This window comes from Achromobacter sp. MYb9 (assembly GCF_002975275.1).
Lineage (GTDB): Bacteria > Pseudomonadota > Gammaproteobacteria > Burkholderiales > Burkholderiaceae_B > Achromobacter.
Map to the genome: position 1 here is coordinate 738064 of NZ_PCOQ01000001.1, position 190028 is coordinate 928091.

General features: G+C 65.9%; 164 protein-coding genes, 2 tRNA genes, 1 other RNA gene and 1 pseudogene (1 of these 168 running past the window's edge). 84 read left to right on the top strand and 84 right to left on the bottom strand.

Annotated elements, in window-relative coordinates; genetic code table 11:
- The 7 genes from CQ050_RS03375 to CQ050_RS03405 all read left to right on the top strand — a co-directional run.
- Positions 1-718 carry the 3' portion of an SDR family NAD(P)-dependent oxidoreductase gene (locus tag CQ050_RS03375; RefSeq protein ID WP_105555385.1) on the top strand. 524 nt of this gene lie to the left of the window's left edge, so 718 of the gene's 1242 nt are visible here — the last part of the coding sequence; its start codon lies off the left edge, out of view; it ends in the stop codon at positions 716-718.
- A gap of 43 nt (positions 719-761) precedes the next feature.
- Positions 762-1547 (top strand): cyclase family protein, encoded by a 786-nt coding sequence (locus tag CQ050_RS03380; RefSeq protein ID WP_105555386.1) that lies wholly within the window; start codon positions 762-764, stop codon positions 1545-1547.
- A 32-nt stretch (positions 1548-1579) separates the two neighbouring features.
- Positions 1580-2308 (top strand): SDR family NAD(P)-dependent oxidoreductase, encoded by a 729-nt coding sequence (locus CQ050_RS03385; protein WP_105555387.1) that lies wholly within the window; start codon positions 1580-1582, stop codon positions 2306-2308.
- Positions 2309-2482: 174 nt separating this feature from the next.
- The gene (locus CQ050_RS03390; protein WP_046803516.1) at positions 2483-3634 is read left to right on the top strand and encodes an ABC transporter substrate-binding protein; all 1152 of its coding nucleotides are present in this window, start codon (positions 2483-2485) and stop codon (positions 3632-3634) included.
- Positions 3635-3652: 18 nt separating this feature from the next.
- Positions 3653-4693 (top strand): branched-chain amino acid ABC transporter permease, encoded by a 1041-nt coding sequence (locus tag CQ050_RS03395; RefSeq protein ID WP_105555388.1) that lies wholly within the window; start codon positions 3653-3655, stop codon positions 4691-4693.
- Positions 4690-6483: an ATP-binding cassette domain-containing protein gene (locus CQ050_RS03400; protein WP_105555389.1), complete on the top strand. Its 1794-nt coding sequence runs from the start codon at positions 4690-4692 to the stop codon at positions 6481-6483. The genes CQ050_RS03395 and CQ050_RS03400 overlap by 4 nt, the downstream gene beginning before the upstream one ends.
- On the top strand, positions 6483-7232 hold the full coding sequence (locus tag CQ050_RS03405) for an ABC transporter ATP-binding protein (protein WP_105555390.1): 750 nt from the start codon (positions 6483-6485) through the stop codon (positions 7230-7232). The genes CQ050_RS03400 and CQ050_RS03405 overlap by 1 nt, the downstream gene beginning before the upstream one ends.
- A 2-nt stretch (positions 7233-7234) precedes the next feature.
- Here the strand turns inward: CQ050_RS03405 and CQ050_RS03410 are convergent, their stop codons facing one another.
- Complete coding sequence (locus tag CQ050_RS03410; RefSeq protein ID WP_105555391.1) at positions 7235-8170, bottom strand: glycosyltransferase family A protein; 936 nt, start codon at positions 8168-8170, stop codon at positions 7235-7237.
- 223 nt (positions 8171-8393) lie between these two features.
- On the opposite strand from CQ050_RS03410, the gene CQ050_RS03415 reads away from it, so the two are divergent.
- The gene (locus CQ050_RS03415) at positions 8394-9365 is read left to right on the top strand and encodes a LysR family transcriptional regulator (protein WP_105555392.1); all 972 of its coding nucleotides are present in this window, start codon (positions 8394-8396) and stop codon (positions 9363-9365) included.
- A 137-nt stretch (positions 9366-9502) separates the two neighbouring features.
- Here CQ050_RS03415 and CQ050_RS31240 read toward each other — a convergent pair whose 3' ends face one another.
- The 4 genes from CQ050_RS31240 to CQ050_RS03430 all read right to left on the bottom strand — a co-directional run bounded on the left by CQ050_RS31240 (position 9503) and on the right by CQ050_RS03430 (position 12193).
- A complete protein-coding gene (locus CQ050_RS31240; RefSeq protein WP_006226408.1) occupies positions 9503-9631 on the bottom strand; it encodes a hypothetical protein in 129 nt (42 codons plus the stop codon).
- 181 nt (positions 9632-9812) lie between these two features.
- A complete protein-coding gene (locus CQ050_RS03420) occupies positions 9813-10745 on the bottom strand; it encodes a sugar kinase (protein WP_105555393.1) in 933 nt (310 codons plus the stop codon).
- Positions 10738-11385, bottom strand: a complete 648-nt coding sequence (locus CQ050_RS03425; RefSeq protein ID WP_105555394.1) for a bifunctional 4-hydroxy-2-oxoglutarate aldolase/2-dehydro-3-deoxy-phosphogluconate aldolase — start codon at positions 11383-11385, stop codon at positions 10738-10740. Before CQ050_RS03425 ends, CQ050_RS03420 begins: the two co-directional genes overlap by 8 nt.
- A gap of 22 nt (positions 11386-11407) precedes the next feature.
- Complete coding sequence (locus tag CQ050_RS03430; protein ID WP_105555582.1) at positions 11408-12193, bottom strand: IclR family transcriptional regulator; 786 nt, start codon at positions 12191-12193, stop codon at positions 11408-11410.
- 240 nt (positions 12194-12433) lie between these two features.
- Here CQ050_RS03430 and uvrA point away from each other — a divergent pair, with 240 nt between their 5' ends.
- The 3 genes from uvrA to CQ050_RS03445 all read left to right on the top strand — a co-directional run bounded on the left by uvrA (position 12434) and on the right by CQ050_RS03445 (position 20121).
- Positions 12434-18247, top strand: coding sequence for an excinuclease ABC subunit UvrA (gene uvrA, locus CQ050_RS03435; RefSeq protein WP_105555395.1), 5814 nt, complete (start codon positions 12434-12436; stop codon positions 18245-18247).
- Positions 18248-18252: 5 nt separating this feature from the next.
- A complete protein-coding gene (locus tag CQ050_RS03440; RefSeq protein WP_105555396.1) occupies positions 18253-19389 on the top strand; it encodes an aminodeoxychorismate synthase component I in 1137 nt (378 codons plus the stop codon).
- A 99-nt stretch (positions 19390-19488) separates the two neighbouring features.
- Entirely contained in the window at positions 19489-20121 is a 633-nt protein-coding gene (locus CQ050_RS03445; RefSeq protein WP_105555397.1) for an aminotransferase class IV family protein, read from the top strand.
- A 74-nt stretch (positions 20122-20195) separates the two neighbouring features.
- Here the strand turns inward: CQ050_RS03445 and CQ050_RS03450 are convergent, their stop codons facing one another.
- Entirely contained in the window at positions 20196-21098 is a 903-nt protein-coding gene (locus CQ050_RS03450; RefSeq protein WP_105555398.1) for a LysR family transcriptional regulator, read from the bottom strand.
- Between the two features lie 213 nt (positions 21099-21311).
- Between CQ050_RS03450 and CQ050_RS03455 the strand changes: the two genes are divergently transcribed.
- The 3 genes from CQ050_RS03455 to CQ050_RS03465 are packed head-to-tail and all read left to right on the top strand — an operon-like array spanning position 21312 to position 23373.
- Positions 21312-22571 (top strand): aromatic ring-hydroxylating dioxygenase subunit alpha, encoded by a 1260-nt coding sequence (locus CQ050_RS03455; RefSeq protein WP_105555399.1) that lies wholly within the window; start codon positions 21312-21314, stop codon positions 22569-22571.
- 2 nt (positions 22572-22573) lie between these two features.
- Positions 22574-23047, top strand: coding sequence for an aromatic-ring-hydroxylating dioxygenase subunit beta (locus CQ050_RS03460; RefSeq protein ID WP_105555400.1), 474 nt, complete (start codon positions 22574-22576; stop codon positions 23045-23047).
- A gap of 14 nt (positions 23048-23061) precedes the next feature.
- Positions 23062-23373, top strand: coding sequence for a non-heme iron oxygenase ferredoxin subunit (locus CQ050_RS03465; protein WP_105555401.1), 312 nt, complete (start codon positions 23062-23064; stop codon positions 23371-23373).
- A 67-nt stretch (positions 23374-23440) separates the two neighbouring features.
- Here the strand turns inward: CQ050_RS03465 and CQ050_RS03470 are convergent, their stop codons facing one another.
- From CQ050_RS03470 to CQ050_RS03485, 4 genes are all read right to left on the bottom strand, one after another.
- Positions 23441-24280, bottom strand: a complete 840-nt coding sequence (locus CQ050_RS03470; RefSeq protein ID WP_105555402.1) for a ThiF family adenylyltransferase — start codon at positions 24278-24280, stop codon at positions 23441-23443.
- Between the two features lie 68 nt (positions 24281-24348).
- Positions 24349-25785: an efflux transporter outer membrane subunit gene (locus CQ050_RS03475; RefSeq protein WP_199196719.1), complete on the bottom strand. Its 1437-nt coding sequence runs from the start codon at positions 25783-25785 to the stop codon at positions 24349-24351.
- Between the two features lie 5 nt (positions 25786-25790).
- Positions 25791-27749 (bottom strand): MacB family efflux pump subunit, encoded by a 1959-nt coding sequence (locus tag CQ050_RS03480; protein ID WP_105555403.1) that lies wholly within the window; start codon positions 27747-27749, stop codon positions 25791-25793.
- A 1-nt stretch (position 27750) separates the two neighbouring features.
- A complete protein-coding gene (locus CQ050_RS03485) occupies positions 27751-28938 on the bottom strand; it encodes an efflux RND transporter periplasmic adaptor subunit (protein WP_105555404.1) in 1188 nt (395 codons plus the stop codon).
- 458 nt (positions 28939-29396) lie between these two features.
- On the opposite strand from CQ050_RS03485, the gene CQ050_RS03490 reads away from it, so the two are divergent.
- From CQ050_RS03490 to purU, 6 genes are all read left to right on the top strand, one after another.
- Positions 29397-30524: an MFS transporter gene (locus CQ050_RS03490; protein WP_369868246.1), complete on the top strand. Its 1128-nt coding sequence runs from the start codon at positions 29397-29399 to the stop codon at positions 30522-30524.
- Between the two features lie 2 nt (positions 30525-30526).
- Positions 30527-31183 (top strand): gamma-glutamylcyclotransferase, encoded by a 657-nt coding sequence (locus tag CQ050_RS03495; protein ID WP_105555406.1) that lies wholly within the window; start codon positions 30527-30529, stop codon positions 31181-31183.
- A gap of 115 nt (positions 31184-31298) precedes the next feature.
- Complete coding sequence (gene pdxH, locus CQ050_RS03500) at positions 31299-31928, top strand: pyridoxamine 5'-phosphate oxidase (RefSeq protein WP_105555407.1); 630 nt, start codon at positions 31299-31301, stop codon at positions 31926-31928.
- 39 nt (positions 31929-31967) lie between these two features.
- A complete protein-coding gene (locus tag CQ050_RS03505) occupies positions 31968-32492 on the top strand; it encodes a flavin reductase family protein (RefSeq protein WP_105555408.1) in 525 nt (174 codons plus the stop codon).
- Positions 32489-33598 (top strand): NAD(P)/FAD-dependent oxidoreductase, encoded by a 1110-nt coding sequence (locus CQ050_RS03510; protein ID WP_105555409.1) that lies wholly within the window; start codon positions 32489-32491, stop codon positions 33596-33598. The genes CQ050_RS03505 and CQ050_RS03510 overlap by 4 nt, the downstream gene beginning before the upstream one ends.
- Positions 33599-33639: 41 nt before the next feature.
- Positions 33640-34494 (top strand): formyltetrahydrofolate deformylase, encoded by an 855-nt coding sequence (purU, locus tag CQ050_RS03515; protein ID WP_105555410.1) that lies wholly within the window; start codon positions 33640-33642, stop codon positions 34492-34494.
- Between the two features lie 2 nt (positions 34495-34496).
- On the opposite strand, the gene CQ050_RS03520 is transcribed toward purU, so the two are convergent.
- Positions 34497-35396 (bottom strand): LysR family transcriptional regulator, encoded by a 900-nt coding sequence (locus tag CQ050_RS03520; protein WP_105555411.1) that lies wholly within the window; start codon positions 35394-35396, stop codon positions 34497-34499.
- Positions 35397-35509: 113 nt separating this feature from the next.
- Here CQ050_RS03520 and CQ050_RS03525 point away from each other — a divergent pair, with 113 nt between their 5' ends.
- The 4 genes from CQ050_RS03525 to CQ050_RS03540 all read left to right on the top strand — a co-directional run bounded on the left by CQ050_RS03525 (position 35510) and on the right by CQ050_RS03540 (position 40940).
- Positions 35510-37213 carry an acyl-CoA dehydrogenase family protein gene (locus CQ050_RS03525; RefSeq protein WP_105555412.1) on the top strand — a complete coding sequence of 568 codons (1704 nt, stop codon included), beginning with the start codon at positions 35510-35512 and terminating at the stop codon, positions 37211-37213.
- 46 nt (positions 37214-37259) lie between these two features.
- Complete coding sequence (locus CQ050_RS03530) at positions 37260-38243, top strand: tripartite tricarboxylate transporter substrate binding protein (protein WP_105555413.1); 984 nt, start codon at positions 37260-37262, stop codon at positions 38241-38243.
- A 12-nt stretch (positions 38244-38255) separates the two neighbouring features.
- The gene (locus CQ050_RS03535; RefSeq protein ID WP_105555414.1) at positions 38256-39383 is read left to right on the top strand and encodes a CaiB/BaiF CoA-transferase family protein; all 1128 of its coding nucleotides are present in this window, start codon (positions 38256-38258) and stop codon (positions 39381-39383) included.
- Between the two features lie 156 nt (positions 39384-39539).
- Positions 39540-40940 carry an APC family permease gene (locus tag CQ050_RS03540; protein WP_105555415.1) on the top strand — a complete coding sequence of 467 codons (1401 nt, stop codon included), beginning with the start codon at positions 39540-39542 and terminating at the stop codon, positions 40938-40940.
- Between the two features lie 29 nt (positions 40941-40969).
- Here CQ050_RS03540 and ggt read toward each other — a convergent pair whose 3' ends face one another.
- Positions 40970-42739: a gamma-glutamyltransferase gene (gene ggt / locus CQ050_RS03545; protein WP_105555416.1), complete on the bottom strand. Its 1770-nt coding sequence runs from the start codon at positions 42737-42739 to the stop codon at positions 40970-40972.
- A gap of 145 nt (positions 42740-42884) precedes the next feature.
- Here ggt and CQ050_RS03550 point away from each other — a divergent pair, with 145 nt between their 5' ends.
- The gene (locus tag CQ050_RS03550; protein WP_105555417.1) at positions 42885-43790 is read left to right on the top strand and encodes a LysR family transcriptional regulator; all 906 of its coding nucleotides are present in this window, start codon (positions 42885-42887) and stop codon (positions 43788-43790) included.
- A gap of 90 nt (positions 43791-43880) precedes the next feature.
- On the opposite strand, the gene CQ050_RS03555 is transcribed toward CQ050_RS03550, so the two are convergent.
- Positions 43881-44873, bottom strand: coding sequence for a tripartite tricarboxylate transporter substrate binding protein BugE (locus CQ050_RS03555; RefSeq protein WP_105555418.1), 993 nt, complete (start codon positions 44871-44873; stop codon positions 43881-43883).
- Positions 44874-45116: 243 nt separating this feature from the next.
- Here CQ050_RS03555 and CQ050_RS03560 point away from each other — a divergent pair, with 243 nt between their 5' ends.
- Positions 45117-46016 carry an AEC family transporter gene (locus CQ050_RS03560; RefSeq protein WP_105555419.1) on the top strand — a complete coding sequence of 300 codons (900 nt, stop codon included), beginning with the start codon at positions 45117-45119 and terminating at the stop codon, positions 46014-46016.
- 97 nt (positions 46017-46113) lie between these two features.
- Here CQ050_RS03560 and fumC read toward each other — a convergent pair whose 3' ends face one another.
- Positions 46114-47511 (bottom strand): class II fumarate hydratase, encoded by a 1398-nt coding sequence (gene fumC, locus CQ050_RS03565; RefSeq protein WP_105555420.1) that lies wholly within the window; start codon positions 47509-47511, stop codon positions 46114-46116.
- Positions 47512-47672: 161 nt separating this feature from the next.
- Here fumC and tsaE point away from each other — a divergent pair, with 161 nt between their 5' ends.
- Positions 47673-48212 carry a tRNA (adenosine(37)-N6)-threonylcarbamoyltransferase complex ATPase subunit type 1 TsaE gene (gene tsaE, locus CQ050_RS03570; protein WP_105555421.1) on the top strand — a complete coding sequence of 180 codons (540 nt, stop codon included), beginning with the start codon at positions 47673-47675 and terminating at the stop codon, positions 48210-48212.
- A complete protein-coding gene (locus CQ050_RS03575; protein ID WP_146120997.1) occupies positions 48140-49522 on the top strand; it encodes an N-acetylmuramoyl-L-alanine amidase in 1383 nt (460 codons plus the stop codon). Before tsaE ends, CQ050_RS03575 begins: the two co-directional genes overlap by 73 nt.
- A gap of 90 nt (positions 49523-49612) precedes the next feature.
- On the opposite strand, the gene CQ050_RS03580 is transcribed toward CQ050_RS03575, so the two are convergent.
- Entirely contained in the window at positions 49613-50248 is a 636-nt protein-coding gene (locus tag CQ050_RS03580) for a VTT domain-containing protein (protein ID WP_105555422.1), read from the bottom strand.
- Between the two features lie 103 nt (positions 50249-50351).
- Between CQ050_RS03580 and mutL the strand changes: the two genes are divergently transcribed.
- Both mutL and miaA read left to right on the top strand, forming a co-directional pair.
- Positions 50352-52361 (top strand): DNA mismatch repair endonuclease MutL, encoded by a 2010-nt coding sequence (gene mutL / locus CQ050_RS03585; RefSeq protein WP_105555423.1) that lies wholly within the window; start codon positions 50352-50354, stop codon positions 52359-52361.
- Positions 52362-52363: 2 nt separating this feature from the next.
- Positions 52364-53329, top strand: coding sequence for a tRNA (adenosine(37)-N6)-dimethylallyltransferase MiaA (gene miaA, locus CQ050_RS03590; protein ID WP_199196720.1), 966 nt, complete (start codon positions 52364-52366; stop codon positions 53327-53329).
- Positions 53330-53340: 11 nt separating this feature from the next.
- Here the strand turns inward: miaA and purM are convergent, their stop codons facing one another.
- On the bottom strand, positions 53341-54390 hold the full coding sequence (gene purM, locus CQ050_RS03595) for a phosphoribosylformylglycinamidine cyclo-ligase (protein ID WP_105555424.1): 1050 nt from the start codon (positions 54388-54390) through the stop codon (positions 53341-53343).
- 344 nt (positions 54391-54734) lie between these two features.
- Here purM and hda point away from each other — a divergent pair, with 344 nt between their 5' ends.
- Genes hda through CQ050_RS03615 form a run of 4 tightly spaced genes read left to right on the top strand, consistent with a single transcriptional unit; the run spans position 54735 to position 58019 of the window.
- The gene (hda, locus tag CQ050_RS03600; RefSeq protein ID WP_105555425.1) at positions 54735-55436 is read left to right on the top strand and encodes a DnaA regulatory inactivator Hda; all 702 of its coding nucleotides are present in this window, start codon (positions 54735-54737) and stop codon (positions 55434-55436) included.
- On the top strand, positions 55433-56131 hold the full coding sequence (locus CQ050_RS03605) for an HAD family phosphatase (protein WP_105555426.1): 699 nt from the start codon (positions 55433-55435) through the stop codon (positions 56129-56131). The genes hda and CQ050_RS03605 overlap by 4 nt, the downstream gene beginning before the upstream one ends.
- Positions 56132-57526: a polynucleotide adenylyltransferase PcnB gene (gene pcnB, locus CQ050_RS03610; RefSeq protein ID WP_105555427.1), complete on the top strand. Its 1395-nt coding sequence runs from the start codon at positions 56132-56134 to the stop codon at positions 57524-57526.
- A gap of 4 nt (positions 57527-57530) precedes the next feature.
- Positions 57531-58019 (top strand): 2-amino-4-hydroxy-6-hydroxymethyldihydropteridine diphosphokinase, encoded by a 489-nt coding sequence (locus CQ050_RS03615; RefSeq protein ID WP_105555428.1) that lies wholly within the window; start codon positions 57531-57533, stop codon positions 58017-58019.
- A 57-nt stretch (positions 58020-58076) separates the two neighbouring features.
- On the opposite strand, the gene CQ050_RS03620 is transcribed toward CQ050_RS03615, so the two are convergent.
- The 4 genes from CQ050_RS03620 to CQ050_RS03635 are packed head-to-tail and all read right to left on the bottom strand — an operon-like array spanning position 58077 to position 61876.
- Positions 58077-58976, bottom strand: coding sequence for a sugar kinase (locus tag CQ050_RS03620; protein ID WP_105555429.1), 900 nt, complete (start codon positions 58974-58976; stop codon positions 58077-58079).
- Between the two features lie 52 nt (positions 58977-59028).
- Positions 59029-59859 carry a CoA ester lyase gene (locus CQ050_RS03625; RefSeq protein ID WP_105555430.1) on the bottom strand — a complete coding sequence of 277 codons (831 nt, stop codon included), beginning with the start codon at positions 59857-59859 and terminating at the stop codon, positions 59029-59031.
- Positions 59856-61049, bottom strand: coding sequence for a CaiB/BaiF CoA-transferase family protein (locus CQ050_RS03630; protein ID WP_105555431.1), 1194 nt, complete (start codon positions 61047-61049; stop codon positions 59856-59858). Before CQ050_RS03630 ends, CQ050_RS03625 begins: the two co-directional genes overlap by 4 nt.
- Positions 61046-61876, bottom strand: coding sequence for a MaoC family dehydratase N-terminal domain-containing protein (locus CQ050_RS03635; RefSeq protein ID WP_105555432.1), 831 nt, complete (start codon positions 61874-61876; stop codon positions 61046-61048). Before CQ050_RS03635 ends, CQ050_RS03630 begins: the two co-directional genes overlap by 4 nt.
- Positions 61877-62025: 149 nt before the next feature.
- Here CQ050_RS03635 and CQ050_RS03640 point away from each other — a divergent pair, with 149 nt between their 5' ends.
- Positions 62026-62919 carry a LysR family transcriptional regulator gene (locus CQ050_RS03640; protein WP_105555433.1) on the top strand — a complete coding sequence of 298 codons (894 nt, stop codon included), beginning with the start codon at positions 62026-62028 and terminating at the stop codon, positions 62917-62919.
- Between the two features lie 24 nt (positions 62920-62943).
- Here CQ050_RS03640 and paaG read toward each other — a convergent pair whose 3' ends face one another.
- From paaG to CQ050_RS03655, 3 genes are read right to left on the bottom strand one after another with little or no spacing between them, the layout of a single operon-like run.
- Complete coding sequence (gene paaG / locus CQ050_RS03645) at positions 62944-63768, bottom strand: 2-(1,2-epoxy-1,2-dihydrophenyl)acetyl-CoA isomerase PaaG (protein WP_105555434.1); 825 nt, start codon at positions 63766-63768, stop codon at positions 62944-62946.
- Positions 63765-64877 carry an acyl-CoA dehydrogenase family protein gene (locus tag CQ050_RS03650; RefSeq protein ID WP_105555435.1) on the bottom strand — a complete coding sequence of 371 codons (1113 nt, stop codon included), beginning with the start codon at positions 64875-64877 and terminating at the stop codon, positions 63765-63767. Before CQ050_RS03650 ends, paaG begins: the two co-directional genes overlap by 4 nt.
- A 33-nt stretch (positions 64878-64910) precedes the next feature.
- Positions 64911-66101: an acyl-CoA dehydrogenase family protein gene (locus CQ050_RS03655; RefSeq protein ID WP_105555436.1), complete on the bottom strand. Its 1191-nt coding sequence runs from the start codon at positions 66099-66101 to the stop codon at positions 64911-64913.
- Between the two features lie 200 nt (positions 66102-66301).
- On the opposite strand from CQ050_RS03655, the gene CQ050_RS03660 reads away from it, so the two are divergent.
- The 5 genes from CQ050_RS03660 to CQ050_RS03680 are packed head-to-tail and all read left to right on the top strand — an operon-like array spanning position 66302 to position 71426.
- Complete coding sequence (locus tag CQ050_RS03660) at positions 66302-66706, top strand: Zn-ribbon domain-containing OB-fold protein (RefSeq protein ID WP_105555437.1); 405 nt, start codon at positions 66302-66304, stop codon at positions 66704-66706.
- Positions 66703-67875 carry a thiolase gene (locus CQ050_RS03665; protein WP_105555438.1) on the top strand — a complete coding sequence of 391 codons (1173 nt, stop codon included), beginning with the start codon at positions 66703-66705 and terminating at the stop codon, positions 67873-67875. Before CQ050_RS03660 ends, CQ050_RS03665 begins: the two co-directional genes overlap by 4 nt.
- A gap of 17 nt (positions 67876-67892) precedes the next feature.
- Entirely contained in the window at positions 67893-69413 is a 1521-nt protein-coding gene (locus CQ050_RS03670; RefSeq protein ID WP_105555439.1) for a class I adenylate-forming enzyme family protein, read from the top strand.
- Between the two features lie 57 nt (positions 69414-69470).
- Entirely contained in the window at positions 69471-70445 is a 975-nt protein-coding gene (locus CQ050_RS03675) for a tripartite tricarboxylate transporter substrate binding protein (protein WP_105555440.1), read from the top strand.
- A gap of 18 nt (positions 70446-70463) precedes the next feature.
- Positions 70464-71426, top strand: coding sequence for a nitronate monooxygenase family protein (locus CQ050_RS03680; RefSeq protein WP_105555441.1), 963 nt, complete (start codon positions 70464-70466; stop codon positions 71424-71426).
- A gap of 49 nt (positions 71427-71475) precedes the next feature.
- On the opposite strand, the gene CQ050_RS03685 is transcribed toward CQ050_RS03680, so the two are convergent.
- Both CQ050_RS03685 and CQ050_RS03690 read right to left on the bottom strand, forming a co-directional pair.
- Positions 71476-72471, bottom strand: coding sequence for a tripartite tricarboxylate transporter substrate binding protein (locus CQ050_RS03685; RefSeq protein WP_105555442.1), 996 nt, complete (start codon positions 72469-72471; stop codon positions 71476-71478).
- Between the two features lie 238 nt (positions 72472-72709).
- Positions 72710-73609, bottom strand: coding sequence for a LysR family transcriptional regulator (locus tag CQ050_RS03690; protein ID WP_105555443.1), 900 nt, complete (start codon positions 73607-73609; stop codon positions 72710-72712).
- Positions 73610-73786: 177 nt separating this feature from the next.
- Between CQ050_RS03690 and CQ050_RS03695 the strand changes: the two genes are divergently transcribed.
- Genes CQ050_RS03695 through CQ050_RS03705 form a run of 3 tightly spaced genes read left to right on the top strand, consistent with a single transcriptional unit; the run spans position 73787 to position 76801 of the window.
- Positions 73787-74701, top strand: a complete 915-nt coding sequence (locus tag CQ050_RS03695; protein ID WP_105555444.1) for an SDR family NAD(P)-dependent oxidoreductase — start codon at positions 73787-73789, stop codon at positions 74699-74701.
- Between the two features lie 7 nt (positions 74702-74708).
- Positions 74709-75569 (top strand): MaoC/PaaZ C-terminal domain-containing protein, encoded by an 861-nt coding sequence (locus tag CQ050_RS03700; RefSeq protein ID WP_105555445.1) that lies wholly within the window; start codon positions 74709-74711, stop codon positions 75567-75569.
- The gene (locus tag CQ050_RS03705) at positions 75566-76801 is read left to right on the top strand and encodes a CaiB/BaiF CoA-transferase family protein (RefSeq protein WP_105555446.1); all 1236 of its coding nucleotides are present in this window, start codon (positions 75566-75568) and stop codon (positions 76799-76801) included. Before CQ050_RS03700 ends, CQ050_RS03705 begins: the two co-directional genes overlap by 4 nt.
- A gap of 101 nt (positions 76802-76902) precedes the next feature.
- On the opposite strand, the gene CQ050_RS03710 is transcribed toward CQ050_RS03705, so the two are convergent.
- Positions 76903-78426, bottom strand: coding sequence for a fumarate hydratase (locus tag CQ050_RS03710; protein ID WP_105555586.1), 1524 nt, complete (start codon positions 78424-78426; stop codon positions 76903-76905).
- A 120-nt stretch (positions 78427-78546) separates the two neighbouring features.
- Positions 78547-79314: a crotonase/enoyl-CoA hydratase family protein gene (locus CQ050_RS03715; protein ID WP_105555447.1), complete on the bottom strand. Its 768-nt coding sequence runs from the start codon at positions 79312-79314 to the stop codon at positions 78547-78549.
- Between the two features lie 344 nt (positions 79315-79658).
- Between CQ050_RS03715 and hisD the strand changes: the two genes are divergently transcribed.
- The 12 genes from hisD to def all read left to right on the top strand — a co-directional run bounded on the left by hisD (position 79659) and on the right by def (position 91682).
- Entirely contained in the window at positions 79659-80921 is a 1263-nt protein-coding gene (gene hisD / locus CQ050_RS03720; RefSeq protein ID WP_105555448.1) for a histidinol dehydrogenase, read from the top strand.
- Between the two features lie 70 nt (positions 80922-80991).
- On the top strand, positions 80992-81966 hold the full coding sequence (locus CQ050_RS03725; RefSeq protein WP_105555449.1) for a tripartite tricarboxylate transporter substrate binding protein: 975 nt from the start codon (positions 80992-80994) through the stop codon (positions 81964-81966).
- A 40-nt stretch (positions 81967-82006) separates the two neighbouring features.
- Complete coding sequence (locus tag CQ050_RS03730; protein ID WP_105555450.1) at positions 82007-83515, top strand: M81 family metallopeptidase; 1509 nt, start codon at positions 82007-82009, stop codon at positions 83513-83515.
- Between the two features lie 70 nt (positions 83516-83585).
- Positions 83586-84134 carry a cupin domain-containing protein gene (locus CQ050_RS03735; protein ID WP_105555451.1) on the top strand — a complete coding sequence of 183 codons (549 nt, stop codon included), beginning with the start codon at positions 83586-83588 and terminating at the stop codon, positions 84132-84134.
- Positions 84135-84229: 95 nt separating this feature from the next.
- Positions 84230-85138, top strand: coding sequence for a glycine--tRNA ligase subunit alpha (gene glyQ, locus CQ050_RS03740; RefSeq protein WP_199196721.1), 909 nt, complete (start codon positions 84230-84232; stop codon positions 85136-85138).
- Entirely contained in the window at positions 85139-87277 is a 2139-nt protein-coding gene (gene glyS / locus CQ050_RS03745) for a glycine--tRNA ligase subunit beta (RefSeq protein WP_105555453.1), read from the top strand.
- Positions 87274-87813 (top strand): D-glycero-beta-D-manno-heptose 1,7-bisphosphate 7-phosphatase, encoded by a 540-nt coding sequence (gmhB, locus tag CQ050_RS03750; protein ID WP_105555454.1) that lies wholly within the window; start codon positions 87274-87276, stop codon positions 87811-87813. Before glyS ends, gmhB begins: the two co-directional genes overlap by 4 nt.
- 4 nt (positions 87814-87817) lie before the next feature.
- Positions 87818-88540, top strand: coding sequence for a 1-acyl-sn-glycerol-3-phosphate acyltransferase (locus CQ050_RS03755; protein ID WP_105555455.1), 723 nt, complete (start codon positions 87818-87820; stop codon positions 88538-88540).
- A complete protein-coding gene (locus CQ050_RS03760; RefSeq protein WP_199196722.1) occupies positions 88533-89573 on the top strand; it encodes a M48 family metallopeptidase in 1041 nt (346 codons plus the stop codon). Before CQ050_RS03755 ends, CQ050_RS03760 begins: the two co-directional genes overlap by 8 nt.
- A gap of 21 nt (positions 89574-89594) precedes the next feature.
- A complete protein-coding gene (locus CQ050_RS03765) occupies positions 89595-90737 on the top strand; it encodes a 2-aminoethylphosphonate--pyruvate transaminase (RefSeq protein ID WP_105555456.1) in 1143 nt (380 codons plus the stop codon).
- A gap of 11 nt (positions 90738-90748) precedes the next feature.
- Positions 90749-91144 carry a lactoylglutathione lyase gene (gene gloA / locus CQ050_RS03770; protein ID WP_105555457.1) on the top strand — a complete coding sequence of 132 codons (396 nt, stop codon included), beginning with the start codon at positions 90749-90751 and terminating at the stop codon, positions 91142-91144.
- Positions 91145-91148: 4 nt separating this feature from the next.
- Positions 91149-91682: a peptide deformylase gene (gene def, locus CQ050_RS03775; RefSeq protein ID WP_105555458.1), complete on the top strand. Its 534-nt coding sequence runs from the start codon at positions 91149-91151 to the stop codon at positions 91680-91682.
- Here the strand turns inward: def and CQ050_RS03780 are convergent.
- Positions 91679-93964: an acyl-CoA dehydrogenase gene (locus tag CQ050_RS03780; protein ID WP_105555459.1), complete on the bottom strand. Its 2286-nt coding sequence runs from the start codon at positions 93962-93964 to the stop codon at positions 91679-91681. The genes def and CQ050_RS03780 overlap by 4 nt on opposite strands.
- Positions 93965-94111: 147 nt before the next feature.
- Here CQ050_RS03780 and CQ050_RS03785 point away from each other — a divergent pair, with 147 nt between their 5' ends.
- The gene (locus CQ050_RS03785) at positions 94112-95341 is read left to right on the top strand and encodes a nucleoside recognition domain-containing protein (RefSeq protein WP_105555460.1); all 1230 of its coding nucleotides are present in this window, start codon (positions 94112-94114) and stop codon (positions 95339-95341) included.
- A 37-nt stretch (positions 95342-95378) separates the two neighbouring features.
- Here CQ050_RS03785 and pyk read toward each other — a convergent pair whose 3' ends face one another.
- The gene (pyk, locus tag CQ050_RS03790; RefSeq protein ID WP_105555461.1) at positions 95379-96821 is read right to left on the bottom strand and encodes a pyruvate kinase; all 1443 of its coding nucleotides are present in this window, start codon (positions 96819-96821) and stop codon (positions 95379-95381) included.
- 105 nt (positions 96822-96926) lie between these two features.
- Between pyk and CQ050_RS03795 the strand changes: the two genes are divergently transcribed.
- The gene (locus CQ050_RS03795; protein ID WP_105555462.1) at positions 96927-98069 is read left to right on the top strand and encodes a glycerate kinase; all 1143 of its coding nucleotides are present in this window, start codon (positions 96927-96929) and stop codon (positions 98067-98069) included.
- A 116-nt stretch (positions 98070-98185) separates the two neighbouring features.
- Here CQ050_RS03795 and rsmA read toward each other — a convergent pair whose 3' ends face one another.
- The 3 genes from rsmA to CQ050_RS03810 are packed head-to-tail and all read right to left on the bottom strand — an operon-like array spanning position 98186 to position 102963.
- The gene (gene rsmA, locus CQ050_RS03800; RefSeq protein WP_105555463.1) at positions 98186-98977 is read right to left on the bottom strand and encodes a 16S rRNA (adenine(1518)-N(6)/adenine(1519)-N(6))-dimethyltransferase RsmA; all 792 of its coding nucleotides are present in this window, start codon (positions 98975-98977) and stop codon (positions 98186-98188) included.
- Positions 98978-98995: 18 nt separating this feature from the next.
- On the bottom strand, positions 98996-100576 hold the full coding sequence (locus tag CQ050_RS03805) for a peptidylprolyl isomerase (protein WP_105555464.1): 1581 nt from the start codon (positions 100574-100576) through the stop codon (positions 98996-98998).
- Complete coding sequence (locus CQ050_RS03810) at positions 100573-102963, bottom strand: LPS-assembly protein LptD (protein WP_105555465.1); 2391 nt, start codon at positions 102961-102963, stop codon at positions 100573-100575. Before CQ050_RS03810 ends, CQ050_RS03805 begins: the two co-directional genes overlap by 4 nt.
- Positions 102964-103132: 169 nt before the next feature.
- Here CQ050_RS03810 and CQ050_RS03815 point away from each other — a divergent pair, with 169 nt between their 5' ends.
- The 6 genes from CQ050_RS03815 (at position 103133) to CQ050_RS03840 (ending at position 108143) form a co-directional block, all read left to right on the top strand.
- Positions 103133-104173 (top strand): aminoglycoside phosphotransferase family protein, encoded by a 1041-nt coding sequence (locus tag CQ050_RS03815; RefSeq protein ID WP_105555466.1) that lies wholly within the window; start codon positions 103133-103135, stop codon positions 104171-104173.
- Positions 104173-104859 (top strand): N-acetylmuramate alpha-1-phosphate uridylyltransferase MurU, encoded by a 687-nt coding sequence (murU, locus tag CQ050_RS03820; protein ID WP_105555467.1) that lies wholly within the window; start codon positions 104173-104175, stop codon positions 104857-104859. Before CQ050_RS03815 ends, murU begins: the two co-directional genes overlap by 1 nt.
- Before the next feature lie 146 nt (positions 104860-105005).
- On the top strand, positions 105006-105704 hold the full coding sequence (locus CQ050_RS03825; RefSeq protein ID WP_105555468.1) for a DUF6776 family protein: 699 nt from the start codon (positions 105006-105008) through the stop codon (positions 105702-105704).
- Between the two features lie 122 nt (positions 105705-105826).
- On the top strand, positions 105827-107458 hold the full coding sequence (locus CQ050_RS03830) for an FAD-dependent oxidoreductase (RefSeq protein ID WP_105555469.1): 1632 nt from the start codon (positions 105827-105829) through the stop codon (positions 107456-107458).
- Positions 107455-107682 carry a hypothetical protein gene (locus tag CQ050_RS03835; protein ID WP_105555470.1) on the top strand — a complete coding sequence of 76 codons (228 nt, stop codon included), beginning with the start codon at positions 107455-107457 and terminating at the stop codon, positions 107680-107682. The genes CQ050_RS03830 and CQ050_RS03835 overlap by 4 nt, the downstream gene beginning before the upstream one ends.
- Positions 107679-108143 carry a MarR family winged helix-turn-helix transcriptional regulator gene (locus CQ050_RS03840; RefSeq protein WP_105555471.1) on the top strand — a complete coding sequence of 155 codons (465 nt, stop codon included), beginning with the start codon at positions 107679-107681 and terminating at the stop codon, positions 108141-108143. Before CQ050_RS03835 ends, CQ050_RS03840 begins: the two co-directional genes overlap by 4 nt.
- Here CQ050_RS03840 and CQ050_RS03845 read toward each other — a convergent pair.
- From CQ050_RS03845 to CQ050_RS03880, 8 genes are all read right to left on the bottom strand, one after another.
- The gene (locus CQ050_RS03845; RefSeq protein ID WP_105555472.1) at positions 108140-108466 is read right to left on the bottom strand and encodes a 4a-hydroxytetrahydrobiopterin dehydratase; all 327 of its coding nucleotides are present in this window, start codon (positions 108464-108466) and stop codon (positions 108140-108142) included. The genes CQ050_RS03840 and CQ050_RS03845 overlap by 4 nt on opposite strands.
- Before the next feature lie 8 nt (positions 108467-108474).
- Positions 108475-109122 carry an OmpA family protein gene (locus CQ050_RS03850; RefSeq protein WP_105555473.1) on the bottom strand — a complete coding sequence of 216 codons (648 nt, stop codon included), beginning with the start codon at positions 109120-109122 and terminating at the stop codon, positions 108475-108477.
- A 135-nt stretch (positions 109123-109257) separates the two neighbouring features.
- Positions 109258-109941, bottom strand: coding sequence for an HAD family hydrolase (locus tag CQ050_RS03855; RefSeq protein ID WP_105555474.1), 684 nt, complete (start codon positions 109939-109941; stop codon positions 109258-109260).
- A gap of 96 nt (positions 109942-110037) precedes the next feature.
- Positions 110038-110676, bottom strand: coding sequence for a hypothetical protein (locus CQ050_RS03860; protein ID WP_105555588.1), 639 nt, complete (start codon positions 110674-110676; stop codon positions 110038-110040).
- A gap of 108 nt (positions 110677-110784) precedes the next feature.
- Positions 110785-111447: a ligase-associated DNA damage response endonuclease PdeM gene (gene pdeM, locus CQ050_RS03865; RefSeq protein ID WP_105555475.1), complete on the bottom strand. Its 663-nt coding sequence runs from the start codon at positions 111445-111447 to the stop codon at positions 110785-110787.
- The gene (locus CQ050_RS03870) at positions 111428-113893 is read right to left on the bottom strand and encodes a ligase-associated DNA damage response DEXH box helicase (RefSeq protein WP_105555476.1); all 2466 of its coding nucleotides are present in this window, start codon (positions 113891-113893) and stop codon (positions 111428-111430) included. Before CQ050_RS03870 ends, pdeM begins: the two co-directional genes overlap by 20 nt.
- Positions 113890-115494: an ATP-dependent DNA ligase gene (locus CQ050_RS03875; protein WP_105555477.1), complete on the bottom strand. Its 1605-nt coding sequence runs from the start codon at positions 115492-115494 to the stop codon at positions 113890-113892. The genes CQ050_RS03870 and CQ050_RS03875 overlap by 4 nt, the downstream gene beginning before the upstream one ends.
- 21 nt (positions 115495-115515) lie before the next feature.
- Complete coding sequence (locus CQ050_RS03880) at positions 115516-116520, bottom strand: ligase-associated DNA damage response exonuclease (protein WP_105555478.1); 1005 nt, start codon at positions 116518-116520, stop codon at positions 115516-115518.
- A 203-nt stretch (positions 116521-116723) separates the two neighbouring features.
- On the opposite strand from CQ050_RS03880, the gene CQ050_RS03885 reads away from it, so the two are divergent.
- A complete protein-coding gene (locus CQ050_RS03885; RefSeq protein ID WP_105555479.1) occupies positions 116724-117809 on the top strand; it encodes a calcium:proton antiporter in 1086 nt (361 codons plus the stop codon).
- 36 nt (positions 117810-117845) lie between these two features.
- On the opposite strand, the gene nadE is transcribed toward CQ050_RS03885, so the two are convergent.
- From nadE to CQ050_RS03900, 3 genes are all read right to left on the bottom strand, one after another.
- Positions 117846-118679, bottom strand: a complete 834-nt coding sequence (nadE, locus tag CQ050_RS03890) for an ammonia-dependent NAD(+) synthetase (RefSeq protein WP_105555480.1) — start codon at positions 118677-118679, stop codon at positions 117846-117848.
- A 157-nt stretch (positions 118680-118836) separates the two neighbouring features.
- Positions 118837-118912: transfer RNA gene (locus CQ050_RS03895), tRNA-Lys, on the bottom strand.
- 164 nt (positions 118913-119076) lie between these two features.
- A complete protein-coding gene (locus tag CQ050_RS03900) occupies positions 119077-119823 on the bottom strand; it encodes an SDR family oxidoreductase (protein WP_105555481.1) in 747 nt (248 codons plus the stop codon).
- 115 nt (positions 119824-119938) lie between these two features.
- Between CQ050_RS03900 and CQ050_RS03905 the strand changes: the two genes are divergently transcribed.
- Positions 119939-120583 carry a TetR/AcrR family transcriptional regulator gene (locus CQ050_RS03905; RefSeq protein WP_105555482.1) on the top strand — a complete coding sequence of 215 codons (645 nt, stop codon included), beginning with the start codon at positions 119939-119941 and terminating at the stop codon, positions 120581-120583.
- An 11-nt stretch (positions 120584-120594) separates the two neighbouring features.
- The gene (locus CQ050_RS03910) at positions 120595-122190 is read left to right on the top strand and encodes a sensor domain-containing diguanylate cyclase (RefSeq protein ID WP_105555483.1); all 1596 of its coding nucleotides are present in this window, start codon (positions 120595-120597) and stop codon (positions 122188-122190) included.
- Positions 122191-122234: 44 nt separating this feature from the next.
- On the opposite strand, the gene CQ050_RS03915 is transcribed toward CQ050_RS03910, so the two are convergent.
- Entirely contained in the window at positions 122235-124319 is a 2085-nt protein-coding gene (locus CQ050_RS03915) for an AsmA family protein (RefSeq protein ID WP_105555484.1), read from the bottom strand.
- A gap of 359 nt (positions 124320-124678) precedes the next feature.
- On the opposite strand from CQ050_RS03915, the gene CQ050_RS03920 reads away from it, so the two are divergent.
- Positions 124679-126634, top strand: a complete 1956-nt coding sequence (locus CQ050_RS03920; protein ID WP_105555485.1) for an LTA synthase family protein — start codon at positions 124679-124681, stop codon at positions 126632-126634.
- Here the strand turns inward: CQ050_RS03920 and CQ050_RS03925 are convergent.
- Entirely contained in the window at positions 126588-127223 is a 636-nt protein-coding gene (locus CQ050_RS03925) for a DNA-3-methyladenine glycosylase I (protein ID WP_105555486.1), read from the bottom strand. The genes CQ050_RS03920 and CQ050_RS03925 overlap by 47 nt on opposite strands.
- A gap of 149 nt (positions 127224-127372) precedes the next feature.
- Here CQ050_RS03925 and CQ050_RS03930 point away from each other — a divergent pair, with 149 nt between their 5' ends.
- The gene (locus CQ050_RS03930) at positions 127373-127834 is read left to right on the top strand and encodes a YkgJ family cysteine cluster protein (protein ID WP_158266034.1); all 462 of its coding nucleotides are present in this window, start codon (positions 127373-127375) and stop codon (positions 127832-127834) included.
- A 95-nt stretch (positions 127835-127929) separates the two neighbouring features.
- Here the strand turns inward: CQ050_RS03930 and CQ050_RS03935 are convergent.
- Together CQ050_RS03935 and CQ050_RS03940 are read right to left on the bottom strand one after the other, a co-directional pair.
- Positions 127930-128676: pseudogene (locus CQ050_RS03935) on the bottom strand (alpha/beta hydrolase); the annotation flags it as partial.
- Positions 128677-128798: 122 nt separating this feature from the next.
- Positions 128799-129575: an AraC family transcriptional regulator gene (locus CQ050_RS03940; RefSeq protein WP_105555488.1), complete on the bottom strand. Its 777-nt coding sequence runs from the start codon at positions 129573-129575 to the stop codon at positions 128799-128801.
- Positions 129576-129683: 108 nt separating this feature from the next.
- Here CQ050_RS03940 and CQ050_RS03945 point away from each other — a divergent pair, with 108 nt between their 5' ends.
- The 5 genes from CQ050_RS03945 (at position 129684) to CQ050_RS03965 (ending at position 135261) form a co-directional block, all read left to right on the top strand.
- Positions 129684-130124 (top strand): transcriptional repressor, encoded by a 441-nt coding sequence (locus CQ050_RS03945; RefSeq protein ID WP_105555489.1) that lies wholly within the window; start codon positions 129684-129686, stop codon positions 130122-130124.
- Complete coding sequence (locus CQ050_RS03950; protein WP_105555490.1) at positions 130121-130540, top strand: hypothetical protein; 420 nt, start codon at positions 130121-130123, stop codon at positions 130538-130540. Before CQ050_RS03945 ends, CQ050_RS03950 begins: the two co-directional genes overlap by 4 nt.
- A gap of 145 nt (positions 130541-130685) precedes the next feature.
- Positions 130686-130973 carry a ClpX C4-type zinc finger protein gene (locus tag CQ050_RS03955; RefSeq protein WP_105555491.1) on the top strand — a complete coding sequence of 96 codons (288 nt, stop codon included), beginning with the start codon at positions 130686-130688 and terminating at the stop codon, positions 130971-130973.
- Between the two features lie 112 nt (positions 130974-131085).
- The gene (locus CQ050_RS30650) at positions 131086-131901 is read left to right on the top strand and encodes a hypothetical protein (RefSeq protein ID WP_146120998.1); all 816 of its coding nucleotides are present in this window, start codon (positions 131086-131088) and stop codon (positions 131899-131901) included.
- Between the two features lie 384 nt (positions 131902-132285).
- Positions 132286-135261, top strand: a complete 2976-nt coding sequence (locus CQ050_RS03965; RefSeq protein WP_105555493.1) for an autotransporter outer membrane beta-barrel domain-containing protein — start codon at positions 132286-132288, stop codon at positions 135259-135261.
- Between the two features lie 125 nt (positions 135262-135386).
- Here CQ050_RS03965 and CQ050_RS03970 read toward each other — a convergent pair whose 3' ends face one another.
- Complete coding sequence (locus CQ050_RS03970; protein WP_105555494.1) at positions 135387-136292, bottom strand: LysR substrate-binding domain-containing protein; 906 nt, start codon at positions 136290-136292, stop codon at positions 135387-135389.
- A gap of 98 nt (positions 136293-136390) precedes the next feature.
- On the opposite strand from CQ050_RS03970, the gene CQ050_RS03975 reads away from it, so the two are divergent.
- Positions 136391-137119 carry a glutathione S-transferase family protein gene (locus tag CQ050_RS03975; RefSeq protein ID WP_105555495.1) on the top strand — a complete coding sequence of 243 codons (729 nt, stop codon included), beginning with the start codon at positions 136391-136393 and terminating at the stop codon, positions 137117-137119.
- Between the two features lie 118 nt (positions 137120-137237).
- Here the strand turns inward: CQ050_RS03975 and CQ050_RS03980 are convergent.
- From CQ050_RS03980 to CQ050_RS04000, 5 genes are all read right to left on the bottom strand, one after another.
- A tRNA-Lys gene (locus CQ050_RS03980) sits at positions 137238-137313 on the bottom strand.
- Positions 137314-137473: 160 nt separating this feature from the next.
- Entirely contained in the window at positions 137474-138271 is a 798-nt protein-coding gene (locus tag CQ050_RS03985; protein WP_105555496.1) for a MetQ/NlpA family ABC transporter substrate-binding protein, read from the bottom strand.
- Between the two features lie 56 nt (positions 138272-138327).
- Entirely contained in the window at positions 138328-138981 is a 654-nt protein-coding gene (locus tag CQ050_RS03990; RefSeq protein WP_105555497.1) for a methionine ABC transporter permease, read from the bottom strand.
- Positions 138938-140026: a methionine ABC transporter ATP-binding protein gene (locus CQ050_RS03995; RefSeq protein ID WP_105555498.1), complete on the bottom strand. Its 1089-nt coding sequence runs from the start codon at positions 140024-140026 to the stop codon at positions 138938-138940. Before CQ050_RS03995 ends, CQ050_RS03990 begins: the two co-directional genes overlap by 44 nt.
- 226 nt (positions 140027-140252) lie before the next feature.
- The gene (locus tag CQ050_RS04000; protein WP_233213785.1) at positions 140253-142433 is read right to left on the bottom strand and encodes a TIM-barrel domain-containing protein; all 2181 of its coding nucleotides are present in this window, start codon (positions 142431-142433) and stop codon (positions 140253-140255) included.
- Between CQ050_RS04000 and CQ050_RS31045 the strand changes: the two genes are divergently transcribed.
- Positions 142356-142625: a hypothetical protein gene (locus tag CQ050_RS31045; protein WP_233213786.1), complete on the top strand. Its 270-nt coding sequence runs from the start codon at positions 142356-142358 to the stop codon at positions 142623-142625. The two genes, CQ050_RS04000 and CQ050_RS31045, sit on opposite strands and share 78 nt — an antisense overlap.
- A gap of 122 nt (positions 142626-142747) precedes the next feature.
- On the opposite strand, the gene mnmC is transcribed toward CQ050_RS31045, so the two are convergent.
- Positions 142748-144619, bottom strand: a complete 1872-nt coding sequence (gene mnmC / locus CQ050_RS04005) for an FAD-dependent 5-carboxymethylaminomethyl-2-thiouridine(34) oxidoreductase MnmC (protein ID WP_105555500.1) — start codon at positions 144617-144619, stop codon at positions 142748-142750.
- Positions 144620-144762: 143 nt separating this feature from the next.
- Between mnmC and CQ050_RS04010 the strand changes: the two genes are divergently transcribed.
- Positions 144763-145638 carry an inositol monophosphatase family protein gene (locus CQ050_RS04010; RefSeq protein WP_105555501.1) on the top strand — a complete coding sequence of 292 codons (876 nt, stop codon included), beginning with the start codon at positions 144763-144765 and terminating at the stop codon, positions 145636-145638.
- A 30-nt stretch (positions 145639-145668) separates the two neighbouring features.
- Here the strand turns inward: CQ050_RS04010 and CQ050_RS04015 are convergent, their stop codons facing one another.
- Complete coding sequence (locus tag CQ050_RS04015) at positions 145669-147372, bottom strand: AMP-binding protein (protein WP_199196723.1); 1704 nt, start codon at positions 147370-147372, stop codon at positions 145669-145671.
- Between the two features lie 76 nt (positions 147373-147448).
- On the opposite strand from CQ050_RS04015, the gene CQ050_RS04020 reads away from it, so the two are divergent.
- Complete coding sequence (locus CQ050_RS04020) at positions 147449-148645, top strand: M20 aminoacylase family protein (protein WP_105555503.1); 1197 nt, start codon at positions 147449-147451, stop codon at positions 148643-148645.
- A 2-nt stretch (positions 148646-148647) separates the two neighbouring features.
- Here CQ050_RS04020 and CQ050_RS04025 read toward each other — a convergent pair whose 3' ends face one another.
- Entirely contained in the window at positions 148648-149541 is an 894-nt protein-coding gene (locus CQ050_RS04025) for a LysR family transcriptional regulator (protein ID WP_105555504.1), read from the bottom strand.
- A 115-nt stretch (positions 149542-149656) separates the two neighbouring features.
- On the opposite strand from CQ050_RS04025, the gene CQ050_RS04030 reads away from it, so the two are divergent.
- From CQ050_RS04030 to pagP, 4 genes are all read left to right on the top strand, one after another.
- Entirely contained in the window at positions 149657-150802 is a 1146-nt protein-coding gene (locus tag CQ050_RS04030) for a YeiH family protein (protein ID WP_233213780.1), read from the top strand.
- A gap of 105 nt (positions 150803-150907) precedes the next feature.
- On the top strand, positions 150908-151318 hold the full coding sequence (locus CQ050_RS04035) for an acyl-CoA thioesterase (protein WP_105555505.1): 411 nt from the start codon (positions 150908-150910) through the stop codon (positions 151316-151318).
- A gap of 10 nt (positions 151319-151328) precedes the next feature.
- Positions 151329-152801 carry a magnesium transporter gene (mgtE, locus tag CQ050_RS04040; RefSeq protein ID WP_105555506.1) on the top strand — a complete coding sequence of 491 codons (1473 nt, stop codon included), beginning with the start codon at positions 151329-151331 and terminating at the stop codon, positions 152799-152801.
- 154 nt (positions 152802-152955) lie between these two features.
- Positions 152956-153510, top strand: coding sequence for a lipid IV(A) palmitoyltransferase PagP (gene pagP / locus CQ050_RS04045; protein WP_105555507.1), 555 nt, complete (start codon positions 152956-152958; stop codon positions 153508-153510).
- Between the two features lie 13 nt (positions 153511-153523).
- Here the strand turns inward: pagP and CQ050_RS04050 are convergent, their stop codons facing one another.
- The 9 genes from CQ050_RS04050 to CQ050_RS04090 form a co-directional block, all read right to left on the bottom strand.
- A complete protein-coding gene (locus CQ050_RS04050; RefSeq protein ID WP_105555508.1) occupies positions 153524-154135 on the bottom strand; it encodes a gamma-glutamylcyclotransferase in 612 nt (203 codons plus the stop codon).
- 160 nt (positions 154136-154295) lie between these two features.
- Positions 154296-154754, bottom strand: a complete 459-nt coding sequence (locus tag CQ050_RS04055) for an Lrp/AsnC family transcriptional regulator (RefSeq protein WP_105555509.1) — start codon at positions 154752-154754, stop codon at positions 154296-154298.
- An 87-nt stretch (positions 154755-154841) separates the two neighbouring features.
- Complete coding sequence (locus tag CQ050_RS04060; protein ID WP_105555510.1) at positions 154842-155624, bottom strand: SDR family oxidoreductase; 783 nt, start codon at positions 155622-155624, stop codon at positions 154842-154844.
- 204 nt (positions 155625-155828) lie between these two features.
- Entirely contained in the window at positions 155829-157523 is a 1695-nt protein-coding gene (locus CQ050_RS04065) for a thiamine pyrophosphate-binding protein (protein WP_105555511.1), read from the bottom strand.
- Between the two features lie 59 nt (positions 157524-157582).
- On the bottom strand, positions 157583-158569 hold the full coding sequence (locus CQ050_RS04070; protein ID WP_105555512.1) for a tripartite tricarboxylate transporter substrate binding protein: 987 nt from the start codon (positions 158567-158569) through the stop codon (positions 157583-157585).
- On the bottom strand, positions 158566-159321 hold the full coding sequence (locus CQ050_RS04075; RefSeq protein ID WP_105555513.1) for a GntR family transcriptional regulator: 756 nt from the start codon (positions 159319-159321) through the stop codon (positions 158566-158568). The genes CQ050_RS04070 and CQ050_RS04075 overlap by 4 nt, the downstream gene beginning before the upstream one ends.
- A gap of 178 nt (positions 159322-159499) precedes the next feature.
- On the bottom strand, positions 159500-160219 hold the full coding sequence (locus CQ050_RS04080; RefSeq protein ID WP_105555514.1) for a VOC family protein: 720 nt from the start codon (positions 160217-160219) through the stop codon (positions 159500-159502).
- Positions 160220-160234: 15 nt separating this feature from the next.
- On the bottom strand, positions 160235-162970 hold the full coding sequence (gene secA, locus CQ050_RS04085) for a preprotein translocase subunit SecA (protein ID WP_105555515.1): 2736 nt from the start codon (positions 162968-162970) through the stop codon (positions 160235-160237).
- A gap of 176 nt (positions 162971-163146) precedes the next feature.
- Positions 163147-164133 (bottom strand): M23 family metallopeptidase, encoded by a 987-nt coding sequence (locus CQ050_RS04090; protein ID WP_105555590.1) that lies wholly within the window; start codon positions 164131-164133, stop codon positions 163147-163149.
- A gap of 127 nt (positions 164134-164260) precedes the next feature.
- Between CQ050_RS04090 and CQ050_RS04095 the strand changes: the two genes are divergently transcribed.
- Positions 164261-164668 (top strand): DciA family protein, encoded by a 408-nt coding sequence (locus tag CQ050_RS04095; RefSeq protein WP_169273353.1) that lies wholly within the window; start codon positions 164261-164263, stop codon positions 164666-164668.
- A 158-nt stretch (positions 164669-164826) separates the two neighbouring features.
- Here CQ050_RS04095 and lpxC read toward each other — a convergent pair whose 3' ends face one another.
- From lpxC to rnpB, 16 genes are all read right to left on the bottom strand, one after another.
- Positions 164827-165750, bottom strand: a complete 924-nt coding sequence (lpxC, locus tag CQ050_RS04100; RefSeq protein ID WP_105555517.1) for a UDP-3-O-acyl-N-acetylglucosamine deacetylase — start codon at positions 165748-165750, stop codon at positions 164827-164829.
- A 239-nt stretch (positions 165751-165989) separates the two neighbouring features.
- Complete coding sequence (gene ftsZ / locus CQ050_RS04105) at positions 165990-167174, bottom strand: cell division protein FtsZ (RefSeq protein ID WP_035213763.1); 1185 nt, start codon at positions 167172-167174, stop codon at positions 165990-165992.
- A gap of 187 nt (positions 167175-167361) precedes the next feature.
- Positions 167362-168588, bottom strand: a complete 1227-nt coding sequence (ftsA, locus tag CQ050_RS04110) for a cell division protein FtsA (RefSeq protein WP_006217473.1) — start codon at positions 168586-168588, stop codon at positions 167362-167364.
- Positions 168589-168592: 4 nt separating this feature from the next.
- Positions 168593-169417 carry a cell division protein FtsQ/DivIB gene (locus CQ050_RS04115; protein WP_105555518.1) on the bottom strand — a complete coding sequence of 275 codons (825 nt, stop codon included), beginning with the start codon at positions 169415-169417 and terminating at the stop codon, positions 168593-168595.
- A gap of 12 nt (positions 169418-169429) precedes the next feature.
- Complete coding sequence (locus CQ050_RS04120; RefSeq protein WP_105555519.1) at positions 169430-170380, bottom strand: D-alanine--D-alanine ligase; 951 nt, start codon at positions 170378-170380, stop codon at positions 169430-169432.
- The gene (gene murC, locus CQ050_RS04125; RefSeq protein ID WP_105555520.1) at positions 170377-171783 is read right to left on the bottom strand and encodes a UDP-N-acetylmuramate--L-alanine ligase; all 1407 of its coding nucleotides are present in this window, start codon (positions 171781-171783) and stop codon (positions 170377-170379) included. The genes CQ050_RS04120 and murC overlap by 4 nt, the downstream gene beginning before the upstream one ends.
- A complete protein-coding gene (gene murG / locus CQ050_RS04130) occupies positions 171780-172856 on the bottom strand; it encodes an undecaprenyldiphospho-muramoylpentapeptide beta-N-acetylglucosaminyltransferase (RefSeq protein ID WP_105555521.1) in 1077 nt (358 codons plus the stop codon). Before murG ends, murC begins: the two co-directional genes overlap by 4 nt.
- Entirely contained in the window at positions 172853-174046 is a 1194-nt protein-coding gene (ftsW, locus tag CQ050_RS04135; RefSeq protein ID WP_105555522.1) for a putative lipid II flippase FtsW, read from the bottom strand. Before ftsW ends, murG begins: the two co-directional genes overlap by 4 nt.
- Positions 174043-175575 (bottom strand): UDP-N-acetylmuramoyl-L-alanine--D-glutamate ligase, encoded by a 1533-nt coding sequence (gene murD / locus CQ050_RS04140; protein ID WP_105555523.1) that lies wholly within the window; start codon positions 175573-175575, stop codon positions 174043-174045. The genes ftsW and murD overlap by 4 nt, the downstream gene beginning before the upstream one ends.
- Positions 175572-176741 carry a phospho-N-acetylmuramoyl-pentapeptide-transferase gene (gene mraY / locus CQ050_RS04145; protein WP_105555524.1) on the bottom strand — a complete coding sequence of 390 codons (1170 nt, stop codon included), beginning with the start codon at positions 176739-176741 and terminating at the stop codon, positions 175572-175574. The genes murD and mraY overlap by 4 nt, the downstream gene beginning before the upstream one ends.
- The gene (murF, locus tag CQ050_RS04150; RefSeq protein ID WP_105555525.1) at positions 176731-179589 is read right to left on the bottom strand and encodes a bifunctional UDP-N-acetylmuramoyl-L-alanyl-D-glutamate--2,6-diaminopimelate ligase MurE/UDP-N-acetylmuramoyl-tripeptide--D-alanyl-D-alanine ligase MurF; all 2859 of its coding nucleotides are present in this window, start codon (positions 179587-179589) and stop codon (positions 176731-176733) included. Before murF ends, mraY begins: the two co-directional genes overlap by 11 nt.
- Positions 179586-181316, bottom strand: coding sequence for a penicillin-binding protein 2 (locus CQ050_RS04155; protein WP_105555526.1), 1731 nt, complete (start codon positions 181314-181316; stop codon positions 179586-179588). The genes murF and CQ050_RS04155 overlap by 4 nt, the downstream gene beginning before the upstream one ends.
- Entirely contained in the window at positions 181313-181603 is a 291-nt protein-coding gene (gene ftsL, locus CQ050_RS04160; protein ID WP_105555527.1) for a cell division protein FtsL, read from the bottom strand. The genes CQ050_RS04155 and ftsL overlap by 4 nt, the downstream gene beginning before the upstream one ends.
- A complete protein-coding gene (gene rsmH, locus CQ050_RS04165; RefSeq protein WP_105555528.1) occupies positions 181603-182700 on the bottom strand; it encodes a 16S rRNA (cytosine(1402)-N(4))-methyltransferase RsmH in 1098 nt (365 codons plus the stop codon). Before rsmH ends, ftsL begins: the two co-directional genes overlap by 1 nt.
- A gap of 7 nt (positions 182701-182707) precedes the next feature.
- Positions 182708-183136 carry a division/cell wall cluster transcriptional repressor MraZ gene (gene mraZ / locus CQ050_RS04170; protein ID WP_006226256.1) on the bottom strand — a complete coding sequence of 143 codons (429 nt, stop codon included), beginning with the start codon at positions 183134-183136 and terminating at the stop codon, positions 182708-182710.
- 368 nt (positions 183137-183504) lie between these two features.
- An RNA gene (gene rnpB / locus CQ050_RS04175) (RNase P RNA component class A) lies at positions 183505-183909 on the bottom strand.
- Positions 183910-184052: 143 nt separating this feature from the next.
- Between rnpB and CQ050_RS04180 the strand changes: the two genes are divergently transcribed.
- Positions 184053-185882 carry an ATP-binding cassette domain-containing protein gene (locus CQ050_RS04180; protein ID WP_105555529.1) on the top strand — a complete coding sequence of 610 codons (1830 nt, stop codon included), beginning with the start codon at positions 184053-184055 and terminating at the stop codon, positions 185880-185882.
- Positions 185883-186025: 143 nt separating this feature from the next.
- Here CQ050_RS04180 and pyrC read toward each other — a convergent pair whose 3' ends face one another.
- Both pyrC and CQ050_RS04190 read right to left on the bottom strand, forming a co-directional pair.
- Positions 186026-187090 (bottom strand): dihydroorotase, encoded by a 1065-nt coding sequence (pyrC, locus tag CQ050_RS04185; protein WP_105555530.1) that lies wholly within the window; start codon positions 187088-187090, stop codon positions 186026-186028.
- A 9-nt stretch (positions 187091-187099) separates the two neighbouring features.
- Complete coding sequence (locus CQ050_RS04190) at positions 187100-188293, bottom strand: M20 aminoacylase family protein (RefSeq protein ID WP_105555531.1); 1194 nt, start codon at positions 188291-188293, stop codon at positions 187100-187102.
- 147 nt (positions 188294-188440) lie between these two features.
- Here CQ050_RS04190 and CQ050_RS04195 point away from each other — a divergent pair, with 147 nt between their 5' ends.
- A complete protein-coding gene (locus tag CQ050_RS04195) occupies positions 188441-188719 on the top strand; it encodes an SWIB/MDM2 domain-containing protein (RefSeq protein ID WP_006217453.1) in 279 nt (92 codons plus the stop codon).
- A gap of 644 nt (positions 188720-189363) precedes the next feature.
- Here CQ050_RS04195 and CQ050_RS04210 read toward each other — a convergent pair.
- Positions 189364-189729, bottom strand: coding sequence for a hypothetical protein (locus CQ050_RS04210; RefSeq protein WP_199196724.1), 366 nt, complete (start codon positions 189727-189729; stop codon positions 189364-189366).
- Positions 189730-190028: the final 299 nt, after the last annotated feature.

Genomic DNA, 190028 nt, shown 5'->3' on the forward strand with positions numbered 1-190028 from the left:
CGGCAAGTCCGCCGTCGGCCTGGCGGTGGCGCGCGCCCTGCTGGATGCCGGCTGCCCCGCCGTGTTCCTGGGCGATCCGCAGGCCTGGAAACGAGACGACGCCTTCGACGCCCTGGCCGCCGACCCGCGCGTGCAGACCGTCACGCTGGATGTCACCGACACCGATTCCGTCGAACGCGTGGCGGCCTCGATCGGCGGCAAGGTCGAGATCCTGGTGAACACGGCCGACCTGGAACGCGAAGGCGGGCTGCTCGGCCGCAAGGACGTCAACACGGCGCGCGATGCCATGGACGTGAACGTGCTGGGCCTGATGCGGTTGGCGCAGTGCTTCGGCCCGGCGCTGTGCGGCCGCGCCGCCGACGGCGTGAACAGCGCGACCGCCTGGGTCAACGTGCTGTCCATTTACGCGCACATGAACCTGCCGTCCCGCGGCATGTGGTCGGCGTCCAAGGCCGCTGCCTTGTCGCTGGCCCAATGCCTGCGCGCCGAAATGCGCGGCGCGGGGGTACGGGTGGTCAACGTGTTCCCGGGCCCGGTGGACCACGAATGGGAGCAACGCACGCCCCCGCCGCGCGTGGCGCCCGCCGCGATCGCGGCCGCCATCGTGCGGGCGCTGAAGGACGGCATCGAAGACGTGTACGTCGGCGACGTTGCGCAGGAGTTCCGCGCCCGGCTGGCCGAGAGCCCCAAGGGACTGGAACGGGAACTGGGCGCCTGACGCCCCGCCTTCCGATAACGCACGAACCAAGAGGAGCAGCAGCATGAGCCAGAACATTCTTGCCCAATTCATGTCGGAACTCGTGTCGGGCCGCATCGGCCTGGTGGACCTGACCGAAACCCTGACGCCGGAATTCCCCACTATCGTGCTGCCGCCGGAATTCGGCCAGGCGTGGCCGTTCCGCATGGAAGAAATCTCGCGCTACGACGAACGCGGCCCGGCCTGGTACTGGAACAACTTCTCGTGTTCGGAACATACGGGCACGCACTTCGACGCCCCCGCCCATTGGGTCACGGGCAAGGACCAGCCCGACAACACGGTGGACACGATCCCGATCGAGTCATTCATTGCCAGCGCCTGCGTCATCGACTGTTCCGCCGAAGCTCGCGACAATCCGGACTTCCTGCTGACCATCGACTTCGTGAAGACCTGGGAAGAAAAGCACGGCCGCATCCCGGCACGTTCCTGGGTGCTGATGCGGACCGACTGGTCCAAGCGCGCCAAGCCCGCCGAATATCTGAACATGCAGGCCGACGGCGCGCACTCGCCCGGCCCCGACGCGGACGTGGTGCCCTGGCTGATCAAGGAACGCGACGTGCACGGTTTCGGCACCGAATCCGTCGGCACCGATGCGGGCCAGGCCCATCACCTGAACCCGCCCTACCCCTGCCACTACTACATGCACGGCAACAACCGCTACGGCTTGCAGTGCTTGACCAACCTGGATCAGCTGCCGCCCACCGGCGCGGTGATTTTCTCGGCCCCGCTCAAGATCCGCAGCGGCTCGGGCAGCCCCCTGCGCGTGCTGGCGCTGGCGCCCAAGGCCTGATCCGACACGGCCATCACCAACAAAGGGATTCCATGACACACGCGAATGTCGCTCTCGTCACCGGCGGCAGCGCCGGCATCGGCGCGGAAATCTGCCGCAACATGCTGGACGCGGGCTATGAAGTGATTTCGATGGCACGCCGCGCGGCCGACTTCAGCCACCCGCGCCTGCACAACATGCAGGTGGACCTGCTGGACGCGGAAGCCACGGCGCAGGCCGGCCGTGAAGCTGCCGCGAAATTCCCCATCAGCCACGTGATCCACAACGCGGGCGTCATCTGGCCCAACCTGCTGCCGCAGGTCACCCAGGAAGAACTGCACGGCCTGACGCAGATCCACCTGGGCGCGGCGATCAGCCTGGTGCAAGCGGCGCTGCCCGGCATGCAGGAACGCCATTTCGGCCGCATCGTGATGATGTCGTCCCGCGGCGCGCTGGGCCTGCCCACCCGCACCGCCTATTCGGCCACCAAGGCCGGCATGGTCGGCATGGCGCGCACCTGGTCGCTGGAGCTGGCGCCCTACGGCATCACGGTCAACGTGGTGGCGCCCGGCCCGATCCAGACGGACATGTTCTACGAAGTGATCGAACCCGGCAGCGAACGCGAAAAGCAGCTGGCCAACGGTATTCCGGTCAAGCGCCTGGGCCGGTCCGACGACGTGGCGCGCGCCGTGATGTTCTTCGCGGACCCCGCCAACAGCTTCGTGACCGGCCAGACGCTGTTCGTCTGCGGCGGCGCCAGCGTCAGCTCCATCACCATCTAGCGGACGTTCGCGATGCATGCTTCGGGTTTTGACGGATAGGTAAGCACCAAGAGCCCGTCTACAGTGCTCATCCTTGCAGGTTAGAAATTTTAAGCAACAAGTAATTCCCGCTGTTCCTGTTTTCTCCGCTTTTCAGCTGCACCCCCACTCTGCTCCCTATCCGGAGGTTTTGCCATGCTGTCGAAGAAACTCCCCCTGGCCGCGGCCGCCGCCGTCGCCGCCCTGTTCGCCCTGCCCGCGTTGGCGCAAATGAAAGTCGGCGTCGTCACGTCTTCCACCGGTCCGACCGCGCTGGTCGGTATTCCGCAGAAGAACACCGTGCCGCTGTTGCCCAAGAAAATCGGCGACCTGACGGTGGAATACGTCTCGCTGGACGACGCCAGCGATTCCACCAACTCGGTCACGGCGTTCAAGAAGCTGATTTCGGAACAGAACGTGGACGCGCTGATCGGGCCGTCGGGCTCGCCCAACGCCATGGGCGTGATCCAGTTTGCCGCCGAGGCCGGCGTGCCGATGCTGGCGCCGGTGGGCACGGCGGCCGTGGTGCTGCCCATGAACGAGCAGAAGAAGTGGGTGTTCAAGACCACGCAGAACGACGACATCATCGCCCGCGCGCTGGTCGACCACATGGCCAAGACCGGCATCAAGACGGTGGGTTTCATCGGCCTGAACGATCCGTATGGCGAGAATTGGTACAAGGTCTTCTCGGGCCTGGCCACCGAGAAAGGCATCAAGATCATCGCCAACGAACGTTACCTGCGCTTTGACAGCTCGGTGACGGGCCAGGCGCTGAAGATCCTGGCCGCCAAGCCGGACGCCGTGCTGGTGGCCGCCCCGGGCGCCGCCAGCGTGCTGCCGCAGACGACGCTGTTCGATCAGGGCTACAAAGGCAAGTTCTATCAAACCCACGGCGCCGCACTGCCCGACTTCCTGAAACTGGGCGGCAAGAAGGTCGAAGGCACGGTGCTGGCCGCCAGCCTGATGCTGGTGTTGCCGGAAATGCCCGACAGCAACCCGTCCAAGAAAGTCGCCACCGACTACATCGCCGCGTACGAAAAGCTGAACGGTTCCAAGCCCGCCACCTTCGGCGCCAACGTCTACGACGCCGGCCTGCTGCTGGAAAAGGCCGTGCCGATTGCCGAGAAGGCCGGCAAGCCGGGCACCAAGGAATTCCGCAGCGCCCTGCGCGACGCGCTGGAACAGACCAAGGAGCTGGTGGGCACGCAAGGCGTCTACAACATGAGCGCCGCCGACCACAGCGGTTTCGATGACCGCGGCCGCGAGCTCATCACCGTCAAGGACGGCAACTGGACGCTGGTGAAGTAACGGCCTGGACCTTTTCGCATGAATGCTCAGATCGCCTTGATACTCGGGCAGGACGGCATCACCAACGGCGCGATCTATGCGTTGTTGGCGTTGTCGATCCTGCTGGTCTTTACCGTTACCCGCGTGCTGTTCATCCCCCAGGGCGAGTTCGTCGCCTTCGGCGCGCTGACCATGGCGGCCATCCAGGCCGGCAAGCCCGTGCTGCTGGTGTGGCTGCTGCTGGCGTTCGCGCTGGCCGAAGCCGTGGCCGACCTGATGGCGCGGGCCAAGCGCCCGGGCCGGTCCCGGGGGCTTTGGCGCATCGCGGCCAAGGCGATCTACCCGCTGATCCTGGCGGGGCTGTTGTACCAACTGCCACTGGCGCAGCTGCCGATGGCCGTGCAGGCGCTATTGACGCTGCTGCTGGTGGTGCCGATGGGGCCGCAGTTGTACCGGCTGTTCTATCAGCCGATTGCCTCGGCGTCCACGCTGGTGCTGCTGATCGTGTCCATTGCCGTGCACCTGGCGCTGGTGGGCCTGGGCCTGCTGGCGTTCGGCGCCGAGGGTGCGCGCACCGCGCCCTTTTCCGACGCCAGCCTGGCATTGGGTCCCATCAACATCAACAGCCAGGCACTGTGGGTGGTGGCGGTGTCGGCGGTGCTGATCATCGTGCTGTATCAGTTCTTTGAACGCTCGATGTACGGCAAAGCGCTGCGCGCCGCCGCGTTCAACCGGCTGGGCGCGCGGCTGATGGGCATTTCGCCCATCTTCGCCGGCCGCGCCACGTTCTTTCTTGCCGCGCTGATCGGCACGGTGTCGGGCATTCTCATCGCCCCCATCACCACCATGTACTTCGATTCGGGCTTCATGGTCAGTCTGAAGGGCTTCGTGGGCGCCATCATCGGCGGCCTGGTCAGCTATCCCTTGGCGGCGGCCGGCGCGGTGCTGGTCGGACTGATCGAAGCGTTCTCGTCGTTCTGGGCCAGCGCGTACAAGGAAATCATCGTGTTCACGCTGATCATTCCCGTGCTGCTCTGGCGCTCGTTGAAAAGCCATCACGTCGAGGAAGAAGACGAATGAACCCCCGCATCATCCTCGTCGCGTTCCTGGCGCTGCTGGCGTTGGGGCCGCTGGCCCTGCCGCCGTTCTATGTCACGCTGCTGAACTACATCGGCCTGTACGCGCTGGTGGCGCTGGGCCTGGTGCTGCTGACCGGCGTGGGCGGTTTGACCAGCTTCGGCCAGGCCGCCTTCGTGGGCGTGGGCGCCTACACCACGGCGCTGCTGACCACCCGCGCCGACACGCTGCCGTCGTGGCTGGCCTGGCTGGGCGCGTCGCCCTGGCTGACGCTGCTGGCCGGCCTGTTGCTGACGCTGGTCATCGCCTACCTGCTGGGCGCGATCACGCTGAAGCTGTCGGGCCACTTCCTGCCGCTGGGCACCATCGCCTGGGGCCTGTCGCTGTACTTTGCGTTCGGTTCCGTGGAAGGATTGGGCGGCCACACCGGCATTCCGGACATCCCGGCCATCAACCTGTTCGGCTGGACGCTGAACCAGGGCGGCAGCATCTACTACCTGATCTGGGCGTTCCTGATGGTGGCCGTCTGGTCCACGCAGAACCTGCTGGATTCGCGCGAAGGCCGCGCCATCCGCGCGCTCAAGGGCGGCCGCGTGATGGCCGAATCCATGGGCGTGAACACGGCGCGGTCGCGCATGGTGATCTTCATCATCGCGGCGTTGCAGGCTTGCGCGTCGGGCTGGTTGTATGCCCACATGCAGCGCTTCGTGAACCCCAACCCGTTCGGCCTGCAGATGGGCATCGAATACCTGTTCATGACCGTCATCGGCGGCGCGGGACAGGTCTGGGGCGCGCTCGTGGGTGCTGGCGTATTCACGATCCTCAAGCAATGGTTGCAAGACTGGATGCCCAGGCTGCTGGGCCAGACCGGCAACTTCGAGGTCATCGTGTTCGGCTTCGGCATGGTGCTGCTGCTGCACCGCGCCCGTAGCGGCCTGTGGCCGGTGCTGACGCGCTGGATCCGCGTGAAGAAGGCGGTGCGCCGCGTGGACATGAGCGCCGAGCCCTTGCCACGCAAGCCGATGCCGGCGCGCGGCGAGGTAGTGCTTAAAGCGGTGGACGTGACGCGCAAGTTTGGCGGCCTGGTCGCCAACAACGCCATGAACCTGGAAATCCGCGCTGGCGAAATCCTGGCGCTGATCGGCCCCAACGGCGCGGGCAAGAGCACGATGTTCAACCAGATTTCGGGCGTGGACACGCCCACGTCGGGCCAGGTCACGCTGCTGGGGCAGTCCGTGGCGGGCGCGGGCGCGCGCAAGATCGCGCGCCTGGGCTTGTCGCGCACGTTCCAGCACGTGCGCCTGTTGGGCCGCATGAGCGTGCTGGAAAACGTGGCCATTGGCGCGCATCTGCGCGGCCACCGTGGGGTACTGCCGGCCGCGTGGCGCCTGGACCGAGCCGAAGAAGCGCGCCTGTTGGCCGAGGCCGCGCGGCAAGTCGAACGCGTGGGGCTGGGCAAGCACCTGCACGACGAAGCCGGTTCGCTGGCCTTGGGGCAGCAGCGCATTCTTGAAATTGCGCGGGCGCTGGCCTCGGACCCCTGCATCCTGCTGCTGGACGAGCCGGCCGCCGGGCTGCGCTATCAGGAAAAGTGCGAACTGGCCGAATTGCTGAAGAAGCTGCGCTCGGAAGGCATGGCCATCTTGCTGGTCGAGCACGACATGGACTTCGTGATGGGGCTGGTGGATCGCGTGGTGGTCATGGACTTCGGCGAGAAGATCGCCGAGGGCTTGCCCGCCGAAATCCAGCACAACCCCGCGGTGCTTGAAGCCTATCTGGGCGGAGTGGAATGATGAGCGCGAATCTGCTGGAAGTGCGCGACCTGCGCGTGGCGTATGACAAGGTCGAAGCGGTGTCGGGCGTCAGCCTGACGGTAGGCGAAGGCCAGATCGTGACCGTGATCGGCCCCAACGGCGCGGGCAAGACCACCCTGCTGTCGGCCATCATGGGCGTGCTTCCCTCAACCGGCCAGATCGTGTTCGGCGGCAAGCCGCAGGAACATGCCGAGATCGAGGAAATGGTGGCGGCCGGCATGAACCTGGTGCCCGAAAAGCGCGAACTGTTCGCTGAAATGACGGTGCACGACAACCTGATGCTGGGCGGCTTCCATCGTTTTCGCACCGGCCTGCGCGACCAGGACAAGACGCTGGCCGAGGTCTACGAGCTGTTCCCGCGCTTGAAGGAACGCCATGCGCAGCTGGCCGGCACGCTATCCGGCGGCGAACGCCAGATGCTGGCCGTGGGGCGCGCGTTGATGGCCAAGCCGCGCCTGCTGATGCTGGACGAACCCAGCCTGGGGCTGGCGCCGCGCATCGTGCGCGAAGTGTTCAAGATTGTTGCGCGGCTGCGCGAGATGGGCGTGTCGATCTTGCTGATTGAACAGAACGCGCGCGCGGCGCTGCAAGTGGCCGACTACGCCTATGTGCTGGAAACCGGAACGGTCACGCTGGAAGGTCCGGCAGCGGAAGTCGCGGTGGACCCGCGCGTGGTCGAGGTGTATCTGGGGCTGGGCCACGGCGCGCCAGCGGCGACGCCCGCCTGAGCTCAGGCCACGCCGCGCCGGCGATCGCGGCGGTATAGCGCGTAGCCCACCGGCCACATCGCCGCCACCATGAACGTCGCGGCCGGGTTCGTCAGCCGGTAGGCCTGCACCGCAGTGGGCACGCCGGAGTGCTTCAGGTGCAGGCGGAAGCGCGTGTAGCGCGCGGCCGCCATGATGAATTCGCGCGGCCGGAAGCGGAAGAACTCCAGGTGGTGCTGCAGCATGTCCCAGGCCAGCAGGTACAGGCCCTGCGCATTGTTGGCCACCGACACGGGGCCCTGGCTCAGGCCGCCCGGGGTGTCGTGATAGGTGCGCACCACGCGGTTGATGAAGCGGCTGAGATAGCCCGCGCGCGCCACCGCCCACCACACCAGGCTTTCCGGCACGAATCCCGCCACGTCTTCGGGAAAGGGGTACTTCCGGAGGATGTCGGTGCGCATACAGCCGAATTTCTCGCCCTTGATGCGATAGCGGAAATACACGTCCACCGCCGTGCTGTCGAATACGTCCTGCGGATAGCGGTCGCCGACGATGCTGCCGTCGGGCCGCGCGCACAGGCCGGTCACGGCCACATAGGAATCGCGCCGCGCGGGCGGAATGCTGTCCCAGGCGTCCTTGAACGTGGCTAGCGCGTCCGGCGGCATTTCGTCGTCGCTGTCCAGGCCCACGACCATTTGGCCACGCGCTTCGCGTACGCCACGGTTGAATGCCGTTTTCTTGTGCTGGTTGTTCTGCCAGATGTAGCGGATCGGAAAATCGGCGCGCTTCTGCCAATCCAGGATGGAATCGTGGGTGTTGTCGGTGGAACCATCGTCCACCACCACCCATTCGAATTCCCTGAATGTCTGCCGGGACAGCGATTCATACACCCGGTGCAGCGTACCCGCCCGGTTGTAGGTGGGCGTCAGAACGGTGAAAAACGTTGGTGTATCGATCATGCCTGCTATGCCCCTTTGCGATCTCCGTGCCACCGCTGCGGTCTTGGTCTAACTGTTTTCGCCTGAAGTGTAGGGGATATGCCTGCGGGAACTGATGCCGGCGCATTCGAATTTGCAATCAAATCTGTCAACCCGTGCGTTTTTTGGCGGCTATTCCGGACCATTATGCGTTGGGCGGTGCGCGGGAGTGGCGTAAACTCGGGCGGCCAAATCCGGAATGCCTATGGAAGCTTCGACCGTCCAGCTCAATGACATCGCCTTGTTCGTAGAGGTTGCCAAGCGCAAGAGCTTCAGCCTGGCGGCGCGCGCGCTGGACATGCCCACGTCGACGCTGTCGCGCCGAATCAATGAACTGGAGCGCGCGATCGGCCTGCGGCTGATCAACCGGAATACGCGCAGGCTGGACCTGACAGAGGCCGGCGCGGCCTACATGCGCCGCTGCCAGGGCCTGATCGACGAAGCCCGCCTGGCGCACGAGCAACTGCTGTCGCTGTCGGGCGGCCCGTCGGGCAACCTGCGGGTGTCCATGCCGTACAGCCTGGCGATCTGGCTGCTGCCGGAAACCATCAACGACTTCACCGACCGCTATCCGGAAGTGGAATGCGAGTTCGACCTGAGCATGATGACGGCGTCCGACGCCCAAGGCACGCCGTTCGACGTCGTGCTGCGCTTTGGCCGCAATACCGATTACCCGCTGGCCCCCGTGGACACGGGCAACGGCAACGGCAACGGCGGGGCCATCCCGCGCAGTGACGGCGCCGTGGTGCAGGAACTGGTGTCCCTGGACAACTATCTGTATGCCTCCGACCGGTATCTTGAGCGTCATGGCGAACCCAAGACGCCCGCCGACCTGACGCAGCATCAATGCCTGCGCACCACGATCGACGACGCGCATTCGCACTGGACGCTGCACAACGGCACCGTGAGCGAGCGCGTGCCGGTCAGCGGCCATCTGGCCGCCAACAACATGAGCATCGCCGGCACCCTGGCCGGCCTGGACCTGGCCATCACCCGCATGCCGCATTGCCAGGCGCTGGACCCGATCATCAAGCGCAACTCGCTGCGGCGCGTGCTGCCGGGCTGGTCGGTAGACCCCATCTCGATCTACGTGGTGTACCCCTCCAGCATCCAGCCGGCCAAAACCCGGGCGTTCATGGACTTCATCAAGCCAAAGCTCGGGCCGACCGTGGAGTGATGGGGCGGAGCATTATGCTCTGGCCTCCGCCGTGCCCTCCGCCGCGCCCCATCATGGCGCACCCATCATGGCGGACCCCAAGAAAAATCCCCGCACAGCTTGCGCCATGCGGGGATTTTTCAAATCAGGGGCGTGGATTAGACGCGCTTGATCTTTTCCAGCATCTTGAAAACACCCTTGGGCGACTTGACGAACAAGCGCTTGAAAGCCTTGCCCAAGCAACGGCGTTCCAGGGTGTTACGACGCACGCGTTTGCGTTCAGCCATGTTGATTCTCCTGTTGAATTTGCGGAAAGTGGCCCGCACAACCGGAAATAGGGCTGGCGGAAAAATTCGGATAACTTGGCATTTTAGCCTGAAATCTCCAGGCCGCGCCAATTGGGTGGAAAACAGGGTATGGAGCCGGCGGTGTGGTCCGTCCCCTTGGGCGCCCCGCCCCTGCCTGCTTCTAGTCTTCCAGCGATTTCAGCCGTTCCCGGACCTGTTCCGCGCGAGGCAGCGGATCGACCGCGCCATAGCCCAATGTGGACAACGCCGCCGCCGCGTTGGCGTAGCGCACGGCTTCTTCCCAGGAATCGCCCTGGCAGCGGCGCGCAAGCAAACTGCCTGCGAAACAGTCGCCCGCCCCGGTGGCATCGACCGCATCCACCCGCAGGGCCGCGATTGGCGTGCGGGTGTGCCCGTCGTCAATGATGGATCCGTCTTTGCCCAGTTTCAGCACCACCACGCCCGCCGCGCCGCCGTCGCGGATCCAGTCCAGCGTGCGCTCGGGATCGTCGTTGCCCGTCAGGTGCTGCATGTCGTCCATGCTGGGCAGGAACAGGTCGGCGTCACGCATGGCTTCGCGCAGGACCGCGCGGGCGCGGTCCACCGGCCACAGCCGCAGCCGCAGGTTCGAATCCAGGCTGACCTGCGCCCCCGCGGCATGCGCGCGGGCCATCGCGGCGAAGACGGTGTCGCAGGCGCTGGTGCTGATCGCCATGCTGATGCCCGATACATGCAGAAAGCGGCTGCGCTCGATCAGGCCGCTTTGCAGCAAGGCCGGCGTCATCAAGCTGGCGGCAGAGCCGCGCCGCAGATAGCTGAACGCGTGGCCGTCGGGGCCGTGCTGCACGAAATACAGGCCGGTGTGCGCGTCGTCGTCCGTCTGCACGCCCGCCGTGTCCACGCCCTCGGACTGCCACAGGTCCCGGAACTGGGCGCCGAACGTGTCATTGCCCACGCGGGTCAGGTAGGCGCAGCGCGCGCCTTGGCGGGCGGCGGCAATGACCGCGTTGGACGTGTCGCCGCCAAAACCCTGCAAGTACTGCAACTGCCCTTTGTGCGTCTGGTTCAGTTCAACCAGCGGCTCGCCCAGCGCGACGATGTCGAAATCAGCCATGGGCGGCCTCGCGGGTGCGGGTGATCTGGGCGACCAGGGCCGCCGTGTCGCGCGCGGCGAACGCAGCCTTGTCGTACAGGTTGCTGCCGATGCCGACCAGCCCGGCGCCGGCCGCGAAGTACGCGCCCATGTTGTCCTGGGTGATGCCTCCCGTCGGGCAGAAGATCGTGTCCGGATAGACCGACTTCAGCGCGGCCAGGTGCTTGGGGCCGCCGGTGTCGGCCGGGAACACCTTCACCACGTCCACGCCGGCACGGCGGGCCGCCAGCACTTCGGTAGGCGTGAACGCGCCCAGCAGGCACAGCGCGTCGGCCGCGTGCGCCATGTCGACGATCTCGCTGGCCAAGGCGGGCGACACCAGGAAGTCGGCGCCGGCCACCAGTGCGTCACGGGCCTGGGCTTCGTCCAGCACCGTGCCCACGCCCAGCAACAGGCTGGGGCCATGCTTGTCGCGCAGCGCGCGCACCAGGTCGGTCACGCCGGGAATCGTCCAGGTCAGTTCCAGCGTGGTGCAGCCAGCCGCTACCGCGACTTCGGCGGCATAGGCAGCGGTGGCCGCGTCCGTGTAGCGCAACACGGGCACGACCCGGGCAGCCAGCAGGGCGGAAAGCTTGGAGGCGATGGGAGCGGAGGCGGTCATGGAATTCCTCTGGGACGGGCGGTCAGACGCCGCCGGACGATGCCGGCAGGACGGCGAGTTTGGCTGCGGCGGCGTCGCGCAGCCGCAGCAAGGGATCGATATAGGCGGCTTGCGGGTCGTCGCGCCGCCGGAACAGCAGGGTGCTGACGCTGACGCCCGCCACGGGGCGGCCGGCCGCGTCGCACAGCGCCACGCCGTAGCAGACGATGCCGGCTTCATTTTCTTCGTTGTCCATGGCGTAGCCACGCGCGCGGTCCGCGTCCAGCACGGCGCGCAGGGCCGGCAGGCTGGTCACGGTGCCCGGCATGCGCGCCGGCAACGGCAGGCCGTGCAGCAGGCGCTCGCGGGCAGCATCGTCCAGCGCAGCCAGATAGGCCTTGCCGACCGCGCTGGAATGCAACGCCACCGATGACCCCACGCGCGACACCATGCGCACCGGGCCCGGGCTTTCCAGTTTGTCGATATAGATCATTTCCTGGCCGGCGGGCACCGCCAGGTGCACGGTTTCGCCCGTGGCGTCGCGCAACGCCTGTAGATCGGGCGCCAGCGCGGCGCGCAGGTCGAACTGCGACCAGGCGCGGCTGGCCAGAGACATCAGGCGCGTGCCCAGGCGATAGGCGCCGCCGGTCTCCGCCACCATGCCCTGCTCGGCCAGCGCCGCCACGATGCGATACACGGTCGGGCGGGGGTAGCCGCAACTGCGCGCAAGCGAGGCCGCCGTAGGCGGTTCAGGCGCATCGGCCACCGCCTGCAGCACCGTCATGAATTTGGCGAACGCCGCAGCGCCCGCGACCTTGGTTTCCGACAAGAACGTCCCCAAATAGAGGCAACCGGCCTTTAACTATGAACAAACAGATTTCGCAAGGCAAACAGCGCGAATGTCAGACGAATCTGCGATACTGTTTATTTGTACAGCTAGTCAGCGCATGATTGTCCATATTATGGACCAATGCGTCACTATGTAGGCAATTATTCCATATCGCCGCGCTCGAAACCAGCGAAGGGTCATCGCTCGGGCAGGCGGCTTCCTCAGGCTACGATACCGTCCATGAGCTCCCAAATCCGCATCGTTGGCGCACGCCAGAACAATCTCAAGAACCTGGACCTGACTATCGCCACTGGCGAACTGGTCGTCGTGACGGGCGTTTCGGGCTCTGGCAAGAGTTCGCTGGCGTTCGACACCCTGTACGCCGAGGGGCAGCGGCGCTACGTGGAAACGTTCTCGCCCTATGCGCGCCAGTTCCTGGACCGCATGGACAAGCCCCAGGTGGACCGCATCGAAGGCATCCTGCCGGCCATCGCCATCGACCAGACCAACCCGGTGCGCAGCTCGCGCAGCACGGTCGGCACGATGACCGAACTGAACGACCACCTGAAGCTGCTGTTCGCGCGCGGCGCCAGGTTGTATTGCCGCGGCTGCGGCAAGGTGGTGCGCCGCGACACGCCGGACTCCATCTACCATTCGCTGGCCGAACGCGCCGCGGTGGCGGGCGACCCGCGCCTGGTGGTGACCTTCCCCATCGCCGTGCCCGCCAACTTCACCGAAGACGAAGTGCGCGGCTTCCTTGAGCAGCAGGGCTACACCCGCGTGCACGCCGAGGAAACCGCCGTGCCGCGCGCCACCGCCGCGGCCAAGGGCGCGAAGGCCGCAAAGGGCGCCAAGAAAACCAAGGCGTCCAAGGACGCGGGCGAAGCCCGCCGCATCCTGCACGTCATCCAGGATCGCTTCCGCTTCGCGGGCACCGAACGCGAACGCGTGATGGAAGCGCTGGACACCGCGCTGCGCATGGGCGCCGGCCACCTTGCCGTCTATGTCATGGACGCCGAAGGCGGCAACGCCGACATCTGGAAGTACAGCGACCGCCTGCATTGCGCCGACTGCAACATCGAATACACCGACCCGCTGCCCAGCAGCTTCTCGTTCAATTCGCCACTGGGCGCGTGCGAGTCCTGCCGCGGCTTCGGCCGGGTGATCGGCATCGATTTCGGCCTGGTGATCCCGGACGAGAACAAGACCCTGCTGGAAGGCGCGATCAAGCCGTGGACCACGCCGTCCTATAAGGAATGCCAGGACGAACTGCAAAAGTACGCGCCGCGCGCGGGCGTGCCGCTGGGGGTGCCCTGGAAGTCGATGAGCGAAGAGCACAAGCGCTGGGTGCTGTACGGCACCCCTGACTGGAAAGGCGGCAACGACGCCTGGAAACACCAGTGGTATGGCGTGCAGCGCTTCTTCGACTGGCTGGAAACCAAGGCCTACAAAATGCACGTGCGCGTGCTGCTGTCGAAGTACCGCAGCTATACGCCCTGCCCCACCTGCAACGGTGCGCGCCTGAAGCCGGACGCGTTGCTGTGGCGGCTGGGCACCAAGGAAGAAGCCGACACGGTGCTGCCGCCGGAAGACGGCCGCTATCGGCGCTTCATGCCGGTCGGGGCCGACTGGTCGCGCGACCAGTTGAACAACCTGGGCGGCCTGTCGATCCATGACGTCATGCTGCTGCCCATCGAACGGGTACGCCGCTTCTTCGACGAATTATCGTTTTCCGGCGCGTTGGACGCCGCCACCGACCTGCTCATGACGGAAGTGCGCGCGCGCCTGAAGTTCCTGTGCGACGTGGGCCTGGGCTACCTGACGCTGGACCGCCAGAGCCGCACGTTGTCGGGCGGCGAAGTGCAGCGCATCAACCTGACCACCGCGCTGGGCACCTCGCTGGTGAACACGCTGTTCGTGCTGGACGAGCCCTCCATCGGCCTGCACCCGCGCGACATGCATCGCGTGGTCGAAGTCATGCACCGGTTGCGCAACGCGGGCAACACGCTGGTGGTGGTGGAACACGACCCGCAGGTCATGGTGGCCGCGGACCGCATCATCGACATCGGCCCCGGCCCGGGCGAACGCGGCGGCTACATCGTTTTCGACGGCTCGCCCAAGCAATTGCGCGCGGCCGACACCTTGACGGGCAATTACCTGGGCGGCCGCCAGCGCGTGGAAGCGCCGCGTCCGATGCCAGTCGCCAAGAACACGCCGCGCCTGTTGCTGGAAGGCGTCAACGCGCACAACCTGAAAAATGTCTCGGTGGAATTGCCGCTGGGCCGGCTGGTCTGCGTGACCGGCGTGTCCGGATCAGGCAAGTCCACGCTGGTGCAGGACGTGCTGTACCCCGCGCTGCTCAAGCAGAAAGGCAAGCCGTCGGAGGCGCCGGGCGCGTTCGAACGCCTGCTGGGCGCCGAGCAGATCGCCGACGTGGTCATGGTGGACCAGACCCCCATCGGCAAGACGGCGCGCTCCAACCCCGCCAGCTACGTGGGCGCATTCGACGCCGTCCGCAAGCTGTTCGCCCAGGCCCCGCTGGCGCGCGAACGCGCCTACACGGCCGGCACGTTCAGCTTCAACGGCGGCGACGGCCGCTGCCCCACCTGCGGCGGCACCGGCTTCGAGCACGTGGAAATGCAGTTCCTGTCCGACGTGTACCTGCGCTGCCCGGATTGCGACGGCAAGCGCTTCCGCCCCGAAGTCCTGGAAGTGCGCGTCGAACACCTGGGCAAGAGCGCGTCCATCGACGAAGTGCTGGCCATGACGGTCAGCGAAGCGCTGGACTTCTTCAAGGGCCTGCGCGACGTGCAGACGGGCCTGGCGCCGCTGGCCGATGTGGGCCTGGAATATGTGCGCCTGGGCCAGCCCGTGCCGACGCTGTCGGGCGGCGAGGCGCAGCGCCTGAAGCTGGCCGGCCACCTGGCCGAAGCGGCGCGCAGCGGTATTTCTACCGCCAAGGTCGCCAAGAAGGGCAGCCTGTTCCTGTTCGATGAACCCACCACCGGACTGCACTTCGACGACGTCGCCCGCCTGATGCGCGCGTTCCGCAAGCTGCTGGCCGCCGGCCACACGCTGCTGGTCATCGAACACAACCTTGACGTGATTCGCGCGGCCGACTGGCTGATCGATCTGGGCCCGGAAGGCGGCGATGCCGGCGGTCTGGTGCTTGGCGTAGGCACGCCGCAAGACTTGATGGACAACCCCAAGTCGCACACGGGCGCCGCGCTGCGCGACTACGAAGTCAGCATCCTGCCGACCGACGTCGTGGTCACCAGCGACATCGACGCGCAGGAAGTCGAGCAAGCCGGCCTGACCGCCCGCATCGCCGAACCGGCCGCCGCGTATCACAGCACCGACGGGGCCGCCGAGGCCTCCGGCGCCGGCGAAGGCACGCCATTGCAGTCCGTGATGCGCGCGCGCCGCCAAGGCAACATGGCGATCGAAATCCGCAACGCGCGCGAACACAACCTGAAGAACATCAGCGTCGAAATCCCGCACGACAAATTCACCGTGATCACCGGCGTGTCCGGCTCGGGCAAGTCCACGCTGGCCTTCGACATCCTGTTCAACGAAGGCCAGCGCCGCTACCTGGAATCGCTGAACGCCTACGCGCGCGCCATCGTGCAGCCGGCCGGCAAGCCGGACGTGGACGCCATCTTCGGCATTCCGCCCACCGTGGCCATCGAACAGCGCACCAGCCGCGGGGGCCGCAAGTCCACCGTGGCCACGATGACGGAAATCCACCATTTCCTGCGCCTGCTGTACGTGAAGCTGGGCACCCAGTACTGCCCGGATTGCAACGTGGCCGTCGAGCCGCAGAACACCGACCAGATCGTGGCCCGCCTGCTGCGCGACCACAAGGGCGTGCACATCGGCCTGTTGTCCCCGCTGGTGACCGCGCGCAAGGGCTATTACACGGATCTGGCCAAGTGGGCCGGTTCGAAGGGCCATTCGCACCTGCGCGTGGACGGCGAGTTCATCCCCGTGGCCCCCTGGCCGCGCCTGGACCGCTATAAGGAACACACCATCGAGCTGCCGGTGGCGGACGTGGTGGTGGACCCCGCCAACGAAGCCGACCTGCGCGCCGCCGTCAAAAGCGCGCTGGAAAACGGCCAGGGCGTGATGTCGGTGGTCTGGCCGGTGAACAAGCTGCACGAAGCGCTGAACAGCGAATTGCAGCAACAGCATTTTTCGGTCAAGCGCGCGTGCCCGTCGTGCGGCACCAGCTTCCCGGAACCCGATCCGCGCCTGTTCTCGTACAACTCCAAGCACGGCTGGTGCACGGGGTGCTTCGGCACGGGCCTGCAATTGCAGGGGTTCGACGAAGAGCAGACCGGCGAGGAAACCGCGTGGAACGCCTGGTACGAAGGCGAAGCCCGCGCCTGCACGCAGTGCGACGGGCAACGCCTGAATCGCGTGGCGCGCGCCGTGCGCTGGCGCGACAAATCGATTGCCGAACTGGCTTCGCTGCCGGTGTCGGACGCGCACACCTTCTTTACCGGACTGGTGGCGCGCGGCCGGGAAGGCGAGATCGCCCGCGATATCCTGACCGAAATCCGCGGCCGCCTGAACTTCATGCAGGAAGTGGGCCTGAACTACCTGGCGCTGGACCGCGCCGCTCCGACGCTGTCCGGCGGCGAAGCGCAGCGCATCCGATTGGCCGCGCAGTTGGGGTCCAACCTGCAAGGCGTCTGCTACGTGCTGGATGAACCCACCATCGGCCTGCATCCGCGCGACAATCGCATTCTGCTGAATGCGCTGGCCCGCCTGGAAGAAAACGGCAACACGCTGGTGGTGGTCGAACACGACGAAGACACGATCCGCCGCGCCTCGCACGTGATCGACATCGGGCCGGGCGCGGGCATCCGCGGCGGGCGCGTCGTGGCCGAAGGTTCCGTGCAGGATTTGATGGATGCGCCGGAATCCGTCACCGGACGTTATCTGAAAACGCCGCTGCAACACCCGTTGCAAGGCCGCCGGCCCGTCGAAGCCGACACGCCGATGATCGAGATCCGCGGCGCGCGCCTGCACAATCTGCGCAGTGTGGACGCCAAGATCCCGGTGGGCCGCCTGAGCGTCGTGACGGGCGTGTCGGGTTCCGGCAAGTCGACGCTGGCGCGCGAAGTGCTGCTGGACAACCTGAGCCAGGCCGTCTCGCAAGGCAAGTCGCCGGGCTGGGCGGGTTGCGAAAGCATCAAGGGCTGGGAAGCCATCGACCGCGTGCTGGAAGTGGACCAGACCCCCATCGGCAAGACGCCGCGCTCGTGCCCCGCCACGTATGTGGGGTTCTGGGACGACGTGCGCAAGCAGTTCGCCGACACCCGCGAAGCCCGCATGCGCGGCTGGACGGCGGCGCGCTTCTCGTTCAATACCGGCGATGGCCGCTGCCCGATCTGCGAAGGCCAGGGCATGCGCACCATTGAAATGAACTTCCTGCCGGACGTGAAGGTGCCGTGCGACGCCTGCAACGGCGCGCGCTTCAATAGCGACACGCTCAGCGTGCAGATGCGCGGCAAGAACGCCGGCGAACTGCTGTCCATGGAAGTGGACGACGCCATCGGCTACTTCGCGGCGCACCCGAAGATTCACCGGCCGCTGCAGCTGATGCAGGACGTGGGGCTGGGTTACCTGACATTGGGCCAGCCGTCGCCAACCCTGTCCGGCGGCGAGGCGCAGCGCATCAAGCTGGTGACCGAACTTTCCAAGGCGCGCCTGACCGACGGCCTGATCAAGACCGGCCGCGCGTCCCGCATCCCGCATACGCTGTACGTGCTGGACGAACCCACCGTGGGCCTGTCCATGGCCGACGTGGAAAAGCTGATCCATGTGCTGCATCGTCTGGTGGAAGCGGGCAACACGGTCGTCGTGATTGAGCATAATCTGGACGTCATCGCCGAAGCCGACTGGCTGCTGGACCTGGGCCCCGAAGGCGGCACGGGCGGCGGCAAGCTGGTGGGCGAAGGCTCGCCGGAATATGTGATGACCCTGGCCGACCACTCCCACACCGGACGCGTCCTTACGGAATTCCTGGCGCAACAACAACAGCAGTAACACGCATGGAATGTCGTTTTGAAGACCGGCTGGCAGGCCGCGCGCTGCGGTTCGAGGGCTTTTGCTCCCGCATCGAAGCGCGCGCCGCGGCCGAAGTCGTCCCCGCGCTGGCGGCCATCGAGGCCGCGCGGCGGCAGGGGCGATGGGTCGCCCTGCTGCTGGACTACGAACTGGGCGAATGGCTGTTGCCTGAAGCAGCCCTGCCCGCGCCCGCTGGCCCCTGGACGCCCCCGCGGGATGACGGGCGCCCCCGCCTGACCGCGCTGGTGTTCGACCGCAAGGTGGAAGACACGCCCTGGGACGCGCCGGATGCCAACAGCGCGCCCGCCTCCATCAGCCTGCCCACGCCACGCATGACCGAAGCCGGCTACGTGCGCCAGATCGACGCCATCCGCGGCCTGATCGGCGACGGCGAGCTGTATCAGGTCAATTTCACGCAGGCGCTTGATCTGCAATACCAGGGCGATCCGGCCACGCTCTACCGCCGCATCGCCGCCCGCAACCCGGTGGCCCACGGCGCGTTCATCCAGGATGGCGACCGCACGGTACTGTCTTTTTCACCCGAACTCTTTGTGCGGCGCGACGGGGCGCGGCTGACGACCCGCCCGATGAAAGGCACCGCGCCGCGCCATCCCGATCCCGTCGAGGATGCGCGGCTGGGCCAGGAATTGCTGGCTAGCGAAAAGAACCGCGCCGAAAACCTGATGATCGTGGACCTGCTGCGCAATGACCTGGGCCGGCTGGCCGAGCCCGGTTCGGTCACGGTCGACGCGCTGTTCTCGCTGGAGCGCTATCCCACCGTCTGGACCATGACGTCCACGGTGTCGGCGTTGGCGCCGGATGCCACGCTGCAAGACGTGCTGCACGCCCTCTTTCCCTGCGGTTCCATCACCGGCGCCCCCAAGGTGGCCGCCATGCGGCGCATTCGCCAAATGGAGACCGCCCCGCGCGGCCTGTACTGCGGCAGCGTGGGCTGGCTGGCGCCGGATGGCGACTTTTCGTTGAATGTGGCGATCCGCACCCTGGTCCTGGACCCGGCCGGCGGCGGCGTCTACAGCGTCGGCGGCGGCATCGTGCACGACTCGGATCCCGCCGAGGAATGGCAAGAGTGCCACTGGAAGGCCCGCATCCTGCGCGCCTGATGGCGCCCGCCCCGGGCCGGCAGGATCACGCTGGAAACAACGCCGGCAGCGGTAGTAGCATAGAGCGCGGCGCCGCTCGCCGTTTCCCAGGAGAGTCCCATGCAACCTGAATTGATCGAGACCATCCTGGTCGATGCCGAACAGCGCGTGCCCCTGCTGGCCCGCCACCTGCAGCGCCTGGAGGCGTCCTGCAAGGCGCTGGGCTACCCCTGGGGCGGCCGGGCCGTGGAAGGCGACATCATGATCGCCGCGACGGGCCTGGTCACGCCGGGCCCGCACCGCCTGCGCCTGCTGGTTGCCCGCGACGGCTCCCGCCATATCCAGACCGCCCGGCTGCCGCCGCTGCCGGCCGTCCAGGAAGTCATGCTGGCGCCCGAGACGCTGCGCGCTTCGGAGCCGCTGCTGCGCTACAAGACCACGCACCGCCCCTGGTACACCAAGACAATCGAATGGCTACCGGCGCATCCGCATATCTTTGACCTGCTTTATCTGAACGAGCGCGGCGAACTGTGCGAAGGCAGCCGCAGCAACGTGTATCTGCGCATGGGCGGCCGTTGGTACACCCCACCGGTGGAAAGCGGCTGCCTGCCCGGCGTGCAGCGCGGCGAACTGCTGGACACCGGCAATGTCCAGGAACGGGTGTTGACCCTGGCCGATCTGCACGAGGCCGACGAGATCCGCCTGTCCAACGCCCTGCGCGGCTGGTTCACGGTCACGCTGCGAGAAACCTGACCGCAGATTCCGTGCAGGTGCGCGTTGCCCCTGCGGCGCCGCGCGGCCCGCGCCAGCTCGCTCCCACCCCCGCCTTAGTCCGCGAACTCGTCCACCACCACTTGCCGTAACCACTGGTTGGCGGGTTCGCGGTGGCTGCGGGCGTGCCAGAACACGTTGATGACGGATTCCGGAATCTTCACCGGACAGGGCGCCGTCGCCAGCCCGAAAGGCTCGCAGGCGCAATCGGCAAAGCGCCGCGGCACGACCGCGATCATGTCGGTGGCGGCCAGCACGGGCCCCACCGCCATGAAATGCGGCACCGTCAGCCGCAGGCGGCGGCGGATGCCGGCTTGCTCGATCACCTCGTCCACCACCCCGTGGCCCGTGCCTTCGGACACGATGGCCACGTGCTCGGCCGCGCGGAACTGCCTGGCCGACACGCCTGTGCGCGCCAGCGGGTGGCCGCGCCGAAAGACGCACACATACGGCTGGCTGAACAATTTTCGCTGGAAAAAGCCGCTTTTCAGACTCGGCAGGAAACCCATGGCCAAGTCGATGCGGCCGCGCTCCATTTCGTCTTTCACGTTGATCGACGTCGTGCGCACGGTTCGTATCGTGACGCCGGGGGCCGCGCCATCCAGCGCCCGCATCAGGCGCGGCAGGAAATAGGTTTCGCCCACGTCGTTCACGCCGATCACGAACGCCCGCTCGCTGCGCGCCGGGTCAAAGCGCGCGCGAGCGCTCAACGTGACGAGCAACGCACTCAGCGCATCGGCAATGGGCTGGGCCAGCGATTCCGCGTAGGGCGTCGGCACCATGCCGCGCGACGTGCGCAGGAACAGCTCGTCACCCAGCAATTTGCGCAAACGCGCCAACGCATTGCTGACGCCGGGTTGCGAAATACCCAGGCTTTGCGCCACGGCGGACACCCGGCCGTGCTTCTGCAATTCGTTGAAGACGACCAGCAGATTCAAGTCCACGTCTTTCAGGTTCATGCGCGTGTCTCCACCAATATTGATTCTGGTGATTAGGCTTATCAAGCAGATTCTATTTATTTATTCCACCACCTGCCCGAAGATGATGCGAAAACTACCTGCGCCGATGCCGCGCCGGCCCCCGGTTCGCCCCAGGCGGGCCAGACGAAAATGGAGACAAACCATGCACCCCGCCACGCCCAGTCGTCCGGGCGGCCACGCACGAGGCCGCCCATGAACACGCCCGAACAACCGCTTGCTTTCGTCCCGCCCTGGCAGGGCGAGGGCTCTCACCGCATCCCCTTCGGCGTCTACACCGATGCCGCATTGCACCAACGCGAGCTGGAACGCTTCTTCTACCGCGGGCACTGGAGCTACGTGGGCCTGGAGGCCGAAATTCCCAACCCGGGCGACTTCAAGCGCACCGCCGTGGGGGAACGATCCGTCATCCTGGTGCGCGACAACGACGGCCAGGTGCGTGTGGTGGAAAACGTGTGCGCCCACCGTGGCGTGCAGTTCTGCCGCGAACGCGCCGGCAATCGCAGCGAATTCGTCTGCCCCTATCACCAATGGAACTACGACCTGCAAGGCAATCTGATCGGCGTGCCGTTCCGACGCGGCGTGAAGCAGGATGGCAAGGTGAACGGCGGCATGCCGCCCGATTTCGATCCCGAAGCGCACAGCCTGACCAAATTGACGATGACCTGCCGCAACGGCGTGGTGTTCGCCGCGTTCGACCCTGACGTGGAGCCGCTGGAAGACTACCTGGGGCCCGACATCCTGCACTATTTCGACCGCGTCTTCGATGGCCGCGAACTGGTGATCCACGGCTACAGCCGCCAGCGCATCCCGGGCAACTGGAAACTGATGCAGGAGAACATCAAGGACCCCTACCACCCCGGCCTGCTGCACACCTGGTTCGTCACCTTCGGCTTGTGGCGCGCGGACAACCGCTCGGAACTGAAGATGGACCGGCACTTCCGCCACGCCGCCATGATCTCCACGCGCGGCCAGGGCGGCAAAGGCAGTGTCACCAGTGGCGTATCCAGCTTCAAGGAACAGATGTCCCTGAACGATGACCGCTTCCTCGACATCGTCCAGGAACCCTGGTGGAACGGCCCGACCGCCGTGCTGATGACGCTGTTTCCCAGCGTCATCATCCAGCAGCAGGTGAATTCGCTGTCCACCCGCCACATCCAGCCCGTGGGCCATGACGCCTTTGACTTCGTCTGGACCCACTTCGGCTTTGCCGACGACACGCCCGAGATGACGCGCCGACGCCTGCGCCAGGCCAATCTGTTCGGGCCGGCCGGGTTTGTCTCCGCCGACGACGGCGAGGTCATCGAATTCTCGCAAGCGGGTTTTCAACAGAAGCCCTGGCACCGCAGCGTGGCGGAATTGGGCGGCAAGACCGCCGAAAACACCAGCCACATGGTCACCGAAACGTTGATCCGCGGCATGTACGCGTATTGGCGTCGCGTGATGGAGGCATGACGATGCTGGACTTTCCGCTCTATTACCAGCTGACCCGCCTGTATGCCGACTACGCCGCCGCGCTGGATGCGGAGGAATGGGAGAAATGGCCGGAGTTCTTCCTGGAAGCCTGCACGTACAAGGTGCTGCCGCGTGAAAACCACGAACGCGGCTACCCCCTGGCGACCATGGCCTTTGAAAGCCGCGGCATGCTGAAGGACCGCATCTACGGCGCCACGGACACGATCTTCCATGACCCCTACTACCAACGCCACGTCGTGGGCGCGCCGCGCGTGCTGTCGGTGGACGGCGACCGCATCGAATCCGAGGCCAGCTACGCGGTGTTCCGCACCAAGCCCAGCCAGCTGACCACCGTATTCAACGTGGGCCGCTACCTGGACGTGGTGCGCCAGACGCCCGATGGCCTGAAATTCGAATCGCGGCTGTGCATTTTCGACAGCGAACTGATCCCCAATTCGCTCATCTACCCCATCTGACAAGGAAAGCCGCTATGAGCACGCAATGGATCAAGGCCATCGCGCGGGCCGATGTGCCGGACGAAGACGTCATCGCCGTGCAGGCGGGCGGCCGCGAGATCGCGCTGTATGGCGTCGACGGCGAGGTCTACGCGACCTCCAACCTCTGTACGCACGGCAACGCCCGCCTTTGCGATGGTTTCCTGGAAGGCCACGAAATCGAATGCCCCTTGCACCAGGGCCGTTTCGACGTGCGCGACGGCCGGGCGCTATGTTCCCCGTTGCGGGAAAACGTGGCGACCTACCCCGTCAGGATCGAAGACGGGATCGTGTTCGTGGCGCTGTGACGCAAGGCTCGAGGAGCCGGACGACCTTCATCGCGCCCGAGGCCGGGGTACGAAATCCCGCTGGCGATCAGATCGCCAGCCGCAGCGCCTCGTTGGCGGCCGCCATGCCCATGGCCGCCGTCACCGTCACGACCGAACCGTAGCCCGCGCACGACAGCCCTTGCGGCGCGATGTTCAGACCCGAAGCGCCCAGGTCGTCCTCGCCCTCGTCGGGGCGGGTCCAGGCGTCGGGCAGGATGGCGGGCTGGTCAAACCAAAGGGCATGGATGCCCATCTTCGGCACGCGCTTGAGCGCCTTGCCGTTCTGATCGGAAGCGCGTGGAAAGCCGTGTTCCTTGCGCAGTTTGTTGCGCAGCTTGGCCAGCAAGGCGTCATTCACCGCGGCCGACAGGTCGCCGGCCCGCAACGCCAGCGGATCCGTCTTGCCACCAGCCCCCCCGCACAGCAGCATCGGCACCGCCAGCGCACGCGCATGCAGGATCATCGCGATCTTGGCCGTGGCCTGGTCGGTGCAATCGATGATGACGGTGTAAGGCCCGGGCAATACGTCGGCGACGTTCTCGGGCGACACGAAGTCATCCACCCGCGTCAGCCGGCATTCCGGATTGATCGCCAGCACCCGCTCGGCCATGGCGTCCACCTTGGATTGCCCCAACGTGGACGACAGCGCATGGATCTGCCGGTTGACGTTGGATTCGGCGATGTGGTCCAGGTCGATCAAGGTCAGGGCGCCAACCCCGCAACGCGCCAAGGCCTCGACGGTCCACGAACCGACGCCCCCCAGGCCTGCCACCGCAACATGGGCGGTTTGCAAACGTGCGGGCGCTTGGGGGCCGTACAGACGGGACAGGCCGCCGAAGCGGCGATCCAGGTCGGCGGGCGGAATCGGATGATCGGGCGAGTTCATGGCGGGTATTTTATAGGCCAAGGGAATTGTTGGCTGTTGCACACGCGAGCCCCGCCACGCCGGGCGTCTCAAGAACCCGAGACATCACCCCCGGCATCGACCCCGACATCACGCGCCACAACATCATCCCCGCCAAGCGCCTGATACACCGTCACCTGATTCACCAACCGATTCAACCCGTTCTCGTCCCGCGCAATCTCGGCCGTCCGGCGCTTTTCCTGCGCGTCCAGCCAGTCCTTCAACGACACGGCCCCTGCCCGATAGCGCACTTCGTACAAGCGCTCAGCGTCCCGCGCGGCTCGCAGCGACACCGCCAGTTGTTCCGCCTGCAAGGCCAGTTGCGTCCGGTTCGACAGCGCGTTCTCCACGTCCGCCATCGCCTGATACAGCGACTGGCGGAAATTGACGACACGCTCTTCGTAGTCCGCCTTGGAGATCTTGATGTTCAGCTGCATCTGCGTCCATTGCAGGAACGGCAGCGTCAAGCCCACGCCCAGCGACGCAACGGGGTTTTGCAGCATGCTGGAGAGCGTCGGGCTGGCGGTGCCGACCGCGCCCGTCAGCGTCACCGGCGGATAGAAACTCGCACGGGTGGCGTCCACCGTTGCCAAGGCTTCGCGCAAACGCAGCTCGGCCGCGCGCAGGTCCGGGCGACGGCCCAACAGATCGGCGGGAACGCCGGCGCGCGCTTCAGGCAAGGGATACTGCGGCAAGCGGGCCGGGTCGGCCATGCTGCGGTCCGGCGGCCCATCGAACAGAATCGTCAGCGCATTCGTGTATTCCACGCGCTGTTGAACCAGCAAGGTGTGGGCGGCCTGCTGGCTGGCCACGGTCTGCTCGGCTTCCGCCAGTTCCAGCGCCGATGCGCCGCCCGCCGCGTATTGCGCGCGCACCAGGTCCTGCGTGCGGCGCGCATAGGCGATGCTCTCTTCGCTGCTGGCGATGCGCTGATTGATGAAGGCGGTCTGCCAGTACAGCGTGGCCGTGGTGCCCACCAGCGACAAGGCCGCGGCCGCCCGGTCCTCTTCGGTGGCTAGCGCTTCCCATTGGGCCGCGTCGCGCTGGCGCGACAGCTTGCCCCACAGGTCCACCTCGTAGCCGACGGTCAGTTCAGCGGCGTTGGTGCGTGTGATCGCGCGGTCGCCGTACAGATTGCGGTTGCGCGCCACGTTGGCGCTGCCGCCCAATTGCGGCGTCAATTGGTCCTCGGTCAGCCCCGCCTGGTACTGCGCGCGGCGCACCCGGATCGCCGCGGCGGCCAGGTCGTTGTTACGCGCCAGCACGGCATCGACCAGCCCGTTCAAGACCGGGTCGTTGAAATTGCGCCACCAGGCGCCGCCGTCGGCCAACGGCGCTTGCGCGGCACCGGGCGCGGCGTGCGTCCAGGCGGCGGGCGCCTGGGTCAGCGGCGGTTCGTAATCGGTGCGCAACAGGCTGCCGCAACCGCCCAGCGCCAGAAGCAGCGCCAGGGCGGCGGGTGTGCGAATCAGGGAAACCGCTTTCATCGTCCTCATTCCCGGGCCAACGCCTCGACGGGATCCAGGCGCGCCGCATTGCGCGCCGGCAAATAGCCAAAAAGCACACCGATCAGCGTCGAGCACGTGAATGCCGCCACCATCGATGCCGTGGAATAGATCATCTGGAACGAACCGCCCGTGGCCTTGGACACCAGCACGCCCAACGCCAGCGACAGGATGATGCCCAACGCCCCCCCGATCAGGCAGACCAGTACCGCTTCGATCAGGAACTGCTGCATGATGTCGCTGCGGCGCGCGCCCACCGCCATGCGCACGCCGATCTCGCGGGTGCGCTCGGTAACGGACACCAGCATGATGTTCATCACCCCGATCCCTCCCACCATCAGCGAAATCAGCGCGATCAGGGACACCAGCAAAGTCATGGTGGCCGTCGTGCGTTCGATGGTCTTGCGGATCGCGTCCGTGTTGAACACGAAGAAGTCCTTCACCACGTGACGCCGGACCAGCACGCGCTCGATGGCGCGTTCGGCCGCCGCCGGCGGCGTGGCGTCGTTGACGCGCACCGTGATGCTCTTCAAGTGCTGCTGGCCCAGCACGCGCGACAGCGCCGTGGTGTAGGGGATCCAGACATTCAACGATTCGTTGTTGCCGAAGACGGATTCCTTTTTCTCGGTCACGCCGATCACGCGGGCGGGCATCGACCCCAGGAACACGACCTGGCCGATCGGCTCCGTGTGCGAACCGAACAAGGTCCGCCTCGTGCCTTCGTCGATCACCACTTCCTGCGCGCGGCGCACCACGCTGGTCTCGTCGAAGAACTTGCCCTGCGCCAGTTTGATGGCCCGCACGCGGAAGTACTGTTCGCCCACGCCCTGGATCGACCCGTTCACGGACACGTTGCGGTAGCGCAGCGTGTTGCTGGTGGTGACTTCCGGCGTGACGCTGTCCACGTAGGGTTCGCGGGCCAGCGCGTCGGCGTCGGCCGCAACCAGCGTGCGGATAGTGACGGCTTTTTCATCGCCGAAGTCCTTGCCGGGGAACACTTCGACGGTGTTGGTGCCGATGGCGCTGATGTCGTCCAGGATCTTGCGCCGCGACCCTTCGCCCAGCGCCACCACCGACACCACCGCCGCGATGCCGATGATGATGCCCAGCATGGTCAGCGACGTGCGCAGCCGGTGGGCGTTCATGGACAGCAGCGCCATGCGCAGCGCTTCGCCGCAACGGTCCAGGTACGACTGCCAGGCGGGCCGCTTGGGCAGTTCCGGCGGCGCGTCGCGCTCGGCTTCCACGCGCGGCGCGTCGGGATTGCGCTTGTCCGCGACGATCTCGCCGTCGCTGATCTCGATGATGCGCTGCGCGTGACGGGCCACATTCATGTCGTGCGTGACGATGATGATGGTGTGGCCGGCCGCGTTCAGCTCTTCCAGGATGCGCAGCACTTCCTGCCCGGTGTGCGTGTCCAGCGCGCCAGTGGGTTCGTCGGCCAGAATGATGTCGCCGCCGTTCATCAGCGCGCGCGCGATGCTCACGCGCTGCTGCTGGCCGCCCGACAACTGGCCGGGTCGGTGTTCCGACCGGTCGCCCAGCCCCAGCCGCTTCAGCAGTTCCTCGGCGCGGGCCGTCCGGGCCTCGCGCCGCTTGCCGGCGTATACGGCCGGCATTTCCACATTGCCCTGCGCGGTCAGGTCCGACAACAGGTGATAGCGCTGGAAGATAAAGCCGAAGTGCTCGCGCCGCAGTTCGGCCAGTTCGTCGGGGTCCAATTCGCCCGTGCTGCGGCCACTGACCCGGTAATCGCCACGGGTCGGGCGGTCCAGGCAGCCCAGGATATTCATCAGCGTGGACTTGCCCGAACCGGACGCGCCCACGATGGCGACCATTTCGCCGGCCTCGATGGTCAGGTCGATGTCTTTCAAGACGGCAATGGTCTGCTCGCCCGCGGGGAACTCGCGGCGCACCCCGGAAAGCGAGATCAGCGGTCCGCCCATGTCAGCCTCCCCGCGCTGCGGCGGCCGCAGGCGCGGAATCCGCCGTCACGACCCGCTCGCCCACCTCCAGCCCTTCCAGCACCTGCGCCTGCACGTTGTTGTTCATGCCGATCTTGACCTGGCGCTCCTCGGTCTTGTTGTCTTTCAAGACCACGCGCACGGTATAGCGGCCGTCTTTGCCACGCTTGCCCAGCGCCGAGGCCGGCACCACGACGGCGTCCTTGGCTTCGCCCAGCACGATGAAAACTTGGGCGGTCATCGAAATGCGCAGCTTTTCATCGGGGTTGGGCACATCGAACAAACCGTTGTAATAGACGGCGGCGGTGGTGGAACTGCCGCTGGAAGACGTGAGCGACGACGTGGCGTCTTCTTTCTGGATGGAGTCCGGCGCGGGCTCCACCGCGCGCAGCTTGGCCTGATAGCGCTGATCGGGTTCGCCCAGGATCGTGAAGTACACGGGCAGGCCGGCCTTCACGCGGGTCACGTCGGCTTCCGAGATCTGGGCCTTGATCGTCATGGTGTCCACCTGGGCCACCTTGATGATGGTGGGCGCGCTCTGGATGGAGTTGACGGTCTGGCCTTCCTTGGTCACCACGGCCACCACCATGCCGTCGATGGGCGAGACGATGCGCGTGTAGCCCAAGTTGACGCGGGCGGTGTCCACCTGGATTTCGGCCTGCGCGATCTGCGCGTCCAGCGAGGCGATCTCGGCACGCGTCACGGCCAGTGTCGCCTCGGCCGTCTCGTAGGCCTCGCGCGAACTGGCGTCGGCCGCCAGCATCTGGCGCTGGCGCTTGAAGGCCAATTCGGCCTGCTTCAGCGTGGCGACCTTGGCCGCGCGTTCGGCGCGCCGCGTCTGCAGGGCCGCCTCGGCGTTGCGCAGTTCGTTCTGCTGGGTCAGGTCGTCGATCTCGGCGACCAATTGGCCTTTCTTGACGCGGTCGCCCAGTTCCACTTTCAGGGACTTCAACTGGCCGGTGGCCTGGGCGCCCACACTGACGCGTTCGATGGCGTCGATGGTGCCGCTGGCCAGGACACTGTCCTCAAGGTTCGCCCGGCTGACCTCGCCCACCGCAAAGGTGGGCGGCGGCGGCGCTGAAAAAAAGACGACGCGCAAAGCGAACGCCACAAGTAGGACGACGACGGCGATCAACGCATAACGCTTGAACTTGCTGCGGGGCTTTTTCATTGAACCTGGTGATAGGAGACGAGGGCTGTGGACCCGCGCCGGTATTGCAAAGCATAGGCGCCCATCCTAAACGGGCGACCCTGCCAAACGATGGCCAATCTGTGCCAAAACGGTGAAAAACAGTAAAGCAGTACCGGTCCGTCCGGCAGGCGCCGGATTGTTCCGTTGCGAGAACGATACAACGGCTGCGGCGCATGCGCGGAACCGCCTTTTTTGCACATGCGCCGAACATGCCGCCATCTTGCCCCGTAAGTCGCCGACTTGCGCATTAGTTGGCGCCTATCTTGCCACCCGCGCTTGAAACAATTTGCGGCACTGCAAAAACGCCGCGCCTCGACATAGGCCGACGATCCGCACAGAATGAATGCAGTTACGCCGTGCCTACCTCTCACAGATCCCCCTCCTCGCCTTCAAGTTCCCCGGAATTTTCCGGGGCGGTGCTGCTGTGCCTGCTGGCAATGATGAATCACGTGGCGCTTACCGGGGGACGGATCACCGTTTCACTCACGGCGCTGCAAATGGGCCTGTCCACCTTCAAGGTGGGCACCCTGGTCGCCGTGTTTGCCGTGCTGCCGATGTTGTTCTCGGTGCGCGCCGGCCGCTGGGTCGATCGGGTGGGCATCGTTCGTCCGCTCGCCATCGGGACGGCTTTGGTAGCGATCGGCACCGCTTTACCCTTTATCTCGCAGACTCAGACCGCCTTGCTGATTGCGTCCTGCTGCATCGGCATCGGCTTCATGCTGCACCAGGTCGCCACGCAAGACTTGCTGGGCCACGCGGAACCCGCGCAGCGCCTGCGCAATTTCTCGTTCATGTCGCTCGCGCTGGCCGGGTCGGGATTTTCCGGGCCGCTGATCGCCGGGCTGGCGATCGACCATCTGGGTACGCGCACCGCCTTCGGCCTGCTGGCCCTGGGCCCAATCTTGTCGGGCATCGGCCTGTATGCCTTGCGTCACCAGTTGAAGGCCGTGGATTCGCAACTGACCGGCGTCAAAGAAGCCCAGCGCCGACGGGTGACCGAATTGCTGGCCGTTCCGGCGCTGCGCCGGATCTTGATGGTCAACACCATCCTGTCTGGCGCCTGGGACACCCATTTGTTCGTCGTTCCCATCTTCGGCGTCGCGATCGGGCTGTCGGCCACCACGATCGGCGTCATTCTTGCGTCCTTCGCGGCGGCAACGTTCGTCATCCGCCTGATATTGCCGCTGATCATGCGCCGGGTCCGATCCTGGACGCTCGTCCGGGTGGCCATGGCGACGGCGGCGATCGATTTCATGCTTTACCCGCTGTTCACCGACGTTACCGTCCTGATCGTGCTGTCGTTCATCCTGGGCCTTGCCTTGGGGTGCTGCCAACCGAGTATGCTATCCCTGCTGCACCAGCATTCGCCGCCTGGGCGCGCCGCCGAAGCCGTTGGTTTACGGATGGCGCTGATCAACGGATCCCAGGTGTCCTTGCCATTGACCTTCGGCGCGCTGGGCGCGGTAATTGGTGTTGCCCCCTTGTTTTGGGCCTATTCGCTGGCCTTGATGGCTGGCGGCTGGGCCAACCGCAACCCCCCGCTCGAATCTGACCGGAACCCGTAGTCGTGAACACGCCGTCCCCATCTTCCGCCATCGCTGGCGCCAGCCTGCCCTTCCGCTTGTGGACGCCCGAAGAAAGACGGGCTTCGCTGGACCAGGCGCTGCAGCACTGGCAGTCGGGGGAAGACGTCTGGGTATATGGGTACGGATCACTCATCTGGCGCCCCGACTTCGACTTCATGGAACGCCGCCTGGCGACCTTGCGCGGGCACCACCGGGCGCTGTGCCTGTGGTCGCGCGTGAACCGCGGCACCCCGGAATGCCCCGGACTGGTATTCGGCCTGGACCGCGGCGGCTCCTGCCGGGGCGTGGTCTACCGTCTGGCCGGCGACCAGGTCCCCACCTATTTCCCCGCGCTCTGGGAACGTGAAATGTCCACCGGCGCCTATCTGCCGCGCTGGATCAACTGCGCGACCGACGCCGGCCCCGTCCGCGCCCTGGTCTTCATCATGAACCGCGACAATCCGGCCTACATTCGCGCCCTGCCCGACGCCGAGCTGCTGGCCATCGTGCGCCGGGCCGCCGGCCGCTACGGGCCGTGCACCGACTACGTGGTCCAGACCGCCCAGGCGCTGCGGGCCGCCGGCATCCATGACGCCCGGCTGGACGCCATCGCCCGCCGGCTGGAACTTGATGGCCGGCCGCTACCCGAAGGCGCCTGACCACCCCTGCCCGCCGCCCGGCGGGAAACATGCCTGAGACCTGCGCGGGGTCAATAAGGGAGCGATGCCCCAAGCGGTATAAACTCCCTGTTATCAACGCTGAATCCCACGCCTCATGTCCGTCTCCGATCTGCGTCAAAGCTACGAAAAGAACGTCCTGCTGGAAAGCCAGGCCGCCGCCTCGCCGTTCCAGCAGTTTGCCCGCTGGTTCGACGAAGCGCTGGCCGCCAAGGTGCCGGAACCCAACGCCATGACCCTGGCCACGGTGGACGCCACCGGGCAGCCCAGCGCCCGCATCGTCCTCATCAAGGGCTTTGACGAGCACGGCTTCACGTTCTTCACCAACTACGAATCCCGCAAGGGCCAGGACCTGGCGGCCGAGCCGCGCGCTTGCCTGCTGTTCTTCTGGCAGCCGCTGGAACGCCAGGTGCGGATCGAAGGCGCGGTGGAAAAAGTCGCTGCCGAAGAGTCGGACGCGTACTATCACAGCCGCCCCGCCGGTTCGCGCATCGGCGCGTGGGCCTCGCGCCAAAGCCAGCCCATCACCCGTGAAGCGCTGGAAGCGCGCGAACAGGAATTCCGCGAACGGTTCGGCGAACAGCCGCCGCGTCCGCCGCACTGGGGCGGTTACCGCCTGAAGCCCACCGCTTTCGAGTTCTGGCAAGGCAGGCCGTCGCGCTTGCACGACCGCCTGCGCTATGTCGCCGACGGCACGGCCTGGAATATCGAACGCCTGTCGCCTTGATGCCGGGCGCCTTGCGCGCCCGCCCGACTTAACGATTGCATGCCCGCCTCCTCCCCTGACTTTGACGCCTCATTCTTCCGTACCGCGCTGGGCCGCTATGCCACCGGCGTAACGGTGGTCACCGCCGCCGGCCTCGACGGCGCGCCCATCGGGCTGACGGTCAGCTCCTTCAATTCAGTGTCGCTGAACCCGCCGCTGATCCTCTGGAGCCTGTCGCGCGGTTCTTCCTCGCTGGCGGCGTTCGAACAGTGCGAACGCTATGTGGTCAACGTGCTTAGCGCCGAACAGATCGCGCTGGCGCGGCGTTTCGCCACCGGCAAGACGCCGGACCGCTACGCTGGCCTGACCGTGCACCACGCGCCCGGCGGCACGCCGATGCTGGACGGTCATTGCGCCGCCTGGTTCGAATGCCGCAACCGCAGCCGCTACGAAGAAGGCGACCACATCATCATGGTGGGCGAGGTCGAGCGCTGCGGCCACAGCAGCGAACCGCCGCTGGTGTTCCACGCAGGCGGTTTCGACCTGACCCCGGCCGGATCGCGGTCCGAAAGGAAGACGTCATGAGCGTGGACGTCGATTGCGTCGTCATCGGCGCGGGCGTGGTGGGCCTGGCGATTGCCCGCGCGCTGGCCCAGTCCGGCCGCGAAGTGTTGGTGGCCGAAGCCACGGAAGCCATCGGCACCGGCACCAGCTCGCGCAATTCCGAAGTCATCCACGCGGGCATCTATTACCCCGCCGGCAGCTTGAAGGCGCGGCTTTGCGTGCGCGGCAAGCACCTGCTGTACGCCTACTGCGCCGAACGCGCCATCCCGCACAAGCGGCTGGGCAAGCTGATCGTGGCCACCGACCGCGAACAGGCCGCGCAACTGGAAGGCATCGCGCAGCGCGCCCGTGCCAACGGCGTCGATGACCTGCAATACATTTCCGGCGAAGACGCCACGCGCCTGGAGCCCGCGCTGCAATGCACGGCCGCGCTGGTATCGCCGTCGACCGGCATCGTCGACAGCCACGCGCTGATGCTGTCGTTCCAGGGCGACGCCGAAAACGCCGGCGCCCAATGCGTGTTCCATACGCCGCTGGTGTCCGGCCGCGTCCGCCCCGAGGGCGGGTTCGCCCTGCAGTTCGGCGGCGATGAGGCCATGACCCTGACCTGCAACGTGCTGATCAATTCGGCGGGCTTGCAGGCGCCAGCGCTGGCCCGCCGCATCGACGGCGTGCCGCCCGCCAGCATTCCCACCGACTACCTCTGCAAGGGCAGCTATTTCACGCTGTCCGGCCGCGCTCCGTTCTCGCGCTTGATCTACCCCGTGCCGCAACACGCCGGCCTGGGCGTGCATCTGACGCTGGACATGGGCGGCCAAGCCAAGTTCGGCCCCGACACGGAATGGGTCGGCACCGAAGACTACACACTGGACCCGGCCCGCGCCGAGGTGTTCTACGAAGCGGTGCGCAGCTACTGGCCCGCTTTGCCCGACGACGCCCTGGCGCCCGGCTACACCGGCATCCGGCCCAAGATCTCCGGCCCGCACGAACCCGCCGCCGACTTCGTCATCGCCGGCCCCGCCGTGCACGGCGTGCCCGGCCTGGTCAATCTGTTCGGCATCGAATCTCCCGGGCTGACCTCCAGCCTGGCCCTGGCGGAAGAAGCCCTGGCGCGCCTGGCCGCCTGACTCCGCCCCATCCCTTTCCTTTCCTGGCCTATTTCCGCACCATGCAGCACAACGACTACATCCTGACCCTGTCCTGCCCCGACCGCACCGGCATCGTCTACCGCGTCAGCGGCCTGTTGTTCGAATTGGGTTGCAACATCCTGGATTCTCAACAGTTCGGTGACGAGGAAACGGGCCAGTTCTTCCTGCGCGTGCACTTCGACCTGCCGGCCCCCGTGGCCGCCGACGACCTGCGAGCCCGCCTGGACGCCATGTCGGGCGAATACGGCATGGACCTGAAGCTGCACGATGCGCGCCGCAAAGAGCGCCTGCTGATCATGGTCAGCAAGCAGGGCCACTGCCTGAACGACCTGCTGTTCCGCGTGCATAGCGGGCATTTGCACGCCGAAGTGGCCGCAATCGTGTCGAACCACAACGATTACGCTAGCCTGGCGGCCTCCTATGGCATTCCGTTCCACCACCTGCCGGTCACGCCGGACACCAAGGCGGAACAGGAAAAGCAGGTGCTGGAAATCGTCGAACAGTCGAATGCCGACCTGGTCGTGCTGGCCCGCTACATGCAGATCCTGTCGGCGGACATGTGCCGCGCGCTGAACGGCCGCGCCATCAACATCCACCACAGTTTCCTGCCCAGTTTCAAGGGCGCCCGTCCCTATCACCAGGCGCATGCGCGCGGCGTGAAGATCATCGGCGCCACCGCCCACTACGTGACGTCCGACCTGGACGAAGGTCCGATCATCGACCAGGATATCGAACGCGTCGACCACACGATGACCGCCCAGGACCTGACCCAGGTCGGCAGCGACATCGAATCCCTGGTGCTGTCGCGCGCCGTGCGCAGCCACGTCGAACACCGCATCCTGCTGAACCGCAACAAGACCGTCGTGTTCCGCTGATCTCAGCCTGTCGCAGCGGGCGGATACTGGCGCGCCACCAGCGCCATCGCCTTCTGCTGCAGCGGCGAGCCCGCCTGCGCTGGCCAGATCACCTGGCTGATGGAGCGCGCCTCGTGCGGGAAAGCGATGAAACGCGTGCCCGCCAGGCCGCTACGCGACAGGCAGGCCGGCACGATCGACACCCCCAGGCCCTGCGACACCAGCGACGCCACGCTTAGCCAGTGGCGTACCTCGTGCCGGATCACCGGCATGAATCCCGACGCCACGCACATCGATAGCACCGTTTCGTAATAGCTGGGCGACGCCGCGCGGGCAAAGAACACGAAATCATCGCCCGCCAGGTCCGCCAATCGCAGCGACGCCCGGTGCGCCAGCGGGTGCGAATCCGGCAGGCAGACAACAAATGGCTCGGCCACCAGATCGCGCGCCTGGACCTCGTCCGGCACCGGGTTGGCGTGGATGAAGCCCAAGTCCTGTTCGCCGCGCCGAACGGCTTCGATCTGCTCGTGGGAGTTCAGCTCGGTCAGCACGTGCTCCACATCGGGAAGCTCGGCGCGCATGGCGTTCAGCAGCGCGGGCAGGCCGCGATACAGCATCGATCCCACGAAACCGATGCGCAGCCGCCCCCGCAAGCCCGCGTCCACCCGCTGCACCAGCGTGCGCACCTCCTCGGCCTGGCGCAACAGGGTCAGCGCCTCGCGGTACAGCACCTGCCCGGCATCGGTCAGTTCCACGTGGCGGCTGGTGCGGGCCAGCAGGCGCGCGCCCACGTTGTCTTCAAGCTGGCGGATGGCGTAGCTCAGCGGCGGCTGCGAAATGTGCAGGCGCGCGGCGGCGCGGCTGAAATGCCGCTCTTCGGCGACCGCGATGAAATAGCGCAACAGGCGGGGGTCCAGATCCACGGCGTCTTCCGATCCATATTTTTTATGAATTGTTCTACACAAAAACGGTATTTGTATAGATTAATCGACCCGCGCAACATCGCCATCTTCCCCGTCTTTTGCAGGATGCCGCCATGGATGCTCCGAAGATCTCCCCGATCGCCACTGCCGTCACGCCCGTTCCGGACTCCCGCGGCCTGAACCTCTTCAACGCCGATCCCTATGCCGCCGCCCTCAGCCAGCGCTACCTGCCGCCCCCGCTGCACGCGCACTTGCTGCCGCACCTGCAACGGCTGGGTGGACTGGCCGGCGGCATCATGGACGAGTTGGCTTCCACGGCGGACAAGCATCCCCCCACCCTGTCCGTGCGCAGCCGCGCCGGCACCGACGAATCCCGCGTCGACAAGCACCCCGCCTATGTCGAGCTGGAACGCCTGGCCTACAGTGAATTCGGCCTGGCGGCGCTTTCGCACCGCGGCGGCGTGCTGGGCTGGCCGGAACCGATGCCGGCCGCCGCCAAATACGCGCTAAGCCACCTGTTCGTGCAGGCGGAATTCGGCCTGTGCTGCCCGGTCAGCATGACGGACTCGCTGGCGCGCACGCTGCGCAAGTTCGGCGACCCGGCGCTGGTCGAACGCGTGCTGCCCCAGGTGACCTCCCAGGATTTCGACACATTGCGCCAAGGCGCCATGTTCATGACCGAACAGGGCGCGGGTTCGGACGTCAGCGCCACCGAGGTCACGGCCGAGGCGCAAGACGACGGTACCTGGCGTATCCACGGCGACAAATGGTTTTGCTCGAACCCCGACGCAGGATTCGCGATGGTGCTGGCCCGCAGCGAACCGCAGCCGGGCCTGAAGGGCGTATCGCTGTTCCTGCTGCCACGCGATCTGGCCGACGGCAGCCACAACCACTACCGCATCCTGCGCTTGAAGGACAAGCTGGGAACCCGCTCGATGGCCAGCGGCGAAATCCGCCTGGAAGGGGCCGTGGCCTGGCTGGTGGGCGAACGCGGCCGCGGCTTCAAGCACATGGCCGACATGATCAACAACTCGCGCCTGTCCAACGGCATGCGCGCGGCCGGCCTGATGCGCCGCGCGGTCACCGAGGCCGTCTACGTGTCGCAACACCGCCGCGCCTTCGGCAAACGCCTGATCGACATGCCGCTGATGCAACGCCAGCTGGTCAAGATGACGGTATGGGCCGAACAGGCCCGCAGCGTCATGTTCCAGACGGCCCGGGCGCTGGCCGACGCCGACCAGGGCGCGGCCGATCCCGCGCTGGCCCGCATCCTGACGCCGCTGATCAAGTTCCGCGCCTGCCGCGACGCGCGCAAGGTAACCGGCGACGCGATGGAAGTGCGCGGCGGCTGCGGCTACATCGAGGAATGGACCGAACCGCGCCTGGTGCGCGACGCACACCTGGGTTCCATCTGGGAAGGCACCAGCAACATCGTCGCGCTGGACGTGCTGCGCGCCATCAAGAAAGAGCAGTCCCTGCCCGCGCTGCGCGCCCATGTCGACCGCCTGCTGGCCGAGGGCGCGCCTTGCCCGCCCGCGCTGGCCGAACGCCAGGCCCAGGCGCTGGACAAGACCTTCGCGCTGGCCGAACACGCCGCGCAAGGCGACCACGCCGAACTCGCCCGCCAGGCCGCATCGCTGCTGTACCACGCGGTATCGATGGCCGCGCTGCGCTGGGAAGCCACGGGCGCCGGCCTGGAAAGCCGCGCGCAGCTGGCCGACCAGGTGCTGTTGCATCGCCTGGCGCCGCACGCCCCCTACGCCATTCCCCCCAACGAAAGCGCGGCCTGCCAGGCCATTCTGCAATACGCGCTGTAAACCGACGCCGGCGGCACAGCCGGCGCGTCCCCCAGGAGACACCACCATGAAACGCCTTCTTGCCCCCCTGATGCTGGCGGCGGCCGCCGCCGCGGCTCCGTCCGCTCCCGCCTTGGCCGCGGACGCCTTCCCCTCGGCCCGCCCGATCACGCTGATCGTGCCCTTCCCCCCTGGCGGCCCCACCGACGCCATGGCACGCCGGCTGGCCGAGAAACTCCGCGAGCCCCTGAAGCAAAACGTCATCGTTGAAAACCGCAGCGGCGCGGGCGGCAACATCGGATCCGAATACGTGGCCTCGGCCAAGCCCGACGGCTACACGCTGTTGTTCGGCACGTCCGGCCCGCTGGCCATCAATGTCAGTCTGTACAAAAGGCAGGGCTACAACCCCGAAACCAGCTTCGCGCCCATCATCCGCCTGGGCCACCTGCCCAACATCCTGGTCGTGAACCCGTCGGTGCCCGCCACCAACGCGCAAGAACTCATCGCCTACGCCAAGAAGAATCCGGACAAGCTCAGCTACGCTTCGTCCGGCAACGGCGCGTCGTCGCATCTGGCGGGCATTCTGTTCAACAAGATGGCCGGCACCCAGATCATGCACATTCCCTACAAGGGAACCGGGCCGGCGCTGAACGACCTGCTGGGCGGGCAGGTGTCGATGTCGTTCACCGACATCCTGACCGCGCTGCCCTACATCAAGGCCGGCAAACTGCGCGCCATCGGCCTGGCCAGCGCGCAGCGCTCCGAGGCCCTGCCCGACCTGCCCACCTTGTCCGAGCAGGGGCTCCAAGGGTATGACGTCAGCGTCTTCTTCGGCATCGTCGCCCCCAAGGACACGCCGGCAGACGTGGTGAACACGCTGAACCAGGCATTCAAGACCGCGCTGTCCGACCCCACCATCAAGCAGACCCTGCGTTCGCAGGGCATCGTCGAAGCGCAGGATCAGACGCCGCAAGGCCTGGCCGCCTTCATCACCACCGAAGTCCCCAAGTGGCGCGAGCTCATCACCAGCGCCAACGTTTCCATCGACTGAAGCTGACACGCCATGGCTCCCACCCTACCCAATGCCGGCGCGCTTGCCGGATGCAAAGTGATCGACCTGTCCCGCGTGCTGGGCGGTCCCTATTGCACGCAGATCCTGGCCGACCACGGCGCCGACGTGCTGAAGATCGAACCGCCTGGCGGCGATGAAACCCGAGGCTGGGGCCCGCCCTTCCTGGGCGACACGGCGTCGTACTTCATCGGCGTCAATCGCAACAAGGACGGCATGACGCTGGACCTGTCGCAAGCCGCCGGCCAGGAGCTGCTGCGCCACCTGCTGGCCGACGCCGACGTGCTGGTCGAAAACTTCAAGCCCGGCACGCTGGAGAAGTGGGGCCTGGGTTTCGAGTCCCTTAGCCAGGCCTTCCCCAAGCTGATCCATTGCCGTGTCAGCGGCTTCGGATCGGATGGCCCGTTGGGCGGATTGCCCGGTTACGACGCCTGCGCGCAGGCCATGTGCGGCCTGATGAGCGTGAACGGCGACGCGGACGGCGACGCTACCCGCGTCGGCCTGCCGGTAGTGGACATGGTGACCGGCCTGAACGCCGCCGTGGCCATTCTGCTGGCGCTGAATGAACGGGGCCGCAGCGGCCTGGGCCAGTTCCTGGACATCACGCTGTACGACTGCGCACTGTCGCTGCTGCATCCGCATGCGGCCAATTACTTCTACAGCGGCAAGGTGCCAACGCGCAGCGGCAACGCGCACCCGAACATCGCCCCCTACGAAACGCTGCCCACCGCCAGCGGCCCGATCTTCCTGGCCGTGGGCAACAACCGGCAATTCGCGCTTCTGGCGCAGGTGTTGAACGCGCCTGCCCTGGCGACAGATCCGCGCTACGCCGCCAACGCCGACCGCCTGCAGCATCGCCAGGCATTGCGCGACGACCTGTCCGCCTTGCTGGCGGAACAGGACGCGGCCGCGCTGGCCGACCGCCTGCTGCGCGCCGGCGTGCCGGCGGCAGCGGTGCAAACGGTGGACCAGGCGCTGGCGCACCCGCACACGCGCCATCGGGGCATGGTGCTGGAACACGGCGACTACCAGGGCGTCGGGTCTCCGATCAAACTGTCACGCACGCCCGCCACGCTGCGCAAGCTGCCGCCGTCGCTCGCCCCCCAAACCGACACCCCGTAAGGAGTACCTTCCGCGATACTCAAAGAATGCCAACAACTAAGACATTTCGTTGCAACGATGTTGCATCGAAAGGTCGCATAGGGCCGTAGACTTTTCGAATCGCCTAGCGTTGCCGGGCAGCGCCTCCCCCAAATTCAAAGAAAGAGGAGAAGGACCATGGCCACGAAAGAAACGAACGAAACGAAAGACCACGCCCCGCTTAAGCGGGTGATGGGCCCCAAACTGTTGTTGCTGTTCATCGTCGGCGACATCCTGGGCACAGGCGTCTATGCGCTGACCGGACAGGTGGCCGCCGAAGTCGGCGGCGCGGCCTGGCTGCCTTTCCTGGTGGCGTTCGCGGTGGCCTTGCTGACCGCGCTGTCCTATCTGGAACTCGTTACCAAGTATCCCAAGGCCGCCGGCGCGGCGCTGTATGTGCACAAGGCGTTCGGCGTGCACTTCCTGACCTTCATCGTGTGCTTCACGGTCATGTGTTCAGGCCTGACGTCCGCCGCCACGGCGTCGCAGGCCTTCGCCGCCAATCTGTTCGCCGCCTTCGGCATCAAGGCGGACAAGGCCTGGATCACCTCCGGCGCGCTGGGCTTCATGCTGCTGGTGATGCTGGTGAACCTGCGCGGCGCGGCCGAAAGCGTCAAGGCCAACGTGGTGCTGACCTTGATCGAACTGTCGGGCCTGCTGATGGTGATCCTGCTGGGCTTCTACGCCATCGCGGGCGGCCAGGCCGACTTCTCGCGCGTAATCGCGTTCGACACGCCGGAAGACAAGAGCGTATTCCTGGCGGTGACCTCCGCCACGGCGTTGGCCTTCTTCGCAATGGTCGGTTTCGAAGATTCCGTCAACATGGCCGAAGAGACCCACGAACCCAGCCGCATCTTCCCCAAGGTGATGCTGACCGGCCTGGGCGTCACCGCCGTGATCTACGTGCTGGTGTCCATTTGCGCCGTGGCGCTGGTGCCCGTGGGCGAACTGGCCAAGAGTTCGACGCCGCTGGTGTTGGTGGTCAAGCGCGCCGCCCCCGGCCTGCCCGTGGAATACATCATGCCCGTCATCTCGATGTTCGCCGTGGCGAACTCGGCGCTGATCAACATGATGATGGCCAGCCGGCTGCTCTACGGCATGTCGCGCCAAGGCGTGTTGCCGGCCTTCCTGGCGCACGTGCACCGCAAGAACCAGACGCCGTGGACCGCGATCCTGTTCACGACGGCGCTGGCGCTGGCGTTGATCGTGCTGGTGGCGTTGGCGGATTCCCAGGCCATCCGCGCGCTGGGCGGCACCACCGCGTTGCTGCTGCTGGGCGTGTTCGCGTTCGTCAACGTCGCGGTGCTGGTGCTGCGCCGCGACATCGTCAAGCACGAACACTTCCGCATCAACCGGATCATCCCGTGGCTGGGCGCGGCGGCCTGCCTGTTCCTGGTCACGCCGCTCACGGGGCGCGACGTCATCCAGTATCAGGTGGCGGGCTGGCTGCTGCTGCTGGGCGTGGTGATGTGGGGCGTGACGTACCTGGCGCACCGCAAGGAAGCACGCATGGAACTGGACCCTTCCAGACTGGAGTAGCCGGCAAAGGCGGCGGCCGGCTTCCGGCCTCAGCCCCCCGCGGCCAGCCCTTCGCGCCGCGGGTCCGCTCCGCCTTGCAAGCCGCCCGCGTCGATGACGATGCCGTGGATGCCACTGGGAAATTCGGTGATGCGCACCGGGTGCCCCATCCGCTCCAGGGCAGGCGCCAGCGCTTCCAGCGCGGTGCCTTTTTCCAGCTCGGTTTCCTTGTTGCGGCTGCCCATGTTGGGCAAGGCGATGGCCGCCTGGATATCCAACCCCCAATCCAGCACGCCCACGATTGTCTTGGCCACGTAATTGATGATCGCGCTGCCGCCCGGCGAGCCCACGAGCATGACGGGCTTGCCGTCGCGCAGCACGATGATCGGCGCCATCGCGCTGCGGGGACGTTTACCCGGTTCGATGCGATTGGCCACCAGACGGCCCTCGGGATCCTTGAACGACGACGAAAAATCCGTCATTTCATTGTTCAGCAAGAAGCCTCGCACGAAGATCTTGCTGCCGAACTCGCTTTCGATCGTGGTCGTCATGGACAAGGCGTTGCCTTGCGCGTCCACCGCCACCAGGTGGCTGGTGGAGGGCAGCTCCAGCGCGTTGTCCTGGCCCAGCGACAACAGCTTTCCTTCCGGATCGCCCGGCAGCGCCACCTTCATGCTGCGGTCCGGCTGAATCAATGCGCCACGCGCGCGCAGATAAGCGGGGTCCAGCATGGCGCGCACCGGCACCCGCACGAAATCCGGGTCCGCCACATAGAAGTCGCGATCGGCGAATGCCAGGCGGCCAGCCTCCGAAAAGTAATGCACGGCCTGTAGCGAGCCCGGCGCGTAACTTGCCATCGGAAACTGTTCCAGCTCGCCCAGCATCTGCAGGACGGCGATGGGACCGCTGCTGGGCGGCGCCATGCCGCATAGCTGGTAGCCCCGATACGCGCCACACACCGGCTCGCGCGTCCTGGCGCGGTAATTCGCCAGGTCCGCCAGATTCAGGTCGCCGGGCGTGGCGTGCCCTTGCACCGCGGCCACGATATCGCGGGCGATGTCGCCCTGGTAGAACGCGTCGGCGCCTTGCCCCGCCACGGCGCGCAGCGTGTTGGCGAAATCGGGGTTCTTCAGCACATGGCCCACCGGCCAGGGCGTGCCATCCGGGGCGTAGAAATAGGCGGCGGCGGCTGCCTGCCTGGGCAAGGCCTTGTTGCCCGCCAGCAGCGTATGCAGGCGCGGCGATACGGCGAACCCCGTTTCAGCCAGCCGGATCGCGGGCTGGAACAGGTCGGCCCAGGGCAGCGCGCCCGCGTCCCGGTGCGCAAGCTCCAGGCCGCGCAGCAGGCCCGGCACGCCGACCGACATGCCGTTGTTGACGGCTTGCGCGAAGGGCAACGGTTTGCCCTCGGCATCCAGGAAGCGGTCCGGGCGTGCGGCCGCGGGCGCCGTCTCGCGGCTGTCGAAGGTCTGGATGCGGCCCGTCTTGGCGGAATACAACACCATGAATGCCCCGCCGCCGATACCGGAAGACTGCGGTTCCACCAGGTTCAGCACCAGTTGGGTCGCGATGGCGGCGTCCACCACGCTGCCGCCCCGGCGCAGCATCTCGTCACCGGCTTGCGTCGCCAGCGGATTGGCCGAAACCATCATGTAGCGCGACGCGCGCACCAGTTCGCGCGCTTGCGCGCCGCTGGCGGCTTCGGGATTGCGGTCTTCGGCCGCCGGCGGCGTGCGGGCCCAGGCGGCGGGCATGCCGGCTAAAGGCGCCGCCAGGGCGGCGGCAAGCAGGAGGGCGGCGGCGTGGCGGCAGGCGCGCATGATCGGGCTCCGGGATAGCGCCGGCATGCCGGCAGGCGTCCATCATAGTCAAGGCACCCGCCGCTGTCGCGCCGGCCGCCCCGGGATGCCCGCTTGCGCCTTCCGACATAGAATCGCGGTTCCGGTCCCTTATCCCCATCGTGCCATGCGCCTGCGCCATATCGAGATTTTCGAAGCGATCCGTCGTACCGGGTCCCTGACCGAGGCTGCCGCCGCGCTGCATATCTCGCAACCCGCCGCCAGCAAGCTGCTGGCGCACGCCGAAGCCCAACTGGGTTTCAAGCTGTTCGAACGCGTGAAGGGCCGGCTGGTCGCCACGCGCGAAGCCGACATCCTGACGCCTGAAGTCGCGCGGCTGAATCAAGACTTGAACAGCGTGCGCCGGTTGGCCGCCAGCCTGCGGGACCGGCCCAACGGCCACTTGCGCCTGGGCTGCGCGCCCGCGCTGGGCCTGGGGCTGTTGCCCCGCGTCGTGCGCGACAGCCGCGACGCGCAGCCTGGCATCACCTTCGATATCCACACCCATCACAGTGCCGAACTGGTGCAGGGCCTGTTGACGCGCGAGCTGGACCTTGCCGTCACCTTCGACACCAATGACTACCCCGGCCTTACGCGTATGGGCCTGGGCCATACCGAACTGGTGCACCTGAGCCGCACGCCCGCTTCCGGCCCGATGCGCCTGCCGGAGTTGGCCACCCCGTCAGGCGGCACGCTGATCGTGCTGGACGCCAGCGACGCCTCCGGCGCGCTGCTGCAGATGGCGCTGGACGCGCAAGGCCTGGATCCGCAGGTCGCTATCCAGGTGCAGACGCATTACGTGGCCTGCGCGCTGGTCGATGCCGGTTGCGGGGACGCCATCGTCGACGCCATCACCGCGCAGGCCATGCTGCGGCCGGGCATGCATCTGCGCCGCCTGGAACCGGCGCTGCGCGTGCCGATCAGCATCATGGTGCGCAACCAGGACCCCTTGTCTTCCCTGCACCGCGACCTGATCGAACGCCTGCGCGCTGCCTGCGCCGAGCGCATCGCCACACTGGACGCGGCCTGCTAAACGGGCCTTGCGCCAAAAGAAAACGGACGCTCGAAGGCGTCCGTTTTGCCGTGCAAGCCGGGGCAGGCCTGGGCCGCCCCCCGCGCAACATCAGTCCAGCTTGATGTTCTGCTTTTTCACGACGTCTTGAGCCCAGTCGAACTGCTCTTTGATTTCCTTCGCGAACTCTTCCGGCGTGTTGCCCGACGGCGCCGAGCCTTGATCGTCCAGCGCCTTGATGACCTTCGGGTCCTTCAGGGCCACGACAGCGGCGTCACGCAGCTTGTTCACGACTTCCATCGGCGTGCCCTTGGGGGCCAGCAGACCGTACCAGACCGGCTGGTTCAAGACCGGGAAACCGGCTTGCTTGAACGTCGGCACGCCCTTCACGGCAGCGATTTCATCGGGCCATGCGATGGCCATGGCGCGCAGCTTGCCCGCCTGGATCTGCGGCATCGACGACGGCAGGTTGTCGAACAGGATTTCGATCTGGCCGCCGACGGCATCCGCCACGGCCGGGCCCGAACCCTTGTACGGCACGTGCACGATGTCGGTGCCCGTGGCCATCTTGAACGATTCGCCCATCAAGTGCAGCACGCCGCACGTGCCCGAGCTGCCGTAGGAGTACTTGCCCGGATTCTTCTTCAGCTCTTCGACGAAGCCCTTGAAGTCCTTGGCCGGGAACTTCGGGTTCACCGCGACCACGTTGGCCGTGTTGGCGAAGTTGGTGACCGGCTGGAAGTCCTTGATCGGATCGTACGGCAGGTCCTTCGGACGGCACGCCGGGTTCACGGCCATCGTCGAGACGGTGGCGATGGACAACGTGTAGCCGTCGGCATCGGCGCGCGCGGCTTCCGACGCACCGATGGCGCCACCTGCGCCGCCCTTGTTTTCCACAACCATCGGCTGGCCAAGTTCCTGGCTCATGCGCTGGGTCACCAGGCGCGCGATGATGTCGGTCGAGCCGCCAGGCGCGAACGGAACGATCACGCGGATCGGCTTGCTGGGGTATTTGTCGGCGGCGTGCGCGACGGAGACGCCAAGCGTGCCGGCGGCGCCGGTTGCCAAGGCGATAGCCACGGCCAGGGAGCGAACTTTATTCATAGGTGTGTTTCCTCCAAGATTGCGAGCCCGTATGTAAACGGCCCGTTGTGTGTTGTGCCCGCCTGTAGGCGGACCAGCAGTTAACGGTGGGGGCGCATTGCTCGTGTGCTGCGTGTTTCGCGCTGCTTTTATGGATTGCTTGTGGCACACACGCCCGCCAGAATGACGGAGAATAGCAGCAAATGCTTACACCCGCATAGCGAGCCGATCCCCGGCCAACGCCCTGAAATAACGCCTTAATCCATGTCGGTCGCCCTTCTGGTTTTCCCTGATTTCTTGCTGGTCGCGCTAGGTTGGGCGCTACGTCACAAACTGGGATTTTCACGCGAGTTTTTTGCGGGCACCGAACGCCTCGTCTACTTCGTGCTGTTCCCCGCCCTGCTGTTCCAATCCATCTTGCGCACCCCCATCACGGCGGGCAACGCGGCCCTGCTGCTGCAGGCCACCGCGGCCGTCGTGGCCTCGGGCGTGGCGCTGGCCTGGCTGGCGGGCCTGATACTGCGGCCGTCGTCGCTGGGGCTGGCCTCGTCCGCGCAATGCGGCTACCGGTTCAACACGTACATTGGCCTGGCGCTGTCGGCCAGCCTGGCCGGCTCGCAGGGCCAGACGGTGATGGCGCTGATTATTGGCTTTGCCGTGCCCATGGCCAACATCGCGGCGGTCTACGGGCTGGCGCGCCACAGCGGCGGCAACCTGCTGCGCGAGCTGGCGCGCAATCCACTGGTCGTGTCCACGCTGTTGGGCCTGGCCTGCAACCTCGCGGGGCTGCACTTGCCCGGCCCCGTGGATACCGTGCTGGCGCGCCTGGGCGCGGCGGCCATCGCGCTGGGCATCCTTTGCGTGGGCGCCAGCCTGGCATGGGAAGGCGGCAAGGGTTATGGCTTGCTGATCACGTGGATGTTGGGCGTCAAGCTCGTGGCGCTGCCCGCCGTGGCGCTACTGGTCGCGCACCTGTTGGGCCTGCCGCCCCTGGAGTCGCGGATGCTGCTGCTGTTTGCCGCCTTGCCCACCGCCTCCGCCGCCTACGTGCTGGCGATGCGCATGGGCGGAGACGGCCGGATGGTGGCGGTGCTGATCTCGCTGGGCACGCTATTCTCGGCGGCCACGATCCCGATGTGGCTGCTGTTCACCGGACACGCCTGATCCGGCGGAATGCGCGTTGCGCGGGGTTTCGAGCTTGCCGCGCGCCGCAATGAAAATGGCCGCCCATCGGCGGCCATCGTCATTGCGGCGCGACCGTTTACGACGGCTTGTGCGCGTTGGTCATCGAGCCCGGCACCACCCATTCGGCAAACTGCGCCTCGGTCACATAACCCAACGCCAACGCCGATTCCTTCAGCGACAGCCCTTCCTTGTGCGCCTTCTTCGCGATCTGTGCAGCCTTGTCGTAGCCGATGTGCGGATTCAGCGCCGTCACCAGCATCAGCGAACGGTCGACGAGTTCGGCGATGCGCGCGTGATTGGGTTCGATACCGGCGGCGCAGTGCTCGTTGAAGCTGGCCATGCCATCCGTCAGCAGCCGCACGGACTGCAGGAAGTTGTGGATCACCAGCGGCTTGAACACGTTCAGTTCAAAATTGCCGCTGGCCCCGCCAATGTTGATGGCCACATCGTTGCCCAGCACCTGCGCGGCCAGCATCGTGATGGCTTCGCACTGCGTCGGGTTGACCTTGCCCGGCATGATCGAGCTGCCCGGTTCGTTTTCGGGAATGCTGATCTCGCCCAGGCCCGAACGCGGGCCGCTGGACAGCCAACGCACGTCGTTGGCGATCTTCATCAGGCCGGCGGCCAACGCCTTCAATGCGCCATGCGCGAACAACAGCGCTTCGTGGGACGCCAGGGCCTGGAACTTGTTGGGCGCCGACACGAAGGCCGTGCCGGTGGCATGCGCCAGGTCCGCGGATACCTTGGCGCTGAACTGCGGGTGCGCGTTCAGGCCGGTGCCGACGGCGGTGCCCCCGATGGCCAGCTGATGCAGGCCGGCAAGCGTGGCGCGGATCTGCTGTTCGGCCAGGTCCAGCTGCGCGACATAGCCCGAGAGTTCCTGGCCCAGTGTCAGCGGCGTCGCGTCCTGCAGGTGGGTGCGGCCGATCTTCACGATGTCGTAGAACTCGGCGCTCTTGGTCGCGAAGGTCGCACGCAGCGCCTTCAGGGACGGCAGCAGGTGGTGCTCGACCTCGACGGCGGCGGCCACGTGCATGGCGGTCGGGAAGGTGTCGTTGGACGACTGGCCGCGGTTGACGTGATCGTTCGGGTGCACCTTGCGCGCTTCGCCGCGTTCTCCGCCCAACAGTTCCGAGGCGCGGTTCGCCAGCACCTCGTTCATGTTCATGTTGCTTTGCGTGCCCGAGCCCGTCTGCCAGACCGACAAGGGGAACTCGTTGGGCCATTTGCCGGCAATGACTTCGTCGGCCGCGCGGATGATGCCATCGGCGATCGTCGGATCCAGTTCACCCAGTTCGGCGTTGACCTTGGCCGCCGAGCGCTTCAGGCGCGCCATCGCGTTGACCAGGGGAACGGGCATCTTCTCGGTGGAAATCGCGAAAAAATGCAGCGAACGTTGCGTTTGGGCGCCCCAGAGGTGATCCTCGGGGACTTCAATGGGCCCAAACGTGTCTTTTTCGATGCGGGTCTTCATGGCGCGTACAACTCCGTGGCGGCGTCAGTCGCGTCCAGCGGCACTCGCCAGGCGCGACATATTGAGAATAGCAATCAATTAATAGATTAGCAGAAACCCGCATTCCTATAATTGCCGAAACCCGTGTTCCCTCCATCGATTTTTACCACTCGCCCAGCGCCATGTCCGCCCCTCTTTGCAGCCTGACCTTGCACCTGCCCGACGAAGCCGCCACGGAATCGTTGGCGCGGCAGCTCGCCCCCCTGGTTTCCGGGGGCAAAACCGGCCCGGCAGGCGCCTGCATCCACCTTCAAGGCGACCTCGGGGCAGGAAAAACGGCCTTCACCCGGGCATTGTTGCGCGAATGCGGCATCACAGGCCGAATCAAAAGTCCTAGCTACGCGCTGCTTGAATCCTATAAAGTTTCTAACTTATACTTCTATCATCTTGATTTTTATAGATTTAGTGATTCGCGCGAATGGTTGGACGCAGGATTCCGGGATTTACTGCGTGACGATGCGGTCGTTTTGATCGAATGGCCGGAGCGGGCCGAGGGTCTTTTGCCCCCGCCCGACCTGCTGATTTCCCTGGCTTATGCCGGCGAGGGACGTGACGCCACCCTGACCGCGAACACCGCTCGAGGACAAACATGGTTGAACGCGATTGTCCCCCCGCCCAAGACGGCGCCCTTTGCTCGGCAGGCGCCACCCGGCGCCGCCTGATCAGCGTCGCGGCCACGCTGCTCGTCCTGCCGGTCTTGCCGCGCCTGGCGCAGGCCGCGACGATCCTGGCCGTGCGTACCTGGCCGGCCGACGAATACACCCGGGTCACGCTCGAACTCGACAGCGAGCTCAAGGCCGAACAGTTCACGCTTGAAAACCCCCACCGCCTGGTGGTGGATATCGAGGGACTGACCATCAGCGCGGCCCTGAACGACCTGGTATCCAAGGTCCGGCCCGACGACCCCTATATCCAAAGCCTGCGCGTGGCGCAGAACCGCCCGAACGTCGTGCGGCTGGTGTTCGACCTGAAGCAGCCCGTGGCGCCCCAGGTGTTCACGCTCAAGCCCGTGGCCGACTACCAGTACCGCCTGGTGCTGGATTTGTACCCGAAGGTCGCCCAAGACCCGCTGGTGGCGATCCTGAACAAAAGCGGCGCCGACGCGGACGATCCCCTGGCCCGCATTCTGGAAGACATCCAGCGCAATCCGGCGACCCGCGCCGATCCGCCCGAACCGCCCCGCGTGAAGGGCCAGCAGCCCGCCCCGCCGCTGCCCACGGCGCCCAAGTCTCCCCCCGCGACCGCCGGCCGCGGCAAGCAGCGCATGGTGACCATCGCGCTGGATCCCGGCCACGGCGGCGAAGATCCGGGCGCCATCGGCAGCAGCGGCCTGCGTGAAAAAGACGTGGTGCTGCGCATCGCCCGGCGCCTGAAGGCGCTGATCGACAGCCAGCCCTATATGCGCGCGTACCTGACGCGCGATGACGACTACTTCGTGCCGCTGCACGTGCGCGTGCAGAAGGCACGCCGCGTCCACGCGGACCTGTTCATCTCGATCCACGCGGACGCCTGGGTCAAGCCCTCGGCCAACGGCTCGTCGGTGTTCGCGTTGTCGCAGCGCGGCGCGACCAGCGCGCAAGCGCGCTGGATGGCCGATAAGGAAAACGCGGCCGACCTGATCGGCGGCGTCAACCTGGGCAGCCACGACCGCCAGGTGGCCAAGGTGCTGCTGGACCTGTCCACCACCGCGCAGATCAATGATTCGCTGAAGGTCGGCAACGCCTTTCTGGACGAAATCAAGAAGATCAACCGTCTGCACAAGAACAGCGTCGAACAGGCCGGTTTTGCCGTGCTGAAGGCGCCGGACATTCCATCCGTGCTGGTTGAAACCGCCTTCATCAGCAACCCCCAGGAAGAAGCCCTGCTGCGCAGCAACGCGCATCAGGACAAGCTGGCGCAAGCCATGATGACCGGCATCCAGCGCTACTTCACCGCCAACCCGCCGCTGGCGCGGCTGGGCGACGTCAGCTGAACGCGCTGGCGAAAAAAAGGGCAATGCGTCGTGAAGCGCATTGCCCTTTTTTCTTTGGGAGCCCGTGACGCGGGGCTCGCGCGCCCCGTCCTACGCGCGGCGCGACTTGACCAGTTTGAATACGCCCGCGCCGATGACCGGCACGATTGCCGCAGCCAGGCCCAGCAGCACGATGGTGTTCAGGTGTTCGCGCACCAGCGGGATGTTGCCGAAGAAATAGCCGGCGGCGACCAGGCTGACGACCCACAGCAGCGCGCCCAGGATGTTGAATAGCTGGAACCGCGACATCGACATGTCGGCCACGCCCGCCACGAAGGGCGCGAACGTTCGCACGACCGGAATGAAGCGCGACATGACGATCGTCTTGCCGCCATGCTTTTCATAGAACGCGTGGGTACGCATCAGCGCGCCCCGGTCCAGGAACCTCAGGTTCATCGAGAACACGCGCGGCCCGATGTACCGGCCTATCATGTAGTTCAGCGTATTGCCGGAAATTGCCGCGACGATCAGCAGCACCGCCATCATGACGGGGTCGATATGCCCGGTGGCGCCGAACGCGCCGGCAATGAACAACAGCGAATCGCCCGGCAGGAAAGGCAGGACGACCAGCCCCGTCTCCGCGAAGACGATCAGGAACAGCACCAGGTACACCCACACGCCGTATTGCGCGACCCAGACGCCCAGCGTCTTGTCGATGTGGAGCACCATATTGAAGAATTCAAGCATTCAGCAGCCCGGAAGTCATAAGAGGGATTAGACCCCAGCGACTATAGCCCACCGGGCCATGGCGCTAAAATCATCCACACAGCCTCACCAGACCTCCAGCCTAATGACCGAACGCCGTTCCATCCTTGCGCTTCCCGACCTGCTCATCAGCCAGATCGCCGCCGGCGAAGTGATCGAGCGCCCCGCCTCCGTCCTCAAGGAAATCCTCGAGAACGCGATCGACGCGGGGGGCCGCGCCATCGAAGTGCGCCTGGAAGGCGGCGGCATCCGCCGGATCGCCGTCACGGACGACGGCGGGGGCATCCCCCCCGACGAATTGTCGTTGGCGCTGGCGCGCCACGCCACCAGCAAGATCCGGTCGCTGAACGAACTGGAATCCGTCGCATCGATGGGGTTCCGCGGCGAAGCGCTGGCATCGATCGCGTCCGTCGCCCAGGTCACCATCATTTCGCGTACCCGCGACGGCGAGCACGCCTGGCAGATCGACGCCGGCAACATGCAGGTCAGCCCCGCCTCGGGCCCGCCGGGCACCACCGTGGATGTGCGCCAGCTGTTCGACGCGGTTCCGGCCCGACGCAAGTTCCTGCGGTCCGAAGCCACGGAATTCGGCCACTGCGTCGATGCGATGGAACGCATCGCCCTGGCGCACCCGCAGATCGCGTTCCGCCTGTTCCACCACGACCGCGCGCAACGCCAATGGCTGCCCGCCGAACCGCCCCAGCGTATCCGCGACGTGCTGGGCGCCGAATTCGCCGAGCACGGGCTGCTGCTGTCGCACTCGGTCGGCACGGTCAGCCTGGCCGGCATGATCACGCGTCCGACGGCGGCGCGCGCCCGCGCCGACCGGCAGTACCTGTACGTGAACGGCCGCTATGTGCGCGACCGCACCGTCAGCCATGCGTTGCGCGCCGCCTATGCCGACGTGCTGCATGGCGACCGCCAGCCGGCCTACGTGCTGTTCCTGGACATCGACCCTGCCGCCGTGGACGTGAACGTCCATCCGGCCAAGCATGAAGTCCGATTCCGCGACAGCGGCGCCGTGCACCGCTTCGTGTCGCACGCGGTTGGCCAGACCCTGGCGCAGACGGGCGGCTCGTCGGCGGTCTCGCCCGCGTCGCAAAGCGAGGCGGATGACGGCGGTTTCGAAACCGTCGCACAAACCGCCGCGCCCTCGTCTGCCGGACTCGCCACCGCCTCTGCCCCGCCCAGCGCTCCCGCCGGGGACGCCACGCGCCTGGCGGACGCCCCCCGGCCGGGTTATTCGGGTGGCAATTCCGGTGGCAATTCCGGCAGCCATTCCAGCGGCTATTCCGGCGGCAACCCGGGCGGCAACGCCGGCTATGGCCTGCGCCCGTCGCCGGCCCCGCAACGCGCACACACCCAGGTGCCATTCCGCCTGCACGCCGAACCCGCCGGCATCCCCGCGGCCGACTGGCAATCGCTGTACCGCCCGTTGTCCGACGACACGGCCGCCAACGTCACGCCCGTGCGGGAGCCCAGCCCGGCGGCCGGTTTGCCGGCAGGCGAAGAACATCCACTGGGCATGGCGCTGGCGCAATTGCACGGCATCTACATCCTGGCGCAGAACCGTCGCGGCATGGTGTTGGTGGACATGCACGCCGCCCATGAACGCGTCGTATACGAACAGCTGAAGCAGGCGCTGGACGCGCGCAGCCTGCCCCGCCAGGACCTGCTGGTGCCGGTGGTGTTCCACGCGCAAGAGAAAGACGTGGCCATCGTCGAGGAATTCGAGGCGCAACTGGCCGACCTGGGCTTCGAGATGCGCCCGTCGGGCCCCACGTCGATTGCCGTGCGCTCGGTGCCCGCCATCCTGGCGCGCGGCGACATCGAAACGCTGGCACGCGCGGTGCTGCGCGACCTGGGCGCCGTGGGTGTGTCGCGCCTGCTGACCGAACAGCGCAACGAACTGCTGTCCACCATGGCCTGCCATGGCTCCGTGCGCGCCAACCGCAAGCTGACCATCGAAGAAATGAACGGCCTGCTGCGCCAGATGGAATCCACCGAACGGGCCGACCAGTGCAACCACGGGCGCCCGACCTGGGTGCAGTGGTCGGTGTCGGACCTGGACAAGCTCTTTCTGCGCGGACAATAAGCTTGTCGTCTTCCGCCCCCCCCGATACGCCGCTGGTCATCTGCCTGGCCGGCCCCACCGCGGCCGGCAAAAGCGCCTCTACGCTGGCGCTGGCCGAACGCTGGCCAATGGAGATCGTCAACGTCGATTCCGCCACGATCTACCGCGGCATGGACATCGGCACGGCCAAGCCGTCGCGGGACGAACAGGCCCGCGTGCCGCAGCACCTGCTGGATATCCTGGACCCGGCGCAGTCGTACTCGGCCGCCGAATTCCGCGCCGACGCGCTGCGCCTGATCGGCGAGATCCGCGCGCGCGGACGCATTCCGCTGCTGGCCGGCGGCACCATGATGTATTACAAGGCCCTGCGCGACGGGCTGGACGACCTGCCGCAGGCCGACCCCGCCTTGCGCGCCGAACTCGAAGCCCGCGCGGCCCGGCTAGGCTGGCCTGCCCTGCACGCCGAGCTTGCAGTGCTGGACCCCGTGACGGCCGCCCGCCTGGCGCCCAACGACAGCCAGCGCATCCAGCGTGCGCTGGAAATCTGCCAGTTATCGGGCCAGCCCATGTCGGCGCTGCTGCAACGCGGGCAGCGCAAACCGGACGACGACGCCAACCAGTACCTGACCATCAGCCTGGAACCCTCCGACCGCGCCGCCCTGCATGCGCGCATCGAACAACGCTTTGACGCGATGGTGGCCCAGGGCTTGCTGGACGAGGTCCGTGGCTTGCGCGCGCGGCCCGACCTGCATCCCGGCCTGCCGTCCGTCCGCTGCGTGGGCTACCGGCAAATGTGGGCGCACCTGGACGGCGACATCGACCTGGCCACCGCCCGCGAACAGGGCATCGCGGCCACGCGCCAGCTGGCCAAGCGTCAGATCACGTGGCTGCGGGCGCAACCCGAACGCGTCATCGTGGACTGCCTGGCCGCCGACGCCGTCCCGCAGACGATCGACGCGGTGGCCATGGCGCTAGCCAAAAAGCCTTAGGCCGCAGACGCTTACACCACGAAGGTTTGCGCCATGCCTTCCGTCTGTTCGACGATTTCGCCGATGTTGTTGACGGTTTCGCCCTGCTCACGCAGGGTCGCGGCGATGGCGTCGGCCTGGGCCGCGTCCACCACCAGCACCATGCCGATGCCGCAGTTGAAAACACGGTGCATCTCGGTGTCTTCCACGCCGCCCTGCTCTTGCAGCCACTGGAACAGCTTGGGCATTTCCCAGCCGTCGCGATGCAGCTTGGCCGACAGGCCGGGCTGAAGGATGCGCGGCACGTTGTCCAGCAGGCCGCCACCGGTGATGTGGGCCAGGCCCTTGATGCTGGTGCCGTGCTTGGCCAACGCGGCCAACACTTGCTTGACGTAGATGCGCGTGGGCGCCATCACGACGTCGACCAGCGGCTGGCCGTGGAAGTCGTCGGTGGGCTTGGCGTCGGCGCGTTCGATGATCTTGCGCACCAGCGAAAAACCGTTGGAATGCACGCCGCTGGAGGCCAGGCCCAGCACCACGTCGCCCGGCTTGATCGACTTGCCGTCGATGATCGCGGACTTTTCCACCGCGCCCACCGCGAAACCGGCCAGGTCGTATTCGCCGTCCGGGTACATGCCCGGCATTTCAGCGGTTTCACCGCCGATCAGCGCGCAGCCCGACAATTCGCAGCCCTTGGCAATGCCGCCCACCACCGACGCCGCCGTGTCCACCGAAAGCTTGCCGCAGGCAAAGTAATCCAGGAAGAACAGGGGCTCGGCGCCCTGCACCAGGATGTCGTTGACGCTCATGGCGACCAGGTCGATACCCACGGTGTCGTGGCGGTTCCACTCGAACGCCAGGCGCAGCTTGGTGCCCACGCCGTCGGTGCCCGACACCAGCACGGGCTCGTTGTACTTCTTCGGCACTTCGAACAGCGCGCCAAAGCCGCCGATACCGGCCAGCACCCCGGGGCGCATCGTGCGCGCAGCGAGGGGTTTGATACGGTCGACCAGGGCGTCGCCTGCGTCGATGTCGACACCGGCATCGCGGTAGGTCAAGGGGGCTTTAGGTTGATTCGTCATGAGAAATGCCGTGGGGTATGTAACAATTGCTGGGAATTTGGTGGAACGCCCTGCATTTTACGATGTTGCGGGCCTGAGCAGGGTTCATGCCGACCGGGCGCTGGGATCGCGGCGTGAGCCGGCCGGGCCGGCTGACGGGCAAAAATGGCGCAAACCCAAGCCTGGCAAAGCGCTTCGGCGCGACACTATCTACCCAGGTGGTTTAAAGTGTTGGGTTGGCCGGTATGGATTTTGCCAGTTTCTGGCGGGTTAATCTTGCGCCGGCCCTTTGTATCACCGTTTTTTGGCTTTTCCGGCAACACCGGCATGTCCTCGCGACGCTGCAAGCCTGATCGATAACTCTCATGAACCGCCAGCTGCTGCTCGACGTTCTTCCCGCGCCAGCGCCATCGCTGAACAACTATATCGCCGGCCCCAACGGGGAAGCGCTGGCAGCCGTGCGCGCGCTCAATCCGGGCCGGGCGCTGTATATCTGGGGCGCCGCGGGCTGCGGCCGCACCCATCTGCTGCGCGCGCTGACCGCGCGCCCCGATGCCGTGTTTGTCGATCCGGCCAAGGGCGAGATGATGCTGCGCCGCCTGGCCGAAGCGGATTCCAAATCGCCCATGCCGAAGTTCGTGGCGGTGGACGACGTGCACCGCATGGACGACAGCCGCCAGGCGGCCTTGTTTGCGCTGTACAACCGCTGGCGCGAATCCGCGGCCACGGGCCGCGCGTTTGCGCTGGCCCTGGCCGGCGACCGCGCGCCGCTGTCGATGCCGCTGCGCGAAGACCTGCGCACCCGTCTGGGCTGGGACCTCGTGTTCCGCCTGGACCCGCTGTCGGACGCCGACAAGCTGGCCGCGCTTTCCGCCCAGGCGGCCGAACGCGGCATGCACCTGGCGCCCGAGATCATCAACTGGATGTTGATCCACCACGAGCGCGACATCCGCAAACTGGCCGCGCTGCTCGACGCGCTGGACCGCTATTCCCTGGCCACCGGCCGCCCCATCACCCTGCCCCTGCTGCGGGCCATGCTCGCAGACCCTGATTCGCAACGCACATGACCACCCGACGTCTCGCCCTGTTCGACCTGGATCACACCCTGCTGCCGCTGGATAGCGACTACCAATGGGCCGACTATCTGGCACGCACGGGCCGCGCGGGAGACCCCGACATCGCCCGCCGTCAGAACGACGACCTGATGGACCGCTACAACCGCGGCGAACTCACCGCCGAACAGGCCGCCGAGTTCATGCTGGGCCTGCTGGCGGCGCATTCGCCATACGACCTGGCGGACTGGCATGAGGATTTCATGCGCGAAGTGATCCGCCCGTCCATCACCGCCGACGCGCGCGGTCTGGTGCAAGCCCACCTGGACGCCGGCGACCTGTGCGCCATCGTCACAGCCACCAACAGCTTCGTCACCGCTCCCATCGCCCGCGCCTTCGGCGTGCCACATCTGGTGGCCACCGATGCCGAATACTTGCGCGGCCGCTACACCGGCCGCATTCTGGGCACGCCCAGCTTCAAGGAAGGCAAAGTGGTGCGCGTGAACGATTGGCTGTCCAATATGGGGCTAGGGCTTGCGGATTTCCCCGAATCGTTTTTCTATAGCGATTCAGTCAATGATGTACCGCTGCTCGAAAAGGTGACCCGTCCGATCGCCGCCAACCCCAGCCCGACCCTGCGCAATATCGCCCAGGAACGCGGCTGGCAAGTGATCGACTTATTCGACCACATGGAAGATTCGAAGTCCTAAATGATCACTGAAACCATAAAAAAATTCGTCGGCCGCTTGTTCGCGCCGGCACCCCGGGGGCCGTTGCGCATCACGCGCGACAAACACGGCATTGACCGCCGTAACGTTTCGCGCCATGCCATCAAGGTCTGCGAAGTCCTGCGCCAGCACGGTTATGAAGGCTATATCGTCGGCGGCGCCGTGCGTGACCTGATCGTGGGCCTGGAGCCCAAGGACTTCGACGTGGCCACCAACGCCACGCCCGAGCAGATCCGCCCGCTGTTCCGCCGCGCCCGCATCATCGGCCGCCGTTTCCAGCTGGTGCACGTGGTGTTCGGCCAGGAGATCATCGAAACCTCGACCTTCCGCGCTCCGGCCTCGGAAGAACAAGAGACCGACGAGCACGGCCGCATCCTGCGCGACAACGTGTTCGGCTCGCAGGAAGAAGACGCCAAACGGCGCGACTTCACGATGAACGCGCTGTACTACGACCCGCACAACGAGGAAGTCATCGACTACCACAATGGCGTGGCCGACTTGAAGAAGCGCCAGGTCCGCATCATCGGCGACCCGGTCAAGCGCTACCGCGAAGATCCGGTGCGCATGCTGCGCGCGGTGCGTTTCGCCGCCAAGCTCAATGGCACGATCGACCCGGCGACGCGCCAGCCGATCAGCACCATGGCCGAGCTCATCGAAAACGTGCCAGCTTCGCGCCTGTTCGACGAAATGCTCAAGCTGCTGACGTGCGGCCACGCCATGGACTGCCTGCGCCAACTGCGCGCCGACGGGCTGCATAACGGCCTGTTGCCGTTGCTGGACGTGGTGCTGGAACAGCCCGGTGGCGAACACTTCGTGGAACTGGCGCTGGAACGCACCGACGCGCGCGTGCGCGCCGGCAAGACCATCAGCCCCAGCTTCCTGTTTGCCGCGTTGCTGTGGCAGCAGGTCGATGTGCGCTGGAAGCAACTGCGCGCCCAAGGCGAACACACCATCCCGGCGTTGTCGCAAGCGGCCGATTCCGTGCTGGACGAGCAGACCGAGAAGTTGGCCATCCAGCGCCGCTTCTCGTCCGACATGCGCGAAATCTGGTTCATGCAGCCGCGTTTTGAACGCCGCATGGGCAAGACCATCTTCCGCATGATCGAACAACCGCGCTTCCGCGCCGCGTGCGACTTCCTGCAGCTGCGCGCCGCCGCCGGCGAGTTCGACAGCGTGCTGGCGCAGTGGTGGATGGACCTGGCCAACGCCGACGACGTCTTGCGCGCCGACATGATCGAAGAAGTCTCGCGCCTGCCGCGCGAAGCCGGTGACGGTGGTGGCGGTGGCGGCTTCGGTGCTCCGCCCGCGTCATCGTCCCCGCGCAAGCGTCGCCGTCCGCGCCGCTCGGCGCCACGCGGCCCGGCCAGCGCCGAATAACGGAATGTCGTCCGCCATCGTCCGCGCCTATATCGGCCTGGGCGCCAACCTTGGCGACAGCGCGGCCACCCTGCGCCGCGTGCTGGCCGAATTGCAGGCGACCGACGGCATCACCGCGGTGACGGCGTCACCGTTCTACCGCAGTGCGCCGGTGGACGCCACCGGCCCTGATTTCGTGAACGCCGTGGCGGCATTGGACACGCGCCTGCCGCCGCTGGCCTTGCTGGACGCCCTGCAAGCGCTGGAAAATAGCCACGGCCGCCAGCGTCCCTACAAGAACGCCCCGCGCACGCTGGACCTGGACCTGCTGACATATGGCGACACGCAGCAGAACCATGAACGCCTGATCCTGCCGCACCCCCGGATGCACTTGCGCGCCTTCGTGCTGCTGCCGCTGCGCGATCTGGCGCCGGACATGTGGGTGGAAGGCAAGCCGATCGGAGAATGGATCGACGCGATCCAGGACCAGGCGATCGAACGGCTTGTTCAATAGCGCCACGCAGGCCATCTTCACGCGGCCTTGGCCGCAAGCCCCTGCCCTGCCTTTCGTTCAGCCCGCCTTGGCGGCGAACGCCATCATGGCCCGCTCCACGTCTTCCACTTTCGGCAGCCCGGCTTCATTGCCCAGGTGCTGGATCTTGTGCGCGGACGCCGCGCGCGCGAACGTGAAGTGTTCCGCCCAGGGTTGCTCCGGGCGGTTCAGGTAAGACCACACATAGGCGCCGTGGAACACGTCGCCCGCCCCCGAGGTATCAACGATGCGGTTGCCCGGCACGTCCAGTGACGGCAGGACGTCGACACGGCCGGTCTCGTCGTACCAGAGCATGCCGCGTTCGCCCATGGTCACGGCGCCAATGCGGCAACCGCGCGCCTTGAGCAAGTCCAGCAGACCTTCCGGCGTCAGGCCCAGCTGTTCGCACATGCGCTCTGCGCAGACGGCGATGTCGATGTGGCGCAAGAGCTCGTCGGTGTTCTCGCGCACGCCGCCGCCGTCCAGCGACGTCAGCACGCCTGCCTGCCGGCATGCCCGCGCATAGTGCAGCGCGGCGTCGGGCTGATGCCCATCCAGATGCAGCGCGCGATAGCCGCTGATGTCCAGGCGGGGAAAATCGTTCAGGTAGTCCACGTCGCGGGCGCGCACGATGGCGCGCTTGCCGTGGTTGGGCATGATGAAGGACAAGGAAGAGCGGCGCACATGGCGCCCGTGCAGCGTCACGCCATGTGCCGCGGCCATGTCCGTGTACATGTGCCCCAGCCAGTCGGGCGCCAGCGAGCAGACCAGGTCGGGGGGCGACCCCAGCCGCGCGCAAGCGAACGCCGCCGTGACGGCGTTGCCGCCGAAGGACACCGCGTAGTCCCGCGCCACGCTTTTTTCGTCGCCCGTGGGCCATTCGTCGGCCAGCACGGTGACGTCGATATAGGTGTGTCCGATGAAGAGCGCATCGCTCATGCCGCAGCCTGTGAAAAAAGAGGGAAACCCGAGGATAGGCGATCTTCCCCGGCTACGCGCCGTGCTCGCCGGCTTGCGCCAGCACCAGCCGCGCGCGCGCGATGACGGGCGCGTCGACCATCTTGCCATCCAGCATGAAGGTGCCCGCCGCCGTTTCGCGATGGGCGGCGACCACGCGGCGCGCCCACTCCAGCTCTTCTTGCGCCGGCACGAACGCCGCGTGGATCACCGGCACCTGCGTGGGATGGATGCACAGCATGCCGCCGAACCCCATCTGCTGCGCGCGGCCCGCCGCGTGCGCCAAGCCGGCCTGATCCTGCACGCCGGGGAATACGCCATCGAGCGCGGGCGCGAGCCCGGCAGAACGGGTATGCAGCAACACCTGCACCCGTGCGTGGTCCAGCACGGTTTCCGCGCCGGGCGTGTCGGGGGTAAGGCCCATGTCCAACCCGTAATCCAGGCTGCCGAAGGCCAGCCGCGCCACGCCGGGGGTGGCCGCGACCTCGGCCGCGTTCAGCAGGCCGCGGGCGGTTTCCAGGATGGGGATGACGGGCAGGCCGGTCTGCGCCACGTGCCGGACCTGCGCCAGGCTTTCGGCCTTGGGCAGCAGGATCCCGGCCACGCCGGGGTGACCCCGGCAGGCTTTCAGGTCGTCGTCGTGCCAGGACGTGGACGCGTCGTTGATGCGCACCCACAGGCGCGCCTGGCGATGCGTCCCCAGGAAGTCACACAGCGCTTCGCGGGCAGACGCCTTGGCCAGATGCTCGACGGCGTCTTCCAGATCGACGATGACGGCGTCCGCGCCGGCGGCCAGCGCTTTGGGGATGCGCTCGGCGCGCGAAGCCGGCACGAACAGGGCGCTACGAACGACGGGATGCGTCACACGACCTCCGAGGCATGGAATTGCGCCACCTGATCCGGCGCGTATCCCAATGATGCTAGCACCGCATCCGTGTTTTGGCCCACCGAGGGCACCGCGGCCATGCGTGGCGCGAAAGCGTTGCTGCTGGCTGGCGGCAGCAGCGCCGGCAGCGTGCCGGCGGGGCTGTCGACCTGGCTCCAGCGGGCACGCGCCTGCAATTGCGGGTGCGCCCAGACGCCCGCCATGTCATTCACCCGCGCGTTGGCGATCTGGGCGTCTTCCAGCCGCTGCGTGACCTGCGCGACGGACAAATCGGAAAAGGCTGCCACGATCAGGTCGCGCAGGGCATCGCGGTTGGCGGTGCGCTGCGAATTCGACAGGAAGCGCGGGTCTTCGGCCAGATCGGCCTGGCGCAGCACCTGAGCGCAGAACACACGCCATTCGCGCTCGTTCTGCAGGCCCAGCATGATGGTGGAGCCGTCGCCCACGGGGAACGGCCCATAGGGGTAGATCGAGGCATGGGCGGCCCCCGCACGCACGGGCGGCGCGGCGCCTTCGAACGCGTAATACATGGGGAAGCCCATCCATTCGACCATGCTTTCCAGCATGGACACGTCCAGGCGGCTGCCCAATCCGGTTCGTTGGCGCAGCAGCAAGGCGTTCAGAATGGCCGAATAGGCGTACATGCCCGCCGCGATGTCGGCGATCGAGCACCCCGCCTTGACGGGATCGTCTTTCGTGCCCGTGACCGACAGGAAGCCGCTTTCGCTCTGGATCAGCAGGTCATAGGCCTTCTTGTCCTGGTAGGGGCCGCCTTCGCCGTAGCCCGAGATGTCGCACACGATCAGGCGCGGGTACTTCTTGTGCAGGGCGTCGAACGAGAGCCCCAGCCGCGCAGCCGCGCCGGGCGCCAGATTCTGCACCAGCACATCGGCCGATTCCAGCAGGCGGTCCATGATGCCGCCGGCTTCGTCGCGCTTCAGGTCCAGCGTCAGGCTCTCCTTGGAACGGTTGGTCCAGACGAAATGCGAGGACAGGCCGCGCACACGTTCGTCGTAGCCCCGGGCGAAGTCGCCGCTGCCAGGACGTTCGATCTTGATGACGCGCGCGCCCATGTCCGCCAGTTGGCGGGTGCAGAATGGCGCGGCGATGGCGTGTTCAAGGCTGACGACGGTGATGCCGTCCAAGGGGCGGGTGGCCTGCGTGCTCATTCGGTAAACCTCAGTTCAGCTTGGTGGGCCAGCGTGCCGTCCTGCTCGGCCCACAGCTGGGCCACGCCCGGCTCGGTCAAGCGGCCGGCCACCTGGAAGGGCGCGGGCGAAATCAACGGACGCAAGCCGCGGTACGACAAGTGCGCAAGACGGGCCTTGGGATGGGCGCGGGTAAAGGCGGCCACCATCTCGGTGGCGATCAGCGGGCCGTGCACCACCAGGCCGGGGTAGCCCTCGGTGCCCGTCACGTAGGGATGGTCGTAATGGATGCGGTGGCCGTTGAAGGTCACCGCGGAATAGCGGAACAGCAGCACGGAAGACGGATGGACCGTGTCGCGCCATTGCGCCTGAGGAGCGGGTTCGCTGCCCACGAGCTTTGGCGGCGAAGGCTGCCGGTAGACGATGTCCTGCTCTTCCTGGATGACGATCTGGCCCGCCTGATGGTATTCGTGGCGCACGGTCACGAACAGCAGCGCGCCGGTGCGGCCCGTTTTCTCCTTGACGTCGGCGACGGTCGACACGCGTTCAGCCGGAACGCCAACCTTCAACGGCTGGCGGAATTCCACCCGGCCGCCGGCCCACATGCGGTTGCGGTCCTGGGCCGGCGGCAGGAAACCGCCGCGCGACGGGTGCCCATCCGTCCCCAACCCGTCCATGCCCACCGTGCTGATGAAAAACGCCCATTGCCACAGGGGCGGCAGGGCCTCGCCCTGGGCCGGCGCCGCACCGCCCAGCGTGGCCGCGATGCGCGCGGCATGGCCGGGATCCATCGCGTCCGCCTTGCGTTCGCCGCTGCCGATCCAGCCTGCCGGATCTGTAGAAGTCATGCCGATATCCTTTGGTGGGGTTTTCTCAGCCTGAAGCATGCCCGCAAGCCGTCCTCAATGTGAATTCGTTTTTCCTCAAGGCGGGGTTTGCGGCGCCTGAATCGACGGCCCATGCCCAGCCCGGCGCCGCGCGCCGTAATATATGCCCCATGCACTTCGACCTTGCCGACCTACGCCTGTTCATCCACATCGCGGAATCCCCCAGCCTGACCCAGGCGGCCAAACGGGCGCACTTGTCCCTGGCCGCGGTCAGCGTGCGGATCAAAGCGCTGGAGAACCAGCTCAATACCCGATTGCTGTACCGCGACAGCCGCGGCGTGGAAATCACGCCCGCCGGCCAGAAGCTGCTGCAGCACGCCCGCGTCATCATGCGGCAGGTGGATCACCTGAAGCACGACTTCCAGGAGCAGTCCGACGGCGACGCCGGCCACATCCGGATCTTCGCCAACACCACGGCGGTCACCGAATTCATGCCGGACATCCTGGCGCAGTTCCTGTCGGGCCATCCGGGGGTAACGGTCGACCTGCAGGAACGCCTGACGCGCGACATCGTGCGGGGCGTGCTGGACGGCACCACCGACCTGGGCATCGTGGCCGGACCGGTGGACGCCCCCGAATTGCAGACGATCCACTTCAGCACCGACCGGCTGGTTTTGGTGGTGCCCAACGGCCACCCGTTGCAAGACCAGGAAAAGGTCAAGCTGGTGGACGCCGTGCGTTATCCGTTCATCACCATGCACGAGGGTTCCACGCTGGTCGCCTTCCTGCGCGACCAGCTGGAACGCGGCGGGCAGCGCCTGCCGCAACGCATCCAGCTCTATAGCTTCGATTCGATCTGCCGCATGGTGCAGGCCGGCGTCGGCATCGGCGTCATCCCCGACTCCGCCGCCCGCCGCTACGGCGCCGACACCAAGCTGCGCGTCGTAGAGCTGGACGAACCGTGGGTGGTGCGAGAGCGCAAACTGCTGGTGCGCGATATCGATGCCCTGCCCGGCTGCGCGCGAGAACTGATCGAACAGATCCAGGTGCCACGGGCGCCCTGACGCCCGCAGCGCCCGCCTGCGGCGTCACGTGCCGGTGAACGCCGGCGGCCGTTTTTCAGCGAAGGCTCGCATCCCTTCCAGGTAGTCGTCGGTGTAGCCAAGCTCGCGCTGGAAACGGCATTCCAGATCGAACTGCTGCGCCAGCGTGTTGCCGCTGGACGCATGCAGCGCCGCCTTGGTCGCGGCATAGGCCCGCGTGGGCCCCGCCGCCAAGGTCGCGGTGACGTCCGACACCGTGGCGGCCAGCGCGTCGTCGGGCACCACGCGCCAGATCAAGCCCCAGGATTCCGCCTGCCGGGCGCTGACCGCTTCGCCGAACAGCGCCGCCCCCATCGCGCGGGCCGACCCCACCAGCCGAGGCAGGAACCACGTGCCGCCGGCGTCGGGCAGCAAGCCGATCTTGCTGAAGGCCTGAATAAAGCGCGCCGACTCCACGGCGAACACCACGTCGCATGCCAGCACCAGGCTGGCGCCCGCGCCCGCCGCCACGCCGTTCATCACGCACACCACCGGCACGGGCAATGCACGCAAGCGCGTGATCAGCGGCCGGTAGCATTTCTCGAGCATCTGGCTCAGGTCGCGGCGCGATCCGTCGTCGGCGGGTTTGCGCTCGGAGAGGTCCTGGCCGGCGCAAAAGCCGCGGCCCGCCCCCGTGATGATCAGGCCACGCAGGCCCGGATCAGCCTCCATGGCGTCCAGCGCGCGCGCCAGCTCGGCGTGCATGACTTCGGTGAAGCTGTTCAGCCGGTCGGGGCGGTCAAGCGTGATGACGCCGACGCCGCGATCCAGCGTAAAGCGGATCTGGGTGTATTCGGCCCCTTGGGGCGGATGGAACGCGGTTGCGCTCATGCCAGTTCCTCCAGAACGGCCAGTTGCTCGGCCGTGTCGCCCAGCAGTTGGTCCACCACCGTCAGCCGTTTGAAATAGTCGCCTACATCCAGTTCGTCGGTCATGCCCATGCCGCCGTGCAATTGCACGGCCATCTGCGCCACCTGACGCCCGGCGCGCGCGGCTTCCAGCTTGGCCGACGCGATCATGCGGCGGCGCTGCGCGGCATCCGGCTCGGTCAAGGCCGCAACCGCCACATAGGCCATCGACAAGGCCAGTTCCTTGGCCACCAGCATCTCGGCCAGCCGATGCTGCAAGGCCTGGAACGACGCCAGCGGCTGCCCGAACTGCTTGCGCGTCTTCAGATAGTCGACCGTGATCTCCAGCAGGCGCTCCATGGCGCCCGCCGCATGCGCGCACAGCGCTGCCGTGCCCCATTGCAAGGCTTGCGCCAGCGCTGCGTCCGCGGCTGGCCCTTCGGCCAGCAAGGCATCGGCGGGCAAGCCCACCGCGTCCAGGTCCAGCCGGGCGCAGCGCGCCCCGTCCAACGTGGGCGTATCGGTCACCCGCACGCCGGCCGAGTCGGACGGCACCGCCAGCAGCACGGTCTGCCCGTCGGCGCCTTGCGCGCTGACCAGCCATGCCGTCGCCGCGGCGCCATGCCATACCAGGTGCTTGACGCCATCCAGGCGCCAGCCTTCGGCGGTCTTGGCGGCGCGGCAATGCTGCGGAAGAGTGTCGTAGCGGCGGCCGGGTTCCTGGTAGGCCACGCTGACGATGGCCTCGCCCGATGCGATGGCGGGCAGCCAGCGGCCGCGCAGGGCGTCGCCGCAGGCGTCCAGCAGCGCCGCGCCCATGACCGCGCTGGGAATGACCGGTTCGGACACCAGTCCGCGGCCCAGTTCCACATGCACCGGCAGCAGGCTGGCCGGCACTTCGCCGAATCCGCCGAAGTCCTGTGAAATGGTCAGGCCCAATACGCCCAGTTCGGCCAGCGCGCCCCAAGCCTTGGGGTCCAGCGTGCCGCTTGCCTGGCGGGTGCGGCGCTGGGGATACGTCCATGCCTGGTCGACCAGGCGGCGCAGGCTGTCGGCCAACATGCGCTGTTCTTCGGTGTAGATGAAATCCATGCGTGTCTTCCTGTCGGATTGCGCGGGGCGGGCCTACAGGCCCAGCACCAGCCGGGCGATGATGCCCTTCTGCACTTCGGTCGTGCCGCCGTAGATGGAGGTCTTGCGCATATCGGCGTAGCCCGCACCGGATGCGGCAGCCATCTCGGGGCCCGGACCATGGAAATCGGCACCGGCCTGGAGCCAGTCGGGGTCGTAGGGCCAGGCATCCGGCCCCGCCACTTCCATCTGCAGCATGGCGAGGTCCTGCTGGATCTCGGACCCGCGGATCTTCAGCACGGACGCCTCGGGCCCCGGCGTGCCGTCGTTGCTGGAGGCCACCCGCAACAGCAGCATTTCAAGCGCCATGATGTCGACTTCTATCCGCGAAATGCGGTCGCGGATGCGGCTGTCGGCCAGCAGCGGCTTGCCATGCGACTGCGCGCGCGCGGCCATCTGCTTCAAGATGCCCAGCTCGCGATGGCAGTGGCCCAGCCCGGCGATGCCGGTGCGCTCGTGACCCAGCAGATACTTGGCGTAGGTCCATCCCTGATTCTCTTCGCCCACCAGGTTGGATACCGGCACCCGCACGTTTTCCAGCCAGACTTCGTTCACGTCGTGGCCGCCATCGAGCGTGCGGATCGGGCGCACGGTCACGCCTGGGGTGCGCATGTCCAGCAGCAGCATCGAGATGCCGCGCTGCGCTCGCGCGTCGGGGTCCGTGCGCACCAGGCAGAACATCCAGTCGGCGTACTGGGCCAGGGTGGTCCAGGTTTTCTGGCCGTTGACGACATACTCGTCGCCATCGCGCACGGCGCGGGTCTTGAGCGAGGCCAGGTCGGAACCGGAACCCGGTTCGGAATAGCCCTGGCACCACCAATCCTCCACGCGCAGCATGCGCGGCAAGAGGCGCGCCTGTTGCTCGGCGCTGCCGTACTTCATCAGCACGGGACCAATCATGGACAAGCCGAAAGGCAGCAGCCGCGGGGCGCCCGCCTTGAAGCACTCCACTTCGAAGATCAGACGTTGCAAGGCGTTCCAGCCGGTGCCGCCGTGCTCGACGGGCCAATTGGGCGCGCCCCAGCCGTGGTCGGCCAGGATGTTGTGCCAGCGCACGTAGTCCTCGCGTTCCAGCCGCTGATGCCGCAGTACCTTGTCGCGGATATCGGCCGGCAGGTTGGCCGCGGCGAACGTGCGCACCTCGTCGCGGAATTGGCGCTCTTGCGGCGTCCAGGTCAGGTTCATGGTCTACCTCCTTTGCCCGGTATCTAGCCACGGCGCGGGCGGACCGGCAATCTGCCTATTCCGAAGACCGGCTTCGCGCAGGATGTAGGGCGGGCCCCCTCTACAGGCGCGCAAAAGGCCTGCTTCAGCAATGAAGAATGGCCGAACCCGACGCCAGTGCGGACACTAGCAGCCGTCATCTACCGGAGTCCCATCGCACCATGACTGTTCCCGATCACAAGGAAAGCGTGTCGCAGGGCGTCGAGGCGCAGTACCGCCAGGCGCTCGACGAGGGCCGTTTTCTTATCCAGCATTGCGCCGGTTGCGACCGCGCCGTGTTCTATCCCCGAATGATTTGTCCGCATTGCGGCGCGGACAAGCTGGCCTGGACCGAGCCCGACGGGCGCGGCACCGTTTATTCCTCCACCGTGGTGCGGCGCAAGCCCGAGGCGGGCGGCGACTACAACGTGGCGCTGATCGACCTGCAGGAAGGCGTCAGGCTGATGAGCCGCGTGGAAGGCGTGGCGCCTGCCGACGTGCATATCGGCATGGCGGTGCGCGCCCGCGTGGCGCAACAGGACGGCCACGGGCTCGTGGTTTTCGTACCCAACAAGGAGGCGCCATGACGCTGAACGATTTGCGCGGCGCCGTCGCGGTGGCGGGCGTGGGCCACGCCGGGCTTGGGCAGGCCGCGGGCTATACCGAAATGGAAATCCTGGTGCAGGCGGCGCAGCGCGCCGTGGCCGACGCCGGCCTGACGATGCGCGACATCGACGGCATCTGCACGGCCAGCGTCGCGGCGCCGATGTGGGCCATGCCGGTGATCGAACACCTGGGTATCCGCCCCACCTTCATCGACAGCACCATGCTGGGCGGCTCCAGCTTCGTGGCGCACCTGATGCCGGCGCTGCATGCGCTGGCCTCCGGCCAATGCAACGCAGTGCTGGTTTGCTACGGCAGCACGCAGCGCACGTCCACGCTGAGCCGTGCCGAAATCGGCCGGGTCCGCAAGCAGTTCGACCCCCAGCCCTACGAAACGCCATACGAGCCGTTGAGCCCGCTGTCGTCGTATGCGCTGGCGGCGGCGCGCCACATGCACCAGTACGGCACGCGTCGCGAACACCTGGCGCAAGTGGCGCTGGCGGCCAACCAATGGGCGCAGCTGAACCCCGAGGCGCAACTGCGCGAGCCGGCCACGCTGGACCAGATCTTGTCGGCCCGCATGGTGTCCGACCCCTTGAGCGTGCGCGACTGCTGCCTGGTCACGGACGGCGCGGGCGCCTACGTGCTGGTGCGGGCTGACCGGGCGCGCGACCTGCCGCGTCCGCCCGTCTACGTGCTGGGCAACGCCACGGCGGTGTGGAACCGGCAAATCTCGTCCATGGAAGACCTGACCGTGACGGCCGCGGCCGAATCCGGCAAGCGCGCCTTCGACATGGCCGGCGTCACGCCCAAAGACGTCGACGTGGTCGAGCTCTACGACGCCTTCACCATCAACACCTTGCTCTTCCTGGAAGACCTGGGCTTCTGCGCCAAGGGCGAAAGCAAGGACTTCATCGCGGACGGCGCCATCGCGCCAGGCGGCAGGCTGCCGGTGAACACCAATGGCGGCGGCTTGTGCTGCGTGCATCCCGGCATGTATGGCGTCTTCATCATGATTGAAGCCGTCCGGCAGTTGCGCGGCGAATGCGGCGCGCGCCAGGTTGCCGACGCGCAACTGGCGTTGGTGCATGGCAATGGCGGCACGCTGTCCAGCCAATCCACCGCAATCCTGGGCACCCAGGCCACCCTTTGACCTTCACGGCAACACCGATGTCCCAAGCAGAACCCATCACCCGCATCCACGAAGTCCTGGCGCTGCAAGCGCGCCAGCGGCCCGACGCCGTCTGCCTGCACGAAGAAGGCGGCGGCACGCTGACCTACGTCCAACTGTGGCAACGCGTGCAGGCCGTAGCGGGCTGGTTGCGCGAACAGGGCGTGCAACCCGGCCACCGGGTGCTGATGGTGGGGGAAAACTGCGCGGCGATGATCGCCGCGTTGTTCGGATGCGGCCTGGCGGGCGCCTGGCCGGTTGGGGTGAACGCCCGCTTGTCCGCCCGCGAGGTCGACAACATCCGACAGCATGCGCAGCCCGAGCTGATGCTCTACACCACGGGCATCTCGTCCGCGGCGGCCGCGCATGCCGCGGCCGCCTCCGCCACGGACGCGGACCCGGCCATCTGGGGTCCGGGCGTGCAGGCCTTGCGGGCGGCCGTTCCCACGCAGGCCGAGACCGGCGAACTGGCCGCGGAAGTCGCCACCGTGATTTACACGTCCGGCACCACCGGCGCGCCCAAGGGCGTGATGGTGCCCCATCGCGGGCTGCTGCACTTCGCGCGGGTGTCGGCGGCATCGCGCCGCCTGACACCGCACGACATCGGCTACGCGGCGCTGCCCATGTCGCACATATTCGGCATCGCCACGGTATTGATGGCCACCGTGCACGCCGGCGCCAGCCTGGTGCTGCGCAGCCGCTTCGATGCGGAAGACGCGTTCAAGGCGTTAGCCCATCCTGGCGTCAGCATCCTGCAGGGCGTGCCCACCATGTTCAGCCGGATGATGGCCGTGGCGCCGCCGCGCGCGGACCTGCGCGCCCCGGCGTTGCGTTACCTGTACACCGGCGGGGCCGCGCTGGACCCCACGCTCAAGCGCGATGCCGAACGCTACTTCGGCGTGTCGATGCACCATGGCTACGGCATCACGGAATATGCGGGATCGATGTTCATCACGCGCATCGACGCGCCGCGCGAAGACTGCTCGGCCGGCTACGCGGTGGACGGCGTCGAAATGCGCATCGGCAGCCCCGACGGCGGGACGCCTGCGCCTGGCGAGCGCGGCGACATCCTGATCCGCGGCCCTGGCGTCATGCTGGGCTACTACCGCAGCCCCGAACAAACGGCGCAAGCGCTTTTGCCCGGCGGCTGGCTCAACACGGGCGACATCGGCTATGTCGACCACAGCGGCGCGCTGTTCATCGCCGGCCGCTCCAAAGACCTGATCATCCGGTCCGGGTTCAACGTGTACCCCATCGAAGTCGAATCGGTGATCAACGCGTTCCCCGGCGTGCGGCTATCCGCCGTGGTGGGCCGCGACACGGCCGACCAGAATGAAGAAGTCATCGCCTTCGTCGAACCCGTGCCCGGCGCCACGATCGACACCAATTTGCTGATGCTGCACCTGCGCGCACAGCTGGCGCCCTACAAGCGGCCCGCACGAATCATCCCCATCGACACCATTCCCACGACCGTCAGCGGAAAAATCCTGAAGCAGCCGCTGAAAGAAAGGCTGGCGTAGGCGCGGACTCGCTGTTCCGCTCCACGACCCGCCGCTACTACACAAGGAGACAACAGCGTGAACATCAAGACTCTGTTCGCCGCGGCCATCGCCGTGGCGGCGCTTGCCACGGCGGCTTCCGCCCGTGCGGACGCCTACCCCGAACGCCCCATCCGCCTGTTGGTGGGCTACGCCCCTGGCGGCCCCGTGGACACCACGGCCCGCGTCTTCGCCAAGTACCTGGGCGACAAGCTGGGCCAGACCGTCGTGGTGGAGAACCGCGCCGGCGCCAGCGGCATGATCGCGTCCGACGCCACCGCCAAGGCCACGCCCGACGGCTACATGCTGGGCTTTGCCGCCAGCCCCACGTTGACCATGTCGCCGCTGGTCCAGCGCAGCACGCTGTTCGATCCGCGCCGCGATTTCTCGCTGATCGGGCTGGTGGTCGATTACGCCAACGTGCTGCTGATCGGCCCGCAGATCCCCGCCAAGAATGTCGGCGAACTCGTCGGCTACGCCCGCGCGCACCCGGACGCGGTGTCGTTCGGATCCGCCGGCATCGGGGCATCCAACCACCTGTCGGCCGAACTGCTGAAGAAGCAGGCCGACGCGTCGATGCTGCACGTGCCGTACCGTGGCAATTCGCCGGCGATGATGGATGTAATCAGCGGCAAGGTGACCTTCATGTTCGACATCACCAGCACCGCCATTCCCTTCATCAAGAGCGGCAAGGCGCGCGCGCTGGCCGTGACGTCCAGGACCCGCAATCCGGAACTGCCCGACGTACCCACGATGATGGAAGCCGGCATGAAGGACTACGAAGTCGTCGGCTGGTACGCGCTGGTCGGCCCCAAGAAACTGCCCGACGCCGTCTCGGCCCGCCTGACCCGCGCGCTTGACGAGGTCTCGAAGGATCCCGCCTTCCGCAAAGCCATGACCGAAGGCGGCTACACCATCAACGCCGGCGACTCGAAGGCGTTGCAGTCCCGTATCGACCGCGAGTACGCCTTGTGGTCGGACGTTATCCAAAGCGCCAACATCCAGGCCAACTGACCCCACCGGAGCTCCACGATGCATCCTCCGCTTGCGCTACACGCCCAGACCCGCCTGCCCATCATTGGCGCCCCCATGTTCCTGGTTTCCGGGCCGGAATTGGTGGTGGCGCAATGCGCGGCGGGGATCATCGGCACGTTCCCTTCCTTGAATGCGCGGCCGCAGGAGCAGCTGCACGACTGGATCACCCGCATCGAGGAAGGCCTGGCCGCCAGGCGCCAGGCCGACCCCGGCGCCCGCGTCGCGCCGTATGGCGTGAACCTGATCATCCATCCCAGCAATCCGCGCTGGCAGGGCGACCTGGCCATCTGCGCCGAACGGCGTGTGCCGCTCATCATCACGTCGCTGCATGCACCGGAAGCCGTGGTGAAAGCCGTGCATCCGTACGGCGGGCTGGTCTATCACGACGTCACCAATGTGCGCCACGCCAAGCGCGCGCTGGAGGCCGGCGTCGATGGCCTGATTCTGGTGGCCGCCGGCGCCGGTGGCCATGCGGGACAGATCAACCCCATCGCGCTGGTCAACGAGATCCGGGCGTTCTACGACGGCCCGCTGGCGCTGTCGGGCTGCATCAGCCACGGTAAGGACATTCTTGCAGCGCAGATCCTGGGCTGCGACTTCGCCTATATGGGCACGCGCTTCATCGCCACGCAAGAGTCGCTGGCAGGCGAGGCGTACCGCGAAATGGTGCTGCAGGCGCAAGCGGCCGATGTGACCTACACCCCGTATTTCTCGGGCGTGCCAGCCAACTACCTTTCCGCCAGCATCCAGGCGGCCGGGCTGGATCCCTTGACCCTGGCAAAGCACGGCGAGGCGCCGCCCGCCAACATGGACAAGAACACCCGGCCGAAAGCCTGGAAAGATGTCTGGAGCGCCGGCCAGGGCGTGGGCGCCGCGCAGGAAGTCCTGCCTATCGCCACGCTGGTGGATCAACTGGAAGCGGAATACCGCAGCGCCCGCGATGCCTTGATGGCTGCGTAAGAAAAACGGGCGGGCTCTCTACGAGCCCGCCCGCGTGGTCCGTGCCGCCCTATTCCAGCTTGATGTTCGCGGTCTTGATCAGGTCGCGCCACTTCACGATCTCGTGCTGCACGAACTCGCCGAATTGCTCCGGCGTGCCGGGCTTGGGCTCGGCGCCGGCGGCGATCATGCCCTTGGCCGTGGCGGGGTCCGACAGCACCTTCACCATATCGGCGTTCATGCGCTTCACGATGTCCGGCGGCGTGCCCTTGGGCGCCATCACGCCGCTCCACGAATACGCCTCGTAGCCCGGCAATCCGGATTCGGCGATGGTAGGCACATCCGGCAGCATGCTGGAACGCGTGGGGTTGCCCACGCCCAGCGCGCGCACCTTGCCTCCCTTCAGATGCGGCACGGCCGACGGACCATCCGCGAACATTACCTGCACCTGCCCGCCCAGCAAGTCCTGCATGGCGGGCGCGCTGCCGCGATACGGGATGTGCTGGATCCGCACGCCGGCCATCGCATTGAAGAGTTCGCCCGCCAGGTGCGTGCCGCCGCCCGTGCCCGACGAGCCGAACGAGAGCTTGCCGGGGTTCTCCTTGGCGTAGGCGATCAGTTCGCTGACCGTATTCACGGGCAACGACGCATTCACCACCAGCACGATGGGAAACACCGCCGCCATGCCGACCGGCACGAAGTCGCGCGTGATGTCGTAGCTGAGGTTGTCGCGCAAGCTGGGCAGCACCGCGTGGTGGATGGACGCGAAAAAGAAGTTGTAGCCATCGGGCTCGGCCTTGGCCGCGAATTGCGCGCCAACAATGCCGCCCGCGCCCGATTTGTTATCGACCACCGTCGGCACCGACCACAGCTGGCCTAGCGGCTGCGTCGTAAAGCGCGCGGTGGTATCCACCGGCCCTCCCGGCGGAAACGGCACGACGAAAGTCACGGCATGGCCCGGCCAGGTGGCGGCGCGGGCCGTGGCGGGGAATAAGGCGGGCACGACGGCGGCGGCGCACGCGGCGCCCAGCCCCGTGAGGACGCGGCGGCGTTGAAGATCGGTCACTGCAGTCTCCTGAGTCTTGGTGTTATTCACGGTCAAGCTTCAAGAACTGCTGCCCGCCGCTCTTATTTATTATTTTCCGGCCGCGCCAAATCGCCGCTACACATTTTCAAAAGCCCCTCTTTCGCACGGGCAGGAAAGTTCGGTCAGCGGACACGATCTACCTCGGGACGATGCGCGGATGCGACACCCGGCCTAGGGAAAACGGAGCAGGCGCCGGCATGGCCGCCCGCTGCTGCGTTCATTGCCCGCGCGCGGCGCGCTGCACGTGTTCGATGAAGCACTCGGCGAAGCTGGGCAGATCGCGGCCGCGCTGGCGGCACAGCAGACGGTCGCGCAGCGCCCAAGGGTCTTCCAGTTTCAGCACGTGCAGCGAATCGGGCCGGCTGTAGCGCGCCGCGCAGGCGCGCGGCACGACGGCGATGCCCGCGCCCGCTTCCACCATGCGGCACACCGCTTCGAAGCTGCCCACGTGCACGCGCTGGCAAATGCGCTTGCCCAGGCCGCTGGCGATGTCTTCCAGGAAGGTCTGGATGGCGCTGTCGGGGTGAATACCGACGAATTGATAGGCATCGACCAGGTCCGCGAAATGGGCCGACTTGGAGGCTGCCAGCGGATGGTCCAACGACGTCACCACGGTGAGTTCGTCGCGAAACAGCGGCGTGACGTCCAGCCCTTCCACATCGATGTTGCCGGCCACCAGGCCAAGATCGCCGGCGCCCGCGCGGATCGCGATGACGATGTCCCCGGATATCTTCTCTTCGAGCTCGACGTCCACGTCAGGGTTTTCCGCAAGGAACGTGGACAGGGCATCCGCCAGAAACGAGTTCGTGGCGGTTGTGTTGGCCAGCAATCTCAAGCGTCCCTTTAACCCGCTGGCATAGGGCTGCAGATCGGCGTTCAGGCATTCCAGTTGCCGGAAGACGGCGTTGGCGTGCTTCAGCAGCACCTCGCCCGCCGGCGTCAGCGCGACGCCGGTCGCCAGGCGCACCAGCAGGCGCGCCTTGAAGGCTTCTTCCATGTGCTTGACCCGCGCGCTTGCCGCCGGCAATGACAGGAACGTGCGTTCCGCGGCCCGGGTCAAATTGAGTGTTTCCCCTACGTTCACAAACAAACGCAGGTCAGTCAAATCATGTCTCATGTTCCACCACGCAGAAGGGGGGCATTTCTAATTTTGAATTCTTCGAATGCCGGGTCGAATCTACCATGCACCATGGCCTGTTAACACTAACAGGCCGCGGTCCCGCGAACCATATCGGTTGATGCGGAACTGTTTTCCACAGGCGGTGCATGCGCCGCAGCACAGGAGTCACAGGCTATGAGCGGCATGGTTTCCGGAAAGGTAGTGGTCGTCACGGGCGCGGGCGGCGGCATCGGGCGCAGCATTGCGCTGGCGATGGCGCAGGCGGGCGCCAAGGTCGTCGTGAACGACATCGGCGTGTCGCTGACCGGCGAAGGCGGCGCGGAAGGGCCGGCGCAAGCGGTCGTGAAAGAGATCATCTCGGCCGGCGGCCAGGCCGTCGCCAACACGGACAGCGTTGCCGCCTACGACAGCGCAAGCCGCGTGGTGCAGACCGCGATCGACGCGTTCGGCCGCATTGATGCGGTGATCAACAACGCGGGCAATCTGCGCGACCGCGTTTTCCACAAAATGAGCGAAGAAGAATGGCGCCAGGTGATCGACGTGCACCTGAATGGCTCGTTCTTCATGAGCCGCGCGGCAGCGCCTTATTTCCGCGAACAGGAATCGGGCGCCTTCGTGCACATGACGTCCACGTCCGGCCTGATCGGCAACTTCGGCCAGGCCAACTACGCGGCCGCCAAGCTCGGCATCGTGGCCCTGTCCAAGTCCATTGCGCTGGACATGGCGCGTTACCACGTGCGGTCCAACTGCATCGCCCCGTTCGCCTGGAGCCGCATGACGAGTTCCATCCCGGCGGAAACCGACGAAGAGAAGGCCCGTGTTGAAAAGCTGAAGAAGATGGAAGCTGGCAAGGTCGCGCCGATGGCCGTCTACCTGGCGAGCGATGCGGCCAGCGAAATCACCGCCCAGATCTTCGCCGTGCGTGCCAACGAAATCATGCTGATGAGCCAGCCGCGACCGCTGCGCACGGTGCACAACAGCGAAGGGTGGACGCCGGAGCGCATCGCCGAGATCGCCGTGCCGGCCATGCGTAAACACTTCTACGCCCTGGAGCGCTCGCCCGACGTCATCGACTGGGACCCCATCTGAGACCGCCATGCCCCTGGATTACGCGACCGTGAAAAACTGGCGCTTTGACGATGTACGTCAGCGCTACGAGCAGAAAGACACCATGCTGTATGCCCTGGGCATCGGCCTGGGCCAGGACCCCGAAGACGCTGGCCAATTGCGCTACGTGTACGAAAAGGACTTACAGGCCTTCCCCACGATGAGCGTGGTGCTGGGTTATCCCGGCTTCTGGGTGCAGGACCCGCGCGCCGGCATCGACTGGGTCAAGGTCGTGCACGGCGAGCAGCGTCTGACGATGCATGCGCCGTTGCCGACATCGGGCGTGGTCATCGGCAAGAGCCGCAACACGCATGTGATCGACAAGGGCGCGGACAAGGGCGCCATCGTCATTACCGAGCGCACGCTGCATGATGAAAGCGGCGCCTGCCTGGCTACCCTGCGGCAAAGCACCTTTTGCCGCGGCGACGGCGGCTTCGGCCAGGGCGACGCCAGCCCCGAGGCCCTGCCCGCCGTGCCGGACGGCAAGCCGGACCTGCAATGCGAACTGCGCGTCCCGCCCAGCGCCGCCTTGCTCTATCGCCTGAACGCCGACCGCAACCCGCTGCACGCCGACCCCGAGGTCGCGCGCCAGGCGGGTTATCCACGGCCCATCCTGCACGGCCTGTGTTCGTACGGCGTGGCGGCGCATGCCATCGTCAAAAGCTGCTGCGGCTACGATGCGTCGCGCCTGGCCAGCCTGAACACCCGCTTTTCGGCGCCCGTGTATCCCGGCGAGACCCTGCAATGCGACATCTGGCACATGCCGGACGGACAGATCCGCTTTCAGGTGCGAGCGCGCGAACGCGATCTCGTCGTCATGAGCCACGGCACCGCGACGGTGCAATCATGACGCGCCCGCCCGCGCTTGACGGCATCCGCGTGCTTGATCTGTCGCGCATCCTGGCCGGCCCCTGGTGCACGCAGAACCTGGCTGATCTGGGTGCCGACGTCATCAAGATCGAACGCCCCCACGTCGGCGACGACACCCGCGCCTGGGGGCCGCCGTATCTGAAGGACGGTAACGGCCAGGACACCAACGAATCCGCCTATTACCTCAGCGCCAACCGCAACAAGCGGTCGGTCGAAGCCGACATGGCCACGTCCGAAGGCGCGGCGCTGATCCGCGAGTTGGCGGCGGCAAGCGACATCCTGGTCGAGAACTTCAAGGTGGGTGGCCTGGCCAAGTACGGCCTGGACTACGACAGCCTGAAAGCCATCAACCCACGCCTGATCTATTGCTCGGTCACCGGCTTCGGCCAGGACGGCCCCTTTGCGCAACGGCCCGGCTACGACTTCATGATCCAGGGCATGGGCGGGCTGATGAGCATCACCGGCGAGCGCGACGATCTGCCTGGCGGCGGACCGCAAAAGGCCGGCGTGGCGGTGACGGACATCGTGACGGGCATGTACGCCACCGTCGCAATCCTGGCGGCCTTGCAGGAACGCCATCGCAGCGGGCTGGGGCAGCACCTGGACATCGCGCTGCTGGACAGCCACGTGGCGCTGCTGGCCAACCAGAACTCCAACTACTTCAATTCCGGCGTGGCGCCCAAGCGCGCCGGCAACGCGCACCAGAACGTGGTGCCGTACCAGGTGTTCGCCGCCCGCGACGGCCACTTGATCGTGGCCACCGGCAACGAATCGCAGTACCGCGCCTATTGCCGCGCCATCGGCGTGCCCGAGCTGGGCGACGACCCGCGCTTCGCCACCAACCGGCTGCGCGTGACGAATCGCGAAGTCCTGATCGCCATCCTGACGGAGATCATGCTGCAAGGCCGCCGCGATGACTGGATCGCCAAGCTGGAAGCGGTGGGCGTGCCGTGCGGCCCCATCAACGACATCGCGCAGGCGTTCGCGCATCCGCAGGCGCAGGCCAGGCAGTTGCGCCGCGACCTGCCGCATCCCGCCGGCGGCATGGCGCCGGTTACCGCCAGCCCGCTGCGGTTTTCGGCGTCGCCCGTCGTCTATCGCCGCGCGCCGCCCTTGCTGGGCGAGCACACCGAGGAAGTGCTGCGCGAGGTGTTGGGTAAATCGGCCGACGCCATCGCGGCATTCAAGGCGGCCACCGCGAAGACGCCGTAAGGCGACGGGCGTGGCGCGCAACGTCCTGCAGGCGCCGCAACCGCAATAGGAAAAAAAAAACGGCCGCTGGATGTCAGCGGCCGTCTTCGTGTCGCGCGTGCTTACGCCACGGCGACCGGGATCTTGCCGATCTTGGCCTGCCATTCCTTGGGACCCGTCGTGTGGACCGAGGTGCCCTGGGCGTCCACCGCCACGGTCACCGGCATGTCCTTCACGTCGAACTCATAGATGGCTTCCATGCCCAGGTCGGCAAAACCCAGCACCTTGGCGCCGCGGATCGCCTTGGACACGAGATACGCCGCGCCGCCCACGGCCATCAGGTAGGCCGAGCCGTGCTTCTTGATCGCTTCGATGGCGACCGGGCCGCGTTCCGACTTGCCGATCATCGAGATCAGGCCGGTCTTCTCCAGCATCATGTCGGTGAACTTGTCCATGCGGGTGGCAGTCGTGGGGCCGGCGGGGCCGACCACTTCGTCGCCCACCGGATCCACCGGGCCCACGTAATAGATCACGCGGTTGGTGAAGTCCACCGGCAGCGGCTCACCCTTGGCCAGCATGTCCTGTATGCGCTTGTGCGCGGCATCGCGGCCGGTCAGCATCTTGCCCGACAGCAGCAGGGTCTGGCCCGGCTTCCAGCTGGCGACTTCTTCCTTCGTCAGCGTGTTCAGGTCGACTTGCTTGGACTTGTTGTAGTCAGGCGCCCAGTGCACTTCCGGCCATTCCGACAGCGACGGCGGATCCAGGCGCGCGGGGCCCGAGCCGTCCAATTCGAAGTGCGCGTGGCGCGTGGCGGCGCAGTTCGGAATCATCGCGACCGGCTTGGAGGCGGCGTGCGTCGGGAAGGTGCTGATCTTGACGTCCAGCACGGTCGTCAGACCGCCCAGGCCTTGCGCGCCGATGCCCAGCGCGTTGACCTTTTCGTAGAGTTCGATGCGCAGTTCTTCCAGCTTGTTCTGCGGGCCGCGGGCCAGCAGTTCGTACATGTCGATGTCTTCCATCAACGACTGCTTGGCCATCAGCATGGCCTTTTCAGCGGTGCCGCCGACGCCGATGCCGAGCATGCCCGGCGGGCACCAGCCGGCGCCCATCGTCGGAACGATCTTCAGCACCCAGTCCACCAGCGAATCGCTGGGGTTCAGCATGGCGAACTTGGTCTTGTTTTCCGAACCGCCGCCCTTGGAAGCGATTTGCACGTCGACCTTGTCGCCCTGGACAAGTTCGACGTGCAGGATACAGGGCGTGTTGTCGCGCGTGTTCTTGCGCGCGAACAGCGGATCGTCCAGCACCGAGGCGCGCAGCGGATTGTCCGGGTTCAGGTAGCCGCGGCGCACGCCTTCATCACAGAGTTCCTGCAGGGTGCGCTTGGTGTCGAAGCGCACGCTCATGCCGATCTTCAGGAAGACGTTGACGATGCCGGTGTCCTGGCACAACGGGCGCTTGCCTTCGGCGCACATGCGCGAATTGGTCAGGATCTGCGCCATCGCGTCGCGCGCGGCGAGGCTTTCCTCGCGCTCGTAGGCGCGCGCCAGATGGCGGATGTAATCCACGGGGTGGTAATAGCTGATGAACTGGATGCCATCGGCTATCGACTGGATAAGGTCTTCTTCTTTAATGATGACGGACATGGCGATTTGCGGGTCAAGATGGAAAACATGAAAACGCGGCTGGTAGGATGAAACCAACCACATGGGAGAACAGATCGGTGTTGCTGCCCGGCCGCCTTGAACGGCGGCCGGGAATACTCATTACTTGCCTTGCCAGACCGGCTTGCGCTTTTCGGCGAAAGCGGTGGCGCCTTCCTTGGCGTCGGCCGAAGAAAAGATGTGGGCGATCAGCGGACGTTGGCGGTCGAACATGCCTTCCTGGTCCCAATCAACGGCCTGCGACACGATGCTCTTGGCGGTCTGCACTGCCATCGGACCGTTTTCAACGATGGCGCGCGCCAGTTCCAGCGCGCCGGCCAGGGCGCCACCCGGTTCGGTCAGGCGGTTGACCAGGCCAAACGAGTAGGCGCGTTCGGCGGTCAGCATTTCGCCCGTCAGGATCACTTCCATGGCGATGTGGTACGGCAGGCGGCGCGGCAGGCGCAGCATGCCGCCAGCGCCGGCCACCAGGCCGCGCTTGACTTCGGGCAGGCCGAACTTGGCGTTGCTGGCGGCCACGATCAGGTCCGAGGCCAGGGCCATTTCGCAACCGCCGGCCAGGGCATAGCCTTCAACGGCGGCAATCAGCGGCTTCTTGGGCGGCTTTTCGTTCAGGCCCGCGAAACCGCGGCCATCCACGTACGGACGCTGTCCCGATTTAGCAAACGCCTTCAGATCCATGCCCGACGAGAACGTGCCGCCGCCCCCCGTCAGGATGCCGATGCGGATGTCGTCGCGGCTATCCAGCTGGTCCAGCGCGGCAGCCATGGCTTGGGCGGTTTCCAGGTTGATGGCGTTCTTGGCTTCGGGGCGGTTGATCGTGATGATCTGGATGCCGTCGGTGACTTCCACCGTGATCAGGTCTGACATGAGGCTGCTCCTTCCGGGAATTCTCGGAATTGCGGGTGTTAATCGGGTTCCGGGTTTTATATAAGACTTGGGACTCAACCTGGAATCATACGACCATTGGGCGGCGGGCGCTGCCGCACCCCCTGATCAGTATATTCACCAGCCCCGCCGCCCCACAGCGCGCCGCAGCGGGCCCCGCCCCCCGGGGATCGCGCCATCGCGCGGGCGTTCAGCCCGGCGGCGCGCCCATGGAAACGGCCGCGCCGGTCAATATAGTTACCACCCCACCGCAGGCATGAAACAAGACCCGGGGCCGCTCTTATAGTGGCCTTCACCCGCAACGCTTCCCTCACGAAGAGCCTTCCATGCCCGCAACAACCCAACTGAACTACATCAAGTCGCCCGCTGCCCGCGCCGAGGATAGCGCCAGCGCCATCGAGGATACGGTGCGCGAGATCATTGCGCAGGTACGCGCCCGCGGCGATGCCGCGGTCCGTGAGTACTCCGTGAAATTCGACGGCAAGGACACGCCGGCGCTGGAGGTCTCGCTTGAAGCCCGGCTGCAGGCCGTCGCCGATCTGGACGAACAGACCCGCCAGGACACCGAGTTCGCCATCGAGCGCGTGCGCGCCTTTGCCCAGGCCCAGCTGGCGACAGTCCTGCCCCTGGAAATCGAGACGCTGCCCGGACTGCACCTGGGGCATCGCGTCATTCCGGTGCAGCGCATCGGGGCCTACGTGCCCGGCGGCCGGTATCCGATCCTGTCGGCGCCCGTCATGACGATCGTCCCCGCCAAGGTCGCGGGCTGCGATGAAGTCATCGCCTGCCTGCCGCCGGGTGCCCACCCGGCAATGATCGCGGGCTGCCACCTGTCGGGCGCCGACCGCATCTTCCTGGTCGGCGGCGCCCAGGCCATCGCCGCCATGGCCTGCGGCACCGAATCCATTCCTGCGGTGGACAAGATCGTCGGCCCGGGCAACGCCTACGTCAACGAGGCCAAGCGGCAGGTATTTGGCGAAGTGGGTATAGACCAACTGGCGGGCCCGAGCGAGATCTTCGTGGTCGCCGACGAGACCGGTGATCCGGAAATGATTGCCACGGACCTGTTGGCCCAGGCGGAACACGACGTACGCACCCGGGTCGGGCTGATCACCACCAGCGAGCAGCTGGGTCGCGACACCCTGCGCGCCGTCGAGCGCCAACTGGCGGACCTGCCCACCGCCCCCGTGGCGGCGCGTGCCTGGGCCGACTATGGCGAGATCGTGCTGTGCGCGGACGAGGCCGAGATGCTGGCCTACTCCGACTTCGTGGCTGCCGAACACCTGCAGGTCCATACGCGCGATCCGCATGCCACGGCCGCCAAGCTGCGCAACTACGGCTCGCTGTTCATCGGCACGCTGGCCAGTGTGGTGTATTCGGACAAATGCTGCGGCACGAACCACACCCTGCCCACGATGCGGGCGGGCCGGTACACCGGGGGACTCTGGGTCGGGTCGTTCCTGAAGATCTGCACGCATCAATGGCTCGATTCGCGCGGCGTGGCCGCGGTGGCGCCCCCGGCTGAACGCCAGAGCCGCACCGAAGGCATGGAAGGACACCGCCGCGCCGCCGCGCTGCGCATGGGTTGAACCCAGGCGCCGCCTGGCTGGACGGCCGGCGGCGGCCCGTTCCAATAAATCGTCCAACAGGGGAAAAACAATGAAACTCGGCATCATCTTCAGCGCGCTGGCGCTCGTGGGCGCCAGCCTGGCGACGCCCGCACAGGCCCAGAAATCCTATCCATCGCGGCCGATCAAGCTGGTCGTGCCTTTCCCGCCCGGCGGCACCACCGACGTGCTCGCGCGCACCATCGCCGACCCGTTGGGCAAATTGCTCAAGCAGACGGTCGTCGTCGAAAACCGCAACGGCGCGGCCGGCCGGATCGGCAGCGAATACGTGATCCGCGCCGACCCCGACGGTTACACCCTCGGCATCGCCACGGTCAGTTCGCACGCGGTGACCCCGGTGGTCTACGACAATATCTCCTACGACGTAACGCGCGATCTGGCCCCGATCACCAAGCTCGCGTCGGTGCCCAATGTGCTGACCATCGGACCGGCGGTGCCCGCCAACGACATGGCCTCCTTCGTCAAGCTGCTCAAGAGCAAGCCCAACGCCTACACCTATGGCTCGGCCGGCGCCGGTTCCGAGTCCAACATGATGGGCGAGCTGTTCAAGCTAAGCACGGGCACCGAGATGATGCATGTGCCGTATCGGGGCGCAAGCCCCGCGCTGCAGGATGCCCTGGGCGGCCAGATCGCCGCCGTATTCGACAATCTGCCTTCGTCACTGCCCTTCATCCGCAGCGGCGACTTGAAAGCGCTGGCGGTCGCCTATCCGCAGCGCATCGAGGCCCTGCCCGATGTGCCGACGTTTGCCGAGGCGGGTATCCCCGAGGTCAACGATGCATCGTGGTTTGGCCTGGTTGCGCCCAAGAACACGCCGCCCGCCATCGTGCAGCAGCTCTATCAGGCCGTCGCCCAGGTTCTTGCCATGCCGGACGTGAAGGAAAAGCTGGCGGGATTCTCCGCGGTGCCGGTGGGCAATCCGCCCGCGGAGTTCGCTGCCCAGCTCAAGGCCGAGATCGATAAGCAGCGCGCGACGGCGCAACGCGCCAATATCAGCCTCAAGTAGATCCTCGGGCCGCGAAGGCCCACCATTCGGAGACAGACACATGCCTGCCCGCTACCGCATCCTGGTGGGTCAACTCTTCCAGGAAACGCACGGCTTCACCCCGGTGACCACTCCCTTGTCGGCATTCGAGATCGAGCGGGGCCAGGCCATGCTGAGCGCCAATGCCGGCGCCGACTCGGTGCTGGGAGGCATCCTGCGCACGCTGCAGGCCCAGGGCTGCGAAGCCGTTCCCACGCTCGCCGCGCGCGCCCGGCCCGGCGGCCGGGTCGAGGACAGCGCCTACGCGGTGCTGCGGCAAGGCATCCTGGAAGCGGCGGCTGCAGGCGGTTTCGACGCAATCGCCCTATGCCTGCACGGATGCATGCAGACCGTCAGCCTGGACAGCGCCGAAGCGGATCTGCTGGCGGGCCTGCGCGCCATCGTCGAGCCCGACATGCCGATCGTCGCGGGGTTCGACCTGCATGCCCATGCCGTGCCCGCCCTGCTGGGCCAGCTGGACTTTGCCTCGGCCTACAAGACCAATCCGCATGCCGATGCCGCCGAGACGGGCTTGCGGGTGGCCGGGCAGTTGCTGCACATGCTGGACACAGGCCAGCGCCCGGCGGGAATCAGCGTGCTGGTGCCGATGCTGACCCGGGGCAACGACGAAACCTCGCACGGCCCGCTTGCGCAGCTGCACGCGCGGGCGCTGGCCGCCGTGCGGGCCGGCGCCGGCATCCTGGACGTCTCCCTCTTCAACGTGAATCCTTTCATCGACGGCGCCGGCGTCGGACAGACCGTCCTGGCGTATGCTCGGACCGCCGCCGACCTGCCGCGGACGCGGGCGCTCGCCACGGAGCTTGCCCAGGCGCTGTGGGACGGGCGCGACGACTACGTCCATGACCTGCCGGACACCGACGCGCTGCTTGAACGCCACGCGCGGTCTTCCCGCAGGCTGATCGTCGGCGACTTCGGCGACCGTGTGCTGGCGGGCGGCCCGGGTGACAGCCTGCACGTGCTCCAGCGCGCCCTCGCCCTGACGCCCGGGCGCATCGCCGCCATCGTCACCGACCCCGAGGCATTGCGTGTGTGCCAGCAGGCAGGCGCCGGCGCCCTGGTCAACTTGCAGGCCGGTGGCCGCTACAGCACGGATTGCCAGCCCCTGGCCGTGTCGGGGCACGTCGCCGCCCTGGGCGACGGCACCTTCCGCAACCGCGGCGCGTTCATGCGCGGCGCCACGCTGCGGCTGGGTCCCCACGCAGTGCTCCGCAATGAACGCTACGACCTGCTGATCACGCAAGACGCCGTCATGTCGCAGGACCCCGGCTGTTACCTGGATGCCGGCATCGACCTGGATGCCGTGGACCTGATCGTGGTGAAGTCCGGCTATCACTTCAAGCTGGCCTTCGCCGACATGGGCGATTGCGCCTGCGCCGAAACGCCCGGGCTGACCGGCTACCATCCCGAACGGCTGCCCTTTGACCTGGCCCGGCCACTCTATCCCCTGGACACCCCAGCGTACCGTCCCCAAATTATTGAACTGCGCCCGCCACGGGCGGCTCGCGGGTGAGCGTCGCCCGTGTATCCTGCATGGCGGAACGACCGCCGGTCCGGTGACCGGTCCGCCAGGAGGAGACACGATGCCGAGAATCGGGGCAGACATCAGGGAATTACGCCGCCGCCGCGGCCTGGGCATACGTGAAGTCGCCCAGCGCTCGGGCGTATCGCATGCATCGATCTCGCTGATCGAGCGCGACAAGATCAGTCCGTCGCTGGACACGCTGGCGGCGGTACTGGACGCCTTGGGCACCACCATCGTCGGATTTTTTTCAAATAGCCGGCTGCTGGTGGCCGAATCGCCCTTCTATACGCCCGAGGATCTGCCCGAGATCGGCAACCCAAACGCCATTTCCTACCGCATGATCGGGGGCCGTTTCGCCAATCGGGCCATGCTCATGATGCAGGAACGCTACCTGCCGGGCGCCGACACCGGGGAACTGTTCAGCCACCCGGCCCAGGAAGCCGGGCTGGTGCTGGCCGGCGCGGTGGAAGTCACCGTGGGGGACAAGACCCGCGTGCTGCAAACCGGCGACTCCTACTACTTCGACAGCCGGGTTCCCCACCGCTTTCGCAACGTCCACGACGGCCCCAGCGAAATCGTCAGCGCGGTCACGCCCCCTACCTACTAGCCCGCTTCGGGACGCGCCGCCCGGCGCCAGTTAAAATGCCAGGTTTCCCACGCCCACGGCAAGCCTTGCTCGGGCGACCGAATTCCAAGAATCCTATGCTCACCTTTCAGCAAATCATCCTTACGCTCCAGGAATACTGGGACAAGCAGGGTTGCGCCCTGCTGCAACCCTACGACATGGAAGTCGGCGCCGGCACCTCGCACACGGCCACATTCCTGCGCGCGATCGGCCCGGAGCCGTGGCGCGCCGCCTATGTCCAGCCGTCGCGCCGCCCCAAGGATGGCCGCTATGGCGAAAACCCCAACCGCCTGCAGCACTATTATCAGTACCAGGTCGTGCTGAAGCCGGCGCCCCCGGAAATCCTGGACCTGTACATCGGTTCGCTGAAAGCGCTGGGCATCGACCCGACGCAGCACGACATCCGTTTCGTCGAAGACGACTGGGAAAATCCCACGCTGGGCGCCTGGGGCCTGGGCTGGGAAGTCTGGTTGAACGGCATGGAAGTCACGCAGTTCACCTACTTCCAGCAAGTGGGCGGCCTGGACTGCACGCCGACCACGGGTGAAATCACCTACGGCCTGGAACGTCTGGCCATGTACCTGCAAGACGTGCAAAGCGTGTACGACCTGGTCTGGACGGAAGGCGCCAACGGCAACCGCGTGCTGTACCGCGACGTGTTCCACCAGAACGAAGTAGAGCAGTCCACCTACAACTTCGAACACTCGTCGGCCGACATGCTGTTCGCGCACTTCAACGACTATGAAGCCGAGGCCCGCCGCCTGATGGAAGTGCCGCTGGCGCTGCCGGCCTACGAGGCCGCCCTGAAGGCCGCGCACACCTTCAACATGCTGGACGCGCGTGGCGCGATCAGCGTCACCGAGCGCGCCGCCTACATTGGCCGCATCCGCAACCTGTCGCGCACCGTCGCGCAGGCTTATTTCGATTCCCGCGAACGACTGGGCTTTCCCATGCTGCGCCGCAACCAGGCCGGGGAGGCTGCATAAATGACGACGAACATCCGCCCGCTGCTGGTCGAACTGCTGACCGAAGAACTTCCGCCCAAGGCCCTGCAAAAGTTGGGACAAGCCTACGCCGAAGGCGTGCGCGCCACGCTGGAGCGCCACGGCCTGTTGGCCGACGGCTGCGCCGTGACCGCGTATTCCACGCCGCGCCGCCTGGCCGTGCACCTGTCCGCCGTGCTGGCGCAGGCGCCCGACCAGCCTTACGCCGAAAAGCTGATGCCCGTGAAGATCGGCCTGACCGCCGACGGCCAGGCCACGCCGGCGCTGCAGAAAAAACTGGCCGCCAAGGGCCTCGAGAACATTGACCCGGCCACGCTGGACCGCGAATCCGACGGCAAGCAAGACTATCTGGTCGCCCGCGGCACCGCCGCCGGCGCACAACTGGCCACGGGCTTGCAGGAAGGCATCGACACGGCGCTCAATAGCCTGCCGATTCCGAAGGTCATGCGCTACCAATTGGCCGACGGCGTCACCACCGTCAAGTTCGTGCGCCCCGCGCACGGCCTGGTCGCCCTGTTCGGCGCGGACGTCGTGCCGGTGTCCGCGCTGGGCCTCACCGCCGGCCGCGACACGCTGGGCCACCGCTTCATGAGCAACGGCCCGGTGTCGTTCGCCGATGCCGATTCCTACGCCGCCACCCTGGCTGAAAAGGGCCGCGTCGTGGCGTCCTTCGAAGGCCGCCGCGACGAGATCCAGCGCCAGTTGCTGGACCACGCCGGCCGCCTGTCCGCCACGCTGGGCGACGACCCTGAAGTTGCCGCGCTGCTGGACGAAGTGACCGCGCTGGTCGAACACCCCACCGTTTACGTGGGCCAGTTCGAAGAGCAGTTCCTGCAAGTGCCGCAGGAATGCCTGATCCTGACCATGCGGTTGAACCAGAAGTACTTCCCGCTGTTCGACCCGGCCACCGGCCGCCTGACGCACCGCTTCCTGATCGTGAGCAACATGCACACGGACAACCCGGTGAACATCGTCGAAGGCAACCAGCGCGTGGTGCGCCCGCGTCTGGCCGATGCGCAGTTCTTCTTCGAAACCGACCGCAAGACGCCGCTGGCCGCGCGCGTCGAGCAACTGGGCTCCATCGTTTATCACAACAAGCTGGGCACCCAGCTGGAACGCGTGGAACGCGTGCGCGCCATCGCGCGCGGCGTGGCGGGCCAACTGGGCGGCGACGTCACGGCCGCCGATCGGGCCGCCATGCTGGCCAAGGCCGACCTGGGCTCGAACATGGTGGGCGAATTCCCCGAGTTGCAGGGCATCATGGGCGCGTACTACGCCGCCGGCGACGGCGAGCCCGACAGCGTCGTGCAGGCGCTGCGTGGCCAGTACCGCAACCGCTATGACTCGCCCGTCACTGAAGACACGTTGACCGCCGCCACGCTCTTCATCGCCGAACGCGTGGAAACGCTGGTCGGCATCTGGGCCATCGGCCTGGCGCCCACGGGCGAACGCGACCCCTTCGGTCTGCGCCGCGCCGCGCTGGGCCTGATCAGCGCCTTCGAACAACTGGCCGCAGGCGGCTGGCTGAAGATCAGCGAAGACGGCCCGCTGTCCCTGGACGGCCTGCTGGAGCTGGCCGCGGGCACGTTCCCGGCCGGCAAAGTCCCGTCCGACACGCTGGCTGAAGTCCGCACCTTCATCTATGAACGCTACCGCAACCAGTTGATCAACGACTTCGACCGCAATGCGGTGGAAGCCGTCATCGCGTTGACGCCGCCGCTGCATCAAGTGGCCGAACGCGTGCGCGCCGCCGCCGCCTTCGCGCAACTACCCGAAGCCGCCAGCCTGGCCGCCGCCAACAAGCGGATTGGCAACCTGCTGAAAAAAGCCGAAGGCGAGATCGGCGCGGTGAACGCCGCCGCGTTGGTCGAGCCTGCCGAAAAGGCCCTGGCCGCCGCGGTTGCCGCCCTGCGCCCGCAGGCCGAGGCCCAGCTTGCCGCCGGCGACTTCGCCGGCAGCCTCTCCACGCTGGCGCAGGCCCGCGAACCGGTGGATGCGTTCTTTGCCGACGTCATGGTCATGGCCGAAGACCCGGCCGTGCGCGCCAACCGGCTTGCCCTGCTGGGCCAGTTGCATGGCCTGATGAACCAGGTGGCAGACATTTCCAGGCTGGCACAGTGAAACTGATCATCCTAGACCGCGACGGCGTCATCAATCAGGACAGTGATGCGTTCGTCAAGAATCCCGACGAGTGGATCGCGCTGCCAGGCAGCCTGCAGGCGATCGCCCGGCTCACGCAGGCGGGTTGGAAGGTGGTGGTTGCCACCAACCAGTCGGGCCTGGCGCGCGGCTTGTTCGACATGGACACGCTGACTGCCATTCACACCAAGATGCGGCGCGAGCTGGCCGCGGTGGGCGGCAGCATCGACGCCGTGTTCCTGTGCCCGCATGGTCCCGATGACAATTGCAGCTGCCGCAAGCCGCGCCCCGGCATGTTCGAGCAGATCGGCCGTCGGTACGACATCGACCTGACCGGCGTGCCGGCCGTGGGCGACTCGCTGCGCGATTTGCAGGCCTCGTCGTCCGTCGGCTGCTCGCCCTGGCTGGTGCAGACGGGCAATGGCAAGAAGACGCTGGCCAAGGGCGGCCTGCCCGACAACACGCGTGTGTGCGAAGACCTGTCGGCCGTGGCCGACACCCTGTTGCAGGACAATTGATTCGATGGCCCGGCTACGTTCGCTGCTGTATTTTCTGTTCCTGGCCATCACGGTCATCCCTTACGCCATCCTCTGCATCCTGTGGGCGCCGCTGCCCCTGCACTGGCGCTACAAACTGACGGTGGGCTGGCCACGCCTGGCAATCTGGGGCGCCAAGGTCTTCTGCGGCATCCGCTGGCAGGTCAAGGGCTGGGAAAACCTGCCCGACGGCCCGGCCGTGATCCTCTCCAAGCACCAGTCGGCCTGGGAAACGCTGTTCTTCCCGGCCCACATGCCGCGTGAAGTGTGTTTCGTCTACAAGAAAGAGCTGCACATGGTGCCGTTCTTCGGCTGGGGCCTGGCGCTGCTGCGCATGATCGCCATCGACCGCGCGAAGGGCCGCGACGCGTTCGACCAGGTGGTCAAGCAAGGCCAGACCCGCATGGACGAAGGCCGCTGGCCCTTGCTGTTTCCCGAAGGCACGCGCGTCGCCCCAGGCAAAACGGCGCGCTTCAAGATGGGCGGCGCGCTGCTTGCCTCGCGCACCGGCGCGGTCGTCATTCCCGTGGCGCATAACGCCGGGGAGTGCTGGCGGCGCAACGCTTTCGTCAAATATCCTGGCCTCGTCACCCTATCGATCGGTCCCGCGATAGAATCCAAGGGACTCTCCCCCGATGAACTGAACCAAAAGGTACAGGAATGGATCGAAGGGGAAATGCGGCGTCTCAATCCCGAAAGGTATGTCTAGCACTGATCAGCTCGAACTCCTGTTCGACGTGCAAGAAGACGACGCGCCCCAGGGCGCGTCGCCGCTGATCGCCACGCCGAAGCCGCAAGACGCACCTCGGCCCGCCGCGCCGCGCAGCGCGCCTCCGCCTGCTGCCGCCCCGCAGCCTGCCCCCCCTCAGCCGCGTACCCCGAAGACGTTGTTCCCCGATGCGCAGACGGGTTCCGCCCCTGCAGGCGAACCGCTGCTGACGTTGTCGCCCAATGCGTCGTCCCGGGTGCCCACGCCCTGCCCCGACCCGCTGCCCCCCGGCGCGCGCTGGCGTGAAGTGCCCACGGAACATCAGCCCATCGGCTTCGTGCTGTTGCGCTCGCGCCGTCGCAGCATCGGCTTCGTGATCACCGACGACGGCCTGCGCGTCACCGCGCCCAGCTGGGTCACGCTGGCGCAGATCGATGACGCAGTGCGTGAAAAGGCGCGCTGGATCCTTGCCAAGCTGCGTGAATGGCATGCCCGCAAGCAGCAATTGGCCATGGCGCACACGCGTTGGCAGCCGGGCGGCGAACTGCCCTATCTGGGCAAGCGCATCCTGATCGGCGTGGGCGGCGATAGCCGCCAGGCCCGGCTGTCCGGCGACGCGGACGCGCCGCAAGACGGCGACACCCTCTGGCTGGCCCTGCCGTCCACGGCCGAGCAAAGCCGCATCCGCGATTCCGCGCAGGCCTGGCTGCAGCAGCGCGCCGGTGCCTGGTTCGGCGCGCGGCTGGCGCACTTCCTGCAGATCAGCGGCCTGAAGATCCGCCGCTGGCGGCTGTCGTCCGCCGCCACGCGCTGGGGCTCCTGCACCAGCGACGGCAACATCATGCTGAACTGGCGGCTGATCCATTTCGCGCCTGCCATCATCGATTACGTCATCGCGCACGAGCTCGCGCATCTGCGCGAGATGAACCACAGCCAGGACTTCTGGCGCGAGGTGGGGCATATCCTGCCCGACTTCGAAGACGCCAAGAACATCCTGCGGCGCCACGACCCTGCTTCCCTTCCGCAGTTCTAGAAGCCCCTCTGGAGAGACAAGATGCTTCTGCTCATTCCCGGCCCGGTCACGACCGACGCGCGGGTGAAGGCCGCCATGGCGCAGGACTACGCGCCGTGGGACAACGATTTCCGCGAGACCTACCGTCAGGTCTGCGCGGGGGTGCTGCGCGCGGCGCAGGCGTCGTCCGACACGCATGCCGCGCTGGCGCTGCCCGGCTGCGGCCACTTCGCGGTGGAAGCCGCGATCCGTACCTTCGTGCCGCCCGGCGGACGTTTGCTGGCGCCGTCCACCGGCGCCTACGCCTCACGCCTGCAGAAGCTGGCGGGCGACGCGGGCCGGGTCGCCGTGCCCCTGCCCGTCGCCGCGACGGCGCGCGTGGACCCGGTCGCCGTCGCGGCGGCGCTGGAACGGGACCCCACGCTGACGCATCTGGCGCTGGTCTATAGCGAAACCGGCAGCGGCATCTGCCATGACGTGCCCGAGCTGGCTCGCGTTGCCCACGCGATGGGCCGCCGCGTCATCATCGACGCGGTATCCGCCTTCGGCGCGCTGCCATTGGACCTGTCCGCCCTGCCCGCGGTCGACGCCGTCGTGCTGACGGCCAACAAGTGCCTGGAAGGGCTGCCGGGCGCCGCCTTCGTGGTGGCCCGCGTGGACCGCCTGGAAGCCGCGCGCGGCAACGCGGGCAGTTGGTCGCTGGACCTGGCCGACATCCATCAGCACACGCTGGCGCCCAACGCCGGGCCCCGATTCACGCCGCCCGCGCCTACCCTGGCGGCGCTGGCCGTGGCGCTGGGCCTCTTTGAACAGGAAGGCCGAGAGGCCCGCCTGGCCCGCTACACGGCCAACATGCGCACGCTATATGATGGCGTGATCGAGCTAGGCTTGTCGCCCTACCTGCCGCGCGACCTGCAGGGCCCCATCGTCGTCAACGTCTGCGCGCCAGACGCCCCGACCTGGAACCTGCAGCTGTTCGTGGATGCCCTCAAGGCACGCGGCTACGTGCTCAGCAATTTCAGCAACACCGAACAACCCACGTTCCGGGTCGGCTGCATCGGCGCCTTTGGCGCGGACCAGATGCGGCAGGCGGTCGTCGCCATGGGCGGCGCACTGCGCGACATCGGCATTACACGGCAACACTCCGGCAACCCCGGGTTCATGCCCCAACCCCTCATCGCCTAAGGAAGACCTCCATGCGTATGCTCCACACCATGCTGCGAGTCGGCAATCTTGATCAGTCCATCGATTTCTACACCAACGTGCTCGGCATGCGCGTCCTGCGCCGCAACGACTACCCGGAAGGCAAGTTCACGCTGGCGTTCGTGGGTTATCAAGACGAGTCCGAAGGCGCGGTCATCGAACTGACCCACAACTGGGACACCGAAAAGTACGACCTGGGCAACGGCTACGGCCACATCGCGCTGGAAGTGGACAACGCCTACGAAGCCTGTGACAAGGTCAAGGAACGCGGCGGCAAAGTCACCCGCGAAGCCGGCCCGATGAAGCACGGCAAGACGGTCATCGCGTTCGTGGAAGATCCCGACGGCTACAAGATCGAGTTCATCCAGAAGAAAGACCGACAAGACTGAAACCATGATTCATCCCATTCTGAAAATGGGCGACCCGCGCCTGTTGCGCGTGGCGGCGCCTGTTGATCGCTTCGACACGCCGGAGCTGCACGCCCTGATCGACGACATGTTCGAAACCATGGCGGCTGCACAAGGCGTGGGTTTGGCCGCGCCGCAGATCGGCGTGGACTTGCAACTGGTGATCTTCGGCTTCGACCGCAACGAGCGCTACCCCGACGCGCCGCCCGTGCCGCAAACCATCCTGTGCAATCCCGTCATCACGCCGCTATCCGACGAGATGGAAGACGGCTGGGAAGGCTGCCTGTCGGTGCCGGGCCTGCGCGGCCAGGTGCCGCGCTACCGCCACATCCGCTACAGCGGGCGCGACCCCTATGGCCAGTTGATCGAGCGAGAAGCCGAAGGCTTCCACGCCCGCGTGGTACAGCACGAGTGCGACCACCTGATTGGCCGCCTCTATCCGTCGCGCATCCAGGATTTCTCGAAGTTCGGCTTCACTGAAATCCTGTTTCCGGGCATGGACCCGAACGCCGACGACTAGGCGATTGGGTTCGCATTTGGGTCTGGAGCCTGCGGCGACAACTCCGCTGGCGCGAAATCATCCACCTGCAAGACCTTCGACACCATGGCCTCCGCCGCTTCCAGCTGCGCGGCCTGCGAGTCGGTGATCGCGCCGCGCTGATGCGCTTCGCGCCAGTCGCGCACACCCGATTGGCGCAGACGGTCGCGGATCGGTTGCACGGCGTCCACCAACGCGAAGGCGCGGGCCAGATCAGCCAATGGGTCCTGGCCTGCGCGGCCCGCCCCCAACAGCACGCCGGCGGACGGGGCACTGGCCGGCTCGCGATGCAGGTCGGCCGCCAATCGCACATGCGTGGGCGACGGCTTCAGCAGCAGTTCGGCGCACTCGCGCGTCAAGGCGTCATTCGGCCCCCTGGCCAGGCGGAGCGGCAGGATGGCCGCGCGCAATCCCCAGGCCAGCACCCGTCCCGGCAAATTGCGCAACACCTGGTCCAGGCTCTTTTCAATCGTGGCATAGCCCTGCTCCATGCACCAATGCACCAGCGGCAGGTCATCGTGCTTGCGCCCTTCATCCTCCCAGCGCTTGAGTACCGCCGACAGCAGGTAAAGCTCGGACAGAATGTCGCCCAGCCGCGCCGAGATCATTTCACGCCGCTTCAACCCACCGCCCAATTGCGCCAACGTGGCGTCCGCCAGCAACGCGAAGCCGGATGCATAGCGCCCCAGCCGCCGGTAATGGCCGGCCGTCGGGCCCGACACCGGAGAAGGCGCCAGCACGGCCCCCGTCCAGGCGCGGCCGATGGCGCGCAGCGTGTTCTTTCCGGCATGGCGCAAATGCCGCCAGAACACGTCGTGGAAAACCTCGATGCCGCGCTCTTCGTCCGGATTGGCCAGCGCCAGCATTTCCGGCATCAGGTACGGATGGGCCCGGATAGCGCCCTGGCCGAAGATGATGAGGTTGCGCGTCAGGATGTTGGCGCCTTCGACCGTGATGGCGATCGGCACCGCGCGGTATAAGCCGCCCAGATAGTTGCCGGGGCCGTCCATCACGGCGCGCCCGGCATGCACGTCCATCGCGGCGTTCACCGAGCTGCGCATCCGCTCGGTCGCGTGGTATTTCATGATGCCCGACACGACGGCCGGCTTCACGTCCTGGTTCAGCGCGGCGCAGGTCAGCCGCCGGGCCGCTTCCACCATGTAGGCATTGCCGGCCAGGCTGGCCAACTGTTCCTGCACCCCTTCGAACTTGCCGACCGGGATGCCGAACTGCTCGCGCACCCGCGCGTACATGCCCGTGGTGTGCGCGCACATCACGGCGGCGGCGGCTGACAGCGACGGCAGCGAAATGCCGCGCCCCGCGGCCAGCGCGCTCATCAGCATCTTCCAGCCCTGGCCCGCGCGGGCCTCGCCGCCGATCAGGGCGTCCAACGGCACGAACACGTCGCGGCCGGTGTTGGGACCGTTCTGGAACACCTGCATCGCAGGCAGATGGCGCCGGCCGATCTCCACGCCCGGCGCTTCGGTGGGCACCAGCGCCACCGAAATGCCGATGTCCGTGGGGCCGCCCAGGATGCCGTCGGGGTCGGACATTTTGAACGCCAGGCCCAGCACCGTCGCGACCGGCCCCAGCGTGATGTAACGCTTATGCCAGTTCAGCCGGATACCGATGAGTTCGCGGCCCTCCACGACCTGGCGGCAGACAATGCCCGTATCCACCATGGAGGCGGCATCCGAGCCGGCCTCGGGGCTCGTCAAGCCGAAGCACGGCACCTCTCGGCCATCGGCCAGGCGCGGCAGCCAGTAGTCGCGCTGCGCGGGCGTGCCGAACTGCATCAGCAATTCGCCCGGCCCCAGCGAATTCGGCACCATGACCGTCACGCCGGCCGTAATGGAATACGCCGAAATCCGCCTGACGACTTCGGAATGCGCATAAGGGGAAAAGCCCAGGCCGCCGTAACGGCGCGGGATGATCATGCCGAAGAAGCGTTGCGCCTTCAGGAAGGCCCAGACCTGCGGCGGCAGGTCGCGCCGGTTCCAGGTGATGTCCCACTCGTCCAGCATGGCGCACAGCTGCGCCACGGGGCCGTCGATGAACGCCTGCTCTTCGCGGGTCAGCGTGGCGGCGGGCACGTCCAGCAGCTTGCGCCAATCGGGATTTCCCGTGAACAGGTCGGCATCCCACCAGGTGTCTCCGGCCTCGATGGCCTCGCGCTCGGTGGCCGACATGGCCGGCAACGCGTTGCGCGCCCAGCGATACGCGGGTTCCGAGATGCGGCGCCGGCGCCAGGCATTGAAATCCATGCGTGTCCCCCACTGTAATGGCCCTAGGGCGTATCAGGCCAAAGTACCAGAATTGGCGGGGCGCGGCCAAGCCTGGGCGTGCTGACTCTGCGACAATGGGCGTCGCCGCGCTGGTGCGCAATCAACCGCTATCCGGGCACTTTCCGCATGCTGAACAAACTCTGGCTGGGCTTTTTCCTGACTGCCGCCGCAGCCGCCCTGTACCGCTGGCTGGCCGTCGGCGACCCCGACGTCTTCCGGCTAATGGTGGCCAGCCTGTTCGACATGGCGCGCGTATCCGTGGAAGTCATGGTGCTGCTGTTTGGCACGCTGACGCTGTGGCTGGGGTTCCTGCGCATCGCGGAAGGCGCCGGCCTGGTGGAAAAACTGGCCCGCCTGCTGGGGCCGCTGTTCGCGCGCCTGATGCCTGGCGTGCCGCGCAACCATCCCGCCATCGGCCTGATCACGCTGAACTTTGCCGCCAACGGCCTGGGACTGGACAACGCGGCCACGCCGATCGGCCTGCGCGCCATGCGCGAGCTGCAGTCGCTGAACCCCACGCCTGAAACCGCCAGCAACGCCCAGATTCTCTTCCTGGTGCTGAACGCATCGTCGCTGACGTTGCTGCCCGTCACGCTATTCATGTTCCGCGCGCAACAGGGCGCGGCCGACCCCACACTGGTGTTCCTGCCGATCCTGCTGGCCACCAGCGCCTCCACTTTGGCGGGTTTCCTGGCGGTGGCGGCCTGCCAGCGGCTGCGCCTGACGGATCCCGTCGTGATGTTATGGCTGGGCGGCGCGGCGCTGATCATGGGCGGCTTCATGGCGCTGCTGGCCAGCATGTCGGCCGCTGCCATCGCGTCGCTGTCGTCGCTGCTGGGCAACCTGGCGCTGTTCGGCATCCTCCTGGCATTCCTGGTCGTGGGCGCCTGGAAAAAGGTCCCCGTCTACGAGGCCTTCATCGAAGGAGCCAAGGAAGGCTTCGACATCGCCAAGAGCCTGCTGCCCTATCTGGTGGCGATGCTGTGCGCCGTAGGCGTGCTGCGGGCGTCGGGCGCGTTGGATTTCCTGCTTGACGGCATCCGGTGGCTGGCGCAGTACGCCGGCTGGGACACGCGTTTCGTCGACGCCTTGCCTACGGCGCTGGTCAAGCCATTTTCGGGCAGCGCGGCACGCGCCATGATGCTGGAAACCATGGCACATCATGGCGTGGACAGCTTCCCCGCGCTGCTGGCCGCGATCATGCAAGGCAGCACGGAAACCACCTTCTACGTGCTGGCGGTGTATTTCGGGTCGGTGGGGATTTTGCGCGCCCGCCACGCGGTGGGCTGCGCGCTGATCGCCGACCTGGCCGGCGTGCTGGCCGCGATCGGCGTGTGCTACTGGTTCTTCGGTTAAGCGCCACGGCGGGGCTTGCGCCCCGCCCTTGCCAGCCCTAGTCCACCAGCAGGATCTTCATGCCGTTGGTGCCGCCGCTGTCGCGATAGAAATCGCCCTTGGTCAAGATCACCCAATCGCCCGACTGCACCAGGTTGCGCTTGCGCAATTCGTCGATGGCGGCGTTGCTCAGATCCGCCGGTTCGTAGTCAGACGGTGCGAAGGGCACCGTATAAACGCCACGGAACATCGCCACGCGGTTCTGCGTCAGGCTGTGCGGGCTGTAGCAGTAGATCGGCACGCCCGAACGGATGCGCGACATGATCAACGGCGTGTGCCCGCTTTCCGTCAGCGCGATGACTGCCTTGACGCCGGGAAAGTGGTTGGCCGAATACATGGCGGCCAGCGCGATGGTCTCGTCGCAACGCGTGAAGGTTTCGCCCACGCGGTGATGCGACTTGGTCGTGGTCGGGTGCTTTTCCGCCCCCAGGCACACGCGCGCCATCGCCTGCACCGCTTCCACGGGATACTGGCCCGACGCGCTCTCGGCCGACAGCATGACGGCGTCGGTGTAGTCCAGCACCGCATTGGCCACGTCCGACACTTCCGCGCGCGTGGGCATGGGGCTGGAGATCATCGACTCCATCATCTGCGTTGCCGTGATCACGACCTTGTTCAGCGTGCGCGCGTGCTGGATGATGCGCTTCTGTATGCCCACCAGTTCAGCATCGCCCACTTCCACGCCCAGGTCGCCGCGCGCCACCATCACGCCGTCGCTGGCTCGGATCAGCGCGTCCAGCGCCTCGTCGTCGGCCACCGCTTCGGCGCGTTCGATTTTCGCGATGATCCATGCCTGGCTGCCGGCCGCGGCCAGCAGGGTGCGGGCCTCGTCGATATCGCTTCCGTAGCGCGGGAACGACACGGCCACATAATCAAGTTCCATTTCGGCGGCCAGCTTGATGTCGACGCGATCCTTGTCGGTCAGGCTCGGCGCGGACAGGCCACCACCGCGGCGGTTGATGCCCTTGTTGTTCGACAGCGGCCCACCCACCGTCACGGTCGTGTGGACCTCGTCGCCTTCGACGCGGTCCACCACCAGCACCACGCGGCCATCATCCAGCAGGAGTTCGTCGCCCACGCGGCAGTCGGTCACCAGCTCGGGGTAATCGATGCCCACGATGCTGGCGTTGCCGGCTTCCTTGGGATGCACGCGCGACAGCGTGAATGGCTGGCCAACCTGCAATTGCACCAGCTTGTCCGTGAAGCGCGCGATGCGGATCTTGGGCCCTTGCAGATCGCCCATGATGGCGACGAAGCGGCCTTGCCTGGCGGCGATTTCGCGCACCAGGCGAGCACGCTCGCGATGGTCGTCCGCGTTGCCGTGCGAGAAGTTCAACCGGGCCACGTCCAGGCCTGCGCGGATCAGCGCATCAATGCGTTCGGGCGACGAAGTCGAAGGGCCCAACGTGGCGACAATTTTTGTGCGGCGCAATACAGGCATGACGGTCCACTCTCGCAAAAACAACGAAAGCGCTATGGTACGCCGCCTGCGTCCGCACGGGTATCATGGTCGTCACCCTGACCTTCAACGAGCCCAGACAAACCCGTGAAAATCGTCATCGCTCCCGACTCTTTCAAAGAAAGCGTTTCCGCGCCGGACGCGGCGGCGGCCATCGCGCGCGGCGTCAAAGCCGCCTGCCCCGGCGCCCACACGATATGCGTGCCGATGGCGGACGGCGGCGAAGGCACGGTGGAAGCCGTGCTGGCCGCCACCGGCGGCAAGGAACAGCAACTGACCGTCAACGATGCGCTGGGCTACAAGGTCGATGCCGTCTGGGGCTTGCTGGAAGACGGCACCGCCGTCATCGAAATGGCCGCAGCGGCGGGCCTGGAATTGATCTCCCCGTCCCGGCGCGACCCGATGCGCGCCAGCAGCCACGGCGTGGGCGAACTGATGCTGGCCGCCATCAACGCGGGGGCCACGCGCATCATCCTCGGGTTGGGCGGCTCGGCCACCAACGACGCTGGCGCCGGCATGTTGACGGCGCTGGGCGTGCGCCTGCTGGACGCGGAAGGCCATAGCCTGCCGCCCGGCGGCGGCGCGTTGGGCAAGCTGGCCAGCCTTGACACGCGCGGGCTGGACCCGCGGCTGGCCGGCATCCGCATCGACATCGCCTCGGACGTCGACAACCCGCTGTGCGGCCCGCACGGCGCCTCGCATGTTTTCGGACCGCAGAAAGGCGCCACGCCGGAACAAGTGCTGGCGCTGGACCAGATGCTGACGAATTTCGCCGACGTCTGCGCGCGGCACTTGGGCGTCGACCACCGCGACAAGCCCGGCGCGGGCGCCGCCGGCGGCCTGGGCTTCGCGGCTCATGCATTCCTGCAAGCACACTTCCGGCCCGGCGTCGAAATCGTGGCCGAACTGGGCGGGTTGGCCAAGGCCATTGAAGGCGCCACGCTGGTGTTCACCGGCGAAGGCCGCATGGACGCGCAAACACTGCGCGGCAAGACGCCCGCAGGCGTGGCCCGGATCGCGCAGCAGGCCGGCGTGCCGGTCGTCGCGTTGGCGGGATCGCTGGGCGATGGCTACGAAGCGCTGCACGCCTGCGGCATCAGCGCGGCGTTCAGCCTGGCCCCCGGCCCGATCACGCTGCAACAGGCGCTGACGGATGCCGAAAAGCTGCTTGCCGACCGCGCTCGCGACGTGATGCAGCTATGGATGGCGGCGCAGAAGCGCATGCTTTGATCCGCAGTCGTTGCCGTTGAACGGAAACTGCGCAACACGCACCGACCCGCCAACGGCCCCAGGCTGCATCAACGAAAAAAGCCCGCGTCAGCGGGCTTTCTGTTGGGCACGGTGTTTCAGGTGGATTGCAGAATGCCCGCTTCCACCAACGCATCCGACAAGCGGATGTAGCGGTCCACCGAAATGTCCTCGGCGCGCGCCGTCGGGGCGATGTCCAGGGCTTCCCAAGGCACCTGCGCCGCCCAGTCGGCCAACACGCGACGCAGCATCTTGCGGCGCTGCGAGAACGCGCGTGCCACCACGGTTTCGAACGCCCGCGTGCTGACCGGACGCAGGCGGTCGGCCGGCAGCGGCACCATGCGCACGATGGCCGACACCACTTTGGGCGGCGGATCGAAAGCCTCGGGCGGCACGTCGAACAGCTTGTGCATGCGGTAGCGCGATTGCAACATCACGGAGAGGCGGCTGAAATCGCCCGACCCCGGTTGCGCCACCATGCGGTCGATCACTTCGCGCTGCAGCATGAAATGCTGGTCGCGGATGTGGTCGGCCCACGCCATCAGGTGAAACAGCAGCGGGCTGGAGATGTTGTAGGGCAGGTTGCCCACGACACGCAGCGCGCTGCCGAACTGCGAAAAATCCACCGTCAACGCGTCGGCTTCGACAACGGTCAGGCGGCTGGCCTCGAACTGCTTGCGCAGCCGGGCGGCCAGATCCCGGTCGATCTCGACGGCGGTCAGGTGATCCAGCCGCTCAAGCAGCGGCCGGGTAAGCGCAGACAAACCCGGGCCGATCTCGACCACGGCATCATCACGGGCGGGAGCAACCGCCCGGACGATGGACTCGACGACGCTTTCGTCGGTCAGGAAGTTCTGGCCAAAGCGCTTGCGCGCCTGGTGTTGAGACATGAAAAGCCCGTAATGCGTTTAGCGGTTGTTCTGCTGGATCTTCTGCTGCTTTTCAAGACGGTTATCGACGTACGCTTGTGCGCGCAACTGGTCGAGCCAATCTTCGAAAGCAGGCTGGGCACGGCGTTCGAACAGAGTCTGGCGCGCCTTCATGCGGGCCAATTCGTCGGTAACGTCATGCTGGCGGCGCTCTTCAACCTCGATCAAGTGCCAACCGAAAGGCGACTGGATCGGAGGGCTGATTTCGCCCGGCTTCAAGGCATTCATGGCAGCTTCGAACGGCGGCACGGTTTCACCCGGGTTCAACCATCCCAGCTCGCCGCCTTGCGGCGCGGTCGAGTCCTGCGAATACTGCCGCGCCATGTCTTCGAACTTCGCATCGCCGGCCACCAGGCGCTGACGCACCTGTTCCAGGCGTTGGCGCGCGGTCTCGTCGCTCATGACGGTGGACGTCTTGATCAGGATGTGGCGCGCCCGGGTCTGCATGACTTCCGTGGGGCCTTGCGGCGCGGCCGGCGCTTGCGGACGAGCGGCGGGCTGCTGAGGCTGGGGCGCCTGCGCGGGCGCCGGGGCGCGGGCGGTGCGGCCAGGGGCCGGTTGCGCGGTGCCCCGGTCCATCACCTTGATGATGTGGAAGCCGTTGCCGCTCTGGATCAGGTTCGTGACTTCGCCCTTCTGCAGATTGCTGATGGCCTTGACGAACAGATCAGGCCAGCCATCCAGCGGACGCACGCCCATGACACCGCCTTGCAAGGCTTCGGGGCCGTCCGAGGACGCCGCGGCCAGGCTGGCGAAATCGTCGCCGCGCTTGGCGCGCGCCAGGATGCCTTCTGCCTTCTTGCGCAAGATGGCCAGCTGTTCGGAGGACGAGCCCTCCGGCACCCGCACCAGGATCTGCGCCAACGCGTAGAGCATGGGGCCAGCGGGCACGGCGGCCTGCTCGGGCTGGGGTTCCGGCTGCGCCTGGGGCGCCGCTTGCGGCGCCGCGCCGAACGCCGGATTACGGCGTTGGTCCTTCAGGAAGGCATCCACTTCGGTATCGGAAATGACGATGGTGGAGTCCACCGCGCGCTGGCGCAGGCGGTCCGTGCGGATCTCGTCACGCAGCGATTTGCGGTAGGCGTCCCACGTCGTGCCCGATTTTTCGATTTCGGCCCGCAACTGCGCCACGCTGATCTTGTTGCGCCCGGCGATCGTCTGGATCGCCTGATCGACCTGGGCATCATCCACCCGGATACCCAGGCGGTCGGCCTCGTGGCGTTGCACGCGCTCCATGATCAGGCGCTGCAGCACCTGATGCTGCAAGGTCTGGTCGTCGGGCACCTGGATGCCGCGCGACTTCAGTTCGCCGGAAATGCGAAGCGACGCATCGCGCAGTTCGCGCAACGTGATCACGTCCTTGTCGACCACGGCGGCGATGCCGTCGACGAACTGCTCGCCCTTCGCTGCGGGAGCCGCGGCCTGCGGCGCGGCCTTGGCGCCATTGTTCGTGGTCCGGCCGGTCTGCTCGGCCGCATGCGCGGCGGGCAAGCCGGTGCAAAGAGCCAGCAGCAGCGCGCTGCCCGACAGGCGACGCAAAGAGTGCAACCTACGCATCATTCATACCTTTCAAATGTGGTCCCAGCCGGCACGGGCGGTGTAACGCTGGAGTAGCCGGGGATACTTCTGTTCAGCAGGTTCATCGGATCGGTCCCCAGGGAACCCAGGCCGGTCAGCTCAAGCTGGAAGAACACTGCGGAGTTGGCGTCCGTAGCCGATACGGCATAGCGCTGGTAGACCACGCGGCCCACCCAGCAGCAATCGCCTTTGTACTCCAGGCCGGCAATGGCCTGCGTCACGCGCGGGGACTCCATCGTGTTGGACACGGTGCTGGAGGGCCCGGAGCGCAACGAATAATCCACCCGGCCAACGCCGTACCAGCGCTTGGTGAAGGGCCATTGCAACGCCAGGCTGACCTGGTTCTGGCCCTGCGGCTGGTACGAAACGCCGGTGGGAGGATCGCGTTGATAACGATACGACAGCGCCACCGTCGTCAGGCGTTGCGGCGACCAGCGCGCGCTGATCAGTCCGCGCGACCACTTGTTGTCGTAGGGGTTGTACTGGGCCGCCACGTCGGTGCTCAGCGTGTCGGTCAGCGCGGCGCTGGCGCCCACCAGGAAATCGGAGCGCACGTTTTCACGCGGAGTTTCGCCCGGCAAGGTGACTTTCTGGTCCGCGAAATACAGGCGCTGCGCCACGGCCAGCGACATGCGCTCGAAACCGGTGTTGGCGTCCAGCCAGCGCGTCGTCAATGCCGCGGTCAGCTGGTTGGCGTTGGAAATACGGTCCCAGCCGCCGGTGTAGATGTTTTCTTCAAAGGCCTGCGAGAAGCTGAAATCCGCCAACGACGTGTCGTAGACGGGCATTTTGGACTGGTCGCGGTACGGCACGCGCAGGTAGTACAGGCGCGGTTCCAGGGTCTGGGTGGACGCCTTGCCGAACAGCGAGGTATCGCGTTCGAAGATCAGGCCCGCATCCAGCGACATGATCGGCACCGTGCGCGATTGCGAACGCGGCAACCCATCCGCCGTCCCGCCGTTCAGGCCCAGCGCATCGACGCCATACCACTTGGTCTGATACTGCGTGTAATTGACGCCGGCTTTCGGAATGATGAACCAACCCGGACGCACGATCGGATAGGACACCGTCGGGTAGGTCTGCAGGCGGTCGCCTTCCGGATAGCGTACGGTCGAACCGAAATCCGGCCGGCGGAAACGCACCGCGGTAGAGGTCCAGTCCACATCGAAGCCGCCCCAGTCATAGCGCGCGCCGCGCAGGTATAGCTCGGGTTCTTTATCGTACGGGGGCAGCAGGGGCGCGTCCGGATCCTGCAGGGTCTGGTACTTGTAGACCTGCGCGTAGGCGCTCCAGTAGTTGGAAGCCCAGCCCACACGGCCGCGCTGCGGCAGATAGGTGGTGGACGCCTGGTTCAGGCCCAGTTGGGAAATATCGCGGAAGTAGTTGTCGTCCGAGACTTTCGCGATATCCCAGTCTGCGTAGAAGCCGTGCGAGAACGTCTGCTGGTGACGCCACCAGTACATCCAGCGGTCTTCGCTGGTGACGTTGTCGTTGGGCAGATAGGCGCCATCGATGGTGCCCAGGTGGCTCGCCCCCAGGTAACGGAATTCGCCGCCCAGTTGCATGCCGCGCTTGGAGAAATAGCGCGGCTGGATCGTCGCGTCGTAGTTCGGCGCCAGGTTCAGGTAGTACGGCAGCGAAAAATCGAAGCCGCCCTGGCTCGTCGTGCCATACGTCGGCACCAGGAAGCCGGACTTGCGCTCCTTCTTGACCGGGAAGGTCATGTAGGGCGAAGCCAGGATCGGCACGTCCTTGAAATACAGCACGCCATTGCGCGCCACGCCTTCGTTTTCGTCGAAGTCGATGTCGACCGTATTGGCCTTGATGTACCAGGACGGCGTCTCGCACGCGCAGCCGCTATACGTGACGGTGTGCAGCCGCATCTGCGACTTGCTGAAGATGTCCGCGTGCTCGGCCACGGCGAACCCGCCCGTGGCCCCCATCCAGAAATTCGGCTTTTCGATTTCGCCGGAATATTTGTCGACGTTGAACTTGGCGTTGGGGCCGGTCACCAGCGTGCCGTCGCGCATCATGCGCGCGCTGCCCTGCACGTCGACTTCGCCGGTGTCCTTGCGGTAGTTGATCCGGTCGCCCTTGATGATGCCGTCGATACGGCGCACTTGCGCGCTGCCGGTCAGGGTGAGGTCGGACTCGGGATCCCCCTCGATGCTGTCCGCTTCCATATACGCGGGGATGCTGTCGTCGGGCAGGCGGTGCATCCGCAAACCGGGGGACGTACGCAGCACCGGGGCCGCGGGCGACACGCTAGCGGATGATGCGGCGGAAGCCGGATCCTGGCTGCCCTGGGCCTGGACGGCCCCGGCGGCGACGCTGACAGCAGAGAGGATCAACCACCGAACCTTGCGCACGAGTGAAAACTGCCCTTTTGTGACGATGGGAAAACCTGGCATCGGCACCGCGGAAGGGCCAATGCGAACGGAAACGAGCCGGTATTATAGAGAAGCCGCGCCATACGCCCAGCCTTATGTGCGCCGGACGCAAATTTCAGCAATATTGCCTTTCTGACACGGATCTTCCTTGAAAAACGATCACGACCCCCGCCTGGCGCAGATCCGCAACTGGCTGGATAGCCTGCCCGCCGACCTGGATCTGGCCGTCGACACGCTGCGCCCCGCCTCCGCCGACGCCAGTTTCCGCCGCTATTTCAGGCTGGACGCCGGCGAGCGCACCCTGGTTGTCATGGACGCGCCCCCTGCCCATGAAGACTGCCGCCCCTTCCTGCATGTGGGGCAACTGCTGGCCGACGCCGGCCTGAACGTGCCCAAGGTGCTGGCGCAGGACCTGGACCTGGGCCTGCTGCTGCTGTCCGACCTGGGAGAACAGACCTACTACCAGCGCATCCAGGCCGGGATGCCCGACAGCGAACTCCAGACGCTGTATCGCGAGGCGCTGGCCGCGCTGGTCCAACTGCAAAAGGCCTCCACCGCCGGGCTGGCCACGTACGACAGCACCCGGCTGGCCGACGAACTGAAGCTGTTCCCCGAGTGGTACGTGCAAAAGCACCACGGCGAGGCACTGGACGACAAGACGGCCAACGCTCTCGATAAGATCTTCGCGCTGCTGTCGGCCAGCAATGGCGGGCAGGCGCAAGTCCTGGTGCACCGCGATTTCCATTCGCCCAATCTCATGGTCTGCCGCCAGCCGCAGTACGGCCCGAACCCCGGCATCATCGACTTTCAAGACGCGCTGGCCGGCCCCATCACCTACGACCTGGCGTCGCTGGTGACCGATGCCCGCACCACCTGGGAAGAACCGCAGCAATTGGACTGGGCCATCCGCTACTGGGAAATGGCACGCGCGGCCGGGCTGCCGGTCGCGTCCGATTTCGCCGAGTTCCACCGCGCCTACGAGTGGATGGGCCTGCAGCGCAACCTGCGCATTCTGGGCGTGTTCGCGCGCCTGAACCACCGTGACGGCAAGGCGCACTACCTGGCCCACATGCCGCGCATGAACGGCTACGTGCGCCAGGTGGCGCAACGCTACGGGGTCTTCACCCCTCTGCTGCGTCTGCTGGACAAGCTGGACGACCGCCAGGTCCGCGTCGGATACACCTTCTGATGCAGGCCATGATTCTTGCCGCGGGGCGCGGCGAACGCATGCGCCCCTTGACCGACCGGTGCCCCAAGCCCCTGCTTGTGGTCGGCGGCAAACCGTTGATCGTCTGGCACCTGGAGCGCCTGGCCGCGGCCGGCATCCGCGACATCGTCATCAACCACGCCTGGCTGGGCCACGAAATCGAACGCGCGCTGGGCGACGGCGCGGCTTTCGGCGTGCGGATCCGCTATTCGGCGGAAGGCACCGCGCTGGAAACAGCCGGGGGCATCGCCCACGCGCTGCCGCTGCTGGCAGACGCCCCCTTCCTGGTGATGAACGGGGACGTCTGGTGCGATTGGGACCCCGCGGCCGCGGCCGGCCTGGCTGCCGGTCTGCCCGACGGAGGAGCGTGGCTGCTGATGGTCGACAACCCGGTTCAGCATCCCCATGGCGATTTCCGGCTCGCCCCCGACGGCAGCCTGCACGCGCAGGGGGAGCCTCGTTTGACCTATGCGGGCATCGCCGTCTACCATCCCTCGTTGTTTGCGGATGTCCCGCGCGGCGCGGCGATGCCCATGCTGCCCCTTTTTCGGCAGGCGATGGCCAAAGGCCTGGCTCGCGGCGCCCACCATACTGGCCGATGGACCGACGTCGGCACCCCGGAACGGCTTGCCGACCTGGACGCCGAGCTCCACGCGGCGGCGCGTTGATGCTCACATATTTCACAATATCAAGGTGCGCAACCAGGATTTTCCGCGCACCCAACGCCCCCGGGTAACGGGGTATTCTCTGACGCTTTGGCTCGCGCGAGCTTCGCGCGAACGAGCAACACACAGGAAGTTTTCTAGGAATGGGGATGTTTGGAAGATCGCAACGGGCCGTATTCAAGCCCTCCGTATACCAACCCGGTCAACGCACGCGGCGCCTGCCGCGCTGGCTCGTCCTGCTTCTTGTGGGGATTGCCCTGGGTGCGGGCGGCGTGCTCTTCCTGCAAACCAACTACGGTCCGCAACGCCTGACCGTAGAGCAGTCCGAGTCGCTGCATAGCGAGCTCAGCGCTTCCAACCTGGAACGCCAGCGCCTGCAGACCCAGCTGGACGAAGCCACCCAGCAGCGCGACGCCAACAAGTCCGGCCACGAAAAGCTGACCGCCGACCTGGCCGAAGCGCGCAGCAAGATCGAGACGATGAACAAGGAACTGGTCTTGTTCCAGGACGCCATGCCGCCCGATCCGCGCGGCGGCAACCTGGGCATCCGCTCGGCCACGTTCAAGCGCGCCCCCGGCCAGCTGGACTACCAGGTGCTGGTCATGCGCGAAGAACGCACCGGCGCGCCCTTCAAGGGCACGCTCACGTTCTCCATCGACGGCAGCTACTCCAACGGCCGCGCGGCCACCGTCACGCCGGAAGGTCCGGCACTGACCGTCGATCGCTACGACTACGCGTTGGGCCAGTTGAAGCTGCCAGACGGCTTCACCCCCAAGGTGGTGGTGCTGCGCGTGATGGACGGCGGCCAGAAGCAACAGGCGATGCGCATCTATTACGTCCGCAACTGACGCTTCGGCATCGCTGCGAAACCCCGCCCTGATCAGGCGGGTTTTTTTTGCCTGGCGAAATTGGTTGCGTGCGCAACCTTTCAATAATATAGTTGCGCACACAACTACATTTCGGAGACAAGATGCCGCTCCCCTCGCACGTTCCCGTCCTGATTGCCGGCGGAGGCCCCGTCGGCCTGACGCTTGCCGCCCTGCTGGCCGAATACGGCATCGCCTCGCTGACGGTGGAAGCCGACGATGATTACTGCACCGGCAGCCGCGCGATCTGCATCTCGCGCCGGTCCCAGGAAATCCTGGGCTGGGCCGGCGCCGACCAGCCCCTTACGGCGACCGGCCTGCCCTGGACCGGCGGGCGCAGCTACTACCGCGACCGCGAAGTCCTGCACTTTGAAATGCCGCACGACCCGCTGCAACGCTATGCGCCGATGGTCAACATCCAGCAGTACTCGATCGAGGAATACGCCCATCAAGCCATGCAGCGCCATCCCGAACGGGCCGCGCTGCAATGGTCGGCCCGCGTAGCCGGGTTGCGCGCGGACGCCGACGGCGTGACGGTCGAGGTCGAGGTCGATGCGGGCGGGCAGCGCCAGACGGTGCGCGCCGACTGGCTGATCGCCTGCGACGGCGGACGCAGCACCGTGCGCGACGCGATGGGCCTGAAGCTGGAAGGCATGCAATACGAAGGCCGCTACGTCATCGTCGATATCGAGCAGGCGTCCACCCGCCCGGTCGAACGCCTGGCGTGGTTCGACCCCCCGTCCAACCCTGGTTCGACGCTGCTGATGCATCGGCAGCCGGGCAACGTATGGCGCGTGGATTACCAGATCCGCGACGACGAAGATGCCGACGAAGCCGTCAAGCCCGAGAACGTGCTGCCGCGCGTGCAAAGCCATCTGGACATGATTGGCGAGACCGCGCCCTGGAAGCCGCTGTGGATCTCCATCTACAACGCCAAATGCCTGACGCTGGACCAGTACCGCCACGGCCGCGTGCTGTTCGCCGGAGACGCCGGCCACCTTGTGCCGATCTTCGGCGTGCGCGGGCTGAATTCCGGCCTGGACGACGCCGGCAACCTGGCCTGGAAGCTGGCCTGGGTGCTGAAGGGCCAAGCCCCTGCCAGCCTGCTGGACAGCTACAGCACCGAACGCGTGCACGCCACCCGCCAAAACCTGGCCTACGGCGCCAAGAGCACCGAATTCATGGCGCCGCCGGATTTCGGCTTTCGCCTGATGCGCGAGGCCGCGCTACGCCTGGCCCTGGCGGACGACACCGTGCGGTCATTGATCAACCCGCGCCAATCCGCGCCTATTTCCTACGACACCTCGCCGCTGAATCTGGCCGACGGCGCGCCCCAAGCCGGCCCGGGCGCCGCGCCCGGCCAACCCGCGCCCGACGCATGGCTGCAGGACGGCGATGCGCCGCGCTATCTAAGCGCGTGCTTTGGCAAGGGCTTCGTGGCGCTGGCCGTTTCTCCGACCGCCGCGCTGGCGGCCGATCTGGATACGCTGGCGGCAAGCACGCAAGGGGCGCCGCATCCGCTGCGCATCGTGCGCGTGGGCGCCGGCGGCTGGGACGATGCGCATGGCCAATTGCAGCAACGCTACGGCGCCGCGGACGGCCTCGTCTATCTGCTGCGTCCCGACGGTTATGTGCTGGGCCGCTGGAATACCCCGGACGCCGCCCGCCTGCGCGCCGCCCTCGCCCCCTACTACCCTTCGATCACCGTATCCGCGCACAAGGAAGGCCAAGCATGAATCCCGAAGAACTGGACCAGGTGTACACCGGCATGGCGCAAGCGCTGACGCGCATGGGTGAACCGCGCGCGCCGCTATTTCTGTCGATACTCGGTTTGTCGCTGCTGAGCCGGCAGCCGGACGCCGCATCGGCGCTGGCGCTGCTGGCGCAGGCAGAAAGCGCCTGCCTGGGCGAAGACGCTGTGGCAAACTATCCCGCCCCCACTCCTGCCCGCCCGACGTGAAACCGCCCGCCCTGGAACGATTCCTGACCTATCGCCTGCACGTGCTCAACAAGATCACGGACCGGGACACGAATCGCGCCTATGTGTCGGACTGCGGCATTCCCTTGGGTGAAGCGCGCTGCCTGGCGGCCATTGGCCGCTACGCGCCGCTGTCCGTCAACGACCTGGCGCGATCGGCCAACCTGAACAAGGGCCAGGCCAGCCGTTCGGCGCAAGCGCTGGTCGAACGCGGGCTGGTCGAAAAGACGCTGTCCGCGTCCGACGGGCGCGGCGTGGTGCTGACGCCGACGGCCGCCGGCCTGGCGCAGTACCAGCGCATCATCGCCCTGATCGCGCAACGCAACGACGAGATCTTCGCTTGCCTGGATGCGGACGAACAGCGCGCCCTGGGCGACATGCTGGATCGCCTGATCGACCATCTGCAAGCCCGGGAAGACGACACGGACGGCGAAGACGGCTAGGCGCCGGCCGCAGGCGCCGTGGCCCCCATCTGCGCGGCGGCCTCGTCCATGAACTGCGCCATGCGCACGTCCAATTCGGTCACGCCGCCGGCGTCATGGGTGGTCAGCGTCACATCCACCCGGTTGTAGACGTTGGTCCACTCCGGGTGGTGGTTCAGCTTTTCCGCGAACATGGCCACCCGCGCCATGAATCCGAACGCCGCATTGAAGTTCGGAAAGCGGAAGCGCTTTTCGATGGCGTCGCGCGTGGCCGCGGCCTGCCAGCCGGACAGCGCGGCCACGGCGATATCGGACCCGATACGGGCGGGAGGAAACATGCTCATGACAGCCCCTATTGCTTGACCGCGTACAGGTAGATTTCCACGCGCCGATTCAGCGCGCGCCCTTCGGCGGTTGCATTATCGCCGATGGGATCGTTCGGGCCGCGCCCTTCCGCCGCCATGCGGCCGGCCGCCACGCCTTGCTTGGCCAGGTAGTCCGTCACGCTCTTGGCGCGGTTGACCGACAAGGTCTGGTTATGCGCCAACGCCCCCGTGCTGTCCGTATGGCCGACCACCTTGGTGCGCAGCTCTGGATGCTGGTTGAGCGAACGCGCCACGCTGTCCAGCACCGGCAGCAAGGCGGGCTTCAACTGCGTCTTATCCGTGTCGAACGACACGCCACTGGGAATATTGACCTTCAGGCTGCCATCGGGCATTTCCACGACGTCGATCCCCAGGGACGACGCGCCGGATTGCTGCACATCTTCTTTGACGACCTTCCAGTTGTAGCCCACCAGGCCGCCCGCCACCGCACCGATGCCGGCGCCGATCGCCGCCCCCTTGCCGTGCCCGATCAGGGCGCCGATACCGGCGCCGACCGCCGCCCCCGCCCCCGTGCCCACGGCGGTGTTCGTCTGCTGCTGCGTAGCGCAGCCCGCCAGCAGCGCTCCTGCCGCCGCAACCACCGCGATCCGGTTGAATATTGTTCTTGAGTTCATGGCAACCTCCACTATCCCGTGGTGCGCCGGATTATTCCGGCGTAAGCCATGCTAGCAAGCGCGGACAAGGGCACCGGCAACATTTTGTACTACGCACACGGCCAGTCCAGGCTGCCGCCGCGCGCGCCAAGCCGCTCAACCGTTGCGGAACCGGGCCAGCCACGGCAGCGCGGCGTCCAGCCGGGGCGACTCCCGTTCCGGCGCCGGCGCGCCTTGCGGCAACGACAACCCCACCCGGTTGTGCCAATACGTGCGCAGCCCGACCTTGCTGGTGCCGAACAGGTCATAGCCCGAGCCGGCGACGAACGCGGCATCCTCCGGACGCACCTGCAAACGCGCCAGCGCCAGGGCATACGGCCGGGGATCGGGCTTGTAGAAACCGGCCTCTTCCGACGTCACCACCACATCCCAATCGACCCCCAGCAGGCTGGCGGCCTGGCGGCCCAGGCGGTCGGAACAGTTGGTAACCACGCCCAGCCGGCAATGCGGGCGCAACGCCTGCAACAATTCCCGTGCGCCGTCCCAGGCGGGCAATTCAGCCCAATGCGCTTCCAGCGCATCCGGGGCGCTGGCCGGCAGGCCGACCGCGGCGGCGGCTTCCTGCACCAGTTGCTCGTATGGCTGATAAGCGCCGCAGCCATAGGTGCGGCGCAAATACTCGGCACGCCACGCACGGCCCAGGGCCTCCGTGCCCGCCGCGCGGTTCCAGACGGTCCACGAATCCAGCAAGGCGGTCAGCAGGTCGAACAGCACCGCGCGCGGGTAGCCGGACGGGGCATCGGTATCCGGAAAATCAGCGGGACCTTGGTGGGGGGACATGCGGGCACTCCTGGGATGGCAATGCGGCCACTATAAAGAGCCTTGCGCCCGCTGTGATTCAGCGTGCCTTTACTCATCGTTAAGCCCACGCTTAACTCAAACCCGCTTGCCTGCCAGCATCGCCAAGCCGAACAACGCCCCCAACCCGCCGACAATCGCCAGCGGCACCGACGGTTCGCGCAGATTCAACGCCATGACGGCCGCCCCCACGCCCAGGGCCGTGATCACCGCGCCAACCAAGCGGGCGCCCGTTGATCCGTAGAAATGCGTCCGCCGCGCCGGCTCCGTGCCCGCCGGCTGACGCTTCTGCCAAGCCTGAAGCGCGGCCTGGAATTCACGCAGCAAGCGCTCACGATTGGGCGCGTCGACCGGGCTGACGAGCAGCGTGGGACGCCCCGGCCGGACCAGCTTCAGGAAATCGTCGGTGCCCCACCGGGTCAAGTCGGCAAACGCAACCGGTGCGCGCCGCGAGAACACCAGCCCGTCCGGCATCACCGTGACTCGGTTGCGGGTGGGAAACCCTTTGAAGGCCACGAGGGGGGGCGCCAGCAGTCCGGCCAGCGCCACAATGGCCGCCCAGAGCACCGGGCCACGGTTGAACACCACCAGCATGAAGCCGCCGGCTGCCAGCGCGAATGCCAGCGGCACCGACAACTGATGCCAACGGGTATAGACCGCCGCCTGGATGCCATCGGCGCCCCCGGGTGTCGATCCGCGGCAGGCACGGTCAGGCATGTTCATCCGCCCTGGACATGCCCGGCGCCTTCAACGCGGCAATCCCTTTTTCGCGCATTTTTTTCTCCATTTGCTTACGTTCCGCGGTGCCCGTGCCCGCCCTTCAGTCTACGACGTGAATCCTATCGCCAAGGCGCTGCCCTCCACGCATGCGACGAGCCTGCTGCCATCGCCCGCGTCGACGGCATGCCCACCGGTAAAGTCAGAAAACGCAGGCAACACGGTCATGCCGTCCCGTAACCAGAACGCGGGCCAACTGCGGGCCACGCCAGGCACGCGGGTCTTTGGATGCACGTGGCCCGCGATGACGTGTCCGCCGTGCGGGTCGGCGTACGGAAGATGCCGGAACAGAAACGGCCCGTCGGCCATCGATTCACCCAGTTGCCTGATATTCAGCGCAGCGCCATCCAGCGCGCGGTCATGGTTGCCGGTCAGGGCAGCCACGTCCAGCGCGGCATGCCGCTTGCGCCATTGCGTCCAGGTGTCGCGCCAGCCCGCCTGGGCCATCGGCCCATGCAGCACATCGCCCACGATCCATAACTGCTGCGCACCGGTGGAATCCAGCAGCCGGTCCAGGCGCATCAGGTCATCCCGGGTCGCGCCTTGCGGAACGGCGATGCCCGCCTGGCGAAACACATGGCTCTTGCCCAGATGCAAGTCCGCGATGATCAGGCGCGACCGCGCCGGCCAGTACATGGCGCGATCACCCAGCAGCACCACCGGTTCGTCCGCCAAATTCACGGACAACCCTTCATCCCGCGATTCGGGCATAGCGCTTCTCCAGTTGCGCCGCGGCGCGCCTGACGCGAGCCTGCCAGGTTTCGGTGCTGAGCTGGCCGCGCAGGCTTTCGGTCCATAGCGGAAAGGACAGCGGCGTCAGCGCGCGCGGCGCGCGCAGATCCAGCGACCGCGTCGCGCAATCGTGCAAGGCCGCCAGCAGGCGCGGGGCTTCCAGCTGGATTTCAAGGACTTCCCTTTCCGCCTGCGCCAATAGCAGATGATCGGGATCGTAGCGGCGCAGCACGTCGAACAACAGTCCGCTGGACGCCTGCACCTGACGCAGCGAGCGTGCCGCGCGCCCCGGCAGCGAAGGGGTCAGCAAGCCGGCCACGCGGGCAATTTCGCGGAACTGGCGGCGCGCCAACTCTCCCAGATTGACGCCGCTGCGCAGATCAACGTCCATCTGCTCGGGGCTAAGCCATTCCCGCAGCAGCGCGTCGTCCAGTTCCGCAGGCTCGGCCAGCGTCAGCATCAGCCCGTAGTCGTTGACCGTATAAGAAAACGTGTTGGCCTGCCGCCGGCCCCACCGCAGCGCGATCATGGCGGCCATGCCTTCATGGACGGCGCGCCCCGCGAAAGGGAACAGGAACAGATGCATGCCGCGGCGCGTGACGATGCGCTCGGCCAGCAGACGGCCGGGGCCCGGCAGCCCGCTGGCCGAGCGCTGGATTCGCAGCAGCGGTTCCACGGCGCGCATCTCCGCGTGGCGGCCCGGATGGGTGAAGAGGCTTTCGACCTCGCTCGCCAGCTGCGTGGACAACGGCATGCGCCCGCCCTGCCAGGTCGCCACGGGCCCCTTGCCGCCCTTGGCGCGGCGCACATAGGCGGTCATGCCTTCCAGCCGCACCAGTTCCAGCGTCCGGCCGGCGAACTGGAAGTGATCCCCCGGACGCAGGCGCGCCAAAAACCCCTCTTCCACCGCCCCCAGCCCACCGCCCCGCAAGTACTTCACCGAGACGGCGCCGTCGGCAGTGATGGTGCCGATCGACAGCCGGTGCCGCAGCGCGATGCGGCGGTCATGAACGCGGTAGCAGCCATCGTCGTCCCGTTGCACCCGGCGGAATTCGGGATAGTTCTCCAGTGCCCGGCCGCCTTGAACGATGAAGTCCAGCACCGCCTGCCACGAGGCGGTGTCCAGGGCAGCATAGGCGTGCGTGCCCCGGACTTCCTCATACAGCTCGGCGGCATTGAAGCCGCCGCCCAAGGCCAAGGTCACCGCGTGCTGCGCCAGCACATCCAGGCTGCCGCGCGGCGGGGGCCGCGACTCGATGGCGCCGCGCGCAATCGCCTGGCGGGCAGCGGCATATTCGATCAGTTCCAGGGCTTGCGCCGGCACGCAGATCACATGGCCGGACTCGCCCGGCCGGTGCCTGGCGCGGCCGGCCCGCTGCAACAACCGGGCCACGCCTTTGGGGCTGCCAATCTGCAGCACCTGGTCCACGGCAGGAAAGTCGACGCCCAGATCCAGGCTCGACGTCGCCACCACGCAGCGCATCACGCCGTCGCGCAGCCCCTGCTCGGCCTGCGCCCGCAGTTTGGGATCCAGCGAACCGTGATGCAGCGCCAGCGTGGACGCCGCTTCGGGCCAGATGGATTCCAATGCGCGGTGCCATAGCTCGGCCTGCGCGCGGGTGTTGGTGAACAACAGACTGGTCCGCACATCGAACAGGCGCTTGAACACGCGCGGCAACTGAGACAGCCCCAGGTGCCCCGCCCACGGCAACGCGCCGCTGCGCTCGGGCAGCAACGTCGAAATGACGACCTTCCGCGGCGCGGCGCCCGCGACCAGGGGGCTATCCGGCGCATGCGGCAACAGCACCGCGCGGGCTTCCTCCAGGTTGCCCAGCGTGGCCGACAGCCCCCATGTGCGCAACGCCGGCGACAAGCGGCGCAATCGCGCCAGGCACAATTGCAGCAGCACGCCGCGCTTGTTGCCCAGCAGTTCATGCCATTCGTCGACCACGACGCAACGCAGCGCGCGAAAACGCTGCGACGCATCCGCGTAAGACAGCAACAGCGCCAGCGATTCCGGCGTGATCACCAGCACGTCCGCCTTGCCCTGGCGAGCCAGGCGCTTGTCGCGCGCGCTGGCATCGCCCGTCCGCAGCGCGACGGTCCAATCGACCTCCATTTCGTGGGCCGTTTGCGCCAACGCCAGCGCCGTATCGGCCGCCAGCGCGCGCAGCGGCGTCACCCACAGCACGCGTGGCCCCGCGCCGGCCACGGGCAGGGCCAGGGCGGGGTCGGCCAAGGCTTCAAGCAGCGGCCCGCCAAACGCGGCCAGCGTCTTGCCGCTACCGGTCGGCGTGTGCAGCAGCCCGGATTCGCCCGCCAGATAGCGGCGCCAGGTCTCGCGCTGGAACACGGCCGGCTTCCACCCGCGCGCCTGGAACCAGGCCGACAGCCGAGCATCCCAACCGCGCGGCGTTGCGGTCATCGCGCCAGCGCCTTCAGGGTGTCCAGTTGATCCGCTTCAGCGGCGGGCTTGTCATGCCGCCAACGCAGGATCCGGGGAAACCGCACGGCGACGCCGGATTTGTGCCGCTTGGACAGGTTGACGCCTTCAAAACCCAGTTCGAAGACCTGCACGGGATCGACCGACCGGACCGGACCGAACCGTTCACGCGTGTGGGCGCGCAGCCAGCGGTCCAGCGCCAGAATCTCTTTGTCGTCCAGGCCCGAATAGGCTTTGGCGATAGGCACCAGCGTATCGCCCTGCCACAAGCCAAAGGTGTAGTCGGTGTAGAGCGTGCTACGGCGGCCGTGGCCGGCCTGCGCGTACAGCAGCACGGCATCGATCGTCAACGGGTCGATCTTCCACTTCCACCAGTCGCCACGCCGCCGTCCGCTCTGATAGCCAGCGCGACGACGCTTCAACATGAAGCCTTCGACGCCGCGTTCGCGCGCTTCCTCGCGCAGCGCCGCGGCAGCGTCCCAACTGGCGGGCATCACGATCGGCGAAAGGCAAAGGCGCGCATCGGGCTGGCGGCGCAGCAACGTTTCCAGTTGCTCGCGGCGCTCGGCCTGAGGCCGCTCGCGCATATCGGCGCCATTCAGTTCCAGCAGGTCGTAGGCCAGCATGCGGACAGGCGCGTCGGCCAGCCACTTGGGGCCCGGCTTCAACCGTTGAATCCGCGTTTGCAACGCCGAGAACGGCATGGGTTGCGCCGCGTCTTCTTGCCATGCAAGCAGTTCGCCATCCAGCACGCAATCCACATCCAGCGCCGCCGCGGCCGCTTCCACTTCGGGAAAGCGGCCATCCAGGCGCTCTTCGCCGCGCGACCACAACGCCACCTCGCCATGACGCCGGATCAGTTGGGTGCGGATGCCGTCCCACTTCCATTCCAACAACCAGTCATCAATGGGCCCGAGCGTCGACGGCGGACTTTCCAGCGGCGACGCCAGAAAGAACGGGTATGGCTGCTGGCGGTCACCGGGCAGGTCCTCGGCACTGAGCAGGTCGCGCAAGAAAGCCGGGCTGGGTTCCCAGGCGCCCAGCATGCGTTGGGCGATCCGCGCAATCGGCACGCCCGACATCTCGGCTAGCGCCTGCTGCACCATGCGTTGGGATACGCCGACACGCAACGCGCCGGTCAGCAGTTTGTTGAATACCAGGCGCTCATCGAACGGCAGGCCAAGCCACGCCGATACGACGACGTCGCGCCGCTCGGCCTCGTCACGATTGGCGACCGGCAGCAACCGCTCTTCGATCCAGTCCGCCAAACCGCGCTCCGGCGCGGGATGAGCGGGATCGGGCATCAGCAAGGCCAGCGTTTCGGCCAGGTCGCCAACTTGGTCATAACTGGCGTCGACCAGCCAGGGCGCGGTGCCCGACGCGGCGGCTGCCCAGGCGCGCAATTCGGCCACGCCCGCGATCTTGCGCCGCGCGCTGGTGATTTTTCCGCCAGCAAGCAGATAAAGCGCCCAGGCGGCGTCGCGTGGTGGCGCGTCGCGGAAGTACGCCGCCACCGCGCCACGTTTATCCAAGGTGGCGGTGCTGCGGTCCAGCTCTTGATACAGCGCTGCGAATCGCTTCATGCCAGGGTGCGCCTCCTAGGTCTAGTCGTCCTCGCCATACTGGGTGGCCAGCGTTTCGGCCGCCACGCCGGCTTCGTTCAGCGTGCGCACCAGCGCGTCGGTATCGCCATGCGTGGCGATGACGCGGCGCGCGCCGGTGTCATGGATGGTTCGCAACAAATCCGGCCAGTCCGCATGGTCTGACACGACAAAGCCACGGTCCATGTTGCGGCGGCGCCGATTGCCCCGCAACCGCATCCAGCCCGATGCGAAGCCATGCTGGGCCTTGCGGAAGCGCCGCAGCCACGCGCTGCCGGCGGCCGACGGCGGCGCAATGATCAGCTCGCCCGCGAAGCCGGCCCTTGAGGCCGGCGAGTCGCCATCGGCGTCGATCACCCCTTGCGTGTCGGCCATGTCGATGCCGGCATGCCGGTACACATCCACACCGGCCGCGATAGCACCATGCACGTAGACCGGCCGGTCGATGAACGGCTTGAGTTCCGCCAATACGCGCTGCGCCTTGCCCAACGCGTAGCAATAGAGAATAGCGGCCTCGCCGCGTGCCGCGCAGTGGTCGCGCCATTGCACGATGTCCTGTGCCACGTCCGCCGTGCCGGGCCAACGATAGATGGGCAGGCCGAACGTGGCTTCGGTGATGAACGTGTCGCAAGCAACGACTTCAAACGGGCTGCACGTCGGGTCCGGCTGCCGCTTGTAGTCGCCCGACACCACCCAGGTCTGGCCGTCGGCCTCGATGCGAACCTGGGCGGAACCCAGCACGTGGCCAGCCGGGTGCAACGATACGCGGGCATTGCCAAGCATGAACGGCTGACCATATTCATGCACGCGATAGTCTTGATCGCCCAATCGCCATTGCAGGATCGGCAGGCCTTCGGCGCTGGTGTGATAGCAGCCCATCCCCACCCGGGCGTGGTCGCCATGGCCATGCGTCAGCACGGCGGTCGCCACCGGCCGCCACGGATCGATGTAGAACTGGCCTGCCGGGCAGTACAGGCCTTCGGGACGCAATTGCACGACATCGCGCATGGGGCTCTCCGGGCACAGCGCTTGCTGACAAAACGTTCAGGTCCCGCAGCCAATGCGCCGCGGGTCGGCAACGATTCACGATACTCCAAAAGACAATATGCGAAACCGACACATTCTGACGCTTGTTGTGCTCGTGGTCATCTTTGCGGTGGCCATGTCCCTCGTGCCCTGGTAGCTCGGGCCGAGCCACCTGTTCGGTCCAGATGAAATCCATTCTTCAGTCCGAGAAATCCCTGCTTCTGGCATTTGCCGTCGCAGCGGCAGGCTATGCGGTGGACACCCCGTTGGCGGGCTTTGGCCGGCTCGCCAGTGTGTCCGAGACAATCCTTCTAATCGGAGCGATCCTGGCAGCGTCGCTGAATGTGGCGCGCCATGCCGAACGCATTGCCCAGAAACTGGGCGACCCCTACGGCAGCATGATCCTGACGCTGTCGGCGGTACTGGTCGAAGTCATCGTGTTGGCGACCGTCTCCGCCAAAACCGGCTCGCCCACGTTGGTGCGTGACAGTATTTATTCAGCCGTCATGCTCGACATCAACGGCCTTCTCGGCATCGCCGCCCTAATCGGTGGCTTCAGGCACGGAGAACAGGCCTACAACGACGATTCCGCCCGCACCTATAGCGTCATGATCCTGACCGCGGTCACGGTGTCCATGATCATTCCCGAATTCGTTCCCCAGGCCGACTGGCGCACCTATAGCGCCTTCACGATCGTGGCGATGCTGCTGCTGTACGGCGTATTCCTCCGCATGCAAACCGGCCCGCACAGCTATTTTTTCAGCTACAGCTACCCCGACAAGAAAACCCGCCGGCCCGCGCCGGCCCCCGCTTCCACGGGTTGGCGATACTCGGCCGCGATGATGGCGTGCGGCATCATCGCCGTGGGGCTTCTTGCCGAACTCATGTCGCACTCGCTTGATCGCAGCCTGAAAGGCGTCAATGTTCCCGCTGGCCTGGTTGCCCTGATCGTGGCCGGCATTTCGGCGGCGCCGGAAATGCTGACCGCGGTGCGCGCCGCGCTAGCCAATCGCATGCAGTCGGTGGTGAACATCGCCCTTGGCGCCTCGCTGTCCACGGTCATACTCACCGTCTCCGCCATGGAGGCCATGGCGCTGATTTCCGGGCAACGCATCGACCTGGCCATGACGCCGCCGCAGACGTTGATGATGCTGGTGACGCTGTTGGTCGCGGCGATCAACTTGAATGACGGCCAGACCAACGCCATAGAAGGCATGACGCACTTCATCCTGTTCACGACCTTTCTGATGTTGCTGGCACTGGGCCTGTAGCGATCATTCGCGCCCGCCACATGGCATTGCGCTATGTCAGGGCGCCACGGGCAGGCGGCGTTTGTGCGCGGTGGCCTGGTACTGGCGGCGAATAATCGCGGCAGCCCGCTCGGACACGGCTTGGCCTTCCAGGAAGGAGTCGATGTCGTCGTATGTCACGCCAAAGGCTTCCTCGTCCGGACGCAACGGCGACAGCGACTCCAGATCGGCGGTGGGTACCTTGACGATCAGCTGCGCGGGCGCGCCAAGAAGGAGCGCAAGCGCACGTACCTGCCGTTTTGTCAGGCCGCTGAGTGGAACGACATCGGCGGCGCCGTCGCCATACTTGGTAAAGAAGCCCATCACCGCTTCTGCCGCCTGATCGGTTCCGATGACCAGACAGTCCAAGGCCCCCGCGATCGCGTATTGCGCCACCATGCGCTGCCGGGCCTTGATGTTGCCCGCCACGAAATCTTCCATGGCCGCATCATTGAAGGCCAGGCCCGCAGACACCAGCGCATCACGTTGCGCCTCCACGGCAGGCTTGATGTCCACGCGCATCCGGTGATCCGCCCCGACGAATTCAAGCGCCAGGGCGGCGTCGTCTTCATCTTTTTGTTCGCCGTGTGGCAAGCGTACGCCGACGAATGTCGCGCTTCCGCCACCTGCGCGAATGCGCTCCACCGCAAGTTGGGCCATCCTGCCCGCCACCAATGAATCAACACCCCCGCTGATCCCAAGTACGTATCCGGCTTTCCGGCTTGCCAACAGATAGTCTTGAAGAAAATTAATCCTGGCCTCGAGCTCAGCGGCGGCATCGAAGTCCCGCAGCACGCCCAGCGAGCGGGCGATGGCCGCGTGTCCGTTCCCAGCGTCAAAGTTCTCTTTCATGGTCGGCTCCCAATGACGAAAGAGCCTTTAGCAAGTGGTATGCCCAAAACGCCTGCCGGCTTTCTGGGTGCGCGGGGGAATCGGGGGGACCGTTTTCCTGAGGCAATAAAAAACGCCCTAGTCGCTAAGCGGCTAAGGCGTCTTTCATCTTGAATTCTGGTGGGCTGTGAGTGGCTCGAACACTCGACCTACGGATTAAGAGTCCGCTGCTCTACCAACTGAGCTAACAGCCCTGCAATCCACTCATTTCCGATTCGTTTTCAACTGCGCTTTACCGTTGCCGGTGCGGTGCCGCTGTCTGCGTTTCGTTATGTGTGCAGTGCGAAGAAGCAAGATTATATGTAGGTTTTTTGGTTTGTGCAAGTCATGTGCCAAAAAACTTTTCACGCCCGCCGCATCACGCGGCGTAGCCGCCGTCCACCGCCAGGCTCGCGCCCGTGATGTAGCGCCCTTCGGGGCCCGCCAGGAACGCCACCATGCCGGCGATGTCGCGGGTTTCGCCATAGTGCGGCAGGGACAGCACGGCCACCAATTCGCCCGCGCGTTCGCCGTCCGCCGGATTCATATCCGTGTTGATCGGGCCGGGATGCACGACGTTGACGGTGATGCCGCGCGTGCCGAGGTCGCGCGCCAGGCCTTGCGTCAATCCGACCAGCGCGGACTTGCTGGCGGCATACAGCGCGACGCCGGCTCGCCCCGCGCGGCCGGCCAGGCAACTACCGATATTGATGATGCGGCCGCCGTCCGGCATGGACGCCTGTGCCGTGCGGATCGCGACGAAAGGCGCGCGAACGTTGATGTCCATCGTGCGCTCGTAGTCGTCCACGCTGGTGTCGCCAATCAGGCCCGCGACGAAGATCCCCGCGTTGTTGACCAGCACATCCACCGGGCCCAATTCCTTGATCGCGGCTTCCACCGCCTGCCGCACCGCCAGCGCGTCTTCGGAATCGGCCTGGATCGCAAGCGCGCGGCGCCCCTCCACGGTCAGTTCCCCGGCAAGCGCCTGCGCAGCGTCGGCGGACGACGCGCTGACATAGGTGAACGCCACATCGGCGCCATCGGCGGCCAGTCGTCGCACGATGGCCGCGCCGATGCCTCGGCTGCCGCCGGTCACGAATGCCACTTTTCCAGTCAGGTTGCCCATCGCTCTTCCTTAATTTGTAGTGATCAGTACAAATATCATCGCCGTATCGCGACGCGGGCGTCAATCATTTTTTTATCGATCAACACAAAATTACTGTCATGGGTAAAATCGCCGCATGGCAGAACGTGGGCGCCCCCGGAGCTTCGACCGGGCCCAGGCCTTGCAAAAGGCCATGGAAATCTTCTGGTCGAAGGGATATGAAGGAGCATCGCTAACCGATCTGACGGAGGCGATGGGCATCAACTCGCCCAGCCTTTACGGCGCGTTCGGCTCAAAAGAAGGACTATTCCGCGAAGCCGTCGAGCTCTACCGCCAAACAGAGGGCGGCTCGTCGCGGCGCGCGCTGCAAAACGCGCCCACGGCGCGCGGTGGCATCGAGTCCATGTTGATGGCCGCAGCCGAACGCTTCACCGCCCCCGGCCAGCCGCCGGGCTGCATGATCGTGCTGGGCGCGCCGTCGGGCAGCGTCAACCACGCCAGCGTGGGCGGCTTTCTGTGCGACAACCGGCGCGACATGCAGGGCCGCATCCTGGCCCGCCTGAACGCGGGTGTCGCCCAAGGCGAATTGCCGGTGGGCGCCGACACGAAGAGCCTTGCGGCCTTCTACACGACCGTGCTGCACGGCATGTCCATCCAGGCGCGCGACGGCGCCACCCGCAAGACGCTGCAAGGCGTGGCGCGCCAAGCCATGTGCGCCTGGGATGCCCTGACCGCAGGCCCGCCGCTTTCCGGCCTTGCGCCGGCCAGCGCCCGCGGCTGACGGATACCGTCATGTTCCGCATCGACCTTCGGCGCCTCATCCTGTGGATCAGCCTGCTGTCGGTCGTCCTGGTGTTGGCCGGGGGCCTGCACGCCAGCTATCTGGTACAGCGCGACCTGCTCCTGCACAACGCACTGGAGGTCAACCGCGCCTATGCCTCCAAACTGGCGTCCACCACCGATACCTTTCTCAGCGATGTGCGGCGTTATCTGGCGTACAGCGCCGACGTGCTCGCCGACATGGAATCCCGCCCCGGGCTGATGGCCGAAGAGACGCGGCGCCAGCAGGGACAACTGGGCCATTTCAATTCCAGCGTCATCGTGTCGCCGGCCGGCAAAGTGATCGCGGTGTCCTCTGCCTATCCGGAATTGCTTGGCCAGCAGTTGACCAGCGACGCCTCCGAGACCGCGATCCGTACCAAGCAACCGATCATCAGCGAGCCCTACCAGACCGCCACCGGCCGCTGGCTGATCCTGTATTCGTATCCCATCTTCTCGCGCGACTACCGTTATCTTGGCTACATTGCCGGTACGCTGTACCTACATGAGGACAATGCGCTGGACCGCCTGCTGGGCCACCATTTCTATCGCGACGATTCCTCCCTGTACGTCATGGACCGCAACGGCACGCTGATCTATCACCCCGATCGCAGCCAGCTGGGACACAAAGCACCCGACGACGAGGTCTTCGCGGCGGCCCGCCGGGGCGAAACCGGAGAACAGCGCTTCACGGACAGCCAAGGCCGCGACATGCTGGCGGGCTATGCGCCGGTGCCCAGCACCGGCTGGAGCCTGATCGCGCAACGTCCGGTGGCCAGCACCCTGCAACCCTTGAGCGACCTGGTCATGGCCACCGCTGCAAACGCCCTGCCCCTGCTGTTGCTGTCGGTGGTATTGATCTGGCTGATGTCGCGCTGGATCGCGCGGCCGCTGGGCGAATTGGCCAGCATCGCCCGGCACATGCAGGATCCCGATTCAGCGGCGCGCATCCGCGGCGTCCGCTCCTGGTACTTCGAAGCCGCGCAACTCAAACGGGCGCTGCTCACGGGATTGGCGTCGATTCATCACAAGATCCGCGATCTGCGCCGCGAAACCACGACGGATACCTTGACGGGCCTGCTCAACCGTCGTGGCCTGGACGAAGCGCTGGCGATACTGCAGGCCGACGAGTCGCCCGTGGCGCTGATGGTCATCGACATCGACCACTTCAAGCGCATCAACGACCGCTACGGCCACACCGCCGGCGACCAGGCGCTGCAGGCCCTGGCCACGCTGATGAGCGAAGGCTCGCGTAGCGGCGACACGCTGGCGCGATCCGGCGGAGAAGAATTCGTCATCTTGATGCCGGGCGTATCGCTCACCGCGGCCGTCTCCGCCGCGGAGCGCCTGCGCCAGCGGCTGGCCTCGCAGCCCGCCCCCGGCGCCATGGGTTCGCCCATCACGGTCTCGGTGGGCGTGGCGCGATACCCCGACCACGGCGTCTCGCTGAATGCCGTCTTCCAACGCGCAGACCAAGCGCTCTACTACGCGAAGAACAACGGCCGCAACGCCGTGTGCGTGGCCGACGACGACGTGCACGGCGGTTCGCGCGGCGCGTCGCCGGACTGACCGGCCCTCGCTGTCAGCCTTGCTGGCTTTCTGCCGGCTTTTCCTTACTTCCCCTTGGGCGCGGCGGGCGCGGGCGCCTTGGGCGGCTTGCGCATCTGCTCCAGCAAAGGCGCGCAGGCGTTCTCGTCGGTGGTGCTGGGCGCGATCAGCGCCAGCAAGCCGGCCGCGGGCGTCAACAACACGCCCAATGCCACCATGCCCGCCCCGCGCGCCGCCAGCGGCAGCACATGCACGCCCACGTCCGGCGCGCCAAAGGTGCCGCGCACATACAGTGGCGAACGCAACGAGAAGATGCGGAATCCCTTGCTGTCCGGCGTAATGTCCATGTCCATCGTTTCGTTCTTGAAGTCGGCCGTGCCGGTGATGCTGATCAGCGCGTTCTCGGTATCGAACACGAACACGCGCGGCGTCATCACGCCGTTCTTCATGGCCAGGTCGGCCGCCCCGCAATTGATCTTCACTTCATCGTCGCCGAACAACTTGGACACCACGTAGTTGCCCACGTTCAGCCCCGCGATTTCCATCAGGCTACGGCTGATGACGCCGTCATTGACCAGCATCTTCACGTCGCCCGTCGCCGTGCCCAGCAAGGCGGCCACCGAGTTGCCGGTGCCGCTGATCGCCAGATCGCCATTCAGTTCGCCCAGGGTCTTCTGCATGGCCTGCGTCGCCGGGAACAATTGCTTCAGGCGCATGCGGCGGGCGTGCAGGTCGACACGGCCCGTCAGCGCTTCGCTGGCGCCGTCCAGCTTGATGGTGCCGTTGATGCTGCCGCCGGCGATGCCGAACCGGAACGGATCCAGCGTCAGCTTCCCATCTTGCAGCACCACGTGCACGGACAGGTCCGACAACGGCAGCTTGCTGTCATGCACGATGCGCCCCGCATCCAGCGTGACGTCGGCGTCCATGTCGCGCCAGCGGTCGGTGCGGAAGGCCTGCGTGGGCAACACCTTGCCGCCCTTGGGCTTGGCGGGCGCGTCCTTGGCGCGGTCGGCGGGCGCCGCCGACGTACCGCCAGCGGGCACGCCGATCAGCGGCCCCAGGTCGACCATGCGCAATTGCTTGGACGACAGCTTGCCGCTCAGCTTCGGCCGCGGCGCGCCCAGGGCAAAGGTGATGTCGCCATGCAGGTCGCTGTTGCCGACCTTGCCGTTGAAATCCTTGTAGTCGAACACGGCGCCGCCCGGGTTCTGCAACTTGGCGACCAGATGCCCGTCGGTGGAATAAGGCGGCGTGTCCGGCAACGTCACGCCCGTCAACGGATACAGCTGCGCCATTGACGCGCCCGACAGCTTCAGCCGCAAATCCAGCGCGCCCAGATTGGCCGGGTCCGTCAACGTCCCCGTCACGGCCGCCTTGGTGCCTCCGATCGCGACATCCGCCTGGACCGGGAACGGCTGCTTGGCATCCTGCAAGGCAAGCATTCCGCCCACCTTGCCTTCTCCCTTGGTCGCCAGCCCCTTGAACTTGCCATCCACTTTCCAGCCGAACACGTAATCACGGGGCGCGGACGCCGCGCCGTCTTCCGGCACGAACGCGGCGCCCGCCACATCCGCGAACGGCACCGGTTTACCCAGCGGATCCACCAGCACGGTCAGGTCGGCCTTGAGGATCTCGTCGACCAGCCCGACTCGCCCCTTGTCGAATCCGATTTCGTTGATGTTCAGCACCCAGGGCGAGGGCTCGCCGGTATCCGGCATGGTGAAGACCCAATTGGCGCGGCCGTCGGCCAACCGTTCCAGGTCGGCGGCGGGTTCGGTCAGCTGGATGCGGCGGATGACGACCCGCTGGCTCAAGAGCGGCAGCGGCGCAAGGCTGAACTCACCGCGCTTGAGGGTGGCGAATTCAGGGGCTTTGGCCCACGGCGCGTTGCCTACCGAGATGTCGTTGGCGATGATGCGCGGCCATGGCACCCAGGCGCGCCATCCACCTTCATCAAGCTGGCGCTCCCATTTGACGCTCAGGTCGCCATTAATGGCGAAAGGACGCCCGATGGCAGCGCTGGCGCGCTCGTTGATCATGGGTTTGGCCCGGTTCCAGTCGAAAGTGGCGATCACCACCCCCAGCACCAGCACGACGAGGGCCAGACCCCCTACAATCCCGATCGCTATTTTTCTTGTGCGCGTCATGGTTATTATCCTTGGCGTTGTGGCCAGCCTACGGCCGCTGGCCCTCTGTTACCTGCGAGGGTATCGCGGCCCACTGCAAGGGTTAAGCTCGCCGGCCCCATAATGTGTGCGGATCTTTCCGCCAGCCAGGCGGGCGGGCGGCTCGCCCCGCGCTGCGACCCATCGCCGCCTGGGGGTTTGCGCAGCACGCCGTGTTCCCGGCCCCCGCGCCCGGCAGTTACAAAACGAAATGGCTGTGAATGCCGGAACAGTGACCGGAATGCAGTAGCTCACTGAATTTTCAACGCGCCCCCTGCTCCAATGCGCGGACGATCGATTCCGCCCCACCGGGTCGGATAGCAGAACAACCTGGAGGCCTGATGCGGCATTCAACCTTGATTTTCGTGGTCGCGGCATTTGCGCTGCTGACGCTGAGCCGCCTGGCGCTGGCCGCCTGGCAATGGCCGCGCGTGCGCAACGCCGGCGGCCTGTTCCCGCTGCTGCTGGGCGGATTGCGCATCGACGCGCATCAGATCGCCGTGTTGGCCGCGCTGCCCGCCGTGCTGTCGCCCTTGCTGGGGCACTTCGCCATCGCCGCGACAATCACGGGCTATTGGTATCTGGCGGCCTTCATTCTGCTGGCCTTCCTGGAGGTGGCGTCGCCCCCGTTCATCGTGGAATACGACACACGGCCCAACCGGTTGTTCGTGGAATACCTGAAGCACCCGCGCGAAGTCTCCGGCATGCTCTGGCGCGGATACAAGCTGGCGCTGCTGGGCGGCCTGGGCGGCGTGGCGCTGATCGGCTGGGGCGCGTATGGATTGTTCGGCCATGCCCAGCCCGATGCGCAACTTACCTGGTGGCAGATGCCGCTTGCCAGCGTGGCCATCCTGGCCATCGTTATCCTTGCCATCCGCGGCACGCTGGGCCACCGCCCCATCAATCCGTCCTCGGTCGCCTACAGCTCCGACGGCATGCTCAACACGCTGGCCCTGAACTCGCTCTACAACGTGTTCTATGCCATCTACAGCATGAAGAACGAGAAGTCGGCATCGGACGTTTACGGCGGCATGGACGACGCCAAGATGCACAATCTGGTGCTGGCGCAATCCGGGCTGCCCAACCCGCCCGCCAACCCCAACTACCCCAGCCTGCACCGCCAGCCCGCCACGCGCAAGACGCCGCGCCCGCTTAACCTGGTGATCATCCTGGAAGAAAGCCTGGGCGCGCAGTACAGCGCCGACCTGGGCGGCGCCAACCTGACGCCCGAGCTGGACGCGTTGGCGCGGGAGTCCTGGACGTTCACGCGCGCCTACGCCACCGGCACGCGCTCGGTACGCGGGCTGGAAGCGGTCGTGACCGGGTTCCTGCCCACCCCGGCGCAAGCCGTGCTGAAGCTGCCCCGTTCGCAGCGTGGGTTTTTCTCGCTGGCCGACCTGCTGGGCCGCCACGGCTACCACTCGCGCTTCATCTATGGCGGCGAATCGCACTTCGACAACATGAAGGGCTTTTTCCTGGGCAACGGTTTCAAGCAGATCGTTGACCGTGCCGACTTCGTCGACCCCGCCTTCGTGGGCACCTGGGGCGCGTCGGACGAAGACATGTTCAACCAACTGGACAGGCTGCTGCGCGAAGACGCCGACCAGCCCACGTTCACGCTGGCGTTCAGCGTATCGAACCATTCGCCCTGGGAATACCCCGCCGGCCGCATCCAGACGGAAGGCAACCCGGCCACGGTGGAAAATACCGTGCGCTATGCGGACTGGGCACTGGGCCGCTTCTTTGAACGCGCCAAAGCATCGCCCTATTGGGAAAATACGGTCTTCCTGGTGGCCGCCGACCACGATTCCCGCGTGTTTGGCGCCAGCCTGGTGCCGGTACGCCACTTTCATATCCCCGCCGTGATCCTGGGCGCGGGCATCGAAGCGCGCCGCGACGACCGCCTGATCAGCCAGATCGACCTGCCGCCGACCCTGCTGTCACTGATTGGCGTGGATACCGAACACCCGATGATCGGCCACGATCTGACGCGCAGCACGCCGGGCCGCGCCATCATGCAGTACGACAGCACCTACGGCTATCTGAAGGAAAACGATCTGCTGGTGCTGGCGCCCAACAAGACGCCCCTGCAATACCGCTACACCGCCCCGGAAGACTACGCGCCCGTGGCGTTGAACCCCGAGCTGGCGACCGAGGCGCTGGCGCACGCGCTTTGGCCCAGCTGGGCATACCGCGAAGGCCGCTACAGCTTGCCGGGCATTGTGCCCGAGCAGGCCGCCGCGCCCACCACTACACCGACCGCCGGACCGCCGGCCGCCGGAACGCCGGCCGCTTGAAGTCCCGCCGCGCGTTTTCGCTAAGCGCGTGGCAATGGCACCCCGGGTTGTGATCGTTCACCATGCCCACCGACTGCATGAATGCGTAGACGGTGGTGGGCCCCACGAACTTCCAGCCCAGTTTCTTCAGCGCCTTGGACAAGGCGACGGATTGCTCGGACGTTGAAGCGCCCAACGTCGAGGCGGCGCCGGCTGGGGCTTCGAAGCGCCAGAAGAACGCCGCCAGCGAGCCTTCTTTTTCAATCATTTCCAGGGCGCGGGCCGCGTTGTTGACCACGGCTTCGATCTTGCCGCGATGCCGGACGATGCCCGCATCGGCCAGCAAAGCCAGCACTTGGGGTTCGCCAAACCGCGCCACCTTGGCAGGGTCGAAATCGGCGAAGCCGCGCCGGAATGCCGGACGCTTGTTTAGGATGGTGCGCCAGCTAAGGCCCGACTGGAATCCTTCCAGGGAAAGCTGTTCGAACAAGGCGCGGTCATCGCCTTGCGGACGCCCCCATTCGTGGTCGTGATAAGCCATGTATTCGGCGGATGTATCCACCCAGCCACAACGGGCAAGGCCGTCGGGGAAATCGGTTTTAGCGTTCAAGGCGTTGCTCCAGGCGGCAGTCAGGCCACCGATGCTACCCCAGCAACGTCCCCGAAAAAAGTCGTAGCGGCCGCAGTCCGAATCCCGCTACTATTTGCGCCCTGATCCCGCGCCGGCCGCGGCCTGGACAGGCTTTCGAATTGCTCCCCATGTCCCTGCTCGAGACCGCTGTCCTGACGTTCGTGTCCCCCGCCGTGCTGGCCGGTGACCATCCCGACGCAAACCCCTGCCTTGATTGCGGCGCCTGCTGCTCGCACTTCAGGGTGTCGTTCTATTGCGGGGAACTGGCCGGCGAGAACGGCGGCCACGTCCCCGTGGAACTGGTCACCAAGATGAGTCCGCTGCGCGCCTGCATGAAGGGCACGGAGATGGGCGGCGGCCGCTGCATATCGCTGCGCGGCGAACTCGGCCAGCCCGGCATCCACTGCGCCATCTACGAGAACCGCCCCACGCCCTGCCGGGAATTCGACATCTGGATGCCGGACGGCTCGCCCAACCCTGATTGCCAGCGCCTGCGCATCGGGCTGGGCTTGCCGCCGGTGCCGCCGCGCCCGGATGCGGAAAACGATCCGCAAGGCCCGCTGCTTCCGGACCAACCCGCCGCGGCCTGATCCGGCGCGCTGGCCATCGCCGGCCGCTTGCGTACCCGCACCAGCTCGGGATCCTTGCCCAGAAAGGCCAGCACGTCGCGCATGACGCGGTCGCGCTCATGGTCCACGCAGATCATGTGATAGCTGTCTTGCAGCATCACTACCGTTGCGCCGGGAATACGCGAACCCAGGAAGCGCGCCGACCGCGGACTGGTCAGCTCGTCTTCTTCGGCGTGCATGATCAGCGTCGGGCAATCCAGTTGCCACAGCCCTTGCTGCACCATGCCGCGCAGGCGGTCCACCTGCCGCACGCAAGCCAGCGGCACCCACTGGTAATGGAACCCGTCGCCGCGCGCAAAACCCGCTTTGATGAAGGCGCGCACCAGCTCGCTTTTCACGCCGTAAGGGTCTTCTTCCTGAACCCGGATCCGCCGCGGCACCCCCGGCACGTAATACAGCAGATACCGCAGGCCGCGATACCACGGCGTGCTCCAGCCATCCAGGAACACGGGCGCCGACAGCGCCACCAGCGCGCCGCGCGTGTGCGATTCACGCTTGCAGAGTTCCACGGCCAGCAACGCCCCCAGGCACATGCCGATCACATGGACCACCTCGTACCGCGCGCACAGCTCCCGATAACGCCGCGTCACCACGTCCATCCAGTCTTCCACACGCACGTCCAGCAGGTCTTCCGGTTGGCCGGCGTGGCCGGGCAACGTCACGCCGTGCGTCTCCACGCCGGCGCGCGCCAGCACCTTATGCAGCCCGCCCATATCGAATTCCGTACCGCCTAACCCATGGATAAGCAACGCGCCGGTGCGCCGCGGCTTCGAAAGGTCATTCATTTCCCACCTCAAGAACATCTCGGGTGGACGAACGAACTCTTACCCACCCCGTGCCGCCATACTAGGGACAGGGCGCAAATGAAGATCCGCAAAAATGTCGGAGAAACGTGAAGATGCGTAAAGGCGGCACGGCCGCGCGGCTAGCGGTCCGCTAGGTAGCGGGTCGGCGTCATGCCGAAAGCGCTGCGGAAGCTGCCGATGAAGGCGCTGGTGCTTTCGTAACCCACCGACAGCGCGGCCTCGGTAACGGAGCCACCGCGGCTCAGCATCTCCAGGGCGCGCAGCAATCGCGCCTGCTGCCGCCATTGGCCCAGCGTCACTCCGGTTTCTTGCCGGAACCGGCGCATCAACGTCCGCGACGACATGTTCAATCGCTGCGCCCATTCGTCGATGCCCGCGGTATCGTCCGGCGTGTCCAGCAAGGTATTGGCCAGGTCCTGCAAGCGCGGATCGTCGGGCATGGGCAACAGCTGGGGCGCATGCTCGCGCTGCGCCAGCTCTTGCAGCAACACGTCGAACAACTGCTGCTGGTAAGCGCCCGAGACCGCGCCGTCCTGGTTGCTGGTGAAACGGTCGATCAGCGCTTCGATCAGTTTGGACGACGGCCAGGAACGGCAGTGTGGCGGCAGTCGGTCGCAGACGTCGCGCCGCACATACAGGAATGAGCCTCGCGCATTGCCAAACCAACGCGCGCCATGCGGCGTGCCCGGCGGGATCCAGCCCAGGCTGCCCGGCATCACCGTCCAGACCTCGGCCCCGGCCTGCACCAACACCAGCCCTTCGTGCACCAGCACCAGCATGCCCTCGTCATGGACGTGCGAGGGCACCGCAATGCCTTTGGTTTCGCGGCGGCCTTGCACGCGGAACGGGGTCAGCAGCACGTCGGGAAGCGGGTCGGCGATAGCCACATGAAGCATGGTTGGCAGGTTTGAGCTACAGGTTGACGGGTTCCCGTTAGCGGGTTCAGTTGAAAATGTACATCATTCTCATCAGTCGGGCATCAGCCCCCCGAACGGAGAAACCACATGGACACCACGCGGCTGCGCGACGCCGGCATCAAAGCCACCTTCCCCCGTCTGAAGATCCTGGACATCTTCTATCAACACGCCAATCAGCACATGAGCGCGGCAGACGTCTACCGCAGCCTCATCTCGGACCGGAGCAGCATCGGCCTGGCGACGGTTTATCGCGTGATTACGCAACTTGAGGACGCCGGGCTACTCAAACGTACTCAGCTCGATGCGCACATCACCGTATTCGAGCTCAACGACAAAGGGCACCACGACCATATGGTCTGCACGCATTGCGGGCAGATCCTGGAATCCAGCGATCCCGCCATGGCGCAATTGGTCAGGAAGATCGCCAAGCGCAGCGGCTTCACGCTGGATTCCTACAGCCTGGTGCTCTACGGCGGCTGCGGCTGCAAGCCCGGCGCGCCCGCTCAACCCCACGGAGAATTCGAATGAACCGCGATCAATTTTTCTTCCACGACCTATCCCAGTTCCCCATCGTCACCGCCAAGCACGGCGGTGCGCCCAAAGGCTATTCGGCAAGCTGGATCCGCGAAATGGAACTGCTGGTGAATAACCCCCAGACCTTCGTCATGGTCGTGCCCGACATGCGCCACGAAGCCGGCCACGACGACCGCAAGGCCATGATCGAATGGCAGACGACCAACATGCCGCGGCTGAAGGCGCGCTGCCGGGCCTTTATCGCCGTCGAACGCGACACGGATGCGCTGGACAAGGTCCGCAAACAGGGCGAAAAAATGGCCCGCGCGTTCGGCATGCCGTTCCTGGCGGTAGCCACCCCCGGCGAAGCGATGCAATGCGCGCGCGAACTGCTGGGCCATAGCGGACCAAGCGGTTTCGTCGTCGACTAGGCCGCCTCCGCCTAAAGGTGCCTCGGACACCTGAAGGACTAGGGCTTTCCGCCAGCTTAAGAGTTGGCCTATGTGGCCGTTGTCTATGGGTAAGGTGCCTTTCCGCAGGCGCCGTCCGCCAACCCGACGATGAGCCGCCCTACGCATGAACCGCACACTCGCCTGTATCTTTTGCCGTTCGACATTGACCCAAGGCGCGCCGCTGCTTGAAAAGAACGGCGCCGCCATCTGCAAGCCCTGCGTTGATCAGTTTGCCGAACTGTTCGCGGAACGGGCCTGGCTCATGGCGGCGACCTTGCAGGAACAGTTGGACGTGCTGCTGGAAGAAAGTCGGCGCGCGCTGGCGCAAAGCGAATCCCTGTCCGAACGCGCCCGTAGTTGCGGGCTGAGCCTGCACGACCTGTCGGGCACGGCAACGCGCACGTTGTCTTGAGGACCATCCGGCGCCGCATCACTCGGAAATTCCCTACAGGCCTTGCCGTAACGCCCTGCATCCCGGAAGCAAAGATCCGCATATTCTGTTGCTTTTTTGGGCGGAGCCATTAATGTTCAAGCGTTTACATATATACAAGATCACCTTTCTTATTTTCCTGCTGTCGCTATCAAATCTCTCGTACGCGATCGCAATAACATCGACGAAAAGCGAATATGTGCCCGAAGGGATCATGTTTTACTTCACCGTGTCCGACTGGGACAGTGGCGGAGATAAGCTCTGCGACGACATGAGCGCCGTATATTGCTCCATACAGCTCTACGGAGCACAAGCTCCCGGAGAGTCTGCATGGATGATAGGCAGCAATCACTACTGGCGTGTCAAGCCGTCTAGAACGATGGCAGGCGTGCTTGCTCAAATGGCCGGGTTTTCCATCCCTTTCCATGGCACATTATTAGTTCGTAAAAACCAACGCATATCCGATAGTTTCTGCATTACGTTTGCCGCCGGGTACGCTTGGTCAGGCGTCGGCGGCGCGATATCGCCTATAGGTCCATGCGCCAAAGTGACGATGCCGGCATTGCAATGCGACATACAAGGCAATACCACTATCAACCATCGCGAGATTTTCAGTGATGCGATTGACGGCAATGAAGCGGAAACCCAGCTGCAATTGACTTGCACGGGAGCAACCAGCGTCACCGCGACCACCGACGCCGACGATGCGCTAGGCGTCAGGCTGCGGGCTGGCGAAGGCTTGTATTCCAACCTGACGATCGACGGAAAAAAGACCTCGAGCGGCGTGTTGATCAAGGTCGACAACGGCCTGCCTACCCGCATCTCCTTGAAGTCGACGCTGGTCACCAAGGGCATCGTCAAGCCGGGTGAATTTTCCGGATCTACCGTATTGACGATCTCCCCCCCTTGACCGCGCATTGCCCAAGCTTGACGCCCGCCCGGAATCAAGAAAACGTCGCTAGCAATAGCGGCTTTTTTTTTAGCCTTCCGCCCTATTCCGCGAACCCGCGAACATTATTTAATGTATCAATTCGCGCCATTTCTATAATTCAGATGGTATCCATCAGCACGGAAACAAAATACCGGATGGTATCCATTTTGCAGGGTCATATCACTTGGATGGTATCCCTTTATTAATTCTTGGTATTGCAAAAAAACTGGTTTACATTGCGTCCTTTTTTTTCGACGGCTGATTACGTTCATGCAGGTTGGCCTGTTACGTAGCCATACTTTTGCAGCAAATCAGCAATGTTTCGACATCGAATTATTAATCGAAATATAAAGGACCCACGTTTTGAGATACGGCACGAATAAGTGGCTGACGGCGACGCTCGCGCTCAGTACGACCTACTGCGGCAGCGTCACGGCGGCGGACCTGACCGTTGCGCCAAGCGACACCCAAGTGTTTGACGGCTCGGGCCGTTTCCCCGGCGGGATCGATGTCAACGGCGGCACGCTGGTGATCGGCGGCAATGGCGGCGGAGCAGGCGTAGCCATCGACGGGAACGTCAATGCGGCATCGGGCGGCACCGTCGCGGGCTTCGGCGCGATCAATGGCGACCTCAACGTGACGGGCAACGCGCGCGTGGCGCCGGGGTATTCCGTCGGAACGCCGACCGGGGTTTCCAACGGCAACCTCGTCGTCAACGGCAACCTGTCGATGAACAACGCCGTATTCGCCTTCGAGACCGGCTATGCAGGGCTGCCCATCACGCAACCGGGCACCGGCGACAACATCACCGTGCGCGGCGACGCAGCCCTCAACAACACGACGCTGAACGTCACCGTGAACACCCTGGGGGTCAACGCCGGCTACTACCGAATCCTGTCGTATGGCGGCACGTTGAGCGGCAACGGCCTGTCGTTGGGCACCGTCACCGGCGACTCCGCACCTGCGGCGACCATCCAGACGCTGACCGGCGACAAGCAGATCAACCTGATCCTGGGCCCAAGCACGACCAACCTGTGGAATGGCAACGGCGCAGCATCCGCAACCCGTTCGGGTGGCGGCAACGGCACCTGGAGCGCCTCCAGCACCAACTGGAACAGCCCCAGCAATGCCACGGGGGCCCTACCCGATGGTGGCTATGCCATCTTCACCGGCGCTGCCGGCACGGTGACCGTGGACGGCAGCGCCGGCCCGGTGCGCGTGTCGGGCATCCAGTTCGCCACCGACCGGTATCGCCTGCAAGGCGCTCCCATTACCCTGGTCGGGAGCGGCGGCAACCCGCCCGCGATTGTCGTGGGCGACGGTACTTATGCCTCCGGCCAGTTCGTGGACACCATCGACAACCCGCTGCAGGGCACGCAGGGCTTCGTCAAGACCGGCCCCGGTTCCGTGATCCTGACCGCCGACAGCAGCGGCCTGACCGGCCCCATCCTGATCGCCGACGGCGCCTTGGAGATCGACGGCAAGCTGAACGGCCCGGTCGATATCGGCCGCGAAGTCGTGCTGGCGGGCGTCGGCCAGTTGGGCAGCACCACCTTGTACCCGACCGCCGTCGTGTCTCCGGGCAATGACGGTTCGCCCATCGGCACGCTCACCATCAACGGCAACCTCACCTTCGGTGAAAACACCATCTATCGCGTGCACGCCAATCCGGCCAGCAACGCAAGCGACCGCATCCACGTCACGGGCGTCGCCTACCTGGATGGCACCGTGGCGCACGTGGGCCCCGACGGCAACTATGCGCCGCGCACCACCTACAACATCCTGACCGCTGACGGCGGCATACAGGGCAGGTTCACCGGCGCCTCAAGCGCGTACGCGTTCTTGACCCCCACGCTCAGCTACGACGCCAAAAATGCATTCATGACGCTGACGCGCAACGACGTGCCGATTGGCAGCGTCGGCGGCACCGACAATGAAAGCAGCGTGGGCGGCGCGCTGGATCAGGAGCAGCCTCCCGCGGCTGGCAACGGATCGCCGGCGACGGGCAATGGATCGCCGGCGACCGGTAACGGGTCATCGTCGACGGGCAGCGGATCGTCCACGGCGGGCAACGGTTCCTCGTCGACCGGCAGCGGATCGTCCACGGCGGGCAATGGTTCCTCGTCGACCGGCAGCGGATCACCCGCGACGGGCGACGCAACGTCGACAGGCGCTGCAACGCCCCCGAGCGCCAACGGTACGCCGACCGCCGGAAGTGAATCGCCGGTGGTCGAAAGCGGCAACGCGGCGGCCAGGAATACGGGCGCAGGCCAGGTAGCGATGGCCGTCCTTTCCATGACGCCGGGTGAAGCGCGCTCGGCCTTGAAGATGCTCTCTGGCGAAGCGTACGCAAGCACCGCGAGCGTGCTGCAAAGCCAGGGCGATACCGTACGCACGATGCCGCTGTCCCACCTGCGCGGCAACCTCGACGCGCCGCTCTTGGCCGGACGCCCGACGGCGCAACTGGGTGCCGCGTCATCCAACGCGCTGCCGCAAAGCGGCGCCTCGCCGCTCTGGGCGCAAGCATTCGGCAACTGGAGCACGTTCGGCGGCGACGGCAACGCATCAAGCGTCAGCCAATCCGCCGGCGGGCTGTTCGTTGGCGGTGACGGCGCCGTCGGCGGCGGCTGGAGGTTGGGCGGCGCGGTCGGCTACATCGGCAGCCACAACTCCATCGCCGATGCGTCCTCGCGCACCAATATCGACAGCTATACCGCGACGTTGTTCGGCGGACGGAACTTCCCCGCCGGCCCCGGCCATGTCCGCTTCATGGCTGGCGCGGCCTACACCTGGCACGACATCGACACGAAACGTGATGTGGCCGCCGGAAGCCTGAATCAGCGCCTGGAGTCCTCCTATCACGCCTCTTCCACGCAAGTGTTCACCGAACTGGGCTACAACCTGCCGGTGGGCGATGCCTACACCATCGAACCCTACGCCGGCCTGGCCTGGAACCAGGTGCGTACGCGCGACTTCCAGGAATCGGGCGGCTCGGCGGCCTTGCACGGATCGGGGAATTCCGACGATGTCACCAGCACCACGCTGGGATTGCGCGGCGCATGGCAGTTCGGCTCCGACCAGGCGCCGGGACGCTTGACCGCCACGCTAGGCTGGCGCCATGCGATGGGCGATGTGAAGCCCCGCCAGGAACTGGCGTTCAGCGGCGGCAGCACGTTCTCGGTGACGGGTGTCCCGATCGCGCGCGACGCCGCGGTGCTGGGTCTGGGCGCCGAAGTGGCCATCACGCGCAACACGACGGCGGGCATCGCTTACGACGCGCAGTTCGGTGGCGGCAACCGCCAGCAAGCCGGTCTGCTCAAGCTGGCCGTGCGCTTCTAAGCCATGCGCTTTTAAGCCATGCACTTCTAAGCCATGCCCGCCTCGGCCCAGCCATTCCGGGCCGGGGCGTACCAGGGCAAAGGAACAAGCCCCCTGCAGTGTGACTGTGGGGGGCTTTTTTTGCGCTATGGCATAACGACGCTGCTGGCGGACTCCGTCCGCATCAGGAAATCGATCACGGCGCGCACCGCGGGAAGCTGGCCACGCTTGTGTGGCGTCAAAATCGTTGTCATCACGCTGCCTGCGGTCCAGGCCGGTAGCACCCGTACCAACCGCCCCTCATTGACCGCTTGCGCCGAGATCATTTCGGGCAGGCAGACAATGCCAAGCCCCGCCTCCGCGGCCTTCATCAACGACACCGATTCATCGGCATACAGCAGCGGCTGCGGCGCGACCTCCACGATGCGGCCGCTGGCATCGCCCAAGCGCCAGCGCTTCATCGCCATGTTGGTCATCAGTCCGTCGTGCTCGCTCAAGGCCTCCGGCGCCGGGGGCTGGCCGCGCCGGGCGACGTAAGACGGCGCAGCCACCAGCGTAATCGGCTCCTCGCTCATGCGTCGTTGCACCAGATCCGAATCCGGCAGCGCCGCGAAATGACTTCGGATCGCAAGATCAAAGCCCTCCTGAACCAGATCGATAAAGCGGTCCGTGACGTGCAACTGGATACGCAGTTTTGGATATTGCCGCGCAAGGATGGGCAGGCGGTCCGCAAGCTGAAACTGCGCGATGGGCACCGACGCCGTGATCCGCACGGTGCCGCTTGGCTCCGCCAGCCGCCGGTGCACGACGGCTTGGGCGGCCTCGGCCTCGATCATCACCGCGCGGGCGTGGTCGTACACGTCGCGCCCCACGTCGGTCAGCGTAAAGCGGCGCGACGTGCGGTGAAGCAACTGGACGCCCAGCGTGGCTTCCAGCGTCGCCACCCGCTTGCTGACCGTCGATTTCGGGCAACCCAGGCGCCGGGCAGCCGCCGCGAAGCCGCCGCTATCGACGGCTTGGGCGAAAAAATGCAGGTCATTGAGGTTCAGCATGTTCGTCTACATATGTGGACATTTCGTCGCAATTTATCCATCTTTTGCCTAGATGTCCACATATGTATATTTCACCGTATCAACAACGGAGAAATGACATGAACCCCACCTCTGAACCGATCTTCATCGCCGGCTTCCCCCTGGGCAGCTCGGCCGGGCTCGTTACCGCTTTCGAATGGCTCGGTCAGCCCTATCGCATTACCCGGGTGGACATGCTGGGGGAGATGCGCACCGACGCCTACAAGCGTCTGAATGGCCGGGTGGAAACGCCCGTACTGATCACCGAAGAAGGCGATGTTCTTACCGAGACGATGGCGATCGCCCTGTGGCTCGAGGCGCGAGACACCCAGCGCCGCATCAGCTTCGAACCCGGCACGCCGCAGGCCCACCGGCTGCATCAGTACCTGGCTTTCCTCAATACCGGCTTCACCGGCGCGTTCTATCCCATGTGGGTCGCGCTGGAGGCGCCGGACGCCACCGAAGGTGAAAAGGAAACGCTGCGCAAGTTCGGACGCAGCTTCGTGGCGCTACGGCATGAACAGCTTGAGGCGATGATGGGCGACAGCGATTATCTGCTGGGCAACAAGCCGACGCTGGCGGACGCGGTGTTCGCCGGCGTGGCGCGCTGGGTGGATTTCCATCAGGCGATCGAACCGCGGAACTATCCGCGCATCCTGGCGTTGCGCCAGCGTATCGAGGCCGACCCTGCATTTCGCTTCGCAGCGGCCATTGAAGACGGCAAGCCGGCGATTGGCAGCGGCGCGATGAAAGGCCTTGTCCCGCTAGAGACGGTCTTGCACCATACAAGCGGCGCCCTGACGGCCTGAGTCTGTTCTTAGTCAGTCAGAAGACAAAGAAGCGCTGACAAAGAAGCTGACAAGGAAACACCACCAATGAAAAACGCCGCTAGCAATAGCGGCGTTTTTCATACTGCAGGTGTTTGGTTGGTGGGCTGAGCGAGACTCGAACTCGCGACCAACGGATTAAAAGTCCGCTGCTCTACCGACTGAGCTATCAGCCCGACCGAAGCCAGAAATTATGGCGGATTTTCTTAAGCTTGTCAAAAAGTTTGGCGCAGGCTGCCTTAACTTCCTGGCTGACGCCTTCCCTGCATCCCTACCGGCCGCGCATGAAAAACGGCCGCACGCGGCGGCCGTTCCCGGGTACGAATGGGCCTGGAATTACCAGGCAGCCACCACGGCGCCCTTGTACTTGGTCTCGATGAACTGCTTCACGGCCGGGCTGTGATAGATGCTGACCAGCTTGGCGAAGTCGGCGCGATCCTTGTCCTTTTCACGCACGACCAGCACGTTGGCGTACGGCGAATCCGGCGATTCCTGGGCGATCGCGTCCTTGGTCGGGTTCAGGCCGGCTTCCAGCGCAAAATTGGTGTTGATGGCCGACGCATCCGTGTCGTCCAGCGAACGCGGCAACTGGGCAGCGTCGAGTTCGATGAAGCGCAGCTTCTTCTTGTTCTCGACCACGTCGATCGGGGTTGCCTTCAGGCCGGCTTCGGGACGCAGCTTGATCAGGCCGTTGGCTTGCAGCAGCAGCAGGGCGCGGCCACCGTTGGTCGGATCGTTCGGCAGCGCGATGCGGGCGCCGTCCTTCAGTTCGGCCAGGGACTTGATCTTCTTGCTGTAGATGCCGATCGGGAAAATCACGGTCTTGGCGATGCTGACCAGCTTGTAGCCTCGGTCGGCGTTGGCGTTGTCCAGGTAGGGCTGGTGCTGGTAGCTGTTGACGTCCAGGTCGCCCGAGGCCAGCGCCACGTTGGGCTGCACGTAGTCGGTGAATTCGATGATCTGGATGTTCAGGCCCTGCTTGGCGGCTTCGGCCTTCACCACATCAAAGATCTGGGCGTGCGGGCCGGCGGTGACGCCCACCTTCAGCGGCTTGTCCTGAGCCAGCGCGGGCTGGGCAAAAACGGCGGCGCCCAGGGCGAACGCGGCCAGCGACTTCAAAACCTTGATGCTCATGTTGCGATATCCCGAATAACGGATGTAGAGAAAAGAGTGGTTCGGCGCCGTTGCGTTCAGCGATGCGACAAGCGGCGCACGAAACGGTCGCCAAGGCTTTGGATGGCCTGGACCAGGACGATCAGCACGATCACGACCGCGGCCATGACGTCCGATTGGAAACGTTGATACCCGTAGCGGATGGCCAGGTCGCCCAGGCCGCCGCCGCCGATGGCGCCGGCCATCGCCGAATAACCGATCAGGCTGACCACCGTGACGATGGTCGCGGCAATCAGGCCCGGCAAGGCCTCGGGCAACAGCACCTTCCGGATGATCTGCATCGGCGATGCGCCCATGGCGCGCGCCGCGGTGATCAGCCCCGGGTCGACTTCCCGCATGGCGTTTTCCGCGATGCGGGCCATGAACGGAATCGCGGCCACCGACAGCGGCACGATGGCGGCCGTGGTGCCGATGGAGGTCTGCGCGACCAGACGCGTGAACGGGATGATGGCGACCATCAGGATCACGAACGGCACCGAACGGGTAGCGTTGATGACGGCGCCCAGCACGTGGTTGACGGGCTGGTTCTCCAGCATGTTGCCACGCGCGGTCACCGTCAGCGTCACGCCCAGCGGGATGCCGATCACCACCGCGATGGCGCTGGCGACGCCCACCATCAGCAGGGTGTCAAGCAGCGACGTAATAAGCAGATCGATCAGTTGCGGACTCATGAGCTATTTCTTCAACGGTGATGTCACGGGCGGCCAACGCGGCGATGGCGTCCTTGACCGCGGCGGGCGCGCCTTGGGCCAGCACGAACATCGTGCCCACGGCCACGCCCTGGATGTCTTCGACGCGGGCCTGGACCAGGCCGACGTTCAGCGAATATTGCTTGGACAGATCCGACAGGAACGATCCCGACGCATCCGTGCCGGTCAGGGACAGGCGCAGCAGTCGCACGGCCTGACCCGGATTGGCGGCGGCCAGCGTGGCGATGCGTTCCTTGACGGCGGCCAGCGTGGCGTCGGTCAGGTCGGACGCGGTAGCGGCCGACACCATGCCGCGCGTGACCTCGTGGCGCGGCTGCGCGAACACTTCACGCGTGCTGCCCACTTCCACCACTTCGCCTTGCGACAGCACGGCGACGCGGTCGCAGACTTCGCGCACGACTTCCATCTGGTGCGTGATCATCACGACGGTCACGCCGGTCTTGCGATTGATGTCGCGCAGCAACGCCAGGATGTTGTGCGTGGTTTCCGGGTCCAGCGCGGACGTGGCCTCATCGCTGAGCAGCACGTCGGGATTGTTGGCCAGCGCGCGCGCAATGCCCACGCGCTGCTTCTGGCCGCCGCTGATCTGGCTGGGATAGCGGTCGCGCAGATGCTCCAGGCCTACCAGCGCCAGCAGACGTTCGACGCGGGCCGGGATCTCGCCCTTGGCCACGCCGGCGATCTCCAGCGGCAAGGCCACGTTGCCATAGACGGTGCGGCGCGACAGCAGGTTGAAACCCTGGAACACCATGCCGATGCGACGGCGTTGGCCGCGCAGCTGTGCTTCGTTCAGCCCGGTGAGCGGTTGCCCCCCGATGGTGATCGTGCCTTCGTTGGGCCGTTCCAGCAGATTGATGCACTGGACCAGCGTGCTTTTACCGGCCCCGCTGGGGCCGATGATGCCGAAGACCTCGCCCTGCGCGATATGCAGGTTGATGCCTCGCAGCGCCTGGAATTCTCCATGCGGCGTGGCATAGGTCTTGGATAGGTTCTTGATGTGAATCATGGCAAGCGATTTTGTATCTTTTCTCTTCTAAAGAGAACGACCGTTTTTTTCATTTTCTATAACTATAAGTAATATAGAACGCTGTGGCCGCCGGCAGGCAGGCCGGCAGGCCTATCTTGAAATGCTGCAATCGGGTGCCAGGCAAAAGGCGTAAAGGGCAGTCAGGAAGGAAAGCCTTCCTGACTGCCCTTTTGTCGCGGTGGCCGGTCAGCCGGCCACGCTACCGTCAACGAGCGCGGGAGATGCGGACTTCCGCGCCCCGGCGCTTGACCTCAAGGCCTTCGGACGGCGAAATGCGCAGTCCTTCCAGCCCCTTGATGTAGCTGGAGCCCTGCATCTGCATCACGCGGATCTTGTTGCGCATGACGACCGGGTTATGCACCGGCATGCCGAACATCCACACTTCGTCCAGGATGCGGGCCGAGTTGAACTCGCCCGTATGCTGCGCGGCAGGTCCCAGACAGAGCATGTGCCCTTCGCGGCCGAAAACCGGGAACTGGCCCAGTTCGCAGTCGATCGTCCAGGTCGTGCCGCCCTCGTAGCGGTGCCCGGTGTTCAGGTCCCACCACGCCTCGCCCTTGGGCAGATACACGCGCACCTGCTTGCCGGGTTCCGTCACGGGTGCCACCAGCAGGGCCGGGCCCAACAGGTATTGCAGGTCCCATTCATGCGCGTGCGGGTCGTTCGGGAACGACAGCGCCATGGAACGCTGCACCGGCAAACCGGTGCGGGCCGAGTCTTCGATGGCGCCCAGCACGTAAGGCACCAGGCGATAACGCCACTGCATCCAGGTCCTGGCCTGGGCCAGCGTTTCTTCGCCGAAGTCCCAAGGCATCAGGCCTTCAACGCCCTGGAACGAGAAGTTGGCCGAAAACACGCCGATGGTCAGCCAGCGCAGGTACAGCTCGGAGGTCATGCCCGAGCGATCGCGCGAGGCCGAGCCGATGCCGTGCACCTGCACGGGCACGCCGCTGGCGCCGATGGACAAAGCCGTGCGCAGGGTATGGCGCAGGCCATCCCAGGTGTTTTCCACCTGCGGCCCCACCTGCCACGGCAGGCGCTGCGCGGCGGGGAACAGGTCGGAGCTGGGCACCACACCTTCCGGCGGCACCTTCAGGCCGGCAACGGCATCGAACAGCGCGCGGCGCACCAGCAGCGGATACATGCTGCGCAGCGCCGGGCCGGTTTCGCCGTTGCGGGCGGTCACGCCGTCGGGAATGGCGATCTGGGCGTCGCACGCTGGCGCGTCCAAACCGTCTTCGATCAACAGGCGATGACGCTCGACCCACTGGTTGTAAATGTCGCGATAGGTCAGGTCCAGCAGGCCATAAGGTTGCCCCGAGGTGGCGGCATTGCCGTCGAACACCTGGGCCGACCCGTCGTCCTTGGCCAGCAGCCAACCGCGGTCTTCCAGCTCTTCGAACAACGGGCTGGACTTCAGCACGCCGGGGAAACCGGAGGCAGAAACATGCACGTTGTGCTTGTGGAAGAGCGCCAGCATCTGCTTGGCGTCCGGGAAGCGCTGGGCATCCCATTCGAAGACGGCCTTGTCGGACTGGAAGCCCCAGGCTGCCGGCTGCGCCAAGGTCACGGCGTCGACCGGGATCTGGTTTTCACGCATGCGGGCAACCAACGCCACCGTCTGCGTCGGCATTTCGCCCGTGGCCTGCTGCAACCATGCGCCCATCGCCCACAGCACGGGCTGGCCGGCACGGCCGGTCAGCGCGGTGTACTGGTTCAGGATTTCCGCCGGCTCGCCGGCAAACAGGAACAAGTCCAGGACGGCATCGTCCACGGTCAGCACGTAGGCTGAATCCGCAGGCGCGACGCCTACCGCGTGCTCGACGCGACGCATCGTGTTGACGTAGACGCCCCAGCCGCGCGGACTCCAGGCCAACGGCAAGGCGCGGTGCTCGGGGTCATCGGAAACGACCGATTCTTCGCGGCGGTTCAGGTCGCCCGGAGTTTCGCCCAGGCCGAAGACGCGATCGTCGCCCTGCAGGGTGAACCCCGCCGACCAGACCGCGTCGTCGTCCTGGTCCAGCGCGTTGTGCCCGAATGCGGGCGTATGCGCGGAAACCTCGGACTCGAACACCCGTTCATCGTTGCGGTAGAGCGCCACGCGCACGGGGTTGGATTGCAGCTCCAGGGCAACGTCGCCCTGGGTAATGCGCCAGCCATCCCCGCCTTCGCGAGGGGCAATGGCGGCTTCGCCCACGGCCTCTTGGCGCGCGAGCAGCATCTCCGCCACGGCGCGCGCACGCGCGCTGGGCTTATCTTCATTCAGGTGGTTCGCCTCGCCGCAGCGCAGGCGAAAAACACCAGGCGCATGCGCCTCGACTACCAGGTGCAACCCATCGCCCGCATCGAAATCGAAGCGACTGGGGCGGGACGTCAGCAGCTCAATGTTATCGAGCTGGGTAGTATGGGCAAAGTCGAACTTGGGCGGCACAGAGCATCCCCCGGCTTAAGCCAAAAACCATCAAAAGACGCTATTTTGACGGATTTGAGCTTTGAAATAAACTCGGTCCCTCATTTGGAAGGCGATCTCATCCAAAAAAGGGGCATAAAGCCCTCGGCCAGCGCCCATTGGTCTTGATGCCCACGAGCCGCCGAAACGCCAATTTCGAGCCCAACGCGGCCTATTTGGCGCCAAATCCTGGCAATTACTGCAATTCTACGCCACCTGACCCCGGGGCCCGTCACCGGCCTGACTTTTTTTCACCTTGGCGAAATAAGTTGGGCCAGATCGGTTTCCAGCGGCGACGGCTCGCCAGCCAGGCGGGCGGCGATCAGGTCGCCCATCAACGCCGACCAGGACAGCCCCCGCGAGGCGTAACCGACCGCCAGCCACACGCCCCGAGCATGGGGCAGTTCGCCTACGGCCGGCAAGCGCCCCGGCAGCACGGCGCGCCAACCGGCCCAGCCGGGCAGACTGCCGGGCACCAGCGCATCGAAGTCCGGGAAGTGACCGCTTAGTAGTCCCGCCGCCTTGGCCAGCGTGACGCGCTGGCCGTCCGCGCTGACACGCGCCTCGGCGGCATCGTGGACATAGGTGCTGCCCACCACGCAGCCCGGCCCCACGTCGGGCAGCAGATATCCCTCGCCCCCGACGATGCAACGCGGGCCTCCCGACAGCGCCGCCGCGGGCACCAGCGTCACCTCGCCCGTCAGTGCATGCATCTGCGCGACCCGCGGCAGCGGGTCCAGCAGGCCACTGTCGGCAAGCATGCCGCGCGCCCCCGCCGCATTGGCCAGGATCACGACCTGAGCCTGCGCCAGTTCAGCGCCCTGCTCGTCCAGCACGCGCCACCCCTGCCCGACGGGCTCGACACGCGCCGCCTTGCCCGGCAACAGGGTCGCGCCGGACGTCTCGAGCAACGCATCGATCAGGCGGTTGGGCTGCACCAGCATGCCTTCGGAAAAAAACACGCCGCCGCGCGCCAGCGGCAGGCCGGCCAAGGCGCTGGCCTCGTCGCGATCCACCTGGCGCACCCAATCGGGCGGGAACGCCAGGGTTTCCAGCGTACTGGCCAGCGCGGCGGATTTACCCGCATCGCGCTCGACCTGGACGGTGCCGCACACGCGCGGCGCGGCGTCGCCCGGCAGGCCTTGCCATCGGGCCAGGGCGCGCTGGCTGCCCGCGCGCGACAACCGCGCCCGGGCGTTGTCGTCGCGCGCCACCACGGGCGTCAGCGCCGCCGCCAGATGGCCCGCATGCGCCGGTGCGCCCAGCGCCCGACCCGCGTCCAGCACCGTGACGCGCCAGCCTCGGCCCGCCAACGCCTGCGCGATCCCCGCGCCCGCCAGCCCCGCGCCCACCACCACGGCATGCGCCGCGTCCAGGCCGGGCACGGCGGCCATGCGCCCTTCGGCCCGGACCGTGCCCACCGTCATGTGCCATTTGCCGCCATAGCCGGCCTCGCGCCGTACATCGAAACCCGCATCCTGCAACGTCTGCCGCAACTCGCCGGTGCAGGCCCAGGTCGCCATCGTCGCGTCCGGCGCCGCCCGTGCGGCCAGGTTTTGCAACAATTGCGACGCCCACATCCGGGGATTGCGCTCAGGGGCGAAACCATCCAGGAAAAAGGCGTCGATCCGTGCGCTCAACCGCGCGGCCAACACCTGCGCGTCGCCAAAACCCAGCGTCAACGTCACGGCGCCGTTTTCAAATTCCAGGCGATGCAACCCCGGCAACAGCGCCGGCCATTGCGCGGCAAGCCGCTGCCCCAGCTCCGCCAGCGGCCCCGACGCTGCCTCTCGCGCCAGCAACGCGGACAGATCTTCTTGCGTGAACGGATGCGCTTCCATCGACACCACGTGCAGCGCGGCGGGCCGTTGCGGATCGTCGCGCCACGCCTTCCATAACGTGAGGAAATTCAGGCCCATGCCGAAGCCCGTTTCGCAGACGGTGAACCGCTTGCGGCCGCGCCAGCGGCCGGGCAAGCCGTTGCCGTGCAGGAACACGTGTTCCGCCTGCCCCGCCGCGCCCGCCGGGCAGTGATAGACATCGCCATACAAGGGGCTGTACAGCTTGCCGTCGGCGCTGAAACCGACCTCTGCGGGCATCAAGGGGACATAGGGCGCGGACATGGAATCCTGGAAAACAATCAAGGTTGAGACAAAAGCGAATTATTGAGCGCCTGCCGGGCAGGCGTTGGATGGACACCACGCGACGCCCGTGTTTCAGGCCTTTGCCTCAAATTTGACGCATACATGGGCTTACACTGGTTTACATGGATACCTATGATCAGCCCCGTTCGCAGGCTTCGCCCATAGACCTGTGCGCCGCAATCGATGCGGCCGTCACTGCGGCTCATGGCGGTGCAGCCATCCTGCAATCCTACGCGCATCACCGCGCCGATCTGGTGATCGACCGCAAGGCGCGCAATGATCTCGTGTCCCAAGCGGACCGCGAAGCGGAAGCCGTCATTATCCAGGAGCTACAGGCCCGCACGCCCAAGTTCGGCATCGTGGCCGAAGAGACCGGCGGCAAGCCCAAGGGCATCGCCACCTGGTATATCGACCCCTTGGACGGCACCACCAATTTCCTGCACGACATTCCGCACTACGCCGTGTCCATCGCGTTGATCGCCCACGCGGGCACCGCGGTCTCGGCCACCGAAACGTTGACGGAAGATACGCCCGTGATCGGCGTGGTGTACGACCCCAACCGCGAAGAGCTGTTCACCGCGGTGTATGGCATCGGCGCGTGGCTGAACGGCCGCCGCATCAAATGCTCGCGCACGCAGACGATCGAAGACGCCGTGCTGGCAACGGGCTTTCCGTTCCGTGATTTTTCGTTTGCCGGCCAGTACATGCCGATGCTGAACGACGCCATCAAGCGCGCGCGCGGCGTGCGCCGCATGGGCGCGGCCGCGCTGGATCTGGCGTGGACGGCCTGCGGACGTTACGACGGTTATTGGGAAATGGGCCTGGCGCCCTGGGACGTGGCTGCTGGCACGCTGATCCTGCGGGAAGCGGGCGGCGCGTGTTCGGACATGCACAAACTGGACCCGTGGCCGATTGGTGGACGCGTCGTGGCGGGCAACCCCGCCATCGAACGCGCCCTGCACGAGATGATCGCGCCGCACCTGGACAATCCCGGCTAAGCCGGGCTTTACGCTCGGTTTAGCCCGGGTTTACGCGGTGGCCTTGCCCGCGGGTGCGGCCGCCGGCGCATCGGGCCGGAGTTCGCGGCGCAGGATTTTGCCCACGTTGCTCTTGGGCAGTTCTTCGCGGAACTCCACGAAGCGCGGGCGCTTATAGCCCGTCAGCTTTTCACGGCACCACTCCTGCACCTGCGCCTCGGTCAACGACGGATCGCTCTTCACCACGAAGACCTTGACGGCTTCGCCCGAGTGTTCGTCGGGCACGCCGATAGCCGCGCATTCCAGCACGCCCGGCAACTGCGCCACCACGGCTTCGACCTCGTTCGGATAAACCTTGAAGCCGGATACCGCGATCATGTCTTTCTTGCGGTCCACGATGCGCGTGTAGCCCTGCTCGTCCATGATGCCGATGTCGCCCGTGCGAAAGAACCCGTCGGCCGTCATGGACTGCTGCGTCTCTTCGGGCTTCTGCCAATACCCCAGCATGACCTGCGGCCCGCGGATGCCCACTTCGCCGCGCTCGCCCAGCGGCACTTCGCGGCCGGCGTCGTCCAGGATGGCCACGTCGGTGGAAGGCAGCGGCAAGCCAATGGAACCCGAATACGCCGTGGCATTGGTGGGATTCACCGTGGCAACGGGCGAGGTCTCGGACAAGCCGTAGCCTTCGATCAGCGGGCGGCCGGTGATTTTCAGCCAACGTTCGGCCACCGGTTGCTGCACGGCCATGCCGCCGCCCAGCGTCAGCCGCAAGGCCGAGAAATCCAGCTTCGCGAAATCCGGGTTGTGCGCCAGCGCGTTGAACAGCGTATTGACGCCGGGGAACAGATTGATCGGCACCTTGCGCCACGCATTGATCAGCGAAGGCTGGTCGCGCGGATTGATGATGAGCACGTTGCGCATGCCTGCGTGCAGACCATACAGGCCGCACACCGTCATCGCGAACACGTGGTAGAGCGGTAGCGCGCTGATGATGGTCAACTGGCTACCTGCCAGGTCATGCACCACGGGCTGCGCCACGGCTTCCGTCTGCAGCACGTTGGCCGTAAGGTTGCGGTGCGACAGCATGGCGCCCTTGGGCACGCCGGTGGTGCCGCCGGTGTATTGCAACACCGCCACGTCGTCCATCGTCAGCGCCGGCGGCGTGAACGGCAGGCCCGCGCCCTCGCCCAGCACCTGCGGCAGCATGCGTGCGCCGTCGATTCGCCAGGCCGGCACGATCTTCTTGATGTGCCGCGCCGCGAAGTTGACGATGGGGGCTTTCAGGCCGCCCAGCAGGTCGCCCGGCCCCGTCACGACGATATGCTTGAGCTGCCCGCGTTGTTTCACCGCCTGCAGCGTGTGCGCGAAGTTTTCCAGGATCAGGATGACGGACGCGCCGCTGTCCTGCAATTGGCGTTCTAGTTCGTCGGCCGTGTACAGCGGATTCACGTTCACCACGACAAGCCCGGCGCGTAGCGTGCCCAGCATGCCGACCAGATACGCCGGCACGTTCGGCATCATCAACGCGACCCGGGCGCCCTTGGGCAGCCCCAGGCTTTGCAGCCAGCCGGAAAATGCGCGCGCATGCCGGTCCAGTTGCGCATAAGTGATATCGCTGCCCATCGCGGTGCAGGCGATGCGCGAGGCGTATTGCTTGCAGGCCCGGTCCAGCAAGTCGGCCAGTGAGGAATAACCCTCAGTGGAGATTTCTGCCGGCACCCCCTGCGGGTAATGGGCTAGCCACGGACGTGTCATGGTAGTTGTCTCCATTAAATAGATTTTTGATTGATGATAACCTTGTTGCGTTCCCTTTTTCCGCCTGACTTCCCCCATGAAACTGCTCGAACCCATCGTCGCCTGGCATCACGATATCTCCAAGATCCGACGCGACATCCACGCGCATCCCGAATTGGCCTTCCAGGAATTCCGCACGGCTGACGTCGTGGCGGCCAAGCTTGAAGAATGGGGCATCGAAGTCGACCGCGGACTCGGCGGCACGGGCGTCGTCGGCATCATCCGCGGCAACCAGCCCGGTGACCGCGCCGTGGGTCTGCGCGCCGACATGGACGCGCTGCCCATGCAAGAGGTCAACACCTTCGCGCATGCCAGCAAGAACGAAGGCAAGATGCACGCGTGCGGCCATGACGGCCACACCGCCATGCTGCTGGCCGCGGCGCAATACCTGGCGCAGCACCGCGATTACGCGGGCATTGTCTATGTGATCTTCCAGCCCGCCGAAGAAGGCGGCGGCGGCGCCAAGCGCATGATCGACGACGGCCTGTTCAAGCGCTTCCCGATGGAAGCCGTGTTCGGCATGCACAACTGGCCCGGCATGAAGCCCGGCCAGTTCGGCCTGACGCCGGGCCCCATCATGGCGTCCAGCAACGAATTCTCGATCGTGGTCAAGGGCAAGGGCACGCACGCCGGCATGCCCAATCTGGGCGTCGACCCGGTCATGGCGGCCGTGCAGTTGGCGCAATCGCTGCAGACCATCATCACGCGCAACCGCAATCCGCTGGACGCGGCCGTGCTGAGCATCACGCAGATCCACGCCGGCAGCGCCGACAACGTCGTGCCCAACCATGCCGAATTGCGCGGCACCGTGCGCACGTTCACGCTGGAGGTGCTGGACCTGATCGAACGCCGTATGGAAGAGATCACGCGCCACACCTGCGCGGCCATGGATTGCGAAGTGGAATTCACCTTCCAGCGCAACTATCCGCCCACCATCAACCACGCCGAAGAAGCCGCGTTCTGTGCCGACGTGCTGCGCGACATCGTGGGCGAGGCCAACGTCAACGACCACGTGCAACCCACGATGGGCGCGGAAGACTTCGCGTTCATGCTGCAGGAGCTGCCCGGCTGCTACGTCTGGATCGGCAACGGCACGGGCGACCACCGCGACAGCGGACACGGCCTGGGCCCTTGCATGCTGCACAACGGCAGCTACGACTTCAACGACGAATTGCTGCCGCTGGGCGGCACCTACTGGGTCCAGTTGGCGCTCAAGCGCCTGGCCAAGGCCTGACCCTACCCGCCGTCCCCCGCCCCGACCGCCAGACACATCGCCAAAAAGCGGCCGGTGGCGCGGGCGGCGGCGTCGGCATGCGGCACCAGAATGCTCAGCGTGCGCGTCAGCGGCTTGGGCAACAGGCGCAACGCCGCCAATGCCCCGTCTTCATGCCGCATCGACATGACGGACACGAACCCCACCCCCAAGCCGGCGCGCACCGCCTGCTTCACGCCTTCGACACCCGCCAGTTCCAGCCCCACCGACGGCGCCAGCCCCGCGTCCGCGAAGGCGCGTTCGACCAGCCTGCGCACGCCTGACCCCGGTTCACGCATGACCAGCGGGGACGCGGCCAGATCTCGCAAGGTCACCGCCCCTTTGCCCGCCAGCGCGTGGTCGGCCCGCACAATCGCGGCGACTTCGTCTTGCCGCCAGGCATGCACGGCGGTATCCGCCGGCAGCCCGGTGGGCACGTCCCCTTCAATGAAAGCCAGATCCAGCGCGGGCAGCCGCTCGACGATTTCCCGCGTATTGCCATCGGACAGGTGCAGGCTGACGAACGGGAACGCCTGGCGGAAATCCGCGACCAGGCGCGGCAGCAGATAACTGGCGGGCGTGGTGCTGGCCCCCAGGCGCAACGCGCCCGTCTCCAGGCCGCGCCAAGTTTCGCGCACCGCCTGCGCCTGGCGATACACCTGACGCAATTGCCGCGCCTGTTCGGCCAGGCGCTCGCCGGCCTCGGTCAACGCGATGCCGTGGCCGCTGCGGCGGTATAGCGGTTCGCCGAACCATTCCTGCAGCATGCGCAACTGCCCTGACACGGCAGGTTGGGACAAATGCAGCACCTGCGCGGCGCGGCTGATGTTGCCGGTGTCGGCCACGCAGGCAAAAGTCAGTAGCTGGTCCGGAGTCATGGCGGCCTTATTATCAGATTTCCCGATAGTACATATCGAAAATAAAGATTTTTCAAATAATAGGCCCAGATTTAATATTTCGTGTAGTTATTTAGATATGCCCACAGGGCTAGTCATGAGCACCTCTTCCAGCACCACCGCCCCCCTTCCCGTCGCCGCAGCAGGCGCGGCAACGCCGGCTGCCGCAGCATCGGCTGCCGCAGCATCGGCTGCCGCAGCGACGGCTGCCGCCGCATCCGCCTCGGCCACGCCTTGGCGCGACAAGCTCAACGGCGTGCTGTTCGTCGGCCTGATGGCGGGCGCGGTGATGCAGCTGGCCGACCTGCCGGCCATCCGCCAATTGGGCTTTTCGCCGCTGGTCGTGGGCATCGTATGCGGCATGCTGTACGGCAACTTCCTGCGCGGCACGATGCCCGCCGATTGGGGCGCGGGCGTGAATTTCACCGCGCGGCGCCTGCTGCGCATCGCCGTGGCCTTCTACGGATTGAACATCAGCATCCAGCAGATCGCCGCCGTCGGGCTGCCCGGTCTGGCGGTGTCGGTGGCCGTCGTGCTGGGCACGTTGCTGATCGGCACGGTCGTAGGCCAGCGCATGCTGGGCCTGGACCGCGACACCGCCATGCTGACCGCCGCGGGCAGCGCCATCTGTGGCGCGGCCGCCGTGCTGGCGTTCGAACCCACGCTGCGGGCCGCCCCCCACAAAAGCGCCGTCGCGGTCGCGACCGTGGTGCTGTTCGGCACCCTGTCCATGTTCCTTTACCCCATTCTCTACCATGCGGGCTGGCTCAATCTGGATACCCAGGCGCTTGGCATCTACATCGGCGGCACGATCCATGAAGTGGCGCAGGTCGTCGGCGCCGCCAGCAACATCGACCCGGCCACCACGGAAGTCGCCACCATCGTCAAGATGACCCGGGTGGCATTGCTGGTGCCGGTCCTGCTGGTCCTGGGCATGTATCTGCGCAGCGCCGCCAGCCAGGCCGGCGGCCAAGCCAAGGGCGCCAAGCTGCCGATTCCCTGGTTCGCGGTCGGCTTCCTGGTGCTGGCCATCATCAACTCGCTGAACATCATCCCCCCCGACGCCATCGCCGCCGTCCGCCGCCTGGACGTGTTCGCCCTGACCATGGCCATGACGGCGCTGGGCATCGAAACGCGCTTCGCCCAGATCAAGAAAGCCGGTCCCCGCGTGATGGCCCTGGGCCTTATCCTGTACGCCTGGCTGTTGGTTGGCGGCTACGGTATCGTGAAGTTGGCGACCTGATCACCAGCCTGCCGCGGCAATGCGCCGCGGCAGGCTCTTCCACGCACGCCGCTGTCTCGTTTTTCCTGCATAATCGGCTGGTTCCCTTGCTTTGGAGTCGGCCGCATGACCTCCAGCACCAAAACCCCGTTTACGACTTTGCCCGCCCATCGCGACCCGGTATTGCGCGTCATGCCGATGCCGGCGGATGCGAACATCCACGGGGACGTCTTTGGCGGCTGGATCATGGCTCAGGTCGACATCGCCGGATCAATACCCGCCGCCCGCCGCGCCGCCGGTCGCGTGGCCACCGTCGCGGTCAATGCCTTCCAGTTCAAAGAGCCCGTGTTCGTGGGCGACCTCCTCAGCTTCTACGCATCCATCGCCAAGACCGGCACCACGTCGGTCACGGTGTCGGTCGAGGTCTACGCCGAACGTCAGCGCCTGGACGCCGAAGTCGTCAAGGTCACCGAGGCCACGCTGACCTACGTCGCCACCGACGAAGCGCGGCGCAGCCGCCCCCTTCCCACTCTTTGAGCCGTAACGCATGACGCAGTCCGCCGCCGCGCAGAAACCGCCCGCGACGCCCCGCCGCCTCGACCCGGAAGACGCCCAGACCGCCCTGGCCGAAGTGCAGGAACGCCTGCGCCGCCAGCAATTGGTGGCCGATCTGGTGCATCGCCAGGAAGAAGGCGACGCCAAGGCCACCCTGGTCGAAGACCTGGTGCACCGCCAGCACGAGGCGGAACTCAAGACGCTGCTTGACGGCCTGCATCCGGCCGACATCGCCTTCATCCTGGAATCGCTGCCCAAGGACGAACGCCAGGCCATCTGGAAGCTGGTCAGTCCCGAGCACGACGCGGACGTGCTGCTGGAAGTCGAAGACTGGGTGCGGGAATCGCTGATCGAAGCGATGGACCGCCAGGACCTGGTCGCCGCCACCGGCAACATGGACGCCGACGAACTGGCCGACCTGGCGCCCGACCTGCCGCCCGACGTGGTGGCCGAAGTGCAAAAGGGGCTGACCGAAGAAGAACGCGCGCAGTTGCTGGAGGCCATGGGCTATCCGGAAGACAGCGTGGGCGCGATCATGGACTTCGAAATGGTCCGGGTGCGCGAGGACGTCACGCTGGAAGTAGTGCTGCGCTATTTGCGCCGCCTGCACGAACTGCCCGACCACACCGACCAGATCTTCGTGGTGGACCGTCAAGACAAGCTGCAGGGCATTCTGCCGCTGTCGCGGCTGCTGGTCAGCGAACCCGAAACCGAGGTGCGCGCCGTCATGAATTCGGATTTCCTGGCGCTGAACCCGCTGGATTCCGATGCCGACGCCGCCGGCGCGTTCGAACGCTACGACCTGGTGTCCGCCCCCGTGATGGACGACCAGGGCCGCCTGATCGGCCGCGTCACCATCGCCGACGTCGTGGACGTGATGCGCGAAGACTCGCAGGAACAGGCGCTGTCGCGCGCCGGTCTGCAAGAAGAAGACATCTTCGCGCCGGTCAGCACCGCCCTGCGCAACCGCGCCCCCTGGCTGCTGCTTAACCTCTGTACCGCCGCCACGGCCTCTTTCGTGGCCTCCCAGTTTGAAGGCACGGTCAGCCAGATCGTGATCCTGGCCTTCCTGATGTCGATCGTCGCCGGCATCGGCGGCAACTCGGGCAACCAGACCATGACGCTCATCATCCGGGCGCTGGCCATGGGCCGAATCACCGGGCGCAACCTGTGGCAACTGGTCAAGCGCGAACTCTTCGTGACCTTGCTGGTGGGGTTGTGCGGCAGCCTGGTGGCCGCGCTGTTCGCCTGGGTAATCTCCCGTTCGATGTCGATCGCGCTGGTCATGATGGCGGCGATGGTCTGCAACATGCTGGTCGGCGCGTCCGTCGGCGTGCTGGTGCCGATGGTGCGCGCCCGCTTCGGCAAGGATCCGGCGATGGGCTCATCGGTGCTGCTCACGTTCGCCACCGACTCGCTGGGGTTCTTCATCTTCCTGGGTCTGGCCACGTTCTTCCTGCTGTAGCCTCGCCGCGACAGTCACATATTGTCTCGATTGCCTGCCCGCCATTCTCCGTGGGCGGGCACGGCGAACGCTGTCCCATGACAGCCAGCTGACAGGGAAAACCCGCTGACTCCATGTAAAGTCATGGAACTGTCATCTTTTCCCTTGTACCCGCATGACCGCCAAATTCCGGGCAGCGCTCTTTTTCGTGCTGCTCTCGACTTTCGCCACCCCCGCCGACGCTTGTGAAGACCTGCCCTCGTGGGCGCAGTCGGCCTGTAACCGCCTGGACCAGATCTGGACCGAAGGCGGCCACGACCTCTACGTGACGGGCTACTCGTGGCACAACCGCGCCACCTACAGTCGCGAGAAAATCGACAGTTTCAACGAACTGGCCTGGGGCGGCGGCTACGGCCGCAGCATCTACGACGAAGACGGGGACTGGCAGGGCCTGTACGCCATGGCGTTCCTGGATTCGCACAGCAAGGTCGAACCCATCGCCGGCTACGGCTTCCTGAAGATCGGACAAGTCAGCGAGAACCTCCGCCTGGGCGCGGGCTACACCGTCTTCCTGACGGCGCGCCACGACATCATGAGCTACGTGCCCTTCCCCGGGATCTTGCCGCTGGTGGGCGCCGGCTACAAGGATGCCATGCTCTACGCGACCTACATCCCCGGCTCGTCCGGCGCGGGCAACGTGTTGTTCGTCTTCGGCCGCTGGCACTTCTAGGGGCGCGGCGCCCCTAAAAGGCCTGGCCCAATTTGCGGACCAGATCCCCCAGCCGCCAATCATCGATGCCATGGGCGCGCAGCGCGCGCTCGGTTTCCACCACGTAGTCCAGGCAAGGCCCGGATTGGCCGACGGCGTTGCGCACCGACGCCAGCAAGCGGTCGTCGCTAAGGTCGGCCGCGTACTCGTGGCAGGTGCGGTTCAGCAGGAAGACCAGCCCCTGCACCGGTGCGGCCTCGGTGTGGCAGGTCAGCCAACGGGGGGTATAGGCGCCGGTCACCATTTCACGGCGCCACAGCGCCTGAAACACCGTCGGAACGTCGCTCGCCGCGATCAGGAACGCCACGCCACGGCAGCAGCCGCCGCGGTTCAGGCCAAACACCAGACCGGGATTGTCCGGCGACCCGCGATGGTCATGCGACCACAGGCAGAGCGACCGGTGATACCCGCGCACGGTCGCCAGGCGGCGCTCGCGCCAAGCAAATCCGGGATGCCAGATCAGAGATCCGTAGGCGAACACCCACAAGTCGTCCACGCCGTTCCATCCGGCCAGCAGGTCGTCCACCGATAGCGCTTGCCGCGTTTTTGCCAGACCGGCACAGCCGGCGGGTACCACCAACGACATAGGGTCCTCTGATATCCCGATTCATTCCCCAGCGGGAATGAGCGATATCCTACGCCGCCTGCCACGCAAAAGAATTGCGCGATTGGCCCTTCGAAACACGCCGAAAGAAATTTGCATCCGCCACACCCCGCGTGCGCGGAAAAAATTTGCGCGCGGGCGGCTAGACCGCGTCCAGCGGCAATTCCGTGGTGCTTTTGATGACTTCCATCGAGAAGCTGGCGCTGACGTCCAGCAAGTCCACCGCGCCGATCAGCCGGCGGTAGAAGCGGTCATAAGCCGCCATATCCTCGACCACGACTTTCAGCAGGTAATCGATATCGCCTGCCATGCGGTGGAATTCCACGACGTTGGGCAGTGCCATGACGGCGTTGATCAGGCTCTGCGTCCATTTCTCGTTGTGCTGGCTGGTCTTGATGGACACGAACACCGTCAGGTTCAGGCCCAGCGCGCGGGGGTCCAGCAGGATGGCGTTGCGGGCGATGACGCCGTCATCCTTCAGCTTCTGGATGCGACGCCAGCATGGCGTCACGGACAGGTTCACCTGCTCGGCAATTTCAGCGACCGAACAGGTGGCGTCCTTCTGCAGCAACGCCAATATCTTGATATCGGTCTGGTCCATGGTGTCCTCAACGCAGTGGTGCAATCTTGCCTGTTGCGCCTGGCGGCGTCCAGCCGCGGGCCGCGCCCGGCGCCGGCCCCATCCCGTCTAGTACGTGCCCGGGTAGCCGCCGCCATCGATCAGAATGCTCTGCGCCGTCATGTAGCCGGAATGCGCGGAACAGAGATAGGCGCACAGCGCGCCGATCTCTTCGGGCTGCCCGTAGCGCCCCGCCGGATTCGCGCGCCCGCGCTCGTCCCAGAGCTGGTCGAACGTCTTGCCGCCGGACTGCTCCACCATGCCCTGGATATGCCTGACCTGCGCGTCCGTGGCGAAGGCGCCCGGCAGCAGGTTGTTGATGGTGACGTTGTGCCGCACGGTCTGACGCGCCAACCCGCCCACGAAGCCGATCAGGCCCGAGCGCGCGCCGTTGGACAAGCCCAGCTCGGCATGCGGCGCTTTCACGCTGCGCGACACGATATTCACGATGCGGCCGAAGCGGCGCTCGATCATGCCGTCAACCACCCGCCGGATCATGTCGATCGGCCCAAGCATCATGGCATCCAGCGACGCGATCCAGTCCTCTCGCGTCCAATCCCGGAAGTCCCCAGGCAAGGGGCCGTCGGCGTTGTTGATCAGGATGTCCGGGTGGGGGCATGCGGCGATCGCCGCGTCCCGACCTTGCGGCTGAGTCAGGTCGGCGGACACCCAGCCCACGCCGATCCCCGTTTCCCGCGAGATCTCCGCAGCGGCCTGCTCCAGCGTTTGCGGGTTGCGGGCGGCGATCGTCACCGCCACCCCTTCGCGCGCCAGTTGCAGCGCGCACGCCCGGCCCATGCCGCGGCTGCCGCCAAAGACCAATGCCGTTTTGCCGCCGATCCCCAGGTCCATGCTGTCGCTCCCGTTGCGTGTCGCGCCACCGGCATGCGCCGCTGCGCCGAAGCGCACCAGTATAGGAGCGCTAGCCGCCCTTCGGAATCGAATTCTTCGGCTTCGCCACGCCCGCCTGGCGCCATGGCGCAGACGTCGTCCTGGCACAAAGACGCCGCCCCCATGAAAAAGGGCCCCGAAGGGCCCTTTGCCATGCGTCTTCGATCAACCCATCCACTGGCTGACCGGCGCCGCCGCATCCTGGAGGGGCTGCGCGACCACATCGATCAGCGCCGGGCCGTCATGCTCCATGGCGGCCTTGATGGCGGCGTCCAGCTTGGACGGATCTTCCACGCGCCAGGCCTTCACGCCATAGGCTTCGGCGATGCGGGCATGGTCGGTGCGGTTGAAGTCCACGCTGTAGTAGCGTTCGTCGTAGCCCGCCTTCTGGCTGGCCTTGATCCAGCCGTAGACCGAATTCGAAAACACGATCATCAACAGCGGCGCCTTGTGCCGCACGATGGTTTCCAGTTCGCCCACCGTGAAGCCGAAGCTGCCGTCGCCCATCACGGATACGCACTTGGATTGCGGCCGACCGACCCACGCGCCCAGCGCGGCCGACATCGAAAAACCCAATGCGCCATGGGCGCGGTTGGTAATGAAATGGCGGCCGGGGCGCGACACGTCGTAGTAGGCCGAGAAATACGGGCAAGGCGTGCCGGGATCCGCGCACACCACCGCGTCGTCAGGCAACAGGCGGTTCAGCGACTGCACGACGCGTTCGGGACGAATCGGCGCATCCAGGCTGTTGGCCAGCGGTTCCAGCTGCGCCAGGCGCGCGGCCTTGGCGCGACCGGCCAGCACCGCGCCATCGACCGCATCGGAATTCCGGTGCGCAAGGCGGGCCTGCACTTCGGCGCCCAGCGCTTCCAACGCCAGCTTGGCGTCGCCCACCAGACCCACTTCGGTCAGGTAGTTGGCGCCGATCACCATCGGATCGATATCGATGTGCAGGATGGGCACGTCGCGGTTCGGGAAGCGCCAGTGCTCGGTCGACGTCGAGCCGGCGCGGCAGCCCACGAACAGCACCACGTCGGCTGCGGCCACCACGTCGCGCGTAGCCATCACGCCGCCGTTGGAGCCCACCACGCCGGCATTCAGCGGGTGCGTATCCGCCAGGCTGCCCTGCCCGCTGACCGTCACGCAAACGGCTGCCTTCAGCGTTTCAGCCAAGGTTTGCAAGGCGCCGCTGGCGCCCGCAATGACCACGCCGCCGCCGCAGATGATGACCGGGGCACGCGCGCCGATCAGGCGCTGGGCGGCACGGGCCACATCCACCGGGTCCGGCGCAAAGCGCATGGACGGAAACTGGCCGTGCTCGGGCTGCGCCCAGATATCCGACCCGTCCACTTGCTGTTTCATGACGTCGTACGGAAAGCACAGGTGCGCCGAGCCCGGCTTGCCGGTGGTCATGGCGCGGAACGCCGCGCGCACCATGCCCGGAATCTGGTCTGCGCGGTCGATCGTGCGGTTCCACTTCGTCAAGGGGCGGTACATCGCCTCCTGGTCCAGCTCCGTCAAGGGGTACTTGCCGCGCGAACCCACCGCCACATCGGACGTGATGCCCAGCACGGGGATCGACGATTCGTTGGCCTCAACCAGACCGGGCAGCAGATAGGTAGCGCCGCCGCCGCTGGGGCCTTCGCACACGCCGACCTTGCCGGTCACGCGGGCATAGGCGTCAGCCATGTAGCCCGCGCTACGTTCATCGCGCGTCAGGATGTGCTGCATGCCATGGTCCAGGCGGTACAGCGCGTCGTAAAACGGCAGGCTGGTGTCGCCGCACAGGCCAAAAATGTGTTTGACGCCGTTGTGTTGCAGCATCCGCACCATGGCTTCGGCGCCGGTCAAGTTTTCCATATCATCTCCACGTGTATCGTGGACGGGACCGGGCGGTGAACCTCCCGGCCGTCCGCCACTCAGTTATCCAGATTGATGTTGCTGCTCTTGATGAAGGCGCTCCAGCGGTCGTACTCCGACTTCACGTACGCATCCAGCGCGGGGCCGTCGGACGCCACGATCTCGAAGCCCGCCTCGGTGACCTTCTTCTTGATTTCCGGATCGGCCAGCACGGCCTTGAAGTCCGCGGTCAACTTCTTGACCGTCGCATCGGGCGTGCCCTTCGGCGCGAACATGCCGCTCCACGAATAGGCGACGAACCCCGGGAACCCGGACTCGGCCACCGTCGGCACATTGGGCAGTTCCGGCAGGCGCTTTTCACCCGCCACCGCCAGCGGCTTGATCTTGCCGGCCTGGATCTGGCCGCGCAGCGCCGCGAAGCTCAGCCACGTCATGTTGGCCTGCCCACCCACCACCGCCTGGATGGCCGGCCCGCCGCCGCCATACGGAACATGCAGCAGCTCCACTTTCGACAGACGCTTGAGCTCTTCCGGCGCCAGGTGGTTCAGCGAACCGACGCCCGTGGACGCATAGTTGAATTTGTTGGGCGATTCTTTGGCGGCTGCCGCCAGGAAGGCCTTCAGGTTATCCCCAGGCACGCTGGGGTTCGCGCCGATCACCAGCGGAAACCGTACCGTCTGCGAAATCGCCACGAAGTCCTTGAATGTGTCGTACGGCAGCTTGGGCTTCACGGCGGGATTGATGCCGTGGTTGTCGAAGCTGACCAGCAGCGTGTTGCCATCGGGTTCGGCGCGGGCCACAAAGGCCGTCGCGATCTGGCTGGCCGCGCCAGGACGGTTTTCCACCACCACGGCGCGTCCGCCCAATTGCTGGGACAAGCGCGGCTGCAGAATGCGCGCCAGGATGTCGGTGCTGCCGCCGGGCGGATACGGCACCACCAGGATCAACGGCCGTTCCTCGGCAGCAGCGGGCGCCGCGCTCATGGCGCCCCCCGCAGCCGCCGCCGCGCATAGCGCCGCCAGTACCCGCTTCATCGTGTGAGTCATTGTTTTTCCCCTGTTGTCATGGTGTTGGCCGGCGCTGCCGTGGCGGGTTCGGCCTGGTCCCGCATGTAAATCGTTGAAAAACCCGTCCGTATCACATCGGTGATCTGGTCCAGCCGGCGGCCAATATGCGCGCCCATCAATCCGGGCAAGGCGTCGATGTCGCGCTGCTCCAGCGCCTGCACAAGACGCAGGTGTTCGCCCTGGGTATGGCTGCGCCGGCCCTGCTGCATGTCGATCCAGCGCACGAAATGGATGCGGGCGTTGACGCTTTCCAGCGCGCGCACGAACTCTTCGTTGCGCGACAAGCGGGCCAACTGCAGGTGGAAGGCTTCGTCCAGTTCCAGCAGGCGCGTCGCGTCGCTGTCCTCGGGCACATCGCGGGACCGTTCAACGAATTGGCGCAGACTGGCCAATTCCTCATCGCTGGCACGCTCGCAAGCGGCGCGCACGATGCCCGCTTCCAGCACGGCGCGGTACTCGTACAGGCTATGGATCTGCTTGGCGTCCAGCAGGCGCGCAATGAAACCCCGGTTGACGGACCGAGTCAAAAAGCCTTCCACCATCAACTGGTTAAGCACTTCTCGCAGCGGCGTGCGGCTGACGTTCAGGCGCCGCGCCAACTCGACCTCATTGATGCGTTCGCCCGGTTTGAACTCAAAGCGCACCGCCATCGCCTTGACCGCGCCGTACAGCTCGGCCTGGCCAGCGGACGTGCGGGCGGCGGGTCGGGTAGCTGAAGAGGTTTGCGTCATGCCGCGGAGATTTTTCCAGGGAAGATGAAGTGCATACTAAAGTGCATACACTTTGCCAGGCAACTCGGGTTTGCCCGGACGCGCGCAGGCAATCCGCCCGCAATCCCGGGGCGGAAGATCAGGCAAAGGCAAATAAAAACGGGCCCAGCGGGCCCGGATGAACGCTTGCGGACCGGAATTACAGGCCGGTATCCAGCGTGTAGTGCGCGCCGTCGCGGTTTTCCAGCGTCAGCGTGGTCAGCGTGGGCGTCGTGGCCGCGGCATCCTGCTGCACCTGGATGCGCAGATTGGCCAGCGGCACGTCCCAGCCGCCGGTCGCGGCCTCGGCCGCCACGTCGGCCACCAAAGCCAGTCGTTCGGCCACGGCCCGGGCATCCGCCGAACGGGCGCCGATACGCAACAGGCTGCGCGCGCCATTGGGGTGCGCCATCAAATCGGGCGACCACACGCACTCGGGCGTCAAATGGCGGCAGAAATACATGCGGATGCCGGGCAAGGGCTGCTCGGCAAAACGCACGGTATGGAAACGGGCCTGCACTTCCTGGCCGTCCAGCATGGCGGGACGCGTCAGTTCCTGCACGGGATTCACGGCAAACCCCGCCGCCTTCAGCCGTTCATAGGTGGCTTCGGCGTCATAGGTGCGGAACACCAGCGCTTCCAGCCCAAACGGCGAGTCGGCGATTTCCTTGCGGGCCGGCGGCGCCCCCGGCGGCCAGCCCAGCAGTTCGACATACGTGCCTTCCAGCACGATCAGCCGATTGCACGACCCCAGGTTATGCACCGCCTTGTCGCTCAGGTGAAAGCCCTGGCGCTCGAAGTGCGGCGCCAGCGCATCCAGCCGGTCGCGCACCATGACGACGGCATGGTCGAATTCGGTACGGCCGACGGAATGCAGCATGGCGTTATCCCCGTGTCAGACGAGCTTGCCGTGGCACTGCTTGTACTTCTTGCCGCTGCCGCACGGGCACGGGTCGTTACGGCCCACCTTCGGCAGCGCGTTGCGCACGGGCTGCGCGCCGTCGTCCGATTCCGTCTGGGCAAGCGCTTCGTCGTAGTCGGAGTGGTGGTATTGCACGTTTTGCACATGCGATTGCGCCGCTTCCGCTTCGGCCTGTTCGACCTGCTCGGACGATTGCACGCGCACCGTCATCAACACACGCACGACGTCGTCGCGAATGCGGTCCAACATGCCCGAGAACAGTTCGAAGGCTTCGCGCTTGTATTCCTGCTTGGGGTTCTTCTGCGCGTAACCGCGCAAATGGATGCCCTGGCGCAGGTAATCCAGCGACGACAGGTGTTCGCGCCAGTGCGTGTCGATCGATTGCAGCATGATCGAACGCTCGAACTGCGACCACGATTCAACGCCCACCTGGTCAACCTTGGCCTGGTACGCATCGCGCGCCGCGGCCACCACGCGTTCGCGCAGGTCTTCGTCGGTCAGGTTGGATTCTTTCTCCAGCATCTCGGTCAGCGGCAAGTGCAGGTGCCAATCGGCTTCCAGCGCTTTTTGCAGACCCGGCACGTCCCATTGCTCTTCGACCGATTCCGGCGGCACGTACGTGTTGAACATTTCGACCACGGCCGCGTCGCGCAGGTTGTTCACCGTGGCGCTGACGCTTGCGGCTTCCAGCACGTCGTTACGCTGCGAATACAGCACCTTGCGCTGGTCGTTGGCGACGTCGTCGTATTCCAGCAATTGCTTGCGGATGTCGAAGTTGCGGCCTTCCACCTTGCGCTGCGCGGTCTCGATCGAACGCGTCACCATGCCCGCCTCGATGGGCTCGCCCTCGGGCAACTTCAGGCGCTCCATGATGGCGCGCACGCGGTCGCCCGCGAAGATGCGCATCAGCGAGTCTTCCAGCGACAGGTAGAAACGGGACGAGCCCGGGTCACCCTGGCGGCCGGCGCGGCCACGCAGCTGGTTGTCGATACGGCGCGATTCGTGGCGCTCGGTGCCAATGATGCGCAGGCCGCCGGCGGCCTTCACCTGCTCGTTCAGCGGCTTCCATTCGGCGCGGATCTTTTCGATGCGCGCGGTCTTTTCGGCTTCCGACAGCGATTCGTCGGCACGGATCAGGTCCACCTGCTTGTCCACACTGCCGCCCAGCACGATGTCGGTACCCCGACCGGCCATGTTGGTGGCGATGGTGATGTGGCCCGGCTTGCCGGCTTCGGCAACGATCTCGGCTTCGCGGGCGTGCTGCTTGGCGTTCAGCACTTCGTGCGGCAGCTTGGCCTTTTTCAGCAGGCCCGACAGCAGCTCGGAATTTTCGATGCTGGTGGTGCCTACCAGCACGGGCTGGCCGCGCTCGTGGCAATCACGGATGTCTTCAAGGATCGCGTTGTACTTTTCCGGATCGGTCTTGAAGACCTGATCGTTCTGGTCCTTGCGGATCATGGGCTTGTTGGTCGGGATGATGACCGTTTCAAGCCCGTAGATTTCCTGGAATTCGTACGCTTCCGTATCGGCCGTACCGGTCATGCCGGACAGCTTTTCGTACATGCGGAAGTAGTTCTGGAACGTGATGGATGCCAGCGTCTGGTTTTCGTGCTGGATCTTCACGCCTTCCTTGGCTTCGACGGCCTGGTGCAGGCCGTCGGACCAACGGCGGCCCACCATCAGGCGGCCGGTGAATTCGTCGACGATCACCACTTCGCCGTCCTGCACGACGTACTGCTGGTCGCGGAAGAACAGGTTGTTGGCGCGCAGGGCCACCATCAGGTGGTGCATCAGCGCGATATGGCGGGGGTCGTACAGCGACTCGCCCTCCGGCAGGATGCCCAGGCGGGCCAGGATGGCTTCGGCGTTCTCGTGCCCGGCTTCGGACAGGTAAACCTGCTGGCTCTTTTCGTCGACCCAGTAGTCGCCTTCGGGTTCCGGCTCCTGCGGCTTGGGCTCGCTGGCCATGCGCGTCAGCAGCGGCGGCACCGCGTTCATGCGGATGTAGAGCTCGGTGTGGTCTTCGGCCTGGCCCGAGATAATCAGCGGCGTGCGGGCTTCATCGATCAGGATCGAGTCCACTTCGTCGACGATGGCGTAGAACAGCACGCGTTGGCGGCGGTCCTCAACACGGTATTCCATGTTGTCGCGCAGGTAGTCGAAGCCGAATTCGTTATTGGTGCCGTACGTGATGTCGGCAGCATAAGCGGCCTTCTTTTCATCGTTGGGCTGCTGGGGCACCACCACGCCGGTGGTCATGCCCAGGAAGTGATACAGGCGCCCCATCCATTCGGCGTCGCGGCGGGCCAGGTAGTCGTTCACCGTCACGACGTGCACGCCCTTGCCAGCAATCGCGTTCAGGTAGACGGGCAACGTCGCCATCAACGTCTTGCCTTCCCCCGTGCGCATTTCGGCGATCTTGCCGCTGTGCAGCGCGATGCCGCCCAACAACTGCGAGTCGAAGTGGCGCATGCCGAACACCCGCTTGCCGGCTTCGCGCACAACCGCGAACGCTTCGGGCAGCAGGTCGTCCAGCGTAGTGCCCTGGGCGTATCGGGATCGGAATTCGTCAGTCTTGGCCGCCAGCTCCGCATCGGAAAGCGCGGAAATCTTGGGCTCCTGCCCATTGATCTGGGTTACCAGCTTGCGATACTGCTTAAGCAGCCGGTCGTTGCGGCTACCTATGAGTTTTTTGAGCAGAGAAACCATGCGTATGTCGGCCGCACGTGCCACGCCGCGCCTGCAAAGGGCCAGGGCAGCGTCACCCGTGACTTTGATGTTATTGGTTGAGCGGGGGTCCGCTGGGAAACGAACCAGTTTAACGCACCTGGAGCGTAATAGCCTGGATCTATGGCCAGGGTGCTGTTGTTGTCCTGTTGGACCGGTCAGCGCGCCGCAGGTTCAGTGGCGGCGGCCTGGGCCACCGCAGGCGGCGCATGCTGCTGCGACCCCAGGAACAAGCGCGGGTCCAGCGGCTGGCCGGCAAGACGGACTTCAAAGTGCAGGTGCGGGCCGGTGGAGCGGCCCGAACTGCCCACGCGCGCCACTTGCTGGCCGCGGTCAACCAATTGCCCCTGCTTGACCATCAGCGACGAGGCATGCGCATAACGCGTGATCAGGCCGTCGCCATGGTCGATCTCGACCATGTTGCCGAAACCCGGTTGGAACTTGGCTTCCAGCACGACACCGCCCGAGGCGGCCAGGATCGGCGTGCCCGAGGGGGCCGCGAAATCCAGCCCTTCGTGCATGGCCGTGCGCCCCGTCACCGGGTTGCGGCGCCAGCCATAAGACGAAGTCAGATAGGGGTAATCGGTGATCGGCATGGCCGTGGGCATGCGCGCCTGGTCCGCCGATCGCTTGGTCAGCGCCGCATCCAGCAGTTTCAGGTTGTCGGACTGCTGCGCCAGCCGTGCCTGGATTTCGTCCAGTTGGCGACCCAGGGCTTCGGCCGAGGCGGCGCTAGGCGGCGGATGATCGGTGAACAGATCGTCCATGACCTGGGTGGCTTCGGGCTGGGTCAGCGCTTCGGGCTGCGCCAGGGCCAGTTGCTTGGCCAGTTCCGGATCGGTATAGGCCACGCCGGCGACCTTGGCCACGCGTTGCCCCAACCCGTCGATGCTGACCAACTTGGCCTGCAAGGCGCCCACCTTGGCAGCCAGCAGGTTCATGTTTCCACGCAGGAAGTCGGTGTCCCGGCCCGGCTGCCCCGCCAAGGGCCAACCTACCGTCTGTACGGTGGGCAGTATCGGAGTAAGGTATCGTTGTAGCGCGGCGCCAAAGATGGCTGCCGTCACGAGCACGGCCCCCAGAAACAACGCCAGTCGCGCGCCTCCCAGGGTGAAATGCCCGTCCCGCCCGTCGCGGGCGTGCATAATCACGATTTTCAAGGTTGCTTCCTAATTCTATAGAGCCGGGATGAATAGACCTGCTTCAACCCGTCAACGTTCCGGTTCCAGCCGGCGGAAACAAAATACCGCACTCGGATGGCTGGGTCATGACATGCGGGGCGCCGGGGTACTGGCGACTGCCCGCAAGCACTTGCAAATTCAGTATGCGGTGGCGGCGGTTCTGCCCGCCCCGCTGGGTGCTGTCTGCCAAGTGGGCAAACTGGAAAACCAGTGCCTGCATCTGGTGGTGCCCAGTGCCGCCCATGCCGCCAAGATGCGTCAATTGGCGCCGCGCATCGCGCGTACCCTGGCAGACCAAGGCTGGAACCTTAACGAAATTGCCGTCAAGGTACAAGCGGGGTTACCGAAGCCCGGCGCTCGCCAGCCGCGCCCTCCCAAAGAGGCACAACCCTTGGGGGACAAAGCCCTGGGGGCCTTCGAGACGCTGCGCGACAACCTTCGCCCCGGCCCGTTGGCCGACGCGGTCGCCAAGCTCTTGAGACATCACAAGAGTAGCTGAAGGCGCCAGGGTTGTGCGGAGGCTAACCCGCCCGGAAACGAAGCGAAACCAAGTTCTCGGACGGAGTCATGCTATGGCTTGCCGCCGGTTTGCGCCTTAAGCGCTAGAGGATGGCAACCGCCATCGTCCTCCAGGTGCAAGCAGGCAGGGGTGGACCGCTACGCCAGCTTCCACTCGTGGCGAAACGCCTGGGGCGCTTCTGCCTGCGATTCATAGGTGACCATTTCCCACGCGTCTTGCTGAGCAAGCAGCGCGCGGGCCAACTGGTTGTTCAGGCCGTGGCCCGACTTGCACGCCACATAGCGCGCCACCAAGGGTTTACCCAACAGATACAGGTCGCCGATGGCGTCCAGGATCTTGTGCTTCACGAATTCGTCGTCGTAACGCAGCCCGTCGCTGTTCAGCACGCGGTACTCGTCCATGACGATGGCGTTGTCCAGACTGCCGCCGCGGGCCAGGCCCATCGAACGCAAGGCTTCCACTTCGTTCACGAACCCGAAGGTACGTGCCCGGGCGATCTCGCGCACATACGAGTGCGTCGCGAAATCGATCTCGGCGAAATTGGCGGTGGAGTCGATGGCCGGGTGGCGGAAATCGATCGAGAACGCCAGCGCATAGCCCTCGTGCGGTTCCAGGCGGGCCCACTTTTCGTTGCGGCCTTCGCCTTCGCGCACTTCCACCGTCTTTTTGACGCGGATGAATTGCTTGGGCGCGTTCTGTTCGACGATACCGGCCGAGCGCAGCAGATAAACGAACGTTGCCGCACTGCCGTCCATGATGGGAACTTCTTCGGCAGTGAGGTCGATATGCAGATTGTCGATACCCAGGCCGGCAAGCGCCGACATGAGGTGTTCCACCGTGGAGACGCGGACATTGCCCTGTTGCAGGACGGACGCCATGCGCGTATCGCCCACGCCAGTGGCTTGCGCGGGCAGGTCAACGACCTGCGGCAGGTCCACGCGGTGGAAAACGATGCCAGTATTGGGTTGTGCCGGACGCAGGGTGAGTTCTACCCGCCGTCCCGAGTGGACGCCGACGCCTGTCGTGCGGACTAGATTCTGAATGCTGCGCTGTCGGAACATGAGACTTGGGTGTTAGAGCCAGGAAGCCGGCACGAAGAGAACAGATTGCCGGCGTAACTGACGTATTGTAACGCTGTCCGACCCGTGACGCCATCAGGCGCGCGAGATCGACCGATACCTCCGTCCCTTATTAGAACCGTGCAAGGGAAACACGGACCGCTCCGCCTCCGGCTTGCCCGCGGGGACAGGCAAGCCGGAGATGAGGGAGTGCGTTTAGAGCCTGTAGTCGGCTCTTTGCTTCAATCCGCCTGCTTGCGCAGGAATGCCGGGATGTCGAAATGATCCATGCCCGAGCTTTCCAACGCACGCACCTGGGCGGACGCCTGGCTGCGCGGATTGCGCATGACCGACGGCATGTCCAGGTTGCGGTAATCGCCACCTTGGCCGGCCGGCATCGTGCCCATGGGCATGTTGTCGGTACCGGTGCGGAGCACTTCAGCGGTGTTTTGAACCAGTTGCGGACGCGCTTGCGCACGGCCCAGGCCCGTTGCCACCACGGTCACGCGCAGGTTTTCACCCATCGTCTCGTCGTAGGCCGTGCCGAAGATCACGGTCGCGTCGTCCGAAGCGTAGCTGCGGATCGTTTCCATGATTTCGCGCGTTTCGCGCATCTTCAGCGAGCGGCTGGCAGTGATGTTGACCAGCACGCCGCGAGCGCCGTTCAGGTCCACGCCTTCCAGCAGCGGGCAAGCAATGGCGTGCTCGGCGGCGACGCGTGCGCGGTCAGCGCCCGAAGCCGATGCCGTGCCCATCATGGCCTGGCCTTGTTCGCCCATGATCGTCTTGACGTCTTCGAAGTCGACGTTGACGTTACCTTCGACGTTGATGATTTCGGCGATGCCCGCGCACGCGTTGTGCAGGATATCGTCGGCCGAACGGAAGCAGTCTTCCTGCGTCGCGTCCTCGTCCATCAGTTCATAGAGGTTCTCGTTGAGCACCACGATGAGCGAATGCACGTGCTTGGCCAGTTCGGAAATGCCGTCCTCGGCCATCTTCAGGCGCTTGTTGCCTTCAAACGTGAAAGGCTTGGTGACCACGCCCACGGTCAGAATGCCCAGTTCCTTCGCCACTTCGGCCACGACCGGACCTGCGCCGGTGCCGGTGCCACCGCCCATGCCGGCGGTGATGAAGACCATGTGCGCGCCGTTCAGCGCGGCACGGATCTCCTCGCGCGCGGTTTCAGCCGACGCACGTCCCTGCTCGGGCTTGGCGCCCGCGCCCAGGCCGGTACGGCCCAGACGAATCTGCACCGGGGCATTGGTTGCCGCCAGCGCTTGCGCATCGGTGTTGGCGCAGATGAAATCCACGCCGTGCACGCCGTTGCGAATCATGTGCGCGACGGCATTGCCGCCCGCACCGCCCACACCAACGACCTTGATTACGGTCCCTTTGGTGTTGTTCTCAAGCATCTCAAAGTTCATCATGATGACTCCCTCACAAGTCCGATTTTGCAAATCACAAAAATTCCCCAACAGCCTATCTTTTGTGAATCGCCTCAAAGCCGATGCCGACTACATAGGTCCGCCACGGGTTTGAGACGCCTCCTCTTTCTGGTGTTCCCCGCAATACCGCCGCGGATCGCACCAAGGAGCAGGCCCCAACCTGCACCCTTTAATTCATAAACCATTCCTTCATGCGCGCCAGCAGGCTCTTGAAATTGCCCGTTTGCGCCGCGACCTTGCGGCCTCGCACGCGCTGCATGCGCGCTTCCTGCAGCAGACCCATCACCGTCGAGAAGCGCGGATTGCGCATCACATCGGCCAGGCTGCCTTCGTACTCGGGAACCGCCACGCGCACCGGCTTCAGGAACACGTCCTCGGCCAGTTCGATCATGCCGGGCAACTGCGCCGACCCGCCGGTCAGGACCACGCCCGACGCCAGCAGATCTTCGTAGCCGGAATCGCGCACGACCTGTTGCACCAGCGTGAACAGTTCTTCCACGCGCGGCTCGATCACGGCGCCCAGCGCCTGGCGCTTGACCTGACGCGGGCCGCGGTCGCCCAGGCCCGGCACTTCCACGGACTCGTCCGGGCTGGCCAGCACCTGCTTGGCCACGCCGTAGCGCAGCTTGATTTCTTCGGCATCCGGCGTCGGCGTGCGCAACATGGCCGCGATGTCGTTGGTGATCTGGTCGCCAGCGATCGGCAGCACGGCAGTGTGGCGGATCGCGCCGCCGGTGAAGATGGCGACGTCGGTGGTGCCGCCGCCGATGTCCACCAGCACGACGCCCAGTTCTTTTTCGTCGGCGGTCAGCACGGCCAGGCTGGAGGCCAGCGGTTGCAGGATCAGATCCTGCACTTCCAGGCCGCAGCGGCGCACGCACTTGACGATGTTCTGCGCGGCGCTGACCGCGCCCGTCACGATGTGCACGCGCACTTCCAGGCGCAGGCCGCTCATGCCGATGGGCTCGCGAATGTCTTCCTGGCCGTCGACGATGAACTCCTGGGTCAGCACATGCAGCACTTGCTGGTCGGTCGGGATGTTCACCGCCTTGGCGGTCTCGATGACGCGGGCAACGTCGGTGGCGGTGACTTCTTTGTCCTTCACAGCGACCATGCCGCTGGAGTTGAAGCTGCGGATATGGCTGCCGGCAATGCCGGTGTAGACGTCGCGAATCTTGCAATCTGCCATCAGCTCGGCTTCTTCAAGCGCGCGCTGAATGGAATTCACAGTGGTCTCGATGTTGACGACCACGCCCTTGCGCATGCCGCGCGATTCGTGCTGGCCAAGGCCAAGCACTTCGAATCGCCCTTCGGGCAAAATTTCAGCCACCACAGCCACCACCTTGCTGGTGCCGATATCGAGGGCGACGATAAGGTCCTTGATGTCACGGGTCATGGCGTTAGCGTTTCTTGGGAGGTTTCGGTGTGGATTTGGATTTGGTTTCCGACGCGGGCAACGGAGCCAGCGCCAGGGCGAAACCATTCGGATAGCGCAGGTCGGCTTGCGTGATGGTGCGCCCTTCCAGGCGTCCCGACACGGCGGGCCACGCCTGCACAAAGCGTTGAATGCGAGCCGCGAACGGCAGTGCGCCGGGCAAGCCGTGCGGATCCGGCGCATCGGCGCCCGGATCGCGGCCCAGGTCCAGCATCATGCCGTTGGACAGCACGACGCGCCACGCGTAGCGCGGGCTCAGTTCCAGCTGTTTGACATGCATGTCCAGCGGCGCGAACCAGCGCGCCAATTCGGCGTAGCGTTGCACGACCAGCGGCTCGGTGCCCTCGGGCCCGGAGAACTGCGGCAGCACGGTTTCGTCGTCCACCTCGCCCGTGTTCGCCGTGAACGCTTCGCCCCAGGTGTTGATCATCTGGTTCTCGTTCCACAGCGCCAAAGGCTGCTGCTCTTCGATGCGCACGCGCAGCACATTGGGCCAGATCCGGCGCACGGTGGCATGGCGCACCCACGGCACCGATTCGAAGATCTCGCGCGCGTCGTCCAGGTCCACCGTGAAGAAGTTGCCCTTGAAGCGACCGGCGATCGCTGCCCGCACCGCTCCCGGCGACACATAGTGCAGCTCGGTGTCCGGCATGGACTCCAATTCGATGGCCGACAGCGTGAAGAACGGGCGTTGCGCTACCCACACCACGCCCGCCAGGAGCATGGCGCAAACCGCCAGCACGGCTAGCGTGTTGGCGATCAGGTTGGTAGTGCGAGCGTCGTTCCACACGGAATATCCAGGTCAAGCGTTACGGGAGGCGCTGTGCACTTTGCACGAGGCCTCGGACAAAATCGCCACGCACAGTTCGGCGTAGCTGATCCCCACGGCCTTCGCGGCCATGGGCACCAGAGAATGGCTGGTCATGCCAGGCGAGGTATTCAGTTCAAGCAGCCACGGACGGTTGTCGCGGTCCAGCATGAAGTCGGCGCGGCCCCAGCCTTCGCAACCCAGCGCGCGATAGGCTTTGACGGCGATCGCGGAGACTTCCTCGGCCACTTCGGGCGGCAAGGTGGCCGGGCAGAAGTACTGCGTGTCGTCCGAGAAATACTTGTGTTCGTAGTCGTAGTTGCCGCCGGGCGCCGCGATCTCGATCACGGGCAACGCGCGCGCGGCCTTACCGGAGCCCAGCACCGCCACGGTCAGCTCGCGGCCGGTGATGAACTGCTCGGCCAGCACTTCGCTGTCGTAGCGGGCGGCCGCGGCATAGGCCTCTTTCATGTCCGAGTAGCCCACCACCTTGGTGATGCCGACGGTCGAGCCTTCATGTGGCGGCTTGAGGATCAGCGGCAGGCTCAGGCGGTCGGGCACCAGGCGCAGTTCGGTGTCGGCATCCACCACTTCAAATTGGGGCGTGGGCAGGCCATGCTGCAGCCACACGCGCTTGGTCATGGTCTTGTCCATGGCCAGCGACGAAGCCATCGGGCCGCTGCCGGTATAGGGAATGCCCAGCAGTTCCAGGGCGCCCTGGATCGTGCCGTCTTCGCCAAAGCGGCCATGCAGGGCGATGAACACGCGATCGAACCCTTCGGCGGCCAGCTCGGCCAGGCTGCGTTCGCCCGTGTCGAACAGGTGTGCGTCCACGCCGGCGCTTGCCAGCGCCTGCTGCACGCCCTTGCCGGACATCAGCGACACCTCGCGTTCGGCGGATCGGCCGCCGTACAGGACACCCACCTTGCCGAATTGCGCGCTCATGCCAGTTCTCCCACTTGAGCAGGGACTTTGCTGATAGACCCCGCACCCATCACAATCACCACGTCGCCGTTGCGCACGAAGTCCACCACGGCCTGGGGCAGCTCAGCCACGTCTTCGACGAACACCGGCTCGACCTTGCCGGCCACGCGCAAGGCGCGCGACAGCGCACGCCCATCGGCCGCCACCAGGGGCGGTTCGCCAGCGGCGTAGACCTCGGTCAGGAGCACGGCGTCCGCCGTGCCCAGCACTCGCACGAAATCTTCAAAGCAATCCCGCGTCCGCGTGTAGCGGTGCGGCTGGAACGCCAGCACGATGCGGCGGTCCGGCCAAGCGCCGCGCGCCGCGGCCAGCGTCGCCGCCATTTCGACAGGGTGATGGCCGTAATCGTCGATCACCGTGAACGTGCCGCCACCATGACTGGCCGGCACGGGAAATTCGCCCGTCTGCGTGAAACGACGGCCCACGCCCTTGAACGCGGCCAGCGCGTCGCAAATCGCTTCGTCGGACACACCCAGTTCGGTCGCCACGGCAATCGCGGCCAGCGCGTTGCGCACGTTATGCAGGCCGGGCAGGTTCAGTTCCACCTGCAACGGCGGCAGCAGCGTATCGAGGTGCGTGCGCTGCACGTTAAAGCGCATGCGCGTGCCTTCCGGCTGCACTTCATAGGCGCGCACCTGCGCGTCTTCATTCAAACCGTAAGTCGTGATGGGACGCGACACGAACGGCATGATCTCGCGCACGTTGGCATCGTCCGAGCACAGCACGGCGCTGCCGTAGAACGGCAGGCGCTGCGTGAACTCGATGAACGCGCTCTTCAGACGCGCCACGTCGTGGCCGTAGGTATCCATGTGGTCGGCGTCGATGTTGGTCACGATGGCCATCACCGGCAGCAGGTTCAGGAACGACGCGTCGGACTCGTCGGCCTCGACCACGATGTAGTCGCCCTGCCCCAGCCGAGCATTGGCGCCGGCCGAATTCAGGCGCCCCCCGATCACGAAGGTGGGATCCAGGTCGCCGGCGGCGAGCACGCTGGCCACCAGGCTGGTCGTCGTGGTCTTGCCGTGCGTGCCGGCCACCGCGATGCCGCGCTTCAGGCGCATCAGTTCGGCCAGCATGATGGCGCGCGGCACCACCGGGATGCGCGACGCGCGGGCCGCGATCACTTCGGGGTTGTCGCCCGCCACGGCGGTGGACGTCACGATGGCGCCCGCGCCCGTGACGTTGCTGGCCACGTGGCCAATCGCGATCTTCACGCCCAGACCTGCCAGGCGGCGCGTCACGGCCGACTCGTTCAGGTCGGAACCGCTGATCGTGTAGCCCAGGTTGAGCAGCACTTCGGCAATGCCGCTCATGCCCGAGCCGCCGATGCCTACGAAATGGATATGTTGAATTCTGTGTTTCATGATGAACGCCCCGCTGCTTGTTCACAGACGTCGGCGATATGAGCCGCCGCTTCCGGGTGCGCATGCGCGCGGGCCCGGACGGCAACGGCTTCCAGTTCTTGTCGGGAACGCTGGGCGAGCCAGTCCGCCAGCCACTCGGGCGTCAAGGCGGTTTGCGGCTGCAGCCAAGCGGCCTGCGCGTCGCTCAAAAAGCGCGCGTTGGCGGTCTGATGGTCATCGATGGCGTGCGGGAACGGCACGAACAGCGCCGCGACGCCGGCCGCAGCCACTTCGGACACCGTCATGGCGCCCGCGCGGCAAATCAGCAGGTCCGCGTCGCCCATGGCGCCCGCCATGTCATCGATGAACGCGCGGCAGTCGGCCTGCACGCCCGCCTGGGCGTAGGCCTGCTGCAACGCGGGCAAATGTTGCTCGCCGGCCTGGTGGGTGATCATCGGCCGACTGTCTTGCGGCAGCCGCGCCAGCGCCTGCGGCACCGTCGTGTTCAGCGCTTGCGCGCCCAGGCTTCCGCCCACGATCAGCACCCGCAGCGGGCCCGTGCGGCCGGCATAGCGCACGGCCGGGTCCGGCAGCGCGCACAAGTCCGCGCGCACCGGGTTGCCCATGGCTTCGCCCTTGGGCAGCACGCCAGGGAATCCGCTCAACACGCGGCGCGACATTTTGGCCAGGCACTTATTCGCGGTGCCGGCCACGGCGTTCTGTTCATGCACGACCAGCGGCGTGCCGCGCAGCGCAGCCATCACGCCCCCAGGGAAGGCGACATAGCCGCCCATGCCCAGCACCACGTCCGGCCGCACGTCGGACAACCGCGACCACGCCTGCGCAAAGGCACGCAACAGCAGGAACGGAAGCTTCAACAGCGCCGATGCGCCCTTGCCGCGCACGCCCTGAAAGCGCAGCGGCACCAGTTCGATGCCGCGCGGCGGCACGAGCTTGCCTTCCATCTTGTCGGGGTTGCCCAGCCACAGCACGCGCCAGCCGCGCTCGCGCAGCACGTCGGCCACGGCCAGACCGGGCATGATGTGCCCGCCGGTGCCGCCGGCCATGATCAGGATGGTGCGGACGGCGGTCATACCCGTCCCCCGCGCATCATGACCCGGTTTTCGACGTCTACCCGGATCAGCATGGCCAGCGCGCACAGGTTCATCACCACGCCCGAACCGCCGTAGCTCATCAGCGGCAGGGTCAGACCCTTGGTAGGCAGCAGGCCCAGGCACACGCCCATGTTGATGAAGGACTGCACGCCGAACCACATGGCCACGCCATGCGCGACCAGGCCCGCGAACGTGCGTTCCATGGCGATGGCCTGACGGCCGATGTCGAAACCACGGTAGATGATGATGGCGAACAGCGTGATCACCAGCATGACGCCGGCAAACCCCAGCTCTTCGCCCACCACCGCCATCAGGAAGTCGGTGTGCGCTTCGGGCAGGTAGTGCAGTTTTTCCACGCTGGCGCCCAGTCCCACTCCCAGCCATTCGCCACGGCCCAGCGCAATCAGCGAGTGCGACAGCTGATAGGCGCTGCCGTAGGCATTGTCTTCGTTCCAGGGATCCAGGTAGGCGAACAGGCGCGCACGGCGCCACGGCGACAGCCAGATCAGCATCAGGAAGGTGCCGACCAGCACGGCCAGCAGGCTGCTGAAGTACTTGCCGTTGATCCCCCCCAGGAACAGGATGCCGATGGCGATCGCCACGATCACCATGAAGGCGCCCAGATCCGGCTCCAGCAGCAGCAACATGCCTACGCCAGCCAAGGCGAAAGCCATCGGCAGGAAGCCACGTGCGAACGCCTGCATGTGTTCCTGCTTGCGCACGGTGTAGTCGGCCGCGTAAAGCAGCGCCGCCAGCTTCATCAGTTCGGACGGCTGGAAGTTCAGCGGACCCAGAGGAATCCAGCGGTGGGCGCCGTTGACCTCGCGGCCGATGCCGGGGATCAGCACCGCGACCAGCAGGATCATCGCCACCACGAACAGCGGCACGGCCATGCGTTGCCAGACGCGGATCGGGATGGCCAGCACCACGGCGCCGGCAAGCAGCCCGGCACTGACGAACAGGCCGTGGCGGATCACGAAATAGTAGCGCCCGTAGGACGCGTAGCGCGGGCCGTCGGCCAGCGCGATCGACGCCGAATACACCATCAGCAAGCCAAGCAGCAACAACGTCGACGCCGCGATGACCAGCGGCAGATCGAAGTTGCGCATTTTGGTACGGCCGGGCCGTACGGCATTGACGCTGGCGGTGAGGTCGGCGATCAGGCTCATGCCACCTCTCCACGGTCGCGGGCCAGGTCTTCGACCTCTTCCACGAACACCTGCCCGCGATGCGGGTAGTTGCGGAACATATCCAGGCTGGCGCAGGCAGGCGACAGCAGCACGGCGTCGCCAGGTTGCGCCAGTTCCGCCGCGCCGCGCACGGCGTCATGCAGCGAATCGACGAAGACGCAATTGACGCCGGTCGGCGCCAGCACGCGGCCGATCTCGGGCCCGTCCGCGCCAATCAGCATCACGGCGCGGGCATGGCGCGACACCACCGGAATCAGCGGCGAAAAATCCTGCCCCTTGCCCTGGCCGCCCGCGATCAGCACCACCGGTTGCCCCAGTCCTTCCAGCGCGGCGACGGTCGCGCCCACGTTGGTGCCCTTGCTGTCGTTGATATAGTCGACGCCGCCGATCTGGCGCACGAAGGCAGCGCGGTGTGGCTCGCCGGCGTACTCGCGCAGCGTGCGCAGCATCGCGCCCCAGCCCAGGTCCAGACAACGCGCCAGTTGCAACGCAGCCAGCGCATTCAGGGCATTGTGAATGCCGCGGATACGCAAGGCGTCCACGGGCATCAGGCGGCTCATGCGCCCGTTGGCGCGCACCGGTTCGGGCGCGTCCTTCTTCTTGCGCACGGGCGGCGCGGGTTCATCGAAATCGCTGGGTTCGGCCGCAACCAGCCAGGACACGCCCTGCCCGAGTTCCAGGCCCATGTCGCCCACCAATTCCGGCATGTCGCGGCCAAACGTACGCACGTTCAGCGCGTTCACGGTCCGCACCATGCGCACGGTCAGCGCGTCGTCGCGGTTGACGATGGCAATGCGCGCCATCTGCAGCAAGCGCGCCTTGGCCGCCGCATAGGCGTCCATGCCGCCGTGCCAGTCCAGATGGTCCTGCGTGACGTTCAGCACGACGGCCGCGTCGGCCATCAGCGAACGGGTCGTTTCCAGTTGGAAGCTGGACAGCTCCAGCACCCACACCTGCGGCAGCGCGTCGTTGTCCAGCGCGTCGATCAGCGCCGTCAATGCGGCGGGACTGATATTGCCGGCCGCCACGACCGACAAGCCGCTGGCGTCGATCAGGTCGCGCGTCAGCGCGGTCACGGTGGTCTTGCCGTTGGTACCCGTCACGGCCAGCAGGCGGGGACGGTACTCGCGCGTTTCGGCCAGGTCGGCCAGGGCGCGCGCGAACAATTCGATTTCGCCGACCACTTCAATGCCGCGGGCCTCGGCTTCGCGCAGCAGGTCGGCAGCAGGCGCCTCGGCCGGCGCCAGCCCGGGGCTAAGCACGACCTGATTCACGCCATCCAGCAACGCCGTATTGAAAGACGCGTCGCAACCCAGTCGGTATTCCACATCGCTCTGCGCCAGCGCGTCGCGCAGCGCAGCCAGTCCGCCCGGCTCGGCGCGCGTGTCGGCCACACGCAAGCGGGCGCCCAGGCGGGCGCACCAGCGTGCGGCGGCGACACCCGTCTCGCCCAATCCGAGGATCAGGACGAGCGGCGCGCCAGCGCGGGAGGTTTCCATCGTATTCATCGCAACTTCAGGGTAGAGAGGCCAATCAGCACCAGCATCATGCTGATGATCCAGAAACGCACGACCACCTGGGTTTCTTTCCAGCCGCCCACTTCAAAGTGATGATGCAACGGCGCCATGCGGAATATGCGTCTACCTGTTCCATAACGTCGCTTCGTGTACTTGAACCAGGTCACCTGGATCATCACCGACAGCGTTTCCACCACGAACACGCCGCCCATGATGAACAGCACGATTTCCTGGCGCACGATGACCGCGATGGTGCCCAGCGCGCCACCCAGCGCCAGCGCGCCAACGTCGCCCATGAACACCTGCGCCGGATACGCGTTGAACCATAAAAATGCCAGTCCCGCGCCCCCGATCGCCGCGCATAGCACCATCAATTCAGAGGCGCCGGGGATATACGGGAACAACAGGTACTTGGAATAGTCGACACGGCCGACCACGTACGCGAAGATGCCCAGCGCGCTGCCCACCATCACGGTCGGCATGATCGCCAGGCCGTCCAGGCCGTCGGTCAGGTTGACGGCATTGCTGGTGCCGACGATCACGGCCCAGGTCAGCGCCACGAAGCCCAGCACGCCCAGCGGATAGCTCACCGATTTGAAGAACGGCACGATCAGGTCGGCGCGCGTTGGCAACGCCATCGTGAAGCCGCTTCCGACCCAGGCCTTGAACAGCGGCCACAGTTCGGTATTGGCGGGAGCCGACACGGCGAATGCCAGATACACCGCGGCAATCATGCCGATGGTGGCCTGCCAGAAGAACTTCTGGCGGGCGGGCATGCCCTCGGGATCGCGATAAACGACTTTGCGGTAGTCGTCGCGCCAGCCGATCCAGCCGAAGCCGAACGTCACCAGCAGCACCACCCACACGAAGCGGTTGGTCCAATCCGCCCACAACAAGGTGCTGATGGCGATGGAAATCAGGATCAGCACGCCGCCCATCGTGGGGGTGCCGGTCTTGACCAGATGCGTCTCCGGGCCGTACGAACGCACGGCCTGGCCGATCTTCATCTCGGTCAGCTTGCGGATCACGCGCGGACCGGCGACCAGGCCGATCAGCAACGCCGTCGCGCACGCCAGCACGGCGCGCAAAGTGATGTATTCGAACACGCCCAGCGCGCGCACATCATCGGAAAGCAGACGGGCGATCTCAAGCAGCATGGTGTTCTCCCTGCGCCTTGGCCGCCTGTCCGTCATTCAAAGAAAAAGCCGTCACTACCCGCTCCATGCGCATAAAGCGCGATCCCTTTACCAATACGCAGGACGCGCGCAAACCGCGCAAGGCGGCAACCACTTCGTCTACCGATGCGCAGGCGTGCGCCCCAGCTCCGAATGCGGCCGCGGCCGCCCGGCTGGCTTCGCCCAGCGTGACCAGCGCGTCAAGCCCATGCTCGCGCGCGTAAACGCCCGCCTCTGCATGCAGGGCCGGGCCGTCGTCTCCGATTTCACCCATGTCGCCCAACACCAGGACGCGCTTGCCGGCCATGCGGCCCAGCACGTCGATGGCGACACGAACCGAATCGGGGTTGGCATTGTAGGTGTCATCAATGAGCAACGTTCCGTCACTCATTTGCTTGTGCTGCATGCGGCCCGCAACAGGGACAAAACCCGCCAGGGCGCGCACGGCGCTATCCAGCGGCACTCCCGCCGCGATGGCGCTGGCGATCGCGGCCAACGCATTGCGCAGGTTATGCAGCCCGGGCACCGGCAGGGACAGCTCCGCCGTGCCAACAGGCGTCACGACGCGACAGCGCGTGGCGCTCACGTCGGCAAGAATATTCTCCGCGTACACATCCAGACCGGGTTGCAGGCCAAAGCGCAGCACGCGGCGCGGCTCCGCCAGCGCATCCCAGATTGCGCAATACGGTTCATCCCCCGGGTACACGGCAATGCCGTCGTCCGGCAGCGCCGTGATCGCGGCGCCGTTCTCGTGCGCCACCGCTTCCACGGTGTGCATGAACTCCTGGTGTTCGCGTTGCGCGTTCGTCACCAGGGTGACCGTCGGCGCCGCCATGGCGGCCAGTTGGGCGATTTCACCCGGGTGGTTCATGCCCAGTTCGAAAACGGCCGCCCGATGCTCCGGACGCAAGCGCAGCAGCGTCAGCGGCACGCCGATATCGTTGTTCAGGTTGCCGGCGGTGGCCAAACGGCCCGCCTCGCCCCGCCATTCGGCCAGCATGGCCGAGATCATTTCCTTGGTGGTCGTCTTGCCGTTGCTGCCCGTCACTGCCACGACCGGCAGCGAGAACTGCGAACGCCACACCGCGCCAATGCGCATCAGCGCCAGGCGGGTGTCGCCCAGCACCAATTGCGGCAACTTCGCGTCGCCGACGGCATGCGCCACGACAGCCGCGCAGGCACCGCGGCCTTCGGCCTGATCAAGATAGTTGTGCGCGTCGAAATTCTCGCCGACCAGCGCCACGAACAATTCGCCCGTGCCGATGCGGCGGGTATCCGTGGATACGCCTTTGACCTGGGGCAGCAGCAATGCCAGGCGCGCCCATTCGCGGTCATCGAAAGGCAGCTTTTCGCCCCCGATGTCCTGATAGGTTTCATGCCCCTTGCCCGCCAGCAGCACCACGTCTTCGGGCAATGCGGCCCAGATCGTCTGCATGATGGCGCGTGCGCGGTCGACCTGGACATCGGCCTTTGCCGCTTTCGGGATGCCGGCCAGAATTTGCTCAACGATCGCTTCGGGCGATTCCGTGCGCGGATTGTCGCTGGAGACCACCACGTGGTCGGCCAGTTCCGCCGCGATGCGGCCCATTTCGGGGCGCTTGCCCGGATCGCGCTCGCCACCGCAGCCAAACAGGCAGATCAGGCGGCCAGAGCGGGCAACCGCCACCGCGCGCAGTGCCGTCAAGGCGCGCGACAACGCATCGGGCGTGTGCGCGTAGTCCACCACCACCAGCGGGCCGCGGCCCGCATGGGCTTGAGTCGTGACCGGCAGCGTTTCCACGGTCTGCAGCCGACCGTCCACCGGGTCCGTCGCGGCCAGTTCCCGCGCGATCTGCGCGAACGGCAGGCCGAGCTTGTACAGCACGCCAGCCACCAGCAGCAGGTTCGATACGTTGTGCGACCCCAGCAGACGCGTCACGATCTGGGCTTCGCCATGGGGCGACACCAGCGTGAAGATCTGGCCTTGGGACGTCGCCTGAAGATCGCGTGCGCGCATCGCGGCCGGGATCTCGGGCGCGTCGCTCAGGCTGTAGCCCATCGCGCCGGTACCGGCGGGCAGGCTTGCAATCAGCCGGCGTCCGGCCGCGTCATCGGCATTGACGATGGCGGCCGTCAGGCCCGGCCAGCGGAACAGGCGGGCCTTGGCGGCCTCGTAGTGTTCCATCGTGCCGTGGTAATCAAGATGGTCGCGCGTCAGGTTCGTGAAGGCGGCCAGCGCAATGCGCACGCCGTCCAGACGCCCCTGTTCGATACCGATCGACGACGCTTCCATGGCCACCGCCTTCGCGCCGGCGTCGCGCATCGCCGCCAGCGTGCGATGCACGGTCAGGACGTCAGGCGTCGTCAAATCGCCGCCCAGCGTGCGGCCGTCGGGCAGTACGGCGCCCAGGGTGCCGATGGTGCCGCAAGGCTTGTCGTTACGGCTCAGCGCATGCGCGATCCATTGGACCGACGAGGTCTTGCCGTTGGTGCCTGTCACCGCCACCACCGCCAACGCGGCGGACGGACGGCCGTACCAGGTGTCGGCCAACTCGCCCAGCAAGGCGCGCAGCCCGGTCACGGGCAACATCGGCGTATCGCCGCCAGCGGCCTGGATGGCTTCGCTGGCCGGAGCTTCGAACAACACTGCGCTGGCGCCCAGCGCCAACGCCTTATCTATATAGAGACGTCCGTCGCTGGACAGGCCCGGGCAGGCAACGAACACGTCGCCCGGCTCGATATCGCGCGAGTCCAGCTTGAGGTGCGCCGTCAACGAGACGCGCGCATGCAACCACGCCACGGTTTCGGCAACCGTGGCGACAGGGTGGGAGAGGAAGCCTTTGGCGCTCATCTGCCTGGCTCCTTGAGACCAGCAACAATCGTGGATTCAAATGGCGCGTCCGGCCGCACCCCCATCAGCCTCAGGCTCCCCCCCACGATATGGGAGAACACGGGCGCGGCGATCGCGCCGCCGTAATAACCGCCGACCGTCGGCTCGTCGATGGACACGGCCACCACGATCTTCGGATCCGACACCGGAGCGAAGCCCACATACGAGCTCCGATAACGCTGCATGCTGTACTTGCCGTCGACGATCTTGCGCGCGGTGCCGCTCTTGCCGGCCACGCGGTAACCCTGCACCTGCGCGGCCTTCGTGCCTTCGGGGCCGGCGGCCGCTTCAAGCATCGCGCGCACCATGGCGGTCGTCTTGGGCGTATAGATCTTGACGCTGGTGGGGTCGCTGTCGCGCTTGACCAGCGTCAGCGACACCATGTCGCCGTTGCGCGCGAACACGGTGTAGGCGCGCGCCACTTGCAGCAGCGACACGGACAGGCCGTAGCCATAAGCCATCGTCGCTTTCTCGATCAGGCGCCAGCGGTCCCAGGGGCGCAAGCGGCCGGGCGCGGCGCCGGGGAATCCCACTTGAGGCGCCTGGCCCAGGCCCAATTCGGTGAAGCGGTCCCACATTTCGCGGGATTCCAACTTCTCGGAGATCATGGTCATGCCGATATTGCTGGACTTGCGCAGCACGCCGGCCACGTCCAACGTGCCGTTGCGGCTCACGTCGCTGATCGTGCTGCCCTGATAGCTGAAGCGGCCATTGCCGGTTTCGAACAGCGTCGAGGTCGTGATCCGGCCCAGGTCCAGCGCCAGCGCGGCGGTGAACGGCTTCATGATCGAGCCGGGCTCGAACGTATCGGTAATGGCCTGGTTGCGCAGCTTGGACCCGTGAAAGGACTCGCGCTTGTTCGGATCGAAAGTCGGCACGTTGGCCAGCGCCAGGATTTCGCCCGTATGCACGTCCACGACCACGGCGGTAGCGCCCTTGGCCTGGTGCTTGTCCATGGCGTCCTTCAATTCCTTGAACACCAGGTACTGCAAACGCGTATCGATGGACAGGCGCAAGTCGCGGCCGTCCACCGGCAACGTCACGGCCTGCACGTCTTCAATGACCCGGCCCAGCCGGTCCTTGATGACGCGGCGGCTGCCGGGGCGGCCAGACAGCTGCTGGTTGAACGTCAGTTCGACGCCTTCCTGGCCTTGGTCTTCGACGCTGTTGAAGCCCACCACGTGGGCCATCACGTCGCCGTCCGGGTAGTAGCGGCGGGTCTCGGGTTGCTGGTGCACGCCAGCCATGCCCAACTGTTTGATCTTGTCGGCCACGTCCATCGGGACCTGGCGCTTCAGGTAGACGAAGTTCTTGTCTTCATCGACCAGGCGGTGACGCAAATCGGCCACCGGCATGTCCAGCAGCTTGGCCAGCGTGTCCATCTGCGCAGGCGTGCCCTGCTTGGCGTCTTCCGGAATCGCCCAAATGGCGCGCGCCGGCACGCTGGAAGCCAGCACCGCGCCGTTGCGGTCCATGATCTTGCCGCGCGTGGCCGCCAGCGTCAGGGTGCGTTCATAGCGGCGTTCGCCCTGCTGCTGCAGAAACTCCGTCGACAGCCCTTGCAGGAAGAGCGCGCGGCCAGCCAGCACGGTGAAGCCGCCAAACAGCAGGATCAGCACCAGGCGCGCGCGCCAGGTGGGCAGTTGCCCACGCAGCACGGGGTTGTCGAAGAAGGGAACGCGTTTCATTGCGCGCCCCCAGCGGTGGAGACGGGCGCTTGATTCAGATACAGCGTGCGGTCCGGAACGATGGGAATCATCTTCAGGCCGTCGCGTGCAATCACATCGACCCGCGCGTTGCGGGCGAGTTCGGCGCGGTCAAGCTGCAACCGGCGCCAATTGGTTTCCAGGTCGCGTTCCTGAGCCTGATCACGTCCCAGCTCCACAAAGAGCTGACGCGACTGATACCGGCTGGTGACCAGGGAAATGGCCGACAGCATCAGTAAAGCCGCAATGATCAAGTTGACACGACCCATTAGCGCCGCCCTCCCTTGCCGCCGCGGCGAGGCGGCGGAGCCAGGTCGCTGCCGGGCAGCGAGCCGATCTTCACGAACGCGAAACCGCCCTCGGGGGGCAGCGGCGTTTCGGTGCGTTCGGCAACGCGCAGGACAGCGGAGCGGGCGCGGGCATTGCCCGAGACCTCGTCGTCTTCAGCCTGGACACGGCCAAGGGAACGCAGGATCGGCTGGGGCATTTCGCTTTCACGCAGCGGCAGGCGTGCATGCGCGGCGGCCGGCCGAGCCGCCGCCACGATGCACTGCTTGACCATGCGGTCTTCAAGCGAATGAAAGCTGATCACCGCCAACCTCCCCCCCGGAGCAAGCAGGTCTAGAGCTGCCGCGAGGGTGCGCGCGAGCTCTTCGAGTTCCCGATTGATGTAAATCCGTAAAGCTTGAAAGGTGCGTGTGGCCGGATGCTGCCCCTTTTCGCGCGTGCGGACGGCGCTGGCGACGCACTCGGCAAGCTCGAGCGTGGTGCGCAGCGGCCTTGTTGCGCGGCGAGCAGCAATCGCCTTTGCAACCTGAAAAGCAAACCGTTCTTCGCCATAATCCGCTATGACCTCCCGCATCTCATCCACACTGGCTTGCGCCAGCCAATCCGCCACCGTGGGACCACGAGTGGTGTCCATCCGCATATCGAGCGGGCCGTCTCGCATGAACGAGAAACCACGCTCGGCATCATCGATCTGAGGCGACGACACGCCCAGATCCAGCATCACGCCATCGACCTTGCCGATGCCGAGCTGCTCCAATTCTTCGGCCATGGTGGCAAAGCCGCCATGGATAACCGTGACCCGGGGGTCCGCCGCCGCCAACGCGCGGGCTACAGCGATTGCCTCGGGATCCTTGTCGAACACCACCAGCCGGGCTTCCTTGCCCAAACGCCCAAGCAGCTCGCGACTGTGCCCGCCCCGGCCAAAAGTGCCGTCGACAAACACGCCGCGTTCCGCCCGCGTAGCCGTATCCGGCTCGGTCTGCATGTGCGACCGTGTCGCGCCCTTGCCGCCGAAGTCGGGCAGCAGTAGTGCGTCCACCGTCGGCTCCAGCAGAACGGGCCGATGTTCGAATTCCATAGATTTTTCAGAACGAAAACTGATTCAACACATCCGGCATACCCTTGGCCAAGTCTTCAGCCTCGCGGCTGGCCAGGGTAGCGGCGTCCCACAGCTCGAAGTGCGCGCCCAGACCGAGCAGCATCACATCGCGCGTCATACCGGAAGCGTTGCGCAGTTCAGGAGCGATCAGGACCCGGCCGGAGCCATCCAGTTCCACGTCCTGAGCGTTGCCGAGCAACAGCCGCTGCAACGCACGAGCCGTCATGGGAAAGGCGGCGATCTGCTCGCGCTTCTTTTCCCACTCCGGCCGCGGGTACACCAGCAAGCAGCCGTCGGGGTGGCGGGTCAGGGTCAGCCGGCCATCGGCCTGCGACATCAGCGCGTCACGATGCCGGGTCGGAATCGAAATCCGTCCCTTGGCATCCAGCGTGAGTGCGCTGCTTCCCTGAAACACCACTTTTACCCCACTTAATTGCACAATTTCCTACTATTTCCCACTCTACGGTATGGCACAGGGGCGGTCAAGCGCGTGGTTGCAATTTTTTCAATCACAACAAGGACTTAGACCAATATGTAAAACCGCAAAAAGAAAAACCTCCTAATAAATCAGGAGGTTGCGGCGCACACTACAAGTCCTTCTTCAGAAGTAGCGCCTAAGGATGACTTTGCATTGTTTTACGAAGGGCCGGATCGCCCGTTCTGGCGAGGCTTCCCGCCCGACGCACCGCCCGTGGCCGCCAAAAAAATGCTGCGGCCGCCACTGCCGGGCGCGGGCCAGCGCGGCCAGGCTTCAAGCCTGGCCAACTCGTGGGTGGGAATTCGATGCAAGACGGGTCTATAGGCCGGATTCTGTACACCAGGTTTCCCTGGCGGACGATCATTCCTCTGCGCGGATCATTGCTGAGCCGCTCTAGCCACCTACCCGCATGCTTGGACGGAGCCGCCCTTCGCGACCCGAGGGTCGCACGCATGCCTATTTGATGTTGCTCCGGGTAGAGGTTGCCGCGTTTCACCCTGCGATGCCGCCCTTCGTTGCCGATTGGCGAGACACGGAGATGGCCGTATCTGTGCGTGCAAGCACGCCCGCGCCGCAGTCTCGTCTCTGTGGCCCTATTCCTCAACCGCGCCCGAGGACGCGGCCGGACGGCCGTTAGCCGTTACCCTGCCCTATGGAGTCCGGACCTTCCTCGATGGATTCGCATCCACCGCGATCGCCCGACCCGCCTTGCGGTGGCTATTCTATTACAGGTTGCCGCTCCGTCCCCCACGACAGCGCCAAGGGGGTGCGCCGACCTCCCGCAAACGGGCTCGCGGGGTTCCTGCGACAATACGCCCTGATCCGCTTAGACGCCGCAAAAACGACCCGATACATGGCCCTCGCTACTCTCATCACTCTTACCGACATCCAGCTGGCCTATGGCCACCACCCGCTGCTGGACCACGCCGACTTCGCCATCCAGGCCGGCGAGCGCATCGGCCTCATCGGCCGCAACGGCGCGGGCAAGTCGTCGCTGCTGAGGTTGCTGGACGGCAGAACGCTTCCAGACGACGGCGACATCGCCCGCAGCTCGGGCCTGCGCGTGGCCACGGTCGAACAAGAGCCCGAGCTGGACGAAAACGCCACGGTGTTCGATGTCGTCTGCAACGTGGAAGGCGACCACGAAGACTGGCAACGCCCCTCGCGCGTGCGCGCCATACTGGAAAAGCTGGGCCTGCCCGCTGACGTGCAGATCGCCGGCCTGTCCGGCGGCACCCGCAAGCGCGTCGCCCTGGCGCGCGCCCTTGTCGAAGAGCCCGACCTCCTGCTGCTGGACGAACCCACCAACCACCTCGACTTCGACGGCATCGCCTGGCTGGAAGAGATGCTGCGCAGCTGGCGCGGCGCCGCGGTCATCATCACCCACGATCGCCGCTTCCTGGACGCCGTCACCACTCGCATCGTCGAACTGGACCGCGGCCGCCTGCTCAGTTTCCCGGGCAACTTCTCCCAGTGGCAAGAGCGCAAGGCTCAGTGGCTGGAATCCGAACGCCTGGAACAGGCCCGATTCGACAAGCTTCTGGCGCAAGAGGAAGTCTGGATCCGCAAAGGCGTCGAAGCCCGCCGCACCCGCAATGAAGGCCGGGTACGCCGCCTGGAAAGCCTGCGCGTGCAGCGCGCCGAGCGCCGTGAGCGCATCGGTGACGTCTCGCTGGCGCTGGCGGAAGGCCAGCGCTCGGGCAAGCTCGTGGCCGAACTCGAACATGTCGGCAAGACCTTCGGCGACAAGATCGTGGTGGACGACTACTCCACAACCATTCTGCGCGGCGACCGTATCGGCATCGTCGGTCCCAACGGCGCCGGCAAGACGACCCTGCTAAAGCTCATCCTGGGCGAAATGCAGCCGGACACCGGCACCACGCGCCTGGGCACCAACGTGGCTGTGGCCTACTTCGACCAAATGCGCGCGCAGCTGGACGAAAACGCCTCGCTCGTCGACATCATCAGCCCGGGCAGCGAATGGGTCGAAATCGGCGGCACCCGCAAGCATGTCATGACGTACCTGGGCGACTTCCTGTTTTCGCCCGCCCGCGCCGGTTCCCCGGTGCGCAGCCTGTCCGGCGGCGAACGCGCCCGCCTGTTGCTGGCGCGCCTGTTCGCCCGCCCCGCGAACGTGCTGGTGCTGGACGAACCCACCAACGACCTGGACATCGAAACGCTGGAACTGCTGGAAGAGCTCCTCCAGGAATACGCCGGCACCGTACTCCTTGTCAGCCATGATCGCGCGTTTCTGAACAACGTCGTCACGCAGACCATCGCCTACGAGGGCGAAGGCCGCTGGCGCGACTACGTCGGCGGCTACGACGAATGGGTTGCCCAGCGCCCCGCCTCCCGCCCGGCCCACGCCGCCGATGCGGACGCCGACGCCAAGCCCGTCGACGAAAGCGCGGCGCGTGGCAAGGTCGCCAAACCCAAGCCGGCCAAGGCGACCAAGATAAACGCATGGGACTTGCGCGAACTCGAAGGCTTGCCTGACGCCATCGCCGCCCTGGAAGCGCAACAGGCTGAACTGGCCGGGAAACTGGCGGACGGAAGCCTTTACCGCGATGCCCCCGCCGAAGTCGATCGCATCAATGGCGAACTCGCCAAATTGGAAAGCGAACTCGAAGAACGATTCGCCCGCTGGGAATTGCTGGAAGCGCGCCGCGACGGCACGCTCTGATGGCACGCGCTGACGTCAACCACTGACGTCACCTCTATATATAGAGCACTTTCATCACGCGGTAAAAAAAACGGGGGAACGGCGCACAGCCGCTCCCCCGCTTGTTATTCGCCGATACGCGCCGCTTCCGGCGCATCGGTTGTTCAGACTTTGGCGCGCCAGGCCAGCGCTTCGCCAGCCGCCAGCGGCACCAGCGTCGTGTTGCCAAATTCCAGCTCGTCCGGCACCTGGTACGTTTCGCGCAGCAAGGTCAACGTGCCGGTGTTTCGCGGCAAACCATAGAAGTCCGGGCCGTGGAAGCTGGCAAAACCCTCCAGCTTATCCAGCTTGCCCGCCGCTTCAAACGCCGTCGCGTACAGCTCCATCGCGTGCAGTGCCGTGTAGCAGCCGGCACAGCCGCACGCATGTTCCTTCAAACCACGCGCGTGCGGCGCACTGTCGGTGCCCAGGAAGAAGCGCGGGCTACCGCTGGTGGCGGCCTCGACCAGCGCCAGGCGATGCGTCTCGCGCTTCAAGATCGGCAGGCAATAAAAATGCGGACGCACACCGCCCTGGAAGATCGCATTACGGTTGTACAGCATGTGCTGCGGCGTGATCGTCGCGGCGATCGGCCCTTCGGCGTCGCGCACATACTCCGCGCCTTCCTTCGTCGTGATGTGTTCGAACACCACCTTCAAAGCCGGAAACGCGCGGCGTAGCGGCTTCATGACGCGTTCCACGAAAATCGCCTCGCGATCGAACACATCAATCGCCGGGTCGGTTACTTCACCGTGCACCAGCAGCGGCATGCCGCACTTTTCCAAAGCTTCCAACGCCTTCGCGCACTTGCCGAGCAAATCAGTGACGCCCGCGTCGGAGTTGGTCGTCGCGCCGGCCGGATACAGCTTCACCGCATAGACCTGGCCCGACTCGTGCGCGCGGAAGATCTCTTCCGCCGAGGTGTTGTCGGTCAGATAAAGCGTCATCAGCGGCGTGAAGGCGCCCGGGTTGCCACCGGCTTTGCGCAGTGCCTCCAGGATCCGGCCACGATAGGCCAGCGCCTGCTCGGTGGTCGTCACCGGCGGCCTCAGGTTCGGCATGATGATGGCGCGCGCGAACTGGCGCGCGGTATCCGCCACCACGGCTTCCAGCGCCGCGCCATCGCGCAAGTGCAGGTGCCAATCATCGGGGCGGGTGATCGTGAGTTGATTCGTGTTGGGAGTAGACATGGAAGCTTCTTAATCTGCCAGCGGCATGCCCCGTTCTGCCAGCGCGCAAAACATCGCGCTGCCCAGGGGAATGACGGCATCGTTGAAATCAAAATGCGAGTTATGCAGCACGCAGCCCGACTCGGCGCCGCCTTGGCCCAGACGGAAATACGCACCGGGCTTGCTTTGCAACATGAACGAAAAATCTTCGGAACCCATCGACGGTACCAGATCGCGCACCACGTTTTCCTTGCCGATCATCTCGGTCGCGATGTCGGCCACCAGATTCGCGTGCTGCGGCGTGTTCAAGGTTGCGGGGTAGATGCGCTCGTAAATCAGCTCGGCCGAACCACCAAACGCGCCGGCGATCGCCGTAACCAGTTCACGCATGCGGGTCTCGACCATTTCCTGGACCGACTTGCGAAACGTCCGCACCGTGCCCACCAACTTGGCTTCACGCGGGATCACGCTCATTGCGCCCGGATGCCCCGCCTGCATGGATCCGATGGACACTACCGCCGAATCCAGCGGGTTCACATTGCGCGACACGATGGTCTGCAAGGCCGTGATGATCTGCCCCGCGATCGTCACGGGATCAATCGTCTGATACGGGTGCGCGCCGTGGCCGCCACGGCCCGTGATCTGGATCTCGAAGCGGTCTGCCGCGGCCATCATCGGCCCCGGGTTGATGCCGATCGTGCCGGGGCGCAGACCCGGCCAGTTATGCAAGGCGTAGATCGCGTCGCACGGGAACGTGTCGAACAAACCATCTTCAAGCATGGCGCGGGCGCCACCGCGCCCCTCTTCGGCCGGCTGGAATATCAGCACCGCCGTGCCATCGAAATTGCGCGTTTGCGCCAGGTATTTCGCGGCCCCGATCAACACCGCAGTGTGCCCGTCATGGCCGCAGCCGTGCATCAGGCCCGGCTTGGTGGACTTGTGGCCGAAGTCGTTGTCCTCCGTCATGGGCAACGCATCCATGTCGGCGCGCAGCCCGATCATGCGCCCGCTGTCGCAACGCTTGCCCCGGATCACGCCCACCACGCCCGTCTTGCCGATGCCGCGATGCACCTCGATGCCCAGCGCCTCGAGCGCGCCAGCCACGATCCCGGAGGTGCGGACTTCCTCGAAGCCCAACTCGGGATGTGCATGCAAATCGCGCCGCAGCGCCGTCAATTCGTCATGAAACAGGCGAATTGATTCCAAAGGAGATCGTGCGTACATAGGAGGTTACAGAATGACGTGGTAGGGGGGACAGTCTGTGCATTTTAGTTGCTACAGAGGATAAATGCCTTTGTCTTTACGAGAGAGACACGTTATGCTCCGGCCGCAGGACAATTTTTCCAACAGCCAGAGAAGGAGCGCCGCATTATGGCCACAACCTCCAAACCCGCGACCGCGCGCAAGCCGAACGCTGCATTCATGAAGCCCCTGACCCCCAGCGCCGAATTGGCCGCTGTCATCGGCTCGGAAGCCGTGCCGCGTACCGAGGTCACCAAGAAGATCTGGGAATACATCAAGAAGCACAACCTGCAAGATGCCAGCAACAAGCGCAACATCAACGCCGATGCCAAGCTGCGTCCGATCTTTGGCAAGGATCAGGTCACGATGTTCGAACTGACCAAACTGGTCAACGCACATCTGAAGTAAGCAGGCAAAGGGCGTACCCCGTACGTCCCTGCCTCTTGGATTGTCGCGACGCCCTGGCTCTCCGCCGGGCTAGCACACCCTCCCTCGCGCAAGCTCCATCTCCCGCGCGAAAGCCGGCTCCGCGTTCCGCGGACATGGCATTCCCCTCCGGCATTCCCCTTCCGTATTCTTCTTTGGCAGTTCCCTTCGATCCCCATCGGGCTGATCGCTAGGATTGGCGCGCCTCTTCAAGCCCCCCTCGGAATGCAGCACCTTCCGGACGCTGCGCAGACGAGCGCGCATCAAGCGTCCCAACGCAACGCCCTGCCCGTCGACCGCGGTCTGCAATACCAATGCCGCATCATTGAACACGGCGCCCTGCGACAGGTCCAGCGCCACCTTCGCATGCTCGCACCATTGCTGCCACCCTTGCGTTAAACCCGAAAATCCACTCGGTGATCGTGGTCATGTTCGCGCAGGTCCTGGCGCCTGGCGCAAGCCTCTCCAATTCGCCCAGGGCAGTTCGCATCCAAGCGGCGGTCTTCGGTGTACCCATGCTTGTCGTCGCCGCCTGTGTCGTCCTGTCCTAGCCCTTCGGACAAAGGCACATGAAAAAAGGCCGGCGAACTCGCCGGCCTCTCGCTTTTGCCACAACGGATACGAAATCAGGTGTAAGTCGTGGGCGCAGCGCCTTCCAGCAATGCCAGCCAGCCTTTGATCAGGCGGTACAAGACCCACACCACCGTCGCGATCAGGCCGATCCAGCCAATGAAGATGTACACGGCAATCCCGCTGATGGCTAGCCACAACATGGCCCACCAGAAGGTGCGCAGCATCCAGTCGAAGTGGGCGGCGTAAACCGTGCCGGCGGCTTCCGAGCGCTTCAGATACATCAGCACCACGGCAGCCAAGGTCGCGATGCCCAGAATTCCACTCGTCAAAAAGCCCAAGGCAAACAAGCCGTAAGCCACGTGGGTCAACGTGCGCAGATCTAATTTCGTACCGGGCACGGGGGTCTGGGTATCACTCACGATAACGCTCCAACGAATTGACTCGGTCAATCTTACCGCACAAAGCCCCCCTGCCCACGGGCGTTGTTATTTGGGCACATTCAACATTGGCGCGGCTTGCAGCCTGGTTGACTGCCAAGCGAAGGCCTCTCTCGGCAGTCCAATGACGAGCCGAATCTGGGCAGGATTCCGGGTGATATCCATCAGTCATCGCCCAAAGACAAAGCCCCGCCGGATACCGGCGGGGCTTTGAGGGGTAAGAGCTTGACGATGACCTACTTTCACAGACGTCCGTCCACTATCATCGGCGCGAAGGCGTT

What these genes read in the sequence shown, in the direction of transcription:
- CQ050_RS03380 (WP_105555386.1), top strand. Translation starts at nt 762, where the DNA reads ATGAGCCAGAACATTCTTGCCCAATTCATGTCGGAACTCGTGTCGGGC.
- CQ050_RS03385 (WP_105555387.1), top strand. Translation starts at nt 1,580, where the DNA reads ATGACACACGCGAATGTCGCTCTCGTCACCGGCGGCAGCGCCGGCATC.
- CQ050_RS03390 (WP_046803516.1), top strand. Translation starts at nt 2,483, where the DNA reads ATGCTGTCGAAGAAACTCCCCCTGGCCGCGGCCGCCGCCGTCGCCGCC.
- CQ050_RS03395 (WP_105555388.1), top strand. Translation starts at nt 3,653, where the DNA reads ATGAATGCTCAGATCGCCTTGATACTCGGGCAGGACGGCATCACCAAC.
- CQ050_RS03400 (WP_105555389.1), top strand. Translation starts at nt 4,690, where the DNA reads ATGAACCCCCGCATCATCCTCGTCGCGTTCCTGGCGCTGCTGGCGTTG.
- CQ050_RS03405 (WP_105555390.1), top strand. Translation starts at nt 6,483, where the DNA reads ATGAGCGCGAATCTGCTGGAAGTGCGCGACCTGCGCGTGGCGTATGAC.
- CQ050_RS03410 (WP_105555391.1), bottom strand. Translation starts at nt 8,170, where the DNA reads ATGATCGATACACCAACGTTTTTCACCGTTCTGACGCCCACCTACAAC.
- CQ050_RS03415 (WP_105555392.1), top strand. Translation starts at nt 8,394, where the DNA reads ATGGAAGCTTCGACCGTCCAGCTCAATGACATCGCCTTGTTCGTAGAG.
- CQ050_RS31240 (WP_006226408.1), bottom strand. Translation starts at nt 9,631, where the DNA reads ATGGCTGAACGCAAACGCGTGCGTCGTAACACCCTGGAACGCCGTTGC.
- CQ050_RS03420 (WP_105555393.1), bottom strand. Translation starts at nt 10,745, where the DNA reads ATGGCTGATTTCGACATCGTCGCGCTGGGCGAGCCGCTGGTTGAACTG.
- CQ050_RS03425 (WP_105555394.1), bottom strand. Translation starts at nt 11,385, where the DNA reads ATGACCGCCTCCGCTCCCATCGCCTCCAAGCTTTCCGCCCTGCTGGCT.
- uvrA (WP_105555395.1), top strand. Translation starts at nt 12,434, where the DNA reads ATGAGCTCCCAAATCCGCATCGTTGGCGCACGCCAGAACAATCTCAAG.
- CQ050_RS03440 (WP_105555396.1), top strand. Translation starts at nt 18,253, where the DNA reads ATGGAATGTCGTTTTGAAGACCGGCTGGCAGGCCGCGCGCTGCGGTTC.
- CQ050_RS03445 (WP_105555397.1), top strand. Translation starts at nt 19,489, where the DNA reads ATGCAACCTGAATTGATCGAGACCATCCTGGTCGATGCCGAACAGCGC.
- CQ050_RS03450 (WP_105555398.1), bottom strand. Translation starts at nt 21,098, where the DNA reads ATGAACCTGAAAGACGTGGACTTGAATCTGCTGGTCGTCTTCAACGAA.
- CQ050_RS03455 (WP_105555399.1), top strand. Translation starts at nt 21,312, where the DNA reads ATGAACACGCCCGAACAACCGCTTGCTTTCGTCCCGCCCTGGCAGGGC.
- CQ050_RS03460 (WP_105555400.1), top strand. Translation starts at nt 22,574, where the DNA reads ATGCTGGACTTTCCGCTCTATTACCAGCTGACCCGCCTGTATGCCGAC.
- CQ050_RS03465 (WP_105555401.1), top strand. Translation starts at nt 23,062, where the DNA reads ATGAGCACGCAATGGATCAAGGCCATCGCGCGGGCCGATGTGCCGGAC.
- CQ050_RS03470 (WP_105555402.1), bottom strand. Translation starts at nt 24,280, where the DNA reads ATGAACTCGCCCGATCATCCGATTCCGCCCGCCGACCTGGATCGCCGC.
- CQ050_RS03475 (WP_199196719.1), bottom strand. Translation starts at nt 25,785, where the DNA reads ATGAAAGCGGTTTCCCTGATTCGCACACCCGCCGCCCTGGCGCTGCTT.
- CQ050_RS03480 (WP_105555403.1), bottom strand. Translation starts at nt 27,749, where the DNA reads ATGGGCGGACCGCTGATCTCGCTTTCCGGGGTGCGCCGCGAGTTCCCC.
- CQ050_RS03485 (WP_105555404.1), bottom strand. Translation starts at nt 28,938, where the DNA reads ATGAAAAAGCCCCGCAGCAAGTTCAAGCGTTATGCGTTGATCGCCGTC.
- CQ050_RS03490 (WP_369868246.1), top strand. Translation starts at nt 29,397, where the DNA reads ATGATGAATCACGTGGCGCTTACCGGGGGACGGATCACCGTTTCACTC.
- pdxH (WP_105555407.1), top strand. Translation starts at nt 31,299, where the DNA reads ATGTCCGTCTCCGATCTGCGTCAAAGCTACGAAAAGAACGTCCTGCTG.
- CQ050_RS03505 (WP_105555408.1), top strand. Translation starts at nt 31,968, where the DNA reads ATGCCCGCCTCCTCCCCTGACTTTGACGCCTCATTCTTCCGTACCGCG.
- CQ050_RS03510 (WP_105555409.1), top strand. Translation starts at nt 32,489, where the DNA reads ATGAGCGTGGACGTCGATTGCGTCGTCATCGGCGCGGGCGTGGTGGGC.
- purU (WP_105555410.1), top strand. Translation starts at nt 33,640, where the DNA reads ATGCAGCACAACGACTACATCCTGACCCTGTCCTGCCCCGACCGCACC.
- CQ050_RS03525 (WP_105555412.1), top strand. Translation starts at nt 35,510, where the DNA reads ATGGATGCTCCGAAGATCTCCCCGATCGCCACTGCCGTCACGCCCGTT.
- CQ050_RS03530 (WP_105555413.1), top strand. Translation starts at nt 37,260, where the DNA reads ATGAAACGCCTTCTTGCCCCCCTGATGCTGGCGGCGGCCGCCGCCGCG.
- CQ050_RS03535 (WP_105555414.1), top strand. Translation starts at nt 38,256, where the DNA reads ATGGCTCCCACCCTACCCAATGCCGGCGCGCTTGCCGGATGCAAAGTG.
- CQ050_RS03540 (WP_105555415.1), top strand. Translation starts at nt 39,540, where the DNA reads ATGGCCACGAAAGAAACGAACGAAACGAAAGACCACGCCCCGCTTAAG.
- ggt (WP_105555416.1), bottom strand. Translation starts at nt 42,739, where the DNA reads ATGCGCGCCTGCCGCCACGCCGCCGCCCTCCTGCTTGCCGCCGCCCTG.
- CQ050_RS03550 (WP_105555417.1), top strand. Translation starts at nt 42,885, where the DNA reads ATGCGCCTGCGCCATATCGAGATTTTCGAAGCGATCCGTCGTACCGGG.
- CQ050_RS03555 (WP_105555418.1), bottom strand. Translation starts at nt 44,873, where the DNA reads ATGAATAAAGTTCGCTCCCTGGCCGTGGCTATCGCCTTGGCAACCGGC.
- CQ050_RS03560 (WP_105555419.1), top strand. Translation starts at nt 45,117, where the DNA reads ATGTCGGTCGCCCTTCTGGTTTTCCCTGATTTCTTGCTGGTCGCGCTA.
- fumC (WP_105555420.1), bottom strand. Translation starts at nt 47,511, where the DNA reads ATGAAGACCCGCATCGAAAAAGACACGTTTGGGCCCATTGAAGTCCCC.
- tsaE (WP_105555421.1), top strand. Translation starts at nt 47,673, where the DNA reads ATGTCCGCCCCTCTTTGCAGCCTGACCTTGCACCTGCCCGACGAAGCC.
- CQ050_RS03575 (WP_146120997.1), top strand. Translation starts at nt 48,140, where the DNA reads ATGGTTGAACGCGATTGTCCCCCCGCCCAAGACGGCGCCCTTTGCTCG.
- CQ050_RS03580 (WP_105555422.1), bottom strand. Translation starts at nt 50,248, where the DNA reads ATGCTTGAATTCTTCAATATGGTGCTCCACATCGACAAGACGCTGGGC.
- mutL (WP_105555423.1), top strand. Translation starts at nt 50,352, where the DNA reads ATGACCGAACGCCGTTCCATCCTTGCGCTTCCCGACCTGCTCATCAGC.
- purM (WP_105555424.1), bottom strand. Translation starts at nt 54,390, where the DNA reads ATGACGAATCAACCTAAAGCCCCCTTGACCTACCGCGATGCCGGTGTC.
- hda (WP_105555425.1), top strand. Translation starts at nt 54,735, where the DNA reads ATGAACCGCCAGCTGCTGCTCGACGTTCTTCCCGCGCCAGCGCCATCG.
- CQ050_RS03605 (WP_105555426.1), top strand. Translation starts at nt 55,433, where the DNA reads ATGACCACCCGACGTCTCGCCCTGTTCGACCTGGATCACACCCTGCTG.
- pcnB (WP_105555427.1), top strand. Translation starts at nt 56,132, where the DNA reads ATGATCACTGAAACCATAAAAAAATTCGTCGGCCGCTTGTTCGCGCCG.
- CQ050_RS03615 (WP_105555428.1), top strand. Translation starts at nt 57,531, where the DNA reads ATGTCGTCCGCCATCGTCCGCGCCTATATCGGCCTGGGCGCCAACCTT.
- CQ050_RS03620 (WP_105555429.1), bottom strand. Translation starts at nt 58,976, where the DNA reads ATGAGCGATGCGCTCTTCATCGGACACACCTATATCGACGTCACCGTG.
- CQ050_RS03630 (WP_105555431.1), bottom strand. Translation starts at nt 61,049, where the DNA reads ATGAGCACGCAGGCCACCCGCCCCTTGGACGGCATCACCGTCGTCAGC.
- CQ050_RS03635 (WP_105555432.1), bottom strand. Translation starts at nt 61,876, where the DNA reads ATGACTTCTACAGATCCGGCAGGCTGGATCGGCAGCGGCGAACGCAAG.
- CQ050_RS03640 (WP_105555433.1), top strand. Translation starts at nt 62,026, where the DNA reads ATGCACTTCGACCTTGCCGACCTACGCCTGTTCATCCACATCGCGGAA.
- paaG (WP_105555434.1), bottom strand. Translation starts at nt 63,768, where the DNA reads ATGAGCGCAACCGCGTTCCATCCGCCCCAAGGGGCCGAATACACCCAG.
- CQ050_RS03650 (WP_105555435.1), bottom strand. Translation starts at nt 64,877, where the DNA reads ATGGATTTCATCTACACCGAAGAACAGCGCATGTTGGCCGACAGCCTG.
- CQ050_RS03655 (WP_105555436.1), bottom strand. Translation starts at nt 66,101, where the DNA reads ATGAACCTGACCTGGACGCCGCAAGAGCGCCAATTCCGCGACGAGGTG.
- CQ050_RS03660 (WP_105555437.1), top strand. Translation starts at nt 66,302, where the DNA reads ATGACTGTTCCCGATCACAAGGAAAGCGTGTCGCAGGGCGTCGAGGCG.
- CQ050_RS03665 (WP_105555438.1), top strand. Translation starts at nt 66,703, where the DNA reads ATGACGCTGAACGATTTGCGCGGCGCCGTCGCGGTGGCGGGCGTGGGC.
- CQ050_RS03670 (WP_105555439.1), top strand. Translation starts at nt 67,893, where the DNA reads ATGTCCCAAGCAGAACCCATCACCCGCATCCACGAAGTCCTGGCGCTG.
- CQ050_RS03680 (WP_105555441.1), top strand. Translation starts at nt 70,464, where the DNA reads ATGCATCCTCCGCTTGCGCTACACGCCCAGACCCGCCTGCCCATCATT.
- CQ050_RS03690 (WP_105555443.1), bottom strand. Translation starts at nt 73,609, where the DNA reads ATGAGACATGATTTGACTGACCTGCGTTTGTTTGTGAACGTAGGGGAA.
- CQ050_RS03695 (WP_105555444.1), top strand. Translation starts at nt 73,787, where the DNA reads ATGAGCGGCATGGTTTCCGGAAAGGTAGTGGTCGTCACGGGCGCGGGC.
- CQ050_RS03700 (WP_105555445.1), top strand. Translation starts at nt 74,709, where the DNA reads ATGCCCCTGGATTACGCGACCGTGAAAAACTGGCGCTTTGACGATGTA.
- CQ050_RS03705 (WP_105555446.1), top strand. Translation starts at nt 75,566, where the DNA reads ATGACGCGCCCGCCCGCGCTTGACGGCATCCGCGTGCTTGATCTGTCG.
- CQ050_RS03710 (WP_105555586.1), bottom strand. Translation starts at nt 78,426, where the DNA reads ATGTCCGTCATCATTAAAGAAGAAGACCTTATCCAGTCGATAGCCGAT.
- CQ050_RS03715 (WP_105555447.1), bottom strand. Translation starts at nt 79,314, where the DNA reads ATGTCAGACCTGATCACGGTGGAAGTCACCGACGGCATCCAGATCATC.
- hisD (WP_105555448.1), top strand. Translation starts at nt 79,659, where the DNA reads ATGCCCGCAACAACCCAACTGAACTACATCAAGTCGCCCGCTGCCCGC.
- CQ050_RS03725 (WP_105555449.1), top strand. Translation starts at nt 80,992, where the DNA reads ATGAAACTCGGCATCATCTTCAGCGCGCTGGCGCTCGTGGGCGCCAGC.
- CQ050_RS03730 (WP_105555450.1), top strand. Translation starts at nt 82,007, where the DNA reads ATGCCTGCCCGCTACCGCATCCTGGTGGGTCAACTCTTCCAGGAAACG.
- CQ050_RS03735 (WP_105555451.1), top strand. Translation starts at nt 83,586, where the DNA reads ATGCCGAGAATCGGGGCAGACATCAGGGAATTACGCCGCCGCCGCGGC.
- glyQ (WP_199196721.1), top strand. Translation starts at nt 84,230, where the DNA reads ATGCTCACCTTTCAGCAAATCATCCTTACGCTCCAGGAATACTGGGAC.
- glyS (WP_105555453.1), top strand. Translation starts at nt 85,139, where the DNA reads ATGACGACGAACATCCGCCCGCTGCTGGTCGAACTGCTGACCGAAGAA.
- CQ050_RS03755 (WP_105555455.1), top strand. Translation starts at nt 87,818, where the DNA reads ATGGCCCGGCTACGTTCGCTGCTGTATTTTCTGTTCCTGGCCATCACG.
- CQ050_RS03760 (WP_199196722.1), top strand. Translation starts at nt 88,533, where the DNA reads ATGTCTAGCACTGATCAGCTCGAACTCCTGTTCGACGTGCAAGAAGAC.
- CQ050_RS03765 (WP_105555456.1), top strand. Translation starts at nt 89,595, where the DNA reads ATGCTTCTGCTCATTCCCGGCCCGGTCACGACCGACGCGCGGGTGAAG.
- gloA (WP_105555457.1), top strand. Translation starts at nt 90,749, where the DNA reads ATGCGTATGCTCCACACCATGCTGCGAGTCGGCAATCTTGATCAGTCC.
- def (WP_105555458.1), top strand. Translation starts at nt 91,149, where the DNA reads ATGATTCATCCCATTCTGAAAATGGGCGACCCGCGCCTGTTGCGCGTG.
- CQ050_RS03780 (WP_105555459.1), bottom strand. Translation starts at nt 93,964, where the DNA reads ATGGATTTCAATGCCTGGCGCCGGCGCCGCATCTCGGAACCCGCGTAT.
- CQ050_RS03785 (WP_105555460.1), top strand. Translation starts at nt 94,112, where the DNA reads ATGCTGAACAAACTCTGGCTGGGCTTTTTCCTGACTGCCGCCGCAGCC.
- pyk (WP_105555461.1), bottom strand. Translation starts at nt 96,821, where the DNA reads ATGCCTGTATTGCGCCGCACAAAAATTGTCGCCACGTTGGGCCCTTCG.
- rsmA (WP_105555463.1), bottom strand. Translation starts at nt 98,977, where the DNA reads ATGTCTCAACACCAGGCGCGCAAGCGCTTTGGCCAGAACTTCCTGACC.
- CQ050_RS03805 (WP_105555464.1), bottom strand. Translation starts at nt 100,576, where the DNA reads ATGATGCGTAGGTTGCACTCTTTGCGTCGCCTGTCGGGCAGCGCGCTG.
- murU (WP_105555467.1), top strand. Translation starts at nt 104,173, where the DNA reads ATGCAGGCCATGATTCTTGCCGCGGGGCGCGGCGAACGCATGCGCCCC.
- CQ050_RS03825 (WP_105555468.1), top strand. Translation starts at nt 105,006, where the DNA reads ATGTTTGGAAGATCGCAACGGGCCGTATTCAAGCCCTCCGTATACCAA.
- CQ050_RS03830 (WP_105555469.1), top strand. Translation starts at nt 105,827, where the DNA reads ATGCCGCTCCCCTCGCACGTTCCCGTCCTGATTGCCGGCGGAGGCCCC.
- CQ050_RS03835 (WP_105555470.1), top strand. Translation starts at nt 107,455, where the DNA reads ATGAATCCCGAAGAACTGGACCAGGTGTACACCGGCATGGCGCAAGCG.
- CQ050_RS03845 (WP_105555472.1), bottom strand. Translation starts at nt 108,466, where the DNA reads ATGAGCATGTTTCCTCCCGCCCGTATCGGGTCCGATATCGCCGTGGCC.
- CQ050_RS03850 (WP_105555473.1), bottom strand. Translation starts at nt 109,122, where the DNA reads ATGAACTCAAGAACAATATTCAACCGGATCGCGGTGGTTGCGGCGGCA.
- CQ050_RS03855 (WP_105555474.1), bottom strand. Translation starts at nt 109,941, where the DNA reads ATGTCCCCCCACCAAGGTCCCGCTGATTTTCCGGATACCGATGCCCCG.
- CQ050_RS03860 (WP_105555588.1), bottom strand. Translation starts at nt 110,676, where the DNA reads ATGCCTGACCGTGCCTGCCGCGGATCGACACCCGGGGGCGCCGATGGC.
- pdeM (WP_105555475.1), bottom strand. Translation starts at nt 111,447, where the DNA reads ATGCCCGAATCGCGGGATGAAGGGTTGTCCGTGAATTTGGCGGACGAA.
- CQ050_RS03870 (WP_105555476.1), bottom strand. Translation starts at nt 113,893, where the DNA reads ATGACCGCAACGCCGCGCGGTTGGGATGCTCGGCTGTCGGCCTGGTTC.
- CQ050_RS03875 (WP_105555477.1), bottom strand. Translation starts at nt 115,494, where the DNA reads ATGAAGCGATTCGCAGCGCTGTATCAAGAGCTGGACCGCAGCACCGCC.
- CQ050_RS03880 (WP_105555478.1), bottom strand. Translation starts at nt 116,520, where the DNA reads ATGCGCGATGTCGTGCAATTGCGTCCCGAAGGCCTGTACTGCCCGGCA.
- CQ050_RS03885 (WP_105555479.1), top strand. Translation starts at nt 116,724, where the DNA reads ATGAAATCCATTCTTCAGTCCGAGAAATCCCTGCTTCTGGCATTTGCC.
- nadE (WP_105555480.1), bottom strand. Translation starts at nt 118,679, where the DNA reads ATGAAAGAGAACTTTGACGCTGGGAACGGACACGCGGCCATCGCCCGC.
- CQ050_RS03900 (WP_105555481.1), bottom strand. Translation starts at nt 119,823, where the DNA reads ATGGGCAACCTGACTGGAAAAGTGGCATTCGTGACCGGCGGCAGCCGA.
- CQ050_RS03905 (WP_105555482.1), top strand. Translation starts at nt 119,939, where the DNA reads ATGGCAGAACGTGGGCGCCCCCGGAGCTTCGACCGGGCCCAGGCCTTG.
- CQ050_RS03910 (WP_105555483.1), top strand. Translation starts at nt 120,595, where the DNA reads ATGTTCCGCATCGACCTTCGGCGCCTCATCCTGTGGATCAGCCTGCTG.
- CQ050_RS03915 (WP_105555484.1), bottom strand. Translation starts at nt 124,319, where the DNA reads ATGACGCGCACAAGAAAAATAGCGATCGGGATTGTAGGGGGTCTGGCC.
- CQ050_RS03920 (WP_105555485.1), top strand. Translation starts at nt 124,679, where the DNA reads ATGCGGCATTCAACCTTGATTTTCGTGGTCGCGGCATTTGCGCTGCTG.
- CQ050_RS03930 (WP_158266034.1), top strand. Translation starts at nt 127,373, where the DNA reads ATGTCCCTGCTCGAGACCGCTGTCCTGACGTTCGTGTCCCCCGCCGTG.
- CQ050_RS03940 (WP_105555488.1), bottom strand. Translation starts at nt 129,575, where the DNA reads ATGCTTCATGTGGCTATCGCCGACCCGCTTCCCGACGTGCTGCTGACC.
- CQ050_RS03945 (WP_105555489.1), top strand. Translation starts at nt 129,684, where the DNA reads ATGGACACCACGCGGCTGCGCGACGCCGGCATCAAAGCCACCTTCCCC.
- CQ050_RS03950 (WP_105555490.1), top strand. Translation starts at nt 130,121, where the DNA reads ATGAACCGCGATCAATTTTTCTTCCACGACCTATCCCAGTTCCCCATC.
- CQ050_RS03955 (WP_105555491.1), top strand. Translation starts at nt 130,686, where the DNA reads ATGAACCGCACACTCGCCTGTATCTTTTGCCGTTCGACATTGACCCAA.
- CQ050_RS30650 (WP_146120998.1), top strand. Translation starts at nt 131,086, where the DNA reads ATGTTCAAGCGTTTACATATATACAAGATCACCTTTCTTATTTTCCTG.
- CQ050_RS03970 (WP_105555494.1), bottom strand. Translation starts at nt 136,292, where the DNA reads ATGCTGAACCTCAATGACCTGCATTTTTTCGCCCAAGCCGTCGATAGC.
- CQ050_RS03975 (WP_105555495.1), top strand. Translation starts at nt 136,391, where the DNA reads ATGAACCCCACCTCTGAACCGATCTTCATCGCCGGCTTCCCCCTGGGC.
- CQ050_RS03985 (WP_105555496.1), bottom strand. Translation starts at nt 138,271, where the DNA reads ATGAGCATCAAGGTTTTGAAGTCGCTGGCCGCGTTCGCCCTGGGCGCC.
- CQ050_RS03990 (WP_105555497.1), bottom strand. Translation starts at nt 138,981, where the DNA reads ATGAGTCCGCAACTGATCGATCTGCTTATTACGTCGCTGCTTGACACC.
- CQ050_RS03995 (WP_105555498.1), bottom strand. Translation starts at nt 140,026, where the DNA reads ATGATTCACATCAAGAACCTATCCAAGACCTATGCCACGCCGCATGGA.
- CQ050_RS31045 (WP_233213786.1), top strand. Translation starts at nt 142,356, where the DNA reads ATGCGCCTCGACTACCAGGTGCAACCCATCGCCCGCATCGAAATCGAA.
- mnmC (WP_105555500.1), bottom strand. Translation starts at nt 144,619, where the DNA reads ATGTCCGCGCCCTATGTCCCCTTGATGCCCGCAGAGGTCGGTTTCAGC.
- CQ050_RS04010 (WP_105555501.1), top strand. Translation starts at nt 144,763, where the DNA reads ATGGATACCTATGATCAGCCCCGTTCGCAGGCTTCGCCCATAGACCTG.
- CQ050_RS04015 (WP_199196723.1), bottom strand. Translation starts at nt 147,372, where the DNA reads ATGACACGTCCGTGGCTAGCCCATTACCCGCAGGGGGTGCCGGCAGAA.
- CQ050_RS04020 (WP_105555503.1), top strand. Translation starts at nt 147,449, where the DNA reads ATGAAACTGCTCGAACCCATCGTCGCCTGGCATCACGATATCTCCAAG.
- CQ050_RS04025 (WP_105555504.1), bottom strand. Translation starts at nt 149,541, where the DNA reads ATGACTCCGGACCAGCTACTGACTTTTGCCTGCGTGGCCGACACCGGC.
- CQ050_RS04030 (WP_233213780.1), top strand. Translation starts at nt 149,657, where the DNA reads ATGAGCACCTCTTCCAGCACCACCGCCCCCCTTCCCGTCGCCGCAGCA.
- CQ050_RS04035 (WP_105555505.1), top strand. Translation starts at nt 150,908, where the DNA reads ATGACCTCCAGCACCAAAACCCCGTTTACGACTTTGCCCGCCCATCGC.
- mgtE (WP_105555506.1), top strand. Translation starts at nt 151,329, where the DNA reads ATGACGCAGTCCGCCGCCGCGCAGAAACCGCCCGCGACGCCCCGCCGC.
- pagP (WP_105555507.1), top strand. Translation starts at nt 152,956, where the DNA reads ATGACCGCCAAATTCCGGGCAGCGCTCTTTTTCGTGCTGCTCTCGACT.
- CQ050_RS04050 (WP_105555508.1), bottom strand. Translation starts at nt 154,135, where the DNA reads ATGTCGTTGGTGGTACCCGCCGGCTGTGCCGGTCTGGCAAAAACGCGG.
- CQ050_RS04055 (WP_105555509.1), bottom strand. Translation starts at nt 154,754, where the DNA reads ATGGACCAGACCGATATCAAGATATTGGCGTTGCTGCAGAAGGACGCC.
- CQ050_RS04060 (WP_105555510.1), bottom strand. Translation starts at nt 155,624, where the DNA reads ATGGACCTGGGGATCGGCGGCAAAACGGCATTGGTCTTTGGCGGCAGC.
- CQ050_RS04065 (WP_105555511.1), bottom strand. Translation starts at nt 157,523, where the DNA reads ATGGAAAACTTGACCGGCGCCGAAGCCATGGTGCGGATGCTGCAACAC.
- CQ050_RS04070 (WP_105555512.1), bottom strand. Translation starts at nt 158,569, where the DNA reads ATGACTCACACGATGAAGCGGGTACTGGCGGCGCTATGCGCGGCGGCG.
- CQ050_RS04075 (WP_105555513.1), bottom strand. Translation starts at nt 159,321, where the DNA reads ATGACGCAAACCTCTTCAGCTACCCGACCCGCCGCCCGCACGTCCGCT.
- CQ050_RS04080 (WP_105555514.1), bottom strand. Translation starts at nt 160,219, where the DNA reads ATGCTGCATTCCGTCGGCCGTACCGAATTCGACCATGCCGTCGTCATG.
- secA (WP_105555515.1), bottom strand. Translation starts at nt 162,970, where the DNA reads ATGGTTTCTCTGCTCAAAAAACTCATAGGTAGCCGCAACGACCGGCTG.
- CQ050_RS04090 (WP_105555590.1), bottom strand. Translation starts at nt 164,133, where the DNA reads ATGCACGCCCGCGACGGGCGGGACGGGCATTTCACCCTGGGAGGCGCG.
- CQ050_RS04095 (WP_169273353.1), top strand. Translation starts at nt 164,261, where the DNA reads ATGCGGGGCGCCGGGGTACTGGCGACTGCCCGCAAGCACTTGCAAATT.
- lpxC (WP_105555517.1), bottom strand. Translation starts at nt 165,750, where the DNA reads ATGTTCCGACAGCGCAGCATTCAGAATCTAGTCCGCACGACAGGCGTC.
- ftsZ (WP_035213763.1), bottom strand. Translation starts at nt 167,174, where the DNA reads ATGATGAACTTTGAGATGCTTGAGAACAACACCAAAGGGACCGTAATC.
- ftsA (WP_006217473.1), bottom strand. Translation starts at nt 168,588, where the DNA reads ATGACCCGTGACATCAAGGACCTTATCGTCGCCCTCGATATCGGCACC.
- CQ050_RS04120 (WP_105555519.1), bottom strand. Translation starts at nt 170,380, where the DNA reads ATGAGCGCGCAATTCGGCAAGGTGGGTGTCCTGTACGGCGGCCGATCC.
- murC (WP_105555520.1), bottom strand. Translation starts at nt 171,783, where the DNA reads ATGAAACACAGAATTCAACATATCCATTTCGTAGGCATCGGCGGCTCG.
- murG (WP_105555521.1), bottom strand. Translation starts at nt 172,856, where the DNA reads ATGACCGCCGTCCGCACCATCCTGATCATGGCCGGCGGCACCGGCGGG.
- ftsW (WP_105555522.1), bottom strand. Translation starts at nt 174,046, where the DNA reads ATGAGCCTGATCGCCGACCTCACCGCCAGCGTCAATGCCGTACGGCCC.
- murD (WP_105555523.1), bottom strand. Translation starts at nt 175,575, where the DNA reads ATGAATACGATGGAAACCTCCCGCGCTGGCGCGCCGCTCGTCCTGATC.
- mraY (WP_105555524.1), bottom strand. Translation starts at nt 176,741, where the DNA reads ATGCTGCTTGAGATCGCCCGTCTGCTTTCCGATGATGTGCGCGCGCTG.
- murF (WP_105555525.1), bottom strand. Translation starts at nt 179,589, where the DNA reads ATGAGCGCCAAAGGCTTCCTCTCCCACCCTGTCGCCACGGTTGCCGAA.
- CQ050_RS04155 (WP_105555526.1), bottom strand. Translation starts at nt 181,316, where the DNA reads ATGAAACGCGTTCCCTTCTTCGACAACCCCGTGCTGCGTGGGCAACTG.
- ftsL (WP_105555527.1), bottom strand. Translation starts at nt 181,603, where the DNA reads ATGGGTCGTGTCAACTTGATCATTGCGGCTTTACTGATGCTGTCGGCC.
- rsmH (WP_105555528.1), bottom strand. Translation starts at nt 182,700, where the DNA reads ATGGAATTCGAACATCGGCCCGTTCTGCTGGAGCCGACGGTGGACGCA.
- CQ050_RS04180 (WP_105555529.1), top strand. Translation starts at nt 184,053, where the DNA reads ATGGCCCTCGCTACTCTCATCACTCTTACCGACATCCAGCTGGCCTAT.
- pyrC (WP_105555530.1), bottom strand. Translation starts at nt 187,090, where the DNA reads ATGTCTACTCCCAACACGAATCAACTCACGATCACCCGCCCCGATGAT.
- CQ050_RS04190 (WP_105555531.1), bottom strand. Translation starts at nt 188,293, where the DNA reads ATGTACGCACGATCTCCTTTGGAATCAATTCGCCTGTTTCATGACGAA.
- CQ050_RS04195 (WP_006217453.1), top strand. Translation starts at nt 188,441, where the DNA reads ATGGCCACAACCTCCAAACCCGCGACCGCGCGCAAGCCGAACGCTGCA.